Annotated in this window: 193 protein-coding genes, 2 tRNA genes and 2 pseudogenes (2 of these 197 cut by a window edge); 96 read left to right on the forward strand and 101 right to left on the reverse strand. The window is 63.4% G+C overall.

What is annotated here, in order from left to right; genetic code table 11:
* Together mutL and CLU94_RS17845 are read right to left on the reverse strand one after the other, a co-directional pair.
* Window positions 1-23 carry the 5' end (the start) of a DNA mismatch repair endonuclease MutL gene (gene mutL / locus CLU94_RS17840; RefSeq protein WP_099666595.1) on the reverse strand. 1,885 nt of this gene lie to the left of the window's left edge, so the window shows 23 of its 1,908 coding nt (coding positions 1-23); its start codon is at window positions 21-23; the stop codon falls past the left edge of the window.
* A 38-nt stretch (window positions 24-61) separates the two neighbouring features.
* A complete protein-coding gene (locus CLU94_RS17845) occupies window positions 62-1,000 on the reverse strand; it encodes a peptidylprolyl isomerase (protein WP_099666596.1) in 939 nt (312 codons plus the stop codon).
* Between the two features lie 248 nt (window positions 1,001-1,248).
* On the opposite strand from CLU94_RS17845, the gene CLU94_RS17850 reads away from it, so the two are divergent.
* Complete coding sequence (locus tag CLU94_RS17850) at window positions 1,249-1,899, forward strand: VTT domain-containing protein (protein ID WP_071075583.1); 651 nt, start codon at window positions 1,249-1,251, stop codon at window positions 1,897-1,899.
* A 99-nt stretch (window positions 1,900-1,998) separates the two neighbouring features.
* On the opposite strand, the gene CLU94_RS28730 is transcribed toward CLU94_RS17850, so the two are convergent.
* Window positions 1,999-2,190: a hypothetical protein gene (locus tag CLU94_RS28730; RefSeq protein WP_251351786.1), complete on the reverse strand. Its 192-nt coding sequence runs from the start codon at window positions 2,188-2,190 to the stop codon at window positions 1,999-2,001.
* On the opposite strand from CLU94_RS28730, the gene CLU94_RS17855 reads away from it, so the two are divergent.
* Window positions 2,189-3,088 (forward strand): carbonic anhydrase, encoded by a 900-nt coding sequence (locus CLU94_RS17855; protein WP_305055851.1) that lies wholly within the window; start codon window positions 2,189-2,191, stop codon window positions 3,086-3,088. The genes CLU94_RS28730 and CLU94_RS17855 overlap by 2 nt on opposite strands.
* Window positions 3,089-3,186: 98 nt before the next feature.
* Here the strand turns inward: CLU94_RS17855 and CLU94_RS17860 are convergent, their stop codons facing one another.
* Genes CLU94_RS17860 through tsaE form a run of 3 tightly spaced genes read right to left on the reverse strand, consistent with a single transcriptional unit; the run spans window position 3,187 to window position 5,890 of the window.
* Window positions 3,187-4,023: a D-hexose-6-phosphate mutarotase gene (locus CLU94_RS17860; RefSeq protein ID WP_099666597.1), complete on the reverse strand. Its 837-nt coding sequence runs from the start codon at window positions 4,021-4,023 to the stop codon at window positions 3,187-3,189.
* A 14-nt stretch (window positions 4,024-4,037) separates the two neighbouring features.
* A complete protein-coding gene (locus CLU94_RS17865) occupies window positions 4,038-5,438 on the reverse strand; it encodes an N-acetylmuramoyl-L-alanine amidase (protein ID WP_099666598.1) in 1,401 nt (466 codons plus the stop codon).
* Window positions 5,402-5,890, reverse strand: a complete 489-nt coding sequence (tsaE, locus tag CLU94_RS17870) for a tRNA (adenosine(37)-N6)-threonylcarbamoyltransferase complex ATPase subunit type 1 TsaE (protein ID WP_034780043.1) — start codon at window positions 5,888-5,890, stop codon at window positions 5,402-5,404. The genes CLU94_RS17865 and tsaE overlap by 37 nt, the downstream gene beginning before the upstream one ends.
* Before the next feature lie 78 nt (window positions 5,891-5,968).
* Between tsaE and queG the strand changes: the two genes are divergently transcribed.
* Window positions 5,969-7,060 (forward strand): tRNA epoxyqueuosine(34) reductase QueG, encoded by a 1,092-nt coding sequence (queG, locus tag CLU94_RS17875; protein WP_099666599.1) that lies wholly within the window; start codon window positions 5,969-5,971, stop codon window positions 7,058-7,060.
* Window positions 7,061-7,067: 7 nt separating this feature from the next.
* Here the strand turns inward: queG and CLU94_RS17880 are convergent, their stop codons facing one another.
* A complete protein-coding gene (locus tag CLU94_RS17880; RefSeq protein ID WP_180278693.1) occupies window positions 7,068-7,412 on the reverse strand; it encodes a DUF3052 family protein in 345 nt (114 codons plus the stop codon).
* Window positions 7,413-7,558: 146 nt separating this feature from the next.
* Between CLU94_RS17880 and CLU94_RS17885 the strand changes: the two genes are divergently transcribed.
* Window positions 7,559-8,215: a PadR family transcriptional regulator gene (locus CLU94_RS17885; RefSeq protein WP_099666601.1), complete on the forward strand. Its 657-nt coding sequence runs from the start codon at window positions 7,559-7,561 to the stop codon at window positions 8,213-8,215.
* 22 nt (window positions 8,216-8,237) lie between these two features.
* Window positions 8,238-9,065, forward strand: coding sequence for a siderophore-interacting protein (locus tag CLU94_RS17890; RefSeq protein WP_099666602.1), 828 nt, complete (start codon window positions 8,238-8,240; stop codon window positions 9,063-9,065).
* 46 nt (window positions 9,066-9,111) lie between these two features.
* Here CLU94_RS17890 and CLU94_RS17895 read toward each other — a convergent pair whose 3' ends face one another.
* Window positions 9,112-9,696, reverse strand: a complete 585-nt coding sequence (locus CLU94_RS17895; RefSeq protein WP_034780029.1) for a response regulator transcription factor — start codon at window positions 9,694-9,696, stop codon at window positions 9,112-9,114.
* Window positions 9,697-9,728: 32 nt separating this feature from the next.
* Window positions 9,729-11,747, reverse strand: a complete 2,019-nt coding sequence (locus CLU94_RS17900) for a sensor histidine kinase (RefSeq protein WP_257218862.1) — start codon at window positions 11,745-11,747, stop codon at window positions 9,729-9,731.
* Between the two features lie 145 nt (window positions 11,748-11,892).
* Here CLU94_RS17900 and CLU94_RS17905 point away from each other — a divergent pair, with 145 nt between their 5' ends.
* From CLU94_RS17905 to CLU94_RS17930, 6 genes are all read left to right on the forward strand, one after another.
* On the forward strand, window positions 11,893-12,885 hold the full coding sequence (locus CLU94_RS17905) for a TRAP transporter substrate-binding protein (RefSeq protein WP_099668371.1): 993 nt from the start codon (window positions 11,893-11,895) through the stop codon (window positions 12,883-12,885).
* Between the two features lie 123 nt (window positions 12,886-13,008).
* Entirely contained in the window at window positions 13,009-13,581 is a 573-nt protein-coding gene (locus CLU94_RS17910) for a TRAP transporter small permease (RefSeq protein WP_099666604.1), read from the forward strand.
* Window positions 13,578-14,858, forward strand: coding sequence for a TRAP transporter large permease (locus CLU94_RS17915; RefSeq protein ID WP_099666605.1), 1,281 nt, complete (start codon window positions 13,578-13,580; stop codon window positions 14,856-14,858). Before CLU94_RS17910 ends, CLU94_RS17915 begins: the two co-directional genes overlap by 4 nt.
* Before the next feature lie 425 nt (window positions 14,859-15,283).
* Entirely contained in the window at window positions 15,284-15,796 is a 513-nt protein-coding gene (locus CLU94_RS17920) for a methylated-DNA--[protein]-cysteine S-methyltransferase (protein ID WP_099668372.1), read from the forward strand.
* A complete protein-coding gene (gene xerD, locus CLU94_RS17925) occupies window positions 15,793-16,710 on the forward strand; it encodes a site-specific tyrosine recombinase XerD (protein WP_251351763.1) in 918 nt (305 codons plus the stop codon). Before CLU94_RS17920 ends, xerD begins: the two co-directional genes overlap by 4 nt.
* A gap of 80 nt (window positions 16,711-16,790) precedes the next feature.
* On the forward strand, window positions 16,791-16,997 hold the full coding sequence (locus CLU94_RS17930; protein WP_070257461.1) for a hypothetical protein: 207 nt from the start codon (window positions 16,791-16,793) through the stop codon (window positions 16,995-16,997).
* Window positions 16,998-17,062: 65 nt separating this feature from the next.
* On the opposite strand, the gene CLU94_RS17935 is transcribed toward CLU94_RS17930, so the two are convergent.
* From CLU94_RS17935 to CLU94_RS17945, 3 genes are read right to left on the reverse strand one after another with little or no spacing between them, the layout of a single operon-like run.
* The gene (locus CLU94_RS17935; RefSeq protein WP_099666606.1) at window positions 17,063-18,340 is read right to left on the reverse strand and encodes a TolC family protein; all 1,278 of its coding nucleotides are present in this window, start codon (window positions 18,338-18,340) and stop codon (window positions 17,063-17,065) included.
* Window positions 18,327-21,431, reverse strand: coding sequence for an efflux RND transporter permease subunit (locus CLU94_RS17940; protein WP_099666607.1), 3,105 nt, complete (start codon window positions 21,429-21,431; stop codon window positions 18,327-18,329). Before CLU94_RS17940 ends, CLU94_RS17935 begins: the two co-directional genes overlap by 14 nt.
* Window positions 21,424-22,548, reverse strand: a complete 1,125-nt coding sequence (locus CLU94_RS17945) for an efflux RND transporter periplasmic adaptor subunit (RefSeq protein WP_099666608.1) — start codon at window positions 22,546-22,548, stop codon at window positions 21,424-21,426. Before CLU94_RS17945 ends, CLU94_RS17940 begins: the two co-directional genes overlap by 8 nt.
* 235 nt (window positions 22,549-22,783) lie before the next feature.
* Between CLU94_RS17945 and CLU94_RS17950 the strand changes: the two genes are divergently transcribed.
* Together CLU94_RS17950 and CLU94_RS17955 are read left to right on the forward strand one after the other, a co-directional pair.
* On the forward strand, window positions 22,784-23,464 hold the full coding sequence (locus CLU94_RS17950) for a response regulator transcription factor (protein WP_099666609.1): 681 nt from the start codon (window positions 22,784-22,786) through the stop codon (window positions 23,462-23,464).
* Window positions 23,457-24,854 carry a sensor histidine kinase gene (locus CLU94_RS17955; RefSeq protein WP_099666610.1) on the forward strand — a complete coding sequence of 466 codons (1,398 nt, stop codon included), beginning with the start codon at window positions 23,457-23,459 and terminating at the stop codon, window positions 24,852-24,854. Before CLU94_RS17950 ends, CLU94_RS17955 begins: the two co-directional genes overlap by 8 nt.
* Here CLU94_RS17955 and CLU94_RS17960 read toward each other — a convergent pair.
* The 4 genes from CLU94_RS17960 to CLU94_RS17975 all read right to left on the reverse strand — a co-directional run bounded on the left by CLU94_RS17960 (window position 24,846) and on the right by CLU94_RS17975 (window position 30,593).
* The gene (locus tag CLU94_RS17960; protein ID WP_099666611.1) at window positions 24,846-25,154 is read right to left on the reverse strand and encodes a hypothetical protein; all 309 of its coding nucleotides are present in this window, start codon (window positions 25,152-25,154) and stop codon (window positions 24,846-24,848) included. The genes CLU94_RS17955 and CLU94_RS17960 overlap by 9 nt on opposite strands.
* 2 nt (window positions 25,155-25,156) lie before the next feature.
* Complete coding sequence (locus CLU94_RS17965) at window positions 25,157-25,876, reverse strand: MgtC/SapB family protein (protein WP_218965356.1); 720 nt, start codon at window positions 25,874-25,876, stop codon at window positions 25,157-25,159.
* A 364-nt stretch (window positions 25,877-26,240) separates the two neighbouring features.
* On the reverse strand, window positions 26,241-29,357 hold the full coding sequence (locus tag CLU94_RS17970) for an efflux RND transporter permease subunit (RefSeq protein WP_099666613.1): 3,117 nt from the start codon (window positions 29,355-29,357) through the stop codon (window positions 26,241-26,243).
* A gap of 3 nt (window positions 29,358-29,360) precedes the next feature.
* Window positions 29,361-30,593, reverse strand: coding sequence for an efflux RND transporter periplasmic adaptor subunit (locus CLU94_RS17975; protein WP_099666614.1), 1,233 nt, complete (start codon window positions 30,591-30,593; stop codon window positions 29,361-29,363).
* 393 nt (window positions 30,594-30,986) lie between these two features.
* Between CLU94_RS17975 and CLU94_RS17980 the strand changes: the two genes are divergently transcribed.
* Window positions 30,987-33,518 carry a sensor domain-containing protein gene (locus tag CLU94_RS17980; RefSeq protein WP_099668374.1) on the forward strand — a complete coding sequence of 844 codons (2,532 nt, stop codon included), beginning with the start codon at window positions 30,987-30,989 and terminating at the stop codon, window positions 33,516-33,518.
* 8 nt (window positions 33,519-33,526) lie between these two features.
* On the opposite strand, the gene CLU94_RS17985 is transcribed toward CLU94_RS17980, so the two are convergent.
* A complete protein-coding gene (locus CLU94_RS17985) occupies window positions 33,527-34,489 on the reverse strand; it encodes an endonuclease/exonuclease/phosphatase family protein (protein ID WP_099666615.1) in 963 nt (320 codons plus the stop codon).
* A gap of 37 nt (window positions 34,490-34,526) precedes the next feature.
* On the opposite strand from CLU94_RS17985, the gene ybaK reads away from it, so the two are divergent.
* The 21 genes from ybaK (at window position 34,527) to eutC (ending at window position 55,829) form a co-directional block, all read left to right on the forward strand.
* Complete coding sequence (gene ybaK, locus CLU94_RS17990) at window positions 34,527-35,018, forward strand: Cys-tRNA(Pro) deacylase (RefSeq protein WP_099666616.1); 492 nt, start codon at window positions 34,527-34,529, stop codon at window positions 35,016-35,018.
* 105 nt (window positions 35,019-35,123) lie between these two features.
* Window positions 35,124-35,768 carry a glycerol-3-phosphate 1-O-acyltransferase PlsY gene (plsY, locus tag CLU94_RS17995; RefSeq protein ID WP_257218863.1) on the forward strand — a complete coding sequence of 215 codons (645 nt, stop codon included), beginning with the start codon at window positions 35,124-35,126 and terminating at the stop codon, window positions 35,766-35,768.
* A gap of 90 nt (window positions 35,769-35,858) precedes the next feature.
* A complete protein-coding gene (locus CLU94_RS18000; protein WP_099666618.1) occupies window positions 35,859-36,524 on the forward strand; it encodes a DsbA family oxidoreductase in 666 nt (221 codons plus the stop codon).
* A 70-nt stretch (window positions 36,525-36,594) separates the two neighbouring features.
* Entirely contained in the window at window positions 36,595-36,885 is a 291-nt protein-coding gene (locus CLU94_RS18005) for a DUF427 domain-containing protein (RefSeq protein WP_099666619.1), read from the forward strand.
* Window positions 36,886-36,920: 35 nt separating this feature from the next.
* The gene (locus CLU94_RS18010) at window positions 36,921-37,886 is read left to right on the forward strand and encodes a DUF2157 domain-containing protein (RefSeq protein ID WP_099666620.1); all 966 of its coding nucleotides are present in this window, start codon (window positions 36,921-36,923) and stop codon (window positions 37,884-37,886) included.
* Window positions 37,883-39,544 (forward strand): GDYXXLXY domain-containing protein, encoded by a 1,662-nt coding sequence (locus CLU94_RS18015; protein ID WP_143451464.1) that lies wholly within the window; start codon window positions 37,883-37,885, stop codon window positions 39,542-39,544. Before CLU94_RS18010 ends, CLU94_RS18015 begins: the two co-directional genes overlap by 4 nt.
* Before the next feature lie 61 nt (window positions 39,545-39,605).
* Entirely contained in the window at window positions 39,606-40,850 is a 1,245-nt protein-coding gene (locus CLU94_RS18020; protein WP_099666622.1) for a metal-dependent hydrolase, read from the forward strand.
* Between the two features lie 105 nt (window positions 40,851-40,955).
* On the forward strand, window positions 40,956-42,707 hold the full coding sequence (locus CLU94_RS18025; protein ID WP_099666623.1) for a cation:proton antiporter domain-containing protein: 1,752 nt from the start codon (window positions 40,956-40,958) through the stop codon (window positions 42,705-42,707).
* A 92-nt stretch (window positions 42,708-42,799) separates the two neighbouring features.
* Window positions 42,800-43,708, forward strand: coding sequence for an ion transporter (locus CLU94_RS18030; protein WP_099666624.1), 909 nt, complete (start codon window positions 42,800-42,802; stop codon window positions 43,706-43,708).
* A 49-nt stretch (window positions 43,709-43,757) separates the two neighbouring features.
* Entirely contained in the window at window positions 43,758-44,738 is a 981-nt protein-coding gene (locus CLU94_RS18035; protein WP_099666625.1) for a 3-oxoacyl-[acyl-carrier-protein] synthase III C-terminal domain-containing protein, read from the forward strand.
* A gap of 10 nt (window positions 44,739-44,748) precedes the next feature.
* Entirely contained in the window at window positions 44,749-45,786 is a 1,038-nt protein-coding gene (locus CLU94_RS18040; protein ID WP_099666626.1) for an NAD-dependent epimerase/dehydratase family protein, read from the forward strand.
* Complete coding sequence (locus CLU94_RS18045) at window positions 45,779-46,609, forward strand: MBL fold metallo-hydrolase (protein ID WP_099666627.1); 831 nt, start codon at window positions 45,779-45,781, stop codon at window positions 46,607-46,609. Before CLU94_RS18040 ends, CLU94_RS18045 begins: the two co-directional genes overlap by 8 nt.
* The gene (locus CLU94_RS18050; protein ID WP_099666628.1) at window positions 46,606-47,910 is read left to right on the forward strand and encodes a F390 synthetase-related protein; all 1,305 of its coding nucleotides are present in this window, start codon (window positions 46,606-46,608) and stop codon (window positions 47,908-47,910) included. Before CLU94_RS18045 ends, CLU94_RS18050 begins: the two co-directional genes overlap by 4 nt.
* Window positions 47,907-48,545 (forward strand): phosphatase PAP2 family protein, encoded by a 639-nt coding sequence (locus tag CLU94_RS18055; protein WP_099666629.1) that lies wholly within the window; start codon window positions 47,907-47,909, stop codon window positions 48,543-48,545. The genes CLU94_RS18050 and CLU94_RS18055 overlap by 4 nt, the downstream gene beginning before the upstream one ends.
* Window positions 48,542-49,657, forward strand: coding sequence for a sterol desaturase family protein (locus CLU94_RS18060; RefSeq protein ID WP_099666630.1), 1,116 nt, complete (start codon window positions 48,542-48,544; stop codon window positions 49,655-49,657). The genes CLU94_RS18055 and CLU94_RS18060 overlap by 4 nt, the downstream gene beginning before the upstream one ends.
* Window positions 49,654-50,778 (forward strand): fatty acid desaturase family protein, encoded by a 1,125-nt coding sequence (locus CLU94_RS18065; RefSeq protein WP_257218864.1) that lies wholly within the window; start codon window positions 49,654-49,656, stop codon window positions 50,776-50,778. Before CLU94_RS18060 ends, CLU94_RS18065 begins: the two co-directional genes overlap by 4 nt.
* A gap of 186 nt (window positions 50,779-50,964) precedes the next feature.
* Window positions 50,965-51,525 (forward strand): GbsR/MarR family transcriptional regulator, encoded by a 561-nt coding sequence (locus CLU94_RS18070; RefSeq protein WP_257218865.1) that lies wholly within the window; start codon window positions 50,965-50,967, stop codon window positions 51,523-51,525.
* Window positions 51,522-52,163, forward strand: coding sequence for a DUF4166 domain-containing protein (locus CLU94_RS18075; protein WP_099666633.1), 642 nt, complete (start codon window positions 51,522-51,524; stop codon window positions 52,161-52,163). Before CLU94_RS18070 ends, CLU94_RS18075 begins: the two co-directional genes overlap by 4 nt.
* A complete protein-coding gene (locus CLU94_RS18080; protein WP_099666634.1) occupies window positions 52,160-53,623 on the forward strand; it encodes a TIGR01777 family oxidoreductase in 1,464 nt (487 codons plus the stop codon). Before CLU94_RS18075 ends, CLU94_RS18080 begins: the two co-directional genes overlap by 4 nt.
* Before the next feature lie 34 nt (window positions 53,624-53,657).
* Window positions 53,658-55,046 carry an ethanolamine ammonia-lyase subunit EutB gene (locus tag CLU94_RS18085; protein WP_099666635.1) on the forward strand — a complete coding sequence of 463 codons (1,389 nt, stop codon included), beginning with the start codon at window positions 53,658-53,660 and terminating at the stop codon, window positions 55,044-55,046.
* A 9-nt stretch (window positions 55,047-55,055) separates the two neighbouring features.
* Window positions 55,056-55,829, forward strand: a complete 774-nt coding sequence (gene eutC, locus CLU94_RS18090) for an ethanolamine ammonia-lyase subunit EutC (RefSeq protein ID WP_099666636.1) — start codon at window positions 55,056-55,058, stop codon at window positions 55,827-55,829.
* Here eutC and tsaD read toward each other — a convergent pair whose 3' ends face one another.
* Window positions 55,830-56,870, reverse strand: a complete 1,041-nt coding sequence (gene tsaD / locus CLU94_RS18095; RefSeq protein WP_099666637.1) for a tRNA (adenosine(37)-N6)-threonylcarbamoyltransferase complex transferase subunit TsaD — start codon at window positions 56,868-56,870, stop codon at window positions 55,830-55,832.
* Window positions 56,871-57,079: 209 nt separating this feature from the next.
* Between tsaD and CLU94_RS18100 the strand changes: the two genes are divergently transcribed.
* Window positions 57,080-57,490: a nitrite reductase (NAD(P)H) small subunit gene (locus CLU94_RS18100; RefSeq protein ID WP_099666638.1), complete on the forward strand. Its 411-nt coding sequence runs from the start codon at window positions 57,080-57,082 to the stop codon at window positions 57,488-57,490.
* Between the two features lie 45 nt (window positions 57,491-57,535).
* On the opposite strand, the gene CLU94_RS18105 is transcribed toward CLU94_RS18100, so the two are convergent.
* Together CLU94_RS18105 and CLU94_RS18110 are read right to left on the reverse strand one after the other, a co-directional pair.
* Window positions 57,536-58,597, reverse strand: coding sequence for a 3-deoxy-7-phosphoheptulonate synthase (locus tag CLU94_RS18105; RefSeq protein ID WP_099666639.1), 1,062 nt, complete (start codon window positions 58,595-58,597; stop codon window positions 57,536-57,538).
* 150 nt (window positions 58,598-58,747) lie between these two features.
* Window positions 58,748-59,425 (reverse strand): hypothetical protein, encoded by a 678-nt coding sequence (locus tag CLU94_RS18110; RefSeq protein WP_099666640.1) that lies wholly within the window; start codon window positions 59,423-59,425, stop codon window positions 58,748-58,750.
* Window positions 59,426-59,572: 147 nt separating this feature from the next.
* Here CLU94_RS18110 and ybiB point away from each other — a divergent pair, with 147 nt between their 5' ends.
* The 10 genes from ybiB (at window position 59,573) to CLU94_RS18160 (ending at window position 70,385) form a co-directional block, all read left to right on the forward strand.
* A complete protein-coding gene (gene ybiB / locus CLU94_RS18115) occupies window positions 59,573-60,565 on the forward strand; it encodes a DNA-binding protein YbiB (RefSeq protein ID WP_099666641.1) in 993 nt (330 codons plus the stop codon).
* 56 nt (window positions 60,566-60,621) lie between these two features.
* Window positions 60,622-61,836, forward strand: a complete 1,215-nt coding sequence (locus tag CLU94_RS18120) for an NAD(P)/FAD-dependent oxidoreductase (protein ID WP_099666642.1) — start codon at window positions 60,622-60,624, stop codon at window positions 61,834-61,836.
* Between the two features lie 183 nt (window positions 61,837-62,019).
* Entirely contained in the window at window positions 62,020-62,232 is a 213-nt protein-coding gene (gene rpsU, locus CLU94_RS18125; RefSeq protein ID WP_008451879.1) for a 30S ribosomal protein S21, read from the forward strand.
* Between the two features lie 195 nt (window positions 62,233-62,427).
* Window positions 62,428-62,880 (forward strand): GatB/YqeY domain-containing protein, encoded by a 453-nt coding sequence (locus tag CLU94_RS18130; protein WP_076567823.1) that lies wholly within the window; start codon window positions 62,428-62,430, stop codon window positions 62,878-62,880.
* 130 nt (window positions 62,881-63,010) lie between these two features.
* Window positions 63,011-64,807, forward strand: coding sequence for a DNA primase (gene dnaG / locus CLU94_RS18135; protein WP_099666643.1), 1,797 nt, complete (start codon window positions 63,011-63,013; stop codon window positions 64,805-64,807).
* Window positions 64,808-65,271: 464 nt separating this feature from the next.
* Window positions 65,272-67,512, forward strand: a complete 2,241-nt coding sequence (gene rpoD / locus CLU94_RS18140; protein ID WP_099666644.1) for an RNA polymerase sigma factor RpoD — start codon at window positions 65,272-65,274, stop codon at window positions 67,510-67,512.
* Window positions 67,513-67,621: 109 nt separating this feature from the next.
* A tRNA-Ile gene (locus tag CLU94_RS18145) sits at window positions 67,622-67,700 on the forward strand.
* A gap of 369 nt (window positions 67,701-68,069) precedes the next feature.
* The gene (locus CLU94_RS18150) at window positions 68,070-68,333 is read left to right on the forward strand and encodes a tyrosine-type recombinase/integrase (RefSeq protein ID WP_257219077.1); all 264 of its coding nucleotides are present in this window, start codon (window positions 68,070-68,072) and stop codon (window positions 68,331-68,333) included.
* A 28-nt stretch (window positions 68,334-68,361) separates the two neighbouring features.
* The gene (locus CLU94_RS18155) at window positions 68,362-69,840 is read left to right on the forward strand and encodes a KAP family P-loop NTPase fold protein (RefSeq protein WP_180278695.1); all 1,479 of its coding nucleotides are present in this window, start codon (window positions 68,362-68,364) and stop codon (window positions 69,838-69,840) included.
* Between the two features lie 209 nt (window positions 69,841-70,049).
* Window positions 70,050-70,385 carry an FKBP-type peptidyl-prolyl cis-trans isomerase gene (locus tag CLU94_RS18160; RefSeq protein ID WP_099666646.1) on the forward strand — a complete coding sequence of 112 codons (336 nt, stop codon included), beginning with the start codon at window positions 70,050-70,052 and terminating at the stop codon, window positions 70,383-70,385.
* 15 nt (window positions 70,386-70,400) lie between these two features.
* On the opposite strand, the gene CLU94_RS18165 is transcribed toward CLU94_RS18160, so the two are convergent.
* Both CLU94_RS18165 and CLU94_RS18170 read right to left on the reverse strand, forming a co-directional pair.
* Window positions 70,401-70,877, reverse strand: coding sequence for a DUF2726 domain-containing protein (locus CLU94_RS18165; protein WP_099666647.1), 477 nt, complete (start codon window positions 70,875-70,877; stop codon window positions 70,401-70,403).
* 97 nt (window positions 70,878-70,974) lie between these two features.
* Entirely contained in the window at window positions 70,975-71,688 is a 714-nt protein-coding gene (locus tag CLU94_RS18170; protein ID WP_099666648.1) for a YjjG family noncanonical pyrimidine nucleotidase, read from the reverse strand.
* Window positions 71,689-71,819: 131 nt separating this feature from the next.
* Here CLU94_RS18170 and CLU94_RS18175 point away from each other — a divergent pair, with 131 nt between their 5' ends.
* Entirely contained in the window at window positions 71,820-72,545 is a 726-nt protein-coding gene (locus CLU94_RS18175) for a pyridoxine 5'-phosphate synthase (protein ID WP_099666649.1), read from the forward strand.
* A gap of 5 nt (window positions 72,546-72,550) precedes the next feature.
* Window positions 72,551-73,063 carry a DUF2947 family protein gene (locus CLU94_RS18180; RefSeq protein WP_099666650.1) on the forward strand — a complete coding sequence of 171 codons (513 nt, stop codon included), beginning with the start codon at window positions 72,551-72,553 and terminating at the stop codon, window positions 73,061-73,063.
* 67 nt (window positions 73,064-73,130) lie between these two features.
* Here CLU94_RS18180 and CLU94_RS18185 read toward each other — a convergent pair whose 3' ends face one another.
* Genes CLU94_RS18185 through CLU94_RS18195 form a run of 3 tightly spaced genes read right to left on the reverse strand, consistent with a single transcriptional unit; the run spans window position 73,131 to window position 74,508 of the window.
* On the reverse strand, window positions 73,131-73,523 hold the full coding sequence (locus CLU94_RS18185; protein ID WP_143451467.1) for an STY0301 family protein: 393 nt from the start codon (window positions 73,521-73,523) through the stop codon (window positions 73,131-73,133).
* Window positions 73,520-73,975, reverse strand: a complete 456-nt coding sequence (locus CLU94_RS18190; protein ID WP_257218866.1) for a BPSL0067 family protein — start codon at window positions 73,973-73,975, stop codon at window positions 73,520-73,522. Before CLU94_RS18190 ends, CLU94_RS18185 begins: the two co-directional genes overlap by 4 nt.
* Before the next feature lie 38 nt (window positions 73,976-74,013).
* Entirely contained in the window at window positions 74,014-74,508 is a 495-nt protein-coding gene (locus tag CLU94_RS18195) for a DUF4265 domain-containing protein (RefSeq protein ID WP_099666653.1), read from the reverse strand.
* A 120-nt stretch (window positions 74,509-74,628) separates the two neighbouring features.
* Between CLU94_RS18195 and CLU94_RS18200 the strand changes: the two genes are divergently transcribed.
* Entirely contained in the window at window positions 74,629-75,045 is a 417-nt protein-coding gene (locus tag CLU94_RS18200; RefSeq protein ID WP_099666654.1) for a GFA family protein, read from the forward strand.
* 11 nt (window positions 75,046-75,056) lie between these two features.
* Here the strand turns inward: CLU94_RS18200 and CLU94_RS18205 are convergent, their stop codons facing one another.
* Both CLU94_RS18205 and CLU94_RS18210 read right to left on the reverse strand, forming a co-directional pair.
* On the reverse strand, window positions 75,057-75,662 hold the full coding sequence (locus tag CLU94_RS18205) for a glutathione S-transferase (protein ID WP_099666655.1): 606 nt from the start codon (window positions 75,660-75,662) through the stop codon (window positions 75,057-75,059).
* A gap of 68 nt (window positions 75,663-75,730) precedes the next feature.
* Window positions 75,731-76,450, reverse strand: a complete 720-nt coding sequence (locus tag CLU94_RS18210) for a Crp/Fnr family transcriptional regulator (RefSeq protein ID WP_035828139.1) — start codon at window positions 76,448-76,450, stop codon at window positions 75,731-75,733.
* Window positions 76,451-77,000: 550 nt separating this feature from the next.
* Here CLU94_RS18210 and CLU94_RS18215 point away from each other — a divergent pair.
* Window positions 77,001-78,686, forward strand: a complete 1,686-nt coding sequence (locus CLU94_RS18215) for a methyl-accepting chemotaxis protein (protein WP_099666656.1) — start codon at window positions 77,001-77,003, stop codon at window positions 78,684-78,686.
* Window positions 78,687-78,698: 12 nt separating this feature from the next.
* Here CLU94_RS18215 and CLU94_RS18220 read toward each other — a convergent pair whose 3' ends face one another.
* Window positions 78,699-78,917: an oxidoreductase-like domain-containing protein gene (locus tag CLU94_RS18220; protein WP_099666657.1), complete on the reverse strand. Its 219-nt coding sequence runs from the start codon at window positions 78,915-78,917 to the stop codon at window positions 78,699-78,701.
* A gap of 375 nt (window positions 78,918-79,292) precedes the next feature.
* On the opposite strand from CLU94_RS18220, the gene CLU94_RS18225 reads away from it, so the two are divergent.
* Entirely contained in the window at window positions 79,293-80,843 is a 1,551-nt protein-coding gene (locus CLU94_RS18225; RefSeq protein ID WP_099666658.1) for a DEAD/DEAH box helicase, read from the forward strand.
* A 212-nt stretch (window positions 80,844-81,055) separates the two neighbouring features.
* Here the strand turns inward: CLU94_RS18225 and CLU94_RS18230 are convergent, their stop codons facing one another.
* The 17 genes from CLU94_RS18230 to CLU94_RS18310 form a co-directional block, all read right to left on the reverse strand.
* The gene (locus CLU94_RS18230) at window positions 81,056-82,294 is read right to left on the reverse strand and encodes a lipopolysaccharide biosynthesis protein (protein WP_099666659.1); all 1,239 of its coding nucleotides are present in this window, start codon (window positions 82,292-82,294) and stop codon (window positions 81,056-81,058) included.
* A 404-nt stretch (window positions 82,295-82,698) separates the two neighbouring features.
* A complete protein-coding gene (locus CLU94_RS18235; RefSeq protein ID WP_099666660.1) occupies window positions 82,699-84,645 on the reverse strand; it encodes a polysaccharide biosynthesis protein in 1,947 nt (648 codons plus the stop codon).
* A gap of 100 nt (window positions 84,646-84,745) precedes the next feature.
* Window positions 84,746-85,306 carry a sugar transferase gene (locus CLU94_RS18240; RefSeq protein WP_099666661.1) on the reverse strand — a complete coding sequence of 187 codons (561 nt, stop codon included), beginning with the start codon at window positions 85,304-85,306 and terminating at the stop codon, window positions 84,746-84,748.
* Between the two features lie 10 nt (window positions 85,307-85,316).
* Window positions 85,317-86,294 (reverse strand): UDP-glucose 4-epimerase family protein, encoded by a 978-nt coding sequence (locus CLU94_RS18245; protein WP_099666662.1) that lies wholly within the window; start codon window positions 86,292-86,294, stop codon window positions 85,317-85,319.
* Window positions 86,278-87,351, reverse strand: a complete 1,074-nt coding sequence (locus CLU94_RS18250) for a DUF1972 domain-containing protein (RefSeq protein WP_099666663.1) — start codon at window positions 87,349-87,351, stop codon at window positions 86,278-86,280. Before CLU94_RS18250 ends, CLU94_RS18245 begins: the two co-directional genes overlap by 17 nt.
* Window position 87,352: 1 nt before the next feature.
* Complete coding sequence (locus CLU94_RS18255) at window positions 87,353-88,564, reverse strand: O-antigen ligase family protein (protein WP_099666664.1); 1,212 nt, start codon at window positions 88,562-88,564, stop codon at window positions 87,353-87,355.
* Window positions 88,565-88,626: 62 nt separating this feature from the next.
* Window positions 88,627-89,766, reverse strand: a complete 1,140-nt coding sequence (locus CLU94_RS18260) for a glycosyltransferase family 4 protein (protein WP_099666665.1) — start codon at window positions 89,764-89,766, stop codon at window positions 88,627-88,629.
* A complete protein-coding gene (locus CLU94_RS18265) occupies window positions 89,763-90,455 on the reverse strand; it encodes an acyltransferase (RefSeq protein ID WP_099666666.1) in 693 nt (230 codons plus the stop codon). The genes CLU94_RS18260 and CLU94_RS18265 overlap by 4 nt, the downstream gene beginning before the upstream one ends.
* Window positions 90,448-91,710 carry a glycosyltransferase family 4 protein gene (locus CLU94_RS18270; RefSeq protein ID WP_099666667.1) on the reverse strand — a complete coding sequence of 421 codons (1,263 nt, stop codon included), beginning with the start codon at window positions 91,708-91,710 and terminating at the stop codon, window positions 90,448-90,450. Before CLU94_RS18270 ends, CLU94_RS18265 begins: the two co-directional genes overlap by 8 nt.
* Before the next feature lie 45 nt (window positions 91,711-91,755).
* Window positions 91,756-92,790 carry a glycosyltransferase family 2 protein gene (locus CLU94_RS18275; RefSeq protein WP_099666668.1) on the reverse strand — a complete coding sequence of 345 codons (1,035 nt, stop codon included), beginning with the start codon at window positions 92,788-92,790 and terminating at the stop codon, window positions 91,756-91,758.
* Window positions 92,791-92,793: 3 nt separating this feature from the next.
* A complete protein-coding gene (wzx, locus tag CLU94_RS18280; protein WP_099666669.1) occupies window positions 92,794-94,170 on the reverse strand; it encodes an O-unit flippase-like protein in 1,377 nt (458 codons plus the stop codon).
* The gene (locus CLU94_RS18285) at window positions 94,167-95,084 is read right to left on the reverse strand and encodes an NAD-dependent epimerase/dehydratase family protein (RefSeq protein WP_218965306.1); all 918 of its coding nucleotides are present in this window, start codon (window positions 95,082-95,084) and stop codon (window positions 94,167-94,169) included. Before CLU94_RS18285 ends, wzx begins: the two co-directional genes overlap by 4 nt.
* Window positions 95,085-95,097: 13 nt before the next feature.
* A complete protein-coding gene (locus CLU94_RS18290; RefSeq protein WP_180278696.1) occupies window positions 95,098-95,631 on the reverse strand; it encodes a dTDP-4-dehydrorhamnose 3,5-epimerase family protein in 534 nt (177 codons plus the stop codon).
* An 8-nt stretch (window positions 95,632-95,639) separates the two neighbouring features.
* A complete protein-coding gene (gene rfbH, locus CLU94_RS18295; RefSeq protein ID WP_077408253.1) occupies window positions 95,640-96,965 on the reverse strand; it encodes a lipopolysaccharide biosynthesis protein RfbH in 1,326 nt (441 codons plus the stop codon).
* Window positions 96,966-96,995: 30 nt separating this feature from the next.
* Window positions 96,996-98,063 (reverse strand): CDP-glucose 4,6-dehydratase, encoded by a 1,068-nt coding sequence (gene rfbG / locus CLU94_RS18300; RefSeq protein WP_099666290.1) that lies wholly within the window; start codon window positions 98,061-98,063, stop codon window positions 96,996-96,998.
* A complete protein-coding gene (gene rfbF, locus CLU94_RS18305; RefSeq protein WP_099666671.1) occupies window positions 98,063-98,833 on the reverse strand; it encodes a glucose-1-phosphate cytidylyltransferase in 771 nt (256 codons plus the stop codon). Before rfbF ends, rfbG begins: the two co-directional genes overlap by 1 nt.
* An 883-nt stretch (window positions 98,834-99,716) precedes the next feature.
* On the reverse strand, window positions 99,717-100,616 hold the full coding sequence (locus CLU94_RS18310; RefSeq protein WP_099666672.1) for a sulfurtransferase: 900 nt from the start codon (window positions 100,614-100,616) through the stop codon (window positions 99,717-99,719).
* A 213-nt stretch (window positions 100,617-100,829) separates the two neighbouring features.
* Here CLU94_RS18310 and dnaE point away from each other — a divergent pair, with 213 nt between their 5' ends.
* A complete protein-coding gene (gene dnaE, locus CLU94_RS18315; protein WP_099666673.1) occupies window positions 100,830-104,369 on the forward strand; it encodes a DNA polymerase III subunit alpha in 3,540 nt (1,179 codons plus the stop codon).
* 63 nt (window positions 104,370-104,432) lie between these two features.
* Here dnaE and CLU94_RS18320 read toward each other — a convergent pair whose 3' ends face one another.
* The 4 genes from CLU94_RS18320 to CLU94_RS18335 form a co-directional block, all read right to left on the reverse strand.
* Window positions 104,433-104,663, reverse strand: coding sequence for a DUF6139 family protein (locus tag CLU94_RS18320; RefSeq protein WP_092713976.1), 231 nt, complete (start codon window positions 104,661-104,663; stop codon window positions 104,433-104,435).
* Between the two features lie 177 nt (window positions 104,664-104,840).
* On the reverse strand, window positions 104,841-105,839 hold the full coding sequence (locus tag CLU94_RS18325; protein ID WP_099666674.1) for a VirK/YbjX family protein: 999 nt from the start codon (window positions 105,837-105,839) through the stop codon (window positions 104,841-104,843).
* A 54-nt stretch (window positions 105,840-105,893) separates the two neighbouring features.
* The gene (locus CLU94_RS18330) at window positions 105,894-106,433 is read right to left on the reverse strand and encodes a universal stress protein (RefSeq protein ID WP_143451469.1); all 540 of its coding nucleotides are present in this window, start codon (window positions 106,431-106,433) and stop codon (window positions 105,894-105,896) included.
* 103 nt (window positions 106,434-106,536) lie between these two features.
* A complete protein-coding gene (locus CLU94_RS18335) occupies window positions 106,537-107,358 on the reverse strand; it encodes a MipA/OmpV family protein (RefSeq protein ID WP_180278697.1) in 822 nt (273 codons plus the stop codon).
* Between the two features lie 157 nt (window positions 107,359-107,515).
* On the opposite strand from CLU94_RS18335, the gene CLU94_RS18340 reads away from it, so the two are divergent.
* The 4 genes from CLU94_RS18340 to CLU94_RS18355 all read left to right on the forward strand — a co-directional run bounded on the left by CLU94_RS18340 (window position 107,516) and on the right by CLU94_RS18355 (window position 111,899).
* Window positions 107,516-108,202 carry a response regulator gene (locus CLU94_RS18340; RefSeq protein WP_099666677.1) on the forward strand — a complete coding sequence of 229 codons (687 nt, stop codon included), beginning with the start codon at window positions 107,516-107,518 and terminating at the stop codon, window positions 108,200-108,202.
* On the forward strand, window positions 108,199-109,587 hold the full coding sequence (locus CLU94_RS18345) for an ATP-binding protein (RefSeq protein ID WP_099666678.1): 1,389 nt from the start codon (window positions 108,199-108,201) through the stop codon (window positions 109,585-109,587). The genes CLU94_RS18340 and CLU94_RS18345 overlap by 4 nt, the downstream gene beginning before the upstream one ends.
* Before the next feature lie 118 nt (window positions 109,588-109,705).
* Complete coding sequence (locus tag CLU94_RS18350; protein ID WP_099668376.1) at window positions 109,706-111,301, forward strand: ATP-binding protein; 1,596 nt, start codon at window positions 109,706-109,708, stop codon at window positions 111,299-111,301.
* On the forward strand, window positions 111,288-111,899 hold the full coding sequence (locus CLU94_RS18355; RefSeq protein ID WP_077408234.1) for a response regulator transcription factor: 612 nt from the start codon (window positions 111,288-111,290) through the stop codon (window positions 111,897-111,899). Before CLU94_RS18350 ends, CLU94_RS18355 begins: the two co-directional genes overlap by 14 nt.
* A 15-nt stretch (window positions 111,900-111,914) precedes the next feature.
* Here the strand turns inward: CLU94_RS18355 and CLU94_RS18360 are convergent, their stop codons facing one another.
* The 4 genes and pseudogenes from CLU94_RS18360 to CLU94_RS18375 all read right to left on the reverse strand — a co-directional run.
* On the reverse strand, window positions 111,915-113,015 hold the full coding sequence (locus tag CLU94_RS18360; RefSeq protein ID WP_099666679.1) for a glycosyltransferase family 9 protein: 1,101 nt from the start codon (window positions 113,013-113,015) through the stop codon (window positions 111,915-111,917).
* Window positions 113,016-113,050: 35 nt separating this feature from the next.
* A complete protein-coding gene (msbA, locus tag CLU94_RS18365) occupies window positions 113,051-114,784 on the reverse strand; it encodes a lipid A export permease/ATP-binding protein MsbA (protein WP_099666680.1) in 1,734 nt (577 codons plus the stop codon).
* Between the two features lie 51 nt (window positions 114,785-114,835).
* Entirely contained in the window at window positions 114,836-116,047 is a 1,212-nt protein-coding gene (locus CLU94_RS18370) for an O-antigen ligase family protein (RefSeq protein ID WP_099666681.1), read from the reverse strand.
* Window positions 116,048-116,299: 252 nt separating this feature from the next.
* Window positions 116,300-117,538 (reverse strand): annotated as a pseudogene (locus tag CLU94_RS18375) (malic enzyme-like NAD(P)-binding protein); the annotation flags it as partial.
* Between the two features lie 207 nt (window positions 117,539-117,745).
* Here CLU94_RS18375 and CLU94_RS18380 point away from each other — a divergent pair.
* Both CLU94_RS18380 and CLU94_RS18385 read left to right on the forward strand, forming a co-directional pair.
* Window positions 117,746-118,771 (forward strand): LacI family DNA-binding transcriptional regulator, encoded by a 1,026-nt coding sequence (locus tag CLU94_RS18380; protein WP_099666682.1) that lies wholly within the window; start codon window positions 117,746-117,748, stop codon window positions 118,769-118,771.
* Between the two features lie 73 nt (window positions 118,772-118,844).
* Complete coding sequence (locus CLU94_RS18385) at window positions 118,845-119,384, forward strand: hypothetical protein (protein ID WP_099666683.1); 540 nt, start codon at window positions 118,845-118,847, stop codon at window positions 119,382-119,384.
* On the opposite strand, the gene CLU94_RS18390 is transcribed toward CLU94_RS18385, so the two are convergent.
* From CLU94_RS18390 to CLU94_RS18440, 11 genes are all read right to left on the reverse strand, one after another.
* On the reverse strand, window positions 119,360-119,986 hold the full coding sequence (locus CLU94_RS18390; protein ID WP_099666684.1) for a LysE family translocator: 627 nt from the start codon (window positions 119,984-119,986) through the stop codon (window positions 119,360-119,362). The genes CLU94_RS18385 and CLU94_RS18390 overlap by 25 nt on opposite strands.
* A 79-nt stretch (window positions 119,987-120,065) precedes the next feature.
* On the reverse strand, window positions 120,066-120,854 hold the full coding sequence (locus CLU94_RS18395; RefSeq protein WP_099666685.1) for an AraC family transcriptional regulator: 789 nt from the start codon (window positions 120,852-120,854) through the stop codon (window positions 120,066-120,068).
* A gap of 2 nt (window positions 120,855-120,856) precedes the next feature.
* A complete protein-coding gene (gene rng / locus CLU94_RS18400) occupies window positions 120,857-122,320 on the reverse strand; it encodes a ribonuclease G (protein WP_099666686.1) in 1,464 nt (487 codons plus the stop codon).
* Between the two features lie 41 nt (window positions 122,321-122,361).
* Window positions 122,362-122,982 carry a Maf family protein gene (locus CLU94_RS18405; protein WP_099666687.1) on the reverse strand — a complete coding sequence of 207 codons (621 nt, stop codon included), beginning with the start codon at window positions 122,980-122,982 and terminating at the stop codon, window positions 122,362-122,364.
* Between the two features lie 7 nt (window positions 122,983-122,989).
* On the reverse strand, window positions 122,990-123,460 hold the full coding sequence (gene rlmH, locus CLU94_RS18410) for a 23S rRNA (pseudouridine(1915)-N(3))-methyltransferase RlmH (protein ID WP_034747108.1): 471 nt from the start codon (window positions 123,458-123,460) through the stop codon (window positions 122,990-122,992).
* 6 nt (window positions 123,461-123,466) lie between these two features.
* Complete coding sequence (gene rsfS, locus CLU94_RS18415) at window positions 123,467-124,159, reverse strand: ribosome silencing factor (RefSeq protein WP_099666688.1); 693 nt, start codon at window positions 124,157-124,159, stop codon at window positions 123,467-123,469.
* Entirely contained in the window at window positions 124,160-124,807 is a 648-nt protein-coding gene (gene nadD / locus CLU94_RS18420; protein ID WP_257218867.1) for a nicotinate (nicotinamide) nucleotide adenylyltransferase, read from the reverse strand. It abuts the gene before it with no gap.
* A gap of 20 nt (window positions 124,808-124,827) precedes the next feature.
* The gene (hemF, locus tag CLU94_RS18425) at window positions 124,828-125,742 is read right to left on the reverse strand and encodes an oxygen-dependent coproporphyrinogen oxidase (RefSeq protein ID WP_099666690.1); all 915 of its coding nucleotides are present in this window, start codon (window positions 125,740-125,742) and stop codon (window positions 124,828-124,830) included.
* Between the two features lie 103 nt (window positions 125,743-125,845).
* Complete coding sequence (locus CLU94_RS18430) at window positions 125,846-126,640, reverse strand: hypothetical protein (RefSeq protein WP_099666691.1); 795 nt, start codon at window positions 126,638-126,640, stop codon at window positions 125,846-125,848.
* 125 nt (window positions 126,641-126,765) lie between these two features.
* Window positions 126,766-128,034: a phosphoribosylamine--glycine ligase gene (purD, locus tag CLU94_RS18435; protein WP_099666692.1), complete on the reverse strand. Its 1,269-nt coding sequence runs from the start codon at window positions 128,032-128,034 to the stop codon at window positions 126,766-126,768.
* A gap of 70 nt (window positions 128,035-128,104) precedes the next feature.
* A complete protein-coding gene (locus CLU94_RS18440) occupies window positions 128,105-128,830 on the reverse strand; it encodes a YebC/PmpR family DNA-binding transcriptional regulator (RefSeq protein WP_099666693.1) in 726 nt (241 codons plus the stop codon).
* Window positions 128,831-128,973: 143 nt separating this feature from the next.
* On the opposite strand from CLU94_RS18440, the gene CLU94_RS18445 reads away from it, so the two are divergent.
* From CLU94_RS18445 to CLU94_RS18460, 4 genes are all read left to right on the forward strand, one after another.
* A complete protein-coding gene (locus CLU94_RS18445) occupies window positions 128,974-131,457 on the forward strand; it encodes an alkaline phosphatase D family protein (RefSeq protein WP_257218868.1) in 2,484 nt (827 codons plus the stop codon).
* 83 nt (window positions 131,458-131,540) lie between these two features.
* On the forward strand, window positions 131,541-132,461 hold the full coding sequence (locus tag CLU94_RS18450) for a DMT family transporter (protein WP_099666695.1): 921 nt from the start codon (window positions 131,541-131,543) through the stop codon (window positions 132,459-132,461).
* Window positions 132,462-132,490: 29 nt separating this feature from the next.
* Window positions 132,491-132,880 (forward strand): methylglyoxal synthase, encoded by a 390-nt coding sequence (locus CLU94_RS18455; protein WP_099666696.1) that lies wholly within the window; start codon window positions 132,491-132,493, stop codon window positions 132,878-132,880.
* Window positions 132,881-132,972: 92 nt separating this feature from the next.
* Window positions 132,973-133,902: a quinone oxidoreductase family protein gene (locus tag CLU94_RS18460; protein WP_251350740.1), complete on the forward strand. Its 930-nt coding sequence runs from the start codon at window positions 132,973-132,975 to the stop codon at window positions 133,900-133,902.
* A 169-nt stretch (window positions 133,903-134,071) separates the two neighbouring features.
* Here the strand turns inward: CLU94_RS18460 and CLU94_RS18465 are convergent, their stop codons facing one another.
* Window positions 134,072-134,701 carry a DUF4136 domain-containing protein gene (locus tag CLU94_RS18465; RefSeq protein ID WP_099666698.1) on the reverse strand — a complete coding sequence of 210 codons (630 nt, stop codon included), beginning with the start codon at window positions 134,699-134,701 and terminating at the stop codon, window positions 134,072-134,074.
* Window positions 134,702-134,899: 198 nt separating this feature from the next.
* On the opposite strand from CLU94_RS18465, the gene pepN reads away from it, so the two are divergent.
* The 3 genes from pepN (at window position 134,900) to CLU94_RS18480 (ending at window position 138,792) form a co-directional block, all read left to right on the forward strand.
* The gene (pepN, locus tag CLU94_RS18470; RefSeq protein WP_099666699.1) at window positions 134,900-137,554 is read left to right on the forward strand and encodes an aminopeptidase N; all 2,655 of its coding nucleotides are present in this window, start codon (window positions 134,900-134,902) and stop codon (window positions 137,552-137,554) included.
* Between the two features lie 45 nt (window positions 137,555-137,599).
* Complete coding sequence (locus CLU94_RS18475; protein WP_077408194.1) at window positions 137,600-138,601, forward strand: class 1 fructose-bisphosphatase; 1,002 nt, start codon at window positions 137,600-137,602, stop codon at window positions 138,599-138,601.
* Window positions 138,602-138,716: 115 nt separating this feature from the next.
* Window positions 138,717-138,792 (forward strand) — tRNA-Thr (locus CLU94_RS18480).
* A 69-nt stretch (window positions 138,793-138,861) separates the two neighbouring features.
* Here the strand turns inward: CLU94_RS18480 and CLU94_RS18485 are convergent.
* From CLU94_RS18485 to CLU94_RS18500, 4 genes and pseudogenes are all read right to left on the reverse strand, one after another.
* The gene (locus CLU94_RS18485) at window positions 138,862-139,275 is read right to left on the reverse strand and encodes a cupin domain-containing protein (RefSeq protein ID WP_099666700.1); all 414 of its coding nucleotides are present in this window, start codon (window positions 139,273-139,275) and stop codon (window positions 138,862-138,864) included.
* Between the two features lie 77 nt (window positions 139,276-139,352).
* A pseudogene (locus CLU94_RS18490) lies at window positions 139,353-140,181 on the reverse strand (AraC family transcriptional regulator).
* An 84-nt stretch (window positions 140,182-140,265) separates the two neighbouring features.
* Complete coding sequence (locus CLU94_RS18495) at window positions 140,266-141,360, reverse strand: porin (RefSeq protein ID WP_099668377.1); 1,095 nt, start codon at window positions 141,358-141,360, stop codon at window positions 140,266-140,268.
* Between the two features lie 4 nt (window positions 141,361-141,364).
* Window positions 141,365-143,239: an amidohydrolase gene (locus CLU94_RS18500; protein WP_099668378.1), complete on the reverse strand. Its 1,875-nt coding sequence runs from the start codon at window positions 143,237-143,239 to the stop codon at window positions 141,365-141,367.
* Between the two features lie 243 nt (window positions 143,240-143,482).
* Between CLU94_RS18500 and CLU94_RS18505 the strand changes: the two genes are divergently transcribed.
* Window positions 143,483-144,181, forward strand: a complete 699-nt coding sequence (locus CLU94_RS18505; protein WP_099666701.1) for a YoaK family protein — start codon at window positions 143,483-143,485, stop codon at window positions 144,179-144,181.
* A 36-nt stretch (window positions 144,182-144,217) separates the two neighbouring features.
* Here CLU94_RS18505 and CLU94_RS18510 read toward each other — a convergent pair whose 3' ends face one another.
* A complete protein-coding gene (locus CLU94_RS18510; RefSeq protein ID WP_099666702.1) occupies window positions 144,218-144,850 on the reverse strand; it encodes a response regulator transcription factor in 633 nt (210 codons plus the stop codon).
* Window positions 144,851-145,059: 209 nt separating this feature from the next.
* On the opposite strand from CLU94_RS18510, the gene CLU94_RS18515 reads away from it, so the two are divergent.
* Window positions 145,060-145,746, forward strand: coding sequence for a hydrolase (locus CLU94_RS18515; protein ID WP_099668379.1), 687 nt, complete (start codon window positions 145,060-145,062; stop codon window positions 145,744-145,746).
* 72 nt (window positions 145,747-145,818) lie between these two features.
* On the forward strand, window positions 145,819-146,100 hold the full coding sequence (locus CLU94_RS18520; RefSeq protein ID WP_099666703.1) for a XapX domain-containing protein: 282 nt from the start codon (window positions 145,819-145,821) through the stop codon (window positions 146,098-146,100).
* Between the two features lie 11 nt (window positions 146,101-146,111).
* Here CLU94_RS18520 and CLU94_RS18525 read toward each other — a convergent pair whose 3' ends face one another.
* From CLU94_RS18525 to CLU94_RS18535, 3 genes are all read right to left on the reverse strand, one after another.
* The gene (locus CLU94_RS18525; RefSeq protein ID WP_099666704.1) at window positions 146,112-146,759 is read right to left on the reverse strand and encodes a response regulator; all 648 of its coding nucleotides are present in this window, start codon (window positions 146,757-146,759) and stop codon (window positions 146,112-146,114) included.
* 8 nt (window positions 146,760-146,767) lie between these two features.
* A complete protein-coding gene (locus tag CLU94_RS18530) occupies window positions 146,768-147,511 on the reverse strand; it encodes a sensor histidine kinase (protein WP_099666705.1) in 744 nt (247 codons plus the stop codon).
* A gap of 176 nt (window positions 147,512-147,687) precedes the next feature.
* The gene (locus CLU94_RS18535; RefSeq protein WP_099666706.1) at window positions 147,688-148,662 is read right to left on the reverse strand and encodes an alpha/beta fold hydrolase; all 975 of its coding nucleotides are present in this window, start codon (window positions 148,660-148,662) and stop codon (window positions 147,688-147,690) included.
* 185 nt (window positions 148,663-148,847) lie between these two features.
* Here CLU94_RS18535 and CLU94_RS18540 point away from each other — a divergent pair, with 185 nt between their 5' ends.
* On the forward strand, window positions 148,848-149,261 hold the full coding sequence (locus CLU94_RS18540) for a DoxX family protein (RefSeq protein WP_099666707.1): 414 nt from the start codon (window positions 148,848-148,850) through the stop codon (window positions 149,259-149,261).
* Here CLU94_RS18540 and CLU94_RS18545 read toward each other — a convergent pair.
* Window positions 149,258-150,658, reverse strand: a complete 1,401-nt coding sequence (locus CLU94_RS18545) for an aminotransferase-like domain-containing protein (protein ID WP_099666708.1) — start codon at window positions 150,656-150,658, stop codon at window positions 149,258-149,260. The two genes, CLU94_RS18540 and CLU94_RS18545, sit on opposite strands and share 4 nt — an antisense overlap.
* Window positions 150,659-151,034: 376 nt before the next feature.
* On the opposite strand from CLU94_RS18545, the gene CLU94_RS18550 reads away from it, so the two are divergent.
* The 5 genes from CLU94_RS18550 (at window position 151,035) to CLU94_RS18570 (ending at window position 158,515) form a co-directional block, all read left to right on the forward strand.
* Complete coding sequence (locus CLU94_RS18550; RefSeq protein WP_099666709.1) at window positions 151,035-151,388, forward strand: DUF883 family protein; 354 nt, start codon at window positions 151,035-151,037, stop codon at window positions 151,386-151,388.
* A 246-nt stretch (window positions 151,389-151,634) separates the two neighbouring features.
* Window positions 151,635-154,046 carry a catalase gene (locus CLU94_RS18555; protein ID WP_099666710.1) on the forward strand — a complete coding sequence of 804 codons (2,412 nt, stop codon included), beginning with the start codon at window positions 151,635-151,637 and terminating at the stop codon, window positions 154,044-154,046.
* Between the two features lie 197 nt (window positions 154,047-154,243).
* A complete protein-coding gene (locus tag CLU94_RS18560) occupies window positions 154,244-155,938 on the forward strand; it encodes an MFS transporter (RefSeq protein ID WP_180278698.1) in 1,695 nt (564 codons plus the stop codon).
* Window positions 155,925-157,109, forward strand: a complete 1,185-nt coding sequence (locus CLU94_RS18565) for an HlyD family secretion protein (protein ID WP_180278699.1) — start codon at window positions 155,925-155,927, stop codon at window positions 157,107-157,109. Before CLU94_RS18560 ends, CLU94_RS18565 begins: the two co-directional genes overlap by 14 nt.
* On the forward strand, window positions 157,106-158,515 hold the full coding sequence (locus tag CLU94_RS18570) for an efflux transporter outer membrane subunit (RefSeq protein ID WP_099666712.1): 1,410 nt from the start codon (window positions 157,106-157,108) through the stop codon (window positions 158,513-158,515). The genes CLU94_RS18565 and CLU94_RS18570 overlap by 4 nt, the downstream gene beginning before the upstream one ends.
* 541 nt (window positions 158,516-159,056) lie before the next feature.
* Here the strand turns inward: CLU94_RS18570 and CLU94_RS28105 are convergent.
* Window positions 159,057-159,269 carry a hypothetical protein gene (locus CLU94_RS28105; RefSeq protein ID WP_143451473.1) on the reverse strand — a complete coding sequence of 71 codons (213 nt, stop codon included), beginning with the start codon at window positions 159,267-159,269 and terminating at the stop codon, window positions 159,057-159,059.
* Between the two features lie 151 nt (window positions 159,270-159,420).
* Between CLU94_RS28105 and CLU94_RS18580 the strand changes: the two genes are divergently transcribed.
* The 3 genes from CLU94_RS18580 (at window position 159,421) to CLU94_RS18590 (ending at window position 173,397) form a co-directional block, all read left to right on the forward strand.
* Window positions 159,421-168,030, forward strand: coding sequence for an SdrD B-like domain-containing protein (locus CLU94_RS18580; RefSeq protein ID WP_180278700.1), 8,610 nt, complete (start codon window positions 159,421-159,423; stop codon window positions 168,028-168,030).
* Between the two features lie 14 nt (window positions 168,031-168,044).
* A complete protein-coding gene (locus tag CLU94_RS18585) occupies window positions 168,045-172,490 on the forward strand; it encodes an OmpA family protein (protein ID WP_180278701.1) in 4,446 nt (1,481 codons plus the stop codon).
* Between the two features lie 166 nt (window positions 172,491-172,656).
* On the forward strand, window positions 172,657-173,397 hold the full coding sequence (locus CLU94_RS18590; RefSeq protein ID WP_099666716.1) for a tetratricopeptide repeat protein: 741 nt from the start codon (window positions 172,657-172,659) through the stop codon (window positions 173,395-173,397).
* A 19-nt stretch (window positions 173,398-173,416) separates the two neighbouring features.
* On the opposite strand, the gene CLU94_RS18595 is transcribed toward CLU94_RS18590, so the two are convergent.
* From CLU94_RS18595 to CLU94_RS18655, 13 genes are all read right to left on the reverse strand, one after another.
* A complete protein-coding gene (locus tag CLU94_RS18595) occupies window positions 173,417-174,388 on the reverse strand; it encodes a hypothetical protein (protein WP_143451475.1) in 972 nt (323 codons plus the stop codon).
* 131 nt (window positions 174,389-174,519) lie between these two features.
* A complete protein-coding gene (locus CLU94_RS18600) occupies window positions 174,520-177,636 on the reverse strand; it encodes an efflux RND transporter permease subunit (RefSeq protein WP_099666718.1) in 3,117 nt (1,038 codons plus the stop codon).
* A gap of 9 nt (window positions 177,637-177,645) precedes the next feature.
* The gene (locus CLU94_RS18605) at window positions 177,646-178,821 is read right to left on the reverse strand and encodes an efflux RND transporter periplasmic adaptor subunit (protein WP_099666719.1); all 1,176 of its coding nucleotides are present in this window, start codon (window positions 178,819-178,821) and stop codon (window positions 177,646-177,648) included.
* Between the two features lie 13 nt (window positions 178,822-178,834).
* Entirely contained in the window at window positions 178,835-180,250 is a 1,416-nt protein-coding gene (locus CLU94_RS18610) for an efflux transporter outer membrane subunit (RefSeq protein ID WP_099666720.1), read from the reverse strand.
* Window positions 180,247-180,975 carry a CerR family C-terminal domain-containing protein gene (locus tag CLU94_RS18615; RefSeq protein ID WP_099666721.1) on the reverse strand — a complete coding sequence of 243 codons (729 nt, stop codon included), beginning with the start codon at window positions 180,973-180,975 and terminating at the stop codon, window positions 180,247-180,249. Before CLU94_RS18615 ends, CLU94_RS18610 begins: the two co-directional genes overlap by 4 nt.
* A gap of 264 nt (window positions 180,976-181,239) precedes the next feature.
* Window positions 181,240-182,601 (reverse strand): hybrid sensor histidine kinase/response regulator, encoded by a 1,362-nt coding sequence (locus CLU94_RS18620; RefSeq protein ID WP_099666722.1) that lies wholly within the window; start codon window positions 182,599-182,601, stop codon window positions 181,240-181,242.
* A 142-nt stretch (window positions 182,602-182,743) separates the two neighbouring features.
* Window positions 182,744-183,478 carry a 2OG-Fe dioxygenase family protein gene (locus CLU94_RS18625; protein WP_099666723.1) on the reverse strand — a complete coding sequence of 245 codons (735 nt, stop codon included), beginning with the start codon at window positions 183,476-183,478 and terminating at the stop codon, window positions 182,744-182,746.
* Between the two features lie 103 nt (window positions 183,479-183,581).
* Entirely contained in the window at window positions 183,582-185,618 is a 2,037-nt protein-coding gene (locus CLU94_RS18630; RefSeq protein ID WP_099666724.1) for a TonB-dependent receptor, read from the reverse strand.
* Window positions 185,619-185,640: 22 nt separating this feature from the next.
* Entirely contained in the window at window positions 185,641-186,129 is a 489-nt protein-coding gene (locus tag CLU94_RS18635) for a DUF6702 family protein (protein WP_099666725.1), read from the reverse strand.
* Window positions 186,126-188,501: a M1 family metallopeptidase gene (locus CLU94_RS18640; RefSeq protein ID WP_099666726.1), complete on the reverse strand. Its 2,376-nt coding sequence runs from the start codon at window positions 188,499-188,501 to the stop codon at window positions 186,126-186,128. Before CLU94_RS18640 ends, CLU94_RS18635 begins: the two co-directional genes overlap by 4 nt.
* 165 nt (window positions 188,502-188,666) lie before the next feature.
* Window positions 188,667-189,128 carry a MarR family winged helix-turn-helix transcriptional regulator gene (locus CLU94_RS18645; protein WP_099666727.1) on the reverse strand — a complete coding sequence of 154 codons (462 nt, stop codon included), beginning with the start codon at window positions 189,126-189,128 and terminating at the stop codon, window positions 188,667-188,669.
* Between the two features lie 79 nt (window positions 189,129-189,207).
* The gene (locus CLU94_RS18650; protein WP_099666728.1) at window positions 189,208-190,026 is read right to left on the reverse strand and encodes a sugar phosphate isomerase/epimerase family protein; all 819 of its coding nucleotides are present in this window, start codon (window positions 190,024-190,026) and stop codon (window positions 189,208-189,210) included.
* Window positions 190,026-190,865, reverse strand: a complete 840-nt coding sequence (locus CLU94_RS18655; RefSeq protein ID WP_099666729.1) for a phytanoyl-CoA dioxygenase family protein — start codon at window positions 190,863-190,865, stop codon at window positions 190,026-190,028. The genes CLU94_RS18650 and CLU94_RS18655 overlap by 1 nt, the downstream gene beginning before the upstream one ends.
* Before the next feature lie 109 nt (window positions 190,866-190,974).
* Here CLU94_RS18655 and CLU94_RS18660 point away from each other — a divergent pair, with 109 nt between their 5' ends.
* A complete protein-coding gene (locus tag CLU94_RS18660; protein ID WP_257218870.1) occupies window positions 190,975-191,934 on the forward strand; it encodes a LysR family transcriptional regulator in 960 nt (319 codons plus the stop codon).
* Window positions 191,935-191,937: 3 nt separating this feature from the next.
* On the opposite strand, the gene CLU94_RS18665 is transcribed toward CLU94_RS18660, so the two are convergent.
* Window positions 191,938-193,008, reverse strand: a complete 1,071-nt coding sequence (locus tag CLU94_RS18665; protein WP_099666731.1) for a hypothetical protein — start codon at window positions 193,006-193,008, stop codon at window positions 191,938-191,940.
* Between the two features lie 301 nt (window positions 193,009-193,309).
* Here CLU94_RS18665 and CLU94_RS18670 point away from each other — a divergent pair, with 301 nt between their 5' ends.
* On the forward strand, window positions 193,310-193,729 hold the full coding sequence (locus CLU94_RS18670; protein ID WP_077408133.1) for a hypothetical protein: 420 nt from the start codon (window positions 193,310-193,312) through the stop codon (window positions 193,727-193,729).
* A gap of 191 nt (window positions 193,730-193,920) precedes the next feature.
* Here CLU94_RS18670 and CLU94_RS18675 read toward each other — a convergent pair whose 3' ends face one another.
* Complete coding sequence (locus tag CLU94_RS18675) at window positions 193,921-195,423, reverse strand: hypothetical protein (protein WP_099666732.1); 1,503 nt, start codon at window positions 195,421-195,423, stop codon at window positions 193,921-193,923.
* Complete coding sequence (locus CLU94_RS18680) at window positions 195,420-196,295, reverse strand: hypothetical protein (RefSeq protein WP_099666733.1); 876 nt, start codon at window positions 196,293-196,295, stop codon at window positions 195,420-195,422. The genes CLU94_RS18675 and CLU94_RS18680 overlap by 4 nt, the downstream gene beginning before the upstream one ends.
* Before the next feature lie 168 nt (window positions 196,296-196,463).
* On the opposite strand from CLU94_RS18680, the gene CLU94_RS28430 reads away from it, so the two are divergent.
* Window positions 196,464-197,387 carry a hypothetical protein gene (locus CLU94_RS28430; protein WP_180278702.1) on the forward strand — a complete coding sequence of 308 codons (924 nt, stop codon included), beginning with the start codon at window positions 196,464-196,466 and terminating at the stop codon, window positions 197,385-197,387.
* Window positions 197,388-197,452: 65 nt separating this feature from the next.
* Here the strand turns inward: CLU94_RS28430 and acpA are convergent, their stop codons facing one another.
* Window positions 197,453-199,573 carry an acid phosphatase gene (gene acpA, locus CLU94_RS18690; protein WP_099668381.1) on the reverse strand — a complete coding sequence of 707 codons (2,121 nt, stop codon included), beginning with the start codon at window positions 199,571-199,573 and terminating at the stop codon, window positions 197,453-197,455.
* A 166-nt stretch (window positions 199,574-199,739) separates the two neighbouring features.
* Between acpA and CLU94_RS18695 the strand changes: the two genes are divergently transcribed.
* Both CLU94_RS18695 and CLU94_RS18700 read left to right on the forward strand, forming a co-directional pair.
* On the forward strand, window positions 199,740-201,014 hold the full coding sequence (locus tag CLU94_RS18695; protein WP_099668382.1) for a cytochrome-c peroxidase: 1,275 nt from the start codon (window positions 199,740-199,742) through the stop codon (window positions 201,012-201,014).
* Window positions 201,015-201,151: 137 nt separating this feature from the next.
* Window positions 201,152-201,481, forward strand: coding sequence for a hypothetical protein (locus tag CLU94_RS18700; protein ID WP_077408123.1), 330 nt, complete (start codon window positions 201,152-201,154; stop codon window positions 201,479-201,481).
* A gap of 57 nt (window positions 201,482-201,538) precedes the next feature.
* On the opposite strand, the gene CLU94_RS18705 is transcribed toward CLU94_RS18700, so the two are convergent.
* From CLU94_RS18705 to CLU94_RS18725, 4 genes are all read right to left on the reverse strand, one after another.
* Window positions 201,539-203,662, reverse strand: a complete 2,124-nt coding sequence (locus tag CLU94_RS18705) for a sensor domain-containing diguanylate cyclase (RefSeq protein WP_306558414.1) — start codon at window positions 203,660-203,662, stop codon at window positions 201,539-201,541.
* Between the two features lie 120 nt (window positions 203,663-203,782).
* Window positions 203,783-205,591: an ABC transporter ATP-binding protein gene (locus CLU94_RS18715; RefSeq protein WP_099666736.1), complete on the reverse strand. Its 1,809-nt coding sequence runs from the start codon at window positions 205,589-205,591 to the stop codon at window positions 203,783-203,785.
* Window positions 205,581-207,332, reverse strand: a complete 1,752-nt coding sequence (locus tag CLU94_RS18720) for an ABC transporter ATP-binding protein (RefSeq protein WP_099666737.1) — start codon at window positions 207,330-207,332, stop codon at window positions 205,581-205,583. The genes CLU94_RS18715 and CLU94_RS18720 overlap by 11 nt, the downstream gene beginning before the upstream one ends.
* Window positions 207,333-207,497: 165 nt before the next feature.
* Window positions 207,498-208,352 carry a phasin family protein gene (locus CLU94_RS18725; protein WP_099666738.1) on the reverse strand — a complete coding sequence of 285 codons (855 nt, stop codon included), beginning with the start codon at window positions 208,350-208,352 and terminating at the stop codon, window positions 207,498-207,500.
* Window positions 208,353-208,742: 390 nt separating this feature from the next.
* Between CLU94_RS18725 and CLU94_RS18730 the strand changes: the two genes are divergently transcribed.
* The 13 genes from CLU94_RS18730 to CLU94_RS18790 all read left to right on the forward strand — a co-directional run bounded on the left by CLU94_RS18730 (window position 208,743) and on the right by CLU94_RS18790 (window position 222,101).
* Window positions 208,743-210,017 carry an amidohydrolase family protein gene (locus tag CLU94_RS18730; RefSeq protein ID WP_099666739.1) on the forward strand — a complete coding sequence of 425 codons (1,275 nt, stop codon included), beginning with the start codon at window positions 208,743-208,745 and terminating at the stop codon, window positions 210,015-210,017.
* 36 nt (window positions 210,018-210,053) lie between these two features.
* A complete protein-coding gene (locus tag CLU94_RS18735) occupies window positions 210,054-210,572 on the forward strand; it encodes a GNAT family N-acetyltransferase (protein WP_099666740.1) in 519 nt (172 codons plus the stop codon).
* Window positions 210,569-211,099: a GNAT family N-acetyltransferase gene (locus CLU94_RS18740; protein ID WP_099666741.1), complete on the forward strand. Its 531-nt coding sequence runs from the start codon at window positions 210,569-210,571 to the stop codon at window positions 211,097-211,099. Before CLU94_RS18735 ends, CLU94_RS18740 begins: the two co-directional genes overlap by 4 nt.
* A gap of 136 nt (window positions 211,100-211,235) precedes the next feature.
* Window positions 211,236-212,507 carry an ABC transporter substrate-binding protein gene (locus CLU94_RS18745; protein ID WP_099666742.1) on the forward strand — a complete coding sequence of 424 codons (1,272 nt, stop codon included), beginning with the start codon at window positions 211,236-211,238 and terminating at the stop codon, window positions 212,505-212,507.
* A 114-nt stretch (window positions 212,508-212,621) separates the two neighbouring features.
* Window positions 212,622-213,518, forward strand: coding sequence for a carbohydrate ABC transporter permease (locus CLU94_RS18750; protein WP_218965307.1), 897 nt, complete (start codon window positions 212,622-212,624; stop codon window positions 213,516-213,518).
* Entirely contained in the window at window positions 213,506-214,333 is an 828-nt protein-coding gene (locus CLU94_RS18755) for a carbohydrate ABC transporter permease (protein ID WP_099666743.1), read from the forward strand. The genes CLU94_RS18750 and CLU94_RS18755 overlap by 13 nt, the downstream gene beginning before the upstream one ends.
* A 21-nt stretch (window positions 214,334-214,354) precedes the next feature.
* Entirely contained in the window at window positions 214,355-215,395 is a 1,041-nt protein-coding gene (locus tag CLU94_RS18760; RefSeq protein ID WP_099666744.1) for an NAD(P)-dependent alcohol dehydrogenase, read from the forward strand.
* Window positions 215,396-215,397: 2 nt separating this feature from the next.
* Window positions 215,398-216,525: an ABC transporter ATP-binding protein gene (locus CLU94_RS18765; RefSeq protein WP_099666745.1), complete on the forward strand. Its 1,128-nt coding sequence runs from the start codon at window positions 215,398-215,400 to the stop codon at window positions 216,523-216,525.
* Window positions 216,526-216,567: 42 nt separating this feature from the next.
* Window positions 216,568-217,458: an AraC family transcriptional regulator gene (locus CLU94_RS18770; RefSeq protein WP_099666746.1), complete on the forward strand. Its 891-nt coding sequence runs from the start codon at window positions 216,568-216,570 to the stop codon at window positions 217,456-217,458.
* 17 nt (window positions 217,459-217,475) lie between these two features.
* Window positions 217,476-218,945, forward strand: a complete 1,470-nt coding sequence (gene xylB / locus CLU94_RS18775; protein ID WP_099666747.1) for a xylulokinase — start codon at window positions 217,476-217,478, stop codon at window positions 218,943-218,945.
* Between the two features lie 85 nt (window positions 218,946-219,030).
* Window positions 219,031-219,690: a TetR/AcrR family transcriptional regulator gene (locus CLU94_RS18780; protein ID WP_257218871.1), complete on the forward strand. Its 660-nt coding sequence runs from the start codon at window positions 219,031-219,033 to the stop codon at window positions 219,688-219,690.
* On the forward strand, window positions 219,674-220,246 hold the full coding sequence (locus CLU94_RS18785) for a cytochrome b (protein ID WP_099666748.1): 573 nt from the start codon (window positions 219,674-219,676) through the stop codon (window positions 220,244-220,246). The genes CLU94_RS18780 and CLU94_RS18785 overlap by 17 nt, the downstream gene beginning before the upstream one ends.
* Before the next feature lie 229 nt (window positions 220,247-220,475).
* A complete protein-coding gene (locus CLU94_RS18790) occupies window positions 220,476-222,101 on the forward strand; it encodes a methyl-accepting chemotaxis protein (protein ID WP_099666749.1) in 1,626 nt (541 codons plus the stop codon).
* Here the strand turns inward: CLU94_RS18790 and CLU94_RS18795 are convergent.
* Window positions 222,098-224,263 carry a TonB-dependent siderophore receptor gene (locus CLU94_RS18795; protein WP_099666750.1) on the reverse strand — a complete coding sequence of 722 codons (2,166 nt, stop codon included), beginning with the start codon at window positions 224,261-224,263 and terminating at the stop codon, window positions 222,098-222,100. The two genes, CLU94_RS18790 and CLU94_RS18795, sit on opposite strands and share 4 nt — an antisense overlap.
* A gap of 407 nt (window positions 224,264-224,670) precedes the next feature.
* Between CLU94_RS18795 and CLU94_RS18800 the strand changes: the two genes are divergently transcribed.
* Complete coding sequence (locus tag CLU94_RS18800; protein WP_077408092.1) at window positions 224,671-226,485, forward strand: putative bifunctional diguanylate cyclase/phosphodiesterase; 1,815 nt, start codon at window positions 224,671-224,673, stop codon at window positions 226,483-226,485.
* On the opposite strand, the gene CLU94_RS18805 is transcribed toward CLU94_RS18800, so the two are convergent.
* The 4 genes from CLU94_RS18805 to CLU94_RS18820 form a co-directional block, all read right to left on the reverse strand.
* A complete protein-coding gene (locus CLU94_RS18805; RefSeq protein ID WP_099666751.1) occupies window positions 226,476-228,923 on the reverse strand; it encodes a TonB-dependent siderophore receptor in 2,448 nt (815 codons plus the stop codon). The genes CLU94_RS18800 and CLU94_RS18805 overlap by 10 nt on opposite strands.
* Before the next feature lie 77 nt (window positions 228,924-229,000).
* Complete coding sequence (locus CLU94_RS18810; protein WP_099666752.1) at window positions 229,001-229,954, reverse strand: FecR domain-containing protein; 954 nt, start codon at window positions 229,952-229,954, stop codon at window positions 229,001-229,003.
* Window positions 229,951-230,493: a sigma-70 family RNA polymerase sigma factor gene (locus CLU94_RS18815; protein ID WP_099666753.1), complete on the reverse strand. Its 543-nt coding sequence runs from the start codon at window positions 230,491-230,493 to the stop codon at window positions 229,951-229,953. Before CLU94_RS18815 ends, CLU94_RS18810 begins: the two co-directional genes overlap by 4 nt.
* A gap of 122 nt (window positions 230,494-230,615) precedes the next feature.
* Window positions 230,616-230,686: the end of a DUF3325 domain-containing protein gene (locus tag CLU94_RS18820; RefSeq protein ID WP_099666754.1), read on the reverse strand. 283 nt of this gene lie beyond the right edge of the window; the window shows 71 of its 354 coding nt (coding positions 284-354); the start codon falls outside the window, past its right edge; its stop codon occupies window positions 230,616-230,618.

Genomic DNA, 230,686 nt, shown 5'->3' on the forward strand with positions numbered 1-230,686 from the left:
TGGGGCGTGATGGGAGCGTTCATCCCCTGATTATAACGGGTTGCGAATTGCCGGGCACCGGCTACTTCGCCACCTCCCGCACCGGTATCGGCGCATTGCACACGTCGACATGGCCGGCCGTGACCTTGCTCCACGGGCCGCCGCGGTGGCGCTGGGCTTCCAGCACGGCCTGGTAGGCGGCGCTGTCGGTGCGCATCACTTCCAGGTTGCTGCGCTGCGCCAAAGGCACGCTGGCAGCCAGGCGGATGGCCTTGATCGGCACGTTTTTCTCGGGGCTGTCATAAAAGCCCATGGGGCCCGTGCCGCGCGGCAGGGTCGACAGTAAGGGCATGCCGGAGACGACTCTGCCGACGACGGTGATGTCGCGGTCCAGGTGGCGCGGCGACTGGCCGATGACGGCGTACAGCTCCGTGCCGCCGCCGCTGTCGCTGGCGCTGTCGCGCCCCACGCCCACGGTGGCATAGCAATGCGTGAGCCAGGCCGTGCCGGTTTTCGGATCGCGCGCGGACGGGAAACCGTTCGAATGGCCGACCTGCGGCGCATAGCCATCGACGTCCGGCAGGCGCGTGAAGCTCTTGACGTTTGTCAAAGGTACCGTAAATTCGCCGGGCAGGGTACGCTGGGCATGCTGGATCGGTTTTGGATTTTTCTCGTTCGGATCGCCCCACTGCGCCACCCAGTTGTCCTGCGCGCGCGTGATGGCCAAGCCGTCGTAATACTGCTCGGCCACCAGGGCCTTGATGTTGGCTACGTGTTTCGGCGCGAAGTCCGGCGCCAGTTCGATCACCACGCGGCCGGCGGGAATGTCCAGGTACAGGGTGTTGTCCGGGTCCAGCGCACGCCAGTCGGACGGCTTCGAAGCCTTGATCACGTCGGCCAAGGTCGCCTTGGCGGGCAGTTCGGCGGGCGCCTTGATCTGGACGGGCGCCGCGTGGGCAGTCAGATGTGCAAGGCCCAGTACGGTGGCCATGGTCAGGCCGCTCAGTGGGTGTCGATACATGTTTTCTCCTGGTCGGCGCGGGTTGCGCCGTGCAGAAAGTGTATACCGGAATGCCAATATTTCGTTGGAAAAACATTGCATATGGCAATCCTGACAGTTGCCTGCCGATAAGGCGTTTCCTTAACCTTTACTTAAAATGCCACGCCGCCAAGGGCGCTGCCGAATTAATCACGAAATATCGGCCTGGGGACTGCCGTTGCGCTGGCCGGGTGGTGTATGATTCCGCCGCTACCTTTAGGGAAAAATATATGGATTTTGTGCAATTCCTCGACATGATCGTGCATGTCGACAAGACGCTGGGTCTCTTGATCGAGCAGTACGGTACCCTCGTGTATGCAGTGCTGTTTGCCATTATTTTTTGCGAAACAGGCCTCGTGGTGCTGTTTTTCTTCCCTGGGGATACCTTATTGTTTATCGCCGGCGCGTTTTGCGCGACGGGACAGATGCACCTGGGCTTGCTGATAGCCTTGCTGGTGACGGCCGCCGTCACGGGCAACACGCTCAATTACTGGATAGGCGAGGCCATCGGGCAAAGGGTGTTTACCCACGATTACCGCTGGATCAACAAGGATGCCATGCGCCGCACGCATGAATTCTTTGAAAAGCACGGTGGCAAGACCATCATCCTGGCCCGTTTCGTGCCGGTGGTGCGCACCTTCGCGCCGTTCGTGGCCGGCATTTCCGACATGACGCATGCGCGCTTCCAGATGTACAACGTGACGGGCGCCCTGTTGTGGGTGGTCGGTCTGGTGACGGCCGGTTACTTCTTCGGCAATATCCCATGGATCCGCGACCACCTGACCTTGATCGTGCTGATCGGAGTCGGCGCCGCCGTCGTGCCGGTGGTGCTGGGCGGCATGTGGAAACTCTACAAGCGTATGGTCGGCAAGTCGGCGTAAGGCCGCATGGATCCGGGGCCAGTGCGCTGCGGCACAGCCCGCAGCCGGCCCCGGATCCCGTTTTTCTCTGTCTTGTTTCTGTTTTGCTCCCGCCCTGATTCAAGTTTTGTTGCTTTCCAGCCGTAAACCAGAGGGTATTCTCACTTTCTGGATTTCCATGCGACATTTGAGCGCCCTGTTAGCTTGCAGCCTTGCCGCGATGGCGGCCATGGCAAGCGCCAAAGATGCCCCCGCTTCGGCGAGCGCCGCTGCATCCGCGCCCATGTCGGCGTCGGCGCGTGCGGCCGCCATGAAAACCCTGACCGAATCGGTGAAGGGCAAGGAGGCCAAGGCGCCTGTCGTCGTCGCGCCGACGGCGCGCGAGAAGGAAGAAGCGGCCGAAGTCGACCTGTCCGAACGCATCGCGGCGCGCCTGGCGGAAATGCGCGCCACCCAGGCGGCCCGCGCCGCCGCCCGCGCCAAGCGCGCCGCCGTGGTGAAGGCCGCGCCGCCGCCACCGCCACCCGTGCCGCGCGGTACGCACTGGTCGTACGAGGGCGACAGCGGCCCGTCCAACTGGAGCAAGATCAATGTCGACTGGGCCAAGTGCGGCAATGGCAACCGCCAGTCGCCGATCGACATCCGCGATGGCATGAAGGTGGAACTCGAGCAGATCAGCTTTGACTACCACCCGTCGTCGTTCAATGTGGTCGACAATGGCCACACGGTGCAGGTGGGCGTCAGCGGCGGCAATTACATCACGGTGCAGAACCGCATGTTCGAGCTGCAGCAATTCCATTTCCATCGTCCGTCCGAAGAGCGCATCAATGGCAAGGCATTCGAGATGGTGGTGCACCTGGTGCACCGCGATGCGGAAGGCCGGCAAGCCGTGCTGGCGCTGCTGCTGGAACGGGGCGCGCCGCAGGCGACCATCCAGACCGTGTGGAACAATCTGCCGCTGGAAAAATTCGAGACCATGCAGCCGACCATCCTGCTCGACCCGGCCGAGATGCTGCCGACACGGCGCGATTACTACACCTACATGGGATCGATGACGGAGCCGCCTTGCAGCGAAGGCGTGCTGTGGATGGTGATGAAGCAGCCGGTGCAGGCTTCGCCGGCGCAGATGGCGCTGTTCAGCCGTCTGTATCCCTTGAATGCGCGCCCGATCCAGCCTGCCAACGGCCGCATCATCAAGGAATCAAATTAAGCGCGCCTGCGAAAAGCCCATGGTGTTGTTACCCCGCCTCGTCGTACATGCGTACTGCCTTCGGCGAGGCGCCTAGCCCTGGACTTGTTCAGTCACTCTTAGGTAAATTCAAGGTGCTGGCGGCCGGTCCACTCGGCGCCGGCAGCCAGCGTATCGGGCTGGATCAGCGCCGGCTCGATGCAGATGAAGCGCGGCTGTTCGTCATCGGCCAGGTCGGGCAGGGCGGCCGCGTCTTGCGCGCCCGGGTTCCACACGACGGCATCCGTAAAGCCCTGCTGCTCCAGGCGCAAGGTGTGGCTGCCGGACTGCAGGCTCAGGGCGCCCGGCAGCTGGTAGTAGATGCGGTCCAGCTTGTCGTCAAATTGCAGGAATTCTTCCGCTTGCAGGGCATCCTGCGGCGTCTCGTCCGAATAGCGCACGCGCTGCAAGCCGCCCACGCGCGCCTCGCTCAACTGATCGATCGCAAAATAGCTGTGCAGGGCGGCCGAGAATGGAAACGCCTGCCCGCCCGTGTTGTGCACGGACAGGTGCAGTTCCAGCGCCTGTGCCTTGACGGCCACGCGCAGGCGCAGGGTGAAGGCCCAGGGCCAGGTGGCGGCGATCGCTTCCGGCAAGTCGGCCTGGGTCAGGACAAATTGCGCCCAGGCTGCGCCATCGGCGTCGCCCGTCGATTCCAGCTGCCACGTCGCCACGCGCGCAAAGCCGTGGCGCATGCCCGTGCCGCGCGCGCCGAACTGGGGGAAGATCACGGGCACGCCGCCACGGATGGCGCGGCTGCCATCGAGGCTCGATGCGCGGCTGCAGAACAGGCGCTCCTGGCCATCGCTGGTCCGCCACGAGACCAGGTGGCCGCCGTACAGGGTGACGGTCGCCTGCGCGCCGTCGGCGGCGCGGATGGTCACGGCCGGCAGCTGGCCAAAAGTGCTGTTGCTCATGCTAGGCTTTCATGTCAGGTCAGGCGGCTTTTCGCCAGCGGCGGATTCTTGGCAAAGTAATTCTTGATGCCCGTGACGATGGCGTCGGCCATCTGGTCCTGGTAGCCGTTGTCGGTCAGCTTGGCTTCTTCTTCCGGGTTCGAGATGAACGCCGTCTCGATCAGGATGGAGGGAATGTCGGGCGCCTTCAGCACGGCGAAGCCGGCCTGCTCGACGGAACCCTTGTGCAGGCGGTTGATGCCGCCGATTTCGCGCAGCACGGCCTTGCCCAGCTTCATGCTGTCATTGATCTGCGCCGTCGTCGACAGGTCGAGCAGCACGCTGGCCAGCTGCTTGTCGTGGTTCTTCACGTTGACGCCGCCGATCAGGTCGGCCTGGTTTTCCTTGTTTGCCAGCCAGCGCGCGGCCGTCGAGGTGGCGCCCTTTTCGGACAGCACGAACACGGACGAGCCACGCGCCGTCGGCTGGATGAAGGCGTCGGCGTGGATGGAGACGAACAGGTCGGCCTGCACCTTGCGCGCCTTTTCCACGCGCATGCCCAGCGGGACAAAGAAGTCGGCGTCGCGCGTGAGCATGACGCGCATGTTGGGCTGCAGTTCCAGCTTGGTCTTGAGGCGCTTGGCGATGGCCAGTACCACGTCTTTTTCGCGACTGCCCCGGCTGCCCATGGCGCCCGGGTCTTCGCCGCCGTGGCCGGGATCGAGCGCGATGGTAATCATGCGCACCACTTTCTGGCCCGGCAGCGGGCGCGCTTCGGGGCGCTGCTCCGGACGGATATCGGTTACGGGCGGCACGATGGGCGCTACCGGCGGTGCCACGGCGGCCACGGGCGGCTTGCCGCTCTCGGGCAGGGGCAGCGCGGGCGGCGGCGTATGCGTGCCGGCCATGGGCGGCTTGGCCGGGTCGCTCGACCAGTCGCCCTTTTCGATCATCTGCGCGATCAGGTCCGGCTCGCGCACGGGATACAGGTCGAAGATCAAACGGTGGTTGTAGGAGCCGGCCGGCGGCAGGGTAAACAGCTGCGGCGTGACTTCTTCCTTCAGGTCGAACACCAGGCGCACCACGTTGGGCCGGTTCTGGCCCACGCGCACCTGCTTGATATACGGGTCGTTCGACTGGATCTTCGCCACCAGGCCCTTCAGGGTGGGATTGAGTTCCAGGCCTTCGATGTCGACCACCAGTCGTTCCGGATCCTTGACGATGAAGTGGGTCGCCTTGAGGATGCTGTCATTTTCCAGGGTGACGCGGGTGTAGTCCTCGGCCGGCCAGACGCGCACGGCGAGAATTTGCGCCGCCATCGCCGACATGGGCGCGAACACGGACAACAGCAGGGTGCCGCCGGCCTTGAGCACCGTGCGCCGGGTGATGGGCGAGGAGATCAAAGGTTCGGGGCGAATTTGAGACGGTGAAGGCATGACAGACCCAATTCAGAAGACGCTTGCAATTCTACATCACGTCCTGTACCCGCAACGTTCAAATAAATATTCAGGTCCGCCGGCGGCAGCACCGGTTCGGCTTTCTCCGGCCATTCGACGATGCAGATATTGCGGCCGTCGAAGTCTTCGCGAAAACCGGCGTCGAGGAATTCCTCGGCGCTGCCCATGCGGTACAGGTCGAAGTGGATGACGTTGACGCTCTGGCCATCGAGCTGCACCGTGTACGGTTCGGACAAGGTGTAGGTGGGGCTTTTCACGTGTCCAGCATGGCCGGCCGCGTGCAGCAGCGCGCGTGTGAGGGCCGTCTTGCCGGCGCCCAGGTCGCCGTGCAGGTAGATCGCCAGGCCCGGCGCCAGCGCGCGCGCCAGCGCGGCACCCAGCGCGGCGGTGCCGGCTTCGTCGTGGAGGTGGGCTTTGAAGTGTTCGGTCATTATCTTCTGTATCGCATAAAATGGAGGCTGCTGTCATTGTAACCGCCCGCGCGCCTGCCGTTTTCCGTAAAGTCCCCTATGTCCGCCACCGTCACCGATCTCGCCGCCTTGGCGCGCACCATTAAAGAATGGGGGCGCGAGCTGGGTTTTGCCGAGGTGCGCATCGCCGACGTGGACCTGTCGCACATGGAAGCGCCCTTGCAAGCCTGGCTCGATGCAGGGTATCACGGCGAAATGGATTACATGGCCAGCCACGGCATGAAGCGCGCCCGCCCGGCCGAACTGGTGCCGGGCACGGTGCGCGCCATCAGCGCGCGCATGAATTACCTGCCGCCGGCGCTGGGGCCCGACTGGCGCGAACGCGAGGCGGCGCGCGACGCCGATCCCGCGGCGGCCGTGATCTCCGTGTATGCGCGGGGCCGCGACTACCACAAGGTGATGCGTTCGCGCCTGCAGCAGCTGGCCGAGCGCATCAAGGGCGAAATCGGCGACTTCGGCTACCGCGTCTTCAGCGATTCGGCGCCCGTGATGGAAGTCGAGCTGGCGCAAAAAGGGGGCTTGGGCTGGCGCGGCAAGCACACCTTGCTGATCAACCGCCAGGGCGGCTCCTTCTTTTTCCTCGGCGAGATCCTCATCGACGTGCCGCTGCCGGTCGACCCGCCGGAAACGCCGCGCTGCGGCCAGTGCTCGGCATGCATCACGGTGTGCCCCACGCAAGCCATCCTGGGGCCGCACAAGCTCGATGCGCGCCGCTGCATCTCCTACCTGACCATCGAATTGAAGGGCGCCATTCCCGTCGAGATGCGGCCTTTGATCGGCAACAAGGTGTACGGCTGCGACGATTGCCAGACCGTCTGCCCGTGGAACAAGTTCGCTCAGCGCGCCGTGGTGCCCGATTTCGACGAGCGCCACAGCCTGGGCAGCGCCGGCATGGTGGAGCTGTTCGCCTGGACGGAAGAAGAATTCAACCGCCGCATGGAAGGCAGCGCGATTCGCCGCATCGGCCACGAACGCTGGCTGCGCAACCTGGCCGTCGGCATGGGCAACGCGGCCGCCAAGGCCCGGGGCCAGGCCGACATCGTCGCGGCCCTGCTGTCGCGCCGCGAGCACCCATCGGCCATCGTGCGGGAGCACGTCGAGTGGGCGCTGGCCTTGCACGGCGTCGTTTAACCCCCTATCAAGCCTGCTTCAGGCGCAGCGCCGACCAGTTTGCATCGATGGCGATCATTGCCACGCTGTCGAGTCCCATGGTTTGCGCAAAATTGCGGATATCGTCGCGGTGGATGTCGCTGCCCGCCTTCACGCCACCCTTGCGGTACGCCACCCAGACCGCGCCGCCGGGCGCCAGGCGCGCCTGCGCCACCGGCAGGAACCGTTCCAGTTCCGCGCGGCTGCGCGCGAACAGCACGATCCAGTCGGCGCTTTCTCCTTCACTCACCCGCCGCTCGGCCGGCAGCTGCGCCAGCAGGGCATCGTGCTCGCCGCCGTCATTTAGCACGGCCAGGGCTTGGGCATTTTTCACATACATTTTGTCAGCGGTGGTTTTGTCAGGCATGGCAGGGACGTGTCGATTGAAGAAAGACGAGCATAACAAATTTCTCCTTGACTTATCGATATATCGTTATAAAATGGCGATACCTACTAACGATATATCTTTAAAGAGAAAACATGAGAAACTCACACCACGCAGAACACGGCCACGGCGGCCACCATCATCATCACGGTCATTGTGGCCAGCACCACCATCACGGCGAACACCGCCACGAACACTACCTGCACGGCCGCGGTCCGCGTGGCTTCGACGAGCGCGGCGACGGCATGGGCCCTGGCGGCCCCGGTGGCCGGGGCGGGCGCGGCGAACGGGCCGAGCGCGTCTTCGGCCGCGGCGACCTGCCCCTGATCGTGCTGGCGCTGATCGAGATCAGCCCCCGCCACGGCTATGAAATCATCAAGGCCATCGAAGAGCGTTGCGGCGGCGCCTATGCTCCCAGCCCGGGCGCCGTGTATCCGACCCTGACCCTGCTGGAAGAGCAGGACCACGTGACGTCCTCCGAAAGCGCCAGCGGCAAGAAGCTCTACACGATCACGGACCTGGGCCGCGCTTACCTCGACGAGAACCGCGCCCAGGTGGACGGCATCCTGGCGCGCCTCGACATGTTTGCCCGCGTCCAGGCGCGCAACGCCTTGCCCGAGCGCGTGCGCCAGGCCATGCACACCCTCAAGCATGCGCTGTTGCTGAACAAGACCAACTGGAGCGACGCGGAAGCCGAGCGCGTCTCGGCCGTGCTGGAACAGGCGGCCAACGCCATCGTCGACGGCCACTGAGCCTACTTTACAAGGATAAGCCATGACTACTGCATCACCAGCAACACCACGCCCGCATGCCATCGAGCGCGTGCGGCATGACTTGAAACTGCGCGTGCTCACCGTCGTGCGCACCGAGCAGCTGACGCCGCACATGCGCCGCATCACCCTGGCCGGCGACGACCTGGACGGCTTTGTCTCGCCGGCGCACGACGACCACGTGAAGCTGTTCTTCCCCGCCTCCGGCGAAACGGTGCCCGTGTTTCCCGTGCTGGGCAATGGTTCGAATCCCATCCAGTACGCGGAAGGCGCGCGTCCCATCGCTCGCAACTACACGCCGCGCCGCTACGACGCGGCGCGGCGCGAGCTGGAAATCGACTTCGTGCTGCATGGCGACGGCCCCGCGGCCAGCTGGGCGGCACAAGCTGCACCCGGCCAGACCCTGGGCGTGGGCGGACCGCGCGGCTCGATGCTGGTGCCGCTCGATTTCGACTGGTATGTGCTGGTGGGCGACCAGACGGCCTTGCCGGCCATTGCCCGCCGCCTGGAGCAGCTGCCGGCCACGGCGCGCGCGACGGCCGTGATCGAGATCGTCGAAGACGGCGAACAGATCGCGTTGGAGTGCGCGGCGCAGCTGGACGTGCGCTGGGTGGCGCGCCATGGCCGCAAGGGACCGCTGCTGCTGGAGGAATTGGCGCAGGTCGCCTTGCCGCAGGATGGCGATGGCTATGTATGGGTGGCGTGCGAGCATGCGCAGGTGCAGGGCTTGCGCGGACATTTCATCGACGCCGGGGTGCCGAAGCAGCACCTGCATGTGGCCAGTTACTGGAAGCATGGCGTGGAAGAGCACCATGAGCATCACGACGACTGATTAGATACTTGAAACCTCGATCCGGGGTCTGACCCCGGATTTCAGTCTACTTCAACAACCCCGCAAGCTCCACCGCCGTCTTGACCTGCATCTTGTCGAAGATATGCGCGCGGTGGACTTCCACGGTGCGCATGCTGATGCCCAGCTTGTCGGCCACCACCTTGTTCATCTTCCCCGCCAGAATCAGGTCCAGCACTTCGCGCTCGCGCGTCGACAGGGTGGCCAGGCGCGCGTGCACGGCGGCCAGTTCGCCCGCCTGGCGCGAGTTGGCCAGGCCCTGCTGTACGCGGTCCATCAGGTCGTTGTCGTTGAACGGCTTTTCAAAGAAATCGAAGGCGCCCCGTTTCAGGCTGTCGACGGCCATCGGCACGTCGCCGTGGCCGGTGAGGAAAATCACGGGCAGGCGCGCCGTCAGGTCGCGCTTGACCAGCTGGTCGAACAGGGCGATGCCGTTCATGTCGGGCATGCGCACGTCGAGCAGCACGCAGTCGCCGGCGGCGTCGAAACTGCCGTCCAGGCTATCGAGGAATTGCTGGGCGCTGGCGTAGTTGCGCGCCTCGATGCTGCGCGAGGCGGCCAGCCAGGACAGGGAGTCGCGTACGACCTCTTCGTCGTCAATGATGTGCAGCATGGTGTCTCCGGATTGTCGTTATGCGTTATTCGTTAAGGCGAGTGCGGCGCGCGCGGCGCGGCCGGCACGCTGAATGTAAAGATCGTACCGCCAGCGGGGTTGGCGCCGAAGGTCAGCGCGCCGCCGTGAAATTCGATGGCGGTGCGGCAGATGTTCAGGCCCATGCCCATGCCTTCGGACTTGGTCGAGAAAAACGGCGAAAACAGCCGCTCGGCCACGTCCTGCGGGATGCCGTGGCCATGGTCGATCACGTCCACCGTCACCATGCCTTGCTGCGCATCGTGGCTGGCCCGCAGGCGCATGATACGCCGTCCCGGCGCCGCATCCTGCATAGCCTCGATGGCGTTGCGCGTCAGGTTCAGCAGTACTTGCTCGATCATCACGGGATCGGCACGCAGCAGCGGCAGGTCCGGCGGCAGCTCTTCCTGGATGGTGACATAGTATTTGCGCGCCTGCAGGTCGATCAGCGCGCGGATGCCGTCGATCAGGGTGCGGATGGCGATATCCTGGCGTTGCGGCTCGCTCTTGCGCACGAAATCGTGCACGCTGCGGATGATCTGGCCGGCCCGCTGCGCCTGCGCGCTGGCCTGTTCCAGCGCCGGCTTCAGGGTATTCGGCTCGACGGGCGCGCCGCTGTCGATGGCGCGGCGGATCAGGTTCAGCGCGCCCGTCGTGTAGCTGGAAATGGCCGCCAGCGGCTGATTTAATTCATGCGCCAGCATCGACGCCAGCTCGCCCATGGTGGCCAGGCGCGAGCTCGTTTGCAGCTTTTCCTGCTGCTGGCGATTCAGTTCCTCGACCCGCTTGCGGTCCGAGATGTCGAGCACGGAACCCATCCAGCCCGTCTGCTGGCCGTTCTTGTCCACCAGCGGGGCCTCGAAGATCAGCACGGGCACGCGCGTGCCGTCCGGGCGCTGGAAATAGGTCTCGAACTGCGGCGTGGGATTGCCGGCCAGCGCCTTGACGAAGCGCTGCTGATATTCTTCCAGCGCCTCGGGCACCCAGTAGGGCATGGGGGGCAGGCGCCCCAGGATTTCCTCGGGCGGATAGCCGACGATCTGGCAAAACGCGGGATTGACATAGGTGACGCGGCCTTCCAGGTCGCGCGCGCGCATGCCCGTCACCAGCGAGTTTTCCATCGCCGTGCGAAACAGCATCTGCTGGCGCAGCGCGCCTTCGGCCACCAGGCGGCGCGAGATGTGCCGCCACAGGGCCAGCAGACTCCATAATAAACCCAGCGACAGGGCGATGACGGAGCCGACCAGCAGATTGGGCAGCAGCTTGGGCTGGCTTTTCACGCTGTCGGTAAACAGGGTGATGGTGGCGCCGGGCACGTCGAGCGCGCGCTTGTGCGTGTACACGCCGTGGCCGGGACCGGCGGCGGCGCGCCGCGCCAGCACCTTGTCGTCGCGGTCGATCAGCGAAATCTGGTTATCCTGCGCAAACCACCACGGCACCATTTCATCGAGCAGGCTGCTGATCTGGTAGGTGGCCACCAGGCTGCCGACATAGCGCTGGCCGTCGAACAGGGGCTGGTGGTAATCCATCAGCATGGCGCCGGGCGGAGCGTCGGGAAAGCCGCTTTGCTGCGAAGGCTGGGCGTACTGTCCCCGGTGCAGGCGGCGCGCATTGTCGGCCGCCGTCAGAGAGGCCGGCGAAAACGACAACGCATGCGGCAGGCTGTTGTCGCTGGTAGCCAGCACCTTGCCGCTGGTGTCGAGCCACAGCACGCGCTGCAATTCGCGGCCATTGCGCAGCATCTGCTGCAGCCGTTCGTGCACTTTTTCCGCGCCCAGCGAGGCGCTGGCGATGTCCACGCCCAGGTTGAACAGGCTTTCCTCGTTGCGCGCCAGCTGGAAGCGGATGGTTTGCTCCACCCACAGGGTGTCGGCGATCAGCTGCTCCTGGCGTTCGTTGCTTTCCATCTGGCGCGCCTGCCAGGGCAGCCAGAACAGGATGGACAGGAACAGCAGCAGCAGGATGACGGGCAGCAGCCAGCGCATCGGGCTCGATAGCTTGAAGCGGCGCGCAAAGGTGGGGGGAGTCGGCATGGCTGGCAGGGTAGCGGCTTATCGGGAGCCGGCTATTGTGGTTAACCACAATAGCCGGAGTAGTTTCTTTGGCACAATATCCAAGTAGACAAAAAATAAAGTTTTTTAAAAAACCACTCAGGAGACAAAAATGCAACTGCCGCCAATGAAAACCCTGTTCGTCGCGCTGTGCGCCGCCATCGGCGCCACCGCTGGCGTCCACGCCTACGCGCAAGCGCCCATCGTCATCAAATTCAGCCACGTCGTGGCCACCGATACGCCGAAAGGCCAGGCCGCCGAGCGCTTCAAGCAGCTGGCCGAGAAAGCCACGAATGGCAAGGTCAAGGTCGAACTCTACCCGAACAGCCAGCTGTACAAGGACAAGGAAGAACTCGAAGCCCTGCAGCTGGGCGCCGTGCAGATGCTGGCGCCGTCGCTGGCCAAGTTCGGCCCCCTGGGCGTAAAGGAATTCGAAGCGTTCGACCTGCCCTACATCTTCCCCACCAAGACGGCGCTGTACAACGTCACCGAAGGCGAAATCGGCAAGAGCCTGCTGAAGAAACTGGAACCCAAGGGTATCACGGGCCTGGCCTACTGGGATAACGGCTTCAAGGTGATGTCGGCCAACAAGCCGCTGCATACGCCGGCCGATTTCAAGGGCCTGAAAATGCGCATCCAGTCGTCCAAGGTGCTCGACGCGCAGATGCGCGCGCTAGGCGCCAACCCGCAGGTGCTGGCCTTCTCGGAAGTGTATCAGGCGCTGCAGACGGGCGTGGTCGACGGTACGGAAAATCCGCCATCGAATATGTACACGCAAAAGATGCATGAAGTGCAAAAGCACGTGACCGTGTCGAACCACGGTTACCTGGGCTATGCCGTCATCGTCAACAAGAAATTCTGGGATGGCTTGCCGCCCGAAATCCGCGGCCAGCTGGAAAAAGCCATGCGCGAGGCGACCACGTTTGAAAAAGCCATTGCCCAGCGCGACAATGACCAGGCCCTCGACGCCATCAAGAAGGCGGGCAGGACGCAGATCTATACCCTGACGGTGCAGGAGCAGGCCGAGTGGCGCAAGGCGCTGGCGCCCGTGCAGAAGGCCATGGAAGGGCGCATCGGCAAAGATCTGATCTCGGCCATCAACAAGGAAAGCGCGAAGTAAGCCGCAGGCTGTAGCGCGCCGCGCCGCCTGGCGCGGCAGGCAGGGCACCCTGCCAGTCCGTTTGAACGACTCCTGCGCGTCCTGCGCGGGAGTGCGTGTACCCGCATTCTTTGAAAGTCCACCATGAAATTTCTGGATCACCTGGAAGAGTGGCTGATCGCGTCCCTGATGGGCGCCGCCACCTTCATCATCTTCGTCGCGGTCGTGCACCGCTACCTGGCGGGCTTGCCTATCCCCGGCCTGCAAGACTTCCTGATTCAAATCAATACCAGCTGGGCCCAGGAACTGTGCATCTACATGTTCGTCTGGATGGCCAAGTTCGGCGCCGCGTACGGCGTGCGCACGGGCATCCACGTGGGCGTCGACGTCTTGATCAACCGCATGAATCCCCGCTGGCGCGACCGTTTCATCGTTTTCGGCCTGGGGGCCGGCGCCCTGTTTACGGGCATCGTGGGCACGCTGGGCGCCAGCTTCGTGTGGTCGATCGGCCACACGGACCAGACCTCGGCCGACATGGAAGTGCCGATGTGGCTGGTCTACCTGGCCGTGCCGCTGGGTTCCTACCTGATGTGCTTCCGCTTCCTGCAGGTGATGGTGCATTTCATCAAGACGGGCGCCTTGCCGAAACACGACCACTCGCACGTCGAGGGGCTGGAAGACGAATTGACGGCTGAAGAAAAAGGAGCCAAGGCATGAACGCGCTGATCATCTTTGTATTGCTGCTGGCGCTGATGCTGACCGGCATGCCCATTTCCATTTCGCTGGGCCTGACGGTACTGACGTTTCTGTTCACCATGACCAGCGTGCCCATCGAATCGGTGGCCCTGAAGATTTTCACGGGCATCGAAAAATTCGAAATCATGGCCATCCCGTTCTTCATTTTGGCGGGCAACTTCCTCACGCATGGCGGGGTGGCGCGGCGCATGATCAACTTCGCCAGCTCCATGGTGGGCCACTGGCATGGCGGCCTGGCGCTGGCCGGCGTGATGGCGTGCGCGCTGTTTGCCGCCGTCTCCGGTTCCAGCCCCGCCACCGTGGTGGCGATCGGTTCCATCATCCTGCCGGCCATGGTCAAGCAGGGCTATCCGCGCGGTTTCGGCGCCGGCGTCATCACCACCTCGGGCGCCCTGGGCATCTTGATACCGCCATCGATCGTGATGGTGATGTATTCCGTCAGCACCAACACGTCCGTTGGCAAACTGTTCATGGCGGGTGTGATTCCCGGCATGATGCTGGCCATGCTGCTGGGCCTGACCACGTGGTTCTTGGCGCGCAAGCACAACTATCCGCGCATGCAGAAGGCCAGCTGGGGCGAGCGCTTCGTGACGTTCAAGAAGAGCGCCTGGGGCCTGCTGTTGATCGTCATCGTCATGGGAGGCATCTATTCGGGCGCCTTCACGCCCACGGAAGCGGCCGCCATGGCTGCCGTGTATGCCTTCATCATCGCCGTCTTCGTCTACAAGGATTTGAAGATCAAGCAAGTGGGCAAGGTCTTGCTCGATTCGGCCGCCATGTCGGCGATGCTGTTGTACATCATCACGAATGCCGTGCTGTTCTCGTTCCTGATGACCAGCGAAAACATCCCGCAAGCGATGGCCGAATGGATCACAGGCAAGGGCCTGGGCGTGATCAGCTTCTTGTTGGTGGTCAACGTGCTGCTGTTGTTGGCTGGTAACGTCATGGAACCGTCGTCCATCGTGCTGATCATGGCGCCGATTCTGTTCCCCGTGGCCATGAAGCTGGGCATCGACCCTGTGCACTTCGGCATCTTGATCGTGGTCAACATGGAAGTGGGCATGTGCCATCCGCCCGTGGGCCTGAACCTGTACGTGGCGTCCGGCATCACCAAGATGGGCATCTCGGAGCTGACCGTGGCCGTGATGCCGTGGCTGCTGACGATGCTGGGCTTCCTCGTGCTGATTACCTACGTACCACAAATCTCGCTGTGGTTGCCAAATTTAATTTACAACTAAAACAGTTGTCCCCGTCATGGTGCAAAAAAAGTCGATCCGGCCGAATAAATGCGCTATGATGGGCAGCCTTAAGGGGAAACACGTATATGCATATGCGCCCTGGTAGCAAGGCTGAAAGACAGAATTGGTAACAAGGTTAGTGGGGGAGTGGTCTATAAAAACGGTATTGATACCGGGGATATATTGAGGAGACACACGTTTCACAGAAGTTGTTGAGTCATAGCTGTCTGCGGCCACAAGCCGGCACCGGCGGACCCAAACGACCGGGAACGTGAAGCAATATTTGAAGCGCACCGTCTGGTGCGCTTTTTTTTCGTGCGGGGGAAACGTCCGCCGGCACGCCCAAAGTCGGTGCATAATCACCGGGGCGCAGCCAGATGCGCCGGCAGGTTGTATATATGCCACACTTGAACAATGATCAGCAGATGAAAAAACAACAGGGCAGTGAACTGTTCAGCGCCATCGTGGCCGCGCCGTTCGGCGCCATGGGCGTGCGCGCGCAGGATGGCCAGTTATGCGAACTGGTGTATTTGCCGCCGCACTTCGCGGAAAAAGACGCGCAGGATGCCGTCTCCGAGCGGGCGTGCCAGCAACTGGCGCGTTATTTCCTTGATCCCGATTATGTCTTCGACCTGCCGCTGGCAGACGCGGGCAGCGCCTACCAGCAGCGCGTATGGGCGGCGATTGCCGGCATTCCGCGCGGCCAGGTGCGCACGTATGGCGATGTGGCGCGCCTGATCGGCTCGGCCCCGCGCGCCGTGGGCCAGGCTTGCGGCGCCAACTGGTTTCCCGTGGTGATCCCCTGCCACCGGGTCACGGCCGCGGGCGGCCTGGGCGGCTTTGCCCACCACGACGATGCGACAGGCTTCCACCTGGGCGTCAAGCGCTGGCTGCTGGCGCATGAAGGTGTCGAGGGCATGGGATGGTCCAAACGATGATGAACAGCCTGCTGGCGCCCGACAACACTACCCTGATCGATGAATTTTGCGACAGCCTGTGGCTGGAGGACGGCCTGTCGAAGAACTCGCTGGACGCCTACCGGCGCGACATGCGTCTGTTCGCGCGCTGGCTGGAAGTGAACCGGCCCGGGCGCGAGGGCCTGTACGAAGTATCCACGGCTGATATCGACGCGTATTTCGCGGCCCGCCACGACGAGAGCAAGGCGACGTCGTCGAACCGGCGCTTGTCCGTGCTCAAGCGCTTTTACCAGCTGGCCTTGCGGCACAAGCATATCGCGGCCGATCCGTGCCTGAAGATGGTCTCGGCCAAGCAGCCGGCGCGCTTCGTGCACACCTTGAGCGAAGCGCAAGTGGAAGCCTTGCTGGCGGCGCCCGACGTCAGCACGCCGCTGGGCCTGCGCGAGCGCACCATGCTGGAGCTCATGTATGCGAGCGGCTTGCGCGTGTCGGAACTGGTGGACTTGAAATCGGTGGAACTGAGCCTGAACGATGGCGTGCTGCGCATCACGGGCAAGGGCAGCAAGACGCGCCTGGTGCCGTTCGGCGAGCAGGCGCGGCTGTGGATCGAGCGCTACCTGAAGGAAGCGCGCGGCGTCATCCTCGATGGGCAGATGGACGATGCGCTGTTCGTCACGCGGCGCGGCGGCGCCATGACGCGGCAAATGTTCTGGGTCATCATCAAGAAACACGCGCTGAGCGCCGGCATCACGGCACCGCTGTCGCCGCATACCTTGCGCCATGCGTTCGCCACGCATTTGCTCAACCATGGCGCGGACTTGCGTGTTGTGCAATTGTTACTGGGGCACTCCGATATTTCCACCACGCAGATTTACACGCATGTGGCCCGCGAACGGCTGAAACTGCTGCATGCGCAGCATCATCCGCGCGGCTAAAAATTTTGTATTTGCTCCAACTGCGTCATAATGTGCCCTATGTGCTTATCTGTAACAATAAAAAACTAAAGAGGTAGTAAATGGCCAAGACAAATTTCCAATACGAAAAACGGCAAAAAGAGCTGGAAAAGAAGAAGAAAGCCGAGGAAAAAGCCAGACGCAAGCTGGAAGCGAAGAACAATCCGAAGCCGGCCGACGGCGGCGAAGGCGATGAGCCGGAAGCGGACGACGCCGACGTCGATGCAGATCCGGCCGCCGAGGGCGACGCACCCGCCCAGCCCCAGTAACTCCCCGTTCCTGACGACCGGTGCGGCATCGCCGCGCCGGTATCTCCTCGTTTCCCCTTCCCCCGCTACAAGCGCGGCCGCTGGCCAAGCGCCAGTTGCAGCTGCGTGCTGGCCATGGCCGCATCGGCGCGCGCCTGCACATAGCCCTGGTACGCTTCGTCGGCCGAGCGCTGCGCCGCCAGCCATTCCAGCAGCGAGGCATTGCCGCTGAAGTAAGACAGGCGCATGCCGTCGACCACCTTTTGCGCATCGACCAGCACGCCGTCGCGGTAGCGCGCCAGCCTGTCCTGCGCCGCATGCAGCTGTCGCTGCGCCGTGCGCACTTGCGTCTCCGCCGTCAGCTCCGCCTGGCGCAGGGCCAGCATCGCTTGCGTGACCCCCGCTTCGGCCTGCACCACGTCGCCCTTGTCGCGCCGCGACAGGGGAATCGGGATGGCCAGCGAGATGGACAGCGCACGGGAGCGGGGCGCGCCATCGACGGGATTGCCGCTGGCGTCGATGCCGTCATGGTAGCCGCGCGCGGCGGCCAGGCCTACGGTCACGGTCGGGTCGACGGCGCGGTTGGCGCGCACCAGCGCCGCACCGTCGCGCAGGTTGTCCAGCGTGGCGCGGGCGATGCGCACGTCGTTGCGGGCCTCGAGCGCCTGCGGCACCAGCACGCCGGCGTCGCCGCCCTCGTACGCGGCGAAGTCGCACGCCAGTTGCGCCTGCGGAAACAGACCATCGAACTGGCGCCCCAGCGGCGGCGACAGGGCCAGCATGGCGCTATCGGCCTCGCTGCGCGCCTGCGCCAGGTCGGCCTGGAACTGGTCGCGTTCCACGCGCGACTGCAGCAGCTCGATGCCGCCCACGTCGCCCGCCTTGCGCCGCACGGTATTCGCCTCGACTACCTTCGACAGGGCCGCCATGGTCTGCTCCTTGCGCGCGAGGACCTCGCGCGTGCGGCAAGCTTCCGTGAACGCGGCGGCGGCCGTGCCATACAGTTCGCTCCTGAAACCGGCCACCGTCTCCTCTGCCAGCGCGACATTGCTGTGCGCCGCCTTCAGGCGCGCGGCGCGCTTGCCGCCCGTCTCGATGGCCATGCTGATGGCCGGATTCCACGTGACGGGACGGTGTTCGACGCTGCGCACGGTTTCGCGCGTGGCGCCCAGGGTAAACTCGGGATCGGGACGCAAGCCGGCGATGCCGATGCCGGCCTTGGCCGAGGTGATGCCTTCCTGCTGCGCCTGCAATTCCAGGCTGTGGCTTTCCACGGCGGACAGATAGGTTTCAAAGCTCAAGGGTGCGGCAATGGCGCATGGAGCAATCAGCCAGGCCGCCAGCAGTACATTAAAACGTGTCATGGGTCTCTCCTTCGGTGTCGGTCCGGCGTTTTTGCAGGTGCGCCTCGATCAGGTAATACAGGGCCGGCAACAGCAGCAGGGTGAGCGCGGTCGCCGTCACCAGGCCGCCCACCACCACGGTGGCCAGCGGGCGTTGCACGTCGCTGCCCAGGCCTGTCGCCAGCATGGCCGGCGTCAGGCCCAGGGCGGCCACCGTGGCCGTCATCAGTACGGGACGCATGCGGTCGCGCGCGCCTTCCAGCACGGCCTCGCGCAGGATTTTTCCCTCGTCGCTGCGCAAGCGGTTGATCTGTGCCAGCATCAGGACGGCATTCAGGACGGCCACGCCGAACAGGGCGATGAAGCCGACGGCGCTCGACACGTTCAAGGTCATGCCGCGCAGGTGCAGCGCGGCCAGGCCACCGAGCATGGCCAGCGGCACGGCCAGCAAGACCAGCGCGGGCTGGCGCAGGTTGCGGAACTGGCCAAACAGCAGCAGGAACATGGCGCCCAGGGTCATCGGCAGGATCAGCGCCAGACGGCTTTGCGCGCGCTGCAGGTTTTCGAACTGGCCGCCCCATTCGACGCTGATGCGCTGGTGTTCATCGGCCACGGCTTGCGCCACCAGCGGGCGCGCTTCGGCCAGGAAGCTCGCCAGGTCGCGCCCGCGGGCATTCAGGCGCACGATGATGTGGCGCCGTCCCATTTCGCGCACGATCACGCTTTCGCCCGAGGTGGTGCTGATGGTGGCCACCTGCGCCAGCGGAATCCTCGCGCCGTTGGCGGCGTTGAGCTTCAAGTTGGCGATGGCGTCCGGGCTGGAACGCGTGGCCGGCGGGAAGCGCACGGCGATGTCGTAGCTTTTCTCGCCCACGTACACCTGGCCGATGGGCGCACCGCCGATGCCGGTGGCGATCAGGTCGGCCACGTCGGCCGCGTTGATGCCGTAGCGGGCCGCCTTTGCCCTGTCCAGTTTCACCTTCAGGTTGGGCAGCGGCGGCTCCACGTCCACCGCCACGTCGGAGGCGCCGGAGATAGTCTTCAGGACATTTGCCACCTTGCCGGCGATGCCGCGTACTTCGTCGAGGTCATTGCCGAAGATTTTCACCGTCAGGTCGCTGTGCGCGCCCGACAATTTATCCTGCACGCCGTCGATCATCGGTTGCATGAAAGCGACGGTGACACCGGGCATGCTGGCGAAGCGCGCGTTCATCTTGGCGATCAACTGCTGCTTGCTCATGCCCGACTTCCAGCTCTTGTACGGATGCAGGCCCACGCTCGCCTCGATATGCGACGGCGTCCAGTAATCGGTGCCGTCGTCGTTGCGCCCCGTCTGCGTGACGATGGTCGACACTTCGGGGAATTCCAGCGCGGCGTGCCGCAGTTCGCTGGCCATCTCGGAGGCCTTGTCCAGGGTGATCCCGGGCGGCATCTGCACCTGCAACCATAACGAGCCTTCATCGAGGTAGGGCAGGAAGTCGCGCCCGATGCTACCGCCCAGCAGCGCCAGGCACGCCAGCGAGGCGGCGCACACCATCACCACCCAGCGCTTCCTGCCCACCATGCGTTCGAGGAAACGCCCGTACGCGCCCGCCAGCTTGTCCAGCGCGCGGTTATGGAAGGTGCGGCGCGGCTTGCGCAAGGCCAGCCAGGCCAGGCCCGGGATCAGCACCAGCGCCACCACCAGCGCGCCCACCAGCGCCGCGCCCACCGCATACGCCATCGGCGAAAACAGCTTGTATTCGATGCGCTGGAAGGCGAACAGGGGTAAATAAGCGGCGATGATGACGGCCATGCCGAACATGATGGGACGTGCCACCTGCAGGGTCGCATCGATGGCGTCCTGCAAGGTGAGAGGCCGTTCCTGTTCCCGTTCGCGGCGGCGCAGCATGTTTTCCAGCACCACCACGGAACCGTCGACAAGGATGCCGAAGTCGATCGCCCCCAGCGACAGCAGGTTGGCGGGAATTTTAAAATGGTGCATGAAGATGAAGGCGATCAGCAGGGCCAGCGGAATCGTCAGCGCGACGATGGCGGCCGCGCGCGGGCTGCCCAGATACAGCAGCAGCACGAGGGCGACGAGCAGCATGCCTTCGCCCAGGGTGTAACTGACCGTGTGCAAGGTGGCGTCGATCAGCGAGCTGCGGTCCAGGTAGGGCACCACTTTCACATCCTTCGGCAGCACATTGGCATTCAAGTCGTCCACGGCAGCATGGATGCCGGCCAGCGCTTCGGACGGATTGAAGTCCTTCAGTAGCAGGGTGATGCCTTCGATGGTGTCGGGATTGTCGTCCTTGCCCAGGATGCCACGCCGCTCCACGTTGCCGTAGGCGAGCTTGCCCAGGTCCTTCACCAGCACGGGCACGCCGTTCTTGCTGCTGACGACGACGTTGCCCATGTCGTCCAGCGAATGCAGCAAGCCCACGCCGCGCACCACGTACGATTGCTGGCCGCGGTCGATGACGCTGCCGCCGCCGCTGATGTTGTTGGCGTTGATGGCGTCCTTGACCTGCGCCAGCGAGAAGCCGTAGCTGTCGAGTTTTGCGGGGTCGAGTTCCAGCATGAATTGCGTGGTCAAACCGCCGAAATTGCTCACATCGGCCACGCCGCGCACCTGCTGCAGGCGCGGGATCACGGTCCAGAACTGCAGCTCGGACAGTTCGCGCAGGCTGCGGCTTTTCGATTCCAAGGTGTAGCGGTAGATTTCGCCCGTGGGCGAGGTATAGGGATCGAGTCCCGGCTTGGCGTCATACGGCAGGTTGACGCTGGCGAGGCGTTCCTGCAGCCGCTCGCGCGTGAAGTAGCCGTCGCTGCCATCCTCGAACACCACCGTGATCAGCGACAGGGCGAACAGACTGCGCGTGCGCAGCACGTGCATGCCGGGCGTGCCGAGCAGCGCGCGTTCGAGCGGAATGGTGATCTGCTGCTCGATTTCCTCGGCGCCCAGGCCCGGCACCTGCGTGACGATTTGCGAGGTGACGTCGGCGATGTCGGGATACGCCTCGATGGGCAGCTGCTTCCAGCAGTAGACGCCGTAGGCGGCGACGAACAGCAGTACCAGCCAGACGATGCCGCGCCGCTGGCAGCAGGTGGCGATGAAACGGTCAATCATTGAGCAGCACTCCTTCCTTGACGACGATGCGCTCGCCCGCTTTCAGGCCGGAGACGATTTCCACTTGGTCGCCATGACTGGCGCCCACTTCCACCGCGCGCGGCGAGAACACCAGCGCGCTGCGTTCGACCATTACGCGCGTCGAGGGGCCGCTTTGCAGCAGGGCGGACGCGGGCACGAGGAGGGCGCGGCGGCTGGCGCCGGCGAACCCCGCGTGGGCGAACATGCCGGGCTTGAAGGCGCCGCTGCGGTTGTCGATGGCCACGCGCACCTTCACCGTGCGCGTCTCGGGGTCGAGCACGGCGCCCACATACGCGACCTTGCCTTCGAAAGCCTTGCCGGGCCAGGCGTCGACGGTGATGCTGGTCTTTTGTCCCACGGCCACGTGCGCCAGGTCCCTCTCGGCCACGTTGGCCGACAGCCACACGGTGGACAGGTCGGCCACCGTCATGACGGGCGCGTTGATATCGTTCCAGTAGCCGCCCTGGGCGCCTTCCATGGCGATCACGGTGCCGGCGATCGGCGAACGCAGCACATAGTCGCGGCGCGACCCGCGCGCTCCTGCTCCGTACTGGGCCAGCTTGTCGGCGCTGGCCTGGGCGTCGCTGCCGGCTTGCGCAAAAGTGGCCTGCGCCGCTTCGTACTCCTTGCGCGCGGCGATTTCCGCCTCGAACAGGGTTTTCTGGCGTTCCAGTTCCTGGCGCGCCTGCAGCAGGGCGGACCTGGCTTTGCTGTCGTCCGCGTAGGCGGCGCTCAGTTCCGCCGAGTCCAGCGTGAACAGCGGATCGCCCGCCTTCACGCTGTCGCCCAGGGCGCGCTGCAAGCGCGTGATGCGTCCGGCCAGAGGCGGCGTGATCTTCACCAGCTTCTCCGGCATGGCCTCGATGCTGCCCGGCGCCTCCGTCTGCGTGGCGACGTCCTGTTCCAGCACGGCGGCGACCTGCAGGCGCTGGCGCAGCGGCGACATCTTGTCGACGGCGATGCTGCCGTCGTCCTGATGCATCGATTGGGCGACAGGCGTGGCTGCCGCCGTCGGCTTGGCGCAGCCGGCCAGGGCCGAGCAGGCGAGAGCGAGGGCGCAGCTGGCGCCCAGGGCGTTGCGGGTGGTCGTGTTCATCCCGTGTTTCCTTGTTATTGATGGTGAGGGGGCATGCGTGGATGCCGTGCCCAGGCGGGCAATGAGAGGGGCGCAGGTGGCGCAGGCAGCGTCACAACAGCGCCGGGAAAGCATAGCAATGTGGTCCTGAAGAAGCGCCCAAGAACGCCTGAATCATTCTTCAGGTTCCGTGCGCGCACGGTGTGGCGCGGTAAAATGCCAGCATGGAAAACACGGCGCAATGCGAAAGGCAGGCATGAGAATCCTCCTGGTGGAAGACGACCGCAAGGCGGCGCGCCTGCTGGCGCGGGGCTTGCAGGAAGAAGGTTTTGTCGTCGACGTGGCGCACAGCGCGGAAGAGGGCGAGGACGAAAGCTACGCCATCGACTACGATGCAATCGTGCTGGACTGGATGTTGCCGGGCAAGCAGGGCATCGATTTTTGCCGCGACTTGCGCGCGCGCGGCATCCAGACGCCCGTGCTGATGCTCACGGCGCGCGACGCCACGGCCGACCGGGTGGCGGGCCTGAACACGGGCGCCGACGATTACCTGACCAAGCCGTTCGAATTCGAGGAGCTGCTGGCGCGCATCCGCGCCCTGCTGCGCCGCTCCGACATCAGCCGCCCGCTGGTGCTGGCGCTGGCCGACCTGACGCTCGATCCCGTCAGCCACCAGGCGACGCGGGCTGGCGTGCCGCTGGTGCTCACGCCCAAGGAGTACGCCATCCTGCTGATCCTGCTGCGCCAGGCGGGCGAAGTGGTCAGCCGCGCGCGCCTGGCCGAGCAGATCTGGCAGGCGGACCTGATCGGCATCGACAACCTGATCGATGTCCACGTGCGCAACCTGCGAGGGAAAGTGGATGCGCCGGGCTTGCCGCCATTGATACACACGGTGCGCGGACGCGGCTTCCGCCTGGCGGAAAACAACGGTGGCTAGCTTTCGCAAGCGCCTGCTGCTGGTGCACCTGGCCGTCATCCTCGCCATCGTCGCCTGCACGGCGCTGGCTGGCTACTGGGGGCTGTCGCGCGCCGTGCACGGCCAGCTCGATGCGGCCCTGCTGGCGCTGGCCGAGACGGAAATGGCCATGCTGCCCGCCGCGCCGCGCCAGCCCGTGCAGGTGCACGAGGTGGCGCCGGGCCAGGCGCCGCCGTCATTGACGCGGCTCGACCGCCTGGTGCAGATCATCGATGGCGAAGGCCGCGTGCTGGCGCGCAGCCGCAACCTGGAGGCGGCGCAATTGCCGGCCCCTCCCGCCCTGCTGGCGCGCCTGGCGGCCGGCGAGACCATTTTCGAGACCCTGCCGAAGTTCGGCGAAGAGCCGCTGCGCATGGTCTCGATTCCCGTGCCATCGTCCGGCGCGCGCCTGGCGGTACAGGTGGCCGGTTCGCTCGACGATACCAATCACGTGCTGGCCGCGGCCACCGTGCTGTTTGGCGCCATGGCGCTGGCCTTGCTGGCGGCCGTGGGCCTGGCCGGCGAAATGCTCACGCGCCGCGTGCTGGGCGCCATCGACGACGTGGTGGACCAGGCGCATTCGATCGGCGAAGCCAGTTTGCACCAGCGCCTGCCCCATCCCGGCACGCAGGACGAGATCGGCCGCCTGGTCGATACCCTGAACGCCATGCTGGACCGCCTGGAACACGGCTACGATGCGCAGCGCCGCTTCACGGCTGACGCTTCGCACGAATTGCGCTCGCCCCTGTCGCGCCTGCGCACGGAAATCGAAATCACCCTGCGCCGCCCGCGCGAGTCGCCCGAGTATGTCGATGCGCTGGCATCGTGCCTCGATGAGGTGCAGCGCCTGACGACCTTGGTGGAAGAGCTCTTGATGCTCACGCGCCTGGACGTGGGCCAGGAGCGCAACGCCGTGGAAATCATCGCACTCAATCCGCTCGTGCGGGCGGCGGCGCAGCGCCTGGAAAAGGCGGCAGCGCAGCGCGGTATCCGCATCGTCTTCGATGCAAGTGTCGACGTGCAGGCCAGGGTGGCGGCCGGCCCGGTCGACCTGGTGCTGGCCAATTTGCTGGATAACGCCGTGAAATTCTCGCCGCCCGGAAGCAGCATCAGCGTGCACGTGGCGCGCGACGGCGCGCATGCGATCGTCGGCGTGGCCGATGCGGGACCGGGTATCGGCGTGGAAGACTTGCCGCACCTGTTCGAGCGGTTTTACAGGGGCGCCCAGGCGCGTGCGGGCGAGGCGCCCGGTTTCGGCCTGGGCCTGGCCCTGTCGCAAGCCATCGTGCACGCGTATGGCGGCAGCATCGAGGCGCAGAACCGCCCGCAGGGCGGCGCGCTGTTCCTCATGCGCCTGCACGCCTCAAGCTGAAGGTGCGACGCCTTCCCATCGCACTTGCCGCACTTGCGGCCAGGCGCCCGCGCGGTTGACGAAGCGCACCAGCACGGCGCGCTGCACGGCCTGGCACAGCACCGTGGCGATCAGCTGCACCACCTGCCTGGCCGCGTCCCAGCTGCGCAGCATTTGCGACGGCGCCAGGCCCGCGCCCTTGAGTTCGGCCAGCAGCAGGCGCACGACGTGGTCGGCCTGCGCCGCGGGGCAGGTGACGGTCAGGCGGTAGGTGGCGACGGCCGGACCGCGCCGGGCAAACCAATGGAAGAATTTTTTCATCATCATACTCCCCGTTCGGCGACAAATTCCGCGTTGTTCACCAGCGCCCAGCGCACGGCCGAGACGCTGCCTTCCAGGCTGACCTGGCTGACGATCTGCTCCAGCAACCCCAGGCTGGACAGGGGCGTGAGCAGGTCGGCCCGCACTTCGATGCGTCCGGCGTGCGCGGCATCCTCGCTGTGCAAGGATTGCAGCATCAGGGCCGGCATGCCGCTGATCATGCGCAGCATCAGGTTGCGCACGAGGACTTCCTGCTCCGCCTCGCACACGGCCGTCACGCGGTAGATGCTTTCCGTCTCGATGCCCGCTTCGCTGCCGTGCGCGTTGATGCGTTGCGCCAGGTGGCGCAGCACGAGGTTGGCCACCAGTACAAATCCCGTGCCGATGGCCGCTTCCAGTGCAAACCCGAGGCCGCACAGGATGCCGATGGCGGCCGAGCACCACAGGGTGGCGGCCGTATTCAGGCCGCGCACCGTCATGCCTTCGCGCATGATGACGCCGGCGCCCAGGAAGCCGATGCCGGAGACCACCTGCGCGGCGATGCGCATATGGCCGGCGCTATCGCCTTCGAGCACGGAAACCATCACGAACAGCGAGGCGCCGACGGAGACCAGCGCGTTCGTACGCAGGCCCGCCATGCGCTGGCGCAGCTGGCGTTCGGCGCCGATCATGGCGCCCAGGGTCAATGCCGCGGCAACGCGCAGCGCAAAGTCAAATACCACCATCAGTTTCTCCCGGCTGGGGAGGAACAGGCGAGTGCGGGGGGCGAAGACAATTCGCCCCGAAAGGGGGCAGCAGACGATAACGGTGGAACGATGAGGAGGGAAGTGGCGGCGAGAGAATACTGCCGCTGATAAAACCGCACCTTGCCATGGGCAGGGCGGGCGGAATGCGCGCGTCTTGCCTAAGGCCGATCGCCGATGGTCAATCGACTACTGTCACTGGAACAAGCACCCACGAGTCACTCCATATCATTGATAACGGGGACAGTCTAGCCAGTGGGGCTGCTTTGGTCAACTGAAGCTCTCTTCAGGAAGCCGCCGCGTCGTCCCCGCCAATGCGGGGACGGTGAAGGCGACCGGTCAATCAGTGGGCGTGTGCTTTGCCGTCGTCGGCGGAGTCGGCGTGCTCGCCGCTGCCGCCGAAAAAGCGCGCGGCGCGCTTGCCCAGGCTATCGAGGTAGGTGTAGGCGACGGGCACCACCACCAAGGTCAACAGGGTCGAGGTGATCACGCCGCCGATGACGGCGCGGCCCATCGGCGCCTGCGATTCGCCGCCGTCGCCCATGCCGATGGCCATCGGCAGCATGCCGAAGACCATGGCCAGTGTCGTCATCAGGATGGGGCGCAAGCGCACTTGCCCCGCTTCCATCAGCGCCTCGAACTGGCCCAGGCCTTCGCGCTGGCGCTGGTTGGTGAAGTCCACCAGCAAGATCGCGTTCTTGGTCACCAGGCCCATCAGCATGATGAAGCCGATCACGGAGAAGATGTTCAGGGTGCTGCCCGTAATGAGCAGGGCGGCCAGCACGCCGATCAGCGACAGCGGCAGGGACACCATGATGGCGATCGGCTGCAAAAAGCTGCCGAACTGCGACGCCAGCACCAGGTAGATGAAGATCACGGCGATGCCCAGCGCCATCATGGCGCCGCCCATGGTTTCGGCCATCTGTTGCGCATTGCCGGCCACGTCGAAGCGCACGCCGGGCGGCAGGTCGATGGATTTGATGGCTTTCTGCACGTCGGCGTCGACGTCGCCTGCAGGGCGGCCCTGCGTGCCTGCATAGATGGCGACCCTGCGCTGCAAGGCCTGGCGTTTCAGCACCTGCGGGCTCGATGACGGCACGAAGTCGACCACCTGGCGCAGCGGGATCATGACGGGCTTGCCGTTCGCGTCAAGCTTGCTGGAGGCCAGCGACAGGTCGGCCAGGTCGGCCACCTTTTGCCGGCCCGACTTGGGCAGCTGCACGTTGACGTCGTAGTTTTGCCCGTCGCCGGCCAGCCAGTGGCTGACCGTGTCGCCCGCCACGAACGGACGCAGGGCGTTGCCGATCTGCTGCACCGACAAACCCAGGTCGCTGGCCAGTTCGTTATTGATCTTCACGGTGGTCGACGGATTGGCGCCTTCCTGGCTGTACTCCATGTCGGCCAGGCCCTTGATGCCGCGCATCTTGTCCATCAGGGTGTGCGCCACTGCATCGAGCTTGCCTTCGTCCGTGCCGAGGATGGCGATGAAGATGGGGCGCTGTCCGACGGACAGGGTGATGCCGGCAATCGGCGCCAGGCGTTCGCGGATCAGCTTTTCCAGCTCCTGCTGCGAGCGGCGCTTGTGCTTCTTGATGTCCGTCAGCTTCAGGTTCACCTCGGCCGTGTTGCGCCCGTCCTGCGTGCCGACATTGGCCACCAGGCTGTCGATTTCAGGGAATTCCTTCAGCGCCGTTTCGATCTGGCGCACCTTGGTATCCGTGTATTCGAGGCTGGAGCCGACGGGCGTCTTGAAGCGCAGGTTGACCCAGCCCTGGTCCGTTTCCGGGAACATCTCGCCGCCGATCATCGGCACGAGCATCAGGCTGCCCGCGAACAGGGCCACGGCCGTGGCCAGGGTCGTCTTGCGCCAGCGCAAAGCGACAGCCAGCACCTTGCCATACCATACATGCAGGCGGTCGATGCCCGTCTCGATCCAGGCCATGAAGCGGCCCAGCCACGGCGCGTACTTGAAGCGGTCCTTGACGGGGTCGCGCCAGACGGACGACAGCATGGGGTCGAGCGTGAAGCTGACGAACAGGGAGACGAGCACGGCGACGGCCACGGTGATGCCGAACTGCAGGAAGAAGCGACCGATGATGCCGTCCATGAAGGCGACGGGGACAAACACGGCGACGATGGCGAAGGTGGTGGCCATCACGGCCAGGCCGATTTCATTGGTGCCGTCGTTGGCCGCCTTATAGTGGTTCTTGCCCATGCCCAGGTGGCGCACGATGTTTTCGCGCACGACGATGGCGTCATCGATCAACAGGCCGATGCACAGCGACAGCGCCATCAGGGTCAGGAAGTTCAGGGTGAAGCCGAAGGCCTTCATGGCGATGAAGCTGGCCAGCACGGAGATCGGCAGGGTCAAGCCCGTGATGATGGTCGAGCGCCACGAATGCAGGAACAGGAAGACGATCACCATGGTCAGCACGGCGCCTTCGATGATGGTGCGCTTGACGTTATCGAGCTGGCTTTGCACGCGCTCCGATTCGTCGTCCAGCACGCGCAGGGTGATATCGGGCGGCAGCGTCTTTTGCAGGTCTGCCGCCACTTTCAGGATGCCGGTGCCCACTTCGACCACGTTGGCGTCCTGCACCTTGGTGATTTCCATCGTCACGGCCTGCTGGCCGTTCATGCGCGAGATCGACAGTTCTTCCTGCTCGCCGTCGACGACGGTGGCCACCTGGTCCAGGTAGACGGGACCGACGGCGCGGCGCGCGACGATGATCTTGCCGAATTCGCGCGCATCCTTGATCTTGCCTTCCACGCGCACCAGCTGTTCGGCCGCGCCATGGCTGATGGAGCCGGCCGGCAAATTGGTATTCGTCGCCTGGATGGCGCGGATCACTTCATCGACGCCGATGCCCTGGGCATTGAGTTCGATCGGCTTCATGCTGATGAGGATCTGGCGCGCGCGCAGGCCGCGGAGCTTGACTTGCCCCACGCCGGCCACGCCTTGGAAGCGCTTGCTGATGATCTGTTCCGTCATGGTCGACAGCGAACGCAGGTCATGCCCGGTGGACGTCAGCACGATGGTGGCGATGGGGCGCTCGTTGTCGCCTTCTGCTCGCGCGATGAACGGGTCCTTGGCTTCCTTCGGGAAGCGGGGGCGCACCAGGGCCACCTTGTCGCGCAAGTCCTGCATGGCCTTGTCCATGTTCGTCGACAGCTCGAATTCCAGGTAGACGCCGGCGCGTCCTTCCCACGAGTTGGCGCGGATGGTCTTGATGCCGCTGACGGTGTTGACGGCGTCCTCGATGGGACGCGTGATGTCGTTTTCCACGGCTTCGGGCGAGGCGCCCGGATAGTTCACTTCAATGGCGGCGAACGGGAACTGCACGCTGGGCATGCTTTCCACGCCCAGGCCCCGGTAGGAGAAGATGCCCAGCACCACCAGCGCCACCATGACCATGGTGGCGAAGACGGGGTTCTGGATACTGACTTTGGTCATCCACATGGCTCAGTCCTTCCGTGCCAGCACGGCTGCCGGCGCGGCAGGGGCGGCGGCGGGTGCGGCGAAGGTCACGCCATGGCCCGGCTTGACGCCATCGAGCCTGGCGATGATGACTTTCGCGCCCGGCACCAGGCCGGACGTCACTTCCGCATAGCCTTCATCTTCGTTGCGCAGTCCCAGGGTAACTGGCTGGGCGACCACCTTGTTGTTCACCAGCGCATACACGACGGGGCCCTGCTTTTCATTGCGCACGGCCGTCAGGGGCACCAGCGGCGCCACGTTTGACCGCTCGGTGACGATGCTGCCCTTGGCGAACATGCCGCCGCGCAGCGCACCGTCGCCATTGTCGACGGCGATGTAGACCAGCATGGCGCGCGAGCCGCTCTCGGTGGTGGGGTTGATGCGCGTGACCTTGCCGGCGAAGTCGCGTGCGCCGAAGCCGTCGACCTTGAAGTGCACGTCCTGGCCCAGCTTGATGCGGGGGATTTCCGCGCTGGGCACGGGCGCTTCCAGGGTCAGCTGCGCCAGGTTGACGATGGTGTAGACGGGCATGTCGGGCGAGACTTTTTCCCCGGCCTGCAGGTGGCGCTTGCTGACGATGCCGGCCATCGGCGCGCGGATCACCGCATCGGCCAGCGCGATGCGGGCGATATCGACCATGGCGGCGGCGGACTTGACGTTGGCGCGCGCCAGCTCGACCGAGTTTTGCGTCGTGTCGTACGCCGTCTGCGAAATGTATTTTTGCTTGAGCAGGGCCTGGCTGTTCGCTTCATTCTTGCTGGCCATCGACAGGCGCGCCTGGGCTTCGTCGAGCATGGCTTGCTGCTGCGTCAGGCGGGCGCGCAGGTCGGCCGCATCCAGGCGCACGAGGATTTGCCCATTCGCCACTTGCTGGCCTTCCTGCAAGGTCGTTTCCTGGATCACGCCGGAAACCTTGGCCTTGATGGTGGCCTGGGTCACGGGCGCCAGCGAGCCGGACAGGGGCAAGCTGATGCTGAGCGCGCGCGCCGCGATGGCGGCCACGTCGCCCTGCGCCAGTTCATGCACGGGCGTCTTGGCCTGCTCCTTCTTCTTGCTCGCTTGCAGTTCGGCCGCCTTGGCGGCTTGTTGCTTCGATTGCATCACCGTCCAGCCGCCGCCGGCCAGGCCCAGCACGACCAGGATCAGCACGGGGGTGCGCCAGCGCCGGCGGCGCGTGGCTGCAAGGGGAGAGGCGGGGGGCAGGGTCTCGTTTTTCATAGGTATTTTTGGTCAGGAGCGGCGCAGGGGTTCGGCGCCAGGTCTCGGTGCGGACCCGGCCTGTCGCTGGCCGGGGGAATTCGGGTAGCGCATCACCGTGGCGGCCGCAGACAACACGCCTGCCGCTGCAGCCGTTCACGGCGATGCGCATGTTGCCACTTTAGGAAGAATCCAGCCCGGCCGCCATCGCCGTGCGACAGATTGCACAAAATCGGGGCTGGAATGCAAAAAACGGCGACCAAAGACACTGCCGGCATCGACGCCTTGCACGTCACGATGCTTGCGCATCCTCAAGAAGCCGATTCGCCGGCGCGCAAGAATGGGTGGGATGGTTGCGCCACCGGACAGGCCATTCGCCCGCCGGTTGCCGTGCGGCCGCGCCACGGGGGGCTGATGTCTGAACGGATTGCCGGGGCCGCCCCGTCGCCGGGCCGTTTGCTGGCCGCTGCCGAACCGCAGGCGGGAGCGGCCGGCAAGGCGCTCGATCTGCTGGCCATCATCGTTGCCGCCGTCGAGCAGGCACCGGGCCTGGCCGTGCGCGGCATCGACCGCGATGGCATCGTGCGCTACTGGAGCTTGGGTGCGGCGCGCCTGTATGGCGTGACGGCCGAGCTGGCGCTGGGCCAGCCGTGGGCCAGGGTGGCCGCCTCGCTGCCGGATGCCACCCTGGCCGAGGAGGTTGCCGGCGAACTGGCGGCCGTGTGGGAAAGCGGCAAGGCGCGCAGCACGCGCCTGTGGAAGCTCGGCGCCGATGGGGCCGCGCCGCGCTGCATCTGTTCCACCGTGTTTCCTGTCACCCAGTCCGGGCGAGTGCGGCAAGTGGTCTGCATCGACGTCGACATCACGGCCAGCGGCCAGGACGGCGCCGCGCAGGGCACCTTGTTGCTGATGGGCGACAATTTCCGCCAGTTGTACGAGAAATCCGCCGATGCCATCCTGCTGCTGCGTGACGAGCATATCGCCGACGCCAATCCGGCCGCCATCGTCCTGTTTCAATGCGAGGACCGGCCACGGCTGCTGGGGCGCCGCCTCAGCGATTTTTCGCCCTTGCGCCAGCCCGATGGCGAATTGTCAGCGTTGCGGGGAACGCAACTGGCGGGGCAGGCCCACGCGGACGGCAACTGCCGCTACGACTGGCGCTACCAGACGTGCGCGGGCGAGCTGTTCTGGGGCGAAGTGTTGCTCACCTCCGTCACGCTCGACCACACCTATCTGTTTTACGCCGTGATCCGGGATATTTCCTCGCGCAAACTTGCCGAGCGGGCCCTGTACCTGTCGGCGCAGGTGGTCGAGCATGCGCGCGAAGCCATCGTCGTGCTGGACCCGCAGCAGCGGGTCGTCAGCATGAATCCCGCGTACAGCGAGATCAGCGGCTACAGCCTGGACGACATGCTGGGCAAGCCCTTCGTCCTGCACGGGGCGGAACCGGACGCGCCGGCGTTTTTCGACCACGTGTGGGACGAAGTCGGGGACAACGGATATTGGCAAGGAGACATCGTGGGCCAGCGCAAGGCGGGCGGGCGCTACCCGGCCTGGCTGTCGCTGACGGCCATCCGCGATTCGCAGGGGCAATTGAGCAATTACCTGGCCATCCTCAGCGATATCAGCGAGCGCAAGAAAAACGAGGAGCACACGCGCCACCTGGCCGAGCACGATTTCCTCACCGACTTGCCGAACCGGGTGCTGTTGCTGGACCGGCTGTCGCTGGCGCTGGCGGCCGCGCGGCGCAAGCTGAGCATGCTGGCCATTTTGTACCTGGACCTCGACCACTTCAAGCACATCAACGACAGCATGGGCCACCACGTGGGCGACTTGCTGCTCAAGGAAGTGGCGCGGCGCCTGGTGCGCTGCGTGCGCGGCGTCGACACGGTCAGCCGGCATGGCGGCGACGAGTTCGTCATCATCCTGGCCGAGGTGGGCGGCATCGACCAGGTGGCCCACGTGGCGTCCAGCCTGCTGCATGCCGTCACGCAGCCCTATCAACTGGGCGAATACGAATTGCATGTGTCCACTTCGATCGGCGTGGCCATCTTTCCCAGCGATGGCGACAGCATCGATAGCCTCGTGCATAACGCCGACATCGCCATGTACCACGCCAAGGAAAGCGGGCGCAACAATTTCCAGTTTTTCAATGCCGAGATGAATGCGCAGATCGTCGAGCGGGCCAGCCTGGAGCAAGGCTTGCGCGAGGCGCTGGGTCGCGAGGAATTCGTGCTGGAATTCCAGCCTGCGCTCGATGTCGCCAGCGGGCAGATCGTCGGCGCCGAAGCGCTGTTGCGCTGGCGCCACCCGCAACTGGGCATGCTGCCGCCCGAGCGCTTTATCGCCGTGGCCGAGGAATGCGGCTTGATGGTGTCGATCGGCAACTGGGTGCTGCGCCACGCCTGCCTGCGCGCGCGCGCCTGGCACGACGCGGGCCATGCCTGGCGCGTGGCTGTGAATCTGTCGCCGGCGCAATGCCTGCACAATAACTTGTTGCTCAGCGTACAAGAGGCGCTGGCCGCGTCGGGCTTGCCTGCCAGCTGCCTGGAACTGGAAGTGACGGAGTCCTTGCTGATGAAGGGCGGCGCGCGCCTGGCCGGCGTGCTGGCGCAACTGCGCGCGTTGGGCGCCAGGCTGGCCATCGACGACTTCGGCACCGGCTATTCGCGCCTGGCCAATCTGCGCCATTACCCGGTGGATAAGCTCAAGATCGACCCCTCGTTCCTGCCCGCCGCGGCGGACGGCGCGGCGGGCGAGTCCGACACGGCCGTGGCCGCCACCATCATCGCCATGGCGCGCGAGCTGCAATTGACGGTGATCGCCGAAGGCGTGGAAACGGCGCAGCAGCTGGCGTATCTGCGGGGGCAGGGCTGCCAGCAATACCAGGGGCGCTATGCCAGCGCGCAAGTGGAGGGCAGCGCGCTGGCGAAGTTGCTGCACTAGTGACTGAGTTAGTCAATATTTCCCAGCAGCTTGATGCGTGCCAGCACCTGGCCATGGTCGGAGGCGTGCCGCAAGCCCAGCAGCAGATGGTCGTTGAGATAAGTCACTTCCTGCAGCACGCCGATGGCGCGCGGCGAGGCGGGATGAAAATGTTCGGACACGAGGATGTGGTCGATCGTCATGTAGGCGCTGTCGTGGATATTCGTGTAGCCCACGTGGCGCAGGGCGTCCTGGCGCTGCTGGATGGCGTTGGCGTCGTACAGGCGTTCGCGCATCTCGGCACCCGCTTCGCACGGCGCGCCCGCCCCCATGACGATGGCCGTGGTGACGGCATTGGCGATGTCGTTGAAGTCGCCCAGCACGATGCGGGGACGGCCGCTGTGGCCCAGTTCGCTTGCCAGCACGCGCAGGGCCACGGCTTCCGCGCCGCGCCGCTGCAGCGAGCGCAGGTTGGCCAGCGCATAGGCGGTGGCATCGTTGCCGTCGCCATGGCGGTAGTCGGGGCGGCGCGATTTCAAATGCACCACGACCACGTCCGTGAGTTGTCCGCCAGGCAAGATGACCTGGACATGCAGCGGCGCGCGGGCGAAGCGGCCAGCATCGTCTTCGGCAGGCACGCTCACGCCGGCGGGAAAATTCGCCCAGGCAACACCGGCGCCGGCCAGCGGCAAGCGCGACACGAGTGCCACCGTGGGCAGCATGCGTCCGGCGGCATCGATGGCATCGTAGCCGGCCAGGGTGGCTGCGCGGTAATGGCGCGTGCGCGACAGCACGTCGCGCAGGGCCGCTTGCGAGAAAATTTCCTGGAAGCCGATCACGTCGGCGTCGAGCAGGTCGATTTGCCGCGCCGTCCATTCCGCCTTGGCTTCGTATTGCGCCGGGCTCAACGGTTCCAGGTTGTCATACAATTTCGCCCCGGCGGGGGCAAGGTTGCAGACATTGAATGTGGCAAAGCGGATTTCTTCCTGCATAATTAGCACTCCTCACTGAACGATCAGCGTATCACGCATGGCTAAAAAAGAGCATATTTCCGAAACCCAGGCGACGCAGTTGCTGCGCAAGCATCAAGTTTCCTTCGAAGAACATCCGTATCCCTACGAGGAGCACGGCGGCACCAGCGTCTCGGCGCGCGAATTGAACGTGCCCGAACACGCGGTGATCAAGACCCTGGTGATGCAGGACGAGGCGGCCAAGCCGATGATCGTGCTCATGCATGGCGATTGCAAGGTGTCGACCAAGAATCTGGCGCGTGGCATCGGCTGCAAGTCCGTCGAGCCGTGCAAGCCCGAAGTGGCGCAGCGCCATTCCGGCTACATGATCGGCGGCACCTCGCCGTTCGGCACGAAGAAGGCCATGCCCGTGTACGTGGAGCAATCCATCCTGGCATTGCCGCGCATCTATATCAATGGCGGGCGGCGCGGTTTCCTCGTCTCGCTGGCGCCGCAGGTGCTCGTTGATTTGTTGCAAGCCAAACCGGTGCAGTGCGCCTTGCAGGATTAAGAGAGCAAGAAAGCGGGGCTCCGCCCTGTCCCTGGACGGGGCGCTGGTGTATATTCTGCTGCGCCAGCCTCGATGCTGGTGCAATAAACACAATAAAGGGAAGAAATGAATCCAGTAATCACAACCGTGGCAATGACAGTGGCCGCTTACTTGCTCGGCTCGATATCGTTTGCCGTGGTGATGAGCAAGGTCTACGGCATTGCCGATCCGCGCACTTATGGCTCGAAAAATCCGGGCGCCACCAACGTGCTGCGTAGCGGCAACAAGGGCGCCGCCATCATGACCCTGCTGGGCGATGGCGCCAAGGGCTGGCTGGCCGTGTTCCTGGCCGACCATTTTGCCACGGCGCTGGGCGTGGGCGACACGGCCGTGGCCCTGGTGGCCATCGCCGTCTTCCTCGGCCATCTGTGGCCCGTGTTCTTCCGCTTCGTCGGCGGCAAGGGCGTGGCCACGGCCCTCGGCGTGTTGCTGGGCATCAATCCCTGGCTGGGCCTGGCGACCCTGGCCACCTGGCTGATCATCGCGTATGCCTTCCGCTATTCCTCGCTGGCAGCCCTGGTGGCGGCCCTGTTCGCGCCGTTCTACTATGGCTTGCTGTTTGGCGTCGATCCCATCTTGCTGGCCGTCATCGTCATGAGCGTGCTGCTCGCTTACCGCCACAGCCAGAACATCGCGAACTTGCTTTCTGGCAAGGAAAGCAAGATCGGCGGCAAAAAGGATGGGGCCAAGGCGCCCGCCAAGAAAAAGTAAGCGCTTGATTTCCCGCGGGCCGCACGCATATGCTGTGCTTGCGGCGCCGCGCGGTGCGGCCGCCACCGACTCGCGCAAAGGCTGCCCACCATGAGTTCCACTCCCGCCACACCTACCCCCATCCGTATCGATTTCGTGTCCGACGTTTCCTGCCCCTGGTGCGTGGTCGGCCTGAAATCGCTGGAGCAGGCGCTGGACACGCTGCAAGACACCGTCCAGGCCGATATCCACTTCCAGCCCTTCGAACTGAACGCCAACATGCCGCCCGAAGGCGAGGATGTCGGCGAACACATCGCCCGCAAATACGGCTCCACCCCGGAACAGATGGCGCAGTCGCGCGAAGCCATCCGCGCGCGCGGCGAACAGCTGGGCTTTACCTTTGCCATGGACAAGCGCGGCCGCATCTACAACACGTTTGACGCGCACCGTCTGCTGCACTGGGCCGGACTGGAAGGGCGCCAGAAGGCATTGAAAATGGCGCTGTTCGATGCGTATTTCACGCAGGGACAGGATCCGTCCTCGCACGCGGTGCTGCTGGCCGTGGCCGGCAAGGTGGGGCTCGATGGCGTGAAAGCGGCCGAGGTGCTGGCCTCCGGCGCGTATGCGGACGAGGTGCGCGCGCAGGAACAGTTCTACCAGCAGAACGGCATCAATTCGGTGCCCGCCGTCATCATCAACGAGCGTCACCTGATTTCCGGCGGCCAACCTCCCGAAGTGTTCGAACAAGCCTTGCGCCAGATCATCGCCGGCGCTTGAGCGGGGCGCCAATGGCGCGCGCCATGGCGGACTTTTTGCGCTACACTCGGCGCAGAAGGAGGATAGTCAAATGCCAACAGCCAGCTGGAATGGCGCCGTCATCGCGCAAGCCACCGATGCGCAGGTGCAAGTCGTTGAAAACAATGTATATTTTCCTTTAGCTACCGTGACGCAGGAATACCTGCGTCCCAGCAGCCACACGAGCATCTGCCCGTGGAAGGGCACGGCCAGCTATTACGACCTCGTCGTCGATGGCGCCGTCAATGCCAACGCGGCCTGGTATTACCCCCAGCCCAAGGATGCCGCCAAGCAAATTGCCGGCCACGTCGCCTTCTGGCGCGGCGTCAGCGTCGAGCGCTGACGCTTTCTTACGACCAATCAACCTGAAAGCAGACGATGGATTTACGCCTCGCCGTGTACCAACTCGCCTCGGACTATGCGCTCGATGCCCAACAAACCCGGCAGTTGCAGGAAGTGGCCGGCTTCCAGCGCGAACCGGCGCGCCTGGCCTACTGGCTGCCGCGTGGCGTGGCCGTGCTGGGCGCCGTGTTGCTGGGCATGGGTTTGATCTGCTGGGTGGCCGCCAACTGGGAAGACCTGGGCCGCATGGGCCGCTTTGCCCTGCTGCAAGGCGTGCTGGCGGCCGCCTGCGTGGGCGCGTTTGCCGTGCCGAAAGCGCGCGTGCCCTTGCTGCTGCTGGCCTTGCTGGCCATCGGCGGCCTGTTCGCGTATTTCGGCCAGACCTACCAGACGGGCGCCGATCCGTGGCAGCTGTTCGCCCTGTGGGCCGCGCTGGCCTTGCCCCTGTGCCTGGTGGCGCGCAGCGACGTGCTGTGGACGCCGTGGATGCTGATACTGTCGACGGCCGCCACCCTGTGGATGCAGGCGCATGCGCACAACAGCTGGCGCGTCGATTCGGCCGATCTGCCCATTTTCATCGGCGGCTGGCTGGCCGTGCTGGCTGGCTGTGCGTTCGTCTCGCCCCTGCTGGCGCGCTGGACGGGCGCGGGCAGCTGGGCCTTGCGTCTGGGCCTGGTGCTGGCCACCTTCCTCATCACGGGCACGGCCGTCAGCGCCCTGTTCGGCAGCGAGATCGAATCGCCGTACTGGGCCGGTCTCGGCTTGCTGGCCGTCGCCGGCATCCTGCTGGCTACGCGCCGGTTCTTTGACGTGTTCGGCCTGAGCGCCGTCGCGCTGGGCCTGAACACCTTGCTGGTGTGGGGGCTGGGGCACGTGCTGTTCCATGGCGGCGGCAATGGCGATGGCATCGGCAGGCTGGTGATGCTGGGCTTGTTCGCGGCCGTGCTGCTGGCGCTCACCGTGCAAGGCATTTTGTGGCGCACGCGCCGGGAGGCGGCATGAGCCATATCAATAGTCAGCGAGCCGATGCGCTCGCCACCCTGATCGACGACGCCACGCGCGCCGGCCTGTTGCCGTCCGGCGCCGCCCGTCCCGTGCAGGATGTACGGCCGTGGCCGCTGGTGCTGATGACGGCCCTTGGCGCCTGGCTGGCCGCCATCCCCCTGGTCCTGGCACTGGGCGCGGGACTGGAAAGCGTCGTGCGCCACGGCCCCGGCGCGTATGTCGTGGCCGCCATCGTGCTGGTGGTGGCCGTGCTGCTGATCCGCACGCGCGGCGTGGCATTGTTTGTCGAGCAACTGGCCGTGCCATGCCTGCTGGTGGGCGGCAGCCTGCTCGGCTATGCCCTGTTCCGCGACTATGCCACGCAGACGGCGTCGCTGCTGATGTGCCTGGCGTGCCTGCTGACGGCCGCCGCCCTGCCGCGCGACTGGCTGCGCGTGCTGCTGGGACTGGTCGCCTGCGGCTTGCTGGGGCTGGGCATCATCGATAGCACGCGCGACTGGATTTTCGAGAACGACCCCACGCAGCTGTACAGCGCCTGGATGCTGGCCCTGGCACTCTGGCTGGGCGCCCACTGGCTGCAAAAGCAGGCCTTCAACGATGGCCGCGGCGCGTCCATCGCCGCCTTCCTGGAATCGCTGTCGACGGGGTGGGTCCTGGCAATCTTGCTGGGGCTGGTCTTCTGGTCCGGCATGACCTTCATGCTGGGCGGCGCGCTGGGCGGCGGTATTGTCGGCGACGTGGCGCGCGAAGCGACCCGGCACCAGGCCGTTGCCTGGTATGCGCAAGTGTTGAATGGGGTGTCGCTCGTGCTGGCCACGGCGGCGGCCGCCTGGACGGGATGGCGCTGGCCGGCCCTGCGCCAGTTGCCCGCCATCGGCGTGGCGCTGGTGCTGATCGTGCTGGCGTGGTTCATGCCGGCGCTGGGGCCCGTGCTGCTGATCCTCGCGTATTGTTTGACGAGCGGGCGTTCGCGCGTGGCCGTGGCGGCCGCGCTGGCGGCGGCGTGGATACTCGGCAGCTTTTATTACCAGCTGGCCTGGCCGCTGGCCAGCAAGGCGGCGCTGCTGGCCATGGCCGGCGCGCTGCTGTGCGCCCTGTCGTGGCTGGCCACGCGCGGCGCCGTGCTGCACCTGGTGGAAAGCAAACCGGCGGGCGTGGTTCTTGAACACCGCGCCGCGCGCCTGGGCGTGCTGGGGGGCTTGCTGCTGGTGTTGCTGGTCGCCAATGGCGGCATTTGGCAAAAAGAGCAGCTGATTGCCAAAGGACAAGCGATCTTCGTGGCGCTGGAACCCGTCGATCCCCGTTCGCTGATGCAGGGCGACTATATGCGCCTCAATTTCGTCAACCTGGGCGTCCTGTCCACCCTGGCCAGCGTGGACCGGGCGCCTGGCCGGCCCCTCGTCGTGGCGATGCGCGATGCGCGCGGCGTGGCGGAACTGCTGCGCCCGTACACCCAAGAGGCGCTGGCGCCCGGCGAATTCCTGCTCGAACTGACGCCGAAGGATGGGAACTGGGTGCTCGTCAGCGATGCCTGGTTCTTCAAGGAAGGCGAGGCGGCGCGCTGGGAAAAGGCCCGCTATGGCGAGTTCCGCGTGCTGCCCGACGGCCGCGCCTTGCTGGTGGGCATGCGTGGCCCGGAGCTGGAGAAGCTGTAGCTTTGTCGCGCAGGCAGTCGTGCAAGAGCACGCCAGGGCGGGCATCCTGTAAAATTGCCCTATGGATAATATTACGCATTCGGTCATCGGCCTCGGGGTCGGCGAACTGGTACACCGCAGCCTGCCGCCCGAGCCGCAGGCCCCCGCACAGCGCACCCGGCGCGCGCTGTTTTTATTTTCGGCATGGTTTGCCAGCAACGCGCCCGACCTCGACCTGGTACTGACCAGGCTGTTGCCGCGCCCGTTCGGCTACATGTTGCACCACCGCGGCCACACGCATACCTTGCTGCTGGCCTTGCCGCAGGCGCTGCTGTTGCTGGCCTTGCTGTGGCTGCTGTGGCCCGGCGCGCGCCGGCTGCTGAAAAGCAGCGTACCCGCCCGCATCGGCCTGGCCGCTTGCCTGCTGCTGGGCTTTTGCTTGCACATGGGCATGGATTTCCTCAATTCCTATGGCTTGCACCCGTTCTATCCGTTTGACAGCCGCTGGCTGTATGGCGACATGGTCTTCATTGTCGAGCCCATGTTCTGGGTGCTGCTGGGCGTGCCCGTGATCATGTCCTTGCACTACGGCATCGTCAAAAGCGTGCTGCTGGCGGGGTTGACGGCGGCCCTGTGTTTCTTCACCTATAAAACCTATCTGGCGCCCGCTTCGCTGGTCATCCTGCTGGGGCTGGGCGTGGTCCTTGCCGTGCTGCAGGGACGGGCCGGCGAGCGGGGGCGCGGACCGCTGCTGCTGGCCTTCGCGCTGGCCGCCACGTTCATCGGCACGCAGGGCGTGGCGTCGGCCCTCGGCCGTGCGCGCATCGAGGCGGCCGTGCAGCGCCTCGATCCCGGCACGCGCGTGTGGGACGTGGCGATGACGGCCTTCCCCAGCAATCCGCTGTGCTGGATCTATGTCTCGCTCGACAGCAAGACGGACGTGTACACCTTGCGGCGCGGCACCCTGAGCCTGCTGCCGGAGGCGCTGGCGCCCGCCGCCTGCCCGGCTGGCCTGGTGGAAACGGGTAAGCAAGGCCAGCAACTGGCGCCCGGCATCGCCGTGTCGGCCAAGGCGGAGGGCAGCCTGGCCGCCTTGCGCGCGCTGCAGGAAGACAATTGCTATGTGGACGCCTGGTTCCGCTTTGCCCGCATGCCCAGGTTGAATGCGGACAAGCTGACGGACGTGCGCTTCAACCCCGGCATGTTGCCCAATTTCACGACCGTCGAACTGCAGCAGTTCCGCAACCGGCCGTGTCCCGCCTACGTGCCGGGCTGGGGCCGCCCCCGCGCGGACATGCTGGCGCCGCCGCAAGCGGTGCGTCCGTAGCGACTTTGTTGCCTTGTGGCAAAATATCGTGTGTGCACTTACTTCGCCATGGCCGCGCATGCGACACGACCAATTCAGCATGAATGATATTTAGTTAGGATTATTTTGGAAGAGCAACACGCCTTACCGTATTTGCGGGAAACCCTGCTGTTTCTCGCCCTGGCCGGGATTTTTATTCCGTTATTGCAACGCCTGAAGGTCAACCAGGTCCTCGGTTTCCTGGCCGTGGGCGCCCTGTTCGGCCCGTTCGGCTTCGGCCTGTGGGCGGGCGACTTCACGTGGCTGACGTATTTCTCGTTCGTGCGTGCCGAGCAGGTCAGCGGCCTGGCCGAGCTGGGCGTGATGTTTCTGATGTTCATGATCGGCCTGGAACTGTCGACGGAACGGCTGTGGGCGCTGCGGCGCTGGGTATTTGGCGCGGGCGTGGGGCAAGTGGCCGTCAGCGCCTGCCTGATCGGCGGCGTCGCGTATTACTTTGGCCTGTCGCTGGAAGCGTCCATCGTGCTGGGCCTGGTGCTGTCGCTGTCGTCGACGGCCGTCGTGATGCAGTTGCTGACGGACCAGCGCTCGTTGCAGACGCCGGCCGGCCAGGCGGGTTTTTCCATTTTGATGTTCCAGGATTTGATGGTGGTGCCGCTGTTCATCCTGATCGACGTGTTCGCCAGCGGGCGCAGCGACGATCTCGCGTATCTGCTCAGCTTTGCGGCCGTGAAGTCGGCCGGCGCCATCCTGCTGATCTATCTGCTGGGGCGCCGCGTGATTCGCCCGCTGTTCCAGTTTTTCGTCAAGAAACGCCAGCCCGACGTGTTCATGGCCTTGACCCTGCTCAGCACCCTGGGCATCGCGGGGTTGACGTACCTGGCGGGCCTGTCGATGGCGCTGGGCGCCTTGCTGGCCGGCCTGCTGCTGGCGGAAACGGAATTCCGCCACGAAGTGGAAGTGACGATCGAGCCCTTCAAGGGCTTGCTGATGGGCTTGTTCTTCATGTCCGTAGGCATGCAGATCGACGTGCGCGAAATCCTCAAGTCGCCGGTCTTGATTCCCCTGGCCGTGCTGAGCCTGTTTGCGCTGAAAACCCTGGTCATCAGCGTGATTTTCCGCATCGGCGGCTTTCACTGGGGGCGCGCCGTGGAAACGGGCGTGCTGCTGGGGCAGGGCGGTGAATTCGCCTTCATCGTCGTCGCGTATGCGCTGGGTACCAAGCTGATCGGCCCGCAGGTGGCGCAGTTCGTCATGCTGGTGGTGGGCTTGAGCCTGTTTGCCACGCCGGCGCTGGCCAAGGCGGCGCGCGCTTTCGGCAACTGGTGGGAGCAGCGCCACCACCACCAGCTTGCCGACCTGGCGCACGGCGCGCCGCCGCCGCAGGGCAGCACCGTCATCATCGCCGGGTTTGGCCGGGTGGGGCAGTTGCTGGCCAAGGTGCTGACGGAGCAGGATATCGCGTATGTGGCGATTGAAAATGATGCGCGACTGGTGACGACCCTGCATCCGCGCGGCTTCCCCGTGTATTTCGGCGATGCGTCGCGCGCGGAATTGTTGCAAAAGGTCAATGCGGACCGGGCCGCCGCCGTGGTATTGACGATGGACCATGCGGCGTCCGTGCTGCATGCCGTGAAATCGATCCGCCGCGAGTATCCGCAGCTGCCCGTGTATGCGCGGGCGCGCGACGAGGCACATGCCGTGGCCCTGATACAGGCGGGCGCCACCCTGGTCGTGCCCGAGGCGCTGGAATCGGCGCTGCAGCTGACGGCCACCGTGCTGCACACGGTGGGCTTGTCGGAAGCGCGCACGGCGGACATCGTGCAAGCCGAGCGCGACCGGCGCAATGCCGTGCTGCTGGCGAAAAAGCTGTCGTAGTGTTGTTGTGGGGAAACCTGTAGCGCAACCGTGCGTGTCGCCGTGCTTTGTAAATTATCTATACAATAATAGTATATGAGCACATTACCCACATGAAAGCCGCGACGAAGAGCGGAGCGGCACCCTTGACGCCGCAGCAACTGGCGGCGCAGGAAACGCAGCAGAAATATGGCAAGCCCGAGCGGGGCTGGCGCGAGCAGGTGTACACCGTCATTTTCGAGGCGGAAACGCGCACGGGCCGCGCCTTCGATTTGCTGCTGATCGCCGCCATCCTGATCAGCGTGACGGTGGTCGTGCTCAGCAGTGTCGCCTCCGTGGCCGAGCGCTATGGCACCTGGCTGACGGCGCTGGAATGGTTTTTCACCATTTTATTTACCATCGAATATTTCGCCCGCCTGTCGTGCCTGCAGCATCCGGTGCGCTATGCCAAGAGTTTTTTCGGCATTATCGATTTGCTGGCCATCGTGCCCACCTACATCGGCTTGCTGTTGCCGGGCGCGCATGTGCTGATCGACGTGCGCATTTTGCGCCTGCTGCGCATGTTCCGTATCCTCAAGCTCACGTCGTATGTGCATGAATACACGGTGCTGGGGCGGGCCTTGCTGGCCAGCCGGCGCAAAATCCTCATTTTCTTGTCTTTTGTCATGATGGTGGTCTTTCTGTTGGGTACTGTGATGTACGTGGTGGAAGGACCGGAGAACGGTTACAGCAGCATCCCCACGTCGATTTACTGGGCCATCAGCACCATGACCACCGTGGGTTTCGGCGATATCACGCCGAGGACCGACATCGGGCGCACCATCGCTTCCCTGATGATGTTGCTCGGCTGGGGCATCCTGGCAGTGCCTACCGGCATTATCAGCGCGGAAATGACGGTACAGCGCAGTTCCAAGCTGGTCACCACGCGTACTTGCCCCACGTGCCTGAAGGAAGGGCTCGATGACGATGCCAGTTTCTGCAAGAACTGCGGCGTTGCATTGCCGCCATTGGCACGCGATTAGCGCATAGACCCTTCATCAACCGTATTTATTTTATTTTGTTAAGGCCAACATGATTCCAGTTCGCCTGATCGCGACGGGCAAGGCCGTGCCGTCGCAGAGTGTGACTTCCGCCAGCCTGGACCTGACTTTGGGCCATCCGGCTGGCTATACCCTGCGCAAGAGCGGCGTGCTGTCGCGCTTTGTCGCCGCGCCCGATGAATCGCAAAGCCAGCTGGGCGCCGCCGCCCTGCTCGACGCGCTGAAGAATGCCAGCCTGCGTCCGGCCGACATCGACTTGTTGATCTGCGCCAACGGCGTGCCCGAGCAAGCGTTGCCGAATACGGCTTGCTTCGTGGCCGAACATGCGGGATTGCCGCCAGGCACGCAAAGCTTCGACGTCAACGCCAGCTGCCTCAGCTTTATGGCCGCCTTCCGCGTGGCCGCGTCCATGCTGGCGGGCAGCGCCTACCGGCGCATCGCCATCGTTTCGTCCGACCTCGCCTCGCGCGGCGTCGACTGGAGCGAGCCGGAAGCGTCGATGATCTTTGGCGACGGCGCCGCCGCCGTCATCGTCGAGCGCGGCGATGGCAGCGCCGGCATCCGCGCCTACAAGATGGGCACGTATCCGGAAGGGCGGCGCTACTGCGAAATCCGCGGCGGCGGCACCGAGCGCAACCCGCGCAACGGCTGCGAACCGGGCGACTACCTGTTCCGCATGGATGGCAAGGCCGTGTTCCGCTTGGCCGTCAAGGTGATGCCGGATTTCCTGGCGGAACTAATGCAGGAATCGGGTGCAGGACTGGAAAAAGTCGACGTGGTCGTGCCGCACCAGGCCAGTCCATTGGGACTCGCGCATGCGGCGCGCATCCTCGACGTTCCCGATGCTAAAATCATCAAGATCTTTGAAACGCATGGCAACCAGGTGGCCGCGTCCTTGCCCACCGCCCTGCACGAGGCGGTGATGACGGGGCGGGCCGTGGCAGGCCAGCGTTTGCTGATGATGGGCACGGCCGCGGGCTTGACCATCGGCGGCATGATTCTTGACCTGTGAAGGTGGTGCGATGAGGCGGATACTGGTCACGGGAGCGACGGGCGGCTTGGGGCGCAATGCCGTGCGCACCCTGCTGGCGCAGGGCGTGGAAGTGCGCGCCACGGGCCGCAACGCCGCCGTCGGCCGCGAACTGGAACGCATGGGCGCGCAATTCGTCGCGCTCGACCTGGCACAGGCATCGCCACGCCAGGTCGATGAACTGGTGCGCGGCATGGACACCGTCTGGCACTGCGCCGCGCTGTCGTCGCCGTGGGGGCCGGAACGCGACTTCGTCGCCGCCAACGTCACGGCCACGGGCCAATTGCTGCGCGCGGCCGCCAGCCTGCACGTGGCGCGCTTCGTGCACATCTCCACCCCGGCCATCTATTTCGACTACCGCAACCACCTCGAAGTGCCGGAAACCTTCCGCCCCGATGCCTTCGTCAACGCGTATGCGCGCAGCAAGGCGATGGCGGAAAAGCTGGTGCAGGATTGCGTCGACCGCCACCGCGGCATGACGTGCGTGATCCTGCGCCCGCGCGCCATCTTCGGCCCGCACGACCAGGTCTTGATCCCGCGCCTGGCGCGGGTGCTGCAGGAGCGCGGCGGCAAGCTGCCCCTGCCCAACGGCGGCGCGGCCACCATCGACATCACCTATGTCGACAATGTCGTGCACGCGATGTGGCTGGCCACCGTGCACAAGACCATCGCTTCCGGCGCCGCCTTCAACATCACGAATGGCGAACCGGCGCGCCTGTGCGACATCTTGCGCACCCTGTTCTGCGATCATCTGCAGCAGCCGTTCGAGATCGTCAGCGTGCCTTACCGCGTGCTGGCGCTGGTCGCGCGCCTGATGCAGTTCGCCTCGCGCTTTACCCGCCGCGAACCATCGCTCACGCCCTACAGCATCGGCGCGCTCAGTTTCGACATGACGCTCGATAACGCCAAGGCGCGCAAGGTGCTCGGCTACCGGCCTATCGTCAGCCTGCAGGAAGGCATCGCCCTGACGGCGCAGTGGATGCGCCAGGAAGCGGCGGCGCACAAGGTGGGCAAGGAGCGCAATGGCTAGCATCACCGCGTTTCGCGTCGGCCACTGCACCCATCCTTCGTGCATGGTCTTGAAAGGCAGCGGGCTGGCCAGCCGCTGCTTCCCCTCGCGCGCCTACCTGATCGAAACGCGCGCGGGCCTGTACCTGTGGGACACGGGCTACGCCGAGCACTTCCGCGCCGCCACGTCGAAGGGCGTGTACCGCATGTATGCATGGGTGACGCCGATTTCCTTCGATGAGAGTGAATCGTTGCAGGGGCAGTTGCGCGCGCATGGCGTGGCGCCCGGCGATATCCACACTCTGCTGCTGTCGCACTTCCACGCCGACCATATCGCGGGCCTGCGCGACTTTCCCCGCGTGCGGCTGATGGCCTCCCAAACGGGCTGGGACGCCGTGCGGGGACTGTCCGGCGTGGCCGCCGTGCGCCAGGCCTTCGTGCCCGAGCTGCTGCCAAACGACATCGCCGACCGCCTGGATTTCGTGGAAAGCGTGCCCGAGACGGCCTTGCCGGCGGCCTTGCTGCCATTTACGCACGGGCGCGACGTCAGCGGCACGGGCGAAATCTACATCGTCGACTTGCCCGGCCATGCCATCGGCCACCTTGGCGCCTTCGTGCTGCAGGATAGTGGCTGGACCTTGCTGGCGTCGGACGCGGCCTGGGTGCCGGAAAGCTTCCAGCAGCTGCGCGGACCGTCCGAACTGTCGTTCCTCATCCAGCACAAGCGCGCGCCGTACTACGCCACCCTGAACCGGCTGCACCAGCTGCACCAGTCGGGCAATGCGCACATCCGCATCACGCATGAAGACACGGCGGACTATGTTCCTGTGGCGGGCCGCCCGTGAAGCGTATCGTCTGGCTGTTGCTGTCGTACTGGCGCACGCGCCGCCTGCGGTTCACAAGCCGCCCGCAGCTGGGCGCCTACCAGCACAAGCAACTGGCGCGCTTCATCGACGTGCTGTGCGCGCGCAGCGCCTACTTTGCGCCGTTCCGCGATCTGCCCCTGGCGCAGTGGCCGACGATGAACAAGGCGCTGATGCTTGAACACTTCGACACCATGAACACGCAAGGCATCACGCTGGCGCAGGCGATGGACGCGGCCATGGCGGCCGAACAGAGCCGCGATTTTACCCCCGCCGTGGGCGACATCACGGTGGGCCTGTCGTCGGGCACCTCGTCGCGGCGCGCCGTGTTTACCGTCAGCCCCCGCGAAAAGGCGCAATGGGCGGGCGTGATGCTGGCCAAGGCGCTGCCCGACGGCCTGTTTTCCGGCGAAAAAGTGGCGCTGTTCCTGCGCGCGAACAGCAATCTGTACACGGCCGTGCGCTCGCCGTGGCTGACCTTTGCCTTCTACGATTTGTTCGAACCGTTCGACAGCCTGTGCGCGCGGCTTGCGCAATATCAACCTTCCGTCATCGTCGCGCCGGCCCAGGTGCTGCGCCAGCTGGCCTTGCGCGTCATCGACGGCAGCCTGGCGCTGGCGCCGAAAAAAGTCATCTCGGTGGCCGAAGTGCTGGAAGCGCAGGACCGCGCGCTGATCGTGCAGGCGTTTGGCGCCGTGCATGAAATCTACCAGGCCACCGAGGGTTTCCTCGCCAGCAGCTGCGAGCATGGCGTGCTGCATTTGAATGAAGAGTACGTGCACATCGAGCCGCAGTGGCTGGACGCTGAACAGAGGCGCTTCGTGCCCGTGATTACGGACTTTACGCGCATCACGCAGCCCATCGTGCGCTACCGCCTCGACGACATCCTGCTCGCGCGCGCCACGCCATGCCCGTGCGGCCGCGCCACGCGCGCCATCGATGGCATCGAAGGGCGCTGCGACGACATGCTGTTCTTGCCATCCTTGCCATCGGCGAACGGCGGCGCCCCCGTCGCCGTGTTTGCCGACGTATTGACGCGCGCGTTTGCGCAAGCCTTGCCGCCGGACGCCGATTACCGCCTGGTGCAGTCGGGCGACGCCTCCTTGCAGCTGCACGCGGCCCTGGATGCTGCCGGCCTGGCCGCCTTGCGCGCGCACCTGGCAGCGGTGTTGCGCGGCTTGGGCGTGGCCGTCGACGGCCTGGCCTGGACGGTGAGCGGCGAACTGCCTCCCTTTGACCCGACCATGAAACGGCGCCGCATCCGGCGCCTCGCAAGCGCATGAATCCTTCTTCCATGACCGTACGCGGCCGCCTGCTGCACCTGCTGGCCGGCTGGGGCAGCGTCGGCCTCGTGTATTTTTCCAGCGACCTGCTGCAAGGGCAGGGCGTGCTGCTGCCGGAAACGGCCATCGACCGCGCCATCCCCTACACGGATGCCGCCATCTGGCTGTACCTGTCCTTCTTCATCCTGATCCCCTACGCCTACCTGGCGGCCGATGCGGCGAAGGTACGCTGGCTGGCGCGCGCCATGGCGCTTTCCGCGCTGGCTTGCGGCGTGGTCTTCCTGCTGTACCCGACCACGCTCGCGTATCCGCCCGTGGGCGAGGGTAGTGCCTGGAGCACGCAGGCGCTGCGCCTGCTGCAGGCGGCGGACTCCACGCAAAACTGCCTGCCGTCGCTGCACGGCGCCCTGACATTGCTGTGCGTGTGGGCCCTGTGCGGCAGGCGCCACCTGCTGCGTTCCGCGCTGGCCGTGGTGCTGGGCGTGGCCATCTGCTACGCCATCATCGCCCTGCGCCGGCACGTGAGCATCGACCTGGCCGCCGGCCTGGTTGTTGGCGTCGCTGGCGGCATCCTGGCGAAAATGCAGGTATCCTTGGCTGCCCGCCGCGCCGTTTCCATAAAAACCGCATCATGATGAATCCCTTTGCCCTGTCGTTTTTGATCATGCTGGCCTTCGTGCTGGCCGAACTGCTGATCCTCAAATGGGTGCGCAAGACCCCCGTGCCGTGGAAGGACGTGATCTTCAACCTCAATTCCGGGCATATCCTGATGTGGGTGTTCCGCGGGGTGGAGGTGGCGGCGTTCGCCCTGCTGCTGCGCCATGCGAACCTGCACGTCGTCGACCAGTGGCCCGTGGCGGCGCAATGGGTCTTCGCCTTCTTTGCCTGGGACCTGTGCTTTTACTGGATGCACCGGCTGCACCACAAAATCCCCCTGCTGTGGGCCGTGCACGTGGTGCACCACCAGGGCGAGCATTTCAACCTGTCGCTGGGCGTGCGCAATTCCTGGTATTCGTCGCTGACGAATTTCCCCTTCATCGCCATCCTGGCCGTGCTGGGCGTGCCGCTGGAAATCTTCCTCGTCGTCTCGTCCCTGCATTACACGGTGCAGTTCTACAACCACAATGCGCTGGTGAACAAGTCCGGCATCCTGGATAGCTTCATGGTCACGCCGTCGCACCACCGCGTGCACCACGGCACGGATAAACGCTACATCAACCGCAATTTCGGCGGCACGCTGTTGATCTGGGACAAACTGTTCGGCAGCTTCCAGCCCGAACTCGAGGGCGTGGAAATGCGCTATGGCGTGAAGGGCATGACACCCACGCATAACCCGCTGCTGGCCAGCAATGGCAAACTGTTCAAATGGCTGCGCGCGCGTTTCCCCCACTGGCAGTCGCGCGGCACTTTCCACGTGCCCGAGCTGTTCATCGGCACCGGCGGCGTGATCCTGTTTGGCCTGGTGATTTATTACGTCAACCATGAAGCGCTGCTGGCGGGCGCGCAGCAAGCCATCCTGTTTGCGCTGATCTTCGGCGGCACCCTGGCGCTGGGCGGCCTGTCGGATGCGAGACGCTGGGGTGCCATCGCCTGGGTCGCCATCGCGCTGGCCATGCCGGCCCTGTATCTGGGCTGGTATGGCGCGCGCGATGCGTGGGGCATGGTTTTCCTGGCCGCGCTGCTGGCGCATGGCCTCGACGGCGCGCGCCGCCTGTGGTGGCCGGCAGCGGCGGGGACGCGCGCGTGACGCAGCCTGTACCTTCGCTGCCGCCGCTGCGCTTCCAGCCCGCACGCGATTCCGCCTTCCGCCGCGAATTGCGCGCGCGCGCCGACGCCTACCTGGCGGACGAAGGAAAACACCGCTTCGGCGACGCGCGCCTGCATGCGAAAACCGTGTTCCTGGCCGCGCTGACGGTGGGGCTGTATGCACTGGCGCTGCGCGCCGAAAGTACCTGGCCGTTTGTCGCCAGCTACGTGGCTTGCCTGGTCGCGGCCATGACCTTGGCCATGAATACCTTGCACGATGCGGCCCATAGCGCCGTCTTTCGCCAGGGAGCCTGGAACCGCGTGCTGATCCGCCTGGTGGGCTTGCCCGTGGGCGTGGACACGGATTTCTGGACCATCCGCCACGTGCATTTCCATCACACGTATGCCAACGTGGAAGGCTATGACCTCGACACGGAACCGAATCCGTTTTTGCGCCAGACGCCGTTCCAACGCTGGTCGCCGCAGTACCGCTATCAATACCTGTACTGGCCCGTGGTGGCGGCCCTGTCGCTGCCTTATTTGAACTGGTATGGCGACTGGCTGGACCGCTTTGGCAAGACGCCCGTGGCGGCGCACAGCCGGCTGCAGGGCTGGCGCGGCTGGCTGTCGTTCCTGGGCTGGAAGCTGGGCCATGTGGCGCTGGTGCTGGCGCTGCCCATGTGGGTGCTGCAGCAGCACGGCATCGGCTGGGGCGTGGTGCTGGGCGCGTATTTCGTGGGCCAGATGATCGCCTCGTGCGCGCTGGTGGCGCTGATCCTGGGCACGCACTGGGCCGAAGTCGAGTTTTTCCAGCCGGGCGCGGACGGTACGCTGCCGCACGACTGGTACCAGCACACGTTTTACACGTCTTGCGACTGGACGCCGCAGCCGCGCCGCCTGCGCTGGCTCGGTTACTGGCTGGGTGGCTTGAACCTGCACCTGACGCACCACTTGTTCCCCACCTGGAACCACCGCCACTACCCGGCGCTGGCGCGCATCCTGGCCGAACTGGCGCCGCGCCACGGTCTCGTGTACCGCGAACTCGGTTATGGCCAGCTGCACGCGTCGCAGCAGCAATTCCTGCGCGCCATGGGCCAGCCGCCCGCCGGCAGGGACCTGTAACGAATCGCACTTGACTCGGTTTCCGTTCCGTCTTACATTTCTGTAGCGACAGAAATAAGAGAAAATCATGAAATCAAGAACGCCTAACAGAACCGTAGCGAGCGGCAGTGATTTGTGGCCGAGAAGCGCAGCTGTGCTTGAGCACAGTGAGCATCGCAGACCGCAAAGCGCGACGCGGAGTAGATTATGGTAGGCGTTCTGAGTCCGACCACGCAAAAATATATTCTGCACTGGGGGGAAATGGGCACCCGCTGGGGCGTCAACCGCACGGTGGCGCAAATCCATGCGCTGCTGTTCCTGGCCAACGAACCCTTGACGGCGGAAGACATCGCGGCCAGCCTGAACGTGGCCAGGTCCAACGTCAGCAACAGCCTGAAGGAATTGCAAAGCTGGGGCCTGGCGCGCATCACGCACGTGATGGGGGACCGGCGCGACCATTTCGTCGCCCTGCAGGATGTGTGGGAAATCTTCCGCGTCATCATGGAAGAGCGCAAGCGGCGCGAGATCGACCCTACCCTGACGGTGCTGCGCGAATGCGCGATCGAGGGCGAGCACGATGCGGCGATACCGCCGGCGACGCTGGAGCGCATGGGCGAAGTGCTGGCGTTTCTGGAAATGCTCAGCAGCACCTACAGCGACTATAAGAACCTGCCGCCGGCGACCCTGCAGCGCATGCTATCGATGGGCGGCAAGGTGGCCAAGTTCCTCAGCCCGGAAGACAAACCGGGCAAGCGCGGGGAATCATGAACGGCCCCTCGGAAGGAGAACTGTTCAAGAAGGTGATGGGCGAGCAGTGGCTGACCCTGCACCCGGACATCCGCCGCCGCTTCGAGAAAAATCCCGCGCCGGGCCAGCCCCTGTATTACCGCGGTGAACTCAGTGAGCTTACCAGTTCGCGCCTGGGAAAATGCCTCGGCTGGCTGACGCGCCCCTTCATCGATGGCGCCCTGATTCCGCATGACGACCACGACTTCCCCGTGGATATCGAAGTCTATTCGCGCCCCGGCTGCCCCTTCATCTTCAAGCAGCGCACCTACCGTTTGCATGGGCGCGCGCCGATCCGCTTCACCTCCTACATGGCCGAAAGCGCCAGGGGCGAAGTGCTTGAATACGTGGGCATGGGCCTGGGCATGAAGCTGCTGCTCCACGTCGAGGATGGCAATCTGCACTTCACCAGCGACGGTTATTTTTGGGACCTGTTCGGCTGGCGCATGCCGCTGCCCGGCGTGCTCACGCCCGGCAAGACCTATCTGTGCCACCGCAACGAGACGCCGCAGCAGTTCAACATCCGCATCGAGATACGCCACGCGCTGTTCGGCACCACGTTCACCCAGGCGGGCGTGTTTCGCGAGTCCGCCGCACCGGAAATGAAGGAAACACCATGAATACGCATCTGCTGGCCCTGCAACTGATGGCGGCGCAAGGCTGCCTGGGCGCCTTCGACACCATCTACCACCATGAAATCACGGAGGCGCTGCCGCAAAAGGCGTCCGCACGGCTGGAATTGACCATCCATGCGACGCGCGCCCTGATCTACAGCCTGCTGTTCGTGGGCCTGGCTGCCTGGGAATGGCATGGCGCCTGGGCCTGGGTGCTGGTCATCGTCTTTGGCGTGGAAATCGTGCTGACCCTGTGGGATTTCGTCGTGGAAGACCAGACCCGCCTCTTGCCCGCCACGGAGCGGGTCACGCATACTGTGCTGGCGATTAACGCGGGCGCCTTCATCGCCTTGCTGGCCCTGAACAGCAGCGAGTGGGCCACGTTGCCGACGGCTCTCGTGTGGCAGCCGTATGGCTGGCTCAGCGTCTTCCTCGCCCTGTGCGGCGTGGGCGTGGGCTTGTCCGGCCTGCGCGACGCGTATGCCGTGTGGCAGCTGGGCCGGCGCAAGGTGCAGGAAAAGCAAGAGCAGGAAGAGCACCTGCGCTTTGCCGCCGCGCCGCAGTCCGTGCTGGTGACGGGCGCCACGGGTTTCATCGGCCAGCAACTGGTCAGCGCCTTGCTGGCCGATGGGCATGCGGTGACGGTGCTGACGCGCCAGCCGAAACAGGCCGCGTGGACCTTCGATGGCCAGGTGCGCTGCATCGACTCGCTGGACGCATTGGCGGATGCGCAGCGCATCGACATGGTGGTCAACCTGGCCGGCGCGCGCATCGTCGGGCGGCGCTGGACGGAGGCGCGCAAGGCGGCGCTGCGCCGCAGCCGGGTGGCGCTGACGCAGGAACTGGTGGCGTGGATCGCCCGCGCGCAGCACAAGCCGCGCGTACTGCTGTCGGCATCGGCCATCGGCTATTACGGCGTGCAGCCGCAGGGCGACGCCACGGAATTGACGGAGGAGAGCGCGCCGCAAGCCATCTTCATGTCGCAGCTGTGCCAGGAATGGGAAGCGGCCGCGCGCCAGGCGGAGGCATTTGGCGTGCAGGTGGGTTGCATGCGCTTTGGCCTCGTCTTCGGCCACCAGGGTTCGCTGCCGCAGATGCTGCTGCCGATCCGCTTCGGCGTGGGCGGCCCGCTGGGCAGCGGCAAGCAGTGGGTCACGTGGGTGCACGTGCGCGACGTGATCCGCGGCATCGCCCATTTGGCGCGCCGCAGCGAAGATGCCATCGTCAGCGGCGCCTACAACTTCTGCGCGCCGGAAGCGATTGAACAGCGCCGCTTCGCCCGGGTGGCGGGCGCCGTGCTGCACCGCCCCAGCTTCCTGCCCACGCCGGCCTTCGTCATGCGCGCCATGCTGGGCGAGCAGGCCGACTTGCTGGTGGAAGGCCAGCGGGTCGCGCCGCGCCGGCTGCTGGGCGAAGGCTTTGCCTTCCGCTACCCACAGCTGGAAGGGGCGCTGCGCAGTTTATAAGTTGGCGTAAGATGGGGATGGGAGGAACCGAACCATGCCCCGCTTCAGCCATACGATAGATAGTCATACCTATGCCTTCGCCAGCCTGAAGGAGCTGCTGGCGAAGGCCACGCCGCCCCGTTCGGGCGATGTGCTGGCCGGCGTGGCGGCCGCCAGCGCGCGCGAACGGGTGGCGGCGCAGCTGGCGCTGGCGGACGTGCCCTTGTTGACCTTTCTCAATGAGGCGCTGGTGCCGTACGAAGACGATGAAGTCACGCGCCTGATCATCGACAGCCACGAGCGCGCCGCCCTGGCGCCGATTTCCCACCTGTGCGTGGGCGATTTCCGCGACTGGCTGCTGGACGACGCGACGGATACGCCAACGCTGTCCCAGGTCGCCGCCGGCATCACGCCGGAAATGGCGGCCGCCGTCTCAAAAATCATGCGCCTGCAGGACCTGGTGCTGGTGGCCCGCAAGTGCCTTGTCGTCACGGCCTTTCGCAATACCCTGGGCCTGGAAGGCCGCCTGTCCACGCGCTTGCAGCCGAACCATCCGACGGACGACGCCACGGGGATTGCCGCCTCCATCCTCGATGGCCTGCTGCTGGGCAGCGGCGACGCCGTGATCGGCATCAATCCCGCCACCGATAATGTGGCGCAGGTGGTCGCGCTGCTGCACCTGCTCGACGCCGTCATTGATCAATATCAGATTCCCACGCAGTCGTGCGTGCTCACCCACATCACCAATACGCTCGAGGCGATACGTCGCGGCGCGCCCGTCGACCTGGTATTCCAGTCGGTGGCGGGCACGCAGGCGGCCAACCGCAGCTTCGGCATCGACCTGTCCCTGCTGGCCGAGGGCCAGGCGGCGGCCCTGTCGCTGGGGCGCGGCACGGTGGGCAACAACGTCATGTATTTCGAGACGGGGCAGGGCAGCGCCCTGTCGGCCGGCGCGCACCACGGCATGGACCAGCAAACGTGCGAGGCGCGCGCGTATGCGGTGGCGCGCGCCTTCCAGCCGCTGCTGGTCAATTCCGTGGTGGGCTTCATCGGCCCGGAATACCTGTACGACGGCAAGCAGATCATGCGCGCGGGGCTGGAAGACCATTTCTGCGCCAAGCTGCTTGGGCTGCCCATGGGCTGCGACGTGTGCTACACCAACCACGCGGAAGCGGACCAGGACGACATGGATGCCTTGCTGACCATGCTGGGCGTGGCCGGCTGCAATTTCATCATGGGCGTGCCGGGCGCGGACGACATCATGCTCGGCTACCAGAGCACCTCGTTCCACGACGCCCTGTACGCGCGCCGCGTGCTGGGCCTGCGTCCCGCGCCCGAATTCGCGGCCTGGCTGGCGCGCATGCGGATCACGGATGCGCAGGGTAGTCTGAACACGGCGCTGGCGCCCGCCTTCCAGGCGGCCCTGCTGCGCCTGGAAGGCTAGGGAGGATACATGGACGAGAAAAGCCCGTGGCAGGCGCTGCGCGCGCATACGGCGGCGCGCATCGCGCTGGGGCGCCGCGGCGTGAGCGTGCCGACCAGCGCGCAGCTGGCGTTCCAGCTGGCCCACGCGCAGGCGCGCGACGCCGTGCACCTGGCGCTCGATGGCGGCGCCCTGGCGCAGACGCTGACAGAACAGGGGCTGGCCAGCGTGCAGCTGCACAGCGCCGCCGCCACGCGTGCCGACTACCTGCAGCGGCCCGACTTGGGCCGCCGGCTCGACGATGCTTCACGCGTGCGGCTGGCCGCCTTGCCGCAAGGCGTGGATCTTGCGCTGGTGGCGGCCGATGGCCTGTCGGCGCTGGCCGTGCAGCGCCACGCGGCGCCCTTCCTGGCCGCCTTGCGCGCACGGCTGGCGCTGGAAGCGTGGACGCTGTCGCCGTTGCACATCGTGGCGCAGGGACGGGTGGCGGTGGGCGACGAGGTGGGCGAGTTGCTGAAGGCGCGCGCCGTACTGGTGCTGATCGGCGAGCGGCCGGGCCTCAGTTCCCCGGACAGTCTGGGCCTGTACCTGACGTGGGCGCCAAAAACAGGCTTGCTGGACGAGCGCCGCAACTGCATCTCGAACGTGCGCCCCGAAGGGCTGGCGTATGCGCAGGCCGCGTACCGGCTGCATTATCTGCTGTCGCAGGCGTTCAGCCGGCAGCTGTCGGGCGTGGGATTGAAGGATGAAACGGTGGCGGAAGGCGCGGCCCTGGCGGGCGCGCGCAACTTCCTGCTGGAGTGATCAGACTTCGCGGATTTCGTCCAGCGGCCAGCGCGGGCGCACGTTGAACGAGTAATCGTGCTTGGCCGCCTGCGGGTTGATTTGCAGGCGCATGGCGCCGGCAAAGGCGATCATGGCGCCGTTATCGGTACAGAATTCCAGCTCCGGGTAATACACTTTGAAGCGCTTCTTGGCGGCGGCCGCGTTGAGCGAGGCGCGCAATTGCGCGTTGGCGCCCACGCCGCCGGCGATCACCAGGCGTTTCAAGCCCGTGTGCTTGAGGGCCGCCACGCATTTGGCCGTCAGCACGTCGACGATGGCGTCGACGAAGCCGCGCGCGATGTTCGCCTTGTCCTGTTCGCAGATATTCGCGATGACTTTTTCTTCATGGTTCTTGACCACGGTCAGCACGGCCGTCTTCAAACCGGAGAAACTGAAATTGAAATCCTTCGAGTGCAGCATGGGACGCGGCAGCTTATAGGCCAGCGGGTCGCCGAATTCGGCCAGGCGCGAAATGGCGGGGCCGCCCGGATAGCCCAGTCCCAGCAGCTTGGCCGACTTGTCGAACGCTTCGCCGGCCGCGTCATCGAGCGTTTCGCCCAGCATCGTGTACTGGCCCACGCCATCGACGCGCATCAGCTGCGTATGGCCGCCGGACACCAGCAGGGCGATGAAGGGGAATTCCGGCGGCTCCGATGCCAGCAGCGGCGACAGCAGATGGCCTTCCAGGTGGTGGATGCCCAGCACCGGCTTGTTGATGGCCAGGCCCAGGCTGCAGGCGACGGACGACCCGACCAGCAGCGCGCCGGCCAGGCCGGGCCCCTGCGTATAGGCGATGGCGTCGATCTCGGGCAGGGTGATGCCGGCCTTGGCCAGGGTTTCTTCCAGCAGCGGGATGGCGCGGCGGATATGGTCGCGCGACGCCAGTTCCGGCACCACGCCGCCATATTGCTCGTGCATGGCTACTTGCGAGTAGAGGGCGTGCGACAGCAGGCCGCGTTGCGTGTCGTACAAGGCCAGGCCGGTTTCGTCACAGGAGGATTCGACGCCAAGAACAATCATGAAGGTACTGAATAGGGAGGAGTAATCCGCCATTGTAAAGGAAAGCCGGCTGGTCCACCGTGCGGCGGGCGCACCATTTCGGCGGCAGTGTGCACTTGCGCAGTGCGCCGCGGCGGGTTTTTTCCCCGCATTTTGGCCATTTTTCGCCCGTGCGGCACTGGCACCGCTCTTGCTTAGACAGGCGTGTGCCTTTCTCGAGGGAGCTAGCGATGTCGGAACAATGGAAAATGATTTGCCGCCTGAAGGACATGCCGCCGGCGGGCGCGCGCATGGTGCAGCGGGGCCTGGCGTGGCAGGACTTGCCGGGCGTGGCGTTGTTTCGCGCCCTGGATGACACGGTGTACGCGTTGCTCGACACGGTGCCATGCCTGGGCGGCCCGCTGGCGCACGGGGTGCTGATGGAGAAAAACCTGATGGGACCGAAGAACAGCTGGATCATCGAACTCGATTCGGGCCGCCTGGTGGCGCCCGTGCAGGGCATGGCGCGCACGTACGCCGTGCGCATCCTGGACGGGCGCATCTACCTGGACGTCAATGAACTCAATATCCCGGCCAGCAAGGCGGAACAGGCGCTGGCGGGATCGTTCGCCGTGCTGCCGCATGTGCAGATGGCAGTGTGAAAAAAAACGGCGCACAGGGCGCCGTTTTTCGTCTCCGCGAGAGGCTTACGCCGGGCGGTTCAACAAGTGCGCATGCGCGTCGCGCAGCATGGTCGCCGTCGTGTCCCAGTCGATGCAGCCGTCGGTGACGGAGCAGCCGTAGGTCAGTTGCGACAGGTCTTGCGGGATCTTCTGGTTGCCGCCGACGATATTCGATTCGATCATCACGCCCACCAGCGAGCGGTTGCCCTGGCGGATCTGGTTGACCACGTCGGCCATCACCAGCGGCTGCAGTTCCGGCTTCTTGTAGCTGTTCGCGTGCGAGCAGTCGACCACCAGGTTGGCGGGCAGCTTGGCCTTGGCCAGCGCCTGTTCGGCGATGGCGATCGAGACCGAATCGTAGTTCGGACGGCCGTCGCCGCCGCGCAGCACGACGTGGCCGTACGCGTTGCCGCGCGTGCGCACGATGGCCACGTTGCCTTCGCCGTTAATGCCCAGGAAGGAGTGCGGGTGCGCCGACGACAGGATGGCGTTGACGGCGATGCTGATGTCGCCATCGGTGCCGTTCTTGAAGCCGACGGGCGTCGACAGGCCGGACGACATTTCGCGGTGCGTCTGCGATTCCGTGGTGCGCGCGCCGATGGCCGTCCAGGCGATCAGGTCGCCCAGGTATTGCGGCGAGATGGGGTCCAGCGCTTCGGTGGCGGTGGGCAGGCCCAGTTCGCACACGTCGAGCAGGAACTGGCGCGCCTTTTCCATGCCTTCGTTGACCTTGAACGAGTCGTCCATGTACGGATCGTTGATATAGCCCTTCCAGCCCGTGGTGGTACGCGGTTTTTCGAAATACACGCGCATCACCAGCAGCATCGTGTCCTTGACTTCCTCTTGCAGCGCTTTCAGGCGGCGCGCGTAATCGAGGCCGGCGACGGGGTCGTGGATCGAGCACGGACCGACGACGACGAACAGGCGCTGGTCCTTGCGGTCGATGATGTTGCGCAGCGCTTCGCGGCCGCGGCTGACGGTGTCGAAGGCGCTTTCCGACAGGGGCAGCTTGGCGTGCAGTTCGGCCGGTGTCGGCATGGGCGCGAAAGAGGTGACGTTGATATTTTCGATGTCTGGCGTATTCATGATTCTGGCTCGGCTTTCGCTATTGCGTTCTTTAAGAGGCAATAGTGTAGCGGAAATGCGGCCTGGCGGCGGGGATGGGGCCAAAACTGGAATGGCTGAGTTGTTTTTATGGCAGGGCGGGCACGCCGCCGGCCCCTTGCTTCCGGGCGCTCAATGACCGCCGGCCAGGCTGGCGCCAACGCTGTAGCGGGCGATGCGCGGGTAGTTGCCGGCCAGCTCGGGCGGCCGGGACAGGCCGGGATGGCGCCGTACATGCGCAAGTATGGCGCTTTCGTGCTGGCGTATCTGCGTATCGAGGCAGGCGATCTGCTGGCGCAGCAATTGATGCAGCGCAATCTGGCCCGCATGGAAATGGGTTTCCAGGCGCGCCATTTCCTGCTGGCGCAGCTGCCGCACGGCTTGCAGGCGGCGCAGCCACTGGCGCAGCTCCACGTAGGCGGGCGAAGGCGGCGTCCAGGGGACAGGGCGTGCCGCCGCGCAATACTTGGCCAGCACCACGGCGCCGCGCACCGCGCCGCCGGGCAAGCCGCAGCCGCGCGCATACGCTTCCAGCCGGCCGGGCTCGGCATCGCAGACCAGCATGCCCATGCCGGCCAGCGCGCTGGCGGCCGCCTCGCTGTGCGGCTCGTTCACGCGCATGCAGACGCGCAAGCCCATGACGGACACGTCGTTCCTTTGCAGCCAGCTGCGCAGCCAGCGGTAGCCGGCCACGTCGTTTTCCAGCACCTTGCACAGCACTTCGCCGCCCGAGAGCAGCACGGCTTTCAGCAGCAGCTTGCTCGTTTCGATGCCGACGAAGGCCGTTTCCTGTTTGCTTGCGTGTTCCATGATGAGTCCTCCTGTGCAGTCTTATACGCAGCGGTGGCGCGTTTGGATGCAGTTCCATCCAAGAAATAGCTTGAAAGACTGTTGCATTGGCGTCCATGGCGGCTTCCAGCCCGTCTGCAAGGGGGAGAATCCGTGTAAACTGGCGCCATGACGACTGTTTCCATCCCCCATACCGATGTGGCCGGCGAGCCATTCCCCGCAGCACGTTTCATCAAGGAAATAGGACGCGGCAAGAACGGCGCGCGCAGCATGACGCGCGATGACGCCCGCGCCCTGTACCGCGCCATGCTCGAGGGCCGCGTGTCGGACCTGGAATTGGGCGGCATTTTGTTGTCGATGCGCATCAAAGGCGAATCCGTGGACGAGATCGCCGGCTTCCTCGACGCGGCCGAAGCGTCATTCGTCCCGCTGGCCGCGCCGGCCGGGGAATTCGCGCCCATCATCATTCCCAGCTACAACGGCGCGCGCAAGATGGCCAACCTGACGGCCTTGCTGGCGCTGCTGCTGGCGCGCGCGGGGGCGCCCGTGCTCGTGCATGGCGTGACGAGCGACCCGGGCCGCATCACGACGGCCGAAGTGCTGGCCGCGCTGGGCGTGCCCGCCTCGCCGGACCATGCGCAGGCCGAGGCCGCCATGGCGCGCGGGGAAGCCGCCTTCCTGCCCATCGCCGCGCTGGCGCCGCGCCTGGCGCACATGCTGTCCCTGCGGCGCGTGCTGGGCGTGCGCAATTCCACGCACACCCTGGTGAAAATCATGCAGCCGTTCGCCAGTCCCGCCCTGCGCCTGGTGTCGTACACGCACCCGGAATACCTGGAAATGCTCGGTGAATATTTTCTGACGGCATCAGATCCTGCGCGCGGCGACGCTTTCCTGATGCGCGGCACGGAAGGCGAAACGGTGGCCAACGCCAACAAGGCGCAGCAGATCGACTGGTTTCACGGGAGCGAACGCACGGTGCTGGTGGAAAAGCAGTTGCTGGTGGAAGAGTTGCCGCACTTGCCGGCCGAGCGCGATGCAGCCACCACGGCCGCCTGGATCGCCGCCGTGCTGCGCGGCGAGGTGCCCGTGCCGCCGTCGATCGCCGAGCAGGTGGAGCAATGCCTGATGGCGTCGCGGCAGATTGCAGCACGGCCGCGCTAGCCGCGTCGCCGCAGTTTACAATGGCGTCTTTGTAATCAGCGGTGACCGGAATTCTTATGGCAAAACAATTTGATGTGGCAGTGATCGGCGCGGGCGCGGCCGGCATGATGTGTGCGGCTGTTGCCGCCCAGCAAGGCAAGCGCGTGGTGTTGATCGATCACGCGGCCAAGCTGGCCGAAAAGATCCGCATCTCGGGTGGTGGACGGTGTAATTTCACCAATATTAACGCCACGCCACAAAATTTCCTCTCGGAAAACCCGCATTTCTGCAAGAGCGCCCTGTCGCGCTACACGCCGCAGGACTTCCTCGCGCTGGTGAAAAAATACCGGATCGGCTACCACGAAAAGCACAAGGGCCAGCAATTCTGCAATGAATCGGCCGAGCAGATCATCGACATGCTCAAGGACGAGTGCGCCGCAGGCGGCGTGCATTGGCGCATGCCGTGCAAGATCGACAATGTTATCCAGCAAGAAGATGGCGGCTTCGTGCTGCAGACCGATAGCGGCGACATCGAGACGGCCAGCATCGTCATCGCCACGGGCGGACTGTCGATCCCGAAGATCGGCGCCACGGATTTCGCCTACCGCATCGCCAAGCAATTCGATTTGATGATGGTCGAGCCCCGTCCGGCCCTGGTGCCGCTGACGTTCGACCCGGCCAGCTGGGCGCCGTTCGCGGAACTGTCCGGCATCGCGCTGGAAGTGGATGTGGAAACGGGCAGCCTGAAAGGCCGCAAGGCCACGGGCGCGCGCTTCCGCGAAGATTTGCTGTTCACCCACCGCGGCTTGTCGGGCCCGGCGATTCTGCAGATTTCCAGCTACTGGCTGCCGGGCGAGCCCATCGTCGTCAACCTGTTGCCGGAAGTGGACGTGGCGCAGACCTTGATTGAAGGCAAGGGCACCTTGAAGAAGCAGCTGGGCAATATCGTCGCGCAATGGCTGCCGCAGCGCCTGGCGGACTGTTTGCTGGCCGTCAACGGCCTGGCGCCGGATGCGCGCATCGCCGACATGCCCGACGCGCAGCTGCGCAAGCTGGGCCAGGCCATCAATGCCTGGTCCATCGTGCCGAACGGTTCCGAAGGCTACCGCAAGGCCGAAGTGACGCGTGGCGGCATCGACACGCGCGAACTGTCGCAGCAGACCATGATGGCGAATAAGGTGCCGGGCCTGTATTTCATCGGTGAATCGGTCGATGTGACGGGCTGGCTGGGCGGCTACAACTTCCAGTGGGCCTGGGCTTCCGGCGTGGCGGCAGGTATTGCCTTGCAGTAAGCAAGTCTGTAGGATGGGGTTCTGGCGCCCGGTGCGCCGACCCCGGTGCGTGGTTTACGCCACATTCCGGCAGCGACCGCAGGCTGCATGCCGCACGCAAGTGGGGGAGGGGCTTCCCTTTCCGAATAAAAGCTGCTACTATCTATCTCTTCCTATACACCACCTCAACGGTTTGAATTTTACATGACCACTATTCGCCTTAAAGAAAACGAGCCGTTCGAAGTCGCAATGCGTCGCTTCAAACGCACCATCGAAAAAACGGGTCTGCTGACCGAATTGCGCGCACGCGAATTCTACGAAAAGCCAACAGCTGAGCGCAAGCGCAAGCTGGCAGCTGCTGTCAAGCGTCATTACAAACGCATCCGCAGCCAACAACTGCCGAAAAAATTATTCTAAGACTGTTCAGTCAGAACCAACCCGGGTAGTTCGGCGCATTGTTCGCCACGGGTTTTGTTTTGATTCGCCTGAAGTGATACTTCAGATGAGTCGCATACCCGCTCCGGTTCGCCGCAGCGGGTTTTCGCTTTTGTGGCTGCCTGCTTGGAGTACACAGATCAGCATCGAGCCCTACTTACCAACACGAGGATTGCCATGAGCTTGAAAGAACAAATTACCGAAGACATGAAAAACGCCATGCGCGCCAAGGAAGCGGGCAAGCTGGGCACGATTCGCCTGTTGCTGGCGGAAATCAAGCGCAAGGAAGTCGACGAGCGCATCGAATTGACGGATGCCCACGTGACGGCCATCGTGGAAAAGATGATCAAGCAGCGCAAGGATTCGATCACCCAGTTCGAAGCCGGTGGCCGTGCCGACCTGGCCGATATTGAAAAAGCCGAGCTGGTACACCTGATCGGCTACATGCCTGCGGGCCTGTCGGAAGAAGAAGTGGCGGCCGAAGTGGCTGCCGCCGTGGCCGCCTCGGGCGCCGCCGGTCCGCAAGACATGGGCAAGGTCATGGCCATCGTCAAGCCGAAGCTGGCTGGCCGCGCCGACATGACGGTGGTGTCCGCCCTGGTCAAGAAAGCCTTGACGCCGGCAGCGTAAGCATACAATAGTAGCAAGGGCTGCCAGTCGTCGCGCTGGCAGCCTGTTAACAGCCCACACGTTGACCTGGCTCAACCTCAGGCCGCGTGCGGTAGTATAGTCTGACCTATAACAAGACCCGCCCTAGCCAGTGATACCTCAATCCTTCATTTCCGATTTGCTCAACCGCGTCGATATCGTCGACGTCGTGGGGCGCTATGTGCAACTGAAAAAAGGTGGCGCCAATTTCATGGGCTTGTGCCCGTTCCACAGTGAAAAATCGCCCAGCTTTACCGTCAGCCCCACCAAGCAGTTCTATCACTGCTTCGGCTGTGGCGCGCATGGCACCTCGATCGGCTTCCTGATCGAGTACTCGGGCATGGGCTTTGTCGACGCCGTCAAGGACCTGGCGCAGAACGTGGGCATGGTCGTGCCGGAAGCGGACGATAAAATTCCGCCGGCCCAGCGCGCGCAGATCCAGGCGCAGAGCCTGGCCCTGTCCGACGCCATGACGCAGGCGTGCGATTATTACCGCGGACAATTGCGCCACGCGCCGGAAGCCATCGCCTACCTCAAAAACCGGGGCTTGACGGGCGAAGTGGCCGCTCGCTTCGGCATGGGTTTCGCGCCCGGCGGTTGGGACAACCTGCGCTCCGTCTTCCCCGATTACGACGTGGTGGCGCTGGCCGAGGCTGGTCTCGTGATCGACAAGGTCGATGAAGAGGGCAACAACCGCAAGCGTTACGACCGTTTCCGCGAACGCATCATGTTTCCGATCCGCAATACCAAGGGCCAGGTCATCGCCTTTGGCGGCCGCGTGCTCGACCATGGCGAACCGAAATACCTGAACTCGCCGGAAACCCCCTTGTTTTCCAAGGGTTTCGAACTATATGGGCTGTTCGAAGCGCGCCAGGCCATCCGCGACGCCGGCTATGTGCTGGTGACGGAAGGCTATATGGACGTCGTTGCCTTGGCGCAGATGGGTTTCCCGCAAGCCGTGGCCACCCTGGGCACGGCGTGCACGCCCACCCACGTGCAAAAACTGCTGCGCCAGACGGATAACGTGATTTTCAGCTTCGACGGCGACAAGGCCGGCCGCCGCGCCGCGCGCCGCGCGCTGGAAGCGAGCCTGGCCCACGTGTCGGACAATAAAACCATCAAATTCTTGTTCCTGCCGTCGGAACACGATCCGGACAGCTACATCCGCGAATTCGGCGCCGAGGGCTTCGAGCAGCAAGTGCATGAAGCCATGCCGCTGTCGCAATTTTTGCTGAAAGAAGTGTCGGGCGAGCATGATCTGTCGGAGCCGGAAGGGCGCGCCCGCGTGCAGTTCGACGCCAAGCCGCTGCTGCAGCTGATGGCGCCGTCGTCCCTGCGCCTGCAGATCGTGCGGGGACTGGCGCAGCTGACGCAGTCCACGCCGGCCGAGATCGAAGCCCTGTTCGAGCTGGCGAAACCCGTTGCCGTGGCGCATCGCGCGCCGCCGAAATCGGGACGCCCCGTGCCTGTCGGTCTGGAATTGAAGATCATGCGCATGCTGGTGGCGCATCCGCCCCTGACGATGCGCATCGACGAAGCCGCCCTGGCCGCCTTCCAGCACCTGGGGCCGGATGCGGCGCATAGCCTGGGGCAACTGGTGGCCGTGGGCCAGGCGTTGGGCGAGCACGGTAGTTTTGCCGCGCTGGCACAGCAGTTGAAGGAGCTGGGCAGCGAGTATGACGAGATCATCGGCGAGATCGCGGCCGGTACGGAATCCGATTACGACAGCGAATTGTCGTGGTTGGTGAGCACCATCCGCGAGATCAAATTGAATGCCTTGAAGGCGGAATTGCAGCAATTGTTTGCGTCGGGTTTGCCATCCGAGAAAATTGGTGTACGCTACCGCGAAATCATGCAGGAGCAGGGGGCGCTGGAACGCGAGCGCGATGCCGAGTTGGTGAATCGCTAACCTTGCCTTGAGGGTATGGCGCGCACTGGAAAAACATTTTTCGCGTGCTATAATTAAATGCTAAGTATTGTGTGCTTTGGCAAGCTAGTTCTGTTTCGTAAATAGTATTTGTTTTCAGTAAGTTAGGCTCTTGATCGGCGCGGTGGATCGTGTCGGCAGCCAGGGCCAACTGGCGTTTTCGGCGTTGCGGGCAAGGCTCGCAGACGCTGGCAAGCCGCGCCAGGCTCTCGCTCCCAACGCGGTCGATGCAGGAATTTTTGCCGAGGCGGCTGGCAACAGCCGGTGGACAGGAATTGCTGCGCTTCCCGCGGATCGTGGCCGATGAGGTGTAAGTAACGTAACAGTGTCGAATTTGCGTAGTCGGCAGGTTCGAAGATGGTGGTTCCCGCAGGTAGACAGGGAACTGGCAGCAAACTTTATCCTAATCCACCGTAAAGCAAGTCGTTGTGTAATCGAAAGCGCCTGTGCCAATCAAGAAACCCGAATCCAAAGCGGCTGCAAAGCCCACTAAAGTTACCACGAAAGCCGAAAAGGCGCTCGACCGGCCAGAAGCGCGCGTTACCAGCGCGCCCGTGGTCAGCCAGACCACCGACGCTGCCACCCTGGCAGCCATCGATACGTCCGGTTATGTCTTGCCGTCGGTAAAAGTGCCAGGCCGCCGCGGCCGCAAGCCAAAAGAATTCCAGCCAGAAAATGATGAAGTCGCCGCCCTGAACGCCGTCGAGCGGGCCGAACTGAAGGCCGTCGACAAGGCCAAGGCCAAGGACCGCAAGGCGAAAGAGCGCGCGCTGCTGAAGGACGCTTTCTCGTCCGACACGGAAGCGAGCGAGGAAGAACTCGAGCGCCGGCGCCAGAAACTCAAGACATTGATCAAGTTCGGCAAGGAACGCGGTTTCCTCACGTATGCGGAAATCAACGATCACTTGCCCGAAAACATCGTCGACCCGGAAGCCATCGAAGGCATCATCGGTACCTTCAATGACATGGGCATCGCCGTCTACGAGCACGCGCCCGATGCGGAAACGTTGTTGCTGTCCGATAACGTTGCCGTCGTCACCAGCGATGACGAGGCGGAAGCTGCGGCCGAGGCCGCATTGTCGACCGTCGATTCCGACTTCGGCCGCACCACCGACCCCGTGCGCATGTATATGCGCGAAATGGGCTCGGTCGAGCTGCTGACGCGCGAAGGCGAGATCGAGATCGCCAAACGCATCGAAGATGGCTTGAAAGACATGATCCAGGCCATTTCCGCCTGTCCCGTGACGATCGCCGAAATCATCGCCGCCGCCGACCGCATCGCCAACGAAGAGATCAAGATCGACGAAATCGTCGACGGTCTCGTCGATGAAAACGAGCCGGTCGCCGCCGCCCCTGTCGTCGCCGCCCCCGTCGAGGAAGACGAGGAAGAAGGCGAAGCGGAAGAAGAGGAAGAAGAAGAGGAAGAAGAAGCGAGCGCGTCGGGCGCCGCCGGTTTCTCCGCGGAACAGCTGGAAACCCTGAAACGCACGGCGCTGGAAAAATTCGCCGTCATTTCGCAGCAGTTCGACAAGATGCGCCGCGCCTTCGAAAAAGAAGGCTACAACTCGAAACCGTACGCCAAGGCGCAGGAAGCCATTTCGCAAGAATTGCTGGGCATCCGCTTCACGGCCAAGGTGGTGGAAAAGCTGTGCGACACCCTGCGCGGCCAGGTCGATGAAGTGCGCCATATCGAAAAGCAAATCCTCGACGTGGCCGTGAACCGCTGCGGCATGCCGCGCGCCCACTTCATCAAGGTCTTCCCGGGCAATGAAACCAACCTGGACTGGGTCGATGGCGAAGTCAACGCAGGACATGCGTACAGCGCCATCCTGGGCCGCAACATTCCGACCGTCAAGGAACTGCAGCAGCGCCTGATCGACCTGCAAGCGCGCGTCGTCTTGCCGCTGCCGGACTTGCGCAACATCAACCGCCAGATGGCGGCCGGTGAAATGAAGGCGCGCAAGGCCAAGCGCGAAATGACGGAGGCCAACTTGCGCCTGGTCATTTCGATCGCCAAGAAATACACGAACCGCGGCCTGCAATTCCTCGATTTGATTCAGGAAGGCAATATCGGCCTGATGAAGGCCGTCGACAAGTTCGAGTACCGCCGCGGCTACAAGTTCTCCACGTATGCGACCTGGTGGATCCGCCAAGCCATCACGCGCTCGATCGCCGACCAGGCGCGCACGATCCGCATTCCCGTGCACATGATCGAGACGATCAACAAGATGAACCGGATTTCCCGCCAAATCCTGCAGGAAACGGGTGCGGAACCCGATCCGGCCACCCTGGCGATCAAGATGGAGATGCCCGAGGACAAGATCCGCAAGATCATGAAAATCGCCAAGGAACCGATCTCGATGGAAACGCCGATCGGCGACGACGACGATTCCCACCTGGGCGACTTCATCGAAGACAACAACACCCTGGCGCCCGCCGACGCAGCCCTGCACGCGTCCATGCGGGGCGTGGTCAAGGACGTGCTCGATTCCCTGACGCCGCGCGAAGCGAAAGTGCTGCGCATGCGTTTCGGCATCGAGATGTCCACCGACCACACGCTGGAAGAAGTGGGCAAGCAATTTGACGTGACGCGCGAGCGCATCCGCCAGATCGAAGCCAAGGCGCTGCGCAAGCTGCGCCACCCATCGCGCTCCGACAAGCTGAAAAGCTTCTTGGAAGGCAACTAGAAGCCAATAGGGCTTGACGTGCGCCCCTGATACCCCTATCCTCGCGTGTCCGTTTCCAAAACGGCCGCGCGAGGCGGGCATCAACAGCGCCGCCACGCCGCAGTCCCCTGGGCCTCTAGCTCATGCTTGGTTAGAGCAGCGGACTCATAATCCGTTGGTGCCGTGTTCGACTCACGGGAGGCCCACCAGAATTTGCAGCAATAGAACGAGCCCCGGCGGGTAACTGCTGGGGCTTTTTTTATGCGCGAAACATTCACCTCATGGTTTTGTGATTCGGGCATGCTAGCCGGCATTGCCACTAACTTCAGCTTTATAGCGATACGAAGCGCATAAGAGGCGTTGCGCACTTTGCCTGCCGTTCGATCTTGTGTTTGCAATTACGTATGCTACAGGCCATTATTGTTGTTCAACGTGGCTATGGTTGGGCTTTTGTTTGAATGGCGGACTTGACCCTGCCATCACGCAGATCAATCAAAGACTCGTAAGGCAATCGAGGTACCATTAAATTTTGATGCAATGCGTGTATTAACAATTCAACTTGGACTACATCCAGTACGATTTTTTACTATAAAGGTGCACCAGTTACACAAGTCACTACCGCAACTGGGTATAAAGCGCTAAAAAGGGTGGGAGTTGAAGATTTTCGATGGCATGATTTGAGGCATACTTGGGCCAGATGGTATGTGCAGAATGGAAGCCCATTGAACGTTTTGCAGGAATTAGGTGGATGGGAAAGCGCTCAAATGGTAAGGCGTTATGCTCATTTTTCTGCATCTAATTTAGCTTCATATGCTTATGGGTTACCAAATTTCTTAAGGTAGTTGTATTTATTTCTTTGAGGGGATTTGTGTGGTAAATAATTTTTGGGCGAAAGATGTTTTGGGGCGCAAGGAAAATGCAGCCTATTTGCAACAGTATTTAACACAAAGATACCTTGCACGAAGAAATGAGGACGGTTTCGTCCTTGCAATTAATGCTGAATGGGGGTTAGGTAAAACATTCATGTTGCGGTGCTGGCAGGAGGAATTAATTCACTCTGGCTATGCCGCTGTATATTTTGATGCCTGGAAGAATGATTTTACTCCGGAACCATTAGTTGCTTTCATATCTGAAATTGATGAAGGTTTTTCACCAGCTTTTAAAAATATTCCACGTGCAAAAAAAATCTTTAGAGAGGCAATTAAGAGTTTCAAACTGGCATTGAAACCAGCAATGAAGGCCGTTGCAATGGGAGTTGCCAAACATGGATTTGGATTGTCGGCTGATCATGTTAGTACTCTGATTGCGGACGCTACTGGGAATAGTCCAGTTGCTTCAAACAGAGAATTAATGCCAAGTATCGTTGATCTTGAGAAAAGTATGACATCTGCTGTTGATGCTGCTCTTAAGCAACATAAAAATACGAAACAAGCTGTTATTTCATTTAAAGAGAAGTTATCATCACTTGTTTCAGTTTTGAGCGAAAATGAGCAATTAGGTTTGCCGCTATTTATATTTGTTGATGAGCTTGATCGATGCCGTCCGGATTATGCAATTGAATTGCTTGAAGGGATAAAACATTTATTTGGTGTGCCTGGCGTTTACTTCATTGTCGCGACCAATATGCAGCAGCTTGGTGAATCAACTAAGGCTATATATGGTTCGGGTTTTGACGGTCATAGATATTTGAAACGATTTTTCGATATGGAGTACTATCTTCCTCTGCCGGATTCTAGGAAATATGCAGAATCGCTATTTTTAAATTCAACATTGCCACCAGCAAAAAATTTTGTCACATTTGAAGGAGATTTAACTTTTTCAAATTATGAGTTTTTGCCATTTATGTTCTCTGTGTACGCAGATCATTTTGGCTGTGGTCTGCGTGATCAATTTCAGGCGATGAAGATATTTGAGGCGGCGCTATACTCAGTGAAAGAACGAAAAATACATCTTCATTTCCTAATGTTTTTGACTCTGCTTTATCAGAGGTCTCCTACAGTGTATGAGGAGATATTTAGATCTCATGCAATAACTGATGTAGGTGGATATTCAGCAATTATTTCTAAATTGCCTAATGTTGGATTTCATATACCAAGAATTTCGGCCAGTGGGGAGCGTTATCAGGCGTTAGTTTCTCCTTTGGCTATTGCTAGAGTTTATCTTGAAACAATTTTTTTAAGCTCAAAGGAAGCGAATAGGAATACCGTGACTCATGACGAATTTCCTAAGGTTTTAATAGATTCCTTAAGACGGGATGCTTTTGGACAAGAGTATAAGAAACACTATGTAAGTGAGTATTTTAATATCATTCGTTCTGCTGGAGCTTTTTCGGAACGTATCAGTAGCTAATAAAGTAAAATTTTTGGTCGAATGATTTTTGTTGTTTGATTTGAAATCAGGTCGAGCATGTGTCTCATAATCCGTTGGTGCCGTGTTCGACTCACGGGAGTCCCACCAGAATTTAGCAGCAATAGATCAAGCCCCGGCGGGCAACTGCCGGGGCTTTTTTCGTGCTGTCGTACAATCGCGGCATTGCGATTTATCAAGGATGAAATGAGATGACGGCTGAAGTGAAGATGGACGATATCGTGGTCGGTGACGGCAAGGCGGCGGCGCGTGGTGCGCTGATCACGGCGCATTACCGGGGCTGGCTGGAAGATGGGACGGAGTTTGACTCGTCGCACAAGCGGGGCGAGCCTTTCCGCTGCGTGTTGAGCAATAACAAGGTGATCCAGGGCTGGATTCTGGGTTTGCACGGCATGCAGGTGGGCGGCAAGCGCAAGCTGTGGGTGCCGGCGGCGCTGGCGTATGGCGAGCGGCAGGTGGGCTTGATTCCGCCAAACTCCAATTTGGTCTTCGAGATCGAGTTGCTGGAAGTGCTGACGCGCGATTGATACGCGATGGTGTCATCAGGCCGATACGACGCCGGCTTTTTTCAGCAGCAGTTGCTCGACATCGGCGCGCAGCGCCTGCTGCGTGGGGAAATTGGCATAGCGCAAGGTCACATAGCTGGCCAGCCTGAGCATGGCGTCGCGCTCCCTGTCCTGGCGTTCGCGGCCGTTGTGGCTGCTGTCGTCGAGCTCGATCACGGCGATGACGTGCAGTTGCTGGCTGCACAGGACAAAATCGGCCACCTTGCGGTCGAAACGGTTTCTGTTCGCCCATCCCTTCGCCGTCACCAGCGCGGAAAACGCCACTTGCGCCAGCACCGTGCATTCCGGCAATGCCGTTTGCAGCAGGTGATACATCTGCTGCTCGCGCGCCGTCATGACGGGTTTTCTGTGCAGCCGCAGCGGCGCACGGGACTTCGCGTTTCCGCGCACGGCCAGCATGGCAAAGAGCAGGAGCAAGGCCGCGATGGCGAGCAGGACGGTGTAGGAAGGCATGGGCAGGCATCAGGATGGACGAGTACTGATGGTACGCGAACTGCAGCGTGTTTTCGTGCCGCTGTCGGCGTATTTCAGGTGCAGCCTTTGTTGAAGATCAAGCCTGTTTCAAGTTGATCTGCATCACGTCCAGCGCCGGCACGATGTCTTGCAGGCTGGCCACTTCATAGGTAGGGGTGGCGGCCGACGTATTGGCCATGCTGTCCGGGTTGAACCAGCAACTGTCGATGCCGTAGCGGTTGGCGCCCAGGATGTCGGCGTCCAGCCGGTCGCCGATGATGATGGTCGTGTCCTTGCTGCATGCGCGCGCCATGTTGGCCGCGTATTCGAAGAAACGCACATCCGGCTTGGCGTGGCCGCACGCTTCGGAGGTGGCGACGAAGGAAATGTAGTCGCCCAGGCCGGAGGCGGCGATGCGGCGGTTCTGGATGGACTCGACGCCGTTGGTGATGATGCCCACTTCGCCGATACGCGACAAGGTTTCGCACACTTGTTTGGCGCCATCGATGAGCACGACCGTGTCCGGCAGGGAATCCAGATACAGCCGGCTGGCCAGTTCCGGGTCGATGGCGATGCCGTTCAGTGCAAACGTCTTGCGGAAGCGCTCCACCTTCAGGAAATCCTTGCTCACGTCACCCGTTTCGAAACGTTTCCACAGGTCGACGTTGATCGCCTGGTATTGGGAAAACAAGCCGTCGATGCCGTCGCGCAAGCCCAGTTCGTGCATGGTGTGCAGGAACGAGCGTTTTTCGGACGCACGGAAATCGAGCAGGGTATCGTCCAGGTCAAACAGGAATAATTTGTATTTCATGGCATGTTGTTGAAAGCGTGGAAATCTATCTTGCATCGTAGCACGTAGCGCTGAGTTCGGTTGGTCGTGCCCTGCGCGGGCGATCCGCTACAATCGCTGCCACACCTGTTACCCTCATTCCATACCCGCACATGACCCAGCTCTCCGTCAACGTCAATAAAATCGCCTTGCTGCGCAATTCGCGCGGCCGCAACTTCCCGGACCTGCTCGCATTTTCCGCGCGCTTTCTCGACCTGGGCGCCGCCGGCATCACCTTGCATCCGCGCCCTGACCAGCGCCATGCGCGCTACGACGATGTTGCCCCGTTGCAGCGCCTGTGCGCGGAGCGGGGGCGCGAGCTGAATGTGGAGGGGTATCCGACGGCGGAATTTCTGGAAATAGTGAAAAGCGCGCGCCCGGCGCAATGCACCCTGGTGCCGGACATGCCGGGGCAATTGACGTCCGATCACGGCTGGGACATCGAACAGCACGCAGCGCTGCTGCGGCCCGTCATTGCGGAATTGAATGACCTGGGCATCCGCGTCAGCCTGTTTGTCGATGCCGACTACCCGGCGCTGGAATGGGCGCGCGAAGTGGGCGCGGCGCGGGTCGAGCTGTACACGGAGCGGTTTGCCGAAAGCCATGGCAGCGAGCACGGCGATAGCGTATTCGATACGTATCTGCAGGCGGCGCGGCGGGCGCAGGCGCTGGGACTGGGCGTGAATGCCGGGCATGACCTGGATCTGCACAACCTGGCGCGTTTCCTGAACATTCCCGGCATCCTGGAAGTGTCGATCGGCCATGCGCTGGTGGTCGAGTGCATCGAGCAGGGCATGGACAAGGTGCTGGGCCGCTACCTTGAGATATGTCAATCCTAGGAGTCTTGGACGACGACGCTGGCCGGCCGCTGCAACCTGACGCGGACTGGCCGTTCTTCGATGCCGATTTCTCCAACCCCGCACAGATGCGGGCGCAAGTGCAAGCGCTGACGCCCCACGCCGCGGCGCAGTTGTGGGCGCGCCATGTGTCGGCCCAGCCCGATGAAACGCACCCGATGCAGTTGCGCGATGGACACCGCCTGCAGCCAACGGTATCGGGGCCGGACTGGCTGGCCGAGTTTGATGCCGTTTCCAGCGAGCACCCGGCGCAATCGGGACGCGTGGCCGCCTTTCTCGCTTCCCACTTTCACGCTGCCGGGGCGGCCCCCGTCCTGTTCATGGCCAGCCGGGAGCGCGCCTATGCGCTGACACCCGCCGCGCTTGCCGCATGCTGGCCTTGCTTGCTGGCCATTTCCGATGAAAGTCCCTTGCTGTACCAGCCAGTGACCGGCAAGTTCGTCTGGTGCCGGCCGCATGGGGCGCTGGCGGGTGGCGAGGACAAGCTGCAGTCCGTTTAACCGGAACGATAGACTCATGCGTCCATTCGGTAGCGGTATCGACTGCGCTGAATGCCAGGCGCGTTGTCTAATTGCACTGAAACCTGACCATTTTCGTTCGCTGTGCAATGGCTGCGACGCACTGTTTGACGCCTGGCAATGCCATGCGCAGGTAGCGTTCGGTACCCGCATACAGGCAGTCCACCTGAAACAGATACTCGGGTGCATCAAAATTGATGTCCCAGCGTTGATGCAAGGTGCCGTTGCGTGTCCATTCCCTGTCCGGGGCCAGGATAGGCAAGGCGTCGCCCGCTGCTGGCGGCTGATTCGCCGGATAGGACAGCACGCGTACGCCACCGAGTTTGCTGGCCGGCAGGTTCCAGCTTGAGGGAGGCGCTTGCGGGCAAGAAAGGGGGGCTGCGGCAGCTGGCCGCATCGCCGCGGCAGCGATGGTCAATGCCAACAGTGCGAGCGGCTTCATTCCACTACCGAATAGAGTTCGGGACGATTCGATGCCCCGGCCGCCGAACGCCCAAAGTAGATCACGCGGGCGCCGGGCTTGTGGTGACGCCACTGGTCGAAAATTTCTATGCCGCCAGGCACCTGGTGGATGAACAGCGCCGCATGATTGCCCTGCCGCAGATTCTGATAGCGGCCATTGACGAAGGTGGCAATCAGCGTGCCTTTCGCGATGCCGCCGTGTTCCAGCAGGTCCGGCACTTTGTCACCTTCGCGCCAAAGCGAAGAGGCACGGGCGCCGGTGAGGCGCCTTGCCAGCGTGACACACTCGCCATTTCCCACGATTTCTTTTTGCTTCGCATAGTCGGCGCGCGCAATGTAGGGCATATCGCTGCTCTCTGTGGTTGACGATAGAGAGAGCGTATGCAAAGCGCGGGCAAGCAGCTTGATGTGTGCCAGAGCAATACAGAACATTGACACGTGTCATGGCCCTGCCTGGCGCACGGGCATGCTTACATATCCACCCACCAGTTGAGCAAGGTTTCATCATCGTCGTCATCAAGGTTGACGTAGATATTGGCGAAGTACCATTCCACGCCCGTCGCTTCGCGGAAGGCGTCAAAGGGACCGTTGACGTTGTAGATGCCGTGGTGTCCCGGCACGCTGAAGGTGAGGTTGCCCTTGTACTGGCCATCCAGGGTGCCGCCCAGCTGGCTTTGCACGTCGCGTTCGAGCTGGTCCACTGCCTCTTGCGACACGTCGTCGGCGTCGTAGATATGGATGCAGAAGTTGCCGCCGCGCTTCAGTACTTCGGCGGGGGCGAGCGGGTCGGCGATGTTGACGATGTCGCCGCGTGCCAGGTTCAGGGTCAGGCCGGGCGAGGCCAGCAGTTCGTAGACGTGCTCGTCGATCTGGCGCGCCGGCAGGGTTTCATACACGGGACCGCTGGTGTTTTCGCCTGCCAGTACGCGGATGTGCGGCAAGCCTTCGCAATTGATGTCTTCCATTTATTCTTTCATAGTGCCGGCGGCACGCACTTTGGGCTGCGCCAGGGTGGGTTTATGGCAATATTGTACCGGGTACGTATCTGCAGGCAGGGCACGCAACGGTGCAAACGAGGAGACGCGATGGAGAATGTGGTGCAAACAGGCGGCTGCCTATGTGGCGCGGTACGCTTTGAAGTGACAGGCGAGGGCAGCAATCCGCACAGCTGTTCCTGCCGCAATTGCCAGCAGCATACGGGCGCGCCGACGGTGGCGTGGGTGGAGTTTGCGCGCGATCAAGTGCGCTGGACGGGTTCGGCCGGTGCACCGGCAACATACCGTTCTTCCGAGTATTCCAGCCGGGCTTTTTGCGCCGCGTGCGGCAGTTCCATCGGCGCCATCGACGATGCGCCGACGGTGGCCTTGCTGGTGGGCATTTTTGACGATCCTGCCCGGGCGGCCTTTGCGCCCGACTATCACTCGTTTGACGATGTCAGGCCGGGCTGGTGGCACTTCGATCCGGCCGCCGCCGTACCCGGGCCGGGCGGCGCAGGCAAATAGCCCCCGGCGCGTCAGACTGGCGGCGTGGCCAGGAAGGCGGGCAGGGTTTCCGCCGAGCGCGTGTAGGCGTGGATGGCCGGGTAATCGCTGGGTTTGACGATATCGGACGTTTCCAGCTGGGCGAAACTCCAGCCGACGGCGATAGTCACGCCCGCCTGGTCGATACTGCCCGTCTCGCCAGGCAGGGGCAGGTGCGCGCATTCCTGTTCCAGCGCGTTCCAGGCGGCATGTAGTTGCATGCTGACCCGTTCCAGCCACGGCGCGTGTTGCTTGTCGAGCGGACGCAGCTTGCGTTCGTAGACGATCTGCACGGCTTTTTCATAGGCGGCCAGGGCCAGGCCCGTCAGGCGCAGCGCGCGCACGCTGTCGGCGAGGGCGGGGGCGGCGGTGTCCGGACGCAGCAGCGACAGATATTGCAGGATCAAGGTGGAATCCATCAGCACTTGCCCGTCGTCCAGGACCAGGGTCGGCACCTTGATGACGGGGTTGATCTCGCGCACGGCATCCATGTTGCGGAACACGGATAGCGGCAAGTGCTCGTAGGAAATTCCCTGCAGTTGCAAACAGATGGCGACCCTGCGCACATAGGGCGAGTCGAGCATGCCGATCAATTTCATGGCCAGTCTCCGGAGTAGTCAGGAGTATCTACGATACCCGCTTGCCTGCCCGCTGGCCAGCGTCCTGCTTAATTGTGTGCGCTGATGCCGCTGCGGAATTGTTCGAAACCGGCGCGGGCTGCCTTGTAGCAATTGCCGGCGGCCGCTTCCAGGCCTTCGCGGTCGAGCACTTCGACCGTGCCGCGGCGGTACTGGATCAAGCCTTCGTCCTGCAGCTTGCGGGCCGTGACGGTGACGCTTTCGCGGCGCACGCCCAGCATGTTGGCCATGGTGTCTTGCGTCACCTTCAGCTCGTTCGACAGCGAACGGTCGAGGCGGTCGAGCAGCCAGCGGCACAGCTTTTGCTCGATGCTGCAATGACGGCCGCCCACCACGTTCTGTGCCATTTGCGCAAACATCGCGCTGGTATAGCGCATCAGCAATTGCGCCAGCGCGCCGCCTTCATTGAACACTTCACGCAGGAAGGCCGTTTTCAGGCGGTAACCGTAGCCGGCCGTTTGCACGATGGCCGTGCAGGTGGCGCGCTCGGCTTCGTACAGCACCACGCCGGCCACGCCTTCGCGGCCGATGACGGCGATCTCGGTGGTGGCGCCGTCTTCCATCACATACAGCAGGGAAACGATGGCGTTGGTGGGGAAGTACGTGTATTCAATCTTGCCGCCACAGTCGAACAGGTGCTTGCCGGCAGGCAGGGCGACCAATTCCAGTTGGCAAAACAGGCGCTCCAGATCGGCGCGCGACAAGGCGCGCAGCAATTCGTTCTGTTGCGCGCCCGTGATGCTGATCATGGGCGTGGCGGGAGCGGCTTGCCAGTTGTGCTGGACGGCTGCATGGGTATTCGTTGCTGGTGTCAGGTTGCTATAAGCTTTGTACATGGTAGGGCCTCGTCTTCTGATTTTGTTGGATGGCGCTGCTTTTCTGGCTTGCTAGCGTTGTGCTGAATCTTGTATCCACTATAGAACCGGGGGCTGCGGACGGGCATCGGATGAGCCGACGCGCTTATGTAGGCTAGGAACATTGCCTCGTGTCATCCGACTCCTACGCCTGTTCCTGTATTTTTCCCTGTGGAAACAGCCGCACTTGGGCAAAAATATGCCGCGTTATCCGCGAACTTTGGCCGCATGCCGCGATCAAACCACTCTGCGTCTGGTGCGACGGTGATAAAATGTTGCACTGCGGAAATTTGGTTTGTGCCGGTATGAGTTGCTGCACTTGCTCTCCACCACTGCTCCCTTTCCCGTAGCCTGCCCTCACTGCGCGCGCCGTGCCTTTGCCCGCGCGCGGCTGTCTTGTCCCGCGGTCTTGTCCCGTTTACCCGTTTATGAAGGAAAGCAACGCATGAAATGGTTTTTTGATTTGAAAATTGCCACCAAGCTGATCTTGTCGTTTGGCGCCGTGCTGTTGTTGACGGCCGCGCTGGGCGTATCGGCGATCTTTTCCATGGCGCGCATCAATACCGCGTCGACGGATCTGTCTGATAATTGGATGCCCAGCGTGCTGGCGGCCATGTCCATGCGCAGCGACGTCAGCGATTTCCGCCGCTGGGAACTGGCGCACATGCTGGCCGCACAGGATGCCGACATGGCGCAGAATGAAACGCGCATGACGGAAACGCAGGCCAAGCTGAAGGTGGACGGCGACAAGTACCGCAGCCTGATTTCGGAACCGGGCGAGAAGGAAGTGTTCGAGCGCTTCCTGGCGCTCAACGATGAATTCATGCGCCTGCACGCAACCATGCTGAGCCTGTCGCGCGAGATGAAAAAGGAAGAGGCGCGCGCCCTGGCTGTGGGGCCGTCTGCCCAGGTCATGACGGACATGATGACGGTCCTCGATAAACTGGTGTCGATCAATACGGATGGCGGCGTGCGCTCGAGTGCCAGCGCCGACGCAACCTATGCGGCCTCGCGCGCCAGCCTGATCGGCTTGGTGGTGGGCATCGTCGTCATCGGCATGCTGCTGGCGCTGTGGGTGGCGCGCAGCGTGGCGCGTCCGCTGATCGCGGCTGTCGGTGTGGCGCGCCAGGTGGCGGCCGGCGATTTGACGGCGCATATCGTTGTGCAATCGCAAGACGAAACGGGGCAATTGATGCAGGCCCTGAAAGACATGAATGCCAGCCTGCAGACGCTGGTGGGCCAGGTACGCAGCGGCACCGATACCATCGCCACGGCGTCGAGCCAGATTGCCGCCGGCAACCAGGATTTGTCGTCGCGTACGGAAGAGCAGGCCAGTTCGCTGGAAGAAACAGCCTCGTCGATGGAAGAGCTGACGTCGACCGTGAAGCAGAATGCGGACAATGCGCGCCAGGCCAACACCATGGCGCTGACCTCGTCGAGCATCGCCATTGAGGGCGGCAAGGTGGTCGGCGAAGTGGTGGGCACGATGGCGTCGATCAATGCTTCATCGCGCAAGATCGTCGACATCATCGCCGTCATCGACGGCATTGCTTTCCAAACCAATATCCTGGCCCTGAATGCGGCCGTCGAGGCGGCGCGCGCGGGCGAACAGGGGCGTGGCTTTGCCGTCGTCGCCACGGAAGTGCGCAACCTGGCGCAACGCTCGGCCGCCGCGGCCAAGGATATCAAGGTCCTGATCGGCGATTCGGTCGAGAAAGTCGAGGCGGGATCGAAACTGGTGGACCAGGCGGGCCGCACGATGGATGACATCGTTGCCAGCATCACCCGCGTGACGGACATCATGAGCGAGATCACGGCCGCCAGCAGCGAACAGAGCGCCGGTATCGAGCAGGTGAACCAGGCCATTGCCCAGATGGATCAGGTGACGCAGCAAAATGCGGCCCTGGTGGAAGAGGCGGCGGCAGCGGCCGAATCGATGCAGGAGCAGGCCGCCAGCCTGAGCGCCGTGGTCAGCATCTTCAAGCTCGACGCGGCCAGCACCTTTGCAACCGGGCCGCGCGCGCCCGCCGCCGTCAAGGCGCCGGCAGCCGTGGCGCCGGCAGCGGCGCCGCGTCAACTGGCCAGCACGGCGCGACGTGCTGCGCCAGTGGATGAGTGGGAAAGCTTTTAATTAAGTAATAAATTAAGCGCGCTTGCGCGCTTTCCTGACGCCCTGGGTGGCGGGGGCTGCCGCGGCTTGCTGGCGCTGTTGCCACGCCCTCAGGGCCTCTTCGTAGGCGGCCAGGTCTTCCTGGTACATTTCCAGAATGCAAAAGGTGCAGCCGCTGTGGCAGCACTCGTCATTGCCAGGTTTGCTGGGCGCTTGCGGTGGCGGATCGTGGGGCAGAGGCGGGGTGGGCATGGTGAGGGCAGGGGGCGGCGGAAGAGGCATCGGAGCTGGCATCGAAGTTGGCATCATACGGCATCCCGGCGGGCCTTTGCTGGAACGCTTTTTGCTCAAAAATCACGGTTTCCGTGTACAGTTGCGGTGAATTAGGGTATCGTTTACAGCACTGATATTGTATCTTCTGCGCGCGATGTTCCGCCGGCGCGATCTCCGCCGCCATCGCAGCACATCTCTTCGACGCTCCCGCATACGCCCTACAGCATGTCCCGGAGCACGGAGGTGCCGCAAGAACAATGATCCATGGCTTGCAAGACGGAGCTGCCTGTGCCCCGAAATGTTGTTTATTGAGAAAGCATGGCTTCCGCAGTGCGGAGGCACACCAGAAAATTTATGTCTGAAACCGAATCGACTCCTACGCCCAGCCCGGCGATTGCCCCTGAAGCGGCGCCCGCCGCCGCTACGCCTGCACCAGCACCTGCCGCATCCGCTGCTCCCAGCCTGACTTTTGCCGACTTTGGCCTCGCGCCTGAAATCCAGCGCGCACTGACCGACCAGGGTTACACCCATCCGACACCGATCCAGGAACAAGCGATCCCCGTGGTGCTGCAAGGCCGCGATGTGATGGGTGCCGCGCAAACGGGTACCGGCAAGACGGCCGGTTTTTCCTTGCCGATCATCCAGTTGCTGATGGCGCATGCCAGCAGCAGCATGTCGCCGGCGCGCCACCCGGTGCGTGCGCTGATCCTGACGCCGACGCGTGAACTGGCGGTGCAGGTGGCCGAAAACGTCAAGGCCTACGCCAAGCATACGCCGCTGCGTTCGACCGTCGTCTTCGGCGGCATGGACATGAAGCCGCAAACCGTCATCCTGCGTGGTGGCGTGGAAATCGTCATCGCCACGCCGGGCCGCTTGCTCGACCATATCGAGCAAAAGAACATCAGTCTGAGCCAGGTGCAGATGCTGGTCATGGATGAAGCCGACCGCATGCTGGACATGGGTTTCTTGCCGGACTTGCAACGCATCATCAACTTGCTGCCGAAGCAACGCCAGAACCTGATGTTCTCGGCCACGTTCTCGCCAGAAATCAAGAAGCTGGCTGCCACGTTCCTCAACGATCCGCTGACGATCGAAGTGGCGCGCAGCAACCAGACGGCCGACAAGGTCACGCAGGTGGTGTACAAGGTGACGGAAGGCGATAAGCATGCCCTGGTCGCCCATCTGCTGCGCCAGCGCGACTTGAAGCAGGTCATCGTCTTTTCGAATACCAAGATCGGCGCCTCGCGCCTGGCCCGCGTGCTGGAACAGGAAGGCATGAGCGCCACGGCGATTCATGGCGACAAGAGCCAGCAGGAACGCATGGCGGCGCTGGAAGCGTTCAAGAAGGGCGAGATCGACGTGCTGGTGGCCACCGACGTGGCGGCGCGCGGCCTGGATATTTCCGACTTGCCTTGCGTCATCAACTTCGACTTGCCGTACAACGCGGAAGACTATGTGCACCGTATCGGCCGTACGGGCCGCGCCGGCGCTTCGGGCGACGCCATTTCGATCTACTCGGATAAGGACGAGCGCTTGCTGGCCGATATCGAGAAACTCATCAAGCAAAGCATCAAGCGCGGCGAATTGACGGGCTTCAATCCGGCTCCTGCCCGCAGCAGCGACAGCGAGCGCCGTCCGCCGCGCCGCAGCGAAGGCGGCGAGGCGCGTCCTGCGCGCGCACCCGAGAGCCGCCATGCGGGCGAGAGTCGCGACAGCCGCTCCGCCGAACGCGGTGCGCGTCCTGCCTTTGGTCCCGGCGCCCGCCGCGAAAAGGCCGATCCCTGGTTCCTGAAGCCATATGAACCCGCCAAGGCAGCAGCCCCGGCTGCCGCCAGCATGGCGCCTGCCGCGGCCAAGCCGAAGCAGAAGGTGGCCGCGTTGCTGGGTGGCTTGTTGAAGAGCTGACTGTCGCGACTGGCTGCTACCCATGGTCGTTCGGGTAGCAACAGTGCCTGAATTGATGAATGAAACCCAAAAAGTTCAATGCGCACTTTTTGGGTTTTTTTATGATGAAGAGGCGGAGACGCTACCGCCGGCCTTGAGATGGTCGTGGCCGCCGGATATTGACGGCTGTCGAACCAGTTGGTGGCGCCGGCGTGCGCGTTGTACTATCGCAATCAGCCTTGCAGCTGTTGACGGTTATTCTGCCACCAACGACGCCCCAGCACGAACAAGATGGAGATGCTCAAGCCTGCCAGCAGGCTGCCTAGCAGGGCAACTGAGGTACGGGTTGTCCGATTCTTGGGCAAGCTGGGGCCAGCAATAAAGCGTGTTTTTTCCAGATAGAGACTAATGGCGGAACTATTATCGACACTGATCTTGTTATAGACTTCCTTGATCGTTTCGTCTTCCATATCCTTGCCGCTAAAGACGGTTTTCTTGATTGGTTCCAGTCCTCGCAGAATAGCTTCGCCAGATTTTGTGCTCTCGGCCAATGCTTTCGCGCGATCATAATACTCTGCGAGTATCATATACTGCTTTTGTTCCCGCTTTGCCTTGTAGATGGCTTCATTCGCTTCAGTAATCTCGACTTCGCTGGTCATCAGCTGGCTGAGCGGCGACAGGTAGCGCGCCGTATCTTCGGTGATTGATACAAGCTGGCGGGAAGCCTGGCTGGCAGCGTCCGGATAGCGCGTCACGATTTGCTTGAGCCTGACGCCTTTGCGCTGATACGAGTCGATTTTTTCCTTGTTTTCAATGATTTTATTATCCAGCTTGGTAATGGCAGCGGAAATTTCGGAATTTTTAAAGCGCAAAATATCCGTATAAATCATGTAGACAATGGTGTCGACTGTATATCGGCCAAGCAAGCTCACTGCTTGTTGCGCGCTTTCCGGTGTCTTGGCCGCGTAGTTGATGGAAACGGCGATGACATTGTTGTCGGCATCCTTGGTGCTGCTCATCAATTCTTTGGCATCAAGCTTGGTGAACGGAAAGATCGGTTCGATCACCTTGGCAATCCCCCCGCGCGCGGCAAATGTCTGGCTCAACGCGATGACAGTAGGGTCATTCTCTATATTGTTTTGCCTGACAAATTCATTAAAGCGTTCGCTGGTGTTTAATGGCGATGAAAAGCGCTTGTAGTCAGCCAAAGCGATACCGGGCGCCTGTTCTTTGACTTCCTTTCCATCTTTCTCTATTTTTTTCTCGGGAATGGCGCCGCCGAACTGTAAAAAACCTTCACTTTGGTATTTTCCAAGGAATAAGGCACTGGACGTGCCGAGTATCGCCACCAAGGCGGTTCCCGTCAGAATAACGCCACGCGACTGCCATAAGATAGTGAGGAAATTTGTCAAATTGAAGTCATCATCTTCAACGTAAACTTCCGATTCATTCAATTCGTCATGCTTTTCCATAAGTTCTCTTTTTTAATTTTCCAGCTCGCCATTTTCAAGATAAAAGTGGCAAGGATGTTTCAAAGGGCTAGTCTGCCATGTCGCTCAGTCCTGACTGAGGATGCCGGGCGAATATGATTTCGCGGTATGCATTACCTGAGGGGCATGAGTTCTCTACGGTTATTCTTGAGGAACAATTTGATTGCTATTGAGTGAAAAAAATGTGCCAAGGACAATAATCGATGTTGGTTCTTATATTGCGAGCTTCATTTTTCGGAGAGCAGATTTTTTCACAAAATATTATAGGGGAATAATGGGAGACGTGAAAATAGGCATTTGTTACAATTTGTTAGCTTTCTTGTCTCGTTACCCATATATTCCCCGCCCCATTGTTATTTGAGGCAGGCTTCAGTCGGTCGCCCGGATCATGTCAAAAAATTACTATCCTTGAGCGGTGGCGACTTATCTTCCGCGGTAGCCTGTCGACGCCGCTGCTCCGACCAGATCAGGTCTTCGATACCACATTGCGGTACATATTCGTGAACTGCCCGCAGCAGCAGATTGCGTAGTGCCTCGAAATTGAAGTCATTGCATGCAAGATCCATTTCCTCCAAGATCTTTTTCAAATCTTGCCAAGGCACTTCCGATTCCTCTGCCCGCATGATGAGGGGATGCTCGGTGCCTTCCACATTGCCCCCAATCAATAGCTCTTCATAGAGCTTTTCTCCGGGGCGCAGACCTACATGCTGTATTTCAATACCGTCCGGTGCCGACTTGCTCTTCACTTCCAGGCCACTCAAATGGATCATGCGTTCAGCCAGATCCATGATCTTCACGGGCTCGCCCATGTCAAGAACGAACACATCGCCGCCCGTGCCCATGGCGCCGGCTTGCAGCACAAGTTGGGCGGCCTCAGGAATGGTCATGAAATAGCGTGTGATTTCCGGATGTGTCAGGGTGATCGGACCACCGGCCTCGATCTGTCGGCGGAACAGGGGAACGACCGAACCAGACGAGCCCAGGACATTGCCAAAACGAACCATGCAAAAGCGCGTGTGGCTCTGTTCGCGTGTAAATGCCTGCAAAATCAGTTCCGCGAGGCGCTTGGTCGTGCCCATCACATTGGTCGGCCGTACCGCCTTGTCCGTGGAAATCAGGACAAAATATTTGACATGGGCTGCCATTGCCGCCTTGGCAATGCTGAGCGTGCCGAAGACATTGTTGCGTACCCCCTCTACGGGGTTATGCTCCACCAACGGCACGTGTTTGTAGGCTGCCGCATGATACAGCGTCTCCACCGAGAAGGATTGCAAGATGCGCTGACATTTTTCGGTATCGAGCACGCTGCCGAGGAAGGGCAGGATGTCGACGCCCAGCTCATATCCTTCATTGATGCCTTTTAACTCCTGCTTGATGGAATACAGGGCAAATTCGGACATGTCCAGCAAGACGAGGCGGGCAGGTTTCAATCGGATGATCTGGCGACACAGTTCGGAACCGATTGAGCCGCCAGCGCCCGTGACCATGACGGATTTGCCGATAATGCAACTGGATATCAGCGACAGATCGGGCGATACCTGGTCACGGCCCAGCAAATCTTCAATTTCGATGTCGCGGACATCTTGCACGCGTAACTCGCCACTGACCAGGCTTTCCACCGGCGGGGTAACCTTGATCTTGACTTTCAGGTGTTCAAGGCTATTGAGGATTTTTTTCTGTTCGCCTTTGTTCAAGGCAGGCATGGCCAGCAGTATCTCGTTTACCCCATATTTCTCGATCACGTCGGCCAGCGCATTGGACGGATGGACTTTAATGCCAGAAATAGTTGCATCGCGCAATTCTTTCATATCGTCGATGAACGCCACTGGCATGTACTCGCGGCCTGCGCGCAAGGCGCTGGCCAGTTGCACGCCCGCTTTGCCCGCGCCATAGATGGCGACGCGCGTATAGCGACGTCCCATCTGGTGCAGTAGCACGCCCCGTGCGAGAAAGCGGCTGGCCACCACGTAGGTCAAGGCACTTACCCAATAAATGCCGAATACGCCGCGCGAGACTCCGGCCATATGCGTCAATAGCCCCGCCAGTGCCAGTAAAACAGCGACCGACAGCGTGACACCGAAGACGACCACATACACGATTTTCTGATCGATGAAGCGGATGACGGCGCGGTACAGACCAATTTTGATAAAGATGGGGATGGCGACGATGGGGGCCGCAACGATGATCCAGAAATAGCTGAGGAACAAGTTCAGGTTAACGACATCGTAGCGCAAAATAATCGCCAGACAAAAGGTCAATGGCAAGAATATCAAATCAGCAGTAACAGCAATGAGCTGTTTCTTGAATCGTGATAAATCAATAATTAGTTTCATTTTGACGAATAATTACTTTAGAAAGGATAAGGGCAGCGTTGGCTTTGCTGCAAACCGTTGGAATATCGCAAAAACAATACTGTTTCCAATGTAAAACTCATCAATGCGTGACGCCATCGCGGCGTACTACCTTGAGCGCCGTCAGGAGGATAATTTTCAAGTCGAAGAAGAACGATTGCTGCTGCATGTAGACCAGATCGAGTTTGACCTTTTCCGGAATCGGCAATTCATCGCGGCCATTGATCTGCGCCCAGCCGGTCAGGCCTGGCAGTATGCGGTCGACGCCGTATTCCGTCCGCAGCGCGATCAAATCCTGCTGGTTGAACAGGGCGGGACGGGGGCCGACAAAGCTCATGTCGCCGCGCAGGATGCTCCACAATTGCGGTAACTCGTCAAGGCTGGACTTGCGCAGGAAGGAGCCTATCGGCGTGAGGAACTGCCCGGGATTCGTGAGCAAGTGCGTTGCCACGGCCGGTGTGTCTATACGCATCGTACGGAACTTTGGCATGCGGAAAATCTTGTTGCGCACCCCGACCCGGTCCGACCAGTAAATGGCAGGCCCTGGGGAGGTGAGCTTGACAAGTATGGCGACGATGAGAATCGGGATGGCAAAGGCCAGCAGCACTACGGAAGAAAGGGCGAAATCAAATAATCTTTTCATTGGAGTATTTTTATTGTTTTGAAGTAAAAGAAGTCACCGTCTTGTTGATGGCGTCCCGCATTGCATGGGGGGGCTGCCAGTTCAGCATGCGTTTGGTCTCGCTAATATCTACTTGCAATGAGTCAAGCAAGCGGTTCGCATCCATCGATTTTCCTGCCAGGCGCGCCAACGCCACAAGCAGGCAGGGAGGAACGGGTATCAGCCAAATATGTTTTTTCATGCCGCTTGCCAACATGCGCAGTAACTGTGCAATGCTGACATCGTGGTCATCTGACACAAGGAATATTTTCCCCGGTGCCTGTGCATGCCATGTACTGAGCGCAATCAAATCAACAAAATTATCCAGTGCAACCATACTGCGGACATTGTGTACGGCGCCGAGTGGCAATGGTACACCGCGCTGTACCAAACGCATCAATCGTTCAAAATTTGCGCGTACGCCAGGCCCGTAGATCAGCGGTGGACGCAGTATAACGATTTCCATGCCCGTTTCGCGACCAATGGCCAGCAGGGCCTGTTCGGCTTCGTGTTTGGACGTGCCGTAGGGGTCTTGTGGATTCGCTGCATCACTGGCCTGGAACGGGCGACCAGGAAGCGTTTGCTCGCCATTCACCTTTAACGAACTGATGAAGATGAATCTGCGGATGCCGGCATCCGCTGCCTGGCGGGCCAGATTGATGCTGCCTTGCACGTTGATACGACGAAATTCGTCCGCAGGAGACGCTGCCGTGTCGCGCATGACGTGGACCCTGGCCGCAAGATGAACGACCACCTCCACACCATCGAGCGCCGCGCGCCAATCCTGTGTTTCAAGCGCATCGTCGCACTGGAAGAACGTCATGTTTGGCGCCGCGCATGGGATGTGGCTACGGGCTGCGCACACCACGCGCGTCCCGGCCTGGACGCCAAGATGCTGTGTCAGCGCCCGGCCGACAAAGCCAGAGGCGCCCGTCACGAGAAAACTGCGGGGGTTAAAAGATGTCTGCATAGCCGCTCGAAATTCTGTTCCATGTATACAATTGATCCGCCAATTGTTTCATCTGATGTCCCAAGAGCGTCAACTTGGCCTCGGTCAGGCTGTTCAGCAGTTCAGTTAATTCTGCAGACGTGTCAAAAAAATAAGCCTGCTGGTTGGTGGTTTCGCGGTTGAAGATGCAGCCATAGGCAAGCACCGGCAAGCCCAGGCTCATCGCTTCGACCAGCGAAGGATTGGTTCCGCCAGCGCTGTGGCCGTGGACATACACTTGGCAGGCAGCGCGTAGCTGATTCAGGATAGTGTGATCGTAGATGGGGTCGAGCAAATGCAAATGGGCAATTCCGGCATATTTTTGCCGTAATTGCTTGCCATATTCGCTATTGTCCCAGTTGCCCACGATGACAAGATCCATCGTGGGTGCGCTGGCGAATGCCTCGATGATCATGTCGATATTGTTTTCAGGCTCGATGCGGCATACTTTAAATGCGTACTTCACGCGATCGAGCTCATATTTTGCCAATATGGCATCATCCCGCTGTGGACGTACAGCATGGTCGCCACCATAGGCGATCAGTGCGCTATCGCGTCCATATTGCGTTTTGACATAGTCCTGGATCGCTTTGTTGTCCGTCACGACCTGGTCGGCATAGCGTACGGCGGCCGATTCCGATAGTTTCAGGAACCATTTGGCAAAGCCGCTCCATTTGGCCCGGCGCCACTCGAGGCCATCAATATTGATGACAAATTTTTTGCGCGATATGAGCTTCAGCACAGGCATGAAGACGCAGCCGGAAACGCCCAAGACCACGATCGTATCGGCATAACGGATGGCTTTCAACATCGACCACAGGTCATAGATGATGCTTTGCATGCCGTTGGCATCGAGGTTGATGTAGACCAGTTTGGCGCCATTATAGGTTGCCAGCTTCTCCGGGTATTTTTCCGCACAGCAATACACGGTGAAATCGAAGGAAGTGGACAAGTGCGCCGTCAGGTGGTCGACAAGTGTTTCCCATCCTCCATATTTGGCTGGTAATCCGACGGAACCTACGATAGCGATTTTTTTCATATTAATGTGAACCTGTTTTTTTTGTTGCAAGAAAACTTGAGAAATAACCTAACACGATGTAACAAAATACGGATTCATTGCTGAAGATGCCGCAGATGACCATGTTGGACAGCAACAGTCCCGCGATGCTGCCGAGTATCATCATCCTGCCATGGGGGGCCGTGCAGTGTTTGGCACGCCTGAACATTTTCAGCAAAAAAATGAAATAACACAGCAGGCCAGCCAGGCCGCTCTTGACGAGAATGTACAGATAGCCATTGTGCATCCATGGAATTTCCGAATATTCGGCACCGCCCAATGGAACTGGAAAATCGAGATGCACTAATGCACCGAATCCGCCGCCAAAAATCTCGTTAAGGATGGGATAGTTCTTGAATTCGCGAAATGACGCAAAAATTTCGTAGGCGCGATAGCTGGTACCGATGTCCTCCTGAGTCCATTCTTCATTAAAATGCAGTTCTGAGATTGCCTTGTGCAGTGTTTCACCGATCAAATCATACAGGCCAAAGGCGCCTGCAACGGCAGCGGCAAGAATGAAAAGGGCCAAGGCGCGCCACATTATTTTGGCGTCGATGATTTTTCTGCCGGAGAGAAGAAAAAAAGCCGCCAAGATGAGAACATAGGTGCGCGAAAACTGAGCGAGAAAAACGGCATGTACCGCAATAAACCAGGGGTTGTGCAATACTTGTTTCCAGGACTTTCGTTTTTCATACAGCATGACAATGCAGTAGACCAGCAGGAAGCTGCCGGGGCTGACAAAATCACGTATTTGCAGCACCCCGATAAAACCCATTTCAAACCAGAAGAAACACAGCAGCAGCAAAAATATGACGCAGTATATTTTCGAATAACCAAAAATCAGCTGGCGGATATTCCCACCTTGCTTGAAAAATCTTTTCCCTGCCATGAAGTAAATGTACGGAATCAGAAAGAATAGAATATCCCGAACCGTATCGGCCAGCTGGTTTTTCCATGCAAAGAGCAGGCCAATGATGCATGGTAGCAACAAGTAGAGTTCCAGCTTCTCACCGCGATAGCGCCATACTTTTTTTACCGGTAGCGCGATATACAGCGCCGTCAAAAACAGGCTGCCCAGTTTGAGATAGTTGGAACTGAAAAAGAGAGCAAGTACAGATAGCAGGAGGCCCCAGAACAGTAGTTGCGAGGGTGCACCGATCTGACGTGGCGTGTGGATTATTTTACCGATTAACAAACTATTTCCCGTGATATTGGATGGAGCACGTCTTTACAGTGAAGGCAAGTGTATTGGTCGCATCATCTCAGCATCCCCACGAGCCCCCTGAGCGCCTGGGAAAACTTCTCTTGTGAAAAGTTCTCGGCCCTGGCGCGTGCCGCTTTCGACATGGCATGGCACAGGGCGGTATCGTCTGCAAGGGCCAGCGTTCTTTGTTTTAACAGTGCAAAGTCACGTGAGTCGACCAGAAATCCTTCCTGCAAGTCGTTGACCAGCTCTGCCGGCCCGCCCAATGGTGGTACAAGCACGGGTAGGCCAAAAGCCATGCCTTCCAGCACCGTGAGTCCGAAGGTTTCAATCCAGCTATCCACGCGCGAGAGGTTGAGCAGCATGCCAGCGCGCTGATAAAACATGGCGGGATTGTCGGTGCGAGGATATACGCGCAGATTGGGCGTTATCGGCATATGGGCAAAATATTGCGTGATGGCCGCCTGGTCGTCGTTGACCACCAATTCAAATTGCACGTCTTTGCGGTCGGCCAGCGCGGCGGCCAGCGCCACCATTTCCGGCACACCCTTGTAATCGCGCAGCGATGCCAGCATCAGTATCGTAAAGATGCCATCGTGACGCGGTTGATAGCTGGCTTGCGCCGCGACAGCCGTGAAGTCCGCGTCGAGCGTATTGTAGATTTGCACGGCCGGCACGTCGGCGATAGGCAAGGCTTCCGCGTGCGACTTCGACACATAAATATTGTAGGCCGAACACATGCGCGCGATCGTGCAGAGCAACAGACGCAAGGGCTTGGGTTCTATGGATATTTCATGGACATGATAGATGACCTTGCGCCCGGTGAGCTTGCCATATAGCGCTCCACCGAAAGGCAGCAGGGTATTCACATAAATCACAGCATCCTTGGCGATGTTGCGTTGGCAGAGCAAGGAGAACAGCAGAAATATCTGGCTGAGTAGCAGATTGCAGAGAGTAATGATACGCAACCGCGAACGGTGGTACCAATATCGGCTGAGGGGAATGCCGCACGTTTCCAGGACGCCACGGCCCTGGGAGCCAACAAAGAGCATCGCGCGAGCGGGATCGTCAACCAATGCCCGGATGGTGCCTCGCAGTACCCGCGGACTGCCGGATGCGTCATTGAGCAAATGGCAGAACACCAGGTCGATTTTTACGGACTCCGCTGAGGAGACGGGAGGTATGTGCGTCATGCGATAAGTGATTTTAATTTACGTGCCGGAATGCCGCCATATACGGCGTTGCCTTCATACTTCCCCGCAGTGACGACCGCACCGGCGGCAATCACGGTATTGTCGCCAATCTCGGCACCGTCCAGGATGGTGGCCTTGGCGCCGATCCAGCAGTTGTTCCCTACGCGTATGCCTTGCTGAGTGACGCCTTGCAGACGGATGGGGACGCCGCTGTCCTCAAAATTGTGATTTTCAGAATGCATGCTGACAAAATTACCCAGTATGGTGTCATCACCGATGCTGATGCCGCCCGCACAGCCCAGGAAGCTGAAGGAACCAATTCCTACATTATTTCCTGCAGAAAACCCCTTGCCCAGGGTTGCCAGCGATCCTGTGCATTCAATGGATGCACCACGTCCCAGGGAAAAATTATTCCCCAGATGAATTCCATCGCGCGACAGGGCATCCACATAGCATTCGGATGCAAACTTGATGAAGCGGCCGGTACGGATTTTCGAGGTACACAAAATCGCTGTCTTCCTGCCGACAAAAATGCGCGCGTTCAGGCGTCGAAACACGAGAATGCCGCGCAAGAGGTCAATGACCTTGCCAGCGAAAAAACGCAGCAGATAGGCCTTGGGAACGTCCGGATCGATGGCGAATTTCTCTTTTCTTGCGCGTGACGCCAGCGTTGAAAAAAAATCACTCATGCGTCACCTTTTCATAAATGTCGCGCACCTGACGTATTGTCACATCCCAGTGCAGTTCCGCCTGGCGCTGCAGGACATTGGTTTTCATGTGGTCGAGCGCTGCATGATTGTTCAGACAAAATGCCATGTGGTCCGCCATCTGCTCAATGATGCCCTCTACAGTGTTGAGCGTTACCTTGAAGCCAGTTTCTGCTGTTATCAGGTCACGTGCGCCAAACTGGTCGAGCGCGATACTGGGCAAACCCATTTCAAACGCTTCCAGCAATACGGTGGGATTGCTGTCCATCATAGACGGCATGACGTGGACATCGGCTTCACGCATGATGTCGAGCACCTGCTCGCGCGGCACCTGTCCATGCCACATGATTCGCTCATCGAGTTTCAGCGCCGTGGATTGGGCCTGCAGCACTGCTTTGCACGGTCCGTCACCGATGACGTGCAAGCGCCAGTCCTGTCGTCCGGACAAGTGCGCCAGGGCGCTCAGCACGAGGTTCAGGGCCTTGAGTTCGTCGATGCGGCCAGCCCAGACAAATTGCACCTCTGCTCCTGTCGGCTTGATCGTCTCCCGTAGATTCAAGAGCGAGTTTTCACGAATGATCTGGCAATCCACATGCAGAAAATGCTGGAGATTATCGCGATCAGCCGAGGTGGCCGAAAAAATTGCCTTTGCTGCCATTGCCGCATTTTTGACGCGTGCCGAGTATTGCAGGAAGTAGCTATTTGTCCAGTTTCTTAACTTGTGCCGAAGAAAGTTTCCTTTACCTAATATAGGGAAAAATATATCGTTCAAGTTCGAACTTCCACCGACCGGCCCCCAGACAAAGGGGAGATCGAGTTTCCACAGAAAACCCGGATGCCGAAATCCTATCGTGTTCAGTTGGTGCACGAGGCTGTAATTTTCATTTGCCTGCATTTTTCTTGCGGTGGCTAGTACCTGGCGTTGCCACAACATGTAAGAAAATGAAAAGAACAGGGGGGTGATCGAACGATTCATCCAGTCGAACAAACGCACTAATCGGTTCGGCTCGACATACACATAGTTGACGCCATCGTCTGGATTGTTTTGGCGATATTGAAGCATCGCCTCATGATTTCCCATGCAGACACCGGACGTTCCGTACAGCACGGTAATGTCGTAAAACGCGCTCAGCTTGGAAACGAAATTCCATCCTACGCCAAATTCGGAGCCTGAATACGGTGAGATAGCGTAAGCGGCAATGAGTATCTTCTTCTTCGGTGTATTTATTTTTGTCATAAAAATATTATTGAATCATGTTGTTGAATTCGAATTCAAATTCAATTATTTTTTCCGAGAAAAGAGAAAGCACAGGCGCAATACAAGTCTGCTTAGGTGAAAAAATGGCGTGGCTGGCAGTTTGCTCAAGCCATGTTCCCGGCGCAGACGGGGGAGATCAAGGTCTATATTCCAGAAGTTTTTATATTGTTTTATCGTGACCAATGCATAGAACTGAGCATACTGACGTAGCAGCGATGGTGGTACATCGACGTGTTTTTCCAGCGCCCTACGCAATTGTATGTTTTTTGCAATAAACCCTTCGCCGGTGGCGGGATTGGCGGTTTCGTTTTCGTGAATGCGATAATACGCCAGGGTCTTGTTCAGTCTGCTTGCACCGAAATTCAGGAAATACATCGTGAAAAATACATAGTCTGAACTGGGAAAGGCAGACGCCTTGTAGCCACCAATTTGCATGGCGTGACTACGTTTGAAAATCAGGCCAAGGGCGCTCGATGGCGCATCCATATAGACGTGGGAAATCGGGATGCGGCTCAACTGCGGCAAAAACCATGTATTCTTGATATTTTTCAGACCTTGTTTGATTCTGTTTTTGAGCTGCTGGTTAAGACTGCCACGGGCATCCATAAAAATGGAGCGGCAGTATAGCAGGCTGATCGAAGGATCTTTTTTCAGCACCGAGAACATTTCAGCGACAAAATCCGGATGCAGTAAATCATCGTCATTCAAAATGGAAATCCATTCACTGCGCGCCAGTTCAATACAGCGGTTCCAATTGCCGAACATGCCCAGATTTTCGCTGTTGCGGAACAGGCGCAGGCGATCATCTGCAAATTGACGAATCAGTTCGTCAATTTGTTCGCTCATCGAATGGTCGTTATCCACGACGACGATTTCGAAGTCAATATCGCTTGCCTGGGCCAGTACCGAGCGAATCGCCTGCGCCAGCATGTCCGGGCGGCGATAGGTCGGGATCATGATGGACAGTGTCGGCATGAGGCGCTTGCCACCATCAATGATGAGTGACGAAGGACGATCTGCACAAATGGCAAACTGGTCTTCAATATCGAGAATGTTCAAACGTTACACTTTCATTTGATGGGGCGAGGAGGCGGCAGGCGACGCTTTATTGCGATACAGTTCGAGCCAGACCATGTATGGCCATTTCCAATTGTTATAGACGAGTTGTACCGTAAATTGACTTGCTATGAGCCACGTCAGGCCCATCCCTCCCAAACGCAGGCCTAGCCATGAGAGCGTGACAATAGCCAGCCCGGAAACGAGCGCTGGTTTGACAAATGGCACACGGTTACCTGTGACAATGACGCTGGCTGCCAGCGAGTGGTTCAATTCCAGCAGGACCATGATCCCGACCCAAATCAGCAGTGGCAATGCCAGCAGCCCGGTTTGACCGCCGATCCATTTGATCATGGTCGGGCCAAAACACACCAGGATGATCGCGCCACAGAGAAAGATCCCGAGTGCACAACCGATGCCGAGCTGTATGGTGTGACGCAGGCGCCCTGGTTCGTTCGCGACACGGTATTGCGCAAGTTTGGGTTGCTGGATATTGAACAGAACCATCGACATGTTTTGCAAGACGGAATAGACCTGCAGCGTCAGTGCATAAGCGGCGGTGGTGGCCAGGCCGAGGTAAGCGGACGACAGCAGCGTATTGGCCCTTAGTATCAGGAAGGCGCCGATGACCCCCAGGCCCATGCGCCATGCGTTATGCCAGAGAATACCGAAAATATCCCGCGTGGAGATGCTGGAATGCGGCGCCTGACGCAGGGCTGCCTGGAAAGACTGGTCGTGAAAATAATACCAGCTGAGCCAGCGTCCAATGAGTGCCGAAGCAAGGTATCCCAGCGCCACTGCCAGTAAGGTCAGTCCGCATTGCAAGAGTATCGCTGTCACAATCACGAAACCGAGATTGGACAGGGCACTCGATTTATAGAAGGCGGCATACAGGCCGCGTCCTTGCAGTAATGGCGTATAGTATTTGTAATACAGATTGATAACCGTAGCGACAACAAACACACCCCAGGCCAGCAATACCTCTTGCGTGGCGATCTGCCCTTGCGATACATGCACGATGTACCAGCTACCCAGGGTGGCCAGCAACAGGAAGGCGCAGCCGGCCAATACCATGAAGATGCGCCGTGCCGCATGAATGATGGCATTGAACAGGCTATAGTCGACTGGGGATGGTGTGCTCAGCACTTCGAAACCATCCTTGAGCAGGCGTTTCGCGCCGCCCAGGACATAACTGACATTGCGCGCCAGCGTGGGCGTGAATCCGAGGTCGAGCATCGTCACCAGCGCCGATATCGTCATGAAGACGTACCAGATGCCCAGCTCGGCACTGCTCAGTTTTCTCAGCAATAGTGGCAGAACCAGCAAAGCTGCTCCATACTGCAAAAACTGAGACAGATAGCCCCAGAGCATGTCTTTTTTCATTTACCTGGTCCGGCAAGCAAGCCGTCGATGAGCGTGTCGGCTTCCATGCGCGCGATCCCCTGTTGCAACGTAATTTGCGGTTGCCAGCCTGGCAGGCGAGGTTGGCGCGTACTTGGTTGCATGGTTTCACGTGGACGGTAGGGAAGGCCGCCCCATTCGATCTGCAGGTCTTTGCCTACGACGGCGCCATAGACCCGCACCAGATCTTTCAAGGTCAGACGAGCGGGGTTGCTGACGGCATAGCATTCCGCTGCGCCAATTGAAGGGAGGCGCTGCATGGCCAGGAGGTAGGCATCGAGTACGTCATCGATGTACACGAGGTCGAGCAGTTGCTCTCCCGGCGACATGCGCAGGTTGACGCCGCTGCGGGCTGTCTTGCGCAACAAGCTGAACAGTTTTGCGCGAGTATCGCCGGGGCCGTAAGTGTCGAACAGCTTCAGTGTGATGGCTTGAAAACCGTGCGCGGATACATAGTAGGCCAGCAAGTCCTCGAATGCTTGCTTGGTGGCCGCATACAGGTTAACAGGATTGTATGCCGCGTCCTCGAAGTGCTGCCAGGACGTGCCGGTATTAATCAGGCGACGCAAGCCCAACTGTTGCATAGCCTCAAGCAACTGTGTCGGCATGCCGAGATTTGACTCGATCAGGCGGTTCACATCTTCCGGCTTGTGCTGTGCCAGGAACAAGGAGGCAACGTGGCACACGACGTCTGGCCGAGTTTGCTCCAATGCCGCATATAAGGTGGAATAGCTGCCATCATGGATATGCACGCTAATCTTTGGCAAGGCATCCTGCAATACGCTGAGATCGGAATGCTGGCGTACCAGGATGGCAACCTCGTGATTATCGGCGAGCAGACGTTTGACCAGCTGACTGCCTATAAAACCGGTAGCGCCAGTAAGAAATACTTTCACGGAATATATCCTACTAAAACGGAGAAATGAAATCGGCAAAGGCGCCGTGCTGCTCATCGCGCGCCGACATGATCGGTGCTGTCACTTGCCAATCGAACCCGAAGCTGTCCCAGCGTATGCCGCAGTCGGCAGACGGCGTGTGCACCGTGCTGGTCTTGTACAGCATCAACGCTTCCTCTGTCAGCGCAACAAAACCATGAGCTACTCCCTTGGGAATAAAGACCATCAGCCCATTTTCTCCAGACAGGTCGACGGATGCCACTTTGCCGTAGCCGGGTCCTTTTCGCAGGTCTAACAGTACATCGCGGACGGCGCCGCGGGTACAGTAAACCAGCTTGTCGTGATCGTGCGGCGGCAGCTGAAAGTGCATGCCGCGAATGACGTCCTTGCGTGAAATAGAATAGAACTCCTCCTGGATATCCAGATTGGCGCCTAAACTTTTACAGATGCCTTCATGATAGGTTTTAACAAAAGTGCCTCGCGCATCTTCAAAGTGGCTAGGCTCAAGCAAAAAACAGGCGGGAAGGAGTTCTTTCAGTAGTTTCATAATATGATTTAGAAATTCACGCCAAAGAATTCTTCGATCTTGCTGATCGAGAAGTCCATCATTTCGCGGGTCAGGCCCGGGAAGACGCCGATCCACAGCGTGTCGTGCATGATGCGGTCGGTATTCGTCAGCTCGCCCGAGACACGGTAGTTACGCCCGATCATGTACGGCTGGCGCGTCAGGTTGCCGGCAAACAGCAGACGCGTACCGATCTTGTGCTGGTCCAGGAAGGTCAGCAGGCTGACACGGTCCACGTTCGCTTCCGGACGCAGGGTGATCGGGAAACCGAACCACGAGGGATCCGAGTTCGGCGTCGCTTCCGGCAGGATCAGGAACTCCGCACAGCTCTGCAGGCCATTTTTCATGTAGTTGAAATTGTCCTTGCGCGCCTGCACGAAACCGGCCGCGCGGTCCATCTGCGCCAAGCCGCAGGCGGCCTGCATGTCGGTAATCTTCAGGTTGTAGCCCAGGTGGCTGTAGGTGTACTTGTGGTCATAGCCGTCCGGCAGCGTGCCCAGCTTGCAGCAGAAGCGCTGGCCGCAGGTGTTGTCCTTGCCTGGCGCGCAATAGCAGTCGCGGCCCCAGTCGCGGAACGATTCGGCAATCGCTTTCAGTTCCGGATTGTTGGTGAACACCGCGCCGCCTTCACCCATGGTAATGTGGTGCGCAGGGTAGAAACTCATGGTGCCGATATCGCCGAAGGTGCCGCACATCTGGCCGTTGTACGTGGCGCCCAGGGCGTCGCAGCAATCTTCCACCAGCCACAGATTGTACTTTTTGCACAGCGCGACGATGACTTCCAGGTTGAACGGATTGCCCAGGGTATGGGCCAGCATGATGGCCTTGGTTTTGTCCGTGATGGCCGCTTCGATTTTGCTGGCGTCAATATTGTAGGTGCCCAGTTCCACGTCGACGAAGACGGGTACCGCACCATATTGCAAAATCGGATTGACGGTGGTCGGGAAACCGGCCGCCACGCCGATGACTTCGTCACCGGGCTGGATGGCGCGCGCGCCGAGTTTCGGCGACGTCAGCGCCGAGAAGGCCACCAGGTTGGCCGACGAGCCGGAGTTCACCGTGATCAGGAATTCGACGCCGATGAACTTGGCCAGACGCTGTTCGAATTCGTCATTGAAACGCCCCGTGGTCAGCCAGGCGTCGAGCGAGGCTTCGACCATCAGGCCCATCTCGGGGGCGCCGACGACTTTGCCGGCCGGTGGAATCACCGTCACGCCCGGCTCGAAGGGTTTCGGCACGCTGGCCAGTGCGCCGTATTGCGCCACCAGGGCAGCGATCTGCTCGCGGATTTGTTGTTGGGTCAGTTGTTCGCTCATGATACAGCCTTCAATTTATTAGGTAATTAATCAGGTATTTTGATAGGTGGCGATTTGCGCCAGCGTCATTGCCCGCATGTCCGCGCCCTGGTCGCAGGCCTTATGCCATTCGACGATCTTGGCGATGGTCTGGCCGATGTCCCAGCGCGGATGCCAGCCCAGCTGGCCGCGTGCCTTGGAACAATCGAGCTTCAGGTAGGTCGCCTCATGCGGATGGTCCTGGCCATCGAGCGACCAGGAGGCGCCCGCGCCCCATTCTTGCGTCATGCGCTCGATGATCCATTCGACGGGCTTGGCGTCGGTATCGTGCGGACCGAAGTTCCAGCCTTCGGCATGCACGGGGCCTGCCGTATACAGCTTTTCCGCCAGGGTCAGATAGCCGCTGAGCGGCTCGAGCACATGCTGCCACGGGCGGATCGCATGGGGATTGCGGATCATTACCGGCTCGCCGGCGCCGATCGCGCGCAGCATATCCGGGATCAGGCGATCCAGCGCCCAGTCGCCGCCGCCGATGACGTTGCCGGCGCGGCCGCTGCCCAGAGCCACGCCGTGTTCGGCGTATTTGTCGGCATGGAAGAAGGAACTGCGGTAGCCGGCTGTCACCAGTTCGGCGCAGCCCTTGCTGTTGCTGTAGGGATCGTAGCCGCCCATGGCCTCGTTTTCGCGGTAGCCCCACGGCCATTCGCGGTTTTCATAGCACTTGTCGCTGGTGACGTTCACCACCGCACGCACGCCAGGCGTGGCGCGCACGGCTTCGAGCACATGCACCACGCCCATGACGTTGGTGGAATACGTTTCCACCGGATTGGCGTACGAGTAGCGCACCAGCGGCTGGGCGGCCATGTGAATGACGATGTCCGGGCGCGCAGCGGCCATGGCGCGCTTGACTGCGTCGCCATCGCGCACGTCGCCGATGATCGACTGCATGCCACTGGCCACGTCGGCGACCTCAAACAGGCTGGGGGTGGTCGGTGCCGCCAGCGCATAGCCGGTCACGTCGGCGCCAAGCTGCTGCAGCCACAGGCTCAGCCAGCCACCCTTGAAGCCGGTATGGCCGGTGAGGAAAACACGTTTTCCTTGCCAGAATGCGGGATTCATCAAGCCGCCTTCCAGGGGGCCTTGCCCGATTGCCACAGTTCTTCCAGATGCACCTTGTCGCGCAGGGTATCCATCGGTTGCCAGAAGCCATGATGGAAGAAGGCATGCATTTCGCCTTCCCGCGCCAGGCGCTCCATCGGCGCCTTTTCCCACACGGTGCTGTCTTCGGCGATATAGTCGATGACTTGCGGCGACAGCACGAAATAGCCGCCGTTGATCCAGGCGCCATCGCCTTGCGGTTTTTCCTGGAAACTGTTGATCTTGTTGCCATCCAGATTCAACGCGCCAAAGCGGCCGGGCGGCTGGGTCGCGGTCAGGGTGGCGAGCTTGCCGTGCGCCTTGTGGAAGGCGATCGATTCAGTAATGTTGACATCGCTCACGCCATCGCCGTAGGTGAAACAGAATGCCTCTTCGCCTTCCAGGTAGGGCTGGACACGCTTCAGACGCCCGCCGGTCATGGTCTCGTCGCCCGTGTCGACCAGTGTCACTTTCCACGGCTCGGCATTGCGCGCATGCACTTCCATCTGATTATTCTGCATATCGAACGTCACGTCCGACGTGTGCAGGAAATAATTCGCGAAATATTCCTTGATGACATAGCCCTTGTAACCGCAGCAAATCACAAAGTCGTTGATGCCATGGCTTGAATAGCTTTTCATGATATGCCACAAAATTGGCTTGCCGCCAATTTCAATCATGGGCTTGGGTTTGGTGTGGGTCTCTTCGGAGATCCGGGTGCCGAGGCCACCCGCAAGAATGACTGCTTTCATTTTTATTATTCCTATTGAACGAATTAAATTTGCCTGCCTCATTGGTTTGCGGGCTGGCGCCCGTACAACTGATCGGCCAGCGCAGTGCCTGGTGGCAAAGTATAAGTTCGGTGTACAGGTCAGGCCACACGCTACCATGTCTGCTCTTGTCCCTGCTTTTCCGCATCGCTCAAGTTGATACCTTGATGCTTGCCACTAACTCGCCGGCCCATGGCCTGATCGCGTAGCGTTGTTTTTTGGTATGGTAATTTTCGCAACGCCGGGCGTCATGAATAGAAAACCGGCTGGAAAAATAGCTCGGTAGACTGGATACCTGTTGCGCTAATTTTCCGAGCAAGCTTTCCGAGCAAGCGTGCTTATCACATCAGTTGCTGGTTCATCGTTCCGTGCAAGCCGAGTCAGCATGAAGTGAAATTATAAAATAATAAACTTCGGCTCTCCTGTTACCAAAATCATCTAAAATTTCCCATGCGACAAAAAACAATTAGCTCTTGATTATAATTCAGAACACATGGAATTGCCATGTATGCATCGCTTCAACGGACACCGTCCGGTTACAGGTGGATCGGAAAGAATGTGAAATAAAGCACGCAATAATGCCTGATATTAAAAATATCCAAACGGCAATTATTATTGTGGAGACGAACAGTGTTTATTAAAGCTCCAAGCAAATCCAATGTTGTTACATTTGCTTGCGTTTGGCGCGAGAGTCGGACGTGTATGTGGTGGAATATGTAATGATGTTAAAAGATTCTCTATCTAAACATTGCATGGCAACCATTTCAGGGTGCTGACTGCAATGTCTTGGAGCGTCAGGTTAGGCGTGCTGCGTCATGTGTGGCCACCAAGCCACACATTTCTTCACCATGATTTTGGGCTGACGTTATTGAGCGATTTTCTTGCCGTAGCAATGCGGGCATGACACTTCATACACATATTCCGGCGCCAGCTGCTGGCGCGGCGTGACGACGGCGCGGCAGACGAAACATTGCACGGTTTCCGTTGGTTCCAGTTTCGGGTTCAGCGCCGTGCGGTAATCGAAGACGAAGCAGTCGCCCGTGTAGTGCTCGCCGCCCACTTCCTCGAAATACTTCAGGATGCCGCCGTCGAGCTGGTACACGCTGTCATAGCCGATTTCCTTCATGTGGATGGCGGCCTTTTCGCAGCGGATGCCGCCCGTGCAGAAGGTGACGACGGTCTTGCCTTCCAGCTCATCCTTGTGGGCGGCAGCCACGGCCGGGAATTCCGTGAACTTGTCGATGCGGTAATCAAGCGTGTTGTTGAACGTACCCACGTCCACTTCAAAGGCGTTGCGCGTTTCCATCATGACCACGGGTTTGCCCGCATCGTCGACGCCGGCGTCGAGCCAGCGCTTGAGCGTATGCGCGTCGACGGACGGGGCGCGGCCCAGTTCCGGCTTGATCAGCGGCATGCGCATGGTGATGATTTCTTTTTTCAGCTTGACCAGCATGCGCTTGTGCGATTGTTCGTTCGATAAGCTTTCCTTCCATTCCAGATCGGCCAGACGCGCGTCGCTGCGGACCCAGGCGAGGAAGGCATCGATATGCTCGCGCGTGCCCGACAGGAACATGTTGATGCCTTCCGGCGTCAGCAGGATCGTTCCCTTCAGTTCCAGCGCCAGGCATTGCTCCTGATACAAGGGACGCATGGCTTCCGTATCGTCGAGCGTAATGAATTTATACGCGGCGATATTGACAAACGTGGTGGCGGACGGGCTGACGGCGGCGGAAACGGCGGGTGTTGCTGGGGTGATGGCTTGCATGATGGCGATCGGCTTAGACTGAACAGCCGATATTATAAGCCCGACAGGCCTGGCGGGATACCCGGCCAGCCACGTTTTGCCGTGCCGGCGGGCTGTGCACGGCAGGAATTTCTTGCCCGCAACCGGGGGCCGCACCGCCGGTCCGGGGCCGCGACGCGGTAGAATAGACCCTATTGAATTTTGCACGAAACGGTACACAGGATGGAAATGGTAATGCAAGAGGCCGGCGCTCCGGCAGGTTCACAGCAAGCGATGCAGCCCGGCCCTGCCTTCGTCCATTTGCGCGTGCACTCGGAGTACTCGATCGTCGATGGCCTGGTGCGCATCGACGACGTGGTCAAGGCGGCGGCGAAGGACAAGCAGGTGGCGCTGGCCGTCACCGACCTGTCGAACCTGTTTGGCATGGTCAAGTTCTACAAGGAAGCGCGCGGCAAGGGCATCAAGCCCATCGTCGGCGTCGACGTGTGGATCACGAATGACGACAACCGCGAAAAGCCGTCGCGGCTGCTGTTGCTGGCGAAGAACCGCATGGGCTATCTGCAACTGTGCGAATTGCTGTCGACGGCCTGGCTGACGAACCAGTACAAGGGCCGTGCCGAGCTGCGCATCGAATGGCTGCAGGCGCTGGCGACGAATACCTATGAGCTGTATCCGGGCGAAAGCGCGGCCAATGGCTTGATCGTCCTGTCGGGCGCGCACTTCGGCGATGTTGGCACGGCCATCGAGAATGGCAACCTGGCCCTGGCCGAGCGCAATGCGCAGCGCTGGGCCGAGATTTTTCCCGGCCATTTCTATGTTGAAATTCAGCGCGGCGGCCAGGCCAACCAGGAAGCGCAGGTACGCCATGCGGTGGCGCTGGCAGCCAAGCTGGGCTTGCCCGTGGTGGCCACGCATCCCGTGCAATTTATTTCTCCAGAGGAATTTATTGCCCACGAAGCCCGCACCTGTATCGCCGAAGGCGAAATGCTGGCCAATGCCAAGCGCGTGAAACGGTTTAACGACAGCCAGCGCTTCCTGTCGCAGGCCGACATGGCGGAGCTGTTCGCCGACTTGCCGGCCGCGCTGGCCAATTCCGTGGAAATCGCCAAGCGCTGCAATTTGACCTTGACCCTGGGCAAGCCGCAATTGCCGAATTTCCCCACGCCCGAAGGCATGACGATCGACCAGTTCCTCGTCGCCGAATCGCAGGCGGGCCTGGAAAAACGGTTGCTGCAGCTGTATCCGGATCCGGAAAAGCGCGAAAAGGAGCGTCCGCGCTACGAGTCGCGCCTGAAATTCGAGACGGACACGATCTGCAACATGAAGTTCCCCGGCTACTTCCTGATCGTGGCCGAGTTTATCCAGTGGGCCAAGGAAAACGGCGTGCCCGTCGGCCCGGGCCGCGGTTCGGGCGCGGGTTCGCTGGTGGCGTATTCGCTGCTGATTACCGATCTTGATCCATTGCAATACAACCTGCTGTTCGAGCGCTTCCTGAATCCCGAACGCGTCTCGATGCCCGACTTCGATATTGACTTTTGTCAAGAAGGGCGCGACAGAGTCATCCAGCACGTCAAGGATTTGTATGGCAAGGAGGCTGTCTCGCAGATCGCCACCTTCGGTACCATGGCGGCCAAGGGCGCGATCCGCGACGTGGGCCGCGTGATGGATTTCGGCTATAACTTCTGCGACGGCATTTCCAAGCTGATCCCGTTCAAGCCCGGCAAACCCGTGTCGATCGCCGACGCCATCGAGGAAGAACCGCTGCTCAAGGAACGCTTGGAAAACGAGGAAGAGGTCAAGCAGTTGCTGGACCTGGCGCAGCAGGTCGAAGGCATCACGCGCAATATCGGCATGCACGCGGGGGGCGTGCTGATCGCTCCCGGCAAGCTGACGGATTTCTGCCCGCTGTACACGCAGGGCGGCGATTCGGGCGTCGTGTCGCAGTACGACAAGGACGACGTGGAAGCCGTCGGCCTCGTGAAGTTCGACTTTTTGGGCTTGACCACGCTGACGATTCTCGACCGCGCCGTGCGTTACATCAAGCAGCTTGATCCGGCGCAAGCCAATTTCGATCTGGCCACCTTGCCGCTGAACGACAAGCCATCGTATGACTTGCTGACCAAGGCCAAGACCGTGGCCGTGTTCCAGCTGGAGTCGCGCGGCATGCAGGGCATGCTGAAAGATGCGCGTCCCGACCGCTTCGAGGACATTATCGCGCTCGTGGCGCTGTATCGTCCGGGCCCGATGGACCTGATTCCCGATTTCTGCAAGCGCAAGCACGGCGAACGCTTCGATTATCCCGATCCGCGCACGGAATCGATTCTGTCCGAAACCTACGGCATCATGGTGTATCAGGAGCAGGTGATGCAGATGGCGCAGATCGTCGGCGGCTATTCGCTGGGCGGCGCCGACATGCTGCGCCGCGCCATGGGTAAAAAGAAAGCCGAAGAGATGGCCGAGCACCGCGAGATCTTCCGCGCCGGTGCGGCGAAAGATGGCTTGACGGCGGAAAAGGCCGACGAGATCTTCGACTTGATGGAAAAGTTCGCCGGCTACGGTTTCAACAAATCGCACGCCGCCGCCTATGCCTTGCTGTCGTATCACACGGCTTACCTGAAAGCGCACCACACGGCCGCCTTCATGGCCGCCAACTTGTCGCTGGCCATGGACGACACGGACAAGATCAAGATCCTGGTGGAAGACTCGCTGGAAATCTGCAAGCTGACCTTGTTGCCGCCGGATATCAACGAATCCGATTACCGCTTCATGCCGAGCGGCGCGGCGCCATCCGTGAGCGGCAAGAAAGTCACGCAGATCCGCTATGGCCTGGGCGCCGTGAAGGGGTCCGGCCAGAACGCCATCGAAGCCATCATCGCCGCGCGTGAGGCGGGCGGGCCATTCACCAGCCTGTTCGATTTCTGCAAGCGAGTTGATAAAAAGCAAATCAACCGCCGCACCATCGAATCCCTGATTCGCAGCGGCGCCTTCGATTGCCTGAAGGTCGACCGCGCCATCCTGCTCGCGTCCGTGGCGTTCGCCATGGAGTGCGCCGACCAGGCGGCCAAGGCGGCGAACCAGGTGAGCCTGTTCGGCGGCGACGACAGCGACATGGTGGCGCCGCCCGAGTACGTCAAGGTGCCCGTGTGGACAGACAAACAACGCCTGACGGAAGAAAAGATCGCGCTGGGCTTCTACCTGTCCGGCCACCTGTTCGACTCGTATGCGCCCGAGGCACGCCGTTTTGCCCGCACGAAACTGTCGGAACTGTCGCCGTCGCGCGAACCGCGCATGATGGCGGGCGTCATCACGGGTTTGCGCACGCAGATGACGCAGCGCGGCAAGATCCTCATCGTTACGCTCGACGACAAGAGCGGTACGGTGGAAGTGACGGTGTACGGCGAATTGTTCGATTCCAACCGGAAAATCTTCAAGGAAGATGAATTCCTCGCCGTCGTGGGCAAGGTGTCGGAAGACCGCTTTTCGGGCGGCTTGCGCATCACGGCCGAGAGCGCCTTCGACATCATCTCTGCGCGCGTGCAGTATGGCCGCCAGCTGGGCTTGACTCTGCCCACGACGCTGGACATGAAGCGCATCAGCGACGTGATCATGCCGCACCGGGCTGCGGACGGACTGCCGATCGCCGCCAAGGTCAGCCCGCAAGGCGTCAGTTGCGTGCTGCAATTCGGGGACGAATGGAAAGTGGCGCCATCGGATGAATTGCAGATGGCGCTGGAGCAAATGCTGGGTGCGCAAGAAGTGGCGGTCGAATACTGACCGGCACCGCCCGGCGCATGCAACAAAGCCAAACCGCAGACATGCTGGTTTGGCTTTTTTCGTTTACATGTCTTTCAGGCCCGTGATCGCATAGCCCTTGGCGGCGATCTGCTGGTGCGGCTGTTCGATATGGTAGTTGGGCAAGATCTCGGCATCGTCAGCCACTTCGCTGGCGCGTACTTCCAGCTGCCAGTCGGTATTGGTAACTTCTTCCGGAATGAGCTTTCCTTCCGGCACGGCGAGGTAGGAAAAAATGCCGTCGTGCTCGGCCCGGCGGTAGATGTCTACGCGCATGACTTGCCTCCTAGTAAGCGTTGGGGGAACCGGCGCACCGCAGTGCATGCCGATAGTGCTAGCGTAACAGGATTGAGCCGTGCATGGGTTGAAGCGTGTGTTGCAGGAGGGGCGGTGGTGCGGCAGCGATGGCAAACAACGATGCGGGGGCGGGGCATCGTGCAGTGGCCGGGGGACTCAGGCGATAGCGGAAGCGTAGTCGTCGTCATCCAGATCGACCGCTTGCCGTACTTCGTTGGCGGCTGCCGCAGCGCCTGCCGTGGCGAGCTGCACCGGGCTGCGATGGGCGTCGAGGCCGTTACGCAGGCTGCTGATCATGGCCAGCGTCAGTTCGTGGCGTTTACGTGCTTCCGAGCGCTTTTTCGAGGGAATGTCTTCCAGGGCAGGCAGGGGCAAGTTTTCGCATGGCAACTCAAAATCGCCATCCTTGCGTGCCTGGGCGCCGAGTTCTTGCCAAAGGGCATTGTAGTCGGCGAACAAACGCCCCTTTTTGGCGGAATGGTGGACGGCGCGGTTGACGTTGCCTACAAGCACCATGTTACGGCAGCCATGTTCATGTCCCAGCTGGCGCACCAATCGCACCATCAGGGCCTTGGGGCGCATGCCATGCAGGTCGCGCGTGGCTTCGCGCACGCGGCGCAAGCCTTCCGCGCCGCGCGGGCCCTGGATGCAACCGATGCCCACGCTCATGCTGGCGCGCGCGCGGGAACCGAAAAAGGTAAACGCGACCGAGTAGATCACGTCATCGCCGTGCGCCAGTTGCAGGACCATCTCGCCTTCGCGGTCCATCGGTTGTAGCGAGCATAGCTGCAGGTGGTAGGGCGCGCCCGATTTTCCCGGCACGGTGCCCAGCCGCACCGGCGCGCGCGCCGCCTGCGTCATCAACTTGCCCCAGCCCTGCTGCAGGATGAAATGATAGTGTTCGACCAGCAAGGCGACGCGCTGACGGCACGACAGGTTCGTGCTCAGGTAAGGGCGGTACACCTTGTGCATCAGGCGCGGGTAGGCTTGCAGCAAGTCCTGGAACACGGGGTGGGAATTGAGCAGCTGCAGCCAGATGCGCGTCTGGCGGCGCTGCAGTTGCGCCCGCAATTGCAGCTTGAGCAGCTCGCGCATGCGGGACATGCCTGGCGGCATATTGCTCAGGCCCGCATGCAGGGTAATAGCTTGTGTCATCAAAGAGTTTTCATGTGAATGTGGATGGGCCGGACGCGGGGTGCTGGCGGCGCTTCAGGCCGGCGGCGGCCCGCTCATGCCGTCGGTGTCGGCCAGCAATACCGTGGCGCTGCGCGTAGCGCGCGCCAGCTTGCGCGCGAGCGCACCGGAAAAACGGCGCTGCCAGGGACTATGACGCAGGGCCGGCAGGACGATTTCGTGGCAGCCGAGCAGTTCAGCCGTATCGAGGATCGTAAACAGCAGCTCGCCGGCAAAAATATGGGTATTGAAGGCGAGTTGAGAGCGGCTCAGGTACAGTCCCGCCTCGTGCATCATGTGCTGCGTGGCCGGGTCCAGCGCATGGCATTCGCCGGCGTTGTGCTGGGGCAAGCCATCGGCCCGGCGCGCTGGCGCCGGTGTCACGTGCAGCAGGCTGACGCTGACCTGGATGCCCCATTCCTGCAGGCGCCTGGCGTAGCGCGCACCGTAGATGATGTCGCTGGCGCGCTTGACGGGCAAGAGCAGCAGCAAGGTATCCTGGCCCGGCTTGCCGCCCGTGCCCGCGGCGCTGTCCGGGGCGCGGTGACGTTGCGGGGCAAGGCGCGATGCATGCATGGAAGGGATCGCCATAGTGGGAAAACCATGTCATCTTATCCATGCGATTCCCCTCTGTAAATTGGCGAAACAGCGTACGGGTTTCCCTTATGCCGTCACGGTTTTAATAGCGGTAGGTGACGTACACGGCGCCGACCGGGGAGGTCTTGCGCTGCACGATGGGGCTCTTGGCCGCGTCGCCCAGGCGGCTCTCGACGCCGACCAGGGTATTGATGCCCCAGCGCGCATCGAAGCGGTGCTCCCAGTTGATGGTGGCCTGTGCTTCATAGAAACCGCCCTTGGGCGTGTATTGCTTGAACGAGGTGTTCGCGGCCTGGGTGGCCGTCACGCCATACATGGTCTGCACGTACTTGCGCTCGCCCCAGCCCAGCTGCCCGCCGATGGTTACGCTGTCCTGCTGCGCGCCCTTGGCATCGGTCCGGCTGTAGATCTGGCCCGCCGCGCCGAAATGCACATTCGCGCCATTTTCGCGGTTCGACAGGGGAATGTCGCTCGACACGCTCAGCGACAGGCCCGGCAAGGGCGAATAGCCCGCGCTCAGCAGGGCGCTGGCGTTGCCCTTGACTTCGCCCATGCCCTTCAGGTAATCGCTGCCGCCCCAGCCATTGGCGCCATTGCGCTTGTGGTCTTCGCGGTTGCCGCGGTAGCCCAATGCCGCGCTGTAGCTGAAGGGGCCGGCCTGGCCGCCATAGCCGATGCCGCGCGAAGTGCTGAAGAACAGGCCATTGGCCATGGCGTAATCGAGGATGATCAGGGGCGAGGCCGACAGCTTGTCGGCGCCGGAATAGCTGGACACGGCAGCGACGCCGCCGCCGATGGTGAAGACATTTTGCGAGGCCGGTTCGGCTGCGGCGGCGGCCAGCGGGTTGAGGATCATGCCGCTGGCGAGTGCCAGCGCGGTCAGCAGGGTTGTGGGTGCGTGCATGGAATTTTCCGTCAGGTGGAGAACCGAGTCCGGAGTGGCTCGATTGACTGCCGACAGTATCCATCCTTGCCATGAAGGAAAAATGAGCCTTTTATTAAGATTGGATGAAGAGCGCTTCTTTACCCATTCTTCAGCTTGCGGTGGTTTAATACTCACCATGAAGATACTGCTGATTGAAGACGATATGGACCTGGGCAATGGCGTGCGGATCGCCCTGCGCGACCAGGGCATGCAAGTGGTCTGGGTGCGCAGCCTGGAGGATGCGGCGCGCAGCATCGAGCACGACAGTTGCGAACTGGTGCTGCTGGACCTGGGCTTGCCCGACGGCGATGGCCTCGATTTGCTGGCCCGGCTGCGCGCGGCGCGCCTGCCGGTGCTGATCCTCAGTGCCCGCGATACGCTGGAGCAGCGCTTGCGGGGCCTGGACGGCGGCGCCGACGATTATCTGGTGAAACCCTTCGTGCTGGCCGAGCTGCTGTCGCGCGTGCGCGCCCTGGCACGCCGCAGCTACGGTTTCGATGGCGACACCATCGAGTTGCGCGGCCTGCTGCTGCAGGTGCCCACGCGCAGGGTCAGCGTGCATGGACGGCCCGTGGAGTTGACGGCCAGTGAATATGCCCTGCTGAAGACCTTGCTGATGCGCGCCAACCGGGTGATCACGCGCCGCGTGCTGGAAGAGCATATCCTGCCAGGCGGACTGGCCAATGCCAGCAATACCCTGGATGTGCATATGGGTAACTTGCGCCGCAAGATAGGCGAGGGGTATATCCGTACCGTGCGCGGCGTCGGCTATGTCATCGATCAGCAGGGCGAGACATCCGTCCCGCCGGGTACCGGCGCATGATGGGCCGTTTATGGGCCATGCTGCGCCGGCCCACCCTGGTGCGCCGCCTGATGATGGCGCAAATGCTGATGCTGACCGTGCTGTGGAGCCTGGCCGTGGCGTATGTGCTGTTCGAGGGCACGAGCGAAGCGAGCAATGTGACCCGCGGGGTCTTGCACGCCATTATCAGCGTGGCCGACAACCTGGCTGACCAGCCCGTGCGCCAGGAGCAAAGCTTGCGCGCCATCGACGAAGCCTTGCGCGAAGAATTTGAAATGGGGAAGGTGCCGGAACTGGCGCCGCGCATCCTGGTCTGGCGCGAGGGCAAGCTGGTCTACAAGTCGCCGAGTGCGCCCAGCGGCATCCGCAGCGCCGGCCCGGAACAGATGGAAGTGGTATACGTCAAGGGCCAGGCCTGGCGCAGCCGCAGCCTGGCCGAAGGGGCCACCCGCGTGACCGTGCTGGAAGTGGGCGGCGCCTGGCAATTTTTCATCACGATCAATTCACGCGGCTACTACCTGCTGCCGTTGCTGATCAGCCTGCCGTTCCTGCTGGTGCCGGCCTGGCTGTCGATCCGCCTTGCCATGCGCCCGTGGCGCAAGGTGGCGCAGGAGGTGGCGGCGCGCGGGCCGCAGGATCTGCGTCCGCTGACGTTCAAGCCGCCGCATGGCGAACTGGCGGCGCTGGTCGACAATATCAATGCCCTGCTGCAGCGGGTCGATGCCAGTGCCGCGCGCGAACGCAGCTTCATCGCCGACGCCACGCATGAGCTGCGCACGCCGCTGGCGGCCATGCGCGTGAATGTCGAGGCCTTGCAGGGACAGGCGCATGATGCTCGTCAGCAAGAGCTGCTGGACGGTATCTTGAACAGCGGCAACCGGGCTGCGCGCCTGGTGGGGCAGTTGCTGCAGCTGACGCGCAGCGAAGTGCAGGCGGGCGGGGGCGAGTTGCCGCGGCGCCAGGCGCTCGATACCTTGCTGCAGGATCGGCTGGCGGCCCTGTCCGGCCTGGCCCAGGCGGGCGATATCGAGCTTGAATTGCAAGCCAGCGTCTCGCTCAGCGTGCCCGGTCAGCGCGAGAGCCTCGTGTCGCTGATCGACAACCTGGTGGAAAACGCCATCAAGTACAGCCCGCGCGGCAGCAGCGTGACGGTGTCGCTGCATGCGGAGCGGGGCCAGGCCGTGTTGCATGTGGCCGACCAGGGGCCGGGCATCGCGCCGGCGCTGTATGAACGCGTATTCGACCGCTTTTTCCGCGCGCCGCAGCAGGTGCAGCCGGGCAGCGGCCTGGGCTTGTCCATCGTCGCTTCCGTCGTGCAACAGCATGGCGGCACGATTCAGTTGCACAGAGGCAATGGCGGCCTGGGCTTGCTGGTGGAGGTGCGCCTGCCGCTGGCCGAGGCCTGATTCTGTCGGCGCGCCTTGCGATATTGCATGAAAATTATTTTGTGTGCTTATAACGCAAGATGGCATGGCGTGGCGCACGCTTGCGATGCATAATGCGGGACAGTTAAAAAACACCGTTATGCGCCCATTCCTGTCCCGCTACCTGCCGTATCCCGCCTTTGTCGGCCTGTATCTGCTGTTTGACTGGGCCACGTATATCGACCCGATGTACGGGCTGAACATCACCCCGTGGAATCCCGATCCCGCGCTGGGCCTGGTATTTTGGCTGATCCACGGCCGCAAGGCGGCGCTGCCGTGGTTTATCGCCCTGGTGGCCGGCGAGGTGCTGGTGCGCGGCATGCCGGCAGGCCTGCCCCTGACCTTGCTCTGTTCGGCGTGGCTGATGCTCGGCTATGGCGGTATCGGCGCAGTCTTGCGCCGCAGTTTCAGCAGCAGCGACATCTTCGACAACCGGCGCCGCCTGAGCGCCTGGGTTGCCATCGTGCTGCTGGGCACCGTGCTCAATGCGCTCGGCTACATTTCCCTGCTGTCGCTGACGGGACGCATCCCGGCCGGCGAATGGGGGACGGCAGTCTGGCGCTTCGGCATCGGCGACATGGTCGGCATGCTGGTATCGATGCCGTTGATCTGGGTGCTGTTCAGCGAGCGGGGGCGCGAACGCCTGCATGCCGCCGTCTGGCGCTGGGAAACCCTGGCGTATCTGGCTCTCGCCAGCTTCGTGCTGTGGAGCCTCTTCGGTTCCATCGTGCGTTCCGAATACAAGCATTTCTATTTCCTGTTCCTTCCCGTGATCTGGGCCGCCTCGCGCCAGGGCTTGCATGGCGCCGTGCTGGCCGTGTTTGTATTGCAACTATGCATCATTACTCTGGTGAAATGGACGCATGCGGTCGATATCCAGTTTTATGAATTGCAGCTGCTCGATGCCGTGCTGGCGCTGGTGGGGTTTTTTATCGGCATCGTCGTCGATGAAATGCGCCAGGTGGCCGACGAATTGAAACACACGATGCGCCTGGCCGCCGCCGGCGAGATGGCGGCGGCGCTCGCGCATGAGCTGAACCAGCCGCTGACGGCCTTGTCGACCTATGGCAAAGCGTGCGAATACTTGCTGGAACGGGGCGAGACCGGCGCCCTGCTGCAGGGCGCCGTGGGACATATGATCGTCGAATCGGGCCGCGCCGCGGACGTGGTACGCCGCCTGCGCGACTTTTTCCGCACGGGCGCGATGCAGCTCGAAGCGGTGGAGGCGAGCGTCTTGATCGAGGGCATGGCGCGGCAGTTCACGCCGCTGTTCCATGAGCATGGCATCGAACTGGTGCTGGCGCCGCCGTCGCCGCTGGCCGTCAACGCCGACCGCCTGCAAATCGAGCTGGTATTGCGTAATTTATTGGCCAATGCGCAGGATGCGGTGATGGGCCAGCCGCGCGGCCGGCGCCGCATCACGGTCTCTGCCGAGCGGCTCGAAGGCGGGCGGCTGCGGCTGTCCGTGGAGGATAGCGGCCCCGGCATTTCCAATAGCCTGGCGGCACGCCTGTTCGAACCGTTCGTCTCGACCAAAGCCAGCGGCCTGGGTCTGGGGCTGGTGCTCAGCCGCAGCATTGTCGAAGCGCATGGCGGCCAGTTATGGGCCGAAGTGGGCAAGCATGGCATTTTTCGTTTTGTCCTGCCCCTGGCGTGCGCCAGCGCGGCCGCTACAGGAGAGTATGGTGACAAGTAATTTGACGGTGTTTATCGTGGATGACGATCCCGCCGTGCGCGATGCGCTGGGTTTGCTGCTGGGCATACGCGGCTACCGCACGGCCCTGTTTTCCTGCGGCGAGGATTTCCTGCACAGCTGGCGGCCCGAGTGGGCCGGCTGCCTGCTGATCGATATCCGCATGTCCGGCATGGATGGCCTGAGCCTGCAGCGCCGTTTGCTTGAGTTGAAATGCATGCTGCCCATCATCATTATCACGGGGCACGGCGACGTCACCCTGGCACGCCAGGCTTTCAAGGCGCAGGCCAGCGATTTCCTGGAAAAACCGTTTGACCACGACAAGCTGCTGGCCGCCATCGATGAAGCGTTTTCGCGCGAGGCGCATGCGCGCGGCCAGTTGCTGCGCCAGGTGGAGGGGCAAGCCTTGCTGCGCGCCCTGACGCCGCGCGAGCGGGAAGTGATGCATCTGGTGGTGACGGGCCAGCACAACCGCGATATCGCCCCGGCACTGGGCATTTCCGTGCGCACGGTGGAAGTGCACAAGGCGCGCCTGATGGACAAGCTGGGTGTCGACAACGTGGCCGACCTGGTGCGCATCAGCATGCTGGGCACCGGCTAGCCGCTGCCGCGTTGTCTAGGCGATGGTCTGCAATACCTGATCGACCGAGATCGCCTTGACCCAGTCGCTGCGCCGGGCCACCGTGATGACGGTGCTGTTGGCGCTGTCGAACGGCGCCCATTCCGGATTCTTCTTGCGCATCAGCGCCACCACGGGCACATGCACGGCGTTCGCCAGATGCATGATCGACGTTTCCACCGAAATAATCAGGTCGCATTGCGCCAGCATGGCCGGCAGCTGGAAAAAGTTGTCGACGGCGCTGAAGGCTTGCGTGCGCGGCAAGTTGTGCGCCTGCACGACGGCATTCACCTTGGCCAGTTCCTGCGGCATGGCATTGATCAGGAAGCAGGCATTTGCCCACTTTGGCATCGCCTGCATGCGCGCGATCAGTTCGGCGATGCGCTCCAGCGGCCAGCCGCGCTTGTGCGACTTGGCAAACGGATTCAATAGCACCAGCGGACCCTGGCGCGGGGCAAAGCCCCAGGCGGCCAGCTGCTGCTGCGCCTGCTGCAACGCGTGCTCGGGAATGTGCACGAAGGGATAGCGTTCGGCCACGGGAATGTCGAGTCCCGTCAATTGACGGAACCAGTCCGCATAGACGCTGCTGATATGGTGCTCGCCCGCATCCTGTCCCGCATACGAGGCCAGCACGGCATCGATCTTGCGGTAGGCCAGGTAATGCCAGGGGCGCAGCGGACTGAACGGTTTGCGCGTGCCGATTACCAGTCCATTCGGGCTGATCGCGCGGGCAAGATCCGCGTATTGCTGTGGCCGTACGTGGGCCAATGACACGACGACAGGATAGCGTTCCGCCTTGGCCTCGCGCAGGGATTCTTCGTACAGTGCCGGGCTGTAGGTCTTGCGGTACACCTTGGCGAACAGGCCCGATTGCTCCACCCAGTCGTACAGCGAATAGGTACGCAAGCCTTCCCATTGCCTGGAGTCGGACGTGCGGCGGACTTCATCGACCCACAGGTGGATCTGGATATGGGGATAGGCCGCGGCAAAGGCGCGGAAACCGTTTTGCAGGTAGGTAAAGTCTCCCAGCGCCAGATGGGCGATGAAAAGAATTTTGTCCGACTTTTGTAGAAGTTCGGCGGGAATCAAAGGCGTCATGTATCAGTACGATTTCAGGTATTCGGTCGATGGTGTCAAACCACTTGCTGGGAAAATTGCAGGCGATGCAGATTGGCATACGCGCCGTTGGCATCCAATAATTGCTGGTGACTGCCGGTTTCCATTATTTTCCCATGTGACAATACCACGATACGGTCCGCACGTTCAATTGTTGATAGCCTATGAGCAATAACTAAGGTGGTTTTTCCTTGCATCAGGTGTTCCAGTGCCGCTTGTACGGCCCGTTCCGCCTCCGTATCCAGTGCCGAGGTGGCTTCATCGAGGATCAGGATGGGCGCATCCTTGTAGATGGCGCGGGCGATGGCCACGCGCTGGCGCTGGCCGCCGGACAGGCGCGAGCCGTTGTCGCCCAGGCGCGTGTCCAGGCCATCGGGCAAGCCGTCGATGACGTCCGACAGGAAGGCGGCGGCCGCCGCCGCTTCGATGCGCTGCCGGTCCGGCGCCGCATCGCCATACGCGATATTCGCAGCCAGGGTATCGTCGAACAGCACCACCTGCTGGCTGACCATGGCGATCTGGCTGCGCAGGCTGGTCAGGGCGATGGCATCGATATTCTGCCCATCGAGCAAGATCTCGCCACTGCTGGCCGAGTAAAAGCCGGGCAGCAGGCTGACCAGGGTCGATTTGCCGCCGCCGGACATGCCGACAAAGGCGACCGTTTGTCCTGGCGCAATACTCAGGTCGATGTGCCGCAGGGCTGGTTCCTGATCTCCGGGGTAGGCAAAGCTCACGTCCCTGAACTCGATGCGGCCTTTGCTGCGGCCAGCGAGCGGCGTGCCGCCCGTGCGCTCCGGCGTCTTGTCGATCAGTAAAAAGACTTCTTCGGCGGCGGCCATGCCGCGCTGCAGGGGGCCGTTGACTTCAGCCAGCTGCTTCAAAGGCGTCAGCAGCATCAGCATGGCCGTGATGAAGGATACGAAGCCGCCGACCGTGATCTGCCCCTGCTCCGACTGGAACAGGGCCATCACGATGACCAGGGCCACGGCGGCGGCCGTGATCACCTGGGTGATCGGCACGGTGGCGGAAAAGGTCGTGGTCATGCGCATGCTGTAGCGGCGCAATTGCTCGGCACGCTCTTCGAAGCGCGATTTTTCGTAGTCCTGGCCGCCGAAGATCTTGATCACTTGCTGGGCGCGCGTGGTTTCCTCGATGACCTGGGTCAGCTCGGCATTGACGGCCAGCGAGTCGCGGTTGAGTTTTTTCAGGCGCTTGCCCGTGGTGCGCACGACGATGGTCAGCAGGGGCAGCAGCACCAGGGTCACGAGGGTCAGCACCCAGTTCAGGTACAGCAGCCACGCCAGCAGACCCAGCACGGTCAGCGAGGAGCGCACGATCGAGGTAAACACCTTGGTCACCATTTCGATGATCTGCTGCACCTCGAACATGATGGAGTTGATGACTTTGCCCACCGTGTGCGTGTTGTAGAAGTCGATGGGCAAGTTGAGCATGCTGGCAAACATCCTGCGCCGCAACTCGTTGAGGATGCGCGTGGAGACATAGCTCATCAGATAGCTGCTGGCGAACGTCGACGCGCCGCGCATGGCAAAGATGCCGATGACGATCAGCGGCACCAGCCAGAAGGAAAAATTCACCTTGCCGCCAAAGCCATTGTCGAGCAGCAGCTTGAGCGCATACGGCAGCAGCGGTTCCGTGGCCGCCGTGACGACCATCGCCAGCAAGGCCAGGGCCAGGTGTTTCTTGTAGGGCGCGTGCAGCGCGGTGAGGCGCTTCAGGTCGGGCGTGAGCATCGGTATGGTTCCTTGCAGGGGACAGCAAAAACGGTCAGGCGAAAAACGAACTCAGGCAATGCGTTCTTGCTGGCGCAGCATGGCCCACAGTATCACCATCGGGAAGACCAGCATGATGATGCCGATATTCAGGGTGAGCGAGCTCGTCGTCAGGCCAAAAATCATGTAGCAGGTGCACAGCATCACGCCGGCCAGCGCAAATGGTTGCGCGCTTGCGGGGCCGTGACGCAGTGCCCTCGTGAACAGAGTCAGCGGTACCAGGAATAGCAGCAGCAGGGCCAGCAGGCCGAAGATGCCACGCTTGACCAGGGAGTCGATGTAATCGTTATGCGCATTGGTGTAATGCAACACAATTTCGCTCATTTTTCCTTCCGCCGACAGTTTTTTCTTTGCCTCCAAGTAGCCGTTGCGTCCCATGCCGAACCAAAGATGGTCATTGGATAAAGTTAATGCTGTACGCCACATTTCCAGCCGTTGGCCGACTGACGTGCTGACGTTGTCGCTGTCTTCAAATTTTTTCAAATCTTCCACGGCATCCGTCGCGCGTTCAAGCACGGGGGAATTGGGCACTATGTAGGATAGTACCGCCACGGCCAGCAGCGCCGCCAGCAGGCCAGTCATATAGTGCTTGCCGCGTGTTCTCGCGTAGTGGACGACAAATATGCATCCGCAGACGGGCAGCGCCAGCCAGCCACCGCGGCTACCGCTGATGATGGAGCCGAAAATTCCGATTAAGCCGCCTGCCAGCAATAGCACGCTCCAGGCGATTCGATGGCGCTGTTTGATGGCCCACTCGATCCCACATAACGTCAACATGCCAAACAGCATGCTGACATTGCCATAGTGAATAGCGTTACTGGTGGCGGCTTGTGGCCGGAAGGGGCTGCTAGGAATATATTGCGTAGCCGCCAAGGCTGCCCCCGCGATGGCGCCAATTGCCAGGCCGCTCCACCATGCCGCCGCCCGCGGCGGATAAGCAATCAGCAGCAGCAGCACGGGCACGGCCAGCAGCACCCGCAAGGGCATGTCGAGTTCTCGCGCCGGATCGCCGTGGTACAGCATATTGGCGGTGAAAATAAGGAAGTAGGCCAGCATCACGCCCATCAGCAGATAGTCCCGGCGCTGCAGATGCAGGCGGGGGCGCTTCCATAGCAGCCAGCTGCTGGCCAGCAGCAGGACCAGCGCGCCAAAGGAATATCCGCTGTTGACAGCCAACGCCAATGCCGAAAAGAGAAAAACACAAACAGAGGTCAGGCCGAGCATGAATATCCTTGTTAACGCACATCGTCGCCATTATGGCAACTGTAGCAACATAAAGTAGGCGTCATTGTAATCGAAGGTGGCAGCAAAAACGTCCCTGGGAGATTTACTCTTCGATAACTGTATAGGCGATCTCAAGGGGGAAATGAAAAAAACCATGGTTTTTAGACATGGTTTTTTTGTAAGCAATGGTAACTTGCTGTTATTTTGTTAAGGCCGCAAGGTCGGTCATGCGTCTCAGGCGGTAGCTGGCACGCGGGTGGCCACGCCGGTGGCGATGGCCGCTTGCGACACGGCAGGCGCGACCCAGCTGCGCAGGCGCTCGTCGAACGGCGATGGAATCAGTTGCAGCGGCGTCAGCGCGCTGCTCTCGTGACCCGGCAACGGTTCCTTGGCCAGCGCGGCGATGGCGCGCACGCAGGCCAGCTTCATCTCTTCGTTGATGGTGGTGGCGCCCACGTCGAGCGCGCCGCGGAAGATGTACGGGAAGCACAGCACGTTGTTGATCTGGTTCGGGTAATCCGAGCGGCCCGTGGCGACGATGGCGTCGTCGCGCACGGCATGCACTTTTTCCGGAGCGATTTCCGGGTGCGGATTGGCCAGGGCGAAGATCAAAGGCTTGGCGGCCATCGACTCGACCATCTGCGCGCTCACCACGCCGCCCTTCGAGACGCCGATGAAAATGTCGGCGCCAACCATGGCGTCGGCCAGGTCGCGGTCGCTGGTGTCGTTCGCGTAGCGCGCCTTGTTCTCTTCCATGTTGGCATCACGGCCCGGGTAGATCACGCCCTGGCTGTCGCACACTTTCAGCAGCGATTTATTCAGGCCCAGCGAGACGAGCAAGTCCAGGCAGGCGATCGAGGCCGCGCCGGCGCCCGAGACGGCCACTTTCACGTTGCCGATATCCTTGCCCACCAGTTCCAGGCCGTTCAGGATGCCGGCCGCGACGATGATGGCCGTGCCATGCTGGTCGTCGTGGAAGACGGGAATGTTCATGCGCTTGCGCAATTGCTGTTCGATGTAGAAGCAGTCCGGCGCCTTGATGTCTTCCAGGTTGATGCCGCCGAAGGTCGGCTCCATGCGCACCACGGTGTCGATGAACAGGTCGGGATCGTTCTCGGCCAGTTCGATGTCGAACACGTCGACGTCGGCAAATTGCTTGAACAGGCAAGCCTTGCCTTCCATCACCGGCTTGCTGGCCAGCGGACCGATATCGCCCAGGCCCAGCACGGCCGTGCCGTTGGTGATCACGGCCACCAGGTTGCTGCGCGACGTGTAGGTGCCGGCCGTGCGCGGATCTTCCACGATCGCTTCGCAGGCGAAGGCCACGCCCGGCGAGTACGCCAGGGTCAGCGCGCGGGCGTCGCCCAGCGGTTTGGTTGGCGTGACGGAAATCTTGCCTGCGCGAGGTTCCGCGTGATAGGCGAGGGCGGCTTCTTTCAGGTTGAAGGTTTCGCCGTTCTGTTCGGCGTGCTTGCTGTGCGAAGTAGACATAGGAATTCTGGGAAGGGCATACAGGGCCCGAGTGGTCAATCCGAGCCATGGTATGCAAGCGTTTGCACGCTGTCAAGGCTGGATTGTACTTAAGAGTGTCAAAACCGCTTTGGGAAACGGCTTTATCTCAATGCAAGCGTTTGCTCGGTTTTTGACGGAATGGGGAATTTTTACGATAAAATCACGGTATTGCGATCCGGGAAGCCCATGACAAACAAGAACCCCACCTTAAGCGACGTCGCGCGGGCCAGTGGCGTGCACTTTTCCACCGTTTCACGCGTGATGAACCCGGCAACGCGGCAAATGGTCAGCGCCGAGGTGGCCGCGCGCGTGCTGGCCGAAGCAGGCCGGCTCGGTTACCGGCCGAACCGCGCCGCCTCCACCCTCGTCACGCGCAAGTCGCGCATCATCGGCGTGGTCTTGCCCGACATTACCAACGCGGTTTTTCCGCCTATCCTGCTGGGCATCGAGGAAGGCTTGCGCAAGCATGGCTACCTGGCCATCGTCGCCAATGTCGGTGCCGACGAGGAAGAGCAGCTGTTCGTCATCAACCGCCTGCTGGGGCAGCAGGTCGATGGCCTGATTTTGGCTACCGCACGGCGCGACGATCCCGTCATCAAGATGTGCATCGACCAGAATGTGCCGGTGGTGACCGTCAACCGCAGCGACGAGACGGGCGTCGCTTCCTGCGTCGTCAGCGACGACGTGGTCGGCATGCGCCTGGCCGTGGAACATTTGCTGGCGCTGGGTCACCGGCATATCGCGCATATTGCCGGCCCGGAAAACCTGTCCACGGGCCACGTGCGCCGCCTCGGTTTCCTGGCCGCCATCCAGGCCAGCGAACTCGATCCCTCGCAAGCCTTCGTGTTTGAAAGCAGCGGCTATTCGCGCGAATGCGGCAAGGCGGCCCTGCTGGAGCTGCTGCGCCAGTCGCCGCGGACGACGGCCGTGGTGACGGGCAGCGACCTCGTGGCCCTCGGTTGCTACGACGCCATCCGCGAACTGGGCTTGAGCTGCCCCGAAGATATTTCCGTGGTGGGCCACAACGACATGCCCTACATGGACATGATCCGTCCACCCCTGACTACCATCCGCATCCGCCACCACGGCATCGGCACGGAAGCTGCCCGGCTGATCCTGCAAACCATCGATTCGCCCGATTCCGCCGTACTCGACGTGCGCCTGAAACCCGAGCTGGTGGTGCGTGAATCGACGGCCGCTCCCCGGGGCTGAGGCCGCGCCTGGGGCCGCGCCGCTGCAAGGTGGTACACTGGCGCCCCTCAACGTATTTTGCCCCTCTATCGCCATGACCAAAACCAACACGCCTTCCCTGAAACGCCGCGAAGAGGGCGTCGCCAAGCTGACCGTCAATCCCTTCCTCGATGCCGAGTTTTACGCGCGCATGCGCGACTACACGGAGCGCGATGCGGCCATCATCAAGGAATTGAAGGCAATCGCCGAGATTCGCGCCGGCAACAAGCAGCCCGACCCCCGCCTGGCGCCGTCACTGGAAGCCTTGCGCAGCACCGTCAAGAAAGGCTTGAGCTTTGGCGAAATGCTGGAGCGCATGGCCGCCGGCAAGGAAAAAGGCTTGTGGGAGCCGTGGATGACGACCTTCGGCATTGAAATTCGCGCCGTCAACTACGGCGCCGGCCCGCGCAACGCCTGCCTGGTGCTGGACCTGGCCGCGAATGCCCCCGCGCACGCCATGTTCGCCAAGGCGGGCATCCAGAACTGGCGCAGCCTGGCCGCCGACGACTGCTCCGTCGTGCGCTCGGAAAAGGCGACGGAAACCACGCCCTTGAAAGTGTATGCCGTGTTTTATCTGGATCCGTTGCCAGCCTGATCCGCCAGCAGCACCAGCGCCAGCACGATCAGCACCACGCCCGACAGCCGTTCCAGCGACGGCAGCGCGCGCGCAAAGCGCTGCCGCAGGGCGGCGCTGCCGATGGCCAGCGCCACCGCCATATCCCACGCCAGCACGGCAAAGACCATCCACGCGCCATATGCGACCATCGCAGCGGGACTCGTCTGCCTGGCGGCCAGCACGGTGGCCAGGCTGACATAGAACAGCGCATTCTTCGGGTTCAGGATGGCGGAGACAAACCCCATCGCGACACCGCCGCGCCAGCGCGCCTTGCCGGTGGCGGGCTTTGCCTCCAGACTGCTCTTGCCCGCATGGCGCAGGAACAGCCAGCCCAGGTACAGCAGATAGGCGCATCCCGCCAGCCGCACCAGCATGAATGCCGTACTGCCCGCCCGCAGCACCGATAGTCCCGCAAACGCCGCCACGATAAACACCGCATTGGCCACGGTAATGCCCATGCACGTGCCGGCGGCGCCGCGCCAGCCGTGGGCCAGCGAGGTGCGCGCGATCAGGAAAAAATCGGGACCGGGCGACAGCAGGGAAAGAAAGTGGGCGGCGGCGATGAAGAGAAAATCCTGCATGGAGTTTGGCTCCGGCAATGGCGATGCGCGAGTATGCCGGGGCTGGCGACAGCCTGTATTGAAGAAAATTGCAGGCGTTCTAGCTGCCCTGGCCGCGATAGCGCCCCGGCGTGATACCCGCATGCGCCTTGAACACGCGCTGCAGGTGGCTCTGGTCGGCAAAGCCGAGCTCATGCGCCAGTTGCGCCAACGCCGTCCCGGCCTGCAAGCGGCTGCGCGCGCGGTTGACGTGCATATTCAGCTGGTAGGCATGCGGGGTCAGGCCCGTGGCGGCGCGAAAGGCGCGGATCAATTGATACGGGCTCAGGCCTGCCGCCTCCGCCAGTTGCCGCAGGCTGGCCGAGGGCAGCGCCTGCAGCGTTGCGAGCACGGGCGCCAGCTGCTGCGGCAGCGGCTTGCGTTCCGACGGCAGCCGATCCGCACAGGCGCTGGTGCAGGCGACCAGAAACGCCAGCAGCGCCGCATTTTTCTCCGCCGCGCCGGCCGTTGAAAACAGCAGCGTATTCATGGCGCAAAACTGCGCGTACAGCAGCGGGCACTGCAACACCGCCGCCGTATCGCCATCGAGCGCCGGCGCGTGTGCTTGCAGCCACCGCGCATCGAGATGCAGCATCTGGTAGCTCCACAGGGCGTCGGGCAGGGGATTGCAGGCGTGTACGCAGCCGGCGGGCACCAGCACAAGGCTGCCATTGCCGAGTGCGACCTTGCCGTCTTTGCTGCCCGTAAAGATGCTGCCGCCAGAGTCGACGGCGCCGATGGAAAACGTGGGATGGCTGTGGGGCTTGTAGCAAGCCCGGCTGTGGCAGGCGCGCCGGCTCTCCACGTGAGGGAGAGACGGGTCGCGCCAGAAGGCGGTGGTGCCCGGCATGACTACATCAAAATCACGTCGTACTGCTCCTGGTGGTAGGCATTCTCCACCTGCAGCGAAATCTTCTTGCCGATGAAATCGCCCAGCATGGCCAGGTGCTGTGATTCTTCTTCGAGGAATAAATCCACGACTTCCTGCGAGGCGAGGATGCGGAATTCGCGCGGGTTGAACTGCTTTGCTTCGCGCAGCAATTCGCGCAGGATTTCATAGCAGATGGTGCGCGAGGTTTTCACTTGTCCCTTGCCGGCGCAGGCGGGGCACGGTTCGCACAGGATATGGGCCAGCGATTCGCGCGTGCGCTTGCGCGTCATTTCCACCAGGCCCAGCGGCGAGAAATTGCTCACCGAGACCTTGGTGCGGTCGCGCGACAGGGTGCGTTTCAGTTCGGCCAGCACGGCGTTGCGGTGCTCGGCGTTGTCCATGTCGATGAAGTCGAGGATGATGATGCCGCCCAGGTTGCGCAGGCGCAGCTGGCGCGCGATGGCGTGCGCCGCTTCCAGGTTGGTCTTGAAAATCGTGTCGGCAAAATTGCGTCCGCCGACGAAGCCGCCCGTGTTGACGTCGATGGTGGTCATCGCTTCCGTCTGGTCGACGATCAGGTAGCCGCCCGATTTCAGGTCGACCCGGCGGCCCAGCGCGCGCAGAATCTCTTCTTCCACGCCGTACAGGTCGAACAGGGGCCGCTCGCCCGTGTAGTGCTGCAGGCGCGTCAGTTCGCTGGGCGTGTAGATTTCCGCGAATTCCCGCAATTTCACGTAGTTTTCGCGTGAATCGACCTGGATGGTGGCCGTTTCATCGCCGACGAAATCGCGCAGCACGCGTTGCGCCAGGCTCAAGTCCTGGTGCAGCAGGCTGGTGGCGGGGCGCGTGCGCGCACCGTGCGTGATCGTGCTCCAGGTTTTTCTCAGGTAGTCGACGTCCGCCTTCAAGTCCGCGTCGGACGCGTCTTCAGCCATGGTGCGCACGATGTAGCCGCCCTTTTCATCGGTGGGCAGCAGGCTTTGCAGGCGCACGCGCAGCTGCTCGCGCTCCGCTTCCTTCTCGATTTTCTGCGAAATGCCGATATGTTTATCCTGCGGCAGGTACACCAGCATGCGCCCGGCGATGGAAATCTGCGTCGACAGGCGCGCGCCCTTGGTGCCGATCGGGTCCTTGATCACCTGTACCGTCAGCACCTGGCCGTCAAACAGGATTTTTTCGATGGGCGCCGGCGTGGCGTTCTGGCCGTCGTGGCCGCGCGCTTCCCAGATGTCGGCCACGTGGAGGAAGGCGGCCCGTTCCAGGCCGATGTCGATGAAGGCCGACTGCATGCCCGGCAATACGCGCACCACTTTGCCGGAATACACATTGCCGGCCAGGCCGCGCGTGAGCGTGCGCTCGATGTGCAATTCCTGCACGGCGCCCTGCAGGATGAGGGCGACGCGCGTTTCTTGCGGCGTGATATTGATCAGGATGTCTTCGTTCATGGAGGCGCGGGAGTGGAGGCAACGAATGACATCATACCCGATCAGGGCAGGGGCAAACCTGCCAGTCGTAGCAACTGTGCAGTTTCGTACAGGGGCAGGCCCATGATGCCGGAATGGCTGCCTTCGATGTGCTCGACGAACAGCGCGGCGCTGCTCTGGATGCCGTAGCCGCCGGCCTTGTCGTACGGTTCCGGCGTGGCGCAATACGCGGCGATCGAGGCGGGCGACAGCACGCCGAAGCGCACTTGCGAGATCTGCGTGCGCTGCTCGGCGAAATCCTTGTAGTGCACGGCGATCGAGGTGAGTACCTCGTGCGTGCGGCCAGACAGCTGCTGCAGCATGGCCACGGCCTCGGCCCGGTCGGCCGGCTTGCCGAGGATGACGCCATCGATGGTGACGGTGGTGTCGGCTGCCAGCACGGGGCGCGGGGTCAGGTGGCGGCGGCGCACCAGGTCCCAGGCGAAGGCGGCTTTTTCATTCGCCACGCGGGCCACATAGTCGAGCGCCGACTCGCCGGGGAGGACTTCCTCGGTGACGTCGGCGCCGCGCGGGCCGTCGCTGCGCAGCAGCAGCAATTCGAAATCGACGCCGATCTGGCGCAGCAATTCGCGCCGGCGCGGGCTTTTGGAGGCGAGATAGATCTTGTTATCGGCCGGTTTCATGGGGAATTCAGACGCGGTGGTAGGGGTGGTTTTGCGTGATCGACCAGGCGCGGTACAGCTGCTCGGCGAGGATCACGCGCACCACGCCGTGCGGCAGGGTCATGCTGGAAATGCGCAGCATGCCTTCGGCACGTGCCTTGAGTTGCGGATCGAGGCCGTCGGCGCCACCGATCAGGAAGGCCGTGTCGCGGCCATCCTGTTGCCACGCCATCAACTGCTGCGACAGGCCGACGCTGGTCAGGTCCTTGCCGCGTTCGTCGAGGGCGATGATGCGCACGCCCTTGGGCAGGACGGCTTCGATGCGTTCGCGTTCCAGCGCCATCGCCGTGGCGGCGGTCTTGCTGCCGGAACGCTCCACCGGCTTGATTTCCTTCAGCACGATGCGCAATTCCGGCGGCATGCGCTTCGCGTATTCCGCGAAGCCCGTCTCTATCCAGGCCGGCATTTTATGGCCAACCGCAGCGATGATGAGCTGCATCGAGGCTTACGCTTCGACTTTTTTGATACGCTTGATCACGGTTTTTGCCGGTGCAGCATCGGCTGCCGGCTTGGCCGCGCGTGGGGCGCGTACTTTTTTCTCCGGCAGCGCTTTCAGGGCTTTCACTGCGGCTGCTTCGGTCTTGGTTGGCGCGACTTTCACGGTCTTGCCGACGGCTTTGGAAGCGGTGGCTTTTTTCGCCGGGGCTTTCTTGGCGGCGGTGGTGGCTGCCGCGGCTTTCTTGGCAGGTGCCTTTTTCTCGATCACGGGCGTCGCTTCCACATTGGCCTTGCTTGCTGCCAGGTGGCCGCTGACCTTCTTCGGCTCGTCGCCGGCCGCTTTTTTCGGCGCGCGCTTGGCGGCACCCAGCTTGACCGGGGTGTCGCCCCAGATTTCTTCCAGGCGGTAGTAGGCGCGGATAGGCGCTTGCATGATGTGGACGATCATGTCGCCCAGATCGACCAGCACCCATTCACCGGTGTCCTCGCCTTCCATGCCGATGATGTCGCCGCCGGCGTCCTTGACCTTGTTGCGTACCGAGGCGGCCAGCGCCTTGGTTTGACGGTTCGAGGTACCGGAAACGATCGCGATGCGGTCGAACAGGCTGGTCAGGTGGCTCGTTTCGAAGACGGCGATGTCTTGGCCTTTGACGTCTTCAAGGGCGTCAACGACGAGGGTTTGCAGTTTTTTGATGTCCATTTAGCTTTTGTATAAATTATGTTGTTCAATATAGTCTAGCACTAGCGGGGAAACAAGCGGGTTTGCCCGATTCCCCCGTTGTAATGCCGCACGTATTTCGGTGGCGGAGATATCCACCGCGAAGTCCTGTGCCAGATAAGTCAGACCGTGCGGCGTGTTGCGGATGCTTTCCAGTGACCCCAGGCGGCGCGAAAATTCTTCGGCGACCACTTGCGGCACTGCGGTGTCATTCAGCGCGAAGCCGGGGCGGGCCGCGACGCAGATATGCGCGTATTCAAATAATTGCTGCCATTCGCGCCATGTCGCGAGCCGCTGCAGCTGGTCGGCGCCCATCAGGAAAACGATGGAAGCGCGCGGACCCAGCTCGGCGCGTACCTGGCGCAAGGTATCGATGGTGTAGCTGGCCTGGCCATGTTCGCTGCGCGCGATTTCCTGGCGGTCGATCACGACCGGCAGGGGCAGGCCGGCAAACGCCAGGCCGGCCATCTCGGCGCGCTGCTGGCCGGTGGCGCCCAGCTTGCTTTTTTGCCAGGGCGCGCCTGCCGGAATCACGCGCAGTTCATCGGCGTGCAGCAGGCTGGAAAAATGCGTGCCCAGCGCGACATGCCCCATATGCACCGGATCGTAGCTGCCACCGAGCAGCGCCACGCATGCCCTGCTACCTGGGTTCACGCCTGCAGCCAGTCGCGATGCACGAGGAAGTCAGTATACAACGCCGCTTCGGGACTGCCCGCTTCCGGGTGCCAGTCGTAGCGCCACTTGACCACGGGCGGCATCGACATCAGGATCGCCTCGGTGCGTCCGCCCGACTGCAGGCCGAACAGGGTGCCGCGGTCGAACACCAGGTTGAACTCGACATAGCGTCCGCGCCGGTAGCACTGGAAATCGCGTTCGCGTTCGCCGTAGGGCGTGTCTTTGCGGCGCGCCAGGATCGGTACATAGGCCTTGACGAAGGCGTCGCCGGCGCTGCGCATCATCGCAAAGCTGTCGTCGAAGCCCAGGGCATTGAAGTCGTCGAAGAAGATCCCGCCCGCGCCGCGCGCTTCGCGCCTGTGCTTCAGGTAGAAATAATCGTCGCACCACTGCTTGAATTTCGGATGCAGTTCCTCGCCAAACGGCGCCAGCGCATCATGGCACACCTGGTGAAAGTGCTTCACGTCGCCCGCATCGCCATAATACGGCGTCAGGTCCATGCCGCCGCCGAACCACCATACGGGTTCGCCATCGGCATTCACGGTGGTGAAGAAACGCACATTCATGTGCACCGTGGGCGCATACGGATTACGCGGATGCAGCACCAGCGACACGCCCATCGCTTCCCACGCCTTGCCACCGAGTTCAGGGCGCGCGGCCGCTGCCGATGGCGGCAATGCGGCGCCGGTGACGTGCGAAAAATTTACGCCGCCACGCTCGAACACATTGCCTTCTTCGATCAGCCGTGAAATGCCGCCGCCGCCCTCGGGGCGCTGCCAGGCATCAGTCAGGAAGGGCTTGCCGTCCTGCGCTTCGAGCGCCTGCACGATACGGCTTTGCAAATCGAGCAAATAGGCCTTGACGGCCGAAGGAGAGGGAGTTGACGACATCGCGTGGGCCGACGAGGCCGAAATAAAAAAGTAAGGACGGATTGTACCCTGTTACGCGTTTTTGTGATAGGGCGGCGCTTGCGCTGTGCGTTTGTGTTGTGGATCAGCGTGCCGGTGGCGTGGCGTCGTCCTGCACCACCGTGATGGACAGGTCCGCGCCGGCGCCGGGCAGGCGCGCGCTTTCCACGGCGTGCACGGCGCGCTGCTGCAAGTCGGGCCGCTCGACGCCCTGCCCGGCGACGCGGGCTGCGGCGGGGGAGGGGGCCTGCCCGGAGACGATGGCGCGGCCGGCAAAGGCCAGTACCAGCACCAGCAGCGCGGCCATCACCCACGTTCCCGGGCGCGCATAGGCGGGGCGTTCCCGGCGGGCCTGGCGCGCGGCGCCATCGACGATGATGCGGCCCAGCTCCGAGCCGTGCTGGCGCGTGCGCAATAGTTCGAATTGCTGCGCCGTCAAGGTGCCTTGCCGGAGTATTTCGCGCAGTGCGTCAATCGGCGAGGCGAGCAGGCGCTTTTCCGGCAAGCTGGCGTGGGCGGCATCGCGCTGCCACTGGTTGATCAGGTCTTCGTCGTACAGGGTGTCGATGGCCTGGCCGTTGACCAGCTTTAGCGCGTCGGCGGCCAGTTGCTGGCGCTCGAGCAGGGCTTCGCCGCCATGCCGGCGCGGCATATCCTGTACGCGCCGCAGGAAGTCGTCCTGTGGCAGCAGGTCAGTGCGCAGCAGCCATGCCAGGGCCTCGGCGGGACCGGCGCCGGCGGCCAGTCGTGGCATGTCGACGTCGTCTTCCTCGTCCAGGGCGAGGATTTCCAGTTCGGCGATGGCGTCGTCGAGTTCATTGTCCGTGATCAGGAGGAGTTGGCGTACCTGAGCGAGGGCGGGATGGACGTGGCTGGTCATGGGTTGCAACTTTGTCTGAAAGGCAAAATCTTAGCGCAAGGTCCGCTTTCCTGGCGCGCCAATCAAAACAGGGCCGGGGCGGATGCATTCCGCGCCGGCCCTGCCGTTTGCCGTCTGGGGCGTGCTTAGTGCTTCAGGCCGCGCCAGCCGATGTCGCGGCGGTACTGCGCGCCGTCGAAATGGATTTTTTCCACGGTTTCATACGCCTGTTTCTGCGCCATCTTGATGCTGTCGCCCAGGCCCACCACGCACAGCACGCGGCCGCCGTTGGTCACCAGGCGTTCGCCCTCGATGCGGGTGCCGGCATGGAAGGTGACGGAATCATGCGTTTCGGCCGGGATGTCGCCGATGGAGGTACCCTTGACGGGATCGTCCGGATAGCCGGCGGCGGCCATCACCACGCCAACGGCCGTGCGGCGGTCCCATTCCAGTTCCACGGCGTCGAGCGTACCGTTGACGGCGTGCTCCATGACGGTCACCAGGTCGGTCTTCAGGCGCGCCATGATGGGCTGCGTTTCCGGGTCGCCCATGCGGCAGTTGAATTCCAGGGTCTTCGGCGTGCCCTTGTCGTCGATCATCAGGCCCGCATACAGGAAGCCCGTGAACGTGATGCCGTCCTTGGCCATGCCCTGGATGGTCGGCACGATGATTTCGCGCATGACGCGCGCATGCATGGCCGGGGTGACGATAGGTGCCGGCGAATACGCGCCCATGCCGCCCGTGTTCGGGCCCTGGTCGTGGTCTTTCAGGCGTTTGTGGTCCTGGCTGGTGGCCAGCGGCAGGATGTTCTTGCCGTCGCACATGACGATGAAGCTCGCTTCTTCGCCGGCCAGGAATTCCTCGATGACGATGCGCGCGCCGGCGTCGCCGAACTGGTTATCGGACAGCATCATGTCGACCGCCTGGTGCGCTTCTTCCAGGGTCATGGCAACGACGACACCTTTGCCGGCGGCCAGGCCGTCGGCCTTGATGACGATCGGCGCGCCCATGGCGTCGACATAGGCGTGCGCGGGGGCGACGTCGGAGAAGGTCTGGTAAGCGGCCGTCGGGATGCCGTGGCGCTGCATGAAGGCCTTGGCGAAGTCTTTCGACGATTCCAGCTGTGCCGCTTCTTTTGTCGGGCCGAAGATTTTCAGGCCGCGCGAACGGAACAGGTTGACGATGCCGGCCGCCAGCGGCACTTCCGGGCCGACGACGGTCAGGCCGATGTGTTCCTGTTGAACGAAGTCGGCCAGCAATTGCGGGTCGCTGATGTCGAGATTGACCAGGCGCGCATCGCGCGCGGTGCCGCCGTTGCCCGGCGCGACATACACCATCTGTATGCGTTCGGACTGGGCCAGTTTCCAGGCCAGGGCGTGTTCGCGGCCGCCAGAGCCGACTACCAGAATTTTCATAGGAACCGTTCGTTCAGTGTGGGTTGCAGGGCGGTGCTGCCGCCCTTGAGGTGTATAGCTTATTTTTTGCTTAGTTTTCGATCAGGGCATTCGTAAACACTTCCTGCACGTCGTCCAGCAGCTCCAGCGCATCGATCAGCTTTTGCATCTTGAGGGCGTCGTCGCCCGTGTAGACGGTTTCCGTCGCCGGTTTCATGATGACTTCGGCCACTTCGGCCTTGAAGCCGGCCGCTTCCAGCGCCTCCTTGACGGCGGCGAAATCATGCACGGGAGTGACCACTTCGAAGCCGCCCTCTTCATCGGCGATGACGTCGTCGGCGCCCGCTTCCAGGGCCGCTTCCATCAGCTTGTCTTCATCGGTGCCCGGCGCGAACAGCAACTGGCCGCAGTGCTGGAACATGAAGGCGACCGAGCCTTCGTTGCCCATGTTGCCGCCGTTCTTGTTGAAGGCGTTGCGGACTTCAGCCACCGTGCGTACCTTGTTGTCGGTCATGCATTCGACGATGACGGCTGCGCCGCCCACGCCGTAGCCTTCGTAGCGCACTTCTTCGTAGTTGGCGCCATCGACGCCGCCGCTGCCGCGGTTGATCGCGCGCTGGACGTTGTCTTTTGGCATGTTCGCATCGGCCGCCTTGTCGACTGCCAGGCGCAGGCGCGGATTGGTGATGGCGTCGGCGCCGCCCATGCGGGCCGCGACCGTGATTTCCTTGATCAGGCGCGTCCAGATTTTGCCGCGCTTGGCATCGGTGGCAGCCTTTTTATGCTTGATATTGGCCCATTTGCTATGTCCTGCCATGTCGAATCTTCCTTAGACGGGTGTTCAATTGTGGCCGACATTTTAGCATATCGGCCCCCTGCGAAGCGGCGCGGCCCCGTCATCAGGATGACACAATCTGTTGCTAAAGTGACGCGCTTTCACCATATCGAGGGCGCGACATCATGGCAAGTCAAATGGACAGGCGGCAATTTCTGAAATTGGGCGGCTTTATTACCGTCTCCGTGGCCACTGTCGGCCTCGCCGCCTGCGGCAGCACCGATTACAGCGATCCTGGCGTGCCGCTGGCCTCGGGCAGCGACTGGAAGTTCCCGCAAAGCGTGGCTTCGGGCGACCCGCGCGCCGACAGCGCCATGCTGTGGACGCGCGTCGTGCCCGCCAGTTTCGACGCCGTCGCGCCCGCCGTGGCCGGCAAGTCCGACGTCGCCGTGCGCCTGATCGTCAGCGCCAGCGATAATACGGCCGCCCTGGGCGGCAACACGGCCCTGGTCGGTACGCCCATCGTCGATGCCAAGTTGCCATTGAAAGCCGATTTCGACAATACCCTGCGCCACAAGGTGACGGGCTTGCAGCCGGGCCAGGTGTATTTTTACCAATTCATCGCCGGCAACGTGCGCTCGAACGTGGGCCGCTTCAAGACGGCGCCCGCCGCGACCAGCGACGTTGCCCAGCTGCAATTCGCCTACCTGACGTGCCAGGACTGGAGCATCAATCACTGGGGGGCGCTGTCGCACATCGCCGCCAACGAATCGCTCGATTTTATCGTCCACCTGGGCGACTACATCTATGAAACGGTGGGCGAAGCCTTCCAGAGCGGCGCCGTGGAAAGCCGCCACGACCAGCTGAAATTGCCTGACGGCACGTATAAAAGTGGCACGTCCGGCGCCAAATACGCGACCACGGTGGCCGATTACCGCTACCTGTACAAGAAATACCGCACCGATGCGCGTCTGCAAGCCGTGCACGAGCGCTTTGCCTTCATCGCCATCTGGGATGACCATGAATTCACGGACGACGCCTGGCAGGATGCGTCCACCTATGAAGGCATCGTGGCGACCGACGGCAGCGACTTGCACCAGCCGGCCCGCCGCCGCAGCGCCAACCAGGCGTGGTTTGAATACATGCCGGCCGACGTTACGTTCGACGCGGCCGCGACGACCTTCCAGAATATCCAGATTTACCGCGATTTCCAGTTCGGCAAATTGATGCAGCTGGTGATGACGGACGAGCGCCTGTACCGCGCCGACCATGCGATCGCCGAGTCGACCATCAATCCCGCCACGGGCAAGCCGCTGGGCAGTATCGGCAGCCGCTACCTGGTGCCGCAAGCGCTGTTCGACAGCGTGGAAGGGCAGAAAATGGCGGCCGCCACCAAGGCCGGCGCCGATCCGCTGGCGGCAGTGGGCATGCTGGGCAGCACGCAGCGCGATTGGTGGAAGGGCAAGATGAAGGCGGCCACGTCGACCTGGAAGCTGTGGGGCAATGAAGTGTCGTTGCTGCGCATGGGCTTGAATGGCACGGATGCGATCGCCACCCTGCTGGCGCTGAGCGCCATGGCCAACGTGGGCAAAGCCATCGCCAGCACCCTGCCATTGGTGGGCGGCAGCGTGCCGCTGGCCTGCGCCATCGTGGCGGCCTCGACGGCGGGCGCATCGTCAAGCGTGGCGCAGGCCGCCGCCATGGCGATTGCCGGCGCGGCAGCCAATGCCGGCGCGCAGGGCGCCGCTGCCGTGGGCGCCGGTTTGAGCGCGGCTCAGGCCGGCATCACGGTGGCTGCCTACAACAGCGCTTCGCCGGCGGCGGCCGCGCAAGTGATCGCCTTCGGCTGGATCAAGCCCGACGTGCAGGCCAAGGGCGCCGCATCGAGCTTTGTCGCCGCTTCCGGCCAGCAAGCCGCGCTGACGCCATTCTTCACGCGCTTCCTGCTCAATTGTGACCAGTGGGATGGCTACAACAGCGAGCGCAAGAACCTGATGGCACACCTGAAAACCAATGCCATCGGCAACGTGGTGGCCATCACGGGCGATATCCACTCGTTTTTTGCGGGTACGGTCAGCGACGATTTCGACGCGGCCGGCGGCGGCACGCCCGTGATGGTGGACCTGGTGTCGGCTGGCGTCAGCTCCGATTCCTTCTTCAGCTACCTGAAGTCGGCCGCCGGCAGCATGGGCGATATCGGCACCCTCGTCAGCTATCCGCTGGCCATTCCCGTCACGGGCCTGGGCACGGTCAATCTCGACATCAACCTGCTCGACTACACCATGGGCAAGGCGGCGCCTACCGTCGACAGCCTGCTGGAACAGTTGCGCGTGCAGCTGCGCGGCGCCCTGGCTGCCAAGGGCGTGCCGGAAGCCCAGCTGGACGGCACGGTCGCCGCCGTGCAGGCTGGTTTGAAAGCGAGTACTGACTTCAGTGCAACCCTGCTGGGCCTGGCGCAGCAATTGTCCGGCCTGGGCAACAACCCGTGGATCAAGCATTTGAACACGGATGCGCAGGGCTACACGGTGGTCACCTTGACGCCGGGCAAGCTGGTGGCGCAGTTCAAGCAGGTGAATAAACTGGTCGGCACGGCGGCGCCGTCGAACGTGATTGCGCGCGTGACGACGGCGACGGTGACGGCGGGTGCGGCGGCGGTGGTGGTCTCTTAATCTGCCGCCGGTTTTATTCGGGGCCAGACGGGGACGCCGAGTCCCGCCGGGTCTGGCCCCGGCTTTTGCCTTACAATCTGGGCATGAGCTCCAGTTCCCCGCAAGCATCCCCTGCATCGATTCCCCGTTCCGTCTACCTCGGTGGCCTGGCCATCGCCGTAGGCGGGGCGGTACTGTTTTCCACCAAGGCCATCGTCGCCAAGCTGCTGTACCGCTACCAGATCGACGCCGTCACCCTGATCGCCTTCAGGATGATCTTTTCGCTGCCAGTGTTCGCCGTCATCGCTTGCTGGAAGATGCGCACGGAGCCGCCGCTATCCAACAGCGACCGTTGGCGCCTCGTCGGGCTGGGCCTCGTCGGCTACTACCTGTCCAGCTATCTGGATTTCCTGGGCCTGCAATACATTTCCGTGGGCCTGGAGCGCCTGATCCTGTTCCTTACGCCTACGTTCGTGCTCCTGATTACCACCGTGTACTTCAAGCAGCGCATCAGCCGCCTGCAGTGGCTGGCCCTGTTCACCTCCTACTGCGGCATCGTGCTGGTGTTCGTGCACGACTTGCAGGGCGGCGCCAGCAATGTGGCGCTGGGCTCGACTCTCGTGCTGGGTTCGGCCTGTGCCTATGCCGTGTATCTGCTGGGCTCGGGCGAGCTGGTGAAGCGCATCGGCTCGATGCGCCTCGTCAGCTATGCCATGTGCGTGGCCAGCTTTGCCTGCATCGCCCAATTCTTCATCCTGCGCCCCGTCGAGCTGTTGATCCAGCCCATGCCCGTGTATGGCTTGTCCTTGCTCAATGGCATCTTTTGCACGGTGATGCCCGTCTTCATGACGATGATCGCCGTCGAGCGCATCGGCGCGCCCGTCGCTTCGCAGGCCGGCATGATCGGCCCCGTGTCGACCCTGTTCCTGGGCGCCATGATTCTCGATGAACCGATCACCAACTGGCAACTGGCTGGCACCAGCCTGGTATTGGCCGGCATTTACTTGCTGTCGAAAAAGAAATAATTCCTCCACCCACTGAAAATGTCCCCACCATGAAAACACGCATCGCCCTGATTGCCCACGACAAGAAAAAAGATGACATGATTACCCTGGCGGGCGAATACCTGGACTTTTTGAAGGGTTGCGAACTGTCGGCCACGGGCACCACGGGCGGCCGCCTGATCACTGAGCTGGGCCTGGCGGTTGAGCGCAAGCATTCCGGCCCGTTCGGCGGCGACTTGCAGATAGGCTCGCTGCTGGTGGAAGGCTTGATCGATTGCGTGATCTTCCTGCGCGACCCGATGACGCCGCAGCCGCACGAGCCGGACATCAACGCTCTGGTGCGTGCCTGCGACGTGCACAACGTGGCGTGCGCGACCAATCTGTCGTCGGCGCACCTGGTGCTGTCGCAATTGCAGGCGCGGGCCAGCGCTGCCGCCTGACGTTTTCCCGATTCTTCTTCAAGGAGCATATTGTGAGCGCAACGATTACCACCAAAGCCATCCGCGTACAGCGCGTGGGCGGCCCGGATGTGATGGAATATGTGGATGTGGAACTACCGCCGCCGGGTCCCGGCGAGGCGCGCGTCAAGCACGAGGCCATCGGCCTCAATTTCATCGATGTGTATTTCCGCACGGGCTTGTATCCGCAGCCGCTGCCCAATGGCCTCGGTGTCGAGGGGGCGGGCATCGTCGAGGCGGTGGGCGAGGGTGTCACCGAAGTGAAGGTGGGCGACCGGGTGGCGTATGCGGCGCGCATCAATGGCGCGTATGCGCAGCAGCGCAACCTGCCGGCGGCCCTGCTGCTGGTGTTGCCCGAGCGTATAGGTTTCGATACGGCCGCCGCCATGATGCTGCAAGGCTTGACGGTGCAATACCTGTTCCACCGCACGGTGGCCCTGAAGGCGGGCGACACCATCCTGTTCCACGCGGCCGCGGGCGGCGTGGGCCTGATCGCCTGCCAGTGGGCCAAGGTGCTGGGCGTGAATCTGATCGGCACGGCCGGTTCCGATGAAAAGGCGGCGCTGGCCAAGGCGCATGGCGCGGCCCATGTCATCAACTACAACACGGAAAACTTCGTCGAGCGCGTGCGCGAGATCACGGGCGGCAAGGGCGTCTCCGTCGTCTACGATTCCATCGGCAAGGATACGTTCACGGGTTCGCTCGACTGCCTGGCGCCGCTGGGCATGATGGTCAGCTTCGGCAACGCGTCCGGTCCCGTGCCGGCCTTCACTTTGAGCGAACTGGCATCGCGCGGCTCGCTCTTCATCACGCGTCCGGCCCTGTTCAGCTATGCCTCGAACCGCGCGAATCTGGAAGAGATGGCGACCTCGCTGTTCGGCGTCGTCAGCAGCGGCGAAGTGCAGATCGAGATCAACCAGCGCTACGGCCTGGCCCATATCGCCCAGGCGCATACGGACCTGGAAGGGCGCAAGACGACCGGTTCGACCATCATCGTGCCATGAGCGGCGGCAATGATGGCACGCCAAAGTTCGGCCGCCTGCTGATCGTGCTGTTATTGGCCGTGGCCCTGATTGGCGCGCTGACCTTTGCCGCCGAGGCGTATTATTCGTAGACATAAAAAAACCGGCTTGCGCATCGCTGCACAAGCCGGTTTTTTGTATTGCCACGTAATTATTCCACCTTGACTTCCACTTTACGGGGCACGCCGCTCTGGCCGGGGAAATCGGCAAAGGCGCTGGCGACCATGGCGGGCATCACTTGCGACGTGGCGCGCTTGTTGCTGGTCGATTGCACGGTTACGTCGTACAGTTTCTTGCCGTTGCGGTCATTGATCGTCACGCGCAATTCGCGTTCGTATTTATGGCGCACGCTTTCTTCCACATCCATCGGGCCATACCAGTAGGGGTTATAGCCAAAGCGGCCATAGCCTGGCCATGCGCCGTAGCGGTAGCCGTAGCGGCCAGGCCAGTAGCCGGGGCCATACCAGAATGGGTCGCTGGCTTGCAGCACGCGCTCAGGGTAGTCGACGGTGGAGAAATTCATTGCCACGCGCAAATTGGCTGCCGCGGGGCCGGACGCTTCGCCGAAACCGTGTTTGGCCAGTTCCGCGCGCACCAGGTTCTGGTAGCTGCGGTATTCCAGCGTGTCGTCTTCGGCCGCCGGCGCTTCAAATGCATATGATTTGTCCTGCAATTGCGCAGGCCACTCATGGAAGACGGTCACATCGCTGCGTATGGTGGTGGCGCATCCGGTGAGCAACACGGTCAATGCGGCCATCATGATGGTGAGATATCGTTTCATTGCATGACCTCCTGATTAGTAGACGCAATTCTTCGCTTAGTATTATAAGAATAGTTCTATTTGTTTCTATTCATTATTACAGAATGTTACCTGGCATGTCTGCGTGTAAGGGAATCCAACATTCCTGACCTGAATCGCGACTATCGGGGGCTGGTGTTGGTAAAATAGGCTTTTGCCTCCGCTCCCACCCAAATCCCTATGCGCACAGACAGCCCTCAGACGATTTACCGCAAAGATTACACGCCGCCCAGCTTTTTGGTCGACAGCGTCGAACTTGGTTTCGATCTCGATCCCGCCCGCACAGTGGTGGCGAGCCGGATTCAAATGCGCCATAACCCGGCCAGCACCAGCCGCAGCATCGAATTGCACGGCGAACACATCGAACTGGTGCTGGTGCGCCTGAATGGCAAGGTATTGAAGCCGTCGCAGTACAAGTTGACGGCGGGCATGCTGACCATCCCCAAGGCCCCGGAGGAGGTGACGCTCGATATCGAAACCTTGCTGGCGCCGCAGGACAATACCTCGCTGTCCGGCCTGTACGTGTCGAACCATAATTTCTTCACGCAGTGCGAAGCGGAAGGCTTCCGCCGCATCACCTTCTTCCCTGACCGCCCGGATGTGATGGCCAAGTACACGGTCATGCTGCGCGCCGACAAGGACAAGTATCCGGTGCTGTTGTCGAACGGCAACCTGATCGAAGAGGGCGACCTCGGCGATGGCCGCCATTACGCCAAGTGGGAAGACCCGTTCAAGAAGCCGTCCTACCTGTTCGCTCTGGTGGCGGCGCGCCTGGTATGCCAGGAAGAGCGCTATACCCTGAAGTCGGGCCGCGAAGTGCTGCTGCAAGTGTGGGTGGAAGACGGCAACCTGGATAAAACCGACTACGCCATGCAGTCGCTGAAAAACTCGATCCGCTGGGACGAGGAGCGTTTCGGCCTGGAACTGGACCTGGACCGCTTTATGATCGTCGCCGTGGGCGATTTCAACATGGGCGCCATGGAAAACAAGGGGCTGAACATCTTCAATACCAAGTATGTGCTGGCCAATGCGCGCGTGGCGACGGACGTCGATTACGCGGGCATCGAAGCGGTGGTGGGCCACGAATACTTCCATAACTGGACAGGCAACCGCGTGACGTGCCGCGACTGGTTCCAGCTGTCGCTGAAGGAAGGCTTGACGGTCTTCCGCGACCAGGAATTCTCGGCCGACATGATCGGCACGGACACGGGCCGCGCCGTCACGCGCATCGACCAGGTGCGCACCCTGCGCCAGGCGCAGTTCCCCGAAGACGCGGGCCCGATGGCCCATCCCGTGCGTCCCGATTCTTTCGTCGAGATCAATAACTTTTATACGGTCACCATCTACGAGAAGGGTGCCGAAGTGGTGCGCATGTACCAGACCCTGGTGGGCCGCGACGGTTTCCGCAAGGGTATGGACCTGTACTTTGAGCGCCACGATGGCCAGGCCGTGCAGTGCGACGACTTCCGCGCCGCCATGGCCGATGCGAATGGCCGCGACTTCAGCCAGTTCGAGCGCTGGTACAGCCAGGCGGGTACGCCTGTCGTGACGGCGTCTACGCGCTACGATGCGGCCAGCCGGACGTTCGAGCTGACCCTGGCGCAAAGCTGCCCCGCCACGCCGGGCCAGCCGAAAAAACTGCCTTTCCACATCCCCGTCACCGTCGGCTTGCTGGCCGCCGATGGTCGCGACCTGCCGCTGCACGTCGATGGCGTCGTGTCGAACGGCGCTGCCAGCGTCGTGCTGGAACTGACGCAAGCGTCGCAGACTTTCCGCTTCACGAATGTGACGGAGTTGCCTGTGCCGTCGCTGCTGCGCGACTTTTCCGCGCCCGTGGTGCTGGAATACGATTACACGGACGCGGAATTGCTGCACCTGTTCCGCCACGACAGCGACCCGGTCAACCGCTGGGAAGCGGGCCAGCGCCTGGCCATGGAGCGCCTGCTGAAACTGACCGTCGCCGTCGCCGCCGGCGAGCACCTGGCGCTGGACGACACCTTCATCGAAGCGCAACGCGCCTTGCTGGCCGACGAAACGCTCGATCCTGCCTTCCGCGAGCTGGCCCTGATCCTGCCGTCGGAAACCATCATCGCCGAGCGCATGGCGCAAGTCGACCCACAAGCGATCCACTCGGCGCGCCAGTTCATGCGCCGCACCATCGCGGCCGCCTTGAAACCTGAACTGCTGGCGCAGTACCACGCCAACCAGACGCCGGGCGAGTACAGTCCGGATGCCCTGTCGGCCGGCAAGCGCGCGCTGAAAAACCTGGCCCTGTCCTATCTGCTGATCGCGCCGGGCGAGCAAGAGCTGGTCCTGGCGCAGCAGCAGTTCGACGGTGCCGGCAACATGACGGACCGCGCGGCAGCGCTGGGCGCCCTGATCCATTCGGGTTCGCCATCGCACGCGCAGGCGGCGCTGGCCAGTTTCTATGCCGACTTCGAGAACGAAGCGCTGGTGGTCGACAAGTGGTTCGCCATGCAGGCGGCCGCGCCATCGACCGATGTGCAAGCCGTGCGCCAGCTGATGACGCATCCGGCCTTCACCTTGAAAAATCCGAACCGCGCGCGCAGCCTGATCTTCAATTTCACGAACGGCAATCCGTCGCAATTCCATGCGGCTGACGGCAGCGGCTACGCCTTCTGGGCCGAGCAAGTCATCGCGCTCGACGCCCTGAACCCGCAAGTGGCAGCCCGCCTGGCACGCTCCATGGACCGCTGGCGCCGTTACGTGCCCGCACTGCAAAGCCACATGCGCGACGCGCTGGAAAAAGTCGCCGGCCAGGCCAGCTTGTCGAATGACGTGATGGAAGTCGTTTCCAAGGCATTGGCCAATTAACACCGTAAAAAATTTATCAAAAAGCTATTAAAACAGAGGGATTTCATGAAACGCATCAGTCTTACGCAATACCTGGTTGAAGAGCAGCGCTCGAACAACAGCATTCCGGCCGAACTGCGCCTGCTGATCGAAGTCGTCGCGCGCGCCTGTAAAACCATCAGCCACGCCGTCAGCAAGGGCGCGCTGGGTGAGGTGCTGGGCACGGCCGACACGGAAAACGTGCAGGGCGAAGTGCAGAAAAAGCTCGACATCATCTCCAACGAGATTTTGCTGGAAGCGAATGAATGGGGCGGCCACCTGGCGGCCATGGCGTCGGAAGAGATGGAATCGATCCACCCGATCCCGAACCGCTATCCGAAGGGCGAATACATGCTGCTGTTCGACCCATTGGATGGCTCGTCGAACATCGACGTCAACGTCTCGATCGGCACCATTTTCTCGGTGCTGAAGGCACCGGAAGGCATGGGCGAGCCGACGGAGCAGGACTTCATGCAAGCCGGCAGCAAGCAAGTGGCGGCCGGCTACGCCGTGTACGGTCCGCAAACCATGCTGGTGCTGACCTTCGGCAATGGCGTGAACTGCTTCACCCTGGACCGCGAGATGGGGTCGTGGGTTCTCACGCAAAGCAATATGCAGATTCCGCCGACGACGAAGGAATTCGCCATCAATATGTCGAACGCGCGCCACTGGCATCCGCCCGTGAAACGCTATGTCGACGAACTGCTGGCCGGCGACACGGGCCCGCGCGGCACCAATTTCAATATGCGCTGGATCGCCTCGATGGTGGCCGACGTGCACCGCATCCTGAACCGCGGCGGCATCTTCATGTACCCGGCCGACCTGCGCGACACGTCGATGCCTGGCAAGCTGCGCCTGATGTACGAAGCGAACCCGATGGCTTTCATCGTGGAGCAAGCCGGCGGCGCCGCCACCGATGGTCAGCAGCGCATCATGGACATCGCCCCGCACAAGCTGCACCAGCGCGTGCCCGTGTTCCTCGGCTCGAAAGACGAAGTGGCCCGCGTCACCGCCTACCACGCGGAGTAAAAGCCGCACTTTTCCACGATTTTTAGCGGCCTGCAGCCGGGCCGCTAAAAAAATGCAAAAAAGTTCGCGTTGACACTAGCAAATTTTGTGCATTGTTTGTAGAATGTGGGTCTTCGCCGTTGTAGCTCAGTTGGTAGAGCAGCACATTCGTAATGTGAAGGTCGCCAGTTCGATTCCGGCCAACGGCACCAAGTTTCATCAGAAAACCCGCTTACTTGCAAAAGTCAGCGGGTTTTTTGTTGTCTGTCACGCTACCTGGCTCAGATCCACTGATCGTTCTCCACCGTGCGCTCGCCCGCCTCGCCGTCGCCCGTGTTGACCACGCCGCGCGGCTCGATCAGCAGCAGCCTGGTTTCGGCAGGCGCGCACGGTTTATGTTCGACCCCCTTGGGCACCACCGCCATCTGGCCGGCATGCAGCACGATGGCGTGTCCTTCCGCGTAGCCGGGGCCGCGCAGGGCGATGCGCAATTGCCCTTCCAGCACGATGAAGGTTTCGTCCGTATCGGCGTGCCGGTGCCACTGGAATTCGCCCAGTACCTTGACGACCTTGAATTGGTAGTCATTCATTTCGGCGATGACGCGCGGCTGCCAGTGCCCCTCTAACAGGGCGACCTTACCCGCCAGATCGATGGACTGGCCCTGGCCGCGCGTGGTGATGGTAGTGGTGGACATGCTGTGCTCCGTTCAAGTGGCGATGCAGCCAGAATACGCATGCACTTGCGGGCCGTATTGAACGATCGTGGGTGTTTTCAGCTCTTGACGCTACCGCCGGCGAAGCGCAGCCAGCGGCCAGGCGTCAGTCCATGAGTTTTCAGGAAATGCCGTGTCATGTGGCTCTGGTCGGCGAAGCCCGCGGCCATGGCTGCCGATGCGAGCGTGGCGCCAGCCAGCAGCAGGCGGCGCACCATTTCCAGGCGCCGCATCGTCAGATAGCGGTACGGGCTGGTGCCATAGAACACGCGAAAGTCGTGCGACAGGCTCCAGCGGTCGCGTCCCGTTGCCGCTTCAAGTTCCGCCAGGGTGACGGCACTGCGTGCAGTGCGCCTGCAGGTAGTCGCGCGCGCGGCGTGCCGCCAGGAAGTCGCCTCGCAAGGGCCGAGCCGGCGTGCCGGCCACCGCCGCCAGCGCGTGCGCCAGTTTTACCAGCGCCTCGCTCTGTTCCAGCGCTTCGAGCGGGTGGCCGTCGTGCGGCAGCAAGGCGGAGGTGGCGGCCGCCAGGCGGGAATCGGTCGACACGCCGCCTTCGATGAAGGGCAGCGCGCGTCCGCCCAGCACATCCTGGAACAGCGCCGGTTCGATATACAGCATGCGGTAACGGAAGCCTGCGTCGGTACCGGCCTGGCCATCGTGCGCCTCGTCTGGATGCAGGATCATGGTATTGCCGGGCAGGCTGTCGCGCTGCCCGCGACGGTAGCTGAAACGCTGCACGCCCGCCAGCGTGCGGCCGATGGCGTAGGTGTCGTGGCGGTGCATGGCATAGGCCTTGCCCTTGAACCACGCCTCGATGCGTTCGACCCCTTGTACCGGTTCGGCGCACTTGACCCAGTCGCTGCGCGCTGGCGCTGATGCTCGCTTCATGATGTTTGTCCGTGGATGTCCGCCCTGGTTGCCGATTGCTGACTGTACCCGCCGCGCGCGGGGCTGTCCACGAAAACAGCCGAATCAGAAATTGTGCCGGATTCCCAGCGCCACGCCCGACATGGTGGCGCCCTTCGTTGCTGCATCGCGTCCCAGGCTGTTGATGGCAAAGTCGGCGACGCCGTTGCCGCCGTTGGCCAGGCGCGTGTAGTAGGCATACAGGCTGCTGCGTTTCGATAGCTGGTAGTCATAGCCGACGGTGGCGTGGGTGGCTCCCGCACCGGCTCCCGCGCGCACGGTGCCGATGCTTTCCAGCGCGCCGCCTGTGGCGCTTTGCGCATGCGCCAGGCCGAAACGCAAGCCATGGCGGCCGAACTGGCGCGTGGCGGAAAAGTAGACCGTGCGGCGGCGTAGTTCGCCCGTGGGCGTCGCATAACGCAGGCTTTCCAGCGCCACCGCCAGCTGCGTGGCGCTGTCGACATGCCAGGCGAGGGCCAGCTTGCTGCCACGGTCGGTCAGTCCCCGTCCTTGGTAGTCGTGATGGTCTTCCTGCGCCAGGGTGGCATACAGGGCGCCGCCGTCGTAGATCAATGCGGCCGAGGTCAGTGCCGGATGCGCGCCGCTGGCGGGCCGCTCTTCCCCCATGCCGCGCGCCACGCGCAGCGACCAGCCCTGCCACTGCGGCGTCCAGTAATGTACGCTGTTCTGCTGGCGCCGGTCGAAGGAATACGTGTTGCTGGTATGGCTTTCGCTGGCGCCGGCGCCGTTGCTCATCAGGCTCATGTAGCCGGCCGTGGTGGGGTAGAACGGGTCGAGCGCGGAAGTGGCGCTGTTGTAGGGCAGGGTCCAGTTCCCGCCAAACAGCGTGCCCCACGGGCCGGCAATGCCGACGCGCGTGTCGCGCGCGGCGATGGATCCCGCGCCCGTGTCGGGCGCCAAGGTGCCCTCGACCTGGAACAGCGCCTGCCAGCCGCCGCCCAGGTCTTCGCTGCCGCGAAAACCGAGTACCGAGCGGTTGTTGGAGACGCGCTGCACGCTGTCGCCGCTGCCTGACGAGTGCAGCGCTTCGAACGCCACGTTCAGGCGGCCGTACAGCTGCACATTTTCTTGTGCCGCGGCGGGCAGGGCCGCCGCCAGCGCCAACGCGCCGGCAGCCAGCAAAGGCAATCGCGTCAGCATGGCATCAAAACGCAAAGCAGCTGCATCCCAGCGCGCCCCAGAAGCCGGAGTGGCTGGAAACGGGCACGGAACTCTTGCGCGCCACGTCGTGGGCGTGCGCGTGCACGCCGCAGGCGCCCTGGCACTGGTGCTGTTGCATCACGCTGGCCGTTTGCGGCGGCGCGGCGCGGTAGTGGCCAGCCACGTTTTTCACGGGCGACCAGTCCGGCAATACCGGAATGGGAGGCGGCGCCAGTGGCGTGAATTCCGCCTGGCCGTAGACGACCTTGCCGCCGACAATGGTGAGCACGGATTCGATCGACTTGATGGCCTCTTCATCGATGCTGAAAAAGTCCGCGCTCAGCACGGCCAGGTCGGCCAGCATGCCTTCCTGGATGCGCCCCTTCTTGCCTTGCTCGCTGGAGAACCAGGCGCTGCCCGCCGTCCACAGTTCCAGCGCCGTGTCGCGCGACAGGCGCGAACCTGCGTCGTACAGGCGCAAGCCGCCCACGGTGCGCCCGGACACGAGCCAGTACAGCGCCGTCCAAGGGTTGTAGCTGGCGACCCGCGTGGCGTCGGTGCCGCCGCCCACGGGCACGCCCGAGGCAAGCATGCGTGCGATCGGCGGCGTCGCCTTGGCCGCCTCGGCGCCGTAGCGGTCGACAAAATATTCGCCCTGGAAGGCCATGCGGTGCTGGATGGCGATGCCGCCGCCCAGCGCCTTGACCCGGTCGATGTTACGCGGCGTGATGGTTTCGCAGTGGTCGAACATCCAGTGCAGGCCGTCGAACGGGATATCGCGGTTGACCTTTTCAAACACCGTCAGCATGCGGTCGATCGATTCGTCATAGGTGGCGTGCAGGCGGAAGGGCCAGCGCTTGGAGAGCAGGTGGCGCACCACCTTTTCCAGTTCGTCGTCCATGCCGGGTGCCAGCTCCGGGCGCGGCTCGAGGAAATCCTCGAAGTCGGCGGCGGAAAACACCAGCATTTCGCCGGCGCCGTTATGGCGGTAATAATCGTCGCCCTGGCCCGGCGTGACCATCTGCGTCCATTTTTCAAAATCTTCCAGTTCGCGGCCCTTGTTTTGCGTGAACAGGTTGTAGGCGATGCGGATGGTCAGCTGCTCTTTTTGCGCCAGCTCGTCGACGACGGCGTAATCCTCGGGATAGTTCTGGAAGCCGCCGCCCGCGTCGATGGCGCTGGTCAGGCCGAGGCGATTGAGTTCGCGCATGAACTGGCGCGTGGAATTGACCTGCAATTCGCGCGGCAGGGTCGGGCCCTTGGCCAGGGTCGCATATAAAATCATGGCGTTCGGCCGGGCGATCAGCATGCCCGTGGGGTTGCCTGCCGCATCGCGCACGATCTCGCCGCCGGGCGGGTTCGGCGTGTTCTTGTCGTAGCCGACCACGCGCAGGGCGGCGCGGTTCAGCAGGGCGCGGTCGTACAGGTGCAGGATGAAGACGGGGGTGTCGGGCGCGGCCGCGTTGATCTCGTCGAGGGTCGGCATGCGCTTTTCCGCGAACTGGAATTCCGTCCAGCCGCCCACCACGCGCACCCATTGCGGGTTCGGCGTGCGCAGCGCCTGTTCCTTGAGCATGCGCAAAGCGTCGGCCAGCGAAGGCACGCCTTCCCAGCGCAATTCCAGGTTGTAGTTCAAGCCGCCGCGGATCAGGTGCAAATGCGAGTCGTTCAGGCCGGGAATCACGGTGCGGCCACCCAGGTCGATTACGCGGCTGTCGGGTGCGCGGTGGCGCATGACGTCTTCAACGTCGCCCACGGCGAGGAATTTGCCGTCGGCGATGGCCACCGCGCTCGCTTGCGGGCAGCTCTTATCGACGGTGTGGAAGCAGCCATTGAGCAGGATCAAGGGTGCGGTGGCGGGGAGGGTGTGTTCTGGCATGGTGCAGCTCCATGGTTGCGGTGCGGGGAGGGCCGGCGTGCGCGGCGCGAAAGTCACGTCGTCCAGTGTAGCGGGCGGGCGGCGCTTGAACACGGGCCAAAAGATCAGGTGGAGCGGGCGCACTGGCCGAAGGACGGGGGCGGCGACCGGCCACATGGCTTACCATGCAGGCAGCGGCACCGGGGCGTTTTCCTGGCGCGTTTTTCGTTTTTTAGTGCATTGCACGGTATCAGGAGTCATTCGATGGATCAGCCACCACACAGCCGCTTGTTCGGCACCAGCCTGGGATTTTTAGCGGGGTATGTCGATACCCTGGGTTTCATTGCCCTGTTTGGCCTGTTTACGGCCCATGTCACGGGTAACTTCGTGCTGATCGGCGCCGCCCTGGCGGATGCATCGCGCGCGTCCATCCTGTTGAAGTTTCTCGCTTTTCCTGCCTTTATCGCCGGCGTCGCCGTCACGCGCCTGATGGTGCTGGCCGTGGAACGCCGCGCCGGCCCGTCACTGACCCTGGCGATGCTGTTGCAGTGGGCCTTGCTGGCCGGCTTCATGGTGTTTGGCTGCCTGGCCGAGCCGATCGGCAAGGATGTCAGTTCCATGGCCATGGTAGCCGGCTTGCTGGGCACGGCCGCCATGGGCGTGCACAGCGCCACCAGCCGGCTGCTGCTGGCGCACCTGGCGCCCACTTCCATGATGACGGGTAACGTGACGCAGATCGTCATCGACACCGTCGACGTGCTGCGCGGCGCGGCTGATGGCGCCACCCATGCGCGCTGCGGGAAGTTCTTCTGGCCGTTGCTGGCCTTTGCCCTGGGTGCCATCGCCGCCGCCTTTGGCTACCTGGCCGTCGGCTTCGTGGCGCTGGCCGTACCCCTGATTTTGCTGGGCGCCCTGATCGTAGTGCAGCAACGCAGCGGGCGACCGGCCGTGCCGGCGGCTTGAGCGCGGCCCTGCGCGGCGGCAAGTCCGCTGCGCCGTTCAGGCGTCGAGGATGCCGCGCCGCAGCGCGATGGTGACGGCGTGGGTGCGGTCCCGGGCGCCCAGCTTGGCCAGGATGGTGCTCATGTGCGCCTTGACGGTTTCTTCCTTGATCTGCAGCAAGGCGCCCGTTTCGCGGTTGGAATTGCCTTGCGCAACCTGCTTGAGCACGTCCAGTTCGCGGTTCGACAGCACGTCGCTGCAGGCATACAGCGCCAGTTCCGCCTCGATCTCGGGCGTGATGTGGCGCCGTCCCGCGTGCACGTTCTGTATCGCCGCCAGCAATTCGTGGCGCAGCGCGCTTTTCAGCACATAACCGCATGCGCCCGCGCGGATGGCGCGCAGCACCTGCGTGTCGCCCTTGTAGGTGGTCAGCACGATGATGCGCGCCTGCGGATGGCGCGCGCGGATGGCGCCGATGGCGTCGAGGCCGCTCATGCGCGGCATCTGCAAATCCATCAGCGTGACATCGGGCTGCAGCGCGTCAAATTGCTGCACCGCCTGCTGGCCATCGGTGGCCTGGCCCACCAGCGCCACGCCGGGAAAGGCACTGAGCAGGGCCGCGATGCCGTCGAGCAGCAACTGGTGGTCGTCGGCGATGAGGACGCGTATCGGCGCCGTATCGCTGCGCATGATGTTGCCTGGCAAAGAGGTGTTATCGATCAAGAGTCGTCGGAACAGGGTGAGCAAAAGGTATTTTACCGCAGCGCTTGCCGGGCTGCAGGGGGGACTCCCCAGAGGCAAGCTCCATGTCAGCCTATATTTAGATAGTGGTGCGGGCACGCGGCCAGGCATACGATGCACGGCAGTACCCACTCAACCCTCTCCGCATGGATGACATCATGACCAATCCGAAACTGGAAGTCCTCACCCCCGACAATTGCCAGATCATCTTCATCGACCAGCAGCCGCAAATGGCGTTCGGCGTGCAATCGATGGACCGGCAAGCGCTGAAAAACAATACCGTGGGCCTGGCCAAGGCCGCCAAGGTGTTCAACATCCCCACCATCATCACCACGGTGGAAACGGAAAGCTTCTCCGGCCACACCTATCCCGAACTGCTCGACGTCTTCCCCGGCCAGGATATCCTCGAGCGCAGCTCGATGAATTCGTGGGATGACCAGAAGGTGCGCGATGCGCTGGCCGCCAACGGCAAGAAGAAAGTGGTCGTGTCGGGCCTGTGGACGGAAGTGTGCAACAACAGCTTCGCCCTGTGCGCGATGCTCGAAGGCGACTACGAAATCTATATGGTGGCCGACGCTTCCGGCGGCACGTCGAAGGAAGCACACGACTACGCCATGCAGCGCATGATCCAGGCCGGCGTGGTGCCCGTGACGTGGCAGCAGGTGCTGCTGGAATGGCAGCGCGACTGGGCGCACAAGGCAACCTATGACGCCGTCATGGCCATCGTGCGCGAACATTCGGGCGCCTACGGCATGGGCGTCGACTACGCCTACACGATGGTGCACAAGGCGCCGCAGCGCACCCATGGCGAACACGCCACCCTGGCACCGGTGCCGGCCAGGTAAGTTCCACGTGGCAATGCCATGCGCCGCGCGCCTGACCGCGCGCGGCGTTTTTTTCATCGAAAGGAATGCGCCATGAAGTTATATGTGATTTCGCTGGCGGTGGGCTTGCTGGTTGGCATTATCTACGCCGTCTTGCAGGTACGCTCGCCGGCGCCGCCCGCGATAGCGCTGATTGGCCTGCTGGGCATGCTGATCGGCGAACAGATCGTCCCCGGCGTCAAGCGCCTGATGGCGGGCGAAGCCATCACGGTGTCGTGGCTGCGCAGCGAATGCGTGCCGAAGATCAGCGGCGTGGAAGCGAAGCCAGCGCTGGCCAGGGCCGAACCGCAGCAGAAGGATGACAGCGCCGCTTGATATCCGTGGCGTCAGAACGCGCCCAGCAAGCCGCGCCGGGCGGCCACCGTGGCCGCCTCGGTGCGGCTCGATACATTGAGCTTGGTCAAAATGTTGTTCACGTGAAATTTGACCGTGCCCACCTCGATGCCGGCACTGCGCGCGATCATCTTGTTGCTCTTGCCCGCCGACAGGTGTAGCAGGATGTCGTGCTCGCGTTTCGACAGGCGGTTCGCCTCGATGCGGCCGGCCTGCTGCGCCGCCAGTTCCGGCGGCAGGTAGTGCCTGCCGGCGGCCACCTGGCCGATGCATTGTGTCAGTTGCAGGAAGCCGGAATCCTTCAGCAGGTAGCCGCGCGCGCCGGCGCGCAGGGCCCGGTGCACATTGTCCTCGCCCTGGTAGGTGGTGAGGATGACGATCTTCGCTTGCGCGTCGTCTGCGCAGATGCGCTCGATCGCCTCGACGCCATGCATTTCCGGCATGTTCAAATCCATCAGCACCACGTCGGGCCGCAGTTCGCGGTACAACTCCACGGCGGCGTGGCCCGTGCCGGCCTGGCCCAGCAGGCGCAAGCCGGGCAAGGATGCGATCAGCGAAGCCAGGCCGGCCAGGATCAGCGGGTGGTCGTCGGCGATCAGCAGAGTAGTCGGCGGAGCGGCCGGGGGGATGGTCGTGTGCATGGCTGTGTTCATGGTGCTGGCAGGGTGAAGTGGAACACGCTGCCGTGGGGCGCGCCGGGGGCATGCCACAGGCGGCCGCCATGCGCGTCGAGGATGCGGCGGCAGATGGCCAGGCCCATGCCCATGCCGTCCGGCTTGCTGGAGTACAGGGCGTGGTACAGGCGGCCGGCCGCCTGCGGCGCGATGCCGGCGCCATTGTCGGCGATGCTGAAATGCTGCACGCCCCCATCCAGGCGCGAGGACAGCAGCACCGTGCGCGGCCGGCCGCTGGCGCCCTGCAGGGCTTCGATGGCGTTCATCAGCAGGTTCAGGATGACTTGCCGGAATTGCACCGGGTCGGCGTGCAGCAGCGGGCGGCCCGGCGCCAGCTGCGTTTCCAGGTGGATGGCGTGGCGTTGCAATGGCGCGCGCAGCAGCGGCAGCAGGTCCTGCACGGCGTCGTCGGCCGCAAAATGATCGTGGCTGCCCGGCGCGTTGCAGGCCAGGCCATGCACGCTGCGCAGCACGGCGCTGGCATGGCTGCCGGCGCTGGCGACCAGGGCCAGCGCCGCGCGCGCCTCGTCGAGGCGGGGCGGATCGTGGTCGAGCCAGCGCAAGGCGGCATCGGCATTGAGCGCGATGGCCGCCAGCGGCTGGCGCACTTCGTGCGCGACCGATGCGGCAAATTCGCCCATGCCGTCCATCCTGCCTATGCGCTGCGCCTGCGCCAGGCCTGGGTCTTGCTGCTGAGGGAAAGAATGCGTGCTGGCCATCGCGGGACTCCTGTCGTTCGCCGCGGCTCATGCCGCGCGGCAACAAGTATGCATGGCCCGGCAGGCAAGGCAGTTATACGAATGGGGGAGGCGGGCGGTTTTTTTGCGCGGCGGAGGCGCCGGCGGGGGAGATAGACACCGCCGGGCGGGCCGGCGGTGTGGGCAGCGCAGAGCGGTCAGGACTTGATAAAGGTCAACAAGTCTTCGTTCAGGCGATCCTTGTGGGTGGCTGGCAAGCCATGCGGCGCGCCTTCATAGATGACCAGCCTGGCGTTCTTGATGAGCTTGGCCGCAGCCTTGCCGGAGGCGTCGATCGGCACGATCTGGTCGTCGCCGCCGTGCACCACCAGGGTCGGCACGGAGATTTTCTTCAGGTCGGCCGTGAAATCCGTCTCGGAAAACTGCTTGATGCAGTCATAGGCGTTCTTGATGCCGCACTGCATGCCCTGCAGCCAGAAGGTGTCGCGCATGCCTTGCGACACCTTGTTGCCGGGACGGTTGGCGCCGAAGAACGGCACCGTCAGGTCCTTGAAGAATTGCGAACGGTCGGCCAGCACGCCGGCGCGGATGCCGTCGAAGACGGACATCGGCAAGCCGCCCGGATTGGTAGCCGACTTGACCATCTGCGGCGGCACGGCGCCCACCAGCACGGCCTTGGCCACGCGCTTTTCGCCATGGCGGCCGATATAGCGCGCCACTTCGCCGCCGCCCGTCGAATGGCCGACCAGGGTCGCGCCCTTGATGTCGAGCGCGTCGAGCAGGGTGGCCAGGTCGTCGGCGTAGGTATCCATGTCATTGCCCTGCCACGGCTGGCTGGACAGGCCGTGGCCGCGGCGGTCGTGCGCGATCACGCGGTAGCCGTGGCTGGCCAGGAACATCATCTGGTCTTCCCAGGCGTCGCCCTGCAAGGGCCAGCCGTGGCTGAAGACGACGGGCGTGCCCGTGCCCCAGTCCTTGAAGCGGATGACGGTGCCATCCTTGACGGTGACGCTATTGACGGTGAGCTTGCCCGGCGCCGCGGCAGCGGCAGGCTTGGCGGCGGCGCTGGCGCCACCGGCGGCCAGCAGTCCCGCGCCGGCGGCCACGCCGGCGACGCTGACGAGCAGCTTGCGGCGGGAGTTGACTTCTTCGGCTTCGATTTTCTTCGACATGATGCATTTCCTTCGGGGATGGGGGAGGGGCCAGCCATGGCGTGGACCAGTGACGGCATCGGCCAGTCTAGGCCTTCGCGCGCGCCGGCGCCTCTGCCAAAAGACCAGTCGCGCCCAGGCGTCCGCCTGCCTATGATGGCTGGCAGCGGCGCGCCGCGCCGCCTGGCTTTCCCACTGGAGCGATCATGAAGAAAAACTGGAGGGTGGCGCTGACGGGCCCCTTTTTACCCGATGCGGGCTTGCTGTTTGCGCGCGTGGCGGGCGCGCTGCTGGTGCTGCACGTGCACGGCTTGCCCAAGCTGCTGCATTTTTCCGCGGAACTGGCGCGCATCGACGATCCGCTGCACCTGGGCCGCGCCGTCACCCTGTACTGCGCCCTGTTCGCGGAAATCCTCTGTCCGCTGTTGGTCGCCGCCGGCTTGCTGACGCGCCTGGCCTGCCTGCCCCTGCTCTTCCTGCTGGGCGTGTCGATGCTGCTCGTGCACCCGGACTGGAGCATCGCAGACGGCCAGTTCGGCTGGTTGCTGATCATCGTCTTCGGCACGATTGCCATCAGCGGCGCGGGCAAGTATTCGCTCGATGCGCGGTTGCGCCGTTAAATGACGAATTCCCGCCGCACGGCCGGTTTGTGCGCCAGCAGCAGCGATAATTTCTTCAATGCGCTGGCCAGGCGCGCGCGGTCGCGGATGCTGCCCAGCGAGATGCGGATGGCGTTCGGCGGGCGGTTGTCGTAGAAGGCGTCGGACGCCGTGACGGCCACGCCCTGGGCGCGGGCGGTGGCGGCCAGCTCGCGCGAGGTCCAGTAGCCGGGCAGCGAAAACCACACGTGGATGCCATCGCTGCGCGGGTGAGTGGCGCCCGTCAGGATGGTGCGGATGACGTCCTGGCGCGCATCGGCTTCGCTGCGTATGCCGGCCAGCAGCGCGTGCGCGGAGCCGTCGTGTATCCATTGCGTCGTCAGCGCCGTCGTCACGGGCGTGGCCATCAGGCTGAAAGAGCGCAGGGCGTCCAGGAAGCGTTCGCGCAGCTGCGTGTCGGCGATCAAGGTATAGGCCATGCGCAGGCCCGGCGCCAGGCATTTCGACAGGGTGGCGATGTAGGATACGTGGGCGGGTGCGTAATGCGCCAGGGGCGGCGGCGCATCGGACGCCAGCAGCCAGTACGGATCATCCTCGATGATGTGCATGCCGCAGCGCTGGGCCACTTGCGTGATGGCCAGGCGGCGCGCGGCCGGCATGGTGTGCGCCGTGGGGTTTTGCAGGGTGGGATTCAGATACACGAGGCGCGCGCGGTGCTTGCGGCCAGCCTTTTCCAGCGCTTCGGGCAGCATGCCATCCGCATCCGTTTCCACGACGACGGCCTTGCGGTTCAGCTGCCCGGCCGCCGAGCGCAAGCCCGGATACACGGCCGGCTCCGTCAAGATGGCGTCGCCGGGCCGGCTCAGGGTCAGAATCAGCGCCGCCAGCGCCGCCTGCGCGCCGGGGCAGGCGACGACGTGTTCTCCATCGACGTTGCCGAACATGGGCGCGAGCCAGGCGGCGCCCGCCGCGCGGTCGGCCTTGCTGCCGCCGCCCAGGTGATAACTCATCAACATATCGCTGTCCGTGCGCATCAGCACCTGCGCCACGCCCTGTTTCAGCAGGTCGTCGAAATCCACGCCCACGGGCGGCGGCGGGATGTTCATGCTCAGGTCCAGCATCTGCGTCAATTCCACCTTCGGCGCCGCCACGTAGGTGCCGCGCGCGCCGTGCCCTTCCAGCAGGTTGCGGCGCTTGGCTTCGTCGTAGGCGCGCGTCACGGTCGTCAGGTCGACCTGGAACAGGGCGGCCAGGCTGCGCTGCGGTGGCAAGCGGTCGCCCGGGCGCAGGCTGCCGCCGGACAGCGCGCGCTCGAGCATGTCGGCGATCTGCAGGTAGCGCGGACCGCCGTGCTGCACGAACGGCATGATCCACGCGCTTGCATGGTCATCTTTTTGTATGGATTTAGACGGAGGCATTTTGTCTTGATGTATGTATTTTGGTACCTACATTATGCGTAAAGTCTGCATAAAAATCCATGCATTTGTATGGGGCCGGCTTTCTCGTCGGGGCGGACCATGCATCAGGCAGCGTTACTCCCCGCCCGCCGCACCAGGCCGGTACGGGTTGTTATTTCTGGCAGGCATTTAAGTCTGGCCTTCAAGGTGTGGCAGCGCACGGTGGCGTGTGGCAGGCGCGGTTAAGGTAGTGCCAACAGCTTGCTGCTGATCCTCTGTTTGATATGGCTCAGCCCGGCAGCGTTTAGCCGCTTCTTTTTCCCAGAAGCGAGGAGAATCATGATTCGGTCACGGCATCGAGCATGGTTGAAATTATTCACTGTTAAAGGAAACCATCATGAACGCGATTGAAAAAACCAGCTCCGATATCAACGGTACCGCCCAGGATACCCGCCAGGACTTGCACCGCACGATCGACAAGGTGGCAAGCCAGGCCCAGCCCCTGGCCGACAAGGTGGCCACGCGCGCCCACGACGGCGTGGACCAGGTGGGCGACCGCATCGACCAGGTCAGCGACAGCGTCAGCAAGGCTTCCGAACGCCTGATGGCGCGCGGCAAGCAATTGGGCGCCGCCTGCCAGCGCGCCGGCGAGACGGGCCGCGAGTACGTGCGCGAACGGCCGGCCGTGTCCCTGCTGATTGCGGCAGCGGCCGGGTATGGCCTGTCGAAATTGCTGGGTTCGCGTAAATAAGTTTTACGCCTTCCTGGCCGGTATTTGTCGTGGGCGCTGTTTCCTTCGCCGTGATGGCGGAGGAAGCAGCGCCCACGCGCATAAGGTAGTAGTTAGTAGCAGGCCGTAAAGGAGAGTGAAGATGCGCTCCATTTTGTTGTGGTTGATCGGTGTACCTATTCCCATCATTGTTTTGATTGCCCTGTTCGTGCGCTGAATGAGGGAGTTGTAGCGTTCTCCCGGGGCAGACTACTCACAGGAGATGTAATGGCTACCAACAAGAAAACGCCGTCCACGGACGGTGCTGGTTCCGTATTGAGCAGCATGTCCGGCCCATCCGACAGCAATGCGCCGAACAGCCTGGGTGCGGATAATGACCTGACCCGCGCGCTGCTGCAAAAGACGGCCGCCGGCCAGCAACTGTCCGCCGCCATGGCCGTCAATCCCAAGGAGGAGGGGCAGTATGGCGAGGCGGCGCGCACGCCGGCCGAAGGCGTGCATGTGGCAAGCGGCGAAGCGCTGGCCACGGCGAGCACCACGGGCGAAACGATACCTTCCCCGAAGACGGGCGATGGCCAGCCCGCGCTGGGCGAGAATGCGTTGAATAATTCGCTGGATCACGCCCGCAGCGACGACAGCGGCTGCGTGCTGACGACCAACCAGGGCGTGCCCGTGGGCGACAACCAGAATTCGCTGAAGGCGGGCTTGCGCGGCCCCACCCTGATGGAAGATTTCATCCTGCGCGAAAAGCTCACGCACTTCGACCATGAGCGCATCCCCGAGCGCGTCGTGCATGCGCGCGGCTCGGCCGCCCACGGCTATTTCGAATGCTACAAGGAGCAAAGCAGGCACACGCGCGCCGCGCCGTTCGCCAAGGCGGGCAAGCGCACGCCCGTCTTCGTGCGTTTTTCCACGGTGGCCGGCGAACGCGGTTCCACCGACACGGCGCGCGACGTGCGCGGCTTCGCCGTGAAGTTTTATACGGACGAGGGCAACTGGGACCTAGTCGGCAATAACATCCCCGTCTTCTTCATCCAGGATGCGATGAAGTTCCCCGACTTGATCCACGCCGTCAAGCCCGAGCCGCACAACGGCATGCCGCAGGCGGCCAGCGCGCACGACACCTTCTGGGACTTCGCCTCTCTGTCGCCGGAAATCACGCACATGCTGATGTGGGCCATGTCGGATCGCGCCATCCCGCGCAGTTTCCGCATGATGCAGGGCTTCGGCGTGCATACCTTCCGCCTCGTGAATGCGAAGGGCCAGTCCGTCTTCTGCAAATTCCACTGGTCGCCCATGGCCGGCACGTATTCGCTGGTGTGGGACGAAGCCGTCAAGCTCAGCGGCGCCGATTCCGACTTCCACCGGCGCGACCTGTGGGAAGCCATCGAGTGCGGCGCGTATCCCGAATACGAGCTGTCCTTCCAGCTCTTCACGGAAGCGCAGGCCGAAGCGTTCCCCTTCGACGTGCTCGACCCCACCAAGCTGATTCCCGAAGAACTCGTGCCGCTGGTCCCCGTCGGGAAGATGGTCTTGAACCGCAATCCCGACAATTTTTTCGCCGAGACGGAGCAGGTGGCGTTCTGCACGGCGCACATCGTGCCCGGCATCGATTTCAGCAACGACCCGCTGCTGCAGGGGCGCATCCACTCCTACGTCGACACGCAGATCACGCGCCTGGGCGGCGCCAATTTCCATGAAATCCCCATCAACTCGCCGCTGGCGCCGTTGCACAACAACCAGCGTGACGGCATCCACCGCCAGGCCATCAACCGGGGCCGGGTCGCGTATGAACCCAATTCCTTGGCGGGCGGCTGTCCGTTCCAGGCGGGCGCGAAGGGCTTCAACAGCTTTCCCGCCGCGACCGAAGGCGACAAGGTGCGCGGCAAGCCCGAGAAGTTCGCCGAGCACTTCGGCCAGGCGCGCCTGTTCTGGATCAGCCAGACGCCGGTGGAACAGGACCATATCGTGCATGCGTTCCGCTTTGAACTGAGCAAGGTGCAGACGGTGGCCATCCGCAAGCGCATCGTCGCCATGCTGCGCAATGTCGACGAAACCCTGGCGCAGCGCCTGGCCGACGGCCTGGGCCTGGCGCTGCCGCCCGTCATGCCGCGCGCCTCGATGCTGCCGATCCCCACGTATCCACCGTCGCCGGCCCTGTCGCTCTTTTTCCGCCCTGGCAAGACGGGCATCCATACCCTGCGCGTGGCCATCCTGGTGGGGCCGGGCAGCGATGGCGCGCAGGTGCGCAATATCTATGCCTCGCTGCTGGCCGATGGCGCCGTGCCGCGCCTGGTGGGCAGCCACCTGGGGAAAGTCGACACCAGCGGCGGCGCGCCGCTCGACGTGGAAATCTCGCTCGAGACGGGACCGTCCGTGCTGTTCGACGCCGTCGTGCTGCCGGATGGCCAGGGCGCCGTGCAGCAGCTGGGCGGCGACGCCAACGCGCTCGACTTCCTGCGCCTGCAATACCGCCACTGCAAGCCCATGCTGGCTGTCGGCGCGGGCAAGGACTTGCTGGACAAGGCGGGCGTGCCGGTGACATTGCCGGATGGCAAGCCCGATCCCGCCATCATCGTCGCGCCGTCCGGCGACGTGGCGAAAGCCGTGGCGGCCTTCAAGAAGGCGCTGGCCGCGCACCGGGCGTTTGCGCGCGAGACGGACCCGCCGCGGGTGTGAGTGGCGGTATCGGCAACGGGGCCGGATCCGCCGGCCCCGTTGCATACGCTGTTTGAGCGACATGCGCAACGCCATGCAACAATGTAAACAATAAAAACGTCCTGCGGTGATATGCTGCTGGCTAGAACTGTTCATTTGCAACTATTTATATAACGGCAGCAAGGAACGGCTTCAGCAAACCGGATCGCGATTACCGCATGGACAAGTACACACCTCGCACCTGGGGGCCGGGCGAACGCCCGACCTTGCCCGGGTCGCCATCGATGCCCGAACATTCGACGCCCAAGCGTGTCGCGTACTTCATCGTCGGCCTGATCGTCGCGCTGACGGGGGGGCTGGGCAACGGCCTGGTGACGGCCAATCTGCTGAACCTGCAAGGTTCGCTGGCCGCCTATGCCTACCAGATGCAGTGGCTGCCGGCCGCCTACGTGATGACCATCGTGTCCATGAATCTGCTGCTGGTGAAGTTCCGCCAGCAGTTCGGCCTGCGCCTGTTCACGGAAGCGTTCCTGGTGCTGTATGCGCTCGTGACGTTCGCCCACTTGTATGCGAATACCTTGCCGTCGGCGATCGCCGTGCGCGCCGCGCATGGCATGGTGGGCGGCGCGCTGGGCGTGCTGGGCCTGTACTACACCTTGCAGGCGTTTCCCGCGCGGCACCGCCTGAAAGGCGTGGTGCTGGGCCTGGGTTTTGCCCAACTGGCGCTGCCGCTCGCGCGCATCTTTACTTCCGAACTGCTGCAGATCGGCGAATGGCATGGCCTGTACCTGTTCGAACTGGGACTGGCCCTGCTGGCGCTGGGCTGCGTGCTGGCCCTGAAACTGCCGCCCGGCGACAGGGTGCAGACGTTCGAGCCGCTCGATTTCCTCACCTTCATCCTGTTCGCGCCCGGCGTGGCCTTGCTGTGCGCCGTGCTGGCGCAGGGGCGCACGGCGTGGTGGATGGAATCGGAATGGGTGGGCGTGTGCCTGGCAGGCTCCATCGTGCTGATCGCCGCCTCGCTGGCCATCGAGCATAACCGCGCGCGCCCGCTGCTCAATACGCGCTGGCTCACCACGGGCAAGATCGCCAAGCTGTTCTTGTCCGTGCTGCTGTTTCGCATCGTGCTGTCCGAATCGACGGGGGCCGTGGGCTTCCTGCAGGCGCTGGGCTTGAACACGGACCAGATGCAGAACCTGTTCATCGTGGTGCTGCTGGGCAGCGTGGCTGGCCTGGTGGTCAGCGCGCTGACGATCAATCCGGCCACCCTGAACCGCTCGCTGATGTTCGCGCTGCTGCTGATCGCCGCCGGCGCACTGATCGACGCGCACGCCACCAGCCAGACGCGCCCCGTCAACATGTATGTCAGCCAGTTCCTGCTGGCCTTTGGCGGCACGTATTTCCTCGGCCCTACCATGGTGGCGGGCATGGGTGCCGTGATCGCCGAACCGCGCAACCTGGTGAGCTTTTCCGTGATGTTTACCATGACGCAGAACCTGGGCGGCTTGCTCGGCTCGGCCATCGTCGGCACCATCCAGACGGCGCGCGAAAAATACCATTCCAGCTACCTGGTCGAGCATCTCACCTTGCTCGACCCGCAGGTGGCCGCGCGCGTGCAGTCCGGCGCCGCGAGCTACGGCGGCGTGCTGACGGACCCTGCCTTGCGCAGCGCCCAGGGCGTGGCGCGCCTGGGCGCCATCGCCACGCGCGAAGCCAATGTGCTGGCCTATAACGATGTCTTTTTGATGATCGCCGGCGTCGCCATCGCCACCTTGATCTGGATGCTGGTCAGCCAATCCTGGACCCGCATCACCACCGGCGCGCGTCGCCTGGTCGGCCCCGTGCGCGATGCGCAGACGGCCATGGCCATCGTCCCCATTACCAATTCGGAACCGAGCAATGACAGAAAATAACAATCCACCGCCACCTCCCGCACCTGCATCGGCGGCGCCTGCAGCCGCACCCGCCGCCCCTTCCACTGCGCAGCCGGACCGGCGCCACCAGTGGCTGTCCGCGCTGGCCTTTGCCGCCGTGGCCCTGGTGGGCGTGCTGATCGTGCTGTACGCGTGGCGGCTGCCGCCGTTCACCAGCCCCGTCGTGACGACGGAAAACGCCACCGTGCGGGGCCAGGTGACGATCATCGGCACGCAGCTGTCCGGCTATGTGGTGGAAGTGACGGTGCAGGATTTCATGGACGTGAAGGAAGGCCAGCTGCTGGTGCGCATCGACGACCGCATCTACCAGCAGCGCTACGAGCAGGCACAGGCCCAGCTGGCGGCGCAACAGGCGGCGCTGTCGAACTGGGCGCAGCAAAAGGCCAGCGCGCAGGCGGGCATTTCCGTCAGCGAGGCGGCGCTGGCCAATGCGGAAGCGCAGGCGCGCAAGGCCAGCGCCGACCTCAATCGCGTGGAACAATTGGTGGCCGACGGTTCCCTGTCGCAGCGCGAACACGACCAGTCGCGCGCCACGCAGGCGCAGATGGCGGCCGCGCTGGCGCAGGCGCGGGCCAATCTCGACATCGCCCAGCAAAGCGTGCATTCCGTGGTGGTCAACAAGCAGGCCCTGGAAGCGGCCGTGGCGAACGCGCAGGCAGCCGTCAAGGCGGCGAAGATCGACCTCGATAACACGCGCATCGTTGCCCCTTCCGATGGCCAGCTGGGCCAGGTGACGGTGCGCCAGGGCGCATACGTGAATTCGGGTGCGCAGCTGATGGCGCTGGTGCCGCGCCAGATGTGGGTCATCGCCAATTTCAAGGAAACGCAAATGAACGGCGTGCAGGAGGGACAGAGCGCCACCTTCCACGTCGACGCGCTCGACGGCGCCGTGCTGACGGGCCAGGTGGAGCGCATCTCGCCGGCCACCGGTTCCGAATTTTCCGTGCTGCCGGCCGATAACGCGACGGGCAATTACCTCAAGATCGCCCAGCGCATTCCCGTGCGCATCCGCATCGATCCGGGGCAGGCGAATGCGCGCCGGCTCGTGCCCGGCATGTCGGTGGTGGTCAGCGTCGACACGTCCGCCGTGCTGAACGACTCGGCGGACAATCCGGCGCCGCCGCCAGCGCCGAAGAAGGCCAAGCCATGAAGCGCCATGTCCTGCTGATGGCCGGCGCACTGGCGCTGGCCGGCTGCGCCGCCAACGCGCCCTTGCAGCCGCCATCGGCATTGCAGCTGCCGTCCGGCTGGCGCGCGCAGGCGGACGGTGCGCCGGCGCTCATTGCCGCCTCCGATGGCGCGCAGGTGGAGCAGCTGTGGTGGCAAGCCTTCGGCGATCCGGTCTTGAGCGACCTCGTGGGCGAGGCGCTGGCGCGCAACGGCGACTTGCGCGTGGCGCGTGCCCGCGTGCAGGAATACCGCGCGCGCCTGGCGCAGGCCGACGCGAACCGCGCGCCCAACCTGGCCTTCGACGGCTCGCCCACGCGCACGCGCACCCTGGCGTCCAGCGGCAAACCGTATGTGACGAATGTCTTCCAGGCCGAACTGCAGGCCAGCTATGAAATCGACGTGTGGGGCCGGCTGGCCAATCTGAGCGATGCTGCGGGCGAGAGTTACCGCGCCGAGCAGGCCAGCCTCGATGCGGCGGCCCTGTCGATCGCGGCCAGCGTGGCGACGAGTTACCTGAATCTGCGGGGGCTCGACGCGCAGCTGGCGCTCACGCAATCGACGCTGCAGCTGCGCGAGCAGTCGCGCGAGCTGGCGCGCAAGCAGTTCGAGGTGGGATACAGCTCGCGGCTGGAATGGCTGCAGGCGCAATCGGAATACCATGCGGCGGCCGAGCAGGTGCCGCAGCTGCAGCGGCAGATCTTTGAACAGGAAAACGCGCTGGCCGTCCTCGTCGGCGGCAATCCCGGCCCCATCGCGCGCGGCTTGCCGCTGGCCGAACTGGCGGCGCCGGGCGTGCCGGCCGGCCTGCCGTCCGAATTGCTGCGCCGGCGGCCCGACATCGCGCGCGCGGAACACAACCTGGCGGCCGCCAACGCCAGCCTGGCCGCCACGCGCGACCAGTTGCTGCCCTCGTTCAAGCTGACGGCCGTCGGCGGCGGGCAAGCCACGACGCTCACCGATTTCCTGCATGCGCCCACGGCCCTGTGGCGGCTGACGGCGCTGGCGGCCGGTCCCCTGTTCGACGGCGGGCGCGTGCAGGCGCAGACGGATGCGGCAGGCGCGCAGCGCGACCAGCTGGCGTACACCTATGAAAACGTGGTGCGCAATGCTTTCGCCGAAACGGAGAACAGCCTGGGCGCCATCTACCGCCTCCAGCAGCAGGCCGTGGAAAACGACGCGCGCCGCGCCACGGCGGCGGACACCCTGCGCATCGCGCATAACCGCTACCGCAATGGCTATGCCTCGTACCTGGAAGAGCTGGACGCCCAGCGTACCCTGTACAGTGCCGACGTGGGGCTGCTGCAACTGAAGACGCGCATCCTCGTCGCCTCGGTCGACCTGTACCGGGCCATGGGCGGCGGCTGGGCGGCAACGGCCCGCCCTTAAGGCCTGTCCCGGCCTGCCCCGGCTGTCCCGGCAGGGGATGGATTCCTCTGCCGGGACAAGCGCCTGCTCCCTCCTGTCGCAGCATCCGGGTTTTTTGCCTGGATGCAGGCGTCCCGGTAACGTCTTGCCGCCCTTTCCCAAAACTCCCCGCGTTTCCCTTGTCCGCGGCGGCGCGCCGCCGATCTTTATTGTTGTATTTTTACAACTTCATTTTCACGTTGCTGTATATGAAAAATTTCCACATGGAATTCTTTTGCGATTTCTGTCGTGCTGCGCCTGTGATACCAATAAACATTGTCATTTGAATTATTTTTAGTATCACATGGGAAACACTTTTCTTTCTGATATGTACGCTAGAGTACATAGTGGCATATTGAGCGAAATTGGCATCTTTAGCCTCGCTTTCTATCATTTCAGGGGCGTGATGCCAAGAAACCTGCCGTAGTACCAATTTGAAAAAATAACAAAATAGACACATTTGTTAGCATGAGTGCAAGTGCCTGTGAGTGATTTTTTCATTTCCTTGCTTAATCTCAATTGATTAATTTTTTAATATTTTTATTGCTTGTAAAGCATTAAAAAATGCACCAGAATGTCGCAAATCATCAATGTTGTCATAAGTTACACATTGAATATTTGTTGACTTTCGTGCCGCCTTGCCATGTCCGCAGGGTGAAAAAGCAGGCCGTTCGCTGTTTTTTCTGGGCCGGAAGTGCCGTTGCAGCACACCGCACAACCCCCTGACGACTGCCATGCCTATGTCCTCCTTTTTGCGCACTATCTTTTCCTGTCTGATCTCCTGCAAGCGGGGAGGGCCGCGCGGTCTCCTGCAGCGCCTGTTATGGCTGATCGCCTGTTTCTGCAGCCTTGGCGCGGCGGGAACGGCGTCGGCGGCGGCAATCGACTTGTCCGTTTCCGCCTACCTGCAGGCGCCGGACCCCGTGCCGCGTGGCGGCAAGGCCAGCTTTTCGGTGGTGGTGACGAACAATGAGGACCTGGTCGATGCGACGGGCACCGTGCGCCTGGCGGTGGAATTGCCCGCCAATGTGAATTTTGCGTCGAGCACGGCGCCGGTCGGTTGCGCCTTCAATCTGGCAGCCAGTCCGCAACTGCTCACTTGCACGCGCAGCGGACTGGGCAAGACCGCAAACTGGACGGTCAATTTCAGCGGCACGGGCTCGGCGGCGTCTGCCGTGGTGACCAAGGCCAGCGTGTCTTTTGTCAACGTGGACACGGACGGCAACAGTTTCAACAACGATTCGATCAAGACGGTCACCGTCATCAAGGGCGCGGACCTGAGCGTCGCCGCCAGCGGCACGACGGGCTTGAGCGGTTGTCCCGCCGCCTGTACGGCAGCGGCCGGCGCAACGGTGGGCTACCGGGTGGACGTGGCAAATGCCGGGCCGGACAGCGCATCGCAATTCAAGGTCACGTACAACTTGCCGGCCAGCGCAGATTTTACCTACGCATCGGCGTCCGGCACGGGCTGGGCATGCGCCCGGTCGGGCACCGTGCTGACCTGTACCTACAGCGGCGCGGCCATCGGCGTGGGGCAGCAAGCTCCCCCCATCACGATCGGCGGGCGCATCGTCAAGAGCATCGCCGGCACCATCACCAACGGCGCGTCGGTGGCTTCCAGCGACTTGCAGACGGGCGATCCGGAAGACGGCAACAACGGACCGAGCCAGGTCATCGTCACGGTCAAGCCGGGCACCGACCTCGATGCCCGGCAAACCCTGGTGTCGAACGCCAGCGGCCTGAGCTCGTTGACGCAGGGCGAGGCGGTCAGCCTGAACCTGTGGGCCGTCAATAGCGGCACGCAGGACGCCAGCGGCGTCACCGTGAAGACGACGGTGTCCAGCGATTTCACGATCGGCACCTTGCCGGCAGGCTGCGCCAAGGCTGGCCAGACGATCACCTGCAATGTCGGCGCGCTGGCGCTGGGCGCCACCTCTTCCAAGTTCCTGATTCCGCTGACCGTCGCCACCGGCGCGACGGGCGGCGCGAACGTGGTGGACGTGGCACGCAGCGCCCCGCTCGACGGCTTGAACAATCCCGCCTCGGCCACCTACACCATCGTCGCGCCATTCGCCCACCTGACCCTGAGCAAGAGCAAGTCGCCAGGACTGGTCGCGGCCAATGGCCTGATCACCAATACCATCACGGTCACCAATGCGAGCACCTCCACCAGTGCCGCCAGCGGCACCGTGACCGTGACCGATACCTTGTCGCCGCAAGAAAGCTATGTGAGCGCCAGCGGCGCGGGCTGGACGTGCAGCGCGGCGGGACAGCTGGTGACCTGCACCTACACGATCTCCGGCAGCCTGGCGCGCGGCGCGAAACTGCCTGCCCTGATTCTGACCACGCGCGCGCAAGCGGGGTTTTCCGGCACCTTGAGCAATACCGCCTGTACCGGCATGGCCGCCGGGTCGGCGCACCAGCCGCCGGACAATGCGAGCACGGGCAATTGCGACACCGCCAGCGTCACATCGACGCCGTTGAACGTCGACCTGGCCATCGTCAAGACGGCGTCCCTGGTCAGCTTGCCGGCCGCCTCGAATACCTTCAGCTATACCCTGGTGGTCAGCAATGCTGGCCCGGACAGCGCACCGACCGTCAAGGTGGTCGACGCCTTGCCGCACTGGTACAACGGCAGCGGCGGCACCACGGGCGGCAGCGTCGTGCTGGCCGGCAGCGGTGCAGGCGAAAGCTGCAGCTTTGCGTCGACCATCACGTGTACGCTGCTGAACCTGGGCAATGGCGCGTCGCGCACCATCACCATCACGCTTAATCGCCCCTTGAAGGACGGCGCCTTGCTCAATACCGCCACGGTATCGAGCCCGGATGCCATCGACACCGATGCGGCCAATAACAGCTCCGGCGCCACCGTCACCGTGGTGCCGCAGGCCGACGTCGGCGTCACGGCGATGGCTGGTGCGCCGAATCCCGTGCGCGTCGGCGTGCCGCTGGTGTTCACGACCTCGATCCGCAACAATGGACCCAGCAGCGCGGCCAATGTGGTGCTGCGCCAGGTCATCGATCCGGCCCGCATGGCGTATGTGGCCGGCTCGGCCAGCATCGCGGGCAGCGCCGCGCAATGCACGCTGGTGCCCGCCTTCAGCGGCACGCCCTATGCGGGACAGTCCGGCATCGAATGCCGGACCTTTGGACTCGGCGATGGCGAGACGCGCCAGCTGATCTTCTCGGTCATCCCCGTGTTCCCGTATCCCGATGCGCTCGACGCGACCTATGCCAGCAGCGCCACCATCAGCACGACGACCGACGACAGCAACGCGGCCAACAACAGCAACAGCACCACCGTCACCGTGATCAGCAAGGAGCTGGACCTGAGCGTTTCGGCCGTCGATACGGGCTACGAACAGAGCCCGTTCGGCGATGCGCTGGTGTACCAGGTCACGGTGCAAAACAATGGACCGTCGCTGGCCACCGGCCTGAAGCTGGTCATCACGCCCGTGCCGCCGCCGCAAAACGGCGCGGCCGTGCCGTATACCATGCTGTGGAATGCCGCAGGTAGCACCTTGCCGGCCGGCGCCTCGTGCAGTCAGCCGGGCGGCGCGGGCACGAACCTGGTGTGCTACCTGGCCAGCGTGCCCGGCGACAGCACGCTGTCCAGCGGCGCCAGCCGCGTGTTCGCCCTGAAATTCGATACGGGTCCCGTCAGCAATGCGCCGCTGGGATCGATCACCTACAAGATCAACGCCAGCGTCGAATCGCTGGAAACGGGCGCGGCGCCGTTTGCCGGCGACAAGCTGGCGACGAACAACGTGGTGGAAGAAACCACCACCGTGCTGCCGAAGACCGATCTGATGCTGGTGTCGAAAACCGTTTCGCCCGCATCGCCGTTCAGCATCAACCAGCCCTTTACCTACACCCTGGTGGTGGGGAATCTGGGACCCGCCCTGGCGGCCAGCACGGTCGTCACCGACGTGCTGCCGGCCGGCTTCGTGCTGACGGGCGCACCGACGGCACGCCTCGGCTCGGGTGCTGCGCTGGCCTTGAACAACTGCGTCAGCAGCGGTTCGCCGGTCACCGTGACCTGCACGCTGGGCGTGCTGCCGATTGCATCGGGAGCAGCCGACACGGCCAACCTGGTCAGCATCACCATCCCCGTGAAGGCGCCTTACCCGGCCTATGCGGGACCGTTCGCCAGCAACATCACGAATACCGCCAGCATCGTGCCGACGCCGGGCACCTCGCGCGATCCGAACGCCGGCAACAACAGTGCCAGCGTCGACGTGCAGATCGTCAAATCGAGCATCGCCGGCTCCGTGTATAACGATGCGAACCGCAGCAACGGCATGGATGCCGGTGAGAAGATCACCAGCAGCGTGACGTTCTCGCTGTACGGCCAGGATTTCTGGGGCAACGATATCGGCACGGCGGGCGCGCCGCTGACCCTCAGCACCAGCAGCGGCGACTTCCTGTTCGACCGCCTGCCGCGCTCCGCGGCCGGCGGCTACACCCTCGTCGAGACACAGCCGGCCAGCTACGCCGACCTGTTTGAAGTCGCGGGCACGGCCGGTGGCACGCCGCCGCCGGCCAGCTGCGACAACGGCGCCAACTGCTCCGCCAGCGCGGCGCACAACACCATCGGCCAGATCGTGCTGGCGCCGAATACGGCGGCAACGGGCTACCTGTTCCAGGAATACGCGCATGCGGCCATCAGCGGCCACGTGTACGCCGACAAGAACAACAACGGCTTGCGCGAGGCGGGCGAAAATGGCATCGTCGGCGTGCAGGTGAAGCTCTCCGGCCTGACCTTCTGGGGCGCCGACGTGTGCGCCGCGATGGGCAGCGCGTGCACGGCCACCACCGACGCCAATGGCAAATACAGCTTCACGAATGTCCCGCCTAGCCGTCTGGGAGAATCCTACACGCTGACCGAACTGGCCCAGCCTGCCGGCCATGCGGATGGCAAGGAGCAGAACGGCGCCGGCAATGTCGTGGCGAACAGCGCGGGACGCGCGGCGCCGGAAGGCATCGTCATCGGCAGCATCGAACCGGGCCTGAGCTACACCGAGCGCAATTTCGGCGAACTGGCGCTGGCGTCGATTGCCGGCAGCGTCTACATGGACAGCAACCGCGATGCGGTGCGCCAGGGTGGCGAAAGCACGGGCGTGGCCGGTGTCACGCTGACCCTGAGCGGCAACGACCATCTCGGTCATCCCGTCTGTCCGGGCATTGCCGTGCCGAGCTGCACCTTCCAGACGGGTGCGGACGGCAGTTACCTGATTGCCGGCCTGGCGCCGAGCGACGCTGCCGGCTATGCCGTGACGGTCACGCCGCCGGCCAGCCTGTATCACACGGGTGCGCAGGCAGGCAGCCTCGGTGGCCTGATCGACGGCGCCGTGCGCGTGCCTGGCACGGGCGTGCCGGGTGCGGCGATCCGGACTGCCGGCGCCATCGTGCTGCTGCCCGGCGCCACGGCGACGGGCTACCATTTCGGCCAGGCGCCAGGCGCGGCTGGCGGCGTGGCGCAGTCGCTGTCCGGTTACGTGTATATCGATGCGAACCGCAACGGCCGCAAGGATGGGGGCGAAACGGGCATCGCCGGCGTGACGGTCACGCTGTCGGGCACCACGGCGGACGGCTTCGACGTCTGCAGCGTGATCGTGCCTGCCTTGTGCACGCTGCAAACGGCGGCCGACGGCGGCTACAGCTTCACGGGCTTGCCGCAAAGCGACGGCAACGGCTATGCCGTGGCTGAGACCCAACCTGCCGTCTACCTCGATGGCGCGGAAAGCGTGGGCACGGTCAATGGCGTCGCGACAGGCCGCATCGGTGGCAGCGCGCCCCGTTTCGACCAGTTCAACGGCATCGTGCTGCCGAACGGCGGTAGCGCGCGCGATTACAATTTTGGCGAACTGACGGGCAGCATTGCCGGCAAGGTCTACCTCGATGTGGACGGCAATGGCGCGGCCGGCAGCGGCGACACGCCGCTGGTGGGCGTGACCTTGACGCTGACCGGTGGCGCAGGCGGTCCCGTGACGGTACTGACCGATGCCAACGGCGCCTACCATTTCGACGGCCTGCTCGCCGGTACCTATGCCGTGACGCAAACGCAGCCGGTCAATTACGCCGATGCGGGCCAGGCGGCCGGCAATGGCGGCGGCAATGCCAGCGTGGCCAACGTGGTCAGCGCCATCGCGCTGGCGCCGGGCGCGCAATTGACGGGCTACGATTTCGGCGAGAAGACAGGCGCCATCAGCGGCGCCGTCTACGTCGACGCGAACGACAATGGCGTGCGCGATGCGGGTGAAACCGCGGGCATCGCCGGCGTTACCGTCACCCTGACCGGCATCGCCCGCGATGGCGTCACGCCGGTCAACCGCACGGCCATCACGGCCGCCGACGGCAGCTACAGCTTGCGCGACCTGCCGCACGCGAATGCGGCCGGCTATACGCTGGTGGAAACGCAGCCGGCCGCCTATCTGGACGGACGCCAGCGCAAGGGCCTGATCGACGGCGCCGCCGCCTGCGCCAATCCGGCCTGCGACATCGGCACGGCCAATACGATCGCGCGCATTCCATTCGATGCGGCGAAGAGCCATACGCGCTTTGACTTCGGCGAACTGCTGGCGGCGAGCATTTCCGGCCGCGTGTACGGCGATGCGAACGACAGCAGCAGCTACGAGAAGGGCGAAGGCTTGCCGGGCGTGAGTCTGACGCTGAGCGGCATCGACAGCCACGGCAAGCCGGTCAATGTCACCGTCGTCACGGACGCCGATGGCAGCTACACGTTCCCTGGCCTGTATCCATCGGGTCCTGCCGGCTACACGGTCACTGAAACGCAACCGGCCGGCCTGGGCAACTATCCGGGTGCCACGGGTACCTTTGTCGGCAGCATCAACGGCAAGCCGGTCGGTACCGGCGTGGTGGATGTCGTCAGTGGCATCGTCCTGCCGCCCCAGGGCAATGGCAGCGGCTATGATTTCCGCGAACAGGTGTCGTCGTTGCGGGGTTTCGTGTATCGCGACCTGAACGACAACGGCGCCATGGACGCGGGGGAAGCGGGCATCGCCGACATTGAAATCACTGTGCGCGGCGCGAACGGCTTGACCCGTACGGTGGTGACGGGAAGCGATGGCAGCTACCGCTTCGACGGCCTGCCTGCCGGTACCTACAGCCTGCTGGAAAGCCAGCCTGCCGTGTATCTCGACGGCCGCGAAACGGCTGGCAGCGCCGGCGGCAAGGTCAACAACGCCAGCTTCGGCGCGGCGCCGGAACACAACACGATCGGCGACATCGTGCTGCCGGTGGCGACGCAGGCGAGCGGCTACCTGTTTGGCGAACGCCATATGCTGGGCAAGATCGGCGGCGTGGTGTATGCCGACCTGAATAACGACGGCATCCGCAACGATGGCGAGTCAGGCATTGCCGGCGTGACGGTGGGCCTGAGCGGCACGTCCGTCGATGGCAAGCCGGTCAAACTGAACGTGCTGACGGGCGCCGACGGCAGCTATCTGTTCGACACGGTGCCGGTCAGCGACGCCGCCGGCTACACCCTGACGGAAACGCAGCCGGCCGCTTATGTGGACGGCAAGACGGTGGTGCTGCCAGGATCGGTTGGCACGGCCAACGCCAGTAAGCCTGTCGGCGTGGGCAACAAGGATACGATCACCGGCATCAGGCTGGCGGCGGGCGACGACATGCGCGGCTATCTGTTCGGCGAGAAGGGCATACCGCAATTGAAGCCGCCCATCATCAACGGCTACGTATGGCTGAACCACGACGGCAGCCGTGTGCGTCCGCTCGACGGCAGCCAGGCTGGCGTGGCTGGCTGGACGGCCGAATTGCACCAGGAAGGCAAATTGATCTGCCGCGCCATCACGGACGAGAAAGGCTTCTACCAGTTCGACAACCTGCATTGCCCCGGTTACGAGGCGAGCGGCTTGCCGACGGGTTCCGGCTACGCGATCACCTTCCTCAAGGATGGCAACAACATGCCGAATGTGCCCGTGTCGACGGGGGGCGAAGGCGTGGTGGTGCCAGGCGGCAGCCGCATCACCAACCTGACCTTGCGCGACGGCGACCGTGTCGTCGAGCAGAATCTGCCGCTCGATCCGGCCGGCGTGGTGTACGACTCCGTGACGCGCAAGCCGGTGGCTGGCGCCGTGGTGTCGATCAGCGGCCCTGCCGGTTTCGACAGCGCCACGCACCTGGTCGGTGGTGTTGCCGAGCAGACGCAAACCGTGGGCAGCGACGGCATGTACCAGTTCCTGCTGCAGAACGGCTTCCCCAGCGGCGTGTATACGCTGAGCGTGGTGGCGCCGGCGAATTACCTGCTGGCGCCGTCCGGCAGCCTGCCGGCCTGCAAGGGACCACTGACGGTGGGCCTGGTGCCGGATCCGGCCTTTATCCAGGCCAGCGAGCTGGCGCCGGCATTGTCGACGAAGATGGAACTCGATCCGAACAACTGCACGGGACTGATCGCCGGAGGCGCCAGGACCACGCAGTACTACCTGAGCTTTGTCATCACGAATGGCGGTTCGGCTCCGATCCTGAACAACCATATCCCGCTCGACCCGCTGGGCAGCGACAGCATCATGGTGACGAAGACGACGCCGATGCTGAACGTCACGCGCGGCGACCTGGTGCCGTACACGATCACGGCCAGCAATCCGCAGGCGGCGACCCTGGGCGCGATGGAGGTGCGCGACCTGATACCGGCCGGCTTCAAGTACCGCGTCGGCAGCGCGACCCGCAATGGCGTGCCGGCGGAACCTGTCGTCGATGGCCGCAGCTTGCGCTGGAAGGAAAGCGGTTTCGCGCCGAAGGAGAAGAAGACCTACAAGCTGATGCTGATGGTGGGCAGCGGCGTTGGCGATGGCGAATACGTCAACCAGGCCTGGGCAGCGACGGGCGAGACGCGTATTTCCAACCTGGCTACCGCCACGGTGCGCGTGGTGCCGGATGCCACTTTTGATTGTCCCGACATCATCGGCAAGGTGTTCGACGACCGGAACGCGAATGGCTACCAGGATGACGGCGAAGCGGGCATTGCCGGCGTGCGCATGGCGACGGCGCGCGGCTTGCTGGTGACGACGGATGCGGAAGGACGCTTCCACGTGGCTTGTCCGGCGATTCCGAATGCGGACCGCGGCTCGAACTTCGTCATGAAGCTCGATGACCGCACCCTGCCGAGCGGCTACCGCGTCACGACGGAAAATCCGCGCGATGTGCGCCTGACCCGAGGCAAGGTGGTCAAGCTGAACTTCGGCGCCACCATCCACCGTGTCGTGCGTCTTGAGCTGAGCGACGCCGCATTCCTTGTTGGCGAAACGGCCTTGCAGCCGGAATGGGCCGGACGCATCGAAGGACTGGTGGCCAGCCTGCGCGCCAAGCCATCGGTACTGCGCATCGCGTATGCCGCTGGCGGCGATGCCGCGCTGGCGCAGCGCCGCAGCAAGGCGATCGAAAGCGAGATGCAGGCGCGCTGGCAGGCACTGCAAAACGAATATCCCCTCGTCATCGAGATCGAGGGCGCACAATGAAACCGAAAATGACCATGAACGTTAGCAATCAAGGCACCTTCACAGCGGCGGCCAGGCCGGTCCCCAAGCGGCTCGTGTATTTGCTCGGCAGCATAGGCTTTGTCTGTCTGGGCGCGCATGCGCAAACGGCAAACGAGCACGCGCTGCGGGGAAAAATGCTGGACCGGGGCCACAGCATGGGGGCGCAGCAGCCCTCGAGCGGCGAGCAGGAGTCGCCCGCTTTCAGCGGCCTGGCGCCGTCTGGCCTGAGCCGCGCCGAGCGCCGCGTGATCCTGGAAGCGGTGCCGCCGGCCACGCCGGCGCAGCAGAGCGTGACCTTCGACGATCTGCTGTCGGGCACTAATTTCGAGTCCGGCCGCGATGTGCTGCTGCCGGCCGCCACGGCCCGGCTTGACGCGCTGGCCGCACGTTTGCGCGGCAAGCAGAAGGTGCGCGTGCAGGTGATCGGGCATACGGACAACCAGCGCATCGCCGCCTGGCTGAAGCCGACTTTCCCGACCAACCAGCATCTGTCGGAGGCGCGCGCGCTGGCCGTCACGGCCTATCTGATGCGTGCACTGGACTTGCCGGCAACGGCCTTTTCCGCCAGCGGCAAGGGCGAGAGCGAAGCGATCGCGTCGAACGCCACGCCGCAAGGCATGGCGCAGAACCGCCGCACGGAAATCCGTGCCTGGTACGAGGAAGCCGTCGAACTACCGGCTGTCGCCGCCGCACCGCCGAAGCGCATCGAGACGGTGGTGCAGGTCGACGATTGCGCCGTCGCCAGCCAGGTGGCCAACCGCGATGCGGTCTTCTCCATCAGCATAGACGGCGTGGTGCAGGACACCGATACGCCGCAGCAGGAGGCGGACCGCCAGCGCTGCGTCGACGTGGCGCTGGAGCGTTCCGACATCCAGGTGAAGTACGACCCCCTGAACGTCGCGCCGGCCTTGAATGTCTGGCTGGCGGCGCCTTATGCGCAGCGCCAGGCGCCCGTGCGTTTTGGCACGTACACCAATTATGCATTTTTCCAGCAGCGCGCCGAGATCCGCATCTTCGCCCAGGGGCAGAGCACGCAGGAGCAGCCATTCGCCATCGTGCCCGCGACGATGGGCGAAGCGACGGCCTGGCAGGCGCCGGCCGATGCGCCGGAGCAGATCGGCTACCTGCTGCGCGTCTACGACGCAGGCGGCAAGTTCGACGAGACGCGTTTGCAGCCACTGCGCCTGCTCGATGCGGCGCCGCCCGAAGGGCCGGGCAGGAAGGCCGGCGGCGACGCCTTGGCCGGCTGGGGCGAGTCGAGCCTGATCTTGCGCAATATCGATGCATCGGGCGGCAGCGTCACCATCAGCGGCGAGAAGATCAAGCCTGGCCAGCAGGTGACGGCGCTGGGCATGGTCGTGCCGGTCGACGCCAGCGGCAAGTTCGCCATGCGCCAGATCATGCGTCCTGGCCCGCATACGGTGGAAGTGGCCGTGAAGGATGGCAGCGGGGCCGGCATGACCTTCCGCCGCAACCTGAACATCGCCGACAGCGACTGGTTCTATGTGGCGCTGGCCGACCTGACCATTGGCCGCGACCGCACGAAAGGGCCGGCGGAACTGGTCACGGGCGACACGCAGCACTACAGGAACGAGACCTGGGCCGACGGCCGCGGCGCGTTTTACTTGAAGGGCAAGATCAAGGGCGACTACCTGCTGACGGCCAGCGCCGACACGCGCGAACAGCCGCTGCGCGACCTGTTCCACAACTTCCAGAGCAAGGATCCGAACTACCTGCTGCGCCGCATCGATCCGGACAAATACTATCCCGTGTACGGCGACGACAGCACCACCGTCGACGATGCGCCTACCCAGGGGCGTTTTTACGTGCGCCTGGAAAAAGGCGATTCGTCCGTCATGTGGGGGAATTTCCAGACCACCTGGAGCGGCTCGGAACTGGCCCAGTACAGCCGCGGCCTGTATGGCGCCAATCTGGTGTGGAATGGCGCCGCCAGCACCAGCCATGGCGAAAAGGCCAGCACGGTCAACGCCTTTGCCGCTTCGCCGGGCACCTTGCAGTCGCGCGAGGAGTTTCGCGGCACGGGTGGTTCGCAATACTATCTGCGCCACCTGGACCTGACGCAGGGTTCGGAACGCCTGTGGGTGGAAGTGCGCGACAAGGATTCGGGCCTGGTGATCGAGCGCATCCAGCTGACGCCTTCGCAGGATTATGAAATCAACTACCTGCAGGGACGCCTGACCTTGCGCTCGCCGCTGTCCTCCGTGGCCGATGGCGGCGCGCTGGTGCAAAGCGCCAGCTTGAGCGGCAACCCCGTGTACCTGGTGGCGACGTATGAGTATGTGCCGGGCCTGAGCGCCATTTCCGGCACCTCGGTGGGGGTACGCGCCAGCCACTGGTTCAACGACCATGTGCGCATCGGGGCCAGCAATTATCACCAGGGCGAACAGGGTTCGGACCAGACCCTCAAGGAGCTGGACCTGACCTTGCGCTACAAGCCGGGTACCTGGATCAAGGCCGAGGCAGCCCGTTCCAGCGGCGACGCCAGCAGCGTGCTCAGTTCATCGAGCGGCGGCTTCGATTTCAACCAGACGACGGCGGGCGGCCGCCCCGCCAACGCGAAGCGCTTCGACGGCGCGCTGGACCTGGCCGACCTGGGCGGCGCGGCGCGCGGCCGCATCGCCGCCTATTGGCAGGACCGCGAAGCCGGTTATGCGGGACCGGGCATGCAGACCCTGAACGGCGAGGCCGTGCGGCAAACGGGCCTGGCGGCGACCTTGCCGCTGGGCGAGCGCACGGAAGTGTCTCTGAAGGCGGATGACCGCACGGCCACCAGCCAGGATGCACGCGCCGTGGAAGCGGCGCTGCGCCACAAGCTCGATGCGGAGTGGGGCGTGTCGGCAGGCCTGCGGCACGACCGCCGCGACAATGCGGCTGGCAGGGACAATGCCAGCGCCATCCTGAGCCAGGATGGCGGGCGCAGCGACGCCGTGCTGCGCGTCGACTATCGGCCATTGCAGGAGGGCCAGCAAGCCCGGGATGGCGCGCTGGAAAAGACGCCGGCGTCGAACGCCGTGCCGCAGCAGGGGCTGGAAGGCGGCATCACGGGCCAGCTGGTGACGCAGGGCCGCGAGGCAGGCATGGCTGGCGGTCCGCAGTACGGCCCCGACACCACGCTCGCTTCCGGCGTGGCCTCGGCGCGCGTGGCAGGATTGCTGTACGCGCCGTGGGACATGTACGGCTTCGTGCAGCATACCTTGTCGCGCAGCGGCAACCGCGCCCTGAATGACCGCGCGGGACTGGGTGGCACTTACCAGGTGAGCGAACGCCTGCGCCTGGGGGCGGAAGCGTCGGGCGGCAGCGGCGGCGTGGGCGGCCAGCTGTTCGGCAACATGCAGATGGATGAGCGCAGCAGCGTTTACCTGAACTACCGCATGGAGACGGAAACGCCGGATGTGAACTACAGCGGCCGCCAGTCCACGCTGACGGCGGGCAGCCGCTACCGCCTGAACGACAAGGCGGGCCTGTTTGCGGAAAGCCGCTGGGGCAATGGCGCGGGGCCGCAAAGCCTGACGCACGCGTTCGGCGTTGACCTGGCGCCTACCGAACGCTGGACCACGGGCATCAAGTTCGAGACGGGCACGCTGTCGAATCCCCTGTCGGGCGACTTGAAGCGCGACGCCATCGGCCTGACGGCGGCATATGCCTACGAGCGGATGAAGTTTTCCAGTGCGCTGGAGTTCCGCACGGACCGCACGAAGTCGCTGGGGACGGTCGACGGCAGTTGCGCCACCGTGCCGGCTGACGGCGGCTGCACCACGGACGCGAACAGCGAACACCGCAAGGTGTGGCTGACGCGTAATGCGCTGAGCTATCAGCTGGACCGCGATTGGCGCATGTTGGGCAAGTTCAACCTGTCGCGCAGCAGTTCCACGCGGGGGGCCTTCTACGATGGCGACTATACGGAAGTGGTGACGGGAGCGGCCTATCGCCCGGTCGACAACGACCGCTGGAATACCCTGTTCAAGTACACGTACTTTTACAACCTGCCATCGCCAGGCCAGGTCGACGGCGTCACGGGCGGGGTGCTCGACTACACGCAGAAAAGCCATATCCTGAATGTCGATACGACGTATGACGTGCGGCCATGGCTGTCGTTGGGCGGGAAATTCGGCGTGCGCACGGGCCAGTTGCGCGCGTCGAAGACGCAAGGCGAGTGGTTTTCCAGCCGCGCGGAATTGCTGGTGCTGCGCGCCGACTTCCATATCGTCAAGGAGTGGGATGCGCTCATCGAGGGACGCAGGCTGAAGGCGCGCGAGGCGGGCGATGCACGTGCCGGCGCCCTGGTCGGCGTCTACCGGCATGTGGCGAAGCACGCCAAGATCGGCATCGGCTACAACTTCACGACCTTCTCGGACGATTTGACGGATTTGTCGTACCGCAGCCGGGGCTGGTTCCTGAACGCCATCAGCACGTTCTGACGCCCATAGGCGCGCCAGGAAAGCAGGACGGTCTCGCGGCTGTCCTGCTTTTTTTTCGCCGTTCGCGTGTCTCCCCGGCGGGCTTGCCGCGGCGGCCGGTGTAATATTGAGCCAGGGAAGGCGGCGGCATGGTGCCAGCGGCTCCCGTCACGAACGAGGTTGTAACATGACGATTTTTGGCATAGGCATCCACATCCTGATCGCGCTGTTTTTTGCGATTCACGTGGTGCGCAACGGGCAGCAGTTGTACTGGCTGCTCATTTTATTCATGTTTCCGCTGCTGGGCAGCGTGGTGTATTTCTTCGCCATCTACCTGCCCAATTCGCGCCTGCCGCAAGGCGCGCGCAAGGTAGCTTCGGTGGCCGTGCAGGTGCTCGATCCGAATCGCGAACTGCGCGAGGCGAAAGCCGCTTTCGAGTACACGCCGACGGCGCAGAACCAGATGCGCCTGGCCAGCGCGCAGCTGGAAGCGGGCGATGCGCAGGAAGCTGCATCGACGTATGAAGCCTGCCTGCAGGGAGCGTTTTCCTCGGACCTGGAAATTCGCCTGGGCGCGGCGCGCGCCTACCTGGAGTGCGGGCGCGGCGCCGAGGCCTTGACGCACCTGGAGTTCATCCGTCGCACGGATATCCATTTCCGTCCCGAGATGGTGTCCCTGCTGACGGCGCGCGCGCTGGCGCAAAGCGGACGCCAGCCTGAGGCGAAGGCGGAATTCGACGATGCGCTGGCGCGCTACAACAGCTTCGAGTGCCGCGCCGAATGCGCGATCTGGGCGCTGCAGCAGGGCGACAAGGTATTGTCGGAACGCCTGCTGCTTGATATCGACAGCGCCATGGCCCGCTGGAGCAGCCATACGCGTGCCATGTATGCGCCGCTGCTGGCGCGCCTGGAGGCGGCGCGCCGCTGATTTTTTGCCGGTGCCTGGTTCAGACGCCAGGCACCGTATTCTTGCCCTCGACCAGTTTGTACCCCTTGCCATCGAAGCCATAGCGCGCGTGGCCGTTCAGGGGCGTGGCGATGCGCGGCGGGTCTTCGTCCGGCTTGACCGTGACGCCCGGCTTGATCTTCTCGGAGGCGCCCTTGAAATCGATCAGCAGGTCGTCGTAGGCGCCGCCATTGCGCGCGGGAGCGAAGCGCCACTTGCCGTCGACCATCCAGCACTCGTCCGTGTCAGGCCCGCAGGCGCCCATATTGTCCGAATACAGGTCGATGCCGCCATCGATCGCCGTCACCTTGCCATCGCCGATTTCAAACAGGGCCAGCTGCGTGATGGTGTAACCCTGGCCCGTGTAGCCATGGCGTATCGCCAGTCCCGGCTTGTTCGCACCCAGCATGACCCAGTGCACTTCGCCGAGCTGCCCTGAGGAGCCGAGGGTGGCGATGTTTTCCAGGCGTTTCACGACTTGCCATTGGCCGTCTTCCGGCTGGCCCTTCGGCGCCAGGAAAAACACGTTCAGCAGTCCCGGCGAGGCGTGCGCCGATTCCGCCGTGCCTTCCGTGTTGGCCGTTTCCGCATTCGCCACCAGGATGGCGCGGCCATCGGGCAGCAGCTTGTGGCTGACGGCACTGACGACGTAACTGAGTTTGTCGACGTGGTTGTCCGGATCGGACAGGTCGGCCAGCGCATCGTCGCTGTCGCTGCGATAGTCCTTGCCGAAGACGGCGCGCATCATGCCCACTTCGAGCTCGCGCGCTTGCGGCGTGTTCATCGCTTCCGTCCTGGGCGCGGTGGCGGCCGGCGGCGGCACGTGTTCGGTCGATGCCGTGTCGGCTGCGGCGGCAGGGACATCTGCTGCCACGTCAGCCGCCACGTCGGCGCTGGCGGGGGCGGTCTTGTCCGAGCAGGCGCCGAGCAGTGCGGATACCATTAACAGGGCGAGCGGGGTGCGGTAATTCATAGGCAGGGCAGATTGCGTTCATGGAGAATGGGCGCAGTATGCCAGATAGATGGAAGCGAGGGAGCGCGGCCTGGTGGCCGGTCCTTCGCTTCCTTGCCCGCAGGGGGCGATTTTGCAAACGGTGGCGGCGCTTATTTTTCCAGCGCCACCTTGTCATCGCGCCGCAGCGGCGCCTTCTGGCGGCGCAGTCTGGCCATGCCGCGCTTGAGCAGGTGCTCCAGGTCGTCGATGTAGGTGAATACGGCCGGCACCACCAGCAGGCTCAGTAAAGTCGAGGTGATCAGGCCGCCGATGACGGTAATGGCCATCGGCGAACGGAAGCTGGGGTCGGCGCCCCAGCCCAGCGCCAGCGGCATCATGCCGGCACCCATGGCGATCGTCGTCATCAGGATGGGCCGGCTGCGCTTGTGGCAGGCGTCGACCAGCGCATCGAAGCGGTTCATGCCGGCCTGGCGCGCCAGGATCGCATAGTCGACCAGCAGGATCGAGTTCTTGGTGACGATCCCCATCAGCATGATCAGGCCGATCATCGATGGCATCGACAGGGCGCTGCCCGTGATCAGGAGGGCCACGAAGGCGCCGCCGATCGACAGCGGCAGCGCCGCCAGGATGGTCACCGGCTGCATGAAGTCCTTGAACAGCAGCACCAGCACGCAGTAGATGCACAACACGCCGATCAGCATGGCCAGGCCGAAGCTGGCGAACAGCGATGCCATTTCCTGTGCGTCGCCCAGTTCGGCGATCTTCACGGACGGCGGCAGATTCTTCATCGACGGCAGCGCGCGCGCTTCTTCGTTCAGTTCGCCCAGGGTGCGCGAACCGAGTTCCACGTCGAGGGTCACGTTGCGGCTGCGGTTCAAGCGGTCGATCTGCGCCGGGCCGCTTTCCATCGTCACGGTGGCCACGTTCGCCAGGCGCACCGGACCATTTTTTCCGGGCACCGTCAGGCGTTCGATGGCGGCCAGGTCGGCGCGCACGCTGTTGGGCAGCTTGACGCGAATCGGCACCTGCCGCTCGGGCAGGTTCATTTTCGTCAGGTCCGTATCGTAGTCGCCGGCCGTGGCCACGCGCACCGTCTCGCCGATGGCTGCCGCCGTCACGCCCAGGTCGGCCGCCTTGGCAAAATCAGGGCGTACGATGATTTCCGGGCGCACCAGCGAAGCGCTGGAATTGACGTTGCCGATGCCTTTCAGTCCGCGCAGCTCGCGCTCGACCTTTTGCGCCGCCGCCATCAGCGCCACGGGGTCTTCCGAGCGCAGCACCAGCTGCATCTTGACGCCCGTGTCGGGCGGCCCTACTGTGAAGCGCGCACCGGGTATCGCATCGAGCTTGTGGCGCAGCTGCGTTTCCAGGGCCGCCATCGATTCCTTGCGCTCCGTGCGGTGCACGGTGGTCAGGGTCAGCACGGCCCGGCGTGCCTCGGCAGCCGCGCCGGGAGCGAAGGCGTCGCCGCTGGAGCCGCCGCCAATCGAACTGAAGACGCCCTGGATGCCTGGCGTGCGCATGGCCGCATCGCGCGCCAGGGCCGCCACGGCCTGCGTTTCGCCCAGGGTGGAGCCGGGCGGCAGTTCCAGGTTGATCTGCGTCTGCGCGCGGTCGGCGGCCGGCACGAAGCCCGTCGGCAGCAGGGGCACGAGCGCGATGGCGCCGACAAAGAACAGGGCAGCGGCGATGGCCGTGGTGCCGCGGTGGTTCAGGCACCAACGCATGACGCGCAGGTAGCGCGTCATCAGCCAGCCATCCTGTTCTTCCTTGTGCGGCAGCGGTTTCAGGATGTAGGCTGCCATCATCGGCGTAAGCAGGCGCGCCACCACCAGCGAGGCCAGCACAGCCAGCACGGCCGTCCAGCCGAACTGCTTGAAGAACAGGCCGGGAATGCCGCTCATGAAGGCCGTCGGCAGGAACACGGCCACCAGCGCGAAGGTGGTGGCGATCACCGCCATGCCGATTTCGTCGGCCGCTTCCATGGCCGCTTCCATGGGCGACTTGCCCATGCGCAGATGGCGCTCGATGTTTTCGATTTCCACGATGGCGTCGTCGACCAGCACGCCGACGACCAGCGCCAGCGACAGCAGGGTGACGGTGTTGAGCGTGTAGCCGAACCAGTAGATGCCGAGGAAGGCCGGCATCACGGACAGGGGCAGGGCGGCGGCGGCCACCAGGGTGGCGCGCCAGTCGCGCAGGAACCACCACACCACCAGCACGGCCAGCAACGCGCCTTCGTACAGCAGCTCCATCGAGCCGTCGAAGTTTTCCTCGACGGGGAAGGCATTGTCGATCGACTGCTGCAGCACGACATTCGGGTTTTCCTTCTGCAGGTCGGCGATGGCGTCACGCGCGCCCTTGGCGACGGCCACTTCGCTGGCACCCTTGGTGCGGAACACTTCAAAGGCGACGACCGTTTTGCCATCCTGCTCGGCCAGTGCGCGCGGTTCGGCGACCGTGTCGCGCACGGTGGCCACCTGGTCCAGGCGCACGTGGCGCCCGTCCGGCAGCGGCACTTCCACGCGCGACAGTTCATCGGCCGTCTTGACGGTGGCGATGGTGCGCACCGACTGCTCGGCGCCGCTGATGTCGCCCCGCCCGCCGGGTGCTTCGCGCTGCACCAGGCGTAGCTGGCGCGAGACGTCGAGGGCCGACACTTTCAAGGCGGCCATGCGCGCCTCGTCGAGTTCCACCTGGATCTCGCGGTAGACGCCGCCCACGCGGGTGACGGCGCCCACGCCGGGCACTGTCAGGAGGCGCTTGGCCACCGTGTTGTCGACGAACCACGACAGGTCGGGTGCGTCGAGCGGATTGTCGACGCCTGGTTTTGCCGTGGCGATAAAGGTCAGCACCACCCTGCCTGCGGTGGACGCTTTGGTGACGGTGGGGTCGCGCAGCTCGGCCGGCATGTCCGCCTTGACGCGCGCGACGGCGTCGCGCACATCGTTGACGGCTTCGGCGATCTGCTTTTCCAGGATGAATTCGACGGTCACCGTGACGACGCCATCGAGCACCTTGGTGTAGATGTTTTTCACGCCTTGCAGGGTGGCGACGGAGTCCTCGATCTTGCGCGCCACTTCCGTTTCCAGCTGGGCCGGCGCGGCGCCGGGCAGCACCGCGCTGACGGTGACGATGGGCAGTTCGATGTCGGGGAAATCCTGCACCGGATTGGCCTTGTAGGCCAGCAAGCCGGCCAGGGTCAGCAGCACGAACAGCATGATGGCCGGGATCGGATTCTTGATCGAGAGGGAGGAAAAATTCATGGTTTTTCCTTACTTTTTCGCTGCGGCCGGCTTGGCCGCTGCTGCGACCGGGGTTGCCACCGGGTTTTGAACATTCCGCACCAGGTCGCCGTCATTGAGGAAGCCTGCGCCGCTGACGACGATGGTGGTGTCGGCCGTGATGCCGCCTAAAATCTCGATGCGGTCGCTCAGGCGCCGTCCGGCCTGCACCTTGATCTGGCTGACCCGCTGGTCGGCATTCAGGCGGAAGACATAACTGAAGCCATCGCGCACGGCAATCGCCTGCTGCGGCACCGTCAGTGCGCCCGAGGTACCCAGTTCGAATTCGCCGCTGGCGTACATGCCGGCCTTGAACGGCGCATTGTTGCCGGTGCTGGCCTGCAGGTCGACATACACGAGGGCGGAACGCGTCTGCGGGTCGACGGTAGGGGCGATCATGCGCACCTTGCCCGTCAGGACGCTGCCATTGGCAGCCTTGACCTGCGCCAGGGTGCCCGCTTTCAGGTTCAGCAGCTCGGTGGCCGTCACTTCGGCGCGCCATTCGAGGCGGCCCTGGCGTATCATGCGGAACAGTTCCGTGCCGGCACCTACGACCGAGCCGACGGTGGCCGAGCGCGAGGAAATGATGCCGCTGTCGGGCGCCACCACCTGCGTGTATTTCAGGTGTAGCTGCTGCGACGCCAGCTGCGCCTTGGCGGACGCGATGCGCGCGTTGGCCGTCTGTTCGGCTGTCAGGTACTGGCTGATTTGCTGTGCGCTGATGGCGCCCGTGCTTTGCAGCGAACGGGCGCGCTGCGCGTTGGCGGCGGCTTCTGCCGCATTCGCTTCCGCTTCCAGCACGGCGGCCTTCGCCTGCGCCACGTCGGCATTGACCGTGTCGTTCGAGAACACGGCCAGCACCTGGCCGGCGCGCACCACGTCGCCGACATTCACGCGCACCTCTGTGAGGCGCAAGCCGTTCGATTCGCTGCCGATGACGGCTTCCTGCCAGGCGGCCACGTTGCCGTTGGCCTTCAGCTTGATGGGCAGGCTGGCCGTTTGCGGCTTGGCCGTGGTGACGGTGAGCGCCGGTTTTTGCGCCGCGTTCTTATCCTTGGCGTCGTCGGCCGCCGTGGAGGAAGAGGAGTACAGGGCCACGCCGGCGCCCAGCACCATAAAGAGGGCGGCCAGCGCGAGCGTCATCGGTTTCAAGGTCATTTTTTTCATGTTGTCGTATCCGTCAGGGGGCGTTGTTGGCGATGGCGCTGCTGCTGTTCCAGCCGCCGCCGGCGGCGCGGTACAGCGCTACCCAGGCGGCGCTGCGTTCGCGCTCGAGGTTGACCACGGTGTTTTCGGCGGCCAGGCGCGTGCGGCGCGCGTCTTCCAGTTCGATCAGGCTGGCCAGGCCATTCTTGTAGCGGTCCTCGGTGGCGACAAACGACACGCGGTAGCCTTCCAGGGCCGTTTTCGCGTGGCCGCTGCGCGCGTCCGTGCTGGCCAGGTTGACCAGCGCTTCTTCCACTTCGCGCACGGCCTGGCGCACGCCGGCACGGTACTTCACCACGGCTTCGTCGTAGCGCGCCGTGGCCGCATCGACCTGGGCGCGGCGGGTGCCGCCGTCGAAAATGGGCAGGCTGACGGCCAGCGGGCCGATGCTCCAGGTGCTGGCCGTGATGCTGGTGCCGCCGGCGCGGAGATTGCCCTTGCCGATGGAGCCGGAAAGGCTCAGGCGCGGGTAGCGCTGCGCTTGCGCACCGCGCACTTCAAAGCTGGCGGCCGCCACTTCGCGTTCGGCGCTGTAGATGTCGGGACGTTGGCCCAGGGTTTGCGTTGGCAGCTCCGCAATCGCCACGGGCGAGGGCAGGATGGCCGGGCTGGCCGCCAGCTTCTCGCGCAGCGACGCTTCCGGTATGGCCGACAGGGCCACCAGCGCCTTGACATTCACGTCACAGGCGGCGCGCTGTTCGATGGCGCGGCTGGCGCCTTCGGCGGCGCTGGCGCGGGCCAGGGCGGCGTTGGCGGGCGACTGGAAGCCGGCGCCGGCGCTCAGCTCCGTCAGGCGTGCCGAGTCGCGGCGCGAGACGGCATCCTGTTCGGACACTGCCTGCAATTGCTGGCAGGTGCGCAAGGCGTAATACTGGTTTGCCACTTCGGCGGCCACCGAGACGCGGGCCTCATGCCAGCCTGCGCGCGTGCTGTCGTAGCGCTCCTGCGCCGCATCGCGCGTGGCGCGGTTGGCGCCGAAGACGTCGATTTCCCATGACGCCTGCAGCGCGGCCTGCGAGGTGGTGCCGCCGGGCTGGGCCGATTGCTGGCTGGTGCGCACCACGCTGCCCGTCGCATCGAGCGTGGGCGCCAGCGCGGCGCCGCTGGCGACTCTGTCCGCGCGCGCCTGCACGATGCGCGTGCGGGCGGCGGCGATGGTGGGGCTGACCTGCTGCGCGTCGGTGATCAATTCCACCAGCAGGCTGTCACCCTGGCCCTGCCACCAGCTGGCCAGGTCCGTCAGCTTGCCGTTATGCGGCAGTGGCGCCTGCCACTGCACGGGTGCGCTGGCGGCCACCGCTGCGGGCGGCCCCTGCAGGGCGCAACCGCCCAGCGCCAGTACGATGCTGGCGGCCAGGACACGTTGAACGGTGCATCGAATAGTCGTCATGCTGGTCCTTCTGCTTGTCGTCGAGCGGTAGGGGTAGAGGGAGGAATGGCCAGGCGCTGGCGCTCCACGTCGGCCATGGCCAGCGCGTAGTCGGTCATGCGCGCCAGCCAAGTGTCGATGGCCTGTGGCGATTCCAGTAGTTGCGGGCGCAAGGTTTGCAGCACCTCGGCGCCCACCATGTGCTGCAGGGCCAGCGAAGCGATGGAAAAGGCCAGGCGGTGCATGTCGTCGCTGTCGTCGGGTGCGCCCAGGTGGCGCGCCAGCACGCGCGTGAGCGCCTCGTGCTCGGGGCGGATGTTCTGGTCGATTTCGCGCGCCCACAGGCCCGTCGGTTCGAGCATCTCGCGGCACCACAGGCGCATGCAGTCGCGCGCGATCTCGCCTTGCTGCATGGGGGCGAGCAGCTGCGCATAAAAGCCTTCCAGGCTTTGGCGCAAGGTGAAATGCGGTTGTTCGTACAGGGCGATATTGTCTTGCGGGTTGGCCGACTGCTGGGCGAAGGCGGCGCGGTACAGGCCCGCCTTGTCGCCAAAATAGTAGCTGATGGCTGCGGCGTTCGTGCCGGCCGCCTGCGCCAGTTCGCGCGTGGACGTCTTGGCGTAGCCCTGCTCGGCAAACAGGCGGATGGCGCTATGCAGCAGGCGCTCGCGCGACTGTTCGCCGTCGGAACGGGGCTTGCGCCCTTCGTCGGTGTGGGAAGTGCGGATGGCGTTTTTTTCAATCATGCCGGAGATTTAATCACATATCTCAAACGATTGATATAACTAAATCGTTTGATTTAGTTAAGGAAAGGTGAAGATGAGGGAAAACGCAGGCAAAAAAAAGCCCGCGGTTGTATTCGCGGGCGTAATCCAATGTTCGGAGAACGAATTGGAGGAGACAGTTCTACTATAGCGCTGAAAATGGTGCGGTGCAATACCGTAGAACTACTGTATCGGTCTGTCCTGGATGGCAAGAAATCAAAATTTCATGCTGCGGCGCACAGGAACTCAGGCCTTGCTGCGCAGGGCCAGTGTAAACGTGCTGCCGGAGCCGTAGTCGCTGTTGAAAAACAGGGCGCCGCCGATGGCGTTGGCCAGGTTCTGGCACAGGTACAGGCCCAGTCCCGCGCCTTCTACGTGGCGCGTGGAGGTGGAATCGAGCTGCGAGAAGGCCTGGAACAGCTTGGCCTGGTCTTCTTCCTTGATGCCGGCGCCGCTGTCGGCGATGCTCATTTCCGTCACCAGCACGCCGTCCTCGTCGCGCTGGGCAAGGCTGATGCGCACCGTGCCCTGTTCCGTGAACTTGATGGCGTTGTTGAGCAAGTTGATGAGGATTTGTGTCAATGCGCGGCGGTCCGTGTCGATGATGGCGGGCGGCTGGCCTTCTTCTCCCAGCGCCATTTCCAGCGCCAGGCCCTTTTGCTGGGCCAGGGGGCGCAGGGTGTCGGCCACGTCGGCCATCAGTTCCTGGCAGTGCACGGGTTCGATCGACAGGGTCAGCTTGCCCGCTTCGATCTTGGCCACGTCGAGGATGTCGTTGATCAGCGAGAGCAGATGACGCGCGCTGGCGCGGATGGTGTTCAGCTGCTTGTCCTGGTCGGATGTCAGGGGGCCGGGCAGTTTCATCAGCAGCGCGCCCGTAAACCCGATGATGGCGTTGAGCGGCGTGCGCAATTCGTGCGACATGTTCGCGATGAAGGCGGACTTCATGCGGCTCGCCTCGGCCAGCTCCAGGTTTTTCAGGGCGATTTCGCGGTTGATGGTTTCCAGTTCGGCCGCATGGTGCGCCAGGCGCATGTTCAGCTCGATCACCTGGCGTTCGCGCGCCTGCAGTTCGCCGTTGACCTGCACCGCCTGTTCATAGGTGGAAATGAGCAGGTCGAGGATTTGCTGGCGCTCCGCATTGATGAAGTGCTTCTGGTCGCCCAGGTACAGGGCGATGCCGATTTCCACATTCTGGTTCTTGCGCAGCTTCTGGTTCATCAGCATGTGGCTGATGCGGTTGAGCAGGTAGTCTTCCGCGTAGGGCTTGCGGATGAAATTGTCCGCGCCGCACTCGATGCCGCGGATAATGTCCTTCGGATCGTTGAGCGAGGTGACGAGGATCACGGGAATGTCGCGCAAGGTCGGATCGGACTTGATGGCGCGGCACAGGTCGTAGCCATTCATTTCAGGCATGACGATGTCGGACAGCACCAGGTGCGGCTTGCGCTCGCGGATGGCGGCCAGGGCCAGCTGGCCATTGGCCGCCACGCGCGCGTTATAGTGCAGGGATTGGATCAGGCGGCGCAAGCGCTCCGCCTGGGTCGGGCTATCCTCGACGATCAGGATCTCGATTTCGTCAGGCTTGATTTGGTTGTTGGAGTCCACAGACCTCTCCTAGAATTTCAGTGTGGTGATGCTGGGCGCGGTGAGCGCGCAATATCGACATCGTATGACTATATCGGATTTAGGTCTGCAAAAGTAACTTCCAAGTAACTATTTTGGCCACAGGGAATGCTGTGGCTGCTTGTCAGTTTTCGCCCTGGAACTGACCTGCGCGATAGGTCAGCACGAGCGTATCGCGGTGGCCATGTTCGCCGACCGGCTGGATCGGCGTCGATTCGTGGATGACAGACGCATCGTCGAGCAGCAGCAGCGACCACGGCTCGGTCAGGGTAAAGCGCTTGCCGTTGGGGCCATTGGCCTCGAAGATGCGCGTCTCGCCGCCCTTGACCTGTTCGCGCCCGATCAGCAGCACGGCGACGAAATCGACGCCGTCGCGGTGCGCACCTTCCGGCGTGGGGCGGCCGATGCCATCGGTCGTATCGATGCGGAACTGGTGCGCCTCGATGAACCACGGCTGGCTGCCCTTGACCTGCGAGCAGGCGTTGCCCAGCGCGCGGATCAGCTGCTGCCAGGCCGCTTGCGCAACGATAGCCGCTTCGACCGGTTCGAACAGGCGGTGCATGCCGCCGTGCAGGGCGTTGTATTCCACCGGTTGCCAGTGCGGACGGTGCGCCGTTTGCGTCAGGCGCTCGCCATCCTGCACGAAGCAAGAGTGGCGCCGGCGGCGATAGCGGCCGCCATCCTTCAGGTAATTGTCTAGCGGCAGGGTATTCCAGCTCCCTTCCAGCGCGCGCAGCGCGGCCAGCGGGCAGCCGGCCAGCGCGGCCACGTCCTGCGGGCGCAGGACGGCATAGCCGTCATCGCGCAAGGCTTCCTTGACGTGGGAAGGGTCGGTAAAGATCGGTGCGGAAGTGCTCATGGCGGTGCGGGCCGCAATGCGGCCTGTCTCAGTTTATCCAGCCTGGCATTCTACGACTTCGCGGCGTTTCCTGTGCAGTGAGACAGGAATTATTCTTGTTGAGTTAAAAATTCTTTACCAGGGTCAGGCGCAGCGAACGCGATTCCACCGGATGGAAGTGGATATCGTCGACGGGTTGCGCTTCGCCGGGCAGGCGCGAGGCATAGTAATAGTCGATGGCCGAGTCGCGCCGGTTGGCCAGGTTGTAGCCTTCGACTTCCACGCGCAAGGTCTTGTCGATCTGATAGGCGATGCGCCCGTTCAAGCCCATGCTGGCCGCCGAGCGCACGCTGTTGTCTTCAATCAGGGGGCGCGGGCCGAAGTAGCGCAGGCGCAAGGAACCCGACCATGGCCCCGGCGGCGTCACCGTCATGGCCAGCTGGGCCACGCCTTCGATGGCGCCGGGGATGAAGTCGCCCGCCGGGTCGCTGCCGCGCGAGCGCGCCCGTGCATACGCCAGGTCCAGGTCCAGCGACAGCCAGCTGGCCGCCTTGTAGTAGCTGGAAAACTCCACGCCGTAGCGGCGGCTGGGGCGGCCCGCCTCGGTGGCGCCCGCGTCGCCGATGAACAGCAGCTCGGAATCGAAGTCCAGGCGGTACAGCGACAGCGAGGTTTGCAGGCCGGCGATGGCGGCGCTGCGCAAGCCCAGTTCCAGCCCGCGCGAGCGCACCAGGGGCGTGACCTTGTCGGCCGCCTCGCCCGTCTTCGGGTCGACGGTGATCGTCGTGCCGCGCGCGTCGTTGCTGTGAAAGCCATTGCCGATGTTGAGATACGCTTCCGTATCGCGCCACGGTCCCGCGATCAGGCTCAGGCTGGGACTGAACAAATGGTCGCTGGCCGTGCCCGAATTGGCGGCGCGGTCGCTGCGCACGTCGAAGCGGTAGGCGTCCGCGCGCAGGCCGGCCACGGTGCGCAGCCAGCGCGACCAGCGCGTGCTGTTTTCGCCATACACGCCGATGCTCGACTCGACGATGTGGTCTTGCCGCGTGGTTGACAGGATCTGCCGCTGCCGCGTGTTGTACAAGCCGTTGTGGATATTGTCGTTCTGGAGCTGCAGACCGATGGTGGTGTCGCTGCTGCCCCTGTCCGTGTGGCGGTGCCAGGTGTGGCTGGCATCCAGGCCAGCCGTCACGCGCCGGTCGGGCTGGGCGAACTGGTCGCCGTTGTCGGGATCGTCCATCGCATACGTAAAATTCGAGAACAGGGCCAGGCGGTTGGCGATCACATACGCGCTGACCCTGGACGACACGTCGTCCGTCGTCTGGCGCCAGGCGCCCGACAGGCTGTAGCGCTGCGCCTTGCCGCCGTCGCTGGCATCGATGGCGTCGAAGCGGCCCAGGGTGCCTTCCTTTACGGCGCGCAGCGGAATCTGGTCGGTGGCGTTCCAGCTGGCGTCATACGCCATGGCCGTGACGTTGAAGCCGTTGTTGGCATAGCCTTCGCTGTAGCGCAGCACGCCATTGAGCTTGCGGTAGCGGTCCGGCTGCGTGAACGGGCCATCGTTACGCTGTGCTTCGAGCGCGTACAGCAGGCTGCCGTCGCCCGCATCGGGCGAATCGGCCAGCAGGGCGCGGCGAAAGCCGTTTTGCCCGAGTCCCACGCTGGCGACGCCCTGCGTCAGGCGGTTCGCATACACGACGGACGCCGCCCCCGCCGAGGAGAAGTCGCCTTGCGCCGCCGAATACGGCCCCTTTTTGTAATCGAGGCGCATGGCCAGTTCGGGTATCAGGAAGTTCAGGTCCGTCCAGCCCTGTCCGTGGCCATGGCTGCGCTGGTTGACGGGCATCTCGTCGACGGTGGTGCGCAAGTCCGTGCCGTGATCGAGGTTGAAGCCGCGCAGGTAGAACTGGTTGGCCTTGCCCTCGCCGCTATGCTGGCTGACGATCAGCCCCGGCACGGCTTCCAGCAGTTCGCCGGGCCGGTAGCTGGTGCGCGCATCGAGCTGCTTTTGCGTGACGCTGCCCGCGTTGGCCGAATCGGCCACGCCCAGCTGGTTCAGGCGCGAACCGTCGACCAGCACGCGCTGGAAGATGTCGTCGGCGTGGGCGGCGACCGGTGAAAACAGGGCGGCGAGGAGAAAGGCAAGATGGCGTGGCGTCATGGGTCTTTGGAAGTGGCGGAGCTTAGCGGATCGGCAGTTCCGTGTTCTGGCGGTCGAAAATCAGCGTCTGGATGCTGCCGCTGTCCTGCACGTTGAGGGTGTTGCGCTGGCTGGGCAGGAAATCGATCAGCAACTGGTTGTGGATGCGCGTGGCGGGGGCCAGGCGCGTGCGTTCGATTTCCTGGAAGATCACCACGTTGTCGGCATTGACCTTCATGCCGACCCAGTTCAGGCGCAGGCGCTTGCCGTCCGGCGCCACGAGGTAAAACTGTTTTTCGACATAGCGGCGCAGGGCCGCTTCGCTGTCTTCCTGGCCCAGGTCGAACTGGCGCTGGTACAGGTTGGTCAGCAGCGCCTCGACGTCGTGGCCCGTGTAGGTATGCACCACTTCGGTGCTGCCGCTGGCCGCGTTATAGCTGATATCGGCGATGCCCATATGAAAATTATGGGCACCCGCCGCCATGCTGGCGCAGGCCAGCGTGGCGCAAGCGAGCAGGCGCCAGCACTTCACGCCTCGTCGCCCTTGGCCGAGCCGCCGTTCTTGCCTTTCAGCGGCGTATGAAAATCGCGCATCAGGTTATCCTTGGGCGATTTCTCGCTCTTGAACAGTTCCAGGCGCGACGGTGTGATTTTTCGCGGCCAGCTATTGTTGCTCGTGTCGATATCGGCCGTTTCCCAGTACGGGTCCTGCACCAGGCCCACCATCGGTTCATCCGTGATGACGACCTTGGTGATTTTCTTCGGCGAGTAGCGCCACACTTCGGCCGGCACGCGCTCGACGTACTTCTTGCCGCTTTTCAGTTCGATTTCGAGTATCAGCGGCATGACCATGCCGCCCACGTTCGACAGGTCGACCAGGTACAGGTGCTTGCCCTGTTTAAGCAAGTCCTTTTCCCACGGTTCCAGGGCGGCCAGCGCTTCGGCGTAGGCGTTGCGGTCCTTGTTGGTCACCGTGAAATCGTCGTGCTGGTTGTAGAAATCCTTCAGCTCCGGATGCGCGTCGACCCGGCGCGGCATGCCTTTGTTGGCGCGGCTCGTGACGGATTCCGGCTGGGCGTCCTTTTGCGCCTTCTTCCAGGCTTTTTCCGTTGCCGGATCCTTTGAGCTCACGCCATATTCGCTGATGCCGTCGATGCTGATGTCGACCGGGTCGGTGGTATAGAACCAGCCGCGCCAGAACCAGTCCAGGTCCGTGCCGGAGGCGTCTTCCATGGTGCGGAAAAAGTCGGCGGGCGTGGGGCGCTTGAACTTCCAGCGCTGCGCATATTCCTTGAAGGCGTAGTCGAACAGTTCGCGCCCGAGGATGGTTTCGCGCAGGATGTTCAGGCCAGCCGCCGGCTTGGCGTAGGCGTTGTTACCGAACTGCAGCAGGGACTCGGAATTGGTCATGATGGGCACCTGGTCGCGGCTACGCATGTAGTCGACGATCTCGCGCGGTTCGCCGCGCGAGGCCGGGTAGTTTTCTTCCCACGCCTGCTGCGCCAGGTATTGCACGAAGGTGTTGAGGCCTTCGTCCATCCACGTCCACTGGCGTTCGTCCGAGTTGATGATCATCGGGTAGTAGTTGTGGCCCACTTCGTGGATGATCACGCCGATCAGGCCATATTTGGTGCGCTTGGAGTAGGTCAGCTCGCCCGTCTTCTTGTCTTTCACCGGACGGGGGCCGTTAAACGAGATCATCGGATACTCCATGCCGCCCACGGGGCCGTTGACGGAGATGGCCGTCGGATACGGATAGTCGATGCTGTACTTGTTGTACTGTTCAATCGTGTGCACGATGGCTTGCGTACTGTACTTTTCCCACAGGGGGTTGCCCTCTTTCGGATAGTAGGACATGGCCATCACATCGCTGCCGCCCTTCTTGTATCCCTGCGCATCCCAGATGAACTTGCGGCTCGAGGCCCAGGCGAAGTCGCGCACGTTGGCCGCCTTGAAGTGCCACGTCTTTTGCGCGCGGCTCACTGTTTTTTCGGCCGCTTCGGCTTCCTTCTGCGTGACGATGACGACGGGCTTGTCGCTGCCGCGGGCCTTTTCCAGGCGCTCGCGCTGCGCGGAAGACAGCACCTCCTGCGGGTTTTGCAGCTCCCCCGTGGAGGCGACGATATGGTCGGCAGGAACGGTCAGCTGCACGTCGTAGTCGCCGAATTCCAGCGTGAATTCGCCGGAGCCGAGGAACTGCTTGTGCTGCCAGCCGGCCGCATCGTAATAGGCCGCCATGCGGGGGAACCACTGCGCCACTTCGAACAGGGCGTTCTTGTCGTCGAAGACTTCATAGCCGGCGCGCCCGCCCAGCACCTTCTGTTCGTTGATGCGGTAATCCCAGTCGATCTGGAAGACGAAATCCTGGCCCGGCTTCAGGGGCTGCGGCAAGTCGATGCGCATCATGGTGCGGTTCACTACATATTTCAAAGGCTGGCCATCCGCGCCTTTTAGGGCGCGGATATTGAAGCCGCCCTGGAAGTCGCCGCGCGCCAGAATACCGCGCAAGCCTTCGAACTTCATGGTCTCTTCGCCCGTCGTCTTGGCCCACGCCTGGCGCGAGGGCGCCGTGGTCATGCGGCGCGCGTCGGAATCGGGCTTGTAGATATTCTGGTCCAGCTGCACCCACAGGTAGCCGAGGGTGTCGGGCGACTGGTTATGATAGGTGATGGTGCCGCTGCCGGCGATCTCGCGCCTGGCTTCGTCCAGCGTCGCGCGGATAGTGTAGTCGGCGCGCTGCTGCCAGTAGGCGTGGCCCGGCGCGCCGGAGGCCGTGCGGTAGGTATTCGGGGTGGGCAGCACCTCTTCGAGCTGGCGGAACTTGTCGTCGAATGGTTCGGCCGCGAAGGCCGACACGGTAAAACACAGAGCCAACGAGGCTACGGAGCCGAAAGAGATGCGCATATTCACCCTGATGTTGTTGTAAGGAAATAGTGGCAACTATTCTATACGCAGGGCGGGGCCATCCATGTATCGATTTGTAATAAAGAAAGGCGGATTTCACGCCAGCTTTTGCCTGGCGCTGTCAGCGGGATGCTTTGCCTGATTTTGCTCGGAAAAGCGGCGCCTTTACTCACTTTTCATCAGGCTGTCGCGCAATTGGTTCAGCTGTTGTTTCATGTCCACAACCTGTTCCACGCTGCACTGGCTGGCCGTCAGGATGGCTTCGGGCAGCAAGGCTGCTTCATGGCGCAGCTGGTCGCCCTGTTCCGTGAGGGAAATGATGACTTGCCGCTCGTCGCTGGCGGCGCGCGTGCGCGTCAACAGGCCCGATTGCTCCATGCGCTTGAGCAGGGGCGTCAGGGTGGCCGAGTCGAGGAACAGGCGCTCGCCCACTTCCGACACCGTCAGGCCGTCGCGTTCCCACAACACCATCATCACCAGGTATTGCGAATAGGTGAGACCGAGCTTGCGCAGGAGCTTGCGGTACAGCTTGTTCATGGCAAGCGAGGTCGAGTACAGCGCAAAGCACAGCTGGCTGTCCAGGCGCGGCACCTGGTGCAAGGGATTGGGGGCGGTGGTGGTATCCATGGGCACAGTATATATAGCGCACTACCTAATTGCAATGCGCGGCGCCGGACCTGGCGATCCGGCACCGGGGCGCATAAGCTTAGCCGGCGTAGCGCGTGCGCAGCAGATCGAGCATGGCGACGTTCTGTTCCCACGCGTCGCTCACGGGCTGCTGCGTCCAGGGCAGCGTTTGCGTGTACGGCGCGGGGCCGAATTCCGGCGTGAACGTCATGCGCTCGGCTCCGGCCGCGCGGCGCAGGGCGACGATGGCATCCCACCAGGCCAGGTGGGCGTCGAGTGCCGGTTTCGCTTCCGGCGCGCGGAAGTCGGCGACCTGCGGCCCTTGCGCATGGCCCACGCGCGCATGCACGTGGCGCACCAGCGGCAGCACCTGCGCCAGGGTCTGCGGCTGGTCTTCCAGCAGCGATTCGCAGGCGCAGCACCAGTGCGACAGGTCGGCCGTCAATGGCAGCTCGGGATACTGCTGCAGATACGGCAGCAGCAGCATCGGATGGCCGGAAAAGCGGCTGCGGTGGATTTCATGCACGATGGGCACGCCGTGCCTGGCCGAGATGGCGGCGGCCAGGTCGAGCAGCTGCGCGTTTTGCGCCAGCGTATAGAAATCCTTGCCCGTGTGCGTGTTGACCAGCACGGGGCGCGCCAAACAGGCGTTTTCCAGCAGTTCGGCCAGGGCGGCGCGGTGCAGATCGAAGTCGCTGTGGAACACGGTTTCCCACTGCGCGGCGATCAGCTGCAGTCCCGCCTTGGCGATGCGCTCCGTCCACTCCTCGCGCTGGGCGACGTCCAGCGGCAGCGACATTTCGATGCCGTCGAAGCCGGCCGCCAGTACCTTGTCGATGAAGACGTCGGGCGGCAGGTCATTATTGCCCCAGTGGGCGGCAAAGATGTCGATGCGCATCAGACGAAGCCCCGCACGGGGAAGGCGTCGCCGCGCTGGATCCAGTTGTGGGCCGCGTATTCCGTCTGGCCGTCGGTGGCGTGCAGGGTGTAGGCGTGGCGCGAGACGGGCGAGCGGTTCGGCGCGCTGTAGTGGGGCAGCAAGCCATGGAAGCAGACGAGGGCGCCGGCCTTGACTTCGAGCGGGACGGCCGTGCTGTCGTCGGGCCACGGCATGGCATCGAGTTTTTCCACGCGCACCTGGTCGCCGTTGCGGATGAAGCGTTCGCGCAGCGGGCCGCGGTGGCCGCCCGGTTCCGCCCACAGGCAGCCGTTGTCCAGGGTGGCGTCTTCCAGCGCAAACCAGAACGTGGTCACGCTGATCGGCGTGGTCTCGAAATACGTGGCGTCCTGGTGCCAGCGCACTTCGCCGCCGATGCCGGGCTGCTTGAAGATGTACATCGATTGCCATACCTGCGCGTCCGCCAGGCCCAGGTCGCGCGCCACCGCGGCCAGTTTCGGGTCGGCCGAAAAGCTGCGGAAGACGGGGTCCAGGTCATGCATGGCGTGGCCGATCTTGTTGATCGACAGGGATTTGGCCTGCTTCAGCTGGCCGTCCGCGCCGAACGCCTCTTCCTCGAAGAAGCAGCGGATGGTGTTGTCGGAAGCGAGAAAATAATCGTTGGTGTTCTTCGCCTGGTCGCGCGTGGTGAAGATGGACTGGCTGACGCTGGGATCGAATTCGTTGACAATCTGCTCGGCGCGCGCGCGCAAGGCGGCGATTTCATCGGCGCCCTTGAAATCGGGCAGGATGATGTAGCCGTCGCGTTGGTATTGTTCTTGTTGTTCGATCGTTAGCATGGCGGCGGCTCCGGAGGTCAATGGAAAGCGCCATTGTAGGATGGGCGAAGGCGGCAAACAATCGCCCCGCGGTTGACAGATTGTCGCCAAAGCGCAGACAATCTTTGACATGGATCAACTAAAAGCGATGGAAATCTTTGTCGAAGTGGCGCGCCAGCGCAGCTTTACGGTGGCCGGGCAGCGCCTGGGACTGACGCGCGCCATGGTCAGCAAGACCATCATGCAGCTGGAAGAGCGCCTGCATGCGCGCCTGCTGCACCGCTCCACGCGCGAAGTGAGCCTGACGGACGCGGGCCGCGCCTATCTGGCGCCGTGCATGGCCACTGTCAGCCAGGCGCAGGAAGCGGCGCGCATGGTGGCGCACGTGGCGCAGGCGGGAGCGGGGGCGGAGCTGGCCGGGCCGCTGCGTATCCAGGCGCCATCGAGTTTCGGCAGCGCGTGGCTGGCCGACGCCGTCGCCCGTTTCAGTTTGCTGCACCCCCAGGTGCAGGCCGAATTGTTTGTCGACGATGCGCTGCTCGACCCCATACGCCACGGTTTTGACTTGACGATACGCGTGGGCGGCATCCCGGACAGCAGTGCGCTGGCCATGCGTCCGCTGGCGCCGTGCCGCGCCGTGCTGTGCGCCAGTCCCGCCTACCTGGCGCAATGGGGTGTGCCGCAGACGCCGCAAGAGCTATTGAAGCACCAGTGCCTGCATTTCAGCCACCTGACGGATGGCACGAACTGGCATTTCCAGCGCGGCGAGGGAGACCGGCAAGAAGCGGTGAGCGTGCGCGTGCAGGCGGGTTTTACTGCGAACAATGGCCTGGTGCTGCACCAGGCGGCGCAGCGGGGACTCGGCATCGTCTACAGCACCACGTTCCTCGCCTGGCGCAACCTGCTCGACGGCAGTCTGGTGCCCGTGCTGTCCGATTGGGAACTACCCTTGAATCACTTGAGCGCCCTGTATCCGGCCAGCCGCCAGCCATCGCCCAAGGTGCGCGCGCTGATCGATTTCCTGGTGGCCGAATACCAGCCCGTGCCGCCGTGGGACCGCGAGCTGGCAGCTGCCGGATTTTTCAGCTGAGGTTCAAGTGAGTGCGACGGGTTCCACCGTCCACGCGCCATCCGCGTACACGCGCTCGTCGTCCAGATAAACGGCTTGCGTGACGGCGAAGATATCGACGTGGTAGCGCGCATCCTTGCGCTTGAACTGCGGTTTCGTATACACGCCATGCTTGGCGCCCAGCGACAGGTGGATGCCGCACATGCGTTCATACGTGCCGATGTCGTTGACCAGCTGCTCGCGCGAAAAGGCGCGGTTCATGCCGAAGCCCAGTTCGCGCACCCATACTTCGCCTTCGTGCGCGCGGATGATTTCCAGCATGGCGGTAAATTCCGGCGTGGCGTTTTCCGTGCCCGTCACGCGCCCCTTTTCGATGATCAGGGTGATCGGGGTGTCGGGGCGGTTGACCATGAAGTGCGTGTCGCCGAAAACAAAGATGCGCACGCGGCCATTGACCGCTTCCAGGTCCTGCGCCTCCGTAAACACTTCGCCCAGGGGGAACTGGCCGCCGATATTGTTCATGCCGCTGTAGTCGCCGATATTGAGCTTGGCCGATTCGAACGGGGAAGCGAAGACCAGCTGCTCGCCGCCGCTGTCAACCATACCGTGGCAGGCGCCGTCGATGCGCGCCTTCAGCGCATGGCCCACGCCGCGGTAATAGGCGGGGTCGTAGGCCAGCGAGGCGATGTAGTGCAAGCCCTGCACTCCGGGCATGCGCGACAGGTGCACGTGCTCGATGACTTTCAGGCCCCGTTTGAACAGCTCGATGCGGATGCGGAACGCTTCCAGGCGGAAGCTGGTCGACTGGATCAGCACGACGAGACTGCCGGCCGGCAGTTCGGCAAACGCGGCCAGTACGGCATCGGGCGTGACGTCGTCGAAATCGATGAAGGCGGCGTCCGGCAAGGCCTGGCGATACGCTTCCGTCAGCACGACATTGAGCCAGCTGCGCTTGTCGCAGACGATCAGGGCCGGTTCATCGGGGCGGTGGCAGATGGCCATGGCCAGCAGGTCTGCCACGTTTTGCGCGGCCACTTCGGTGGCGGCGGCGCTGATGGCGTCGAGCCGGCTGGTGTCATTCTCGGGAAGCGTCATGGTGCGGAGGTGGGGGACGTGAAGTAATCGCAGCATTATAAGGTGATTGCCACTGGCCACACCATTCCCCATCCGGCGGAGGGCAGGCGGCTGCCGCGCCCCTGATTACTTGTGTAGTGCTTTCCGGCAATGTATTATTTGATAAATGGTATTGCAGGGCATGGCAGCGAGCCTGGGAGTGGCCCGGCGCAGCGGCAAATGCATGCGCACGGCGGCTCGCTTCCAGTGATGCAGGGACAACAAGCCAACAGGCGATGATGAAGAGTGTGAAGTGATGAGCATAATCGGACAAGATATTCCCATGGAGCGGCCGGATACGGATGGGCGTGCCGCGGTCTTCGTTCCCGTCACGGGCGTCAAGGAAGATGTCCTGTTGACCATACGCAAGGGTGCGGCCATCGTCGGCTTTGCCAACCACGACCGTACCATCACCGTGTATTTTGAAAGCAACCGCTTTGACGATCCCGTGCTGGCCAAGTGGGAACACAAGGCGCGCAAGGCCTACGACCGGCTGGTCGACAATGCGCCCACCGTGTCGAAACTGACCACCAGCCCTGCCAATTTCGAACAGATCGGTTATATCAATGGCAAGGGCATCACCATCCGCCGCATGGAAAGCCTGCAGCGCTGGCTCGCGTATTCGGATGCGATGGAGACTTGCCCGGCAACGGATATCATTCCGCGCACGGTGATAGCGAAACCTGAAAGCGTTAAAGTTTAAGAGCGGCTGATACAACGCCCTGGGCGTTGTTGCCTGCCCTGCATTTACCTCGCTGTACTGAAGTACTGTCTTCGGGGCGGCACCTGGCCCTGGGCATTTTCTCAGCGGCTCCTGGTCTGCGCGCATGAGTATCCAATGGCGCCGCTGGCGCTAATCCGACCTGCGCGACCTACGCCTGACCTCGCTTATCACTACACCACGACGATATTCGCCTGCGCCTTGAGCGGGCAGGGCAGGGTGTCGTCGAAGGTGATTTCGATGGCGCTGGCGACGAACATGCCGCCGATGTGCTGGGCGGCGATTTCGGGCGGCGTGCCGGGCTTGGTCAGGTTGACGTCCTGGGCGAAAACGAAGACGCGCCAGGTGCCGTAGACCTTTTGATCATATTGCAACAAGGTGCGGTAAGCGCGCTTCAAGTCCAGGCTGCCTGCGTAGACGCCATCGTTGGCGCCCGGATCGAAGCCCAGGCCGTCATCGGTCAGCGATTCGACGAAATACAGTCCCTGCGGCGCCTGGAACAGCACGAAGGCATACAGCTCTGTACCGCGGAAGACATTGCCATTGTCGCGCTTGAAGCTGGCGCGCAGCCACAGCGGTTCGTAGGCTTGCACGACGGCGGGCGTATCTGTTTCCACGGGCCCCGCCAAGTGGATGTTGACCTGCGTTTCGTTCACGGCATGCTGGTAGGTGGCGCCCGTGGTGAAGCGCTCGTACTGCCAGCTGATGTCGGCCGTGTAGGGCAGGCCCGCATTCGGCGCTTCCGGCAGCACCCATTTCGCCACCACGCGCTCGGCCAGTGTCAGTTCGCCGGCGGCTGGCGGTGTTGCTTCCTGGCCACGCCAGAACGGGTCCGCGATATCGGAGCAGGCGACGGCGATGGCGCCCGAGGCGATGGCCGAGGCCACGCCCGCCACCGTGAATTCGGGCTGGCCCGCGCCGGCGCCTTCCAGCGAGCAGCAGTCGACGCTGGGATCGGTTTCCTCGAACGGACCGCCCACGCTGAAGCTGGCCTTGCCGGAACCGAGCGCGGCCGCAATGATGGCCACCAGCGCGGCGATGATGGCGATGATAATGGCGAGTATCTTCCACCACGGGTCGGAAAACGGCAGCTCGCCATGCGTGCCCGCATAGGCGGGGTTCGGCGTCCAGACGAGGGTCATGCCGGTAGGCACGATCGGTCCCAGGCCGGGCGGGCAGCGGCACTCCTTCCCATCCGTGCCCGTGCTGCCCCAGCGTTTGCCCGGCAGGTGGCCTTGCGGCTTGGACAGTTCCAGCGTGCCTTCCTCGACCGTGCATGTGTACGTGTTGGTGGCGCTGTCGAAGCGCGTCTGCGAAACGAAGATTTGCTGGATCGAGCGGTGCGGCAGGTAGCCGTCCGCCTTGGCGACGAAGCTGACGAGTCTCTTGCCGGGCGCCGCATGCTGGAAATCGGCATCCCACATCACCAGCATGGCCGCGCCGGCCGGGATGCTGGCAAAGAAGAAGGTGCGCGCCACGGGCACGATGCCGGGGGCGCCCACGCTTTCCAGGTACACGGTGACATTGTTCAGGGCGCTGCTGGACATATTGGTGACGTGGGCGGCGATGCGCAAGCCATAGATGGCATTGTCGAAGATGCCATCGGGCAGCATGATGTTGGTGACGGGCTCGATCGCGAACGGCCGCGTCAGCACCTGCAGGGGGGTAGCGCTCATGATGCTTGCTCCTCGGGGCTTTGCTGGTCTTGCGCTTGCTCTTTCTCGAGGTCGGTGACGATATACGTGATGCCGCCCATGACCTTGCCTTCCTGGCTCTCCAGCACGCGCAGCAGCGCATACTGGCGTGGCGGCACGGCTTCGGCGCGCACGCTCAGGTACACGGCCTGCGCCTGGCCGCGCGGCACTTCCAGCGCCAGCTTTTGCTCGCCGGGCGCATCGCCATTGCAGTGGGGCGTGCGCGCCAGGCCCGCTATCAGGCGGGCGTCCCTGGCCGGCTGCCAGCGCTCGAGTCCCAGGGTGGCCAGCAGGTGTTCCGGCAGCTCGCCGCCCTGCTCAATCTGCAATTCCACTTTTTTCGTTGCGCGGGGCAGGGCCGCCACCGCGATGGCCAGCGATTGCGCGCGCCTTGCCGCCAGCACCACGGTGATATTGCGCTGGGCGATCTGCTCGTGCAAGGTGGGCTGGAAGGGAAAACCGTTGGGCAGGGGATCGGGCAGCGGGTTGATGTCGCCCGCGCCGTGGGCCACGGCCAGCAGGCATTCGTGGCCGCCATTGACGATGACGGGGACCCAGGGAACCAGGCACAGCACTTCCTGCGTGGCGCCCGGCGGCAAGTCGGCAAACGCGGAGCCGATCTGCGTGGCGGCGCCGACGGCGATCTGGCCGGAAGGGTCGGCCCAGTAAAAGTCCACGCGCACGCCGTTCGAGGCGCTGTTGCCCGTGTTGTGCACGCGGCCCCACAGGTAATTGCTGGTGCCGGCGATGGGGGCGCCGGGCGGGCCATTCGGATCATTGCCCGGCACCACCCAGATATCGGCGCTGTCCCACCACCAGGGCTGGCCGTCTTCGATGATCAGGTGGGCTGGCATGGCGTTCTCCTTGTCCTTGGCCGCTGCTGGTAGCTTAGACCGCTGCGGCGGATGCTTTTTGATCGGTATCAAGGCCATGAAACACGGCGCCGTTGCGCCGTTGCCGTGCTTGCGTAAGGTAATATTGCGGCAGAACGCAGTGGAATGACTCCAGGAAAAGGTTGGAATGTGCTTGAAACAGTGAATGACGTTTGCATCAACGCCGCTTGCGGCCGGACCTTGCCGCTGCGCGTGGCGCATTGCCCGTTTTGCGGCGCGCGCCAGATAGCGCAAGCGCGTGTTCTGGAGAAAGCCGTGGTGCCGCCGCCGGTGCCGCGCATGCCGCCGCCCGTGCCCGTCGCGCCTCCCACGCCTGCGCCTGCTCCCATGCCGCAGCCCGCGCCGCAGTCCGCACCCGCGCCCAAGCCCGTCCCGCCAGCGCCTGCCGCGCCGGCCAAGGCACCGCCCGCGAAACCGGCCGTCAAGGGTTCGGTGCCGCCACCGCGCCCGCCCGTGCGCTTGCGCACGTGGCTCGCGGCGGCAGTGGTATTGACCGGTATCTGGTTCTTCAACAAGCCGGCCGACAAGCCGGCCAGCGTGGCGGAACAGGTCGAGGCCGCCACGGCGCTGGCGGCGCAGTGCGACCTGGACGGGGCGCGCAGCGCGCTGGCCGTGCTGAAAAGCGCCAAGGCGCCCGCCGCGCAGATCAAGCGCCTGCAGGCGAACATCAGTAAGTCCGCCGCCGCCTGCGACAGGCAACAGCAGCGGGCGCAGGCGTGGACGGCGCTGCAAGACAGCGTCAACCAGGCCCTCGATGGAGGCAAGCCGGATCTGGCCGCCACGCGCCTGGCCGCTTACGTGAAACGCTGGGGCGACGATCCCGACACCCTGGAACTCGATGCCAAGGTGAAAGTGGCGCTGGCCAGCGCCCAGCTCGACCTGGCAGACGCCTGCCTGGCCAGGTCGGACCGGGTCTGCCTGGAAAACAGCCTGATCGCCGCCGAGCGCTACAAACGGCCGGAACTGGCGGCGCGCACGCAGACGCTGCGCACGGCGTTGTCGCAATTGCTCGAGCGTTCGCTGCTCGATGCGGTGCCGGGAGCGGGCCAATAACACCAGCATGAAAAACGCCCGCCGCGGCCAGGCCGTGCGGGCGTCGCGCATGTCGGCGAGCGCAATTACTCTTGCGGCACCAGCGCCAGCGCCGCGCTGAAGTCGCCCATCGGCTTGCCGCCGTTGGCCACCAGCGCCTTGTCGCGCGTGCTCAAGCCATCGAGCACGGGCAACGCAAAACGGTGCGTGATGGCGCGCAGGATGGAAGCCGAATCGTATTGCGTATGATCAACTAATCCCTTTTTCACGTACGGCGAGACGAGGATGGCGGGCACGCGCGTGCCGGGACCCCAGCGGTCGCCCTTCGGCGGCGCCGCGTGGTCGTAGAAGCCGCCGTTTTCATCGTAGGTGACGATGACCAGCATGTTCTTCCATTGCGGACTTTTCTTCAGCTGGGCGATGACGCTGGCGATGTGCGCGTCGCCGTCGGCCACGCTGGCATAGCCCGCGTGCTGGTTCAGGTTGCCCTGCGGCTTGTAGAAGGTCACGGGCGGCAGCTTGCCGGCGCTGGCATCGCTGAGGAACTGGCTGTCGAAGTCGCGCAGGTGGGCGGCGCGGTAGGCGGGCGCCTTCACCGGGTCCATATTCGCAAAGTAATTGAAGGGCTGGTGGTGGAACTGGAAGTTCGGCGGATTCGGGAAGCTGCCGGCGCGCGCGCTGGCCGTCGCCAGGGCCGTCGTGTCTTTCCAGGCGCCCGCATACCAGGCCCAGTCGATGTTCTTGCCTGAAAGCAAATCACCGATATTCGTCTGCGTCTGCTGCGGCAGGGTGGTGGCCTTGCCCGTGTCCGCATACAGCTTGCTGCTGTCGCCGGACGCCGGCGCATTGCTGCTGGGCTGGAACGGCGGCTGCATGGTGTTGACGGCATAGAACATGCCCGTGCTGTCGGCCGGCGTCAGCGCGCCGTCATTGGCATACGCAGGGGCGCCGTTCAGGACGGTGCCCGGCGCCGTGGCGGACGGCGTCAGGCGCAGGAAGTTGCCCTTGGCATCGACGTCGATCTTGGCGATCGAGCCCTTGGCCACCGAAGTGTCGGCGTTCGGGTAGGTGGGCGCGCAGGCGCAGATTAGGTACTGGTGCGTGAGGAAGGAGCCGCCGAAGGCGCCGATGAACAGGTTGTCGGCCAGCGCATATTGCCTGGCGATGTCCCACAGCTGCATCTTGCTGCCGTCGTAATAGCCCATGCTCAAACCACCCGCATCGGAATACGCCGTAAACTTGTCGTTGGCGCCGCCGTTGATCTGCATCTGGTTGTTGTAGAAGCGGTGCACGAGGTCGCGCGTGATCACCGATTGCGGCAGGTACAGGGGGCTGGCGGCGTCGTCGATCTGGAACGGTTTGTTCGGCAGGTTGGCCGATTGCGCCTGGGTGATGACGGTGCTCTGGCCGGCTGCCGTCATGCCGCCCCAGGTGGGCGGCAGCACGGGCAGGGTGCTGCCGTCGTAGTCTTTCTGCGCCACGTAGGCGGAGGTCGACGTGGGATTGACGCCCGGTACGCCGTTCGCGCCCGGGAACAGGCCGTACAGATTGTCGAAGCCGCGGTTTTCCGCGTAGATGACGACGATGGTCTGGATATTGTTCAGCGCCAGGGCGCCGTTCAGGGCGGCCAGCGCGTCGGCGGGCGCCGCTTGCGTGCTGGCGCTGGCGATCAAGGCCGTCACGCTGGCGTTTTCCGCCTTCAGTTTCGCCAGCTCGTCGCCGCTGGCCTTGTTGAAGTCGGACGCCAGGCCCGCTTCCGACACGCCCAGGCGCGCGGCCAGCTTGCTGCTGGCGGCCGCAAAGTCGCCGCCGTTGCCATCCATGACTTGCGCCAGTTCCGTCGACAGGGCGCTCACAAATGCGCTGTGGCCGGCGGGAGCGCGCAGCAGCAGTTTTTGCGTCACCTTGCTGCCGGCGTCGCCGATGGCTTCATGGCGGATGGCGTCCGTGCCGATGGTCGCCAGCACGGCGCCCTGGCCATCGAGGGTGTAGCTGCCGTCGGCGGCCGTGCGTACGGCGGCGGAGGCGTTGTCGCACGTCAGCTTGGCGGTGGCGCTTTCCAGGCACACCTGGGCGTTTTCATAGTAGCTGCCGATCACCTGGCCTTGGGTGCCGGGTGTGATCGCATAGTCGCTGCCGCAGGCGGCCAGGCCCAGCGACAGTAACAACGGCAGGGGCCGCAGGGAGGGTTTTGCGTGCAAGTTCATGTTCATGCCTTCTGGGTGGAAAACGTCGCATGCTAGGCAGGCAATATGTCAGCTGCGTGACATGTCAGCGCCTGTTACATGACGTAATGTACGAACTTGATACATGAGGTTTTGCGGGGTTTTGTCACGCAGCTGTCACATGCCGTTGCTACGCTGCCAGCCCATGATGAAAACGATACCCACTCTGCTGCTTGCCCTTTGCATGCTGTCCGCTTGCAAGCCCGCGCCGCCGCCGGAAGCCCAGGCCGCCCCCGCGCCCGCCTACCTGGCCGCGGCCTACGCGCCGGGCCTGAAGCGCCAGCCTTCGGTGGCGGCTATGACGGCCATGGGCCGCGCCATGTTTTTCGAGCCCGGCCTGTCCGTGTCGGGCAAGCTGGCGTGCGCCAGCTGTCACAGTCCTGAACACGCGTATGGGCCGCCGAATGGCCTGGCGGTGCAGCTGGGCGGCCCGGAATTGAAGGATGCGGGCACGCGCGCGGCTCCGTCGCTGCGCTACCTGCAGACGGCGCCCGCCTTCAGCGAGCACTATCACGACGACGATGGCGACGACAGCGTCGATGCGGGTCCCACGGGCGGGCGCAACTGGGATGGCCGCGCCCAGTCCGGCCATGAGCAGGCGCTGGCGCCCTTGCTGTCGCCGCGCGAGATGGGCAACCGCGACGGGGCCGCCGTCGTCGCCAAGCTGCGGGCCGGTCCGCTGGCGGCGCAGTTCCGTCAGACGTATGGCGCGGATATTTTCGAGCCGCGGGGCCAGGCGCTGCGCTGGGCGCTGATGTCGCTGGAAGTGTTCCAGGAAAGCCCGGCCGACTTCTATCCCTACACGAGCAAGTACGACGCCGTGCTGCGCAAGCAGGCCGTCCTGAGCCCGCAGGAAGCGCGCGGCCTGGCCCTGTTCAACGATGAACGCAAGGGCAATTGCGCCTCCTGCCATATCAGCCAGGTGAGTGCCGGCGGCGCCTTCCCGCAATTTACGGATTACGGCTTGATCAATATCGGCGTGCCGCGCAACGGCAAGCTGCCGGTCAATGCGGACCCGGCGTTCTTTGACCTGGGACTGTGCGGCCCGGACCGCACCGACTTGACGCAGCACAAGGAATATTGCGGCAGCTTCAAGACACCGTCCCTGCGCAATGTCGCCCTGCGCAAGGTGTTTTTCCACAACGGCAGCTTTACCAGCCTGGAACAGGTGCTGCGTTTTTACGTGCAGCGCGATACGGCGCCGCAAAAATGGTATCCAAGGGATAAGCACGGCAAGGTGCGAAAATACAACGATATGCCGCCGGGAATGGACGCGAACGTGAACGTGGAAGCGCCATTCGACCGCCAGCCGGGCCAGGCGCCCGCCCTGAACGCAGCGGAGATCGCCGACGTGATCGCCTTCCTGCACACTCTGACGGATGGCTATCGGGCGCCCGGTCCTGCGCAGGGAAAACATGGCTAAAAAATATCAAGATACCATTGCTTACAACTACGCCACAAAAGCGTGTTTTTATGTGCGTTAGCGCACGCTAGAAAATTTTATGCAGGTGTATATTGCGAACTGATCTGTGTCTTTTGATAACAATGAAAGGGAATATCATGAAAGTAAGCAAAAATTGGATGACCGTGTGCGCCGCCGGGATGATGGTTGTGGCACTGGCTGCCTGCCAGAAGAAGAGCGATGTCGCCGCTGGTCCTGCGGAACAGGCTGGCCAGAAGATTGATGCGGCCGCTGCCAAGGCTGAAGCCGACATCAAGGCTGCCGCTACCAAGGCTGACGCTGCCGTGAGCCAGGCCGCTGCCGATACGGGCGCCAAGATGGACCAGGTCGCCGCTGACGCCGACAAGAAAATGAGCGAAGCGGCCGACGCCGTCGGCAAGAAAGTGGAAAAAGCGGGCGAAAAGATGCAGGACGCCGCGCACAAGTAATCATCGCGATAACATCGCCAGGGCCGGCCACGGCCGGTCCGCTCCCCGCAGCGGCCGTCAGGTGACGGCCGCTGCGGTCACGCCATCGCTGGCGCCAGCCTGGCTGCCCCGCGTCGTCGCGCCTGCAGCGGCAGTATCGCTCCCGTCCGTTCCCCCCAGCACCACGCTCAAATCGACAAAGCCGTCGCGCCACGCGCGCTCCAGGTCTTGCTCCACCGCTTCCAGGGTCGTTTTTTCCACCTGCTGAAAACCGCGCAAGCCATACGCCCGGTTGCGCCCGTGCGCCTTGGCCAGGTACAGCGCCATGTCGATCAGGTTGACGCTGCGTTCCCACGTGAGCGGGCGTCCCAGCGGCGCCAGCGGATAGGGCGCAAAGCCCACGGAGACGTGCACCTGGATGGCCTGTCCCTGGTAGTGGATGCTTTGCGCCGCCATGCCGTTGAGGATGCGCCGCGCGATATCGTCGAGCCCGTCGCGCGCGACGGCCGGCAGGAAGGCGAGGAATTCCTCGCCGCCCCAGCGCACGATCATGTCCGTTTCGCGCAACACGTCGTGCAAGGTTTCGGCGATCGTCGTCAGCACCAGGTCGCCCGCCGCATGGCCGTAACGGTCGTTGATGTGCTTGAAATGGTCGACATCGAGCAGGAACAGCGCGCCCACGACATCGGCGCCGCCGTAGGCCGGCTGCGGCTTGCCCGCATGGCTGCGCATGAATTCCTGGAAATGACGGCGGTTGTACAGGGCCGTCAGCGGGTCGCGCGAACTCTGGCGCTTGAGTTCCTGGTTTTTCACCTTCAGTTGCACGTTCGCGTGGCGCACCTTGCGGTACAGCAAGCCGACGATGGCGGACGCCATGGCCAGCACCAGCGCCAGCAGCCACCACACGCGCTGCTGCAGGCGGCGGTTGTCGATTTCCGTGCTCTTGAGCTGATTTTCGCGGCTCAGCAGCTCGATCTGGCGCTGTTTCTTTTCCGCCTCATACTTTTCTTGCAGCTCATATACGGCTTTTTGCCGTTGTTTTTCGAATAACTTATTCGAGATACCCCGCTCGCGGTGGTAGGCCGTCACGGCGCCGCGCAGGTCGCCCGCCTTTTCCAGCGCCGTGCCGTATTCCAGCAGCACGGCCTGCATGTCCGGCTGGTTGGCCGTGCGTTCGTAGTAGGCCAGGCCCGTGGCAACGCTTTGCTTGCCTTCCTGCAGGCGTCCCTGGCCGATCAGCGCCTGGCCGATGTTCAGGCGCGCCGTCGCCTCCACCTGTTCATTGTTGACCAGGCGCCCCGCCGTGATGGCTTCATTCGCATAGCGCAGCGCGCGCGCGTAGTCGCCTTCCTTCAGGTAGCTGTCCGACAGGTTGACGAGGGTAACGGCCACCATGCCGCGCGCGTCCAGCTGGCGTTCCAGCGCCAGGGCCGCCAGCAGGGCGCGCTGGCCCCGCTGCGGCTGCTGCGCGTCGAGCGCCAGCCCGTATTCCGTATTCTTCGCCTGCGCCATGCGGCCCGGCGACGCCAGGGTGCCGGATACGGCCAGCAATTCATCGAGCACCGCGAAGCCCTTGTCGTATTCGCGCATCTGCGTGTACAGCAGGGTGAGGGCATTCAGGGCGGCGGCCAGGCTGGTGGGGGAGTTGCTCTGGCGCGCCAGGTCGACGGCCGCCTGCAGCTTGGCCAGCGCAAACGGGAAATTGCCTTCCTCGGCCCACGACTGGCCCGCGCTGATGGTCGCCTGCACGCGCACGGGCAGGTCGTCCGTGCGGTTGGCGATGCGTTCCGCTTCGAAGGCCAGCAAGTGCGAGGCGCGGCGTTCGTTCAGGGCAAACGTGATGTAGGCCTTGCAGAGCACGCCTTTCGCCAGCGCCACGTCGTTCTTGTTGGCGCGGGCGTAGGCGATCAGCTCTTCGGCCAGCTGCATGGCGAGGTCATTCTGTCCCAGGCGCATGCGGACGGTGCTCAGCTGGGTCAGGAATTCCGCGCGCACGGGCAGGGGGGCGCTGCGCGCCTGCGTTTCCACCTCTTGCAGGCGCTGCAGGGCGCGCGCGGGCACGAAGCGGCCATCCTCGCGCACGGCGGCAATCTGCTGCTCCAGGTTGCCGGACTGGGCGTGGACTGCGGGCGGCAGCAGGCAGGCCAGTACCAGCAGCCAATGCGCCTTTCGCCATGATGCCCGTCTCTGTCTGCCTGCCAACGTCCCGCTCCCGCAATGACCACCTGTCTTGAACAGATTATATTCTGTTGCAATCAAGAAATATCATGCGGTGCGCAGAAATTTGCGAAAGTGCACACGGCAGGCATTGACAAGGCCCCCTTACTGCGCCAGCTGCTGCAGCAGGTACAGGCGCTGGTACAGGCCGCCTTCGATCTGCATCAGGGCGTCGTGCGGCCCCGCTTCCGTGATGCGGCCGTGATTCAGGACGATGATCCGGTCGGCTTCGCGGATGGTCGACAGGCGGTGGGCGATGGCGATGATGGTCACCTTGCCGCGCAATTCATTGAGGGCCAGCTGCACGATCTGCTCCGTCTGGCTATCGATGCGCGACGTCGCTTCGTCGAGCAGCAAAATGCGCGGCTGGCCGGCCAGCGCGCGGGCAATCGCGATCAGCTGCTTCTGCCCGGACGACAGGCGCGAGCCGCCTTCGCCCAGCGGCGTGTCGTAGCCGTGTTCCAGCGCGGCGATGAAGTCGTGCGCATGCGCGGCGCGCGCGGCCGTCTCGATCTGCTGCTGCGTGTAGCCGCGGCCCATGTCGATGTTTTCGCGCGCCGAGGCAGCCAGCAGGAAGGGGTCTTGCGGCACCAGGCCCACGTCGGCGCGGAAATGCTCGTTGTCGATGCTGTCGAGGGCGACGCCATTGATGGCGATGCTGCCCTGCGTGACGGGGTAAAAGCGCAGCAACAAGGAGAGCAGGGTGGACTTGCCGCTGCCCGTGTGGCCGACGATGCCGAAGAAGGCGCCTTGCGGGATGGTCAGCGACAGGTCGTGCAGCACGGGCTGGTTTTCCACGTAGGCGAACGTCAGGCGGGAAATGTCCACGGCGGGCAGGTCGACGCCCGCTTTCGCCTGCCGCAGGGCTGGTGTTTCCCTGCCCTGCGCGTGTTCGAGCGCCTGCGCTTCGTCCAGCAGGGCCGAGACGCGCGCCGTCGCCACCACAGATTGCTGCAATTGACTGAATTGCATGGTGATCTGGATCAAGGGTTCGATCACGCGCGCGATGTAGCTGATGAACGCGTACAGCACGCCCACTTCGACGGCGCCCATCTCGCGCCGGCCGAAGCTGAAGATGACGACGGCCAGCAGTACGATGTTGAGCATGTCGAGCGCGGGTCGCAGCAGCCAGGCGTTGGCGCGCAATTCCTGCATGCGCGCCGTGTAATGGTCCTGGTTGATGCCCGTGAAGCGCGCGCCGAAGCGCTTTTCCGCGTTATTCGCCTGCAGCACGCTCATGCCGCCGATCGATTCGGCGATCTGTCCGTTGATTTCGCTGCGCAGGGCGCGCGCGCGCGTGACGGCCGGCGCGCTCCAGCGCTGGTACAGGAAGACGATGACCAGCACGGCCGGCAGCAGGGCCAGCACGATCAGCATCAGCCGCCAGTCGAGGAAGGCCATGGCGGCCATGGTGCCGACCAGCACGATGGAGCTGTCGAGGATGACGAACAGCACTTGCACGTACAGCGATTTCACGGCTTCCGTGTCGTTGGTGACGCGGCTGACCAGCTGGCCCGTGATGGCGCGGTCGAAAAAACTCATCGGCAGGCGCAGCACGTGCTGGTAGACGGTTTCGCGCAGGCGCTGCACCGAGCGCATGGCCAGGCCGGACAGGCGCACCAGCTGCAGGTAGCGCAGGCCGGAAGCGACCCAGCCCGTCAGCAGGCAGCCGCCCAGCAGCAGCGACATGCGCGTCCAGTCCAGGTTGCGCGGCAGCAGATGCTGGTCGATCAGGGCCTTGCCCAGAATCGGCCCCGTCACTTCCAGGGCGGCGGCGAGGATCAGCCAGAACGTGGCCCAGTACAGGTGGCGCAGGTCGGGCGCGGCGGCGCGGCGCAGCAGGCCGATGGCTTGCGCGGCCTGGCGGCGCACGGATTGCGTGGCGGTGGCGGCTTGGTCGTTCTTAGATGGCATCGAGGCTGGCCTCCAGTTGTTGATAGCGCCACTGGCTGGCGTACCAGCCGTCGCGCTGCATCAGCGCGTCGTGGTTGCCCGTTTCCGTCACGTGGCCGTCGCGCAGCACCAAAATCAGGTCGGCGTTGACGACGGCGCTCAGGCGGTGGCTGGCGATGATGGCGCTGCGCTCGGGGCGGCGCGCGCGCAGTTCTTCCAGGTGCTGCAGGATGCGCGTTTCCGTGCCCGTGTCGACTGCGGACAGCGCATCATCCAACAGCAGCAAGCCGTTGTCGGCCAGGAGAGCCCGGGCAATCGCCACGCGCTGGCGCTGGCCGCCCGACAGGGTGATGCCTTTTTCGCCCACGTGCGTCTGGTAGCCGTCGGGGAATTGCAGGATATCGTCGTGGATGTCGGCCAGCCGCGCCGCCCGTTCCACTTCCTCGCGCGTGGCGCCGGGACGGGCCAGGGCGATATTGTCGGCGATGGTGGCGGAAAACAGGAACGATTCCTGCGGCACCCAGCTGATGGCCGCGCGCAGCGCATGCAGGGTGTAGGCGTCCAGCGGCTGGCCATTCCACGTGGCCGTGCCCGATTGCGGCGTGACCTGGCGCAGCAGCACCCGCAGCAGGGTCGACTTGCCGCTGCCCGTGGGGCCCACCAGGCCCAGGGTCTGGCCCGGCTGCAGGCGCAGCGAGATGCCCGACAGCGCGGGCGCCGTCTGGCCCGCGTACGCAAAGCCGATGTCCTGCAATTGCAGGGGGCCGGGCGTCAGCGTATCAATAGTGCCATGGTCGTCGATGGCCAGCGGCGCATCGAGCATGGGCTGCAGGCGCTGCCAGGCGGCGCGGCCCCGTTCGATCAGCGAGAGTACCCAGCCGGCGGCGAACATGGGCCAGATCAGCTGGCCCAGGTACATGGAAAAGCTCGTCAGCGCGCCGATGGTCAGCTGGTCTTGCCACACGAGGTAGCCGCCCAGGCCCAGGGTCAGCGCCGTGGCGGCCGTCAGGGTCAGGCCGACGGCCGGTTCGTACGCCGCTTCCCAGCGCTGCGCCGTCAGGCTGGCGTTGGCCGCGTGGCCGGCCAGGGTGGAAAACTGCTTGCTGCTGCGCTCTTCCAGGCCCAGCGCGCGCAGGGTGCGCACGCCCGACAGCGATTCCTGCACATGGTCGTTCAGCGCGGAAAAGCGTTTCAGCGAATCCGTCGACGCCGTGTGGATATGGCTGGAGATGCGCCAGAAGGCCAGTCCCATCAGCGGGAAGGGCAGGAGGGCGATGCAGGCCAGGCGCCAGTCCACGCCCAGCAGCATGATGCCCAGCACCATCAGCAGGGTCAGGGTGCCGTCGAAGCCGGCCAGCATGGCTTCGCCGGCGGCCATTTCGATGGCGTCGATGTCGTTCGTCGCCAGCGCCATCAGGTCGCCCGTGCGCTGGTTCTGGTAGAACGACGCGCCTTGCTGCGACATGCGCGTGTAGAAGCGCGTGCGCAGCATCACACCCAGCTGGTAGGCGGCCTTGAACAGGGTGATGCGCCAGCCCACGCGCAGGAAGTAGATGACGACGCCCACGGCGAGCAGGGTCAGCAGCTCAAGCCACAGTTCGGCCGCCGTCATGCGGTGCGCGGCCAGGGCGTCGATGATGGCGCCCACGCGGCGCGGGATCCAGACGGTCAGTGTTGCCACGCCGGTCAGCATGACGGCAGCGGCGGCATACGCCGGCCAATGCTGACGCACGAAGCCGGCGATGAGCCTCGATAAACTCATGGTTACCTTTTGTTTTGAATAATGGGGTGTCGCGGGGCGGAAGGACGGGCACGCGGACGGAAAGTACGCGTAGGATACAACAAGGCGGAAAAGCGCGCTGTGGGCGGGCACGCAAAAAACGGGCCGTAGCCCGTTGTTTTGCTGCATCAGTGCCGTGCGCGAGGCTTACTTGCGACCGCTGCCTTTGCCACCCAGCATGTCGAGCTGTTTCGATGGCGTGCCCTTGGGCGCAACCTTGGCTGCCGGCTTGGCGGCTGGCGCAGGGGCGTGCTTCACGGCTGCCTTGGCCACGGTCTTGCCGGCGGCGCTGGCCGGCTTGGCGGCCGGGTTGCTCGTAGGAAATGGTTTCGCGGCCGGCTTGGCCGGTGCTGGCGCGGCGGCTTTCGCTGGCGCGGCGACGGGCGCCGGTGCGGGCTTGGCCGCTTCAGGCTTGGCTGCCGGCTTCGCTTCGACCACTTTCACGGCAGGCTTGTCGGCAACCTTCTCGGCAACCTTGGCAGGCGCCGCTTCCGGTTTGGCTGCAGGCGCGGCGACTGGTGCGGGGGCTGGCGCTGCCTTGGCGGCAGGCTTGGCCACGTCGGCAGGCTTGGCGGCAACAGGGACAGGTGCCGCTGCAGGCGCAGGCGCAGGTACGGCGGCCAGCGCTGGCTTGGCTGCGGCAGGCGCAGGAGCGATGGCAGGGGCGACGGCATCGAGACGGGCCTTGGCCGAGGCCAGCAATTCAGCCTGGGTGCTCGAGGCGATGCCGAACAGCTGGCGGCTGTAGGCCAGCACGCTTTCGATGTTCGGCTGGGCCTGGCTGGTGCTGTAGCTGAAGAAGTCGCGCGGATCCTGCGTTTCCAGCAGGTGCTGCGCCGTTTCCGCCGTGTGCGACAGGGCGGCCTTGCCTGCGTTCAAGTTCAGGGCGATGATTTTCTCGGCGCTTTCAAAGACTTTGCTGGTGAGGGTGCTGAAGATTTGCAGCTGGTTTTCCAGTTGCGACTTGGCGGCGCTGGAAAATTGTTCAGGAAGCGGAAACATATTTACTCCTTTGTACGGATTAAAATGCTGGCAAAACGCTCTGCAAAATCCCGAAAACCAGAGTTGGCCGCGTTTTGTAAAGTGGGTAGCGCGCTAAAAGCTGATCATGGACTTTTTATGATGCAACGCAATATGAATATTCTAGCGGTGATTCGAGTTAGTTGAAAGCTATTTTCTCAAGGGCGTGCGCCGCATGTTTGCCACGGGCTGGCTGTATTCATGCGCCTGGCAGCATTTGCAGAAAGTTTGCGCGTGCGCAAAGCGTTGTCATGGAATCTATGGCTACGCTTTTGCCAGTGAGTATATTCGTGCACTGCAGCATCCTTGAGGAAATAAGATGACAATGCACTGGAAGCACCAGGTACCGTAGTCAACCGAAGGAGTGTCCGCATGGACCTAGTCATCCGCAATGCCAGCCTGCCCGACGGGCGCCGCGCCATCGATATCGCCATCGAGGGCGGCCGCATCGCCGCCGTCGGCCCCGCCTTGCCCGTGACGGGCGCGCAAGAGATCGACGCCGCCGGCGACCTGGTCACGCCACCGTTTGTCGACGCCCACTTCCACATGGATGCCACGCTCAGCTATGGCCTGCCGCGCGTGAACGCCTCCGGTACTTTGCTCGAAGGTATCGCCCTGTGGGGCGAATTGAAGCCGCAATTGACGCAGCAGGCGCTGGTGGACCGCGCCTTGCAGTATTGCGACTGGGCCGTGGCGCGCGGCTTGCTGGCCATCCGCTCGCACGTGGATATCTGCGACCCGCGCCTGCTGGCCGTCGAAGCGCTGCTCGACGTGAAACGCCAGGTGGCGCCGTATCTGGATTTGCAGCTGGTGGCCTTCCCGCAGGATGGCATCCTGCGCAGCCCCGGCGCCTTCGACAATCTGAAGCGCGCCATCGCCATGGGCGTCGACGTGGTGGGCGGCATCCCGCATTTCGAGCGCACCATGGCCGACGGCGCGGAATCCGTGCGCCTGCTGTGCGAATTTGCCTGCGAACGGGGCCTGATGGTGGACATGCATTGCGACGAGTCGGACGACCCGCTGTCGCGTCACATCGAAACCCTGGCCTTCCACAGCCAGCGCCTTGGCATGCAGGGCCGGGTGACGGGTTCGCACCTGACGTCCATGCATTCGATGGACAATTACTATGTGAGCAAACTGCTGCCGCTGATCCGCGAGGCGGGCGTGGCGGCCATCGCCAACCCCCTCATCAACATCACCCTGCAGGCGCGCCACGATACGTATCCGAAGCGGCGCGGCATGACGCGCGTGCCCGAGATGCTGGCCGCCGGCATTCCCGTCGCCTTCGGCCACGACTGCGTGATGGATCCGTGGTACAGCCTCGGTTCGGGCGACATGCTGGAAGTGGCGCACATGGGACTGCACGTGGCGCAGATGACGGGCCAGCAAGCGATGCACGACTGCTTCCTGGCCGTGACGGAGACGCCGGCGCGCATCCTCGGTCTCGAGGGCTACGGCATCGCGCCCGGCTGCCATGCGGACTTGCTGATCCTCGATTGCAGTTCGACGGTGGAAGCGCTGCGCCTGCGCGCGGCGCGGCGCCTGGTGCTGCGCCGGGGGAAAGTCGTCAGCGAATCGCCCCGCGCGCAATCGCGCCTGCACCTGCCGGGGCGGCCCGATAGCGTGAATTTCCGCCTGGGGCGCTGATACAATCAGCCATCACTTGTTATCGGGAGCACCGCCTTGAAAGAAATTGACATCCGCCCGGCCACCGAAGCCGATTTTGACGCCATGTGGCCGATCTTCCAGACGCTGGTGGCCGCCGGCGACACCTATACCTTCCCCGCCGATACCACGCGCGAAGCGTGCCACGCCTACTGGTTCGGCCCTGGCGTGCAAAGCTTCGTCGCCGTGATGGGCACGGAGCGGCTGCTGGGCATGTACAAGCTGGTGGCGAACCAGCCGGGCCATGGCTCGCACGTGGCCAATGCCTCGTTCATGGTCGACCCGGCTGCGCAAGGCGTGGGCGTGGGCCGCCTGCTTGGCGTGCACTGCATGGAAGAAGCGCGCCGCGCGGGCTACCTGGCGATGCAGTTCAACTTCGTCGTCAGCACCAACCTGGCCGCCGTCACCCTGTGGAAAAAACTGGGCTTCACGGTGGTCGCCACCCTGCCGCTGGCCTACCGCCACGCGCAACTGGGCTATGTGGACGCCTACGTGATGTACCAGCTGCTGAGCGACCCGATGCAGTGGCCGGCATGAGCGGCGCCATCACCATATGCGAGACGCCGCGCCTGCGCCTGCGCACCGTGACGCCGGACGATGCGGCCTTCTACCTGGAGCTGGTCAACGACCCGTCGTGGATCGCCAACATCGGCCAGCGTAATCTCCACACCGTTGAGGCGGCCCGCGCGGCCCTGGAAACGGGACCGATGGCGCAGTTCCGCGAGCAGGGCTATTCCCTGTACATCGTCGAGCGTCGCAGCGATGGTGCGCCTGTGGGCATGGCTGGCCTGGTGCGCCGCGACAGCCTGCCCGGCCCCGATATCGGCTATGCCGTGCGTCCCGCCTACTGGGGCCAGGGCTATGCCTACGAGGCGGCGGCCGCCATCGTGCGGCACGCGCAGCAGGTACTGCGGCTGCGCACTTTGTACGGCATCACCTCGCAGCAGAACCAGGTGTCGATCAATCTGCTCAACAAGCTGGGGTTGCGCTACGAGCGTTTCTCGCGCCTGCCGCCGGAGGGCAGGGAGACGAATATCTACCGCAAGGATTTTCGCCAGGACTGAGACGGAAAATCCGTATCGGCGAAGTGAAAAAAAGTATTTAGAAACCGGCGCCTTTTGTAGTGGTGATGCGCCGTCTTTGTTTTTATAGTGGTTTCACCGGTGGAAAACCGCCGGACTATAAAAATGGAGACGTGTTATGAAAATCATGACTGCTGTTGCATGGGGCGCCCTCATGTCCGCCGGGTTTGCAGACGCCTCGGCGCAAAGCTGCTCGGTGCCCGTGATCAAGGTGCTGGCGCAAAAAAGCCTGGGCCTGACGGTGATGGAAAAGACCCTCGCCGAGTATGAAAAGAAAAGCGGCACCAAGGTACAAATCAGCTATTTCGGCGAAAACGACCGCCGCTCCAAGGCCAGGCTCGATGCTTCCACCAAGGCCGGCTCCTACCAGATCTACTACATCGACGAAGCCAACGTGGCCGAATTTGCCACGGCCGGCTGGGTCGTCCCCCTGCTCAAATACCTGCCCAAGGAAGCCGACTACGACGACTTCCTGCCGGGCCGCCGCGCCGTCGCCTCCTACAAGGGCGTGGCGTATTTCGCGCCCCTGATCGGCGGCAGCGACTTCCTGTTCTACCGCCGCGACCTGCTGGAAAAGGCCGGCATTGCCGTGCCGAAGACGCTCGACGAACTGGTCGCCGCCGTCAAGAAAATGAACAGCCCGCCGAATGTCTACGGCTGGGCAGCGCGGGGCCAGCGCGGCTCGGGCATGAATGTCTGGCGCTGGTCGCCGTTCATGCTGGCCGCCGGCGGCAAGTGGGAAAAGGATGGCGTGCCGAATTTCAATTCGCCGCAGGCCGTGAAAGCGACCACCCTGTACCGCGACCTGTTCAAGTATTCGCCGCCGGGCGGCGCCACCTACGACTGGAGCAATGCGCTCGAAGCGTTCAGGTCGGGCAAGGTGGCCTTCATGATCGAGTCGACGCCCTTCGCCGACTGGATGGAAGACCCGAAAAAATCGTCGGTGGTCGACAAGGTCGGCTACGTGCGCCCGCCCGCGCCGCTGGCGTCGGCCGCGTACGGCCATGGCCTGGCCATTTCCGCCACGGGCGCCAAAGATGAATGCACGCGCCAGGCGGCCGGCAAGTTCATCGCTTTCGCCACGGGCAAGGAGCAGGAACAGGCGCGCCTGAAGGACAACGTCTTCAGCGACTACAACCGCACCAGCACCATCAACAGCGACTACTTCCGCAAGCACGTCAAGCCGCAGATCCAGGCGGGCCTGACGGACACCACGCCCGTCTCGCGCGTCACCATCTGGCCTAGCCCAGAGTGGCCGGACATCGGCGACAACCTGGGCGTGGTGCTGGAAGAAGTGTTTACGGGCACGCGCGGCGACGTGCAGAGCGCGCTCGATGAGGCGAATGAGTATGCGACGGAAGTGATGCAGCGGGCCAACAGGCGTAAATAAGCCCTTATCGCCAACGACTCCACCAGCTAAAACCAGGGGTCAGACCCGACGGGTCTGACCCCAGCTCTTGCTTTTGGGGTAACGCCAGCGCTTGTCCGTTCTCGTTTGAAAGCCATGACCATGCCGCATTCCATCCGTAAAAAACGCCACACCTGGCTGCCGGCCGTCTTCCTGACGCTGCCGCTGCTGGTCCTGCTGATACTGGGCCTGGTGCCCACCATCGCCGCCATCAACCTGGCCCTGCAAAACCGCGTGCTGCGCTACAGCGACAGCGACTACGTCGGCTTTTCCAATTTTCTCCGCCTGTTCGGCGACCGCCGCTTCATCAATGCCGTGCAGGTGTCGGCCATCTGGGAAGTAGTGACCGTGGCCGGCTCGCTGATCGTCGGCGTGCTGCTGGCCGTGTTCCTGTTCGAAAGGGTCAAGGGCCGCACCCGCGACATCATCGCGCTGCTCCTGATCGTGCCCGTGCTGCTGCCGCGCGTGTCGGCCGCCTTTATCTGGAAGTTCATGTATTCGCCGCTGATGGGCATTTTGAACTGGCTGCTGGAAATCGTGGGCCTGGGCGGCACGGCCTTGCTGTCCGACCCTGCCACGGCCCTGTACGCGGTGGCGCTGGTCGACATCTGGCAGTGGGGCCTGTTCTTCGGCGCCGTCATCCTGAAGCTGCTGGAAACCCTGCCCGCCGAACCGCTGGAAGCGGCGCGCCTCGACTACGCCAGCACGCTGCAGGTGTATGCGTATATCGCGCTGCCCATGCTGAAGGTGCCCATCATGAGCCTCGTGTTCATCAAGATGGTCGAGTCGCTGCGCTCGTTCGACCTGATCTACGTGATGACCAAGGGCGGCCCCGGCATCTCCACCGAAACGCTGGACATGTATGCGTACGCGCAAGGCATAGGCCTGATGGGCAAGGTGTCGTATGCGTCCAGCATGGCCGTGCTGATGATGCTGGCCACGACCATTATTTTTACATTGCTCTGGAAGCGGGTCGCCAAATGGGAAAACTGACTGTTACGCGCGGCCTTGGCGCCGTCACCACCACTGCCATCACCACGGTGATCGTCCTGGTGGCGCTGTTTCCCATCCTGTGGGCCGTGCTCAATTCCTTCAAGGAGCTGATGGACATCGTCACGCCCGTGCCGCGCTTTTTCTTCAGCCCGACCCTGGCCAACTACAAGCAGGTGCTGGCCAGTCCGGAAGTGCTGACGGGACTGGGCAACAGCGTGGCCATCGTCGGCGTGGCCGTGCTCCTGGGCGCCGTGCTGGGCGTGCCGGCCGCGTATGCGATCGCCCGCTATCCGGTTCCCGCCAAGAAGGATATCCAGTTCTTCCTGCTGTCCTTGCGCTTCTTGCCGCCCGTGGCCGTCGCCATTCCACTGATTTCGATCTGGATCGACCTGGGCTTGTACGACTCGCGCCTGTCGATGGTGGTGACGTATCTGCTGGTGACCCTGTCGACCATCATCTGGCTGTCGATTCCCGCCTTTGCGCGCATCCCGAAAGAGATCGAGGAAGCGGCGGCGCTGGACGGCTACGGCCCTTACCAGGTGTTCTGGCACGTGGCCCTGCCGGTGGCCTCTAAAACCCTGATGGGCGGTATCGTCTTCAGCTTCGTGCTGGTCTGGAATGAACTGATGATCGCGCTGGCGCTCACCTCGTCGAAAAGCATGACCCTGCCCGTGGTGGCGTCGGCGTTTACCTCGATGGGGCAGGAAGTGCCGTGGGGCGTGGTGAACGCTTCCACCGTGCTGCTGGCGCTGCCGCCGCTGCTGTTCGTCGGCATCCTGGGCCGGTTGCTTAACTCCATGCTCAAACATAAATAACGATAAACAAGGAAGACAATCATGCAAGCACTCGTACTGGAACAGGCGCATTCAATCACCTTGCGCGACATCGACGTGCCGCTCGCCGTCGGCCCGCGCGACGTGAAAATCAGGATTCATACCGTGGGCATCTGCGGCAGCGACGTGCATTACTTCAAGCACGGCAGGATCGGCCCCTTCGCCGTCGAGGCGCCGATGGTGCTCGGCCACGAGGCCTCCGGCGTGGTGGCGGAAGTGGGCGATGAAGTCACGCACCTGAAGGTGGGCGACCGGGTCTGCATGGAGCCGGGCGTGCCGCAGTTCGATTCGCCGGCCACCATGCGCGGCCTGTACAACCTCGATCCCGCCGTGCGCTTCTGGGCCACGCCGCCCATCCACGGCTGCCTCACGCCGTATGTCGTGCATCCGGCCTCGTTCACCTTCAAGCTGCCCGACAACGTCAGCTTCGGCGAAGGCGCCATCGTCGAACCGCTGGCCATCGGCTTGCAGGCGGCGAAAAAGGCGGCCATCAAGCCGGGTGATGTGGCCGTGGTGATCGGCGCGGGCACCATCGGCGCCATGAACACCCTGGCCGCGCTGGCGGGCGGCTGCTCGCGCGTGATCCTGGCCGACCTGGTGCCGGAAAAGCTGGCCCTGTTCGCCGGCAATCCCGCCGTGACCACGGTCGACGTGCGCCAGGCCAGCCTGGCCGACACGGTGCGCGAGGCTACCGATGGCTGGGGCGCCGACATCGTCTTCGAGGCCAGCGGCAGCATGCGCGCCTACGACAACATCGTCGACTTGCTGTGCCCGAACGGTTGCCTGGTGCTGGTCGGCATGCCGCCGGATAAGGTGCCTTTGGATGTCGTCGCCATCCAGGCCAAGGAAGTGCGCATCGAATCAGTCTTCCGCTACGCGAATATCTTCCCGCGCGCCATCGCCTTGCTGGCCTCCGGCAAGATCGATGTGAAGCCTTTCATTTCGCGCACCTTCGGCTTTGCCGACGGCGTGCAGGCGTTCGAGGAAGCGGCCAAGGGTCATCCGCGCGACGTCAAGATCCAGATCGAACTGGCGGGAGACTGATCATGGCAAATATCGCCTGCAGGCAGCTGCACAAGACGTATGACGAGAAGACGGCCGTGCTGCAGCCGTTCGACCTGGAAATCGATGACGGCGAATTCATCGTCCTGCTGGGGCCATCGGGCTGCGGCAAGTCGACCTTGCTGCGCATGATCGCGGGCCTGGAAGACATCAGCGGCGGCGAGCTGCTGATCGGCGGCGCCGTCGTTAACGACTTGCCGCCCCGCGCGCGCAACGTGGCGATGGTATTCCAGAACTACGCGCTGTATCCGCACATGACGGTGTACGACAATATCGCCTTCGGCCTGCGCCGCCTGAAGGTGCCGAACGACGAGATCGAGCGTCGCGTGCGCGAGGTGGCGGCCATTCTCAGCCTGGACAGCCTGCTCGATCGCAAGCCTCGCGCCATGTCGGGCGGCCAGCAGCAGCGCACGGCGATTGCGCGCGCCATGATCAAGACGCCGCAGGTGTTCCTGTTCGACGAACCGCTGTCGAACCTCGATGCCAAGCTGCGTGCGCAGCTGCGCGCCGACATCAAGCGCTTGCACCGTCGCCTGCGCACCACCACGTTGTACGTCACGCACGACCAGCTCGAAGCGATGACCCTGGCCGACAGGGTGGTGCTGATGAAGGGCGGGCATATCGAGCAGATCGGCACGCCGGCGGAGCTGTACAACCACCCGCGCACCCTGTTTGCGGCTGGCTTCATCGGCACGCCAGCCATGAACTTCATCGATGGCGTTGTCGAAAAAGAGGGCGGGCAAACGGTGCTGGTGTGCGCCGGCTACCGCTGGCCCCTGGTGTCGCCACGCTTCGCCGCGCTGGCGGCGGGTTCGCGCGTGGTCTTCGGCCTGCGTCCGAATCATTTGCGGGCGGCGCCAGCACAGGCACGAACGCAGGCACCGGCTGGCACGCATGGCCTGGCGTGCGTGGTCGACCTGGTCGAGCTGCTGGGCGCGGAAGCGCTGATCAGTTTTCAGTGCGGCGCCTTGACCTTGTCGGCGCTGCTGCCGGCGAATGCGGCCAACAGCGCGGCGCAGGTAGGGCAGACCCTGGCGCTGGCCTTCGACGAAGAGCACGTGCATCTGTTCGACGCCGACAGCGGGCTGGCCGTGGCGCCCGGTGGTCAGTAAGTGGTTAGAATAGGGTGACCAAGACCGTGCAAGGGAACTGCCGTGACGCCTGACCTGGAACTGATCCACAAACCGATCCACGAATCGTTTCGCGCGTGGGCGCACGGCTTTCCGCACACCGTGGCGAAATGGCATTTTCATCCCGAGTACGAGCTGCACTTCATCATTACATCGAGCGGAAAATTTTTTATCGGCGACCATATCGGCAGTTACGGGGCGGGCAATCTGATCCTGACAGGGCCGAACCTGCCGCACAACTGGGTCAGCGAACTGCCGGAAGGCGTGGTCCTGCCCGAGCGCGACCTGGTGCTGCAGTTTTCCAGCGACTTCATCGAACGTTGCGCGCTGCTGTTCCCGGAGATGGCGCCCCTGAAAGCCCTGCTGGGCGAGGCAGGCAGGGGCTTGCAGTTTCCCGATGCGCTGGGCCTGCGCCTGGTGCCGCTGATGAAGGAATTGACGACGGCGCAGGGCTTGCGCCGCGTCGAACTGTTTACGCGCCTGTTCGGCGAGCTGTGCGACTGCCGCGAGCGGCGCCCGCTGGCCAGCGTCACCTACATGGCGCAGGCGGGGCGCTACATGTCGTCGACGATCAACCTGGTGCTGGCCTATATCAAGCAGAACATCACGCTCGATTTCTGCGAGCAGGACGTGGCCGACGTGGCGGAAATGAACACCTTGAAATTCACGCGTTTCTTCCGCAAGCATACGGGCACCTCGTTCATTCAATACGTGAACCAGGAGCGCATCGCTCTGGCCTGCGAGCTGCTGATGAACACGGACATGAAGGTTACCGATATCTGCTACCGCACTGGATTCAACAACCTTTCCAATTTCAACCGCCAGTTTTTGGCCCACAAGCAGATGTCGCCGTCGAAATTCCGCTCCTGCCTGCTGATGAACATGCCCGAGCCGTCAGGCGACGGCCATTCTTAACTTTCTTTTGGAATCAAATGACTTATCTCGGTATCGATATCGGCACTTCCGAAGTCAAGGCCATCCTCACCGATGACGCCCAGGCCATCCTTGCCAGCGCCGGCGTGACCCTGCGCGTCTCCAGTCCCCATCCCGGCTGGTCGGAACAGAATCCCGAGGATTGGTGGCATGCCACCCTGGACGTCATCGCCGCCATCCGCGTCGCGCAGCCGGTGGCGTTTTCCGGCCTGCGCGGCATCGCCCTGTCGGGCCAGATGCATGGCGCCACCCTGCTCGACAAGCAGCAGCACGTGCTGCGCGCGGCCATCCTGTGGAACGATACGCGCGCGTTTGCCGAATGCGTGGAACTGGAAGCATTGGTGCCCGAGTCGCGCGCCATCACGGGCAACCAGGCCATGCCGGGTTTTACGGCGCCCAAGCTGCTGTGGCTGCAAAAGTACGAACCGTCGCTGTTCCGCGCCACGGCCAAGGTCTTGCTGCCGAAGGATTACGTGGCCCTGCGCCTGACGGGCGAGTATGTGTCCGACATGTCCGACGCTTCCGGCACCCTGTGGCTGGACGTGGCCAGGCGCGACTGGTCCGAGCGCATGCTGGCCGCCACGGGTTTGTCGCGCGAGCACATGCCGCGCCTCGTCGAAGGTAGCGCCGCCGCCGCGCAGGTGCGATCCTCGCTGTGCCAGGAATGGGGCATCGCGCACACGGTGCTGCTGGCCGGCGGCGCGGGCGATAACGCGGCCGCCGCCGTGGGCCTTGGCGTGGTGGAGCCGGGGGCCGGCCTGCTGTCGCTGGGCACGTCCGGCGTGCTGTTCGCCGGCAGTGACGGTTTTGCGCCGAATCCGGGCCAGGGCGTGCATGCGTTCTGCCATTGCCTGCCCGAGCGCTGGCACCAGATGAGCGTGATCCTCAGCGCCGCCTCCAGCCTCAGTTGGGTGGCGCGGCTAACGCAGTCGGGCGACATCGGCGAACTGGCAAGGCTGGCGGAAAACGTCGAGGCGCGCACGGCACCCATCTTCCTGCCGTATTTGAGCGGCGAACGCACGCCGCACAACGACGCCTCCGCGCGCGGCGTGTTTTTCGGCCTGTCGACGGAACACGGGCGCGCCGAGCTGGCCTACAGCGCGATGGAAGGCGTGGCCTTTGCCATGGCCGACGGCAATGCGGCCCTGCGCAGCGCCGGCACGCAGCTGCAGGAAGCGTCATTCGTGGGCGGCGGTTCGCGCAGCCGCTTCTGGGCCCAGCTATGCGCGAATGCGTCCGGCCTGGACGTGCTGCGCCACGACCATGGCGTGGCCGGCGGCACCATGGGCGCGGCGCGCCTGGCGCAGATGGCGGTGACGGGCTTGCCGCCCGCGCAGGTGTGCACGCGCCCGCCCGTGCAGGAAACGGTGGCGCCGCAAGCGTCCGCCGTGCTGGACGACCGCCTGGCGCGCTACCGGCGCCTGTATCCGCTGCTGCGCGCGGAGTTCGCGGGAGCGGCTGCGCACTGACGCCGGCAGGTATTTTTGCATTGACATACGCAACGTATGTCAATAACATGCTTTCACATACGCTACGTATGTGAAAGGACTGTCCATGCCCGTCTCCACCGTATCACCCCCGCGCCGCAGCCGCAGCAGCATGATCGAGGAAACCCGCGCCCGGCTGCTGGCGGCGGCGCGCCATGCGTTCGCCGAGCAGGGGTATGCGAATACCTCGATGGATGATTTCACGGCCGCCGCCGGCCTGACCCGCGGCGCGCTGTACCACCATTTCGGCAGCAAGGAAAAATTGCTGCTTGCCGTGATCGATCAACTCGAGGGCGAAGTGGGCGAGCGCCTGCAAGCCATGGCGGACGCCGCGCCCTCTTCGTGGCAAGCGTTTCGCCGCCGCTGCCAGGGCTACCTGGAACTGGCGCTGGTGCCCGAATTGCGCCGCATCATCCTGCAGGATGCGCGCGCCATGTTCGGCGACGTGCCGCAGGCGCACCAGAGCGTCGGCGTCGCCGCGTTGCAGGCGGCGCTGCAGGGGTTGATCGATGAAGGCGTGGCGCTGCCTGCGCATACTGGCGTGACGGCCCGCATGCTGTATGGCGCCGTGACCGAAGCGGCCTTCTGGATCGCCGAAGCCGATGGCGACCCGCCCGCGCGGCTGGCCATGTCGCTGGCGGCCCTCGACAAGCTGCTCACCGGCCTGCTGGCCGACCCCGCATCCGCTTTCACTTCCCAGGAACCGTCCCATGCAATGGAAAAATAACGCCGACCGTTTTGGCGCGCTCGCCAAGTTCTTTCACTGGACCAGCGCCGCCGCCTTTATCGGCGCGTATGTCGTTGTCTACTATGTGATCTGGTTCCTGGACGAGGAGGCGCCCGGTACGCTGGCTGTATTGAACGTGCACTGGATGCTGGGCTTGCTGGTGGGCGCGCTGGTGCTGCCGCGCCTGGCGTGGCGGCTGCTCGACGTGCAGCCGCAGGACCCGCCCGGCTCCGCGCTGGAGCACAAACTGGCGCACGCCGCGCACTGGGGCTTGTATGGCCTGCTGATCGCGCTGCCCCTGACCGGCTACGTGGGCACGGGCCTGCATACCGACTTTGGCCTGTTTGCCGTGCCGAGCTTTCGCGATACGGCGCTGTTCGAGTCGATGGCGACGACTTTCGGCATGACCTGGGAAAGCTTCGAGGCGCCGGTGGATAGCGTGCACCACTTCCTGGGCAAATGGGTGGCCTGGGGCGTGGTGGGCCTGCATGTGCTGGCCGCCGTGTTCCATCACCGCGTGCGCAAGGACGATGTACTGACCCGCATGCTGCCTTGATGCGGGTACGGGCAAGCTTGCCCGGATGACCATGACGGTGACGGAAAATCATGACCATCCAGTCAACCTTGCGCTGTAATTTGTTGTTTCTATGTTGAAAGTGTTTCTCTAACGAAAGCGCTGCTTGGTTTTTCACGGGGCGCGCCCCATGATTTCCCTATTTGGTGAGAATTGGATAGTTTTGGTGGCGCCTTTGTTGCCATCCTGTTCTTGCCGCCGGGAGAAACACATGCAACTCGCGAATCTGAAAATCTCCGTCCGCCTGGGTCTGTTGGGCGCCTTCTTCTTTCTTGCGCTGGTGTTCGTTGGCGCGCGTGGCTGGAGCGCGCTCGACGCGGCCAGTGCGCGCAGCGCGGACGCCATGCAGCGCTCCGTCGCCTTGACGGAAGCGGTCGACGCGGCGCGCAGCGCGCAGGTGGAATTCAAGATCCAGGTGCAGGAATGGAAAAACATCCTGCTGCGCGGCGGCGATGCGGCCGCCTTCCAGCGCTACCGCGAAGCGTTTGTCGCCAGCGGCGCGCAGACGCGCAAGGAATTGAAAAGCCTGCAGGCGATGATGGGCGCATTAAAACTCGACACGGCACCCGTGGAGCAGGCGCTGCAGGCGCACGACGCGCTGGGCGTGAGCTACCTGGCGGCGCTGCAAAAGTATGACGGCGCGCGCACCGACAGCGCGCAGGCCGTCGATGCGCTGGTCAAGGGCATGGACCGCGAACCGACACGCCAGATCGACGCCATCGTCACGGCCATCGGCAAGCAGTCGCACGCCCTGATGGCGCAGATGAAGGAGCAGGATGATGCCGCGCACCGCAGCGCCAGCATCGCCATGCTGGCCACCGTGCTGGTGACCCTGGTCGTGGGCTCCGTCACCGTGTGGTGGCTGATCCGCAGCATCACGGTGCCGCTGGGCGCGGCCGTCGGCATCGCCCAGCAGGTGGCGGCCGGCGACTTGCGCGCCGTGGTGGCCGACGGCAGCCGCGATGAAATCGGCGACCTGCTGCGCGCCTTGAAGGCGATGAGCGGCAACCTGGCCGCCATCGTGGGACGGGTGCGCGCCGGCACGGACGCCATCGCCACGGCGTCCGCTGAAATCGCCAGCGGCAATATGGACCTGTCGTCGCGCACGGAGGAGCAAGCCAGTTCGCTGGAAGAAACGGCCGCCTCGATGATCGAGCTGACGTCCACCGTGCGGCAGAATAACGACAACGCGGACCAGGCGCGCCAGCTGGCCGGCGGCGCTTCCGACGTGGCGCAGCGCGGCGGCGAGGCCGTGGCGCAGGTGGTGCAGACCATGAGCCATATCAATGCCTCGTCGAAGCGCATCGTCGACATCATCGCCGTCATCGACGGTATCGCCTTCCAGACGAATATCCTGGCCCTGAATGCGGCGGTGGAAGCGGCGCGCGCGGGCGAGCAGGGACGCGGCTTCGCCGTCGTGGCGACGGAAGTGCGCAACCTGGCGCAGCGCTCGGCCGCAGCGGCCATGGAAATCAAGCAGCTGATCGGCGAATCCGTGCGCACGGTGGAAGAGGGCAGCGTGCTGGCCGGCCAGGCGGGGCGCACGATGGATGACGTGGTGAGCAGCGTGCAGCGCGTCAACGCCATCATTGGCGAGATCGCCGTGGCCAGCGTGGAGCAGCGCGACGGCATCGAACAGATCAGCATCGCCATCAGCCAGATGGATGGCGTGACGCAGCAGAACGCGGCCCTGGTGGAGCAGGCCGCCGCCGCCGCAGACGCGCTGCAGCAGCAGGCGGCCAGCCTGGCCGACGCCGTCAGCATCTTCAAGCTGCATGCGGCGCCGGCGCTGGCGTCGACGCCGGAACTGAAGCCGGCCCGGCTGGCGCTGGCTTAAAACGTGTACTTCGCCGTCAGCACGGCGCTGCGCGGATCGCCGAATGCATTGCCACTGTCGATGCTGCTGATGGCCTGGTAGTAGCTGCGGTCGAAGACGTTGGTCACGCTCAGGCGCACGTCGAGCTGGCGGTTCACTTGCCAGCCCGCGTTCAGGTCGGCCACCGCGTAGCCGCCCTGGCGGATGGCGCTGTTGGTCTTGTAGATCTGGTTCTGCGCCCGTAGCGCGCCGCCGACGCGCCACGCATCGGACAGGCGATAGCTGGTGGACAGGCGCAGCAGGCGGCTGGGGCGCTCGGCCGCATAGCGCGCGCCGACGGCATTGCTGCCTTGCGCCTTGGCGTATTCGGCCGTGTTGTAGGTAAAGCCCGCGCTCACCTGCCAGCGCGGCGTCAACGCGCCGGACACGCTCAGTTCAAACCCGTCGCTGCGCACTTCACCGGCCGCCTCGGAGCAAGACAGCAGGCCGGGACCGCACTGCGTCAGCGGCAGCGCTGTCGCCAGGTTCTTTTGCACGATGCGGAACACGGCCGCCGAGGCGTTCAGCGCGCCGCCGAAGTACTCGCCCTTCACGCCCGCTTCCATGTTGATGCCCGTGACGGGATCGAGCAGCACGCCATTCCTGTCGACGGCGCTTTGCGGATTGAAGATGCTGGTCCAGCTGCCGTACAGCGAATGGTGGGCGTCGACGTCGTACACCAAGCCGGCATATGGCGTGACTTCCCGGCTCACCTTGTAGCCGGAGCGCGCGCCCGAAAACGTGTTGATGGCGCGATAGTCGTACCAGTCGACGCGGCCGCCCACCAGCAGGGCCAGCGGATCGGCCAGGCTGAAGCGGGCCGTCGTGTAGACGCCCGTCTGCTTCGTCTTGCTGTCCTGGCCATAATAGAAGGTGCCGATCGCGGGTTTCACGGGCGCGCCCGTATCCCAGCGCACGGGGTTGAAGGTGTAGCTGTAGTCGGGCACCGACTTGTAGCCCTTGTCCTCGGTATCGCGCGTGCGGTAGTTGGCGCCGAAGACGATTTCATGGCGGCGGCCCAGCAGGCTGAAAGGACCGGCTGCCTGCGCATCGACTATGCGCTGCTGGCGGTCGTAGACAAAGGCGTTGGCCGCGCTGAGGCGGAACAGATTTGTCTTCGGCACGCGGGCGATGCCCGTGACGACGGAGTCGAGTTCGTCCTGCAGCGCCTGCGCCGCCAGTTTGACCTTCCAGCCGTCGCCCAGCCGGTGTTCGAGTTCGGCGAACAGGCGCGTGTTTTTCTTGTTCCAGAAGGTCCAGTCGGGCGCGTTGCTGGCCGAGCGGTCGAGCGGCAGGAAACTGCCGTCGAGCGCCGTTGGCAAGCCGTACCACGTGGAGCCGGGATTGCGCTCGTCGTTGACGTGAAAGCCCACGCTCAGGGTCGTGTCGCGCGACAGGTCGGCATCGGCGGTGGCGTAGAGCAGGGCGCGCTTGTGGCGGTAGTTCGAGATGAACGTGTCGGTATCCTGGTAGGCGGCCACGGCGCGTCCGCGCAGGCTGCCCGCCTGGTTCAATGCGCCGCGCGCATCGACTTCGCCGCGGTAGTCGTTGTAGCGGCCGATGCTGCCCGTGAGCGACACCTCGTTCTGCGCCGTGGGGCGCTTGCGCACGAAATTCATCGTGCCCGACGGGTTGCCCACGCCATTGAGCATGCCGGCCGCGCCGCGCAGGATTTCGACGCGGTCGTACATGGCCAGGGTGGCGAAACCGAGGGTGTCGCCGTCGGCCGACATGGTCAGGCCGTCTTCCGTGAAATTGCTGATCGAGAAACCGCGCGAATAAAAGCTGGCCCGCTCGGTGGCGCCCTTGTTCAGGCTCAGCCCCGGCGTGACATTGGCGATGTCCTCGACCGAGCGGATATTCATGTCGTCCATTTGCTGGCGTGTGACGACGCTGACCGATTGCGGCGTCTCGCGCACGGACAGGTTCAGGCGCGTGGCCGCGTTCATGCTGCCGCTGGTGTAGGAGCCGCTGCCTTCGGTGATGGCGGAGGCGGCCTGCGCGTTGACGCGCACCTCGGGCAGATTCTGTTCCTGCTGCTGCGTCTGGCCATGGGCTGGTGCACCCAGGGTGCCGAGAATGGCCGCGGCCATGAGGGTCGGCGCCAACGCGGCGGCCTTCCGCTGTGCGCTGTGTATTGTCATTGATTACTCCCGGTGTCGCGATGATGTGGTGGATGAAGCAGGCGGATGCCTGTTTCAAAATATGCGTCGCTGGGGGAGTGTTGCGCCTGGCTTGCCTGGCCATGCCGCTGCGGTCCTGGCGTGGGCGCAGGGACTCAGATGAATGGAGTTGATTCCCAAGAATGAGAATCATTCTCATTTTAGTGTTGCGCAGCAATTGTTGCAATAATTGGTGAGATTGTCTGTGGGAGGATTGCAACAGTGATCACGCCCCGCCGTGATTGACACCAGTCAAGCGGCGCCCGATCAGGCAAATATCGCGCCGGAATTCTTATATTATTTCCTTTCCGCATGGTTCCGCGCCCGGCCGCATGGCGCGCGTTGCAAAGGAAAAGCATGTCTTCCACCTCTTGCCTGCCGGGTGACGCATGACGACGCTGCTGCTGGCGCTGTGCCTGACCCTGGCCGTGATGCTGAGCGTGCTGCTGGCCTGCCAGTGGCAGGCGGCGCGCACGTGGCGCCTGCGCCATGCGACAGGCGTGGTGCTGCAGGCGGCGCAGGCGCAGCGCATGGCAGATGCGCTGGCGCTGCTGCACGCCTTGCCGGCGGCCGTCGTCGGCACCGACCACGCTGGCGTCGTGCGCTACTTGAATCCCCGCGCCAGCGCCATGGGCGGGCTGCTGGGCGACGATGGCCTGGGCCAGCCCGTGACGCAGTTGCTGCCGCTGTTCCATGACGGCACGCCCATCGATGCGGCGCGCCAGGTGCGCGATTGTGTGGCGCAGCAGGAAGTGCTGGAAGTGGCGCGCGGCGCTGTGCTGCTGCGCCATCTCGACGGCAAGCGCATCGACGTGCAGTACAGCTGCGCGCCGCTGGCGCAGGGCGGCGCGGTGCTGCTGCTGCACGATGTGTCGGCGCGCCGGCGCGCCGAGCAGCAACTGGAATTCATCGCCCACCACGACGGCTTGACGGGCTTGCCGAACCGGCTGCATTTCCAGATCCGCTTCGAGCACGGCATCGCCTACGCGCGCCGCCACCAGGCGTTGCTGGCGGTGCTGTTCGTCGATATCGACCGCTTCAAATCCATCAACGACAGCCTGGGGCACGACGTGGGCGACCAGGTGCTGACGGAGTTCGCGCGCCGGGTGCAGCAGTGCGTGCGCAAGGTCGACACGGTGGCGCGCCAGGGCGGCGACGAATTCATCATCCTGCTGACGGAATTGCGCACGGCGCACGATGCCGAGCGGGTGGCCGAGAAAATCGTCGGCGCCATCGCCGCCCCCTTCGTCATCGGCGAATACAGCCTGTCGGTGGCGGCCAGCGTGGGCGTGGCCCTGTACCCGGACGATGACGACGACGTCAATGCGCTGATCGAAAAGGCCGACCTGGCCATGTATGCGGCCAAGCGCCACGCGCCCGGCACCTGCCTGCGCTACGCGCCGCGCATGCAGACGCAATCGTATTCGCGCACCATCCTCGAGACGGCCTTGCGCCACGCGCTCGAACGCAATGAATTCGCCCTGTTCTACCAGCCGCGCATGGATTTGAAGACGCGCACGATCACGGGCGTGAAGGCGCTGCTGCGCTGGAAGCACCCGGAGCTGGGCCTGATGATGCCGCTCGACTTTTTACCGGTACTGGAGGAAATCGCCCTGATCCTGCCGGTGGGAGCGTGGGTGATGGCCACGGCGGTGGAGCAGGCGCGCAGGTGGATCGCGCAGGGGCAGATGCTGACGGTGTCCGTCAGCCTGTCGGCGCGCCAGTTCTACCAGCGCGACATCGCGCGCAATTTCGCCGCCGCGCTGGAAGCGGCCGGCGTGCCGGGGCATTGCATCGAGCTGGAAATCGCCGCCGGCATCCTGATCGACCGCAACCAGAACTGCGAATTGATATTGCGCCAGTTCCGCCAGCTGGGCATGGCGATCGCCATCAGCGATTTCGGCACGGGCGACGCTTCGCTCAATTACCTGAAGCGTTTTCCCACGGATGCCGTGAAGATCGAAAAGTGCTTCGTCGACGACGTGGGCAAGCCGGGCGGCGACGGCGCCATGGTGCGCGCCATCGTGGCGATGGCGCGCACGCTGGGATTGCGCACCATCGCCGGCGGGGTGGAAAGCGGCGAGCAGCTGGAACTGCTGGCCGAGATGGGCTGCGACGAGGCGTTTGGCTATTTCCTGGGCCGCGCCATGGCACCCGAGGGCATCGAGGTGCTGCTCAAAAGCAGTGAAGCCATTCAGAACTGATAGCGCAGCGACAGCATGGCGTTGCGCGGATCGCCGTAGTATCCGCCCATGCCCGTCGAGTAGTACTTCTTGTCGAAGACGTTATTCACGTTCAGGGTCGCCATCAGCTGCGGCGTGACCTGGTACTGCGCCATCAGTCCCGCCACGGCATACGCCTTCTGCGTGAAGCGTTCGCCGTTCGGCCCGCGGTCATCCATGTAGATATCGCTCTGCCAGTTCACGCCGCCGCCCAGCACCAGGCCCGGCACGCCCTGCACCAGGCGCCACGTGGTCCACAGCTTGGCCATGTTCTGCGGCTGGTTGGTCTGGATGCGCTCGCCGGCGGCGTTGCGGATGCGGCTATACGCATAGCTGGCCGTCAGCTGCCAGTCGGGGCGCAGCTGGCCCGATACTTCCACCTCGACGCCGCGCGTGGTGGCGCCCTTCACCGTGTGATAGGCGTAGGAGCCGCCGCCCGTGCCGATGATCCAGATGTTGCCCGGATCGGCTTCGGCCAGGTTTTCCTGCTTCAGCTGGAACAGGGCCGCGCTGGTGGTGAGCTTGCCGCCGAAGAATTCGCCCTTGGCGCCCACTTCGTAGTTCTTGCCTTCCAGCGGCGCCAGGAAGCGGCTGTTGACGTCGCGCTGGCTTTGCGGCGTGAAGATGCTGGTGTAGCTGGCGTAGGCCGACCAGTGCTGGCCCAGGTCGTAGACCAGGCCCGCATACGGCGTGATCTTGCTGTTTTCGCGCATGGCGTCGTACAGGTCCGTGTCGTTGAAATAATCGCTGCGGATGTCGCGCTTCCAGTACGACAGCCGCGCCCCGACAATCACCGACAGCGCGTCCGTCGGGCGCAGGCGCAGGGTCGAATACACGCCGCTTTCCCGCTCCCTGTCGTACGAGGAGCCCAGGCGCGTGTCGCTGTAGTCGGGCACCGGCATGGCGCCATGCCAGGCGTGGATATCCGGCACCGTGTAGTCGTAGCCGTCGAGGCGCCAGTTCGGGTAGATGGGGCCATTCGTCTTGAGTTCCGAGGCGCTCACGCCCAGCACCAGTTCATGCTTGCGGCCGAAGGCCTGGAACGGGCCGCTCACGTACGCGTCGAGCGAGGTCTGTTGCGGCTTGCTGTGCCAGTTGGCCAGCCACAGCTTCATGCCGCCGCCCGTCACGCGGTCCGGGTAGCCGTTGCCGGAAAAACCCTGCAGGGCGTCGTACTGGTTGCTGCTGCGGCTGACGGCCACCTTGGCGATCCAGTCGTTGTCGAAATAATGATCGAGCGTGGCGAACAGCATGTTCTGTTCGCGGTCATACGTGCTCCACGCAGCCGTGCCGTTCATCGAGCGGGGAAAATGGGTTTGCGAGCCGTCGGCGTAGAACACGGGGAATTCGCGCCCCGCGCCCTTGAGCTTTTCCTTTTGGTAGTTGATGCCGGCGCTGAGCACCGTCGAAGGCGACAGGTCCGCTTCGACGATGGCGTACAGTACGTCCTTTTTCTGCTGGTAGCGGTCGATGAACGAGCGCTGGTCTTCATGCGCGGCGACGAGGCGTGCGCGCACCTTGCCGTCCGCCGTCAAGGGCGTCGAGACATCGCCCTCGACGCGGTAACGGTCCCATGATCCCAGCTGCGCGCCGGCCGTGGCGGCAAACGTGCGGCCCGGGCGCTTGCGCACCAGGTTGATGGCGGCCGACGGGCTGCCCGTGCCGCTGATCAGGCCTGTCGCGCCGCGGATGACCTCGACGCGGTCGTAGATGGCCATGTCGTAGGTACGCGCTTCCAGGCTCTTGCTGGTCGGGATACCGTCGAACATGTACGACGTGACTTCGAAGCCGCGGGAAAACACCTGGTCGTATTCGCGCGTGCTCGACGAATGATCCACCGTGATGCCGGGCGCCTGCAGCAGCACGTCCTGCAGGGTCTTCAAGCCCTGGTCCTCGATCTGCTGGCGCGTGATGACGCTGACGGCTTGCGGCGTTTCGCGCAGCGACAGGTTCAGGCGCGTGGCGCTGGTCAGGCCTGCGTAGCCGCGCTTGCCTTCCGTGGTGCCGTCGCGCAGGGCGCTGGAGCTGACGGCCACTTCGCCCAGGGTGGCGGCGATCGGCGCGGCGGGCGATGCAGCGCCCGACTTGCGCAGCACGTAGCTGCGCTCCCCGCTGGGCAGTGCCTCGAGGCCCGTGCCGGCCAGCAGGCGGGCCAGCGCCTGCGGCACCGTGTAGCTGCCGCTCAGGCCCGGCGTGCGCACGCCCTGCAGCAGTTCGGCCGCCGCGCCCACGCTCACCTTCGCCTCGATGGCAAAGCCGGCGATGGCGGCGGACAGCTCGCCCGCCGGCACGTTGAAGGCCGTTTGCGCGGCCGCTGGCGCGGCGGCATCGGCCGCCATGGCCGGCGCTTGCGCCAGCGACAGCAGGAGCACGGCGCTGCCGATGGCGCGCGCGAGGGGAGTCAGACGAGGAGGGTGCATGGTCTTGCCTTTCCGGTGAGTGTCGTTGTAATACTCACAGGACAGGCGGGGATGAAAAAAGGGGCCACTTTTGTAAACTATTTTTGGCGGGCCGCGATGGTGACCCAGTACGGGCTGCGGTACAGCACGTCGACGGGCAGCATGCGCGCCAGGCTGTCCAGCACGGCGTCCGTGTCGTCGAGCTGGAAGGCGCCCGACAGGCGCAAGCCCGCCACTTGCGGTTCCACGCGCAGCAGGCCGGGGCGGTAGCGCGACAGCTCGAAGGCGAAGGCGTCGAGGCGCATGTCCTGCGCCGCCAGCATGCCGCGCGCCCACGCGTCGGCTTGCGGCGGCGCCGGCGTGGGCAGGCTGGCGTGGCTGGCGTCGAAGCGGCCCTGCTGGTTCGCCATGAGCGTGCGGACGGTGGCCGAGGGCGCGCGCGGCGTGATTTCCACCGCGTGTTCGAGCACCGTCACGCGGCTGCCGTCGTCGTCGACGCGCACGGTGAAGCGCGTGCCCAGCGCGCGGATGCGCCCATGGCAGGTGGCGACGATGAACGGGCGGCTGCCCGCGTGGTCGGGGCGCGTCTGCACCAGCACTTCGCCGCGGCGCAGGGTCAGACGGCGTTCGTCGGGGCCATACGCCACATCGACGGCGCTGTCCGTGTTGAGCACCAGGGTGCCGCCATCGGGCAAGGATATGTCGCGCCGCTCGCCCACGCCGCTGCGGTAATCGGCCAGTATCTCGTGGCGCGCCAGCAGCCAGGCGGCGGGCGCCGCCATCAGCGCCAGCAGCAGCTGCACGGCCACGCGGCGCTGCGGACGGCGCAGCACGGGCACGGCCAGCTCCGGCGGCAGCAGGCCAGCCGTCTGGCTCACTTGCTGCACCCTGTTCCAGGCGCGCGCGTGTTCCGGGTCGAGCGCGCGCCACTGCGCACTGGCGGCCAGGTCGTCCGGCGTGGCCTGGCCCGACTGCTCCAGCAAATACCATTCGACGGCCTGGCGCGCCACCTTGCGCGACAACAGCGGAGATGGTGGCGCGGCCGCGCTCATGGCAGCAGGTCCGGCGCCAGCAGCACGCATTCGGTCAGCGCCTCGGCCATGTAGCGCTTCACGGAGCGCTCGCCGATGCCCAGTTGCGCGGCGATGTCCGCATAGGCATGGCCTTCGATCTGCGCCAGGATGAAGACGGTGCGCACCTTCGGTTTCAGGCCGTCGAGCATGGCATCGACCGCTTGCAGCGCCTGCAGGATTTGCGCGCGCTGCTCGACGGAGGGCTGGTGCTGTTCTGGCTGCGCGGCCAGCGCATCGGCCCACGCCCGTTCCAGCGACTGGCGCCGCAAGTGATTGATCAGCAGGTGCTTGGCGACGGTCGCCAGGTAGGCTTTCGGTGCGCGCAGGGCCGGCGTCTGCGGCTGTGCCGGGGCGCCGGCCAGCAGGCGCGCGAAGGTATCCTGCATCAGGTCGGCCGCATCAAAGGCATTGCCCAGGCGCCGCTGCAGCCAGTGTGCCAGCCAGCCGTGGTGCGCGCGGTAATGGTTTTCCAGCTGCGTGGGCAGCAAGGGAGAGGGCGCGAACGGACTGCCTGGCATGGTGGGGAAAACCTTAATGCAAATAAGAATTATTCTCATTTTAGCGCGGCGGGCGTGGCGGCGCAATGCGCTGTTGTTGCGCCGCCACGCATGACCGTCGCGTGGCGGCGCAGCCAGTCCCGCTACAGCACTGCCAGCGCGATGGCGGCCAGCACGGCCGCGCCGCCGACGAGGCGCGCCAGGCGCATGGCCT

This window comes from Janthinobacterium sp. 13 (genome assembly GCF_002749695.1).
GTDB classification, from domain to species: domain Bacteria; phylum Pseudomonadota; class Gammaproteobacteria; order Burkholderiales; family Burkholderiaceae_D; genus Janthinobacterium; species Janthinobacterium kumbetense.

Coding starts and splice junctions, on each gene's coding strand:
- CLU94_RS17885 (WP_099666601.1), top strand. CDS start 7,559: ATGAGAAACTCACACCACGCAGAACACGGCCACGGCGGCCACCATCAT.
- CLU94_RS18765 (WP_099666745.1), top strand. CDS start 215,398: ATGGCAAATATCGCCTGCAGGCAGCTGCACAAGACGTATGACGAGAAG.
- CLU94_RS18520 (WP_099666703.1), top strand. CDS start 145,819: ATGAAGTTATATGTGATTTCGCTGGCGGTGGGCTTGCTGGTTGGCATT.
- CLU94_RS18540 (WP_099666707.1), top strand. CDS start 148,848: ATGAAGAAAAACTGGAGGGTGGCGCTGACGGGCCCCTTTTTACCCGAT.
- CLU94_RS17890 (WP_099666602.1), top strand. CDS start 8,238: ATGACTACTGCATCACCAGCAACACCACGCCCGCATGCCATCGAGCGC.
- CLU94_RS18330 (WP_143451469.1), bottom strand. CDS start 106,433: ATGCATGCATCGCGCCTTGCCCCGCAACGTCACCGCGCCCCGGACAGC.
- rlmH (WP_034747108.1), bottom strand. CDS start 123,460: ATGCAGCTCATCATCGCTGCGGTTGGCCATAAAATGCCGGCCTGGATA.
- CLU94_RS18515 (WP_099668379.1), top strand. CDS start 145,060: ATGACCAATCCGAAACTGGAAGTCCTCACCCCCGACAATTGCCAGATC.
- CLU94_RS18615 (WP_099666721.1), bottom strand. CDS start 180,975: ATGATTGAAAAAAACGCCATCCGCACTTCCCACACCGACGAAGGGCGC.
- CLU94_RS18185 (WP_143451467.1), bottom strand. CDS start 73,523: ATGAAGCCGCTCGCACTGTTGGCATTGACCATCGCTGCCGCGGCGATG.
- CLU94_RS18800 (WP_077408092.1), top strand. CDS start 224,671: ATGACGACGCTGCTGCTGGCGCTGTGCCTGACCCTGGCCGTGATGCTG.
- CLU94_RS18390 (WP_099666684.1), bottom strand. CDS start 119,986: ATGCAGGATTTTCTCTTCATCGCCGCCGCCCACTTTCTTTCCCTGCTG.
- CLU94_RS18465 (WP_099666698.1), bottom strand. CDS start 134,701: ATGAAACGATATCTCACCATCATGATGGCCGCATTGACCGTGTTGCTC.
- hemF (WP_099666690.1), bottom strand. CDS start 125,742: ATGTCGTCAACTCCCTCTCCTTCGGCCGTCAAGGCCTATTTGCTCGAT.
- CLU94_RS18055 (WP_099666629.1), top strand. CDS start 47,907: ATGAATCCTTCTTCCATGACCGTACGCGGCCGCCTGCTGCACCTGCTG.
- rpsU (WP_008451879.1), top strand. CDS start 62,020: ATGACCACTATTCGCCTTAAAGAAAACGAGCCGTTCGAAGTCGCAATG.
- CLU94_RS18360 (WP_099666679.1), bottom strand. CDS start 113,015: ATGACGCCTTTGATTCCCGCCGAACTTCTACAAAAGTCGGACAAAATT.
- CLU94_RS18245 (WP_099666662.1), bottom strand. CDS start 86,294: ATGCAGACATCTTTTAACCCCCGCAGTTTTCTCGTGACGGGCGCCTCT.
- CLU94_RS18565 (WP_180278699.1), top strand. CDS start 155,925: ATGACAGAAAATAACAATCCACCGCCACCTCCCGCACCTGCATCGGCG.
- CLU94_RS18010 (WP_099666620.1), top strand. CDS start 36,921: ATGGATTTACGCCTCGCCGTGTACCAACTCGCCTCGGACTATGCGCTC.
- CLU94_RS18040 (WP_099666626.1), top strand. CDS start 44,749: ATGAGGCGGATACTGGTCACGGGAGCGACGGGCGGCTTGGGGCGCAAT.
- CLU94_RS18510 (WP_099666702.1), bottom strand. CDS start 144,850: ATGCGCAGCGATACGGCGCCGATACGCGTCCTCATCGCCGACGACCAC.
- CLU94_RS18170 (WP_099666648.1), bottom strand. CDS start 71,688: ATGAAATACAAATTATTCCTGTTTGACCTGGACGATACCCTGCTCGAT.
- CLU94_RS18190 (WP_257218866.1), bottom strand. CDS start 73,975: ATGTTCTGTATTGCTCTGGCACACATCAAGCTGCTTGCCCGCGCTTTG.
- CLU94_RS17985 (WP_099666615.1), bottom strand. CDS start 34,489: ATGCAGGAAGAAATCCGCTTTGCCACATTCAATGTCTGCAACCTTGCC.
- CLU94_RS18665 (WP_099666731.1), bottom strand. CDS start 193,008: ATGACGCTTCCCGAGAATGACACCAGCCGGCTCGACGCCATCAGCGCC.
- rfbH (WP_077408253.1), bottom strand. CDS start 96,965: ATGAGCGAACAACTGACCCAACAACAAATCCGCGAGCAGATCGCTGCC.
- CLU94_RS18550 (WP_099666709.1), top strand. CDS start 151,035: ATGAACGCGATTGAAAAAACCAGCTCCGATATCAACGGTACCGCCCAG.
- tsaE (WP_034780043.1), bottom strand. CDS start 5,890: ATGACCGAACACTTCAAAGCCCACCTCCACGACGAAGCCGGCACCGCC.
- ybaK (WP_099666616.1), top strand. CDS start 34,527: ATGGCTAAAAAAGAGCATATTTCCGAAACCCAGGCGACGCAGTTGCTG.
- CLU94_RS18460 (WP_251350740.1), top strand. CDS start 132,973: ATGGAATATGTGGATGTGGAACTACCGCCGCCGGGTCCCGGCGAGGCG.
- CLU94_RS18445 (WP_257218868.1), top strand. CDS start 128,974: ATGGCAAGTCAAATGGACAGGCGGCAATTTCTGAAATTGGGCGGCTTT.
- CLU94_RS18325 (WP_099666674.1), bottom strand. CDS start 105,839: ATGACACAAGCTATTACCCTGCATGCGGGCCTGAGCAATATGCCGCCA.
- CLU94_RS18640 (WP_099666726.1), bottom strand. CDS start 188,501: ATGCGCATCTCTTTCGGCTCCGTAGCCTCGTTGGCTCTGTGTTTTACC.
- CLU94_RS18290 (WP_180278696.1), bottom strand. CDS start 95,631: ATGAAACTACTGAAAGAACTCCTTCCCGCCTGTTTTTTGCTTGAGCCT.
- CLU94_RS18035 (WP_099666625.1), top strand. CDS start 43,758: ATGATTCCAGTTCGCCTGATCGCGACGGGCAAGGCCGTGCCGTCGCAG.
- plsY (WP_257218863.1), top strand. CDS start 35,124: ATGAATCCAGTAATCACAACCGTGGCAATGACAGTGGCCGCTTACTTG.
- CLU94_RS18370 (WP_099666681.1), bottom strand. CDS start 116,047: ATGCTCGGCCTGACCTCTGTTTGTGTTTTTCTCTTTTCGGCATTGGCG.
- CLU94_RS18530 (WP_099666705.1), bottom strand. CDS start 147,511: ATGGCCAGCACGCATTCTTTCCCTCAGCAGCAAGACCCAGGCCTGGCG.
- CLU94_RS18210 (WP_035828139.1), bottom strand. CDS start 76,450: ATGATCAGCATCACGGGCGCGCAACAGAACGAATTGCTGCGCGCCTTG.
- CLU94_RS18650 (WP_099666728.1), bottom strand. CDS start 190,026: ATGCGCATCGACATCTTTGCCGCCCACTGGGGCAATAATGACCTGCCG.
- CLU94_RS18745 (WP_099666742.1), top strand. CDS start 211,236: ATGAAAATCATGACTGCTGTTGCATGGGGCGCCCTCATGTCCGCCGGG.
- CLU94_RS18535 (WP_099666706.1), bottom strand. CDS start 148,662: ATGTCGAAGAAAATCGAAGCCGAAGAAGTCAACTCCCGCCGCAAGCTG.
- CLU94_RS18405 (WP_099666687.1), bottom strand. CDS start 122,982: ATGAAACCGGCCGATAACAAGATCTATCTCGCCTCCAAAAGCCCGCGC.
- CLU94_RS18740 (WP_099666741.1), top strand. CDS start 210,569: ATGAGCGGCGCCATCACCATATGCGAGACGCCGCGCCTGCGCCTGCGC.
- CLU94_RS18195 (WP_099666653.1), bottom strand. CDS start 74,508: ATGGAAGACATCAATTGCGAAGGCTTGCCGCACATCCGCGTACTGGCA.
- CLU94_RS18385 (WP_099666683.1), top strand. CDS start 118,845: ATGACCAAAACCAACACGCCTTCCCTGAAACGCCGCGAAGAGGGCGTC.
- CLU94_RS18680 (WP_099666733.1), bottom strand. CDS start 196,295: ATGCCAGCCCACCTGATCATCGAAGACGGCCAGCCCTGGTGGTGGGAC.
- CLU94_RS17915 (WP_099666605.1), top strand. CDS start 13,578: ATGAACGCGCTGATCATCTTTGTATTGCTGCTGGCGCTGATGCTGACC.
- CLU94_RS17980 (WP_099668374.1), top strand. CDS start 30,987: ATGTCTGAACGGATTGCCGGGGCCGCCCCGTCGCCGGGCCGTTTGCTG.
- xerD (WP_251351763.1), top strand. CDS start 15,793: ATGATGAACAGCCTGCTGGCGCCCGACAACACTACCCTGATCGATGAA.
- CLU94_RS18005 (WP_099666619.1), top strand. CDS start 36,595: ATGCCAACAGCCAGCTGGAATGGCGCCGTCATCGCGCAAGCCACCGAT.
- CLU94_RS18265 (WP_099666666.1), bottom strand. CDS start 90,455: ATGAGTGATTTTTTTTCAACGCTGGCGTCACGCGCAAGAAAAGAGAAA.
- CLU94_RS17930 (WP_070257461.1), top strand. CDS start 16,791: ATGGCCAAGACAAATTTCCAATACGAAAAACGGCAAAAAGAGCTGGAA.
- CLU94_RS18215 (WP_099666656.1), top strand. CDS start 77,001: ATGAAATGGTTTTTTGATTTGAAAATTGCCACCAAGCTGATCTTGTCG.
- CLU94_RS18560 (WP_180278698.1), top strand. CDS start 154,244: ATGGACAAGTACACACCTCGCACCTGGGGGCCGGGCGAACGCCCGACC.
- CLU94_RS18805 (WP_099666751.1), bottom strand. CDS start 228,923: ATGCACCCTCCTCGTCTGACTCCCCTCGCGCGCGCCATCGGCAGCGCC.
- pepN (WP_099666699.1), top strand. CDS start 134,900: ATGCGCACAGACAGCCCTCAGACGATTTACCGCAAAGATTACACGCCG.
- CLU94_RS18355 (WP_077408234.1), top strand. CDS start 111,288: ATGGTGACAAGTAATTTGACGGTGTTTATCGTGGATGACGATCCCGCC.
- CLU94_RS28730 (WP_251351786.1), bottom strand. CDS start 2,190: ATGGCGGCCGCACGCGCCGACGCCGACATGGGCGCGGATGCAGCGGCG.
- CLU94_RS18505 (WP_099666701.1), top strand. CDS start 143,483: ATGGATCAGCCACCACACAGCCGCTTGTTCGGCACCAGCCTGGGATTT.
- CLU94_RS18085 (WP_099666635.1), top strand. CDS start 53,658: ATGCCCCGCTTCAGCCATACGATAGATAGTCATACCTATGCCTTCGCC.
- CLU94_RS17970 (WP_099666613.1), bottom strand. CDS start 29,357: ATGTGGATGACCAAAGTCAGTATCCAGAACCCCGTCTTCGCCACCATG.
- CLU94_RS18395 (WP_099666685.1), bottom strand. CDS start 120,854: ATGCCGGGCACCACCGCCTTCTGGCGCGACCCGTCTCTCCCTCACGTG.
- rng (WP_099666686.1), bottom strand. CDS start 122,320: ATGAACGAAGACATCCTGATCAATATCACGCCGCAAGAAACGCGCGTC.
- CLU94_RS17905 (WP_099668371.1), top strand. CDS start 11,893: ATGAAAACCCTGTTCGTCGCGCTGTGCGCCGCCATCGGCGCCACCGCT.
- CLU94_RS18755 (WP_099666743.1), top strand. CDS start 213,506: ATGGGAAAACTGACTGTTACGCGCGGCCTTGGCGCCGTCACCACCACT.
- CLU94_RS18730 (WP_099666739.1), top strand. CDS start 208,743: ATGGACCTAGTCATCCGCAATGCCAGCCTGCCCGACGGGCGCCGCGCC.
- CLU94_RS17850 (WP_071075583.1), top strand. CDS start 1,249: ATGGATTTTGTGCAATTCCTCGACATGATCGTGCATGTCGACAAGACG.
- CLU94_RS18160 (WP_099666646.1), top strand. CDS start 70,050: ATGACGGCTGAAGTGAAGATGGACGATATCGTGGTCGGTGACGGCAAG.
- msbA (WP_099666680.1), bottom strand. CDS start 114,784: ATGCTCACGCCCGACCTGAAGCGCCTCACCGCGCTGCACGCGCCCTAC.
- CLU94_RS18595 (WP_143451475.1), bottom strand. CDS start 174,388: ATGAATTACCGCACCCCGCTCGCCCTGTTAATGGTATCCGCACTGCTC.
- CLU94_RS18250 (WP_099666663.1), bottom strand. CDS start 87,351: ATGAAAAAAATCGCTATCGTAGGTTCCGTCGGATTACCAGCCAAATAT.
- CLU94_RS18230 (WP_099666659.1), bottom strand. CDS start 82,294: ATGGAAAAGCATGACGAATTGAATGAATCGGAAGTTTACGTTGAAGAT.
- tsaD (WP_099666637.1), bottom strand. CDS start 56,870: ATGATTGTTCTTGGCGTCGAATCCTCCTGTGACGAAACCGGCCTGGCC.
- CLU94_RS18795 (WP_099666750.1), bottom strand. CDS start 224,263: ATGACAATACACAGCGCACAGCGGAAGGCCGCCGCGTTGGCGCCGACC.
- CLU94_RS17900 (WP_257218862.1), bottom strand. CDS start 11,747: ATGCCGACTCCCCCCACCTTTGCGCGCCGCTTCAAGCTATCGAGCCCG.
- acpA (WP_099668381.1), bottom strand. CDS start 199,573: ATGAACTTGCACGCAAAACCCTCCCTGCGGCCCCTGCCGTTGTTACTG.
- CLU94_RS18260 (WP_099666665.1), bottom strand. CDS start 89,766: ATGACGCACATACCTCCCGTCTCCTCAGCGGAGTCCGTAAAAATCGAC.
- CLU94_RS17940 (WP_099666607.1), bottom strand. CDS start 21,431: ATGATTGACCGTTTCATCGCCACCTGCTGCCAGCGGCGCGGCATCGTC.
- CLU94_RS18030 (WP_099666624.1), top strand. CDS start 42,800: ATGAAAGCCGCGACGAAGAGCGGAGCGGCACCCTTGACGCCGCAGCAA.
- CLU94_RS17865 (WP_099666598.1), bottom strand. CDS start 5,438: ATGCCTTCACCGTCTCAAATTCGCCCCGAACCTTTGATCTCCTCGCCC.
- CLU94_RS18165 (WP_099666647.1), bottom strand. CDS start 70,877: ATGCCTTCCTACACCGTCCTGCTCGCCATCGCGGCCTTGCTCCTGCTC.
- dnaE (WP_099666673.1), top strand. CDS start 100,830: ATGCAAGAGGCCGGCGCTCCGGCAGGTTCACAGCAAGCGATGCAGCCC.
- ybiB (WP_099666641.1), top strand. CDS start 59,573: ATGACGACTGTTTCCATCCCCCATACCGATGTGGCCGGCGAGCCATTC.
- CLU94_RS18810 (WP_099666752.1), bottom strand. CDS start 229,954: ATGAGCGCGGCCGCGCCACCATCTCCGCTGTTGTCGCGCAAGGTGGCG.
- CLU94_RS17975 (WP_099666614.1), bottom strand. CDS start 30,593: ATGAAAAACGAGACCCTGCCCCCCGCCTCTCCCCTTGCAGCCACGCGC.
- purD (WP_099666692.1), bottom strand. CDS start 128,034: ATGAAAATTCTGGTAGTCGGCTCTGGCGGCCGCGAACACGCCCTGGCC.
- CLU94_RS18555 (WP_099666710.1), top strand. CDS start 151,635: ATGGCTACCAACAAGAAAACGCCGTCCACGGACGGTGCTGGTTCCGTA.
- CLU94_RS18205 (WP_099666655.1), bottom strand. CDS start 75,662: ATGAAATTGATCGGCATGCTCGACTCGCCCTATGTGCGCAGGGTCGCC.
- CLU94_RS18525 (WP_099666704.1), bottom strand. CDS start 146,759: ATGCACACGACCATCCCCCCGGCCGCTCCGCCGACTACTCTGCTGATC.
- CLU94_RS17895 (WP_034780029.1), bottom strand. CDS start 9,696: ATGCTGCACATCATTGACGACGAAGAGGTCGTACGCGACTCCCTGTCC.
- CLU94_RS18015 (WP_143451464.1), top strand. CDS start 37,883: ATGAGCCATATCAATAGTCAGCGAGCCGATGCGCTCGCCACCCTGATC.
- CLU94_RS18440 (WP_099666693.1), bottom strand. CDS start 128,830: ATGGCAGGACATAGCAAATGGGCCAATATCAAGCATAAAAAGGCTGCC.
- queG (WP_099666599.1), top strand. CDS start 5,969: ATGTCCGCCACCGTCACCGATCTCGCCGCCTTGGCGCGCACCATTAAA.
- CLU94_RS18430 (WP_099666691.1), bottom strand. CDS start 126,640: ATGACCAGCCACGTCCATCCCGCCCTCGCTCAGGTACGCCAACTCCTC.
- CLU94_RS18655 (WP_099666729.1), bottom strand. CDS start 190,865: ATGCTAACGATCGAACAACAAGAACAATACCAACGCGACGGCTACATC.
- CLU94_RS18220 (WP_099666657.1), bottom strand. CDS start 78,917: ATGCCCACCCCGCCTCTGCCCCACGATCCGCCACCGCAAGCGCCCAGC.
- CLU94_RS18660 (WP_257218870.1), top strand. CDS start 190,975: ATGGATCAACTAAAAGCGATGGAAATCTTTGTCGAAGTGGCGCGCCAG.
- CLU94_RS18645 (WP_099666727.1), bottom strand. CDS start 189,128: ATGGATACCACCACCGCCCCCAATCCCTTGCACCAGGTGCCGCGCCTG.
- wzx (WP_099666669.1), bottom strand. CDS start 94,170: ATGAAAAAAGACATGCTCTGGGGCTATCTGTCTCAGTTTTTGCAGTAT.
- CLU94_RS18235 (WP_099666660.1), bottom strand. CDS start 84,645: ATGAAACTAATTATTGATTTATCACGATTCAAGAAACAGCTCATTGCT.
- CLU94_RS18335 (WP_180278697.1), bottom strand. CDS start 107,358: ATGCACGCACCCACAACCCTGCTGACCGCGCTGGCACTCGCCAGCGGC.
- CLU94_RS18310 (WP_099666672.1), bottom strand. CDS start 100,616: ATGCAAGCCATCACCCCAGCAACACCCGCCGTTTCCGCCGCCGTCAGC.
- CLU94_RS18790 (WP_099666749.1), top strand. CDS start 220,476: ATGCAACTCGCGAATCTGAAAATCTCCGTCCGCCTGGGTCTGTTGGGC.
- CLU94_RS18700 (WP_077408123.1), top strand. CDS start 201,152: ATGAAAGTAAGCAAAAATTGGATGACCGTGTGCGCCGCCGGGATGATG.
- CLU94_RS18320 (WP_092713976.1), bottom strand. CDS start 104,663: ATGCGCGTAGACATCTACCGCCGGGCCGAGCACGACGGCATTTTTTCC.
- CLU94_RS18110 (WP_099666640.1), bottom strand. CDS start 59,425: ATGGAACACGCAAGCAAACAGGAAACGGCCTTCGTCGGCATCGAAACG.
- CLU94_RS18725 (WP_099666738.1), bottom strand. CDS start 208,352: ATGTTTCCGCTTCCTGAACAATTTTCCAGCGCCGCCAAGTCGCAACTG.
- CLU94_RS18100 (WP_099666638.1), top strand. CDS start 57,080: ATGTCGGAACAATGGAAAATGATTTGCCGCCTGAAGGACATGCCGCCG.
- CLU94_RS18675 (WP_099666732.1), bottom strand. CDS start 195,423: ATGAGCGCTACCCCCCTGCAGGTGCTGACGCGGCCGTTCGCGATCGAG.
- CLU94_RS18670 (WP_077408133.1), top strand. CDS start 193,310: ATGGAGCGGCCGGATACGGATGGGCGTGCCGCGGTCTTCGTTCCCGTC.
- CLU94_RS18815 (WP_099666753.1), bottom strand. CDS start 230,493: ATGCCAGGCAGTCCGTTCGCGCCCTCTCCCTTGCTGCCCACGCAGCTG.
- CLU94_RS18045 (WP_099666627.1), top strand. CDS start 45,779: ATGGCTAGCATCACCGCGTTTCGCGTCGGCCACTGCACCCATCCTTCG.
- CLU94_RS18120 (WP_099666642.1), top strand. CDS start 60,622: ATGGCAAAACAATTTGATGTGGCAGTGATCGGCGCGGGCGCGGCCGGC.
- CLU94_RS17950 (WP_099666609.1), top strand. CDS start 22,784: ATGAGAATCCTCCTGGTGGAAGACGACCGCAAGGCGGCGCGCCTGCTG.
- rsfS (WP_099666688.1), bottom strand. CDS start 124,159: ATGGACATCAAAAAACTGCAAACCCTCGTCGTTGACGCCCTTGAAGAC.
- CLU94_RS18200 (WP_099666654.1), top strand. CDS start 74,629: ATGGAGAATGTGGTGCAAACAGGCGGCTGCCTATGTGGCGCGGTACGC.
- CLU94_RS17910 (WP_099666604.1), top strand. CDS start 13,009: ATGAAATTTCTGGATCACCTGGAAGAGTGGCTGATCGCGTCCCTGATG.
- CLU94_RS18345 (WP_099666678.1), top strand. CDS start 108,199: ATGATGGGCCGTTTATGGGCCATGCTGCGCCGGCCCACCCTGGTGCGC.
- CLU94_RS18625 (WP_099666723.1), bottom strand. CDS start 183,478: ATGAGCACTTCCGCACCGATCTTTACCGACCCTTCCCACGTCAAGGAA.
- CLU94_RS18610 (WP_099666720.1), bottom strand. CDS start 180,250: ATGACGACTATTCGATGCACCGTTCAACGTGTCCTGGCCGCCAGCATC.
- CLU94_RS18475 (WP_077408194.1), top strand. CDS start 137,600: ATGAAACGCATCAGTCTTACGCAATACCTGGTTGAAGAGCAGCGCTCG.
- CLU94_RS18780 (WP_257218871.1), top strand. CDS start 219,031: ATGCCCGTCTCCACCGTATCACCCCCGCGCCGCAGCCGCAGCAGCATG.
- CLU94_RS18070 (WP_257218865.1), top strand. CDS start 50,965: ATGGTAGGCGTTCTGAGTCCGACCACGCAAAAATATATTCTGCACTGG.
- CLU94_RS18590 (WP_099666716.1), top strand. CDS start 172,657: ATGACGATTTTTGGCATAGGCATCCACATCCTGATCGCGCTGTTTTTT.
- CLU94_RS18225 (WP_099666658.1), top strand. CDS start 79,293: ATGTCTGAAACCGAATCGACTCCTACGCCCAGCCCGGCGATTGCCCCT.
- CLU94_RS18585 (WP_180278701.1), top strand. CDS start 168,045: ATGAACGTTAGCAATCAAGGCACCTTCACAGCGGCGGCCAGGCCGGTC.
- CLU94_RS17935 (WP_099666606.1), bottom strand. CDS start 18,340: ATGACACGTTTTAATGTACTGCTGGCGGCCTGGCTGATTGCTCCATGC.
- eutC (WP_099666636.1), top strand. CDS start 55,056: ATGGACGAGAAAAGCCCGTGGCAGGCGCTGCGCGCGCATACGGCGGCG.
- CLU94_RS28105 (WP_143451473.1), bottom strand. CDS start 159,269: ATGGCAGTCGTCAGGGGGTTGTGCGGTGTGCTGCAACGGCACTTCCGG.
- CLU94_RS18485 (WP_099666700.1), bottom strand. CDS start 139,275: ATGTCCACCACTACCATCACCACGCGCGGCCAGGGCCAGTCCATCGAT.
- CLU94_RS18000 (WP_099666618.1), top strand. CDS start 35,859: ATGAGTTCCACTCCCGCCACACCTACCCCCATCCGTATCGATTTCGTG.
- CLU94_RS17855 (WP_305055851.1), top strand. CDS start 2,189: ATGAAAACCCTGACCGAATCGGTGAAGGGCAAGGAGGCCAAGGCGCCT.
- CLU94_RS18175 (WP_099666649.1), top strand. CDS start 71,820: ATGACCCAGCTCTCCGTCAACGTCAATAAAATCGCCTTGCTGCGCAAT.
- CLU94_RS18495 (WP_099668377.1), bottom strand. CDS start 141,360: ATGCTGACGCGATTGCCTTTGCTGGCTGCCGGCGCGTTGGCGCTGGCG.
- CLU94_RS18060 (WP_099666630.1), top strand. CDS start 48,542: ATGATGAATCCCTTTGCCCTGTCGTTTTTGATCATGCTGGCCTTCGTG.
- CLU94_RS17945 (WP_099666608.1), bottom strand. CDS start 22,548: ATGAACACGACCACCCGCAACGCCCTGGGCGCCAGCTGCGCCCTCGCT.
- CLU94_RS18080 (WP_099666634.1), top strand. CDS start 52,160: ATGAATACGCATCTGCTGGCCCTGCAACTGATGGCGGCGCAAGGCTGC.
- CLU94_RS18545 (WP_099666708.1), bottom strand. CDS start 150,658: ATGCCTCCGTCTAAATCCATACAAAAAGATGACCATGCAAGCGCGTGG.
- CLU94_RS18350 (WP_099668376.1), top strand. CDS start 109,706: ATGCGCCCATTCCTGTCCCGCTACCTGCCGTATCCCGCCTTTGTCGGC.
- CLU94_RS18020 (WP_099666622.1), top strand. CDS start 39,606: ATGGATAATATTACGCATTCGGTCATCGGCCTCGGGGTCGGCGAACTG.
- CLU94_RS18750 (WP_218965307.1), top strand. CDS start 212,622: ATGACCATGCCGCATTCCATCCGTAAAAAACGCCACACCTGGCTGCCG.
- CLU94_RS18630 (WP_099666724.1), bottom strand. CDS start 185,618: ATGACGCCACGCCATCTTGCCTTTCTCCTCGCCGCCCTGTTTTCACCG.
- CLU94_RS18105 (WP_099666639.1), bottom strand. CDS start 58,597: ATGAATACGCCAGACATCGAAAATATCAACGTCACCTCTTTCGCGCCC.
- CLU94_RS18340 (WP_099666677.1), top strand. CDS start 107,516: ATGAAGATACTGCTGATTGAAGACGATATGGACCTGGGCAATGGCGTG.
- rfbF (WP_099666671.1), bottom strand. CDS start 98,833: ATGAAAGCAGTCATTCTTGCGGGTGGCCTCGGCACCCGGATCTCCGAA.
- CLU94_RS18075 (WP_099666633.1), top strand. CDS start 51,522: ATGAACGGCCCCTCGGAAGGAGAACTGTTCAAGAAGGTGATGGGCGAG.
- CLU94_RS18500 (WP_099668378.1), bottom strand. CDS start 143,239: ATGCCAGAACACACCCTCCCCGCCACCGCACCCTTGATCCTGCTCAAT.
- CLU94_RS17960 (WP_099666611.1), bottom strand. CDS start 25,154: ATGAAAAAATTCTTCCATTGGTTTGCCCGGCGCGGTCCGGCCGTCGCC.
- CLU94_RS17920 (WP_099668372.1), top strand. CDS start 15,284: ATGAAAAAACAACAGGGCAGTGAACTGTTCAGCGCCATCGTGGCCGCG.
- CLU94_RS18695 (WP_099668382.1), top strand. CDS start 199,740: ATGAAAACGATACCCACTCTGCTGCTTGCCCTTTGCATGCTGTCCGCT.
- CLU94_RS18605 (WP_099666719.1), bottom strand. CDS start 178,821: ATGAAAAAAATGACCTTGAAACCGATGACGCTCGCGCTGGCCGCCCTC.
- CLU94_RS18715 (WP_099666736.1), bottom strand. CDS start 205,591: ATGCCATCTAAGAACGACCAAGCCGCCACCGCCACGCAATCCGTGCGC.
- CLU94_RS18570 (WP_099666712.1), top strand. CDS start 157,106: ATGAAGCGCCATGTCCTGCTGATGGCCGGCGCACTGGCGCTGGCCGGC.
- CLU94_RS18130 (WP_076567823.1), top strand. CDS start 62,428: ATGAGCTTGAAAGAACAAATTACCGAAGACATGAAAAACGCCATGCGC.
- CLU94_RS18600 (WP_099666718.1), bottom strand. CDS start 177,636: ATGAATTTTTCCTCCCTCTCGATCAAGAATCCGATCCCGGCCATCATG.
- CLU94_RS18785 (WP_099666748.1), top strand. CDS start 219,674: ATGCAATGGAAAAATAACGCCGACCGTTTTGGCGCGCTCGCCAAGTTC.
- CLU94_RS17845 (WP_099666596.1), bottom strand. CDS start 1,000: ATGTATCGACACCCACTGAGCGGCCTGACCATGGCCACCGTACTGGGC.
- CLU94_RS18760 (WP_099666744.1), top strand. CDS start 214,355: ATGCAAGCACTCGTACTGGAACAGGCGCATTCAATCACCTTGCGCGAC.
- CLU94_RS17860 (WP_099666597.1), bottom strand. CDS start 4,023: ATGAGCAACAGCACTTTTGGCCAGCTGCCGGCCGTGACCATCCGCGCC.
- CLU94_RS18455 (WP_099666696.1), top strand. CDS start 132,491: ATGAAAACACGCATCGCCCTGATTGCCCACGACAAGAAAAAAGATGAC.
- CLU94_RS18450 (WP_099666695.1), top strand. CDS start 131,541: ATGAGCTCCAGTTCCCCGCAAGCATCCCCTGCATCGATTCCCCGTTCC.
- CLU94_RS18720 (WP_099666737.1), bottom strand. CDS start 207,332: ATGAGTTTATCGAGGCTCATCGCCGGCTTCGTGCGTCAGCATTGGCCG.
- CLU94_RS18380 (WP_099666682.1), top strand. CDS start 117,746: ATGACAAACAAGAACCCCACCTTAAGCGACGTCGCGCGGGCCAGTGGC.
- xylB (WP_099666747.1), top strand. CDS start 217,476: ATGACTTATCTCGGTATCGATATCGGCACTTCCGAAGTCAAGGCCATC.
- CLU94_RS18240 (WP_099666661.1), bottom strand. CDS start 85,306: ATGAAAAGATTATTTGATTTCGCCCTTTCTTCCGTAGTGCTGCTGGCC.
- CLU94_RS18270 (WP_099666667.1), bottom strand. CDS start 91,710: ATGACAAAAATAAATACACCGAAGAAGAAGATACTCATTGCCGCTTAC.
- rfbG (WP_099666290.1), bottom strand. CDS start 98,063: ATGAATCCCGCATTCTGGCAAGGAAAACGTGTTTTCCTCACCGGCCAT.